This window comes from Stenotrophomonas sp. LARHCG68 (assembly GCF_052871705.1).
In genome coordinates, this window is record NZ_JBIXJV010000001.1 from 1,452,174 (window position 1) to 1,663,384 (window position 211,211).

Consider the following 211,211-nt stretch of genomic DNA (forward strand, 5'->3'; position numbering starts at 1 on the left):
TGGGTCTATAGCGCTCTGATCCCAGACGTCATCCCTTTAGACAGGCCCCAAAGGCAAGCAGAATGATTGCCGTGCCCACTAACAATTCATTCAAGCCGATGCCGCTTCGCGGCGCGGCTTAATTCAGTCGTTCTTCGATGTCCGCTTCTGGCCGAGAGCGGACATCCGCGCCATTTCTAAACGGTACGATTTGCAACCCAATAGTTCTGCGGCCTTACCAGGAATCAGGGGCCGCAGAAACGAGTGCCTGCTCCCCCAAGTCGCGACCTGCCCTAAAGCCAGCCCCCACGTTTTTCAGCTTGTGAGCGGCACTCGTGCTGGCCGGCATGGCGCATCGTCTCCCGGGGCTGTGCCCGATGCGTCGACGGACCCATCGCCGGAAACTTTGGGTCCGGTGACAGGGGGCATGGTGGCTACAGGCCAACCATGTCAGCCGGGCGACACCGACGCTGTATCCACCTCGGCTGACATCCGTTCGTCGGCCGATGCCGCCTGCACGAGGGCAGGCGGCACCGGGCAGACGACGATGACTGCTCGCCGTGCGGGTCAGGCTTCCAGCACTTCCAGCACGCGGCCGTCGGGCAATTCCAGCCCGCGCGGCTTGGTGGGCTCGATGAACTCGGCCAGCCGGCCGGCGTTGGGGCATTGCAGCAGCATGTAGTTGACGTCGAAGTTGAGCTTCTCGACCAGGAAGTCGATGAATGCCCGCACCTTGGGCGAGACCATGCCGCCGCCGGCGAACACGGCGTTGAAGTCGTACTCCGGGCCGGTCCAGCCGGCCAGCACGCGGCGCAGCATGCCGGACTCGACGTAGGGTTTGGCCATCACGTCGCTGCTGAGCATCAGACCTTCGCCGGCGACCAGCATGCTGTTCAGCGCGGCCGTGTCATTGGCCAGCAACAGCGGATTGACGACGAACTCGCGCATCTCGCCGCCGGCCTCGGCCAGCGGCCAGGTGAAGCGGTTGTTGGCGTTGTGTGGTTTACGCACGGACAGGGTGCGATGGAACTGCAGCTCGTCCGGGTGGCGGGGTTCGCCGTAGCGCTTGATGTAGGACGGGCTGGCGAACACCTGGGTGCGCAGCGTGCCCAGCTTGCGCGCGACCAGGTTGGAGTCGGGCAGGGGGCCGATGCGCAGGGCCATGTCGATCTCGCCGGAAATCAGGTCCAGGGTTTCGTTGCCCAGGTGCATCTCCACGCGCAGTTCCGGGTACTGGGCCTGGAACTGGCCCAGCAGCGGCGCAATCCAGGTGGTGCCCACCGAGTACGGCACGGTGAAACGCAGCCAGCCGCGCGGGCCGGACTGCAATTGGCTCACCGCGCTCTCGGCCTGCTCCAGTTCGCGGGCGATGCGTTGGCAATGCTCGTAGTAGACGGTGCCGGCCTCGGTCAGGCCCAGGCGGCGCGTGGTCCGGTGCAGCAGGCGTGCGCCCAGGCGGGTTTCCAGCTCCTGCACCTTGCGGCTGACAGTGGTCTTGGGTTGCCCGAGCAGCCGGGCGGCGGCGGTGAAGCTGCCTTGTTCAACCACCTTGACGAAGATCAGGGTGTCGTTGAGGTCGTTGGCCATCGAGGGGGACTCTTCAGGGGGGCGGCAGCGGGATTGTGCCGGCGACGGGATGATTATTCCCCTGAATCCGTACTAATCAAGTATGGATTGGAGGCGTACCTTGCACAGCTCCGCACAGATCGGACTTGCAGCCATGCGTCTGCGCCATCTTCCCAGTTTCCGCCGGATCCGCCGCCAAGCCGCGCCAGGCTTGATCACTGACGCGCGTGTTTCGTTCAAAAGCCTGAATTCATTGGAGTTTGCTTTCCCCGACGGGGCCGATGTGGCCGCGCGTCCGGTTGGCCGGGTGCAGCGCCTTGTCCCTGCAATGTGGCACCGACTGATGCGGTTTGTCCCGCAGGTGGGAGAAAAATTTCCGTAGGCGGGACACTGAATGCGTCGGCCACGCGCGTCCAGCGACGCAATGCACGGCCCCACGCGCAGCAACCAGCATGCCGGCCCCTCTTTTCCAGCCTTACCGCAGCACCCGCGCTTTCAGCTTCTCTTTCGCTTCCCTTTCTCCCCCTGTTCTGGATGGATGACATGAACGCAATGACGCCCCGATTCCCCACCGCACGACGTGTCGTGCTGGCCAGCTTCTCCGCATTGGCCATCGCCGTACTGGCTGCCTGCAGTGGCGGCCACGCCGAAGAAGCGGGCATGCCGCCCCCGCCGGAGGTCAATGCCGCCCCGGTGCTGGTCAAGCAGGTCAGCCAGTGGGACGAGTTCAGTGGCCGCGTGGAGGCGGTGCAGAACGTCGAGCTGCGCCCGCGCGTGTCCGGCTACATCGACAAGGTCAACTATGTCGAAGGCCAGGAAGTGAAGAGGGGTGACGTGCTGTTCCTGATCGATGCACGCACCTACCAGGCTGCCTACGAGCAGGCCAATGCCGAACTGGCACGTGCGCGGACGCAGGCGTCGCTTGCCCGCAGCGAATCCGAGCGTGCCCGCCGCCTGTCCGAGCAGCAGGCCATCTCCACCGAAACCTGGGAGCAGAAGCGCGCGGCAGCCGACCAGGCCGCGGCCGACGTGCAGGCCGCCAAGGCGGCGCTGGACGCGGCCGCGTTGAACCTGGAGTTCACCAAGGTGCGTGCACCCATCAATGGCCGCGCCGGCCGCGCGATGGTCACCGCCGGCAACCTGGTCACGGCCGGCGATGCCGCCAGCGTGCTGACCACGCTGGTATCGCTGGACACGGTGCACGTCTATTTCGACGCCGACGAGGCCACCTTCCTGCGCTATGCGCAGATGGCGCGCAAGGGCGAGCGGCCGAGCGAGCGCGACCAGGCCCTGCCGGTGCAGATCGGCCTGGCCGGCGAGCAGGGCTTCCCGCACGAGGGCAAGGTGGACTTCCTGGACAACCAGGTCGTGCGCAGCACCGGCACCATCGGCGTGCGCGCGTTGCTGGACAACGCCGACCGGCAGTTCACCCCGGGCCTGTTCGCACGCGTGCGCCTGCTCGGCAGTGGCCAGTTCCAGGCCATGCTGGTGGACGACAAGGCCGTGCTCACCGACCAGGACCGCAAGTACGTGTACGTGGTCGACAAGGACGGCAAGGCGCAGCGCAAGGACGTGCAGCTGGGCCGTACCGCCGATGGCCTGCGCATCGTCGAGGCCGGGTTGGCCGCCGGTGACAAGGTGATCGTCGACGGCGTGCAGAAGGTCTTCATGCCCGGCATGCCGGTGCAGGCCAAGCCGGTGGCGATGCAGCCCCTGCCGGCCGGGCCGAAGACCGCCGCGCTGAACTGATTTCCGGTTTCGTCTGATGCCGGCGCCGTGCCGGCCACGCGCCTTCGCCCACCACGGGCGAGGGCAGGGTGGCTGCACGCCATCGCTGGCTACTTCAAGGAATTTCCCTCATGGATTTCTCACGTTTTTTCATTGACAGACCGATCTTCGCGGCGGTGTTGTCGATCGTCATCTTCGCGGCCGGCCTGATCACGCTGCCGATCCTGCCGATCAGCGAATACCCGGAAGTGGTGCCGCCGTCGGTGGTGGTGCGCACGGTGTACCCGGGCGCGAACCCCAAGGTGATCGCCGAGACCGTCGCCACGCCGCTGGAGGAAGCCATCAACGGCGTGGAAGGCATGATGTACCTCAAGTCGGTGGCCGGCTCGGACGGCGTGCTGCAGATGACCATCACCTTCCGCCCGGGCACCGACCCGGACGCGGCGGCGGTGAAGGTGCAGAACCGCGTGGCCCAGGCGGAAGCCCGCCTGCCCGAGGATGTGCGCCGGCAGGGCGTGACCACGCAGAAGCAATCGCCCACCTTCCTGATGGTGGTGCACCTGACCTCGCCGGACGGCAAGTACGACACCCTGTACCTGCGCAACTACGCCCGCCTGCACGTCAAGGATGCGCTCACCCGCATTCCCGGCGTGGGCGACGCGCAGATCTTCGGTGGCGGCGACTACGCCATGCGCGCCTGGCTGGACCCGGACCGGGTGGCCTCGCGCGGGCTGACCGCCGGTGACGTGGTGCGCGCCATGCGCGAGCAGAACGTGCAGGTGTCCGCCGGCCAGCTCGGCGCCGAGCCGATGCCCAACAGCCAGTTCCTGACCCTGATCAACGCGCAGGGCCGCCTGCGCAGCGAGCAGGAATTCGGTGACATCGTGCTCAAGAGCGGTGCCGACGGCGAAGTGGTGCGGTTGTCCGACGTGGCGCGCATTGAGCTGGGGGCCGGTGACTACACCCTGCGCTCGCAGCTCGATGGCAAGAACGCGGTGGGCATCGGCATCTTCCAGGCCCCGGGTGCCAACGCGCTGGAGATCCGCGACGCGGTGATCGGCACGATGGACCAGATGCAGAAGACCTTCCCGGCCGGGGTGAAGTACGAGGCCGTGTACGACACCACCATCTTCGTGCGTGACTCGATCAAGGCCGTGGTCTCCACCCTGCTGGAAGCCATCGCGCTGGTGGTGCTGGTGGTGATCCTGTTCCTGCAGACCTGGCGCGCCTCGATCATCCCGTTGATCGCGGTGCCGGTGTCGGTGGTCGGTACGTTCGCCGCGTTGTACCTGCTGGGCTTCTCGATCAACACCTTGAGCCTGTTCGGGCTGGTGCTGGCGATCGGCATCGTGGTCGACGACGCCATCGTGGTGGTGGAGAACGTGGAGCGCAACATCGAGGAAGGCCTGTCGCCAACGGCGGCGGCGCACCAGGCGATGAAGGAAGTGTCCGGGCCGATCGTGGCGATCGCGCTGGTGCTGTGCGCGGTGTTCGTGCCGATGGCGTTCCTGTCTGGCGTGACCGGCCAGTTCTACAAGCAGTTCGCCGTCACCATCGCCATCTCCACGGTGATCTCGGCGATCAACTCGCTGACCTTGTCGCCGGCGCTCGCCGCGCGCCTGCTCAAGCCGCACGGTGCCGCCAAGGATGCCCCGAGCCGCCTGATCGACCGCTTGTTCGGCTGGGTGTTCCGCCCGTTCAACCGCTTTTTCAAGTCCAGCTCGGAGAAGTACGAGCGCGGCGTGTCGAAGATCCTCGGTCGTCGCGGCGCGGTGTTCCTGGTGTATGCGGTGCTGCTGCTGGGCACCGGCGTGATCTTCAAGCTGGTGCCGCCGGGCTTCATCCCGACCCAGGACAAGCTGTACCTGATCGCCGGCGTGAAGCTGCCGGAAGGCGCGTCGATCGCGCGTACCGATGAAATGCTGCGCAAGGTCGCGCAGATCGCCAAGGAGACCGACGGCGTCGCGCACACCATCTCGTTCCCCGGCTTGAACGCGCTGCAGTTCACCAACACGCCCAACACCGGCGTGGCGTTCATCCCGCTCAAGCCGTTCAACGAGCGCAATGGGCGGACTGCTGCCGAGATCAACGCCGAGATCAACCAGAAGATCGCCGGGCTGAAGGAGGGCTTCGCGTTCTCGATGATGCCGCCGCCGATCCTTGGCCTGGGCAACGGCAATGGCTACCAGATGTTCATCGAGGACCGCGGCAACCTGGGCTACGGTGCGCTGCAGACCGCGGTGCAGACCATGCAGGGCGCGGTGATGCAGACGCCGGGCATGGGCTACCCGATCACCAGCTACCAGGCCAACGTGCCGCAGCTCGACGCCGAGGTGGACCGCGTCAAGGCCAAGGCGCAGGGCGTGCAGTTGACCGAACTGTTCGACACGCTGCAGACCTACCTGGGCTCGGCCTACGTCAACGACTTCAACCAGTTCGGTCGTACCTGGCAGGTGATCGCCCAGGCCGATGGCCAGTTCCGTGACAGCGTGGAGGACATCGGCAAGCTGCGCACCCGCAACGATCGCGGCGAGATGGTGCCCATCGGCTCGATGGTGACCATCAAGGAAACCTACGGCCCGGACCCGGTGCTGCGCTTCAACGGCTACCCGGCCGCCGACCTGGCCGGCGAGGCCGACCCGCGCGTGCTGTCCTCGGCGCAGGCGATGAACAAGCTGACCGAGATCGCCGGGCAGGTGCTGCCGGTGGGCATGACCACCGAATGGACCGACCTGAGCTACCAGCAGGCCACGCAGGGCAATGCCGCCTTCATCGTGTTCCCGGTGGCGATCCTGCTGGCGTTCCTGGTGCTGGCCGCGCTGTACGAAAGCTGGTCGTTGCCGCTGGCGGTAATCCTGATCGTGCCGATGACGCTGCTGTCGGCCCTGTTCGGCGTGTGGCTGACCGGCGGTGACAACAACGTGTTCGTGCAGGTGGGCCTGGTGGTGCTGATGGGCCTGGCGTGCAAGAACGCGATCCTGATCGTCGAGTTCGCCCGCGAGCTGGAGATGGGCGGCAAGGGCATCGTCGACGCGGCGCTGGAAGCGTGCCGCCTGCGTCTGCGTCCGATCGTGATGACCTCGATCGCGTTCATCGCCGGCACGATCCCGCTGGTGCTCTCGCACGGTGCAGGTGCCGAGGTGCGCTCGGTCACGGGCATCACGGTGTTCGCCGGCATGCTGGGCGTGACGCTGTTCGGCCTGTTCCTGACCCCGGTGTTCTACGTGGCCCTGCGCAAGCTGGTGACCCGCAACGGTGGCGGCAAGCTGGTCCAGCACGGTGAACCGACGATCCACCATTGAGCCCGACCTGCCCGGGCACGGATGACGGCCCCTGCCAAGGCAGGGGCCGTGACCGCCCAGGTGGCTGTTTCCCTTCCTGTTTCCTTCCCGACTTTCTCCTCCGAGGCTTCCCATGAACCACCACAACCAAAAGATCGCGCTGGTCACCGGCGCCACCCGTGGCATCGGCGTTGAGACCGTGCGCCAGCTGGCGCAGGCGGGCGTGCACACCCTGCTGGCCGGTCGCAAGCGCCAGGCGGCCGTTGACCTGGCCCTGAAGCTGCAGGCCGAGGGCCTGCCGGTGGAAGCGCTGCAGCTGGACGTCGCCGACGCCGACAGCATCGCCATCGCGGTCGAGCACGTCACCGAGCGCCACGGCCGCCTCGACATCCTGGTCAACAACGCCGGTGTGCTGCTTGAGGACCCGGCAGTGGCACCGTCGGCGCAGCCGCTGGATGCCTGGCAGCGCACGTTCGATACCAATGTGTTCGCCCTGGTCGCGGTGACCCAGGCATTCCTGCCGCTGCTGCAGCGTTCGCAGGCCGGTCGCATCGTCAACGTCTCCAGCATCCTGGCCTCGCAGACGCTGCACGCCGACCCGGCGTCGGGGATCTGGGACTTCAAGATTCCCGCCTACAACGCCTCCAAGGCGGCAGTGAACAGCTGGACGCTGAGCCTGGCCTACGAACTGCGCGACACGCCGATCAAGGTCAACACCGTGCACCCCGGTTACGTGAAGACCGACATGAACGGTGGCGAAGGCGAGATCGAAGTGGGCGAAGGCGCGCGCTCCAGCGTGCAGATGGCGTTGATCGGCAACGACGGCCCCACCGGCAGCTTCACTTACCTGGGCGAGGTGCTGCCATGGTGATGCGTGGCCTGACCGTCGCCGTGGCCAGCGCATTGCTGGCCGGCTGCATGACCGTCGGCCCGGACTACACCGCACCGCCCGTGCAGCCAGTGCAATTGCAGGGCACGGCGGACCCGGCGTTCAGCAGCGTGTCGCCGGTGGCTGACTGGTGGTCGCAGTTCAATGACCCGGTGCTGACCCAGCTCATGCACGGCGCGCTGGCCGGCAACCTGGACCTGCGCATCGCGATGGCACGCGTGCGGATGGCGCGCGCGGCGTTCACCGAGCAGCGACTGGACCAGTTGCCGCACGTCACCGTCGGTGGCAGCCAGGACCGGCGCAAGCAGCCGGATGCGAGCCAGGGCGGCGAGCGGGTGTTCAGTGAAACCTACCAGTTGGGCTTCGACGCGGGCTGGGAGCTGGACCTGTTCGGCCGCCAGCGTCGCGCCGCCGAGGCGGCGCGCGCCGACCTGGGCGCCGAGCGTGACAACCTGCTCGATGCACAGGTCACCGTGGCTGCGGAAGTGGCGCGCAACTACTTCGAACTGCGCGGCACGCAGAAGCGCATCGCCGTGGCACGGCAGACGCTGGTCAACCTGCGCGATACCCAGCAGCTCACCGAAACCCGCTGGAAGCTGGGGGCCGGCAGCGAGCTGGACGTGCAGAGCAGTCGCGCGCGATTGAAGGCGATCGAGGCCGACATCCCGCTGCTCGAAGTGTCCGAAGTGCAGTCGCGGCATCGCCTGGCGGTGTTGCTGGGCCAGCGTCCGGAGGCATTGGACGCCTTGCTGCAGCCCCGCGAGGTGCCGGCCTTCGCCCAGGCCCTGCCGTTGGGCGATACCACCGACCTGCTGCGTCGTCGCCCGGACGTGCGCGCGGCCGAGCGCCGCCTTGCCGCGGCGACGGCGCGCGTGGGCGTGGCAACGGCCGACCTGTTCCCGCGCATCAGCGTCAGCGGCTTCGTCGGCTTCCTCGGCGGCGATGCCAACGGCCTGGTGAACGGCAACAACAAGGCGTGGTCACTGACGCCGTCGATCAGTTGGGCCGCATTCGACTTCGGTACCGTGCGTGCACGGCTGCGTGCGAGCAAGGCGCAGGCCGATGGTGTCGCCGCCGAGTACGAGAAGACGGTGCTGCTGGCGCTGGAGGACACCGAGAATGCGCTGACCCGCTATGCCAAGGAGCAGTCGCGCCTGGCGATCATCGCCGAGCAGGCCGAGGCGGCGCGGCGGGCCGAAGCATTGGCGCAGATCCAGTACCGGGAAGGTTCACAGGACTTCCTGGCGCTGCTGGATGCACAGCGCAACCAGCTCGCGGCCGACGACGCGCTCGCCGCGGCCGAGGCCACGGTCAACGTCAACGTGGTGTCGGTGTACAAGGCGCTGGGCGGTGCCGGGCAGTTCGAGGTACCGCTGGCGAGCCGCTAGGCCGTGCACCGCGGGCGCCGATGCACGCGATGGAAGCGGGCATCGGCGCCGAACCCGGGAGCAGCAAACGAAAGAGGCGGCCAATGGCCGCCTCTTCGTGTTTCAAGCCGGAAAAGCAGACCTCAGGCAGCGTTGGCCTGCTCGCGGCGCGGGCCTTCGACCAGCGCACGGCCGACCATGTCGACCAGCAGGTCCAGCTCTGCCTCGTCCATGTTGAAGTGCGGGGTGAAGCGCAGCGAGTTCTCGCCACCGTGGATCACGTTGACGCCGTGCATGCGCAGCCACTCTTCGGTGGAGCCGGCGCCGTAGCACTTGAACTGCGGGGCCAGCTCGCAGGAGAACAGCAGGCCGGTGCCCTGTACCTTGGTGATCAGGCCGCTGAGCCTGGCCTTGAGGGCTTCCAGCTTCTGCACGGCCTGTTCGCCGCGCAGGCGGATGTTCTGGCGCACGTCCGGCGACAGGTGGGCCAGGGTGGCACAGGCCACGTCCAGCGCACGCGGGTTGGTGGTCATGGTGTTGCCGTACACGCCCTTGCGGTACAGGCCCGCGGCATGCTCGGTGACGGCCAGCACCGACAGCGGGAACTGCGCGCCGTTCAGGGCCTTGGAATAGGTTTCCATGTCCGGCGGGTCCAGCGTCTCGTAACCGGGGTAGTCGACGAAGGACAGCGTGCCGTGCACGCGCAGTGCGGCCTGGATGGAGTCGATCAGCAGCAGGCTGCCGTGCTCGCGGGTGAGCTCGCGCGCGACCTTGTAGAAGCTGGCCGGCACCGCGCGGCCCGGGTCGCCTTCGCCCATCACCGGCTCCAGGAACACGGCCTCGATGAACCAGTTGTTGGCTTCGGCATCGGCGAACACCTTGCGCAGCACGGCTTCGTCGTACGGCGGGATGGTGATGACGCTGTTCTCGCCGCGGTAGCTGGCCAGGTGCTGGTCATACGACTTGCGGCTGGAGTCCGAATACAGCGCCGGGCGGTCGGTACGGCCGTGGAAGCTGCCCTTGATGACCACGCGCTTGATGGTGGCGCCGGCGTGGCGGGCACCCGGGTCGGTCTGCAGCTTGGCGTTGATGTCGGCGATGCGCGCGGCCAGGCCCACGGCTTCGGAGCCGGAGTTCAGGCACATGAAGTGGGTGAACGGGCAACCGCCGCGGGTGTGGCCGATCTCCTTGCGCATGGCGTTGGTGAAGCGGCGCTGGGCCAAGCTCGGGGTCATGATGTTGGCCATGACCTGCGGCTTGGCGGCGGCGTCCATCACGTCGGCCGGGGTGTGGCCGAAGCCGAGCATGCCGTAGCCGCCGGCGTCGTACAGCACCGCGCCCTTGAGTGAGATCACCCACGGGCCGCGCGCGGCCAGCGCGATGTACGGGACCACGGCGTCATCGGCGTAGAAATTGACGAAACCGGCCTGCATCGCGGCGATCTGGTCCTTTTCGTCCAGATCCAGCAGGTCGGCGGCTTCGTCCTTGATGCGGGTGTATTCGGTGGCGGCAGCCGCGATGGCCTGGGCCAGATCGGGATGGGCGGTGGCCAGGCGTTCGACGCTGGCATCGTCCAGACCCTGGGTAAGGCGGGTGCCGGCGTGCGCGCGAAGCGGGGCGAGGGGGCCGAGTACGGTCATGCTCATCTCCAGAAGTAACTTGTATATATCCATTATCTGGAGATTCTGGACATATGGCAGATATGAACTGGACGGATTTTCTGGTAATTTCGTCGAATCGACGAATCTGGTTTGCAATGTGAAGATTTCCGCCGCTGATGAACGCCTGTTGTCCGTGCTGCGCGAGGACGCGCGCGCCTCCACCGCCCAGATCGCCCGCCGGCTCGGGCTTTCGCGGACCACCGTGCAGAGCCGCATCGACCGTCTGGAGCAGCAGGGGGTGATCGCCGGTTACACCGTGCGCACCCACGAGGACTACGAGCAGGGCCAGGTGCGCGCACATGTGCTGATCACCGTGCTGCCGAAGAAGATGCCGGCGGTGGTGAAGGCGCTGCGCGACATCGCCGAAGTGCGCTCGCTGCATTCGGTCAGCGGCAACCACGACCTGATCGCGATGGTGGTGGTGGGCGGCGTCGGCGAAATGGACGTGGTCACCGATGCCATCGGCGCCATCGACGGCGTGGAGCGCACGACCAGCGCGATCATCCTGTCGACCAAGTTCGAGCGCTGAGGGGGCGGGCAGCGCCGAGCCATGCCCGGCAGGGCTCCCGGCCTCCCGGCGCTGGCCGGGCCGCCTACCAGCCGAAAACCGCATGGGGGCTACAATAGCCGGCTCCCCGTACGACGTTCCGGCCTTGAAGAAGTCCGATTTTCACTATGACCTGCCCGAGGCGTTGATCGCCCAGGCGCCCCTGGCCGAGCGTTCGGCCAGCCGGCTGATGCTGGTGCCGCCGGCACCGGCCGCCTTCGATGACCGCCATGTGCGCGACCTGCCGACGCTGTTGCAGCCCGGTGACCTGCTGGTGTTCAACGATACCCGGGTGATCCCGGCGCGCCTGTTCGGGCAGAAGGCCACCGGTGGCCGGGTCGAGATCCTGATCGAACGGCTGCTCGGCGGCCAGCAGGCCCGTGCCCAGATCGGTGCCAGCAAGTCGCCCAAGCCGGGCAGCCGCATCCAGCTCGACGCCGGCGGCGAGGCCGAGGTGCTGGGCCGCGATGGCGAGTTCTATGTCCTGCGGTTCGACATCCCCGAGCCGCTGGAGTCGTGGCTGGTCCACGAGGGCCGGCTGCCGCTGCCGCCGTACATCCACCGCGAGCCCGGCCTGGATGACCGCGAGCGTTACCAGACCGTGTTCGCGCGCCAGGTCGGTGCGGTGGCCGCTCCCACCGCCGGCCTGCATTTCGACGAAGGCCTGCTGGCGCAGTTGCGCGAACGCGGCGTGCAGTTCGGCCACATCACCCTGCACGTCGGCGCCGGCACCTTCCAGCCGGTGCGCGTGGATGACCTGAGCCAGCACGCGATGCACCGTGAATGGCTCAACGTCGGCGCCGAACTGGTCGAGCAGGTGCGCCGCACCCGCGCGGCCGGGGGGCGCGTGATCGGTGTCGGTACCACCGTGGTGCGGGCGCTGGAGAGCGCCATGCGCGAGGGCGAGCTGCAGCCGTACGCCGGCGAGACCCAGATCTTCATCACCCCCGGCTACCGCATCCGCAGCGTCGATGCGATGGTGACCAACTTCCACCTGCCCGAAAGCACCCTGCTGATGATGATCAGCGCCTTCGCTGGCAAGGCCCGGGTGTTCGAGGCCTATGCCCACGCCATCGCGCAGGAGTACCGCTTCTTCAGCTACGGCGATGCGATGCTGCTGTTCCCGCAGGGCGGGGAGGGCGCCGGCGACGGCGGGGATGCCGCCTCCCGTCCCGGCTGACCGCCAGCCCCCGGCGATCCAAGCCCCGCCGAACGCGCGCCGGTAGACTGTCCGTCTCCGGCGCGCCTGATTTCCGCCCCCATTCCCGAGTTCCTGCCTCTCGTCATGTCCCGACTGCACTTCAAGCTCCAGACCACCGATGGCCGCGCCCGCCGCGGCCAGCTGTCCTTCCCGCGCGGCACCGTGCAGACCCCGGCGTTCATGCCGGTGGGCACGTATGGCTCGGTGAAGGGGGTGCTGCCGGAGCAGGTCCGCGCGCTCGGCGCCGAGATCATCCTGGGCAACACCTTCCACCTGTACCTGCGCCCGGGCCTGGACGTCATCGCCGACCACGGCGGCCTGCACGGGTTCTGCCGCTGGGACGGCCCGATCCTGACCGACTCTGGTGGTTTCCAGGTGTTTTCGCTGGCACATCGCCGCAAGATCACCGAGGAAGGCGTCACCTTTGCCTCGCCGACCGACGGCGCCCGGGTCTTCCTGGGGCCGGAGGAGAGCATGAAGATCCAGAAGGTGCTGGATTCGGACATCGTCATGATCTTCGACGAATGCACCCCGTACCCGGCCACCGAGGCGGTGGCGCAGAAGTCGATGGAACTGAGCCTGCGCTGGGCCCAGCGCAGCCGCAACGCGCATGACGCGATGGGCAATGACGCGGCACTGTTCGGCATCGTCCAGGGTGGCGTGCATACCGACCTGCGCAGCCGCTCGGCCGAGGGGCTGCAGAAGATCGGCTTCGACGGCTACGCCATCGGCGGCCTGGCGGTGGGCGAGCCCGAGCACGAGCGCAACGCCATGCTCGACCACATGCACCCGATCCTGCCGGCCGACCATCCGCGCTACCTGATGGGCGTCGGCCGCCCGGAAGACCTGGTCGAGGGTGTGGCACGCGGCGTGGACATGTTCGACTGCGTCATGCCGACCCGCAACGCCCGCAACGGCCACTATTTCACCTCCTTCGGCACCGTGCGCATCCGCAACGCCAGGTACGAGCGCGACATGGACCCGATCGAGCCGGGCTGCGGCTGCCACGCCTGCACCAGCGGCTACACCCGCGCCTACCTGCGCCACCTGGACCGCTGCAACGAGATGCTGGCGCCGATGCTGGGCACCCTGCACAACCTGTTCTATTACGAAAAACTGATGGCCGACATGCGCGCGGCGATCGAGGCGGGAACCTTCCTGGCCTTCCGCGAGTCCTTCTACGCGGCCCGGGGCGTGTCTGCCCCGGCCTTGTCGGGGGAGTAACCCAGCAGCCACGCGGCCCGGGACGAGGTCCCGGGGCCGTGGCATACTTCACGGCTGACCCCGTTTCGCGGTGACCGCCGGCCCCAGGCCGGGCAGGGTGCCGCCCAACACCAAGGACTTACGTAATGAATCTGATGGCCATCCTGCTTCCCGTCGCCCAGGCCGCCCCGGCTGCCCCGGGCATGGGCACCTTCCTGCTGCCGATCGCCCTGATCGCGGTCATGTACTTCCTGATGATCCGCCCGCAGATGAAGCGCCAGAAGGAACACAAGGCGATGCTGGACAAGATCAGCAAGGGCGACGAAGTGCTGACCTCCGGCGGCATCGCCGGCGTGGTCACCGACATCGGCGACAACTTCGTCACCGTCGAAGTGGCCGACAACGTGCGCATCCGCGTGCAGAAGGGCTCCATCGGCAACGTGCTGCCCAAGGGCACGCTGAAGTCGGCTGCCTGAGGCTGAATTCCCTTTCCGTCACGTCGTGACGCCGGGAAGGCGCCACGCAGGAATCCGCAATGCTTGAATTTCCACGTTGGAAGTACTTCCTGATCGTGATCGTTCTGGCGGTCAGCGCGCTGTATGCGCTGCCGAACATGTACCAGAAGGATCCGTCCGTCCAGATCACCGCCAACCGCGGTGGCCAGATCGATGACGCCTTCAAGGAGCGCGTCACCACGGCGTTGGGTACCGCCGGTGTCACGCCCAAGGGCGTGGCCAAGGAAGGCGACAGCCTGATCGTCCGCCTGCCGTCGCTGGATGCGCAGACGCGCGCCAACGACGTGCTGCGCGAGGCGGCCGGCGAGAACTACACCGTCGCCCTGAACCTGGCTTCGACCGTGCCGGAATGGCTGGCCAAGCTCGGCGGCAAGCCGATGGTGCTGGGCCTGGACCTGGTCGGTGGCGTGCACTTCGCGCTGCAGGTCGACCAGAAGGCCGCCGTGGACAAGCGCTTCGAGGCCTTCACCGAAGACGTGCGGACCACCCTGCGTGACAGCCGCGTCACCTACCGTTCGGTGGAGCGTCGTGGCAACAGCGACATCCAGGTCACCTTGGCCAACGCCGCCGATGCGGACAAGGCCCGCGCCGCGCTGGCCAAGGCGCAGCCGACCTTCACCTACTCGGTGAGTGGCGATCGCATCACCGCCACGGTGCCGCAGACGGAAATGAGCCAGATCGCCACTGGTGCGATCGAGCAGAACCTGACCACGCTGCGCAACCGCGTCAACGAACTGGGCGTGGCCGAGCCGATCATCCAGCGCCAGGGCGACGACCGCATCGTGGTCGAGCTGCCGGGCGTGCAGGACACCGCCGAAGCCAAGCGCATGATCGGTGCCACCGCGACGCTGGAGTACCGCGCCGTGGTCGACGGAAACGCGCAGGATGCCCTGACTACCGGCCGCATCCCGCCGGAAGCCAAGCTGTATCAGCAACGTGACAACCGTGGTCCGATTCTGCTGAACAAGCGCACCATCGTCACCGGCGACCAGATGGTCAAGGCCAACGTCTCCACCGACCAGAATGGCCTGCCGTCGGTGAGCGTGACGCTCAACGCCGTGGGCGGCCAGCGCATGTTCGACTTCACCAGCGCCAACGTCGGCAAGCCGATGGCCGTGGTCTACACCGAGCGCATCCCGCAGGTGACCATGGTCAATGGCAAGGAAGAGCGCAGCTTCCGCGTCAAGGAAGAAGTGATCTCGGTGGCCAACGTCAACGGCGTGTTCGGCAAGGAGTTCCAGACCACCGGCCTGGAGAAGACCGAGGCTGACGGCCTGGCCAAGCTGCTGCGTGCCGGTTCGCTGGCCGCGCCGATGGACTTCGTCGAGGAATACGTGATCGGCCCGAGCCTGGGCAAGGAAAACGTGGCCCGCGGCGTCAAGGCCGTGGTGTTCTCGTTCGTGTTCACCCTGGTGTTCTTCACCGTCTACTACCGCATGTTCGGTGCGATCACCTCGGTGGCGCTGCTGTTCAACCTGCTGATCGTGGTGGCGGTGATGTCGCTGTTCGGCGCCACCATGACCCTGCCGGGCTTCGCCGGCCTGGCGTTGTCGGTGGGCCTGTCGGTGGACGCCAACGTGCTGATCAACGAGCGTATCCGCGAGGAGTTGCGGCTGGGCATGCCGGCCAAGAAGGCGATCGCCGAAGGCTACGAGCGTGCATCGGGCACCATCCTGGACGCCAACCTGACCGGCCTGATCGTGGGCGTGGCGCTGTACGCGTTCGGCACGGGCCCGCTGAAGGGCTTCGCGCTGACCATGATCATCGGTATTTTCGCCTCCATGTTCACCGCGATCACCGTGTCGCGTGCGCTGGCCACGTTGATTTATGGCCGCCGCAAGAACCTGAAGTCCGTGGCGATCTGATCGGGAAGAGACTCAATACATGAAACTGTTTCCACTCCATATCGTCCCGAACGACACCAACATCGACTTCATGCGCCACCGCAAGCCCGTGCTTGCGCTGATGGTGGTGCTGCTGTTGCTGTCGGTGGCCGTGATCGGCTTCAAGGGCTTCAACTACGCGCTGGAGTTCACCGGCGGTACCGTGGTGCGCACGCACTTCGAGAAGCCGATCAACGCCGACAACGTGCGTGAAAGCCTGTCCAAGGCCGGCTTCGAGAACGCCCAGGTGCAGAGCGTGGGCGGCGGCAACGACGTCATGATCCGCCTGCAGCCGGACGGTGAGCACAACAACGCCGCCGATGCCGCTGCCCAGGTGGCGGAGAAGGTGCGCGTGGCGGTGACCACCACCGACAACCCTGCCTCGGTGCAGCCGGGCGAGTTCGTCGGTCCGCAGGTGGGCAAGGACCTGGCCCTGAACGGCGTCTACGCGACCCTGTTCATGGTGATCGGCTTCCTGATCTACATCGCCGCGCGCTTCGAATGGAAGTTCGCGATCGTGGCCAGCATCACCGCGTTCTTCGACCTGATCCTGACCATCGCCTACATGTCGCTGCTGGGTCGTGAGTTCGACCTGACCGTGCTGGCCGGCATGCTCTCGGTGATGGGTTTCGCCATCAACGACATCATCGTGGTGTTCGACCGTGTCCGCGAAAACTTCCGCAGCCTGCGCGCAGAGCCGCTGGAAGTGCTGAACAAGTCGATCAACCAGACGCTGTCGCGTACGGTGATCACCGCGGTGATGTTCTTCCTGTCGGCGCTGGCGCTGTACCTGTACGGCGGCGAGTCGATGGAAGGCCTGGCCGAGACGCACATGGCCGGTGCGGTGATCGTGGTGGTGTCCTCGATCATCGTGGCGGTGCCGCTGCTGAGCATCGGCCCGTTCAAGGTCAGCAAGCAGGACCTGATGCCCAAGGCCAAGGACGTCGAGGAGCTGGCCCGTCGCCCGTGACGGTGCCCCTCCCGGCAACCCGGAAAAGCCGCGCACCGCGCGGCTTTTCTTTTGCCCGCGCCGGCAGGTTGCACGGGGATTTCCATGCGGTGGCGTCGGTTGTGTTCGCTGCGGGTGCACACTACGATCCTTCCGGTTCGGCGCCGGGCCGTGGTTTCCCTGTCATGGCGGCGCTGTTTTCCTGCTTACCTAGCTGAGGTTTTCATGGTCATCAAACCGCGTGTGCGCGGCTTCATCTGCGTCACCACCCACCCGACCGGTTGCGACGCGGCGGTCAAGGAACAGATCGACTACATCCAGTCGTTGCCGAAGCTGGCCAATGGCCCGAAGAAGGTGCTGGTGCTGGGTGCCTCGACCGGTTACGGACTGGCGGCGCGCATCAAGGCGGCCTTCGGCAGCGATGCGGCCACGCTGGGCGTGTTCTTCGAGCGTCCGGGCAGCGAGACCAAGCCGGGCACGGCGGGCTGGTACAACTCCGCCGCGTTCGAGAAGTACGCGCACCAGGCCGGCCTGTACGCGCGCAGCGTCAACGGCGACGCGTTCTCCGACGAGGTGAAGCAGAAGGTTATCGAGATCATCAAGGCCGACCTGGGCCAGGTTGACCAGGTCGTCTACAGCCTGGCGGCGCCGCGTCGCAAGCATCCCAAGACCGGCGAGGTGATCAGCTCCACGCTCAAGCCGATCGGCGCGCCGATCACGCTGCGCGGCCTGGATACCGACAAGGAAGTGCTGACCGAAACCACGCTGCAGCCGGCTACCGCCGAGGAGATCGCCGGCACCGTGCAGGTGATGGGGGGCGAGGACTGGCAGATGTGGATCGATGCGCTGCTGGAAGCCGGCGTGCTGGCACCGGGCGCCACCACCACCGCCTTCACCTACGTGGGCGAGGAGATCACCCAGGCCATCTACTGGAACGGTTCCATCGGTGCGGCCAAGAAGGACCTGGATGCCAGGGTCAAGGACATCCGCGGCAAGCTGCAGGGCATCGGCGGCGACGCGCGCGTGTCGGTGCTCAAGGCGGTGGTGACCCAGGCCAGCTCGGCCATCCCGACCATGCCGCTGTACCTGTCGCTGCTGTTCAAGGTGATGAAGGAAGAAGGCACGCACGAGGGCTGCATCGAGCAGCTCGATACGCTGTACGACATCCTGTACAACGGCCCGCAGGGTGGCGCCAACGCGGCTGACCATATCCGCCCGGCACTGGTTGACGGCAAGGGTCGCGACGTCGCGCTGGTCGACGCCGAAGGCCGCCTGCGCGCGGACTACAAGGAAATGGCCCCGGAAGTGCAGGGCAAGGTGCTGCAGCTGTGGCCGCAGGTGACCAACGAGAACCTGTACGAGATCAGCGACCTGGCCGGCTACAAGGCCGACTTCCTGCGCCTGTTCGGCTTCGGCATCGACGGCGTGGATTACGAGGCTGATGTGAACCCGGACGTGGCGATCCCGGGCATCGTCGAGGTCTGAGCCTCGGCGGTTCCGGAAACAGAAGGGCCGCGCGATGCGCGGCCTTTTTGTTCCTACATGATGGCGAGGGCCCGTGGAGCCCCTCATCCGCCCTTCGGGCACCTTCTCCCGCAGGCGGGAGAAGGGAGCATCAATCGTACGCTGTCGGTGCAAAAGCCCCTCTCCCGTGTACGGGAGAGGGGTTGGGGTGAGGGCAGGCCTCAGTTGAACTCGAAGTCCATCTGCGCCGTCGGCGGCCCGACGAAATCGCCCTGTACGTAGTCCACGCCGGCACTGAACAGCAGGCTCATGGTGGCCGCGTCGGTGACGAACTCGGCAACGGTGAGGATGCCGGCCTCCTGCGCCTTGCCGGTGATCTCGCGGGTCTTGTCCAGCTGTTCCTTGGCCTGCGCCGGATCGGCGGTGAAGCTGCGGTCCAGCTTGAGGAACGCCGGTTGGAAATGGGCCAGCAGCTGGAACGAATCCAGGCCCGAGCCGAACTGCTCCAGCCCGACCTTGCAGCCCATCGTGGCCACGCCGGCGAGGAACTGCTGCGCGTTGCGCAGGTGGGTGAACACCTTGGCCTCGGGGATCTGCAGCCACAGCTGGTCGCCGTCCACGCCTTCGTTGGCCAGCCCGTCGCGGATGACGTCCAGCAACTGCGGGTCGGTGAACGACTCGGGGGTGATGCGCACCATCAGGCGGGTGGTGTGGCCGGCGCGGCGGCGTTCCCCCAGCGCGCGGATGGCGTTGGCCACCACCCAGCGGTTGAGCGGCGCCAGCAGGCCGTGGTCCTCGGCGATGGGCAGGAAGGTGCCAGGGCTGACCAGCTCGCCGTTGTTCTCCAGCAGCAGCGAGGTGTCGTACAGCTGCATCGGCTCTCCCATCAGGTTCAACACCGGGCGGAAACGCAGATGGAACCCGTCGCCTGCGATGGCCTCGCCGATGCGCTGCACCCAGCGCTGGATGCGTTCTTCCTCGACGCGATCGGTCGCGCCCGGGTCGAACACCTTGACCGTGTTGCCGCCCAGCTCGATGGCCGCGCGGTTGCAGTCGTTGGCATGGCTGAGCACCTGGCCGACGCTGGCGATCTTCTCGCCGACCTGCACGCCGCCGATGCTGACAGTGACCGTGGCCGAACGCTGGCCGATGCTGAACACATGGGAGGCGAAGGCCTGGCGCACGCGTTCGGCCACCTGCGTGGTGTGCGCGTACTGGCCCTGGCAGAGCAGGGCGAAGCTGTGCTCGCCGAAGCGTGCCAGCTGCGCCTCCTCGTTGATGGCGCTCGCCAGGTGCTGGCCGAGCGCGGCGATCAGCGCATCGGCCGAATCCAGGCCGATGTCCGCCAGCAGGCGGTTGTAGTGGTCCGGTTCGACCAGCAGGAAGCCGTACTGGCCGTCGCTGCGGCTGACCTGGGCCACCGCGTTCTCCAGGTGGACCATGAAGGTGGGGCGGTTGAGCAGGCCGGTGACCTGGTCGCGCTGGCGCAGCTCCTCCACCTCGCGCGCCAGTTCGGGGTCGAACTCCTCGCGGCGGCGGAACACCACCTGGAAGCAGGACTCGCCTTCGTAGGTGGCGGCGGTGAACTCCATCGTCGCCGGGAAGGTGTCGCCGTCCTGGTTGCGCGCATGCACTTCGTACTGCGGCGGCGGCGCCTCGCCCTTGCTCAGCGACTTGAGCAGGTTCTTGAAGTCCTCCACGTACTGCGGGGCGACCATGTCCAGCAGCGAGATGCCTTCCACGTCATCGAACGACTCATACCCGAACATGTCCAGGTACGCCTCGTTGGCGCGGATGTGCATCCCTTCGTGGATGTAGGAGATGGGGTCGCGCGAGGAGGAGATCAGCGCATCGCAGCGGCGCTCGGTCTCGCGCATCTGTACTTCGATGCGGCGCAGGCCGCGGCGTGCCTGCAGGTCGGTCCATTCGGTGCGCACCACCGACAGCAGGTGGTCCGGCTCGGTGCGCAGGGCGATGGCGCGGATGCCGTTGGCCGAGGCGTCGAGCAGCAACTGCGCGTCGACCTGGTCGGCCAGCAGGATCATCGGGATGTCCTTGCCACTGGCGGCGACCTGCTGGGTCAGCAGCGACTGCGGGATCGTGTACGCGTTGGCGGCCAGCACCAGGTCGAGCGGCTGCCCGCCCACGGCCTGGACCAGCTCGTCCGGGCTCTGCGGCCGGAAGGGACGCACGGCGATGCCGCTGTTGCGCAACGTACTGACGATGGCTTCGGCATTCTCGGCGCTGTCATCGACGATCAGCAGGCGCAAGGTGATGTCTTTGGCGTTCTGCATTCAAGACTCCTTCGGACGCCGTTTAATACACGATGGGCAGGTACGGCGTCTATGCGTGGAACGTTTGACAGTGCCGGGATGGGGCACAAATGGCCCCTGTGCGGCTCATGCCACCTGGCCCGCCGCGTGGCCGGAAGCCCAGGCCCACTGGAAGTTGTAGCCGCCCAGCCAGCCGGTCACGTCCAGCACCTCGCCGATGAAATGCAGGCCCGGCACGTGCTGCGATTCCATCGTCGAGGACGATACCTTGCGCGTGTCCACGCCGCCGAGGGTGACTTCGGCGGTGCGGTAGCCCTCGGTGCCGCTGGCGACCAGTGGGAAGTCGGAAAGCAGGCTGGCGGCGGCCTGCAGCTCGCGTTCGTCCAGTTGCCGCACCGGCTTGTCCTTGAGCCACTGCTCGCACAGGCGCAGCGCCAGCCGGCGCGGGATGACCTCCGACAGCACGGTGCGCAGCTCGGAGGCGCCGCGCTCGCGCTTCATCGCGCGCAGCCACTCGGCCGCATTGCGGTCGGGCAACAGGTCCAGGCGCAGGTCGTCGCCGGGTTGCCAGTACGAGGAGATCTGCAGGATCGCCGGGCCGCTGATGCCACGGTGGGTCAGCAGCATGAAGTTGCGGAAGTGCTGGCCGTTGCAGCGCGCTTCCACCGGCAGGGCGACGCCGCTGAGGTCGGCGAAGCGTTCCTGGTGCTTGCCACTGAGCGTGAGCGGTACCAGCCCGGCGCGGGTCGGCAGCACTTCGTGGCCGAAGCGGCGCGCCACTTCATAGCCGAAGCCGCTGGCGCCCATGCTCGGGATGGACAGCCCGCCGGTGGCGATCACCAGCGAGGCGCAGTGGAACAGCCCCTGCACGGTGCGCACGCGGAAGCCGTCGGCGCCGCGCTCGATGTCCTCCACGCCACAGTCGGTGCGCACCTGCACGCCGGCGGCACTGCATTCGTCCAGCAGCATTCTTACGATCTGCTTGGAGGAGATGTCGCAGAACAGCTGGCCCAGTTCCTTCTCGTGGTAGGCGATGCCGTGCCGCTCGACCATGTCGATGAAGTCGGCCGGCGTGTAGCGTGCCAGCGCCGACTTGCAGAAGTGCGGGTTGGCCGAGAGGAAGTTGGCCGGCGTGGTGCCGGTGTTGGTGAAGTTGCAGCGCCCGCCACCGGACATCAGGATCTTCTTGCCCGGCTTGTTGGCATGGTCGATCACCTGCACGATGCGACCGCGCTGGCCGGCGGTGAGCGCACACATCAGGCCGGCGGCACCGGCGCCGACCACCAGCACGTCGCAACGGATCGTGTTCACTGCCACCGCCTGCTCAGGCTGCCGGGCGCTTGCGCCACTGCGGGATCACGTCCAGTTGCATCTGGTCGTTGATCAGCTGCACCTCGCCGTCCTGGATCAGCACGCTCCAGCGCATGGCGCGCTGGATCTGGCTGCCCCAGCGTTCGACGAAATCGCCGGGCAGGTCGAGCACGGACAGGTTGTCGAAGCGGGCCAGTGGCTTGCCCTGCTTCTGCCACCAGATATCCGAGGCATTGCCGCCGTAGTTGATGATCTGCACGCGGCCGCTGCGGTTGCAGGCCTTGCGGATGCGCGATTCGTCCGGCTGGCCCAGGTCGATCCACTGCACGATGTCGCCGGTGTAATCGTGTTCCCACAGGTCCGGCTCGTCATCGGTGCTCAGCCCGCGGCCGAACTCCAGCCGGTCGTCGGCATTCAGGGCGAAGGCGAGCAGGCGGACCATCAGCCGCTCGTCGGTTTCGGACGGGTGCTGGGCCAGGGTCAGGTTGTGGGTCGCGTAGTAGCCGCGGTCCATGTCGCTGATCTGCAGCTCGGCCTTGCGGATGGTGGCAGTAAGGGCCATGGGATTACCGGGGGCAAAGACCGACAATGATACGGCTTTGCCCCTGCCGGGACCCGAACGCGTGAGCACCGACGATCTGCCCAGTCATCTGCAATTGGCCCCCGGTCCGTGGGCGAGCCTGCTGGAGGGGTTGTGCGCGCGCTTTCCGGCGATCACGCGCGCGCAGTGGCTGGACCGGTTCGCGCGGGGGCGGGTCCAGGCCCTGGATGGCAGCGCGCTGGACCCGGGGCAGCCTTGGCAGGCCGGGCGTGAGATCCGCTACTTCCGCGAGGTGGCGCAGGAGCCGGTGGTGCCGTTCGAGGCGGACATCCTGTACCGGGACGCGCATCTGCTGGTGGCCGACAAGCCGCATTTCCTGCCGGTGATGCCGGCCGGGCGGCATGTCCGGCAGACGCTGCTGGCGCGCCTGGTGGCCTGCACCGGCAACCCGGCACTGGTGCCGCTGCATCGGATTGACCGGGGCACGGCCGGGTTGGTGCTGTTTTCCTGCAACCCGGAGAGCCGGGCGTCGTACCAGCGCCTGTTCGCCGAGCGGAAGATCGAAAAGCACTACGAGGCGCTGGCGCCGGCCTTGCCGGACTGCGTGTTCCCCGTGCAGCGGCATAGCCGGCTGGAGCGTGGCGAGCCGTTCCATGTCATGCGCGAGGGCATTGGCGCGCCCAATGCGCTGAGCCGGATCGATGTGATCGAGCGGGGCAGGGAGATCTGGCGTTACGCCCTGGAGCCGGTGAGCGGGCGCAAGCACCAGTTGCGCGTGCACATGGCCGCGCTGGGCGCGCCGATCCTGGGGGACGATTGCTATCCGCGCTTGCTGCAGCGCGCGCCGGACGATTTCAGTACCCCGCTGCAGTTGCTGGCCCGTCGCTTGGCCTTCATTGATCCGTTGAATGGCGAACCGCGCCAGTTCACCAGCCCGCGTCGGCTGGGGTGATGTCCCGGCCAAGCGTTAGGCCGATGCATTGCCGTGGTGCAGGGATTGGGGCCCGGCTGCCGGTGACGGCCCCGCGGCTGCAAGGTGGTGGACGCCCTGGCCGGCAGCCCCGGATGCCTAGGCGATTGGCCGTGGGCGCTGGGCGAGCCAGCGGTCCAGCTGCGCGGCGAAGGCCTGGCGGTCGCGTGGGTGCAGGGCGGCCGGGCCACCGGTCTGGATGCCGGCGCCGCGCAACTCCTCCATGAAGTTCCGTACCGACAGTCGCTCGGCGACGCTGTTGGTGGTGTAGACCTCTCCCCGCGGGTTCAGCGCCGCGGCTTGCCTGTCCAGCACGCGGGCGGCCAGCGGGATGTCCTGGGTCACGACCAGGTCGCCGGCGGCGACCCGCTCGACGATGGCGTCGTCGGCCACGTCTGGGCCACCGGGCACCTGCAGCGCGCGGATGAACCGGGAGGCCGGGGTGCGGATCCATTGGTTGGCCACCAGTACCGTTTCGATGCCGGTGCGCTCGGCGGCGCGGAACAGGATGTCCTTGATGACGACCGGGCAGGCGTCGGCGTCAACCCAGATGCGGGGGGCGGGCGGGGAATCGGGAGCAGTCATGGGGCGCAGTGTAGCGGTGCCCCCTTGGGGCGCCGACCGGCGCTGCCCGGCCAAGTCCATGAATCCGGACGACATTGGCGCGGTGCTGAACCGCTCAGCTTTGATGAATACGGTATTTATCGCTTTTTAACCAAAAGCCGCGTATCGTTCGCCCCACTGTGCTTGCAAGGGTCACCGTGAATCGTGGCCTGATGCAGTTGATCTCACCGATCCGCTCATCGTTCCGCTTTACCAACGCCTGCAACTCAGTCTCGGCCCCGAATATCCGGTGGCTGCGATTTTTCTCATCAATGTTTCAGGAGTTTGTAATGTCTGATCGTCAGACCGGCACTGTGAAGTGGTTCAACGATGCCAAGGGCTTTGGCTTCATCACCCCGGAAAGCGGCCCGGACCTGTTCGTGCACTTCCGCGCCATCCAGGGCACCGGCTTCAAGTCGCTGCAGGAAGGCCAGAAGGTGACCTTCGTCGCCGTGCAGGGCCAGAAGGGCATGCAGGCTGACCAGGTGCAGGCGGTCTAATCGACCCCTGCCACCGCAAGGTAGCTTGGAACGCCGGAAGCGAAAGCTTCCGGCGTTTTCTTTTGTGCCGCCCCGTGGCCGACCGTGCACGCCATAACCGGTAGGATCCGGGTGTACGGCAGTGACGAGCAGGCGATGCAGAACAACGACCCTCATTTCGACAACCGATTCGTGCAGGCGCTGCCCGGCGATCCCGAGCGTGGCCCCGGCCGCCGCGAAGTGCGCGGTGCGCTCTGGTCGGCAGTCAGTCCCACGCCGGTGGCCGCTCCCCGCCTGCTGGCGTACTCACCCGAGGTGGTGGCACTGCTGGGTTTCAACGAATCCGTCGTTCAGGGTGAAGGCTTCGCGCAGGTGTTCGGCGGCAACGCGCTGTATGCCGGGATGCAGCCGTGGGCGGCCAACTATGGCGGGCACCAGTTCGGCCAATGGGCCGGGCAGCTCGGCGATGGCCGCGCGATCTCGTTGGGCGAACTGCTGGCCGGCGGCCAGCGCTGGGAGCTGCAGCTGAAAGGCGCGGGGCCGACCCCGTACTCGCGCGGCGCCGACGGCCGGGCGGTGCTGCGCTCCTCGGTACGCGAGTTCCTGTGCTCCGAGGCGATGCATCACCTGGGGGTGCCGACCACTCGCGCCCTGAGCCTGGTGGCTACCGGTGAAACGGTGGTGCGCGACATGTTCTACGACGGCAACCCGCAGGGCGAACCCGGCGCGGTGGTGTGCCGGGTGGCGCCGTCGTTCCTCCGTTTCGGCAGCTTCGAACTGCCCGCCTCGCGCGGGGACATCGCGCTGCTGACCCAACTGGTGGCGTTCTGCATCGACCGCGACTACCCCGAACTGGCCGACGCCGGCGCGCAGCGCCATGCGCGCTGGTTCGAGCAGGTCTGCACGCGCACCGCGGTGATGGTGGCGCACTGGATGCGGGTGGGCTTCGTGCATGGCGTGATGAACACCGACAACATGTCCATCCTCGGGCTGACCATCGATTACGGCCCGTATGGCTGGGTGGAGGACTACGACCCGGAATGGACGCCCAACACCACCGATGCGCAGGGCCGTCGCTATCGCTTCGGCACGCAGATGCAGGTGGCGTACTGGAACCTGGTGCGGCTGGCGCAGGCCGTGTCGCCGCTGTTCGAGGATGCCGCGCCGCTGCAGGCCGGGCTGGATGCGTTCCGGACGCGGTTCGAGCAGGAGCAGCGCCATCATCTGGTGGCCAAGCTGGGCCTGGGCCGTTTCGTCGAGGGGGACGACACCTTGATGGCGCAGTTCCTGCAACTGCTGCACGAGGGCGAAATGGACATGACGCTGGCGTTCCGTGCCTTGGCCGAGGTGGACCCCGCGGCGCCGGATGTGGCGGTGCTGGAGGCGGCGTTCTACGCGCCGGACAAGCGCGGGCAGGTGCTGCCGAAGCTGCAGGACTGGCTGCAGCGGCACGGCCAGCGCGTGCTGGCCGACGGGCAGGCGCCGGAGGTGCGTCGCGCCGCGATGAACGCCGCCAACCCGAAGTACGTGCTGCGCAACTGGTTGGCGCAGGAGGCCATCGACCGTGCCGAACAAGGCGATTCGGCCGGTATCACGGACTTGCTGGACGTCCTGCGGCATCCTTATGACGACCAGCCGGGCCGCGAGGCGTTCGCCCGGCGCCGCCCGGAATGGGCGCGCGAACGGGCCGGCTGCTCGATGCTGTCGTGCAGCTCCTGACTCCTGTTTTCCTGATTCGATGATTGAAATGACTCCTGTTTATCCCGAGTGGTCGCGCACGATCCGCGACGTGGCCGACTTCCCCAAGCCCGGCATCCTGTTCAAGGACATCACCCCGCTGCTGGCGGACGCCAAGGCGTTCGATGCGGCCGTCAAGGCCATGGCCGCGCCCTGGCGCGCGGCCGGCGTGCAGGCGGTACTGGGTGTGGAGGCACGTGGCTTCATCCTCGGCGCAGCGTTGGCGCTGGAGCTGGGGGCTGGCTTCGTGCCGGTGCGCAAGCCCGGCAAGTTGCCCGGTGCCACCCTGCAGCAGGAATACACGCTGGAGTACCGCAGCGACCGCATCGAGGTGTGCGCCGATGCCATCGCGCCGGGTACCCGGGTGGTGCTGGTCGACGACGTGCTGGCCACCGGCGGCACGCTGGCCGCAGCCCTGCTGCTGGCCGGGCAACTGGAGGCGCAGGTGCTCGGTGCGGCGGTGCTGGTCGAGCTCGACGGGCTCGGCGGCCGTGCGCGCCTGCCTGCCGGCGTGCCCTTGCAGGCCACGCTGATCTACTGACTTTCCATTGCAGGACGCCCCATGCCGAACCTGAGTGAACTGCTGTCCTCCTTCGACGCGCGCAAGGGCGTGCTGCTGCCCGACAGCTGGCGCCAGGGGCGCACCGCGTACGGTGGCATCGTCACCGCGCTGGGCATCAGCGCCGCGCTCCAGTCGCATGCGACGCCGCTGCCGCCGCTGCGCGCGATGCAGGTCAACTTCATTGGCCCGGCCGTGGGCCAGTTGACCTTCGCGCCGCAGGTGCTGCGCGAAGGCAAGTCGGTGGTGAGCCTTGGGGTGGACGTCTTCGCCGAGGGCGCGCTGGCGGCGCGCCTGATGGGGGTGTTCGGACGCGCCCGCGAGAGCGGCATCGTCCATGATTTCGGCGACTTCCCGGACGTGCCCGGCGTGGACGATTGCCGTGAGTTGAATGCGGCGGCCGCGCCGTTCGTGCCGGCGTTCCTGCAGAACTTCCAGCTCAAGCCGGCCGGTGGTGCGATGCCGGTGTCCGCGGCGGCGTTCCCGGAGCAGTTGGCCTGGGTACGTCACCGCGACGCGCAGGGGGTGGATCCGGCCATTGCATTGGCGGCGATGGGGGACGCCATGCCACCGGCGGCCTTCACCGCATACCGCGCACCTGCGCCGGTCAGCTCGATCAACTGGAGCTTCGAACTGCTGGACCCGGCTCCGGCCGGGGAGTGGTTCCTGCTGCGCTCTTTCAGCCAGCACGCACGCGACGGCTACTCTTCGCAGGACATGCAGGTCTGGAATGCGCAGCGGCAACTGGTGATGCGCGGCCGCCAGAGCGTGGCGATCTTCAGCTGACAGCCCGAGCGGGCCGAGGCCGCTCCTGCCGGGCGTGGCGATGCCATGATGGCCGCAGGTTCATTCGGGGCAGGGCATGCGCATTCTGGGTTGGCTGGTACTGCTGTTGGCGATGCTGGGCTGGAGCGCCTGGTTCGTGGTCTGCAATGTCTACGAGTTCGCGCCACGGCTGGATCCGTGGGCGTTTGGCTATGGCTGGCTGCTGGCCGTGCTCGCTGGCGCGTTCGCCCGGCGCAATGGCTGGAGCCTGTGCGCGCTGGCTGGAAGCGTTGGCCTGTACCTGTTGTTGATCCACCGCGGCATGGGGGATGGCAGTGCACGTGGACTGTTGTTGCTCACCTCCGCCGCCATCGTTGGCGTGACGTGGTGGATCCGTCGGGCCAAGCGCTAGCGCGCATTCACTGCGGAAGGACAAGTGCCCGGCGCAGGAAGGCCAGCACGGCGGGGGCGCTTTCCCGGTCGGCGCGGGCATGGCCGGCCGGCGTGCCGCCAACCCGGAGATGCGGGCCGCTGGCGTGACGGAAGGTGGTGGGCTGGTGCATCTGCCCGACCAGGTGGCCGGCATCGGAGTAGTACAGCAGCGCATCGGCCTGCGGGACACTGCGGCGCTGCAGGCGTCGCATGGCGACGGCCGCCATTTCACCGGATGCGCCCAGTTGGTCGTCGCCGCCGGCGACCAGCAGCACGGGGCCGTTGATGCGTTCGATCGGCAAGGTGGCGTTCTCCAGTGCGGCGGCATGGTCGCCCGGTTGGTTCCAGTTGATGTCCTCTAGGTAGGGGAGGAACGGCAGGTCCCGGCCCTGATGGCTCAGGGCCGGGAGATCAACCGCGCGAAAGTCCGCCGGCGGCACGTCGCGGCGGATGCCGCGAAACGGAGCGGGGCTGCCCACCCACGACACGACCGCCTTCAGGCGTGGGTCGTGGGCGGCCGATGCCATGGCCACGGTGGCCCCCCAGGAACCGCCCATCACCCCCACCTGGCCAGTGAACGGTTGTGCCTGCAGCCAGTCGATGGCGCGGCTGACCGGGTCGATCGGAACGCGGATCAGGTCTTGGGGCAGGCCTGGCATGCGGTAGTAGGCAAGTGCCACGGCCGCGAAGCCATTGGAGGCCAGCCAGGCCGCGTAGTAGTTGGCGGTGTCGATGCCGCCTTCCGCGCCACCGAGGGTGATCACCACCGGCAGGCGCTGGCCGTCCCATGCCGCATCCGCAGGCAGGTAGAGGTTGCCGACAAGGCCATCGACGCCCAGCGGGCGGGCACGCACGCCGGGATGATTGATGCGGCGTAGCAGTTGCTGCTCGCCAACCAGCACGCCATCGAGCCAGGCCTGCAGCGTGAACGGTACGGGTTTGAACAGCAGCCCCCCGGCATCAGGCCGTATCGGCAGCGGGGAGGGCGAGCCGTCACCGGACACCGGCTGCATCGACCAGAACAACCCCATGGCGTCCACGCCGCTGTAGGTGCCGGCCTCGGCGCCGGTCCGGCGCGTGTCCACGCGGCCATCGAGGTCGGCGCGGAAGGTCGCCTGCGATACCCACTCGACACCGCGGGAATCCTGCAGGGACAGCCGCAGTTGCACCGCCTGCGTCGGCAGCAGTCCTTCCACCTGCATCTGCACGGGCTGGTCGGCGGGCCCATCGGCGGGGGTCACCACGAGGCGGGCGGCATTGGAGGCAAAGCAGGTGCCCAGCAGCAGGGCGGCGAACAGATGACGGTGCATGTGAGCGAAGGACGGTGGACCAACCGCAATGGTGGCGGTGGTGCATGCCGTGGTGTAGCCCCAGGCAGCCCGGATGGCACGGGCCGGGTACAGGCTGGCACGAACGGTGCGAACCGGCTCAGCCGCGCTGTGCGATGGCTTGATCGAATGCGTCGCGGTGCGACCGGCTCAGCGGCAGCGCGGTGCCATCAAGCAGTAGCAGGGTTGCATCGCCATTGCGGCGGTGCTGGAGCGAACGCACCCGGGCCAGGTTGACGATCACCGCCCGTTGGACCTGCAGGAAGCCGGCGGGGGCCAGCTGCTGGGCCAGACGCCCGATGCTTTCGCGCAGCAGGTGTACCTGCCGGCCCACATGGACGCAAGCGTAGTGGCCGGCATTGTCGATGTAGTCGATGTCGCCGACGGGGATGTACTCAATGCCGGCGCCGTTGCGGATGCAGAGCGGCTGCGGCGTTGAAGGCGGCGGCTGGACCAATTGCCGACGCACGCGTTCCAACGCGAGCGCCAGGCGCATGCCGTCCAATGGCTTGAGCAGGTAGTCCACCGCACCCAACGCATAGGAATCGACGGCGTGCCGCGCGTGCGCGGTGGTGAAGATCACCAGCGGCGCTGGGGTGGGTAGCCGTTGGGCCAGCTGCATGCCGTCCTGGCCGGGCATCTGGATGTCGAGCAGCAGCAGGTCCACCGTCTGGTGCTGCAGCAGACGGCGTGCCTGTTCGACGTCGGCGGCTTCGCCACGGATGTCGATATCGGCGTGCACGGCCAGCAGGTGGCGCAGCTTGTCGCGGGCCAGTGGAACGTCGTCGACGATGAGCGTGCGGATCATGCCGCCTCCATCCTTGCCGGCATCGGCAGTCGGATGCGGGTGTGGCAATGGCCGGCAGCGCGGTTGACGTCCACCGAGGCGCGGCTGCCATGCAGCGCGTGCAGGCGTTGCCGGCTGGCGTCCACGCCGATGCCCCGCCCGGGAGGCGCGCTGCCGCAGGGGTTGCCGATCACGATCTGCAGGATGCCGTCATCGGCCGTCATCGACAGGGTGATCGCGGCATCCGGCACGGTGGAAGCATGGGCAAACCGCAGGGCGTTCTCGATGAAGGGCTGCAGCAGCAGGCTGGGCACCATCGCCTGCCAGGCATCGGGGTCGGCCTGGAGCTGCAGCGCGATGGGGCGGTCCTGCAGCAACTGCTGGAGCTCGACGAAGGCCATGGCATTGGACACCTCCTCGCGCAGGGGCACGATGGCGGCGTTGTCCAGCAGGGTACGCAGCAGCTCACCGAGCTGTGCCAGCGCGGCATCGGCGCGGGCCGCATCCCGGTAACCCAGGCTGCCGATCGCATTGAGGGCATTGAACAGGAAGTGGTGGTTCAGGCGTGATGCCAACGCCTGCTCACGGGCCTGGGCGAGCAGCTCCCCGCGGCGGCGGTAGCGCTGGATGTAGGCAAGGGTCTGCCCGATCCCGATCACGGCAAAATAGGTGGGCAGCGCAAACAGGCTCGTGGCCAGCACCGCACGTGGCCAATGGGCCGGCAATGGCAACGCGGCCGGCAGGTGCGACAGCCCATGGCCCAGTACCCAGCCGGCCAGTGACAACGTGGGAATGAGTGGCAAGCCCACCAACAGCAGCTGGCCGATGACGCGGGTGTCGCTGTCCATTCCCAGTGGCCAGCGCCGGCACAATCGCCACAGCCCTGGCGTCGCCAGCACCCACGGCAGCTGGATGCCGAGCAGGAAGACGAAGTTCCTGCCCAGCGATGACCAGAAGGGCGTGGTGCCGGCGTCGCTGGTGAGCTGCACCGCTGGAAGCGTGACCAATGCGAGCAGCAGCCAGCCAGCAGCAATCTGCTGCCAGCCGGGGCGGTTGTCCTTGCTCGCTGCCCTCATGGCGCGCGGGAAAATCAGATGATGCGGACGCGGAAACGCTTGCCCTTGATCTTGCCGGCTTCCAGGCGGGCGACGGCCTTGCCGGCCTGTTCGTGGCTGATGGCCACGTAGGAGCGGGTCGGGAAGATGTCGATCTTGCCGATCGCCTTGGCCGACAGTCCCGCATCGCCGGTCAGCGCGCCGAGGATGTCGCCGGCGCGCAGCTTGTCGGTCTTGCCGCCGTCGATGCGCAGGGTGCTCATCGCCGCCTGCGGCAGCTGCGCCGGACGCGCGGTGGCCAGCGGCGTCTTCTGCCAGTTGAGCGGGTTGCCCTGCTGGGCCTCCAGCGCATCGGCGCGGTTGCGCTCGCGGCCGGCCACCAGGCTCATCGCCAGGCCGCTGCGGCCGGCTCGGCCGGTACGGCCGACCCGGTGCTGGAAGGTGTCGATGTCGGTAGGCAGCTCGTAGTTCACGACGGCGGCGAGGTCTTCCACGTCCAGGCCACGCGCGGCCACGTCGCTGGCGACCAGCACGTTGCAGCTGCGGTTGGCGAACTGCAGCAGTACCTCGTCGCGGTCACGCTGCTCCATGTCGCCATGCAGGGCCAGCGCGGAGAAACCGAACTGGCGCAGCGAGTTGGCAACCTCGTCCACATCCTTGCGGGTGTTGCAGAACACCACCGCCGATTCCGGCGTGTACTTCAGCAACAGGCCGCCCAGGGCCTTCTGGCGGTGGGCCGGCTCCACTTCGAAGAACAACTGCTGGATCGCCGGGGCCTCGGCCTGGCCGTCGATGGTGACTTCGGCCGGGTCGTTGAGCAGGGCGCGCGCGAGCTCGCGGATCGCCTCGGGGAAGGTGGCCGAGAACAACAGGCTTTGGCGCTCCTTGTGGGTGCGCCCGGCGATCTCGCGGATGGGTTCCTCGAAACCCATGTCGAGCATGCGGTCGGCTTCATCGAGGACGAAGCCGCGTACCTGGCCAAGGTTGAGCGCGCGCTTGCGCGCCAGTTCCTGGATGCGACCGGGGGTGCCGACCACGACGTGCGGGTCCTGCGCTTCCAGCGAGGCCAGCTGCGGGCCCAGCGGCATGCCGCCGGTGAGGATCAGCAGCTTGAGGTTAGGGATGCCGGTGGCCAGCTTGCGCAGCTGCTTGCCGACCTGGTCGGCCAGTTCGCGGGTGGGGCACAGCACCAGCGCCTGGGTGCGGCCGGTGGCCGGGTCCAGGCGGTTGAGCAGGCCCAGGCCGAAGGCGGCGGTCTTGCCGCTGCCGGTGGGGGCCTGGACGATCACGTCGCGGCCTTCCAGGATCGGCGGCAGGCTCGACGCCTGCACCGGCGTCATCGTGGTGTAGCCCAGGGCGTCGATGCCGGGCGCGAGCGCCGGCGACAGGGGCAGGGTAGAGAAGTCGGTCATGCGGCATTTTCGCAGAAAAGCGAGGGCGTTACGCTGACAGAGGCAAAGCCCCCGAAGGTAGGGCAGGTCGAAGCAATGCGAACCGAAGCAAAGCCCCTCTCCCGCTCAGCGGGAGAGGGGTTGGGGTGAGGGCACCTTCCCCCGCAGGCGGGGGAAGGGAGCATCGCGGCACTCCCGCCGCTGATCGAAGCAAAGCCCCTCTCCCGCTTAACGGGAAGGGGGGGGAGGGCAAGGTTGTGACGCGTGAGGCTACAAGCGCAAAGCGCCCCCCATCCGCCCTTCGGGCACCTTCCCCCGCAGGCGGGGGAAGGGAGCATCGCGGCACTCCCGCCGCTGATCGAAGTAAAGCCCCTCTCCCGCTTAGCGGGAGAGGGGTTGGGGTGAGGGCAAGGTTGTGACGCGTGAGGCTACGAGTGCAAAGCGCCCCCCATCCGCCCTTCGGGCACCTTCCCCGCAGGCAGGGGAAAGGAGCGCCACCGCTTCAGAGGATCGCCCTGACGCCCAGATTGATCAGCATGCCGCCTGCCAGCAGCCAGCCAAACAGCAGGACCGCCAACAGCATGGGCTTGGTGCCGGCCTGGCGCAGGGCCGAGACGTGGGTGGTCAGGCCGAGTGCGGCCATCGCCATCGCCAGCAGGGCGGTATCCAGATCCACCAGGGCGCTGACCACGCCGGCCGGGAGCAGGTGCAGCGAGTTGAACGCCACCATGGCGATGAAGCCGAACGCGAACCACGGCACGGTGATCTTCGCGCGCTGGCCGTCGCCGGCCGCTTGCCCGCGGGCCAGCAGCGCCGACAGGCCGACCAGGAACGGCGCCAGCATCATCACCCGCACCATCTTGGTGATGACCGCGGCGTCGGCGGCCGGCTCGCTGATCGCCCGACCGGCGGCGACCACCTGGGCCACCTCATGCACGGTGGAGCCGGTGAACACGCCGAAGGCGGTTTCATCCAGCGGCATCCAGCCGGCATTGATGCCCCACTGGTACAGCAGCGGGTACAGAAACATCGCCAGCGTGCCGAAGATCACCACCGTGGCCACGGCCACGGCGACCTGCTCGGCGCGGCCCTTGACCACCGGTTCGGCCGCCATCACCGCCGCCGCGCCGCAGATCGAGCTGCCGGCACCGATCAACAGGGCCGAATTGCGGTCCAGCCCCAGCACCCGGGTGCCCAGCCACCAGGCCAGGGCGAAGGTCGAGCACAGCACCAGGGCGTCGATGACCACGCCGGCGGTGCCGACCTGGCCGATGTCCTGCAGGGTCAGGCGCATGCCATAGAGGATGATGCCGGCGCGCAACAGGGTGGCCTTGGAGAAGCCAACGCCTGCGGCCGCCCGGGGTGCCAGCGCCGGGTAAGCGGTGTTGCCGATGACGATGCCGATCACGATGGCCAACGTCAGGGCGCTGATGCCATGGGCCTGCAGCCAGGGCAGGGTGCCCAGCCAGATCGACAGGCCAGCGATCAGGGCGGTCAGCAGCAGGCCGGGGAGGCGGTTCGGGGTGGGCTGGGCCAGCCCTTGCGTAGCGGTGTTCATAACGACGGGTTATCAGGAGATGGCCCATGCTGCTCCCGGTTACATCAGCTGTAAAACAGATACTATTCGTATATTCAACCTGTTTTACGGGTAGGTCATGCATCTCTCGTTGCGCCAGCTGCAGATCTTCTCCGCCATTGCCGAGGCCGGGACCACCACCGCCGCCGGCGAAGCCATCGGCCTGTCGCAATCGGCAGTGAGCGCGGCATTGAATGAACTGGAAAGCCTGCTCGGGTTGGCCCTGTTCGACCGCATCGGGCGGCGGCTGGTGCTGAACGGGCACGGTCGCGCGTTGCTGCCGGAGGCCCGGGCGTTGCTGGCGGGCATGGCGGACCTCGAGCGGCGCTTCCGCAGCGGGCAGGCGGGGGGCGCCCCGGTGCGCTGGCGGGTGGGGGCGAGCACCACGATCGGCAACTACCTGATGCCTTCACGCATAGCGGACCTGCTGGAGAGCAACGGCCAGGCCCATGTCGACCTGGTGATCGGCAATACCCGCGAGATCACCAGCGCGGTGCAGCGCATGGAGGTGGATATCGGCCTGATCGAAGGGCCGAACCACGAGCCCGGGCTGGACGTGGCCGAATGGATGGACGACGAGTTGGTCATCGTCTTCGGCGAGCGCCATCCCCGGGCGGCGGCGCTGCGTGCCGGCGCGGGCCTGGAGGCGCTACGGCAGGCCTGCTGGCTGCTGCGCGAGCCGGGTTCCGGTACCCGCGAGGCGGCCGAACACGCCTTGTTGCCGCACCTGCATGGGTTTGCCGAAGTACTGCAATTGGGCGGTACCGAGGCCATCAAGCAGGGGGCGGTGGCCGGCCTGGGCCTGGCCTGCCTGTCGCGGCATGCGGTGGCCGACCTGGTCGCGCTGGGCAAGCTGCAGGTGCTGGACAGCCCGTTGCCGCCCCTGCGGCGACGCCTGTGGCTGGTCCGTCACCCCGGCAAACGCGTGCCGACCAGCCTGCGCCAGCTGCTGGGGTTGCCGGCCGACGTCTTCGCCGACGGCTGACTCCCGTACAATGTGCGGATGCCTTTGATTACTCTGCAGAACGTCGACTACAGCGTCGGCGGCCCGTTGTTGCTGGAAAAAGCCGAACTGTCGATCGAGCCGGGTGAGCGCATCGCCCTGATCGGTCGCAACGGCGCCGGCAAATCCACCCTGATGAAGCTGATGGCCGGCGAACTGAAGCCGGACGATGGCGAAGTGCGCGTCCAGCAGGGCGTGCGCGTCACCCGCCTGGAGCAGGAAGTGCCGCACGGCGCAGCCGGCAGCGTGTTCGACGTGGTCGCCGATGGGCTCGGCGAGCTGGGCCATTGGCTGGCCGAGTTCCACCGCCTGAGCCACGCCGAGGTGTTCGACGGTGATGCGATGGGCAAGGTGCAGGCCAAGATCGACGGCGCCGACGGCTGGGCCCTGGACCAGCGCGTGGCCGAGACCCTGACCAAGCTGGAGCTGGACGGCGAGGCCGAGTTCGGGCGACTGTCCGGTGGCATGAAGCGCCGCGTGCTGCTGGCGCGCGCGCTGGTGGCCGGTCCGGACGTGCTGCTGCTGGACGAGCCGACCAACCACCTGGACATCGAGGCGATCGACTGGCTGGAAGGCTTCCTCAAGGGCTGGAACGGCTGCGTGGTGTTCGTCACCCACGACCGCCGCTTTCTGCGTGCATTGGCCACCCGCATCGTCGAGATCGACCGCGGGCAGGTCACCAGCTGGCCGGGCGACTGGGAGAACTACGAGCGCCGCCGCGAGGAACGCCTCAACGCGCAGGCCCAGGAGAACGCCCGCTTCGACAAGCTGCTGGCGCAGGAAGAGGTCTGGATCCGGCAGGGCATCAAGGCCCGCCGTACCCGCGACGAAGGACGCGTGCGCCGGCTCAAGGCCATGCGCAACGAGCGCAGCCAGCGCCGCGAGCTGGGTGGTAACGTCAAGCTGGAGGCAGCCGGCGCGGAGAACTCCGGCAAGAAGGTCATCGACATCAAGGACGTGTCCTTCGCCTTCGGCGAGCGGGTGATGATCAAGGACTTCTCGACCACCATCCTGCGCGGAGACCGCATCGGCCTGATCGGCCCCAACGGCAGCGGCAAGACCACCCTGCTGAAGCTGCTGCTGGGCGAGCTGCAACCGGACAGCGGCGAAGTGCGCCAGGGCACCAACCTGCAGATCGCCTACTTCGACCAGTACCGCGCCACCCTGCGCGAGGACTGGAGCGCGATCGAGAACGTGGCCGAAGGCGCGGACTTCATCGACCTCAATGGCAAGCGCAAGCACGTGCATGCCTACCTGCAGGACTTCCTGTTCACCCCCGAGCGTGCGCGCGCGCCGATCACTCGCCTGTCCGGCGGCGAGCGCAACCGCCTGCTGCTGGCCAAGCTGTTCGCGCAGCCGTCCAACCTGCTGGTGATGGACGAACCGACCAACGACCTGGACGTGGAAACCCTGGAGCTGCTGGAAGAGCTGCTGGGCGATTACACCGGCACCCTGCTGCTGGTCAGCCATGACCGTGACTTCCTGGACAACGTGGTCACCTCCACGTTGGTGCTGGAAGGCGAGGGCAAGGTGGGTGACTACATCGGTGGCTACACCGACTCGCTGCGCCAGCGCCCGGCGCCTGCCATGAGTGGCATGGCGGTGGCCAAGGCCTCGGCGACCGCGCCGGCGGCCAAGCCGGCTGTCCCGGCGGCCGAGGCGGCACCGGCCAAGCGCAAGCTCAGCTTCAAGGACGCGCGTGAGCTGGAACAGCTGCCGGCGAAGATCGAGCAGTTGGAACTGGACGTGGAAGGCCTGACCAGCGCGATGAACGACCCGGCGTTCTATACCCGTTCCAGCGCCGAGGTCACCGCGCACACGCAGAAGCTGGGCAAGGTGCAGGCCGAGCTGGATGCGGCCTACGCACGCTGGGAAGAGCTGGACGCGTGACCTGAGCGTCAGGGGTTTGGCGACCGAGGTCGCTCCTGCACTGTGCAGGAGCTGCCTTGGCGGCGAAGCCGGGGTTCATTCGTCCGCAGGGACGCCGGCGTCGGGCAGCTCGAAGAATGCCCAGAACGGCACGTTCTGCTCTGCCCAGCTGATCGCCGTTTCCGAGAGCACATCCAGCAACGTGTTGAAGTCCTCGGGGCTGTCCCGGCGCAGGTCGGTGGCCTCGCTGAACAGCACCGCGTAGCCGTTGGCGGGCAGCCAGGACAAGTCGCGCAGCGCGTCGGACAGGGCATCCCAGTTGCGGCTCCAACCGGGCGGGAAGTCCAGCTGGGTACCCAGCCGCATCAGCAGGGTGCGCTTGTCGCTGCAGCCTTCCAGGTCCACCCGCAGCACTTTCAGCCCGGCATCGCGGGCCGCCGCGGCCAGGCCGCCGAGGTCGCCGTCGCCGACGCCGTAGACGCCGGCCTGGCTGACGTCTTCCAGTCCCATGTCAAAACCGCTGTCGCTCATGGCCGTACTCCGGTGGCGGGGACGCTGAAGCTGCGGAAGCTCTCGTAATGGTCTTCGGTGTAGTACCAGACCTCCGGCGGCGTGCCGCCGGTGACGATGCGCCGGGCGCCGCGGTGGTCCAGTCCCGGCGTATCGACGGTGTACTCGCGGTAGTAACCGCGCGGCCGCTGCGGCAGCTGGCGTTCGCGGTTGCCGAACACGCTGCCGTCCTGCCGGTGCGGATACGGGCCGCCGCGCTGGATCAGCGCGATGGTGGCGCGTGCTTCGGCCGGCAGGAACGCCGGTAACGGGTCCGCCGCTGCGCTGGTCCGCTGGACAGGCGATGCGGTAGCGGGCGCATCGGCCGCCTCCTGGGTCAGCGAGGGCGCGAACTGCGGCGGTGCGGGTTGCTGCACCACGCGCATTCCCCACAGCCCTGCGATCAGAAGGACGATGGCTACAACCAGCAGTAACGGCTTGCGCATGGGCAAAGAGGACGTTGGCGGAACAGGCGACGATTATCACGCCAGCGTGCCGTGTTTGTTGAACGGGAGGTTCAGTCGGTCCACTTCACGCCGGGGTAACAATGGCCACGCATGTTGCGTGCAGGTGATCCATGACCCAAGGGCGGGACAAAGTTTCCTTTACACCGGCCTTGGTAAGTTGACCGTTCGTCCCTACCATTCATACCGCACTGTCCGGTTTTTCGGCCGGACGCAAAAACCGGTATCTAAAGGAGATCCCTCATGGCCTACACCCTGCCCAAGCTGCCCTACGCCTACGACGCCCTCGAACCGCATATCGACGCGGCCACGATGGAGATCCACCACAGCAAGCACCACCAGACCTACATCAACAACGTCAACGCCGCGCTGGAAGGCACCGAGTACGCCGACCTGCCGGTCGAGGAACTGGTCAAGAAGACCAAATCGCTGCCGGAAAACCTGCAGGGCCCGGTCCGCAACAACGGTGGTGGCCACGCCAACCACTCGCTGTTCTGGACCGTGATGTCGCCCAACGGCGGCGGCCAGCCGGTCGGTGACGTGGCCAAGGCCATCGATGCCCAGCTGGGCGGCTTCGAGAAGTTCAAGGAAGCCTTCACCAAGGCAGCACTGACCCGCTTCGGCAGCGGCTGGGCCTGGCTGAGCGTGACCCCGGACAAGAAGGTGGTCGTGGAGTCCTCGGCCAACCAGGACAGCCCGCTGATGGACGGCAACACCCCGATCCTGGCGCTGGACGTGTGGGAACACGCCTACTACCTGAAGTACCAGAACCGTCGCCCGGAATACATCGGCGCGTTCTTCAACGTGGTCGACTGGAACGAAGTCGAGCGTCGTTACCAGGAAGCCATCGCCTGACGCCGGGCGCCGGTGTCGCCCTCGGGGCGCACCGGCACGGTCAGTATCCAGCGGAAGCCGGGCCGGAAGGTCCGGCTTCCGTCGTTTCAGGGGGTGTCGGCGGCGTCGTCGTCGAACGGGCGGGTGATGCGCAGGGTGGCCATCATGCCCATCGGCATGGCGGCGCCGGCCTCACCGGGGGGCAGCACGATGGTCTGCTGCTTGATGTCGGCGAAGCTGCGCACCTGGTAGAGCACGTCCATGCCGTGTTCGTTGTTCTCGCTGGGGCGGGCTTCGCTGCGGCGCGCCGAGGGGTTGCGGCGGGCGGGCTGGAAGCCCGGCAACTGTCGTACCAGCTCATCGGTGGGCGCGCTGAAGTCGCCCACCACCAGCGACGGCAGGCCCTCGCCGGTGGCGTCCATCCAGGTGCGCAGGTCGGCGGCCTGGTGGCCGCGCGCGATGGGCGTGTCCTCGGCCGGGCGCATCCGCGCGGTGTAGATGTTCAGCCGAGCGCGCTGCAATTGCAGGCGCTGCATGCCGGCGATGGCCGGGGTGCCATCGCCATGCAGCAGGGTGATCCCGTCCTCCAGTGTGGACAGCCGGGTCAATACCGCATTGCCGCGGCGCTGGGCCTGGCTGGGGCGGTCGGCGGAGATGAAGTCACAGCTGTAGCGGAGCTTGCCGCCCAGCCAGCAGGCCGGGTTGCTGGTCTCGCTGTTCTGCTGCACGTCCTGGACCACGATCACGTCCGGATGCAGCTCGGCCAGCAGGCTGGAGATGCGCTCGCGCTCGCCCATCCAGCCTTCGCTGACCGGGGGCAGCCGTACGCTGGCAACCTTGATGACCGGCGCCACTGGCTGGGCCAGCGCCGAGAACGAGAGAACCAACAGCCCGAAACAGCCCCAACGCAGCATTGCCACGGCTCGAATGGATGAGCCGCCATCGTATTCCCAATGCCGTCTAGGGTTCGTGCATATCCGTAGTTCCAGACCATTCTGCATGCGGTGCCAAGCGGTCTGCCGGTACACATGGCAGGTCACGATGCCAGCACGATGCGTTACGCTTGCAACCTTTGTATCAACGGATCGCCTCCAGATGACGACCAGCCACCCCGCCGCCGCAACGCCCACGGGGCGCATGCCCCGCCAGATCCCCTACATCATCGGCAATGAGGGCTGCGAGCGGTTCAGTTTCTATGGGATGCGCAACATCCTGGTCCAGTTCCTGATCACCTCCACGCTGCTGCAGCACATCCTGGACGCGGATGCGCGCGCGCTGGAAGCCAAGGACCTGATGCACACCTTCATGATCGGCGTGTACTTCTTCCCGCTGCTGGGTGGCTGGGTCGCCGACCGCTTCTTCGGCAAGTACAACACCATCCTGTCCTTCAGCCTGATCTACTGCCTGGGCCATGCGTTCCTGGCGGTGTTCGAGGACAGCCGCATGGGCTTCTTCGCCGGCCTGGGCCTGATCGCCTTCGGCGCAGGCGGCATCAAGCCGCTGGTGGCCTCGTTCGTCGGCGACCAGTTCGACCAGAGCAACAAGCACCTGGCCAAGAAGGTGTTCGACGCCTTCTACTGGATCATCAACTTCGGATCGCTGTTCGCCTCGCTGAGCATGCCGCTGTTCCTGAAGAACTTCGGGCCGTCGGTGGCCTTCGGTATCCCGGGCCTGCTGATGTTCATCGCCACCTTCGTGTTCTGGCTGGGCCGCAAGCGCTATGTGCTGGTCAAGCCGGACATGGCCGATGACCCGAACTCCTTCGGCAAGGTGATTCGCACCGCGCTGTTCGCGCGCAAGGCCGGCCACGGCCGGCCGGGCCTGGTGCTGGCCGGGCTGGGCCTGGTCGCCGCAGTGGTCTCGCTGGCGATGACCCCGGTGCTGGGCTTCGTGATCGCCGCCTGCATCGCGCTGGTGCTGGTGATCGCCGGTGTCGGCGGCGGCGCGTGGCTGCAGCTGGACCGTGCCCGTGGCATCCATCCGGACGAGGCGGTCAACGGCGTGCGCAACGTGCTGCGGGTGCTGGTGATCTTCGCACTGGTCACCCCGTTCCATTCGCTGTTCGACCAGAAGGCCTCGACCTGGGTGATCCAGGGCGAGGAAATGACCAAGCCGGCCTGGTTCGTCGCCTCGCAGATGCAGGCGTTGAACCCGGCGCTGGTGATGATCCTGATCCCGTTCAACAACCTGGTGCTGTACCCGCTGCTGGCCAGGCTGGGCTGGGAGCCGACCGCGCTGCGCCGCATGACCGCCGGCATCGCCTTCAGTGGCCTGGCCTGGATCGTGATCGGTGGCATCCAGGTGGTGATGGACGGTGGCGAGCCGATGTCCATCGTCTGGCAGATCCTGCCGTACGCGCTGCTGACCTTTGGCGAGGTGCTGGTCTCGGCGACCGGCCTGGAGTTCGCCTACAGCCAGGCCCCGCAATCGATGAAGGGCGTGGTGATGAGTTTCTGGAACCTGACCACCACGGTCGGTAACCTGTGGGTGCTGCTGGCCAACTTCGCGGTGCGCAATGATGCGGTGACCACCAACATCGCCACCACCGGCCTGAGCGTGACCGCCTTCCAGATGTTCTTCTTCGCCGGATTCGCCCTGCTGGCAGCGTTGGCCTTTGGCTGGTACGCGCGCCGGTACAAGGTCGTCGACAACTACCGCGCAGCCTGAGCCGAGCCTGACCGCCCATGAACTATCCCGTCACCCTGTTCCTGATCGCCGTCACCGTGCTGGTGTCCTGGATGGCGTTCAACAACCGCAAGCTCGCGGACCGGCTGATCCTGTGGCCGCCGGCCATCGACCGGCACAAGCAGTACGACCGGTTGCTGACCTACGGCTTCATCCATGCCGATTTCACCCACCTGCTGTTCAACATGGTCACGCTGTTCTTCTTCGGTCGCGCGATCGAGGGGCTGATGCTGCGGTTGAGCGGGCAGTGGTGGGTGTTCCCGCTGTTCTACCTGTCGGCGTTGCTGGTATCGATCCTGCCCAGCTACCTGAAGAACCAGAAGAACCCGAACTACCTGAGCCTGGGGGCCTCCGGCGCGGTGTCGGCGGTGCTGTTCGCCTTCGTGCTGGTGTCGCCGTGGTCGTTGATCTTCGTGTTCTTCATCCCGGCCCCGGCCGTGCTGTATGCCGTGTTCTACGTGGGCTACAGCATCTGGATGGACAAGAAGGGCGGGGACAACGTCAACCACAGCGCCCATCTGGCCGGTGCGGCCTATGGCGTGATGTTCATGCTGTTGATGTCGCCGGACCTGCTGCAGCACTTCCTGCAGGCGCTGATGAATCCCAGCTTCGGCCGCTGAGGCAGAAAAGGGGGGGCTCCGGGTGCCGGGGCCTTTCCCCGGGAACCTGCGGCCTGGCGGAAGGAACACGCCAGGCACGGCTGCGGCGGTAGGTCGTGCGGGCTGACAGGCGTCAGCCCCGGGCGCTTCAGGCCTCGTAGGTCGCCAGCAGGCGGGTGTAGACCTCGTTGTCGATCTTCTCGAATTCCCAGGTGTGGGTGTCGCCGGTCACCGTGAGCTGGAACAGGCCTTCCAGCAGGGTGGCATCGTGGTCGTTGCTCGGGATGGCGCGTTCGTTGTCGTACATAGGGCTGTCCTGGTGCTGTTCTGTCCGTTGTCCAGGTACATAGCAAAAGTCGTGCCAGCATTTCTGGCAGGATTGGGCCGTTCCCGGGCTCGCGCCGGGGGCGCGAATGTCGGAAAGTGACGCAATGCGGCGGACGCGGGAGGCCTTTGCGTCACCACGCCGCGTTGACTTTGCGACCCGGTACCTGGAAAAAGGAGCAGGCACATGGCAGCAACGGGGAATGACGGCGCTTCGATCCGGCACGACGCGCACGCGCGTCGCTTCGAAACCCGGGTGGACGGCCATCTGGCCGAGCTGGACTACGTGATGGAAGGCAACACCATGGTCATCACCCATACCGGGGTGCCGGAGGCCATCGGTGGACGTGGCATCGCCGCCGCGCTGACCCGGCATGCGCTGGACCATGCACGCGCCGAAGGCTGGAGGGTGGTGCCGGCCTGCGCCTATGCCGCCGCTTTCATGCAACGTCATGGCGAATACACGGACCTGCTGGGATAATTGGCCCTGCGCGGCCAGGCCCGATCGGGCGGCCATCTCTTCGAGGAAGCACAGGGCATGAACAGGTTTGCACAGGGATCGTATGCAGCAGCGGTGCTGCTGTTGGCATTGGCAGGATGCAAGCGTGAGGACGCGCCGCAGGCGCCGGTAGCGGCAACGCCGGAGGCGCCGGCTGCACCGGTCGAGCAGGGTGCGGCACCGGCCGACCTGCGCGACGTCATCGAGAACACGCCGAGCTATGTGATCGGCATCAGCTACCCGCCCGCCGCGGCCAAGTACCCGGGCCTGGCGCAGGAACTGACGCAGTACGCCGAGCATGCCAAGGCCGAACTGCTCAAGGCCGTGGGCGAACTGGGCAACGACAAGCCGACCGCGCCTTATGAGCTGTCGCTGGCCTTCGACATGTTGGCCGATACCAGCAAGGTCGTCGCGGTGTCCGCCGACGGCAGCAGCTACACCGGTGGGGCCCATGGCCAGCCGCTGGTGGCGCGTTTTGTCTGGTTGCCCGAGCGGCAGAAGCTGCTGCGCGCCGAGGACCTGATCGACGGCGACAAGGGCTGGAAAGCGATCAGCGACTACGCCGAGGACAAGCTGCTGGAGCAGGCGACCGTTCGTGCCCAGGGCGAGGACCTGTCGCCGGAGGAACAGCAGGCCCAGGTGCGCAACCTGGCCAAGATGATCGACGAGGGCACCGCCCCGGACGCGGCCAACTTCGCCCAGTTCCAGCCGGTGATGGACGCCTCCGGCCGCATCAGTGCGCTGCGCTTCGTGTTCGCGCCGTACCAGGTGGGGCCGTATTCCGATGGCACGCAGACGGTGGACGTGCCGGCTGCCGCCCTGCTGCCGTACGTGGCCGCCGATTACCGGGAGTTGTTCGCACAGCCGTAAACCGTGGAGGGCCAGCGATGGATGCAGGGTTGCAACGACGCGTCGAAGCACTGCTGCAGGAAGCGGACGTGGTCCCGGGTGGGACGCGTGCGCAGGATATCGACATCCTCGACCCGCGCTTCTACGCGCGGGTGTTGGCCGATGGCTCGCTCGGGCTGGGCGAGAGCTACATGGAAGGCTGGTGGCGCGCGCATTCGCTCGATGGCTTCCTGACCCACCTGCTGGAGGCGCGCCTGGACGAGCGCGTGCACGGCAGCGGCGAGGTCTGGGACGCGCTCAAGGCCAAGCTGTTCAACCTGCAGAGCGGGCAGGGCAGTTTCGAGGTTGGCAAGCGCCACTACGACCTGGGCAATGACCTGTACCGGGCGATGCTGGGCAAGCGCCTGGTCTACAGCTGCGGCTACTGGCGCCACGCCGATACGCTGGATGCGGCCCAGGAGGCCAAGCTGGACCTGATCTGCCGCAAGTTGCGGCTGCAACCGGGCATGCGCATCCTCGACATCGGCTGTGGCTGGGGCGAGGCGTTGAAGTTCGCGGCCGAGCGCTATGGCGTGCAGGGCGTCGGGGTGACCATCTCGCACGAACAGGCGGTGCTGGCCCGGGAGATCTGCGCCGGGCTGCCGGTCGAGATCCGCCTGCAGGACTACCGCGAGCTGGACGAGCCCTTCGATGCGATCCTGTCGGTGGGCATGTTCGAGCATGTCGGGGTCAAGAACTACCGCACCTACTTCGAGACCGCCCGGCGCTGCCTCGGCGAGCAGGGCCTGTTCCTGCTGCACAGCATCGGCACCAACATCAGCCGCGACCGCACCGATCCGTGGATCGCGCGCTACATCTTCCCCAACTCGATGCTGCCCTCGGCCGCGCAGGTCTCCGCGGCGATGGAAGGGCTGTTCGTGCTGGAGGACTGGCACAACTTCGGCACCGACTACGACCTGACCCTGCAGGCCTGGCGCGACAACTTGGAAGCGGCCTGGGACGTGCTGGACCCGCGCTACGACGAGCGCTTCCGGCGGATGTGGCGGTTCTACCTGGCCGGTTCGATGTCCACCTTCCGCACCCGGCATTCGCAGTTGTGGCAACTGGTGCTGTCGCCGCGCGGCGTGCCCGGTGGCTACGTGGGTGTCCGCTAGGCGTGCGCTGGGGGCGATGGCGGCGCCGGCGGGGGACGCGGTGAAGGGGCAAGGGATGGCGCCGGATCCCGGTGCATTCATGTCCATGAGCAGGAGCTGCCGCAGCCGTTTGAGGTGATTCCTGGTCGGGGCTGGCTGTCCGGCGTGATATTTCATTCACTCATTGATATTTCATTTGTGTATTATATTCGCCAATCCTGACTCCTTCCCTGGCGATGAGCAGCTTCGATCCCACCGAAATCCGCATCGATGCCACCTGCAACCGGTGGCCGGGTTTTCCGCGCGAACCGGCGGTGCTGGTCCGGCTGGTCAAGGGCATCTACAAGTCGGTCCATGACCACGCCAACGCGGTGCTGCGCGACTTCGACCTCTGCCACGCCGAATACAACGTGCTGATGATGCTGTACGGCACACCGGACCGCCCGGTCAGCCCGTCCGAGCTGGCCGGTGCGGCCACCGAGAAGTCGGCCAACATCACCCGCCTGACCGACCTGCTGTGCCGCAAGGGGCTGCTGGAGCGCATTCCGCACCCGGAGGACCGGCGCAAGCTGGACCTGCGCCTGACCCACGAAGGCGTGGCCTGCGTGGAGCGCATGCTGCCGGCCATGTCCGGCCTGCTGCTGCAGCAGGTGGAAGGGTTGAACGAGGCCGAGCAGCACCAGTTGGAAGCACTGCTGAAAAAGATGCTTGCCGGCATCGACGCCATCTGAGGTCGCAATGTCCGCCGTACCTTCCTCCGCCACGCCGAGTACCGGGGCCGCCCCGTGGTACGCGGGCCTGGGTGATTTCCTGAAAGGCGAAGCCGACGCCTGGCTGTTCGTGCTGCGCGTGGCGTTGTCGTTCTTCATCACCGGTTGGCTGGCCATGCGCATGGGCCTGCCGCAACCGGGGACGGCGATGATGACCACCATCATCGTCATGCACCGGCAGAGCGGCATGGTGCTGGCCAAGGGCTTCTACCGCGTGCTCGGCACGCTGGTCGGCGCCGCCGCCGCGTTGGCGATCGTGGCGCTGTTCCCCCAACAGCGCGAACCGTTCCTGCTGGTGATGGCGCTGTGGATCGGTGCCTGTGCCGCCGGTGCGACGCTGCACCGCAACTTCAAGTCATACGCCTTCGTGCTGGCCGGCTATACCGCGGCGATCATCGCCCTGCCGGTGATCTCCACCCATCCGGGCCAGGTGTTCGATTCGGCGGTGGCCCGGATCAGCGAGGTGATGCTGGGCCTGGTGGTCAGCGCGGTGATCAGCGACACCGTGCTGCCGGTGCGCCTGCGCGACACCCTGCGCGCGGCGGTCCGCGGGCAGTACGCCAACTTCCTGGAGTTCGTGCGCGAGGCGGTGCAGGGCGAGTTGCCGCGTGAGCGCATGGAACAGGCGCACCTGCGCGTGGTGCGCGATGCGGTGACGTTGGAAGACCTGCGCAGTTCGGTGATCTTCGAAGACCCGGAGGCGCGCGCGCGCAGCCTGCACATCCAGCAGTTCAACCAGCGCTTCATGGCGGCCTCGACCAGCTTCCAGTCCCTGCACCACCTGATCAACCGGCTGATGCGGATGGACAACACCGATGCGGCGCAGTCGTTGGTGGCCCTGTACCAGCCATTGGGCAACGCGCTGCAGTCGGCGGCTTCGCTGGCACCGGAGGCCTTGGCCACGCGCATCCACGCGGTGCACCAGGCCTTGCCCGAGCGCGCCGCACGGCTGCGCGAGGAGCTGGCTGACCGTGCCCAGGCCGAGGACTTCGAGGTAGGCACCGGCCTGCTGCTGCGCTTCACCCATGAGCTCGAAGCGTATGTGCAGGCCCGCGCGCAGCTGCTGGACCGGGTGGTGGCCTCCGGCGGCGTGGAGCAGGTGCACTTCGTGCGCGGCAATGACCATGCCGGCGCCGGGCTGGCCTTCATCCGCACCACGGTGACGATGCTGCTGCTGGGTGCGTTCTGGATCGCGACCGGCTGGCCGATGGGCGCCAACGCAATGCTGTTGGCGACGATCTTCTCCGGCCTGTTCGCCACGGTGCCCAACGCCGCACGGCTGACCGTCAGGATGTCCGGCGGCTACCTGCTGGGCCTGGTGGCCGGCTATGCCTGCGAGTTCGAGGTGCTGACCCGGCTCGATGGCTATGCGTTGCTGGTGGCGGGCATCCTGCCGTTCTTCATCGTCGGCCCGTACCTGACCACCCGCCCCAAGCTGGCCGCGCTCGGCCTGGGCTACGCGATGGGCTTCGTCAATATCCTCGCGTTGACCAACCCGATGGTGTTCGACCCGCAGCACTTCTTCAACGACAGCCTGTCGCAACTGACCGCGCTGGCGGCGGCGCTGGTGAGCTTCATGCTGCTGCCCTCGGTGGCCGGTTCGTCGTGGCTGCGGCGGCGACAGATGGCGGCACTGCGGGCGCAGGTGCGCCTGGCCGCGCAAGGGCCACTGCCCGGGCTGCGGCATCGGTTCGAGAGCATGAACAGCGACCTGGTGCACCAGATCGTGGTGCACACCACGCCCGGCAGCGAGGACGCGCGGCGGCTGCTGGCCTGGGCGCTGGCGGTCAACGAGACCGGTCGCGCGCTGATCCACCTGCGCCATGACGTCGCACGCGAGCCCCTGTCCGGCCCGTTGCACCAGCAGGTGGATGCGGCGGTGGCGGCGCTGGCGGACTTCTTCCAGCAGCCGTCCCGCCATGCCTGGTGGCGCGCCGACCAGCAACTGCGGCAGGCCAGTGATGCCGCGCGTGAAGAAGCCGGCCAGCGTGGCGTTGCGCGGCAGGTGCTGCGGCACCTGCGGCTGGTGCGCCTGGCGATGGTCGATGACCACTCGGTGATGGCGACCTACATCGTTGCAACCGACCCCACCCTGGAGGAACTGCCCCGTGCCCATTGAAATCGCCTTCGGCGGCAGCCTGTTCCCCGGCCTGCTGGTGTTGTTCTGCGTGGTCTGCGCCCTGCTGTGGGCGCTGGATGCAGTGGCCGGGCGGCGCGGCTGGTATCGCTACGTGTGGCACCCCTCGTTGTTCCGCATCGCGGTGTTCACCTGCCTGTTTGGTGGCCTAGGCCTGTTGCTGTTCTGAGATTCCCCCAATGACTCCCAAGACCCAATCCCTGCTTCGTTTCTCCCTTACCGCCGTGGTCGTCGTGATCGCGGCCCTGATCGCCATCGCGATGTGGCGCCATTACATGTACTCGCCGTGGACCCGCGAGGGCCGCCTGCGTGCGGAAGTGGTGCGCGTGGCAGCGGACGTCTCCGGGCCGGTGACCGGCGTGTCCGTGCAGGACAACCAGCAGGTCAAGCGTGGCGATGTGCTGTTCACCATCGACGAGGAGCGCTACCGCAATGCGCTTGCACAGGCGCGCGGCAACCTGGCCGCGGCGCAGGCCGCTGCGCGTGCCGCCGGTGCCAGCATCCAGGCCGCTTCGGCCGGTGCCGCGCAGCAGAGCGTCAACGCGGCCCGCTACGAGCTGCAGTACCAGCGCCGTGAGCGCATTGCCGGCAGCCTGATCTCCGAGGAGTCGCGCAGCGATGCACGCAGTGCCGCGCAGGCCGCCCGTGCCGGGGTCGCGCAGGCGCAGGCCAGCCGGCAGCAGGCCAGCGCGGCCCAGCAGCAGGCCCTGGCGGCGGTGGAGCAGGCCCAGGCCGCGCTGGCGACCGCCGAGCTGAACCTGGAGCGCACCCAGGTGCGTGCGCCGGTGGACGGCTACGTCACCAACCTGGAGGTCCGCCAGGGCGATTACGCCAGTGCCGGCGCCGCGCGCCTGGCGCTGATCGATACCGATTCGTTCTGGGTGTACGGGTACTTCGAGGAGACCAAGCTCTCGCAGCTGCATGTCGGCGACGGCGCGAAGATCGAGCTGATGAGCGGGCAGACCCTGCATGGCCACATCGAGAGCATCGCGCATGGCATCACCGATGCAGACAGCCCGACCGGCACCGACCTGCTGGCCAACGTCAACCCGACCTACAACTGGGTACGCCTGGCACAGCGCATCCCGGTGCGGATTCGGCTGGACGCGGGCACGGTGCATGATGGCATCGTGCTGGCCAACGGCATGACGGCGACGGTGGTGGTGGAGGCGAGGGGCTGAGGCGGCCGCGTTGCGCGTCGGCGGCCCTCATCCGCCCTGCGGGCACCTTCTCCCGCGCACGGGAGAAGGCAGCTGCTCAACTCTCCGCAAGCCGTCACGGGTACGGGCGCCGCCAAGGATCGAAGCCGATGGCTCTCCCTTCTCCCGCCTGCGGGAGAAGGTGCCCGCAGGGCGGATGAGGGCGCTTTGCTCCAGCACCAGAACCCGATGAAGAAACGCCCGGCAGTGCCGGGCGTTTCGCTTTGCATGCGCGGTGAAGCTTACTTCGCGGTCGACCCCGAGGTCAGGCCACGCTTCTCCAGCAGCGGCTCGATCTGCGGCTCGTGGCCGGCGAAGTTGCGGAACAGCTCCATCGCATCCACGCTGCCGCCCTTGGACAGCAGGGTTTGGCGGAAATGGTCGCCGTTGGCGCGCGACAGGCCGCCGTGCTCGCGGAACCACTTCTGGGTGTTGGCGTCCAGCACCTCGGACCAGATGTAGGCGTAGTAGCCGGCCGAGTAACCGCCCATGATGTGGCTGAAGTACGGGGTCTTGTAACGCGGCGGGACCGGCGCGTAGTAGATGCCGTCCTTGACCAGCGCTTCATGCTCGAACTTCATCACGTCCTGCGGTGCCGGCACGTCGCTGACGCCGATCTGGTGCCAGCGCTGGTCCAGCATCGCCGCGCCCAGGTACTCGGTGGTGGCAAAGCCCTGGTTGAACTTGGATGCGGCGATCACCTTGTCCAGCAGCGCCTGCGGCATCGCCGAACCGTTCTGGTAGTGCTTGGCGTAGTTGGCCAGGATGGTCGGCTCGTCGGCCCACATCTCGTTGACCTGCGACGGGAACTCGACGAAGTCACGCGGCACCGCGGTGCCCGAGAAGTACGGGTACTTCACGTTGGAGAACATGCCGTGCAGGGCGTGGCCGAACTCGTGGAAGGTGGTGTTCACCTCGTCCCAGGTCAGCAGCGTCGGCTTGCCTGCCGGCGGCTTGGGGATGTTGAGGTGATTGGCCACCACCGGCTTGTCGCCGGTCAGCGCGGACTGCGAGACGTAGGAGTTCATCCAGGCGCCACCGCGCTTGGACTCGCGCGCATACGGGTCGAAGATGAAGATCGCCAGCTGGCTGCCATCGGCGTCGAACACGTCGTAGACGGTGACGTCGTCGTGGTAGACCGGCAGATCGGTACGCTGCTTGAAGGTCAGGCCGAATTCCTTGCCGGCGGCGAAGAACACGCCGTCTTCCAGCACGCTCTTGAGCTCGAAGAACGGCTTGAGCTGGGATTCGTCGAAGTCGTACTTGGCCTGGCGCACCTTCTCGCTGTAGAAGGCCCAGTCCCAGGGCTGCAGTTCGAAGGTCGGCTTGCCGGCGGCCTTCTGCTCGGCGTCGATCATGGCCTGCAGGTCGCCGGCCTCGCGCTTGGCATTGGCCACCGCGGCCGGGGCCAGCTGGCCGAGCATGGCATTGACCGCTTCCGGGGTCTTGGCGGTCTGGTTGCCCAGCGAGTAGGCGGCGAAGTTCGGGAAGCCCATCAGCGCGGCCTTCTCGGCGCGGATGGTCATGATGCGCGAGACCAGCGCGGTGTTGTCGTACTCGCCCCCCTTGCTGCCGCGCGACACCGAGGCTTCGTAGATGCGCTGGCGCAGCGCGCGGTTGGTCAGGTTGGTCAGCGCCGGCTGGCCGGTGGTGTTGAGCAGGGCGATGACGTACTTGCCGTCCAGCTTGCGGGCCTTGGCGGCTTCGGCGGCAGCGGCGACCTGCTCGGTGGACAGGCCATCGAGCTGGGTGACGTCATCGACGACGATGTAGGACGCGTTGACCTCGGCCAGCACATTCTGGCTGAAGCGGGTGCCCAGGTTGGCCAGCTCGGCGTTCATGTCCTTGAGCTTGGCCTTGTCGGCGTCGGACAGCTTGGCGCCGGCGCGGACGAAGTTGTCGTAGTACTTCTCGACCAGGCGCAGGCCCTCGGCATCCAGGCCCAGCTTGGCGCGGTCGTTGTAGAGGGTCTCGATGCGGCTGAACAGCTTGCCATTGAGGTTGATGGCGTCGCTGTGGGCGGCGAACCGGGCCGAGTAGTCCGCCTGCAGCTTCTTGCGCGCGTCGTTGGTGTCCGCGCCGATCAGCGCGAAGAACACGGTGGTGGCGCGGTCCAGGATGGCGCCGCTGTTTTCCAGCGCGATCAGGGTGTTGTCGAAGGTCGGTGCGGCCGGGTTGTTGGCGATCGCCTCCACTTCCTTCAGCTGCTGGGCCATGCCTGCGTCGAATGCCGGGGCGAAGTCACTGTCCTTGATCTTGTCGAACTGCGGGTAATGCAGCGGCAGCGTGCTTTCGGCGAAGAACGGGTTGGCCTGCTGGGCGGTCTGGGCGGTGGCGGCGTGGGCAGTCACGCTGTAGGCCGGCAGGGCAAGGCCCAGGGTCGCGGCAAGGGCAAGGGCAAGGTGGGTATTCAAGTCGGAAACTCCGGATAAGACTGATCGGAAAGGGTAACCCGGGGCGCAGGGCAGGGGGTGTGCCGAACGGCATGGGCGAGGCGGTTGGCGCATGTTGGCCGCCGATGAGACCGCGATGACGTAGGCTTGCAGGCTCATTCCGGAGGCGCAGCCATGACCAGTGCATACGATTTCCAGACCACGGCGCTGGATGGGCAGCCGCTGGCGCTCGACGGATTCCGCGGCAAGGTGCTGCTGCTGGTCAACACCGCCTCCAAATGCGGATTCACGCCGCAGTACGAAGGGCTGGAGCGCCTGTGGCGTGAACTGGGGCCGCAGGGCCTGGTGGTGATCGGCTTCCCCTGCGACCAGTTCGGCCACCAGGAGCCGGGCGAAGCCGGTGAGATCGCCAGCTTCTGTGCGCTCAATTACGGCGTGAGCTTCCCGATGTCGGGCAAGATCAAGGTCAACGGCCCGGAGGCCCATCCGCTCTGGCACTGGCTGCAACGGCAGAAGCGCGGGGCGCTGGGCATCGGTGCGATCAAGTGGAACTTCAGCAAGTTCCTGGTTGGCCGCGACGGGCAGGTACTTGCCCGCTACGCGCCGACCGCGCGCCCGGAATCGCTGGAAGCGGATATCCGCGCGGCACTGGGCTGAGCCGCCGGATACGACAACGGCTGGATCCCCGCAGGACCCAGCCGTTGCACGTGGTCACGCCGGGCGCTTGCCTGGCTTACTTCTCGACGAAGGCCCGCTCGAACACGTAGTGCCCCGGCGTGCCGATGCGGGTGGAGACTTCAAAGCCGCGTGCGTCGAGAACGCTGCGCAGGTCGGCCAGCATCTGCGGGCTACCGCAGATCATGAAGCGGTCGTTGGCCGGGTCCAGCGTCGGCAGGCCCAGGCGTTGCTGCATCTGCCCGGTTTCCATCAGCGTGGTCAACCGGCCCTGGTTGGGGAACGGCTCGCGGGTGACCGCCGGGTAGTACAGCAGCTTGTCGCGGACGATGTCGCCCAGGATCTCGTCCTGCGGCAGTTCCTTCTCGAAGTAGTCGCGGTAGGCCAGGTCTTTCTCGAAGCGCACGCCGTGGCAGACGATGACCTTCTCGAAGCGCTCGTAGGTTTCCGGGTCCTTGACGATGCTCAGCCAGGGCGCCAGGCCGGTACCGGTGCCCAGCAGGTACAGGTGCTTGCCCGGGTGCAGGTCGCTGATCAGCAGGGTGCCGGTGGGCTTCTTGCCGACCAGGACCTTGTCGCCCACCTTCAGGTGCTGCAGGCGCGAGGTCAGCGGGCCGTCCTGCACCTTGATGCTGAAGAAGTGCAGCTGCTCTTCCCAGTTGGCGCTGGCGATGGAATAGGCGCGCATCAGCGGGCGGGCGCCTTCGTTTTCCAGGCCGATCATCACGAACTGGCCGTTGTCGAAGCGGAAGCCGCTGTCGCGGGTGGTGGAGAAACTGAAGTAGGCGTCCGTCCAGTGACGGACTTCGAGCACCGTTTCGGCGCCAAAAGCGGAAGACATTGCTGTGGTTCGGATTTGGAGTGTCACGGCTATTCTAGCCGAATTGGCCCAAATGGGAATGAATCGCATTTGAGGTGATTTACTCGGTCCCATCGCCGGAGAAGCGGTTCGGCGCCCTCCCTTTTCCGCAGGCATGGGGAGGGGGCATGGCTCGGCACCCTCCGCTGGCTTCCCGGCTCAGCGGTAACCCGCCGCCTGCAGCTCGAACAGCTCGGCGTAGCGGCCACCTTCGGTCATCAACTGCGCGTGGGTGCCGCTGGCCTCGATGCGGCCGTCGGCCAGCACCAGGATGCGGTCGGCCATGCGAACCGAGGAGAAGCGGTGCGAGATCAGCACGGCGGTGCGGTTGTCCGACAATTCCTTGAAGCGCTGGAACACCTCGAACTCGGCGCGTGCGTCCAACGCGGCGGTGGGCTCGTCGAGGATCATCACCTGCGCATCGCGCATGTAGGCGCGTGCGATGGCGATCTTCTGCCACTGGCCGCCGGACAAATCCACGCCGGTCTTGAAGCGGCGGCCGATCAACTGCGCGTAGCCATTGGGCAGGCCTTCGATCACCTCGTCGGCCAGCGCGCGATGGGCGGCATCGCGGATGCGGGTCTGGTCGTCCATGGCTTCGACCAGCCCGACGCCGATGTTTTCCCCGGCCGACAGGTGGTAGCGCACGAAGTCCTGGAAGATCACGCCCATGTTGGCACGCAGGTCGTCCAGGTCATAGTCGCGCAGGTCGCGGCCATCGAGCAGGATGCGGCCTTCATCGGGGTCGTACAGCCGTGCCAGCAGCTTGACCAGGGTGGTCTTGCCGGCGCCGTTCTCGCCGACCAGCGCGATCACTTCGCCCGCACGCAACTGGAAGTCGAGGTGCCGCACCGCCCAGCGTTCGGCATCGGGGTAGCGGAAGCCGACGTTCTCGAACACAAAGCCCTCGCGGATGGGGCGCGGGATGGCGATGGCGTCCGGGGTGGAATGGATCTCGGGCTTGATCGCGAAGAACGAGAACAGGTCGTCCAGGTACAGCGCCTGGCTGGCCACCTGCGAGAAGCCGCTCAGCAGGCCTTCGAGCAGTTGGCGCAGGCGCATGAAGCTGCCCGACAGGAAGGTCAGGTCGCCGATGCTGAACTCGCCACGGATGGTGCGCCAGGCGATGTAGGCATAGGCGGCGTAGTAGCCCAGCGTGCCGAGCGCGGCCAGCAACGTGCCCCATACCGCACGCTTGCGTGCCAAGGCGCGGTTGGCGCGGTAGAAGCGTTCGGCCAGCAGCTTGTAGCGGTCGATCAGGAAGCGGTGGAGGTTGAATATCTTCACCTCCTTGGCGGTCTCGACGCTGGCGCCGACCTGGCGCAGGTAGTCAAGCTGGCGCCGCTCCGGCGTCCAGCTGAAATTGAGCGAATAGCCCAGCGTGTTGAAGTGCGATTCGCCGATGAAGGCCGGCACCAGCGCCACCGCCAGCAACAGCATCAGCCACGGTGCGTACATCACCAGCCCGGCGGCGAAACTGATCACGGTGATCATGTCCTGCGCCTGCCCGAACAGCTGCGCCATCAGGCTCATCCGGCCCATGGTCTGGCGCCGGGCGCGGTCGAGCTTGTCCTGCAGGTCCGGGTCCTCGAAGTCCTCCAGGTCCAGCTCGGCGGCGTGCTCCATCAGGCGCACGCTGGTGGCGTTGGTGAACAGCTCCGACAGCAATGAATCGGCGTAGTTGACCAGCCGGCCGAGCAGGTCCGAGCCGATGGCGATGCCCAGTTCGAGCAGCAGCAGTTCCAGCAGGGTGTTGAGGTGGCCGCTGGCCAGCGCCTCGCCCAACGGTGGCATCGCGCCGGCACCGGCCAGGCGCACGGCCTCGTCGATGATCAGCTTGCCCACGTACAGCATCGCCACCGGCATCAGCGCGCGGATCAGGCGCAGGCCCAGGCTGGTGAGGGTCAACCAGCGGCTGGTCTGCCAGACCTGCCGCAGGAACGGCGGCAGGTTGCGCATGGCGTCCATGCGCTCACGGAAACTGGGTTGCTTGCCCGAGGCGTTGTTCGGTGCGGAAGCGGGATGCGGCATGGCGGCTCAGGCGGACGGGGGCCGCTTCAGGTTACCGCGTACCGCTGCGTTCAGCCGTCCTTGCCGAGGTCGATGTCGCCCATCTGTGCGTCGTCGCGGCCATCGGGGTTGTCGCGCACGGCCTGGCCGCGCTCACCGAACGAGCGGGTGCCGGTGTCGACATTGAGGTGGTTGTGCACGCCGCGCACGCCATCAATGCCAGCCACCAGCTGTTCGACCTGCTGTTTGGCGGCGGTGCTGGGGACGTCACCGGACAGCGTGACCTGCCCATCCTTGACCTGCACCAGGACTTGCGAGGACTGGCCCTGCTGGCCGAGGCTGCGGACCACGTCATCGCCAATCAGGGTGTCGGAACGTTGTGCTGCCATGGTCGTCTCCTGCAAAAGAAGCCCCAACATGGCGCAAGCGGCGTGAGCATGTCGTTACTTCTCGTTCGGCAGGCTCAGCGGCGCGGGCCTTCCGGCGGTGGCGGATCGGAGGACTGCAGCGCCACCGGCAGGTGCCAGCCGAAATGCATGGTCATCATGCGCAGCCCGAAGCACAGCGCGGCGCCGGCCAGTGCGCAGGGCAGGGGCGGCAGGCCCAGCCAGTAGCCCACGGCCACCACCGCCGCGCCGGCCAGCGCGGCCACCGCGTACAGCTCGGCCTGCAGCACCAGCGGCACCTGCGCGAGCAGTACATCGCGGGCGATGCCGCCGCCGATGCCGGTCAACATGCCCAACGCGGCGGCCATCGGCGGGGCGATGCCGAACGCCAGCGCCTTCTGCGTGCCGGCCACCGCGAACAGGGCCAGGCCCATCGCATCGAACATCCGCACCGGGTACTGCAGGCGCTCGATCAGCGGTGCCCAGAAGAACGTCACTACGCCTGCGGCCAGGGTGATGGCCGGGTAGCGCCAGTCACTGATCGCCGCCACCGGAGTGGCGCCGATCAGCAGGTCACGGGTGATGCCGCCGGCCAGTGCGGCGGCGAAGGACAGCACCAGCACGCCGAAGATATCCAGCCGCCGGCGCACCCCCATCGTCGCCCCGGACAGGGCGAAGACGAAGGTGCCGATGAGGTCGAGGATCAGGACGAGGGTTCCCATGCCGCGTATTGTGCGGTCTGGCGCGGGAACCGGCCATCGGACCAGGCGACGCTGGCCGGGTGCTTGCCTGGCGCTTTCTCAGGGCAGCGGTGGCAGCAGGCCCGCGCCCAGCCGGTTCCAGGCGTTGATCACCGCCACGCCCATGCTCAGGTCGCTGATGCCCTTGTCATCGAAGTGTGGTGCCAGGGCGTCGAAGGCAGCCTGCGACGGGGCGCCGTCGGGCAGGCGGGTCAGGGCTTCGGCCCAGCCCAGTGCGGCGCGCTCGCGGGCATCGAAGAAGCGGCTTTCATGCCAGGCGGGCAGGGTGTCGAGCTTGCGCGGCTCGATGCCGGCCTTGCGCAGCGTGGTCGCATGCATGTCCATGCAGTAGCCGCAGCCATTGATCTGCGACACGCGCAGGAACACCAGTTCAAGCAGGTCCGAGTCGATGGAGCTGTCGTGCACGGCCTTGCTGGTGGCGAGCAGGCCCTTGAACGCCTCGGCAGCCAGGCGGGTATAAGGGACGCGGGGGGAATTGGACGAAGACATCATGGGCTCCATGACGGCCACGGTGGCCGTCTTTCACTGCAAGGACGCGCCAGCGTCACCGGCTGTGACAGGGGTGGGCAGCTTGTTCGGATTGAGCACGCTGTAGATGGTGGCGATGCGGCCATCGACCACCTCGATGGTGGTGACCGAGTGCAGCTGGCCGGCGTGGAAACGCAGGATGGCCGGCTGCCCGTTGACGCTGCCCAGCCGGGCCGGTTGGGCGCCACCACGCCGCGCGATGGCCCAGAACAGGCGGCCGATGCGCTCGGCACCGAGCAACGGACGGATCGCCGCGGTCACCACGCCGCCGCCGTCGGAAAGCAGGCGCGCATTGGTGTGCAGCAAGGCCTGGATGGCATCGCTGTCGCCGTCCTGGCAGGCGTCCATGAAGCGCGCCAACAGCTGGCGGTGCTGGGTGCCATCGGCTTCGAAGCGCGGCCGGCCGGCCTGCAGGCGCTGGCGGGCGCGGTGGACCAGCTGGCGGCAGTTGGCTTCGCCGTGGCCGAGCAGGCGGGCGATCTGCGGATAGTCGTGGTCGAACACCTCCTTGAGCAGGAAGGCGGCACGTTCGTCGGGGCTGAGCTGTTCGAGCAGGGTCAGGAAGGCCAGCGACAGGTCCTGGGCCAGGGAGTGGACCTGGTCCGGGGCGGGTGGGGCGGGCAGGTCCAGCGAGACCTGCAGCGGCTCCGGCAGCCAGGGGCCGATGTAGTCCACGCGCTGCCGGGAGGCGGCGCGCAGGCGGTCCAGCCCCAGCCGGGTGGTGACGGTGACCAGCCAGGCTTCCGGGTCGGCGATGCTGCCCGGGGCCGCCTCGGCCCAGCGCAGCCAGGCGTCCTGGACGACGTCCTCGGCATCGGAACGGCTGCCGAGCAGGCGGTAAGCGAGCGCCATCAGGCGCGGACGGTGGGTCTGGAAGGGGGTTTCGGCGTTCATGCGACAAGGACGCGGCAGCGCGGACCGGCGTGACAGTGTAGGAGCGCCGCCGGGCGCGATGCACGGGAGCACGGATTGGCGGGATGTCCGGGTCGGTTGGAACCCCGGCTTCGCGGCCGGGGCTGTTCCAGCCGGGGCGCACGGCTTGGCGGCAGGGCGTAAAATGCCCGGCTGAACCCCCGCCAGCCTTCAGCAAGCGAGCAAGCCGTGACATCGATCAAGCAGGAAGACCTCATCCAGTCCGTCGCCGACGCGCTGCAGTACATCTCGTACTACCACCCGGTCGACTACATCAAGAACCTCGCCGCCGCCTACGAGCGCGAGGAATCGCCGGCCGCCAAGGAGGCGATCGCGCAGATCCTGATCAACTCGCGCATGTGCGCCGAGGGCCACCGCCCGATCTGCCAGGACACCGGCATCGTCACCGTGTTCCTGGAAATCGGCATGAACGTGCGCTGGGACGACGCCACCATGGGCGTCGAGGACATGGCCAACGAGGGCATTCGCCGCGCCTACGCCTACCCGGACAACAAGCTGCGCGCCTCGGTGCTGGCCGACCCGGCCGGCAAGCGTACCAACACCAAGGACAACACCCCGGGCGTGGTCAACATCAAGGTGGTGCCGGGTGACACGGTCGATGTGATCGTTGCCGCCAAGGGCGGTGGTTCGGAGGCCAAGAGCAAGTTCGCCATGCTCAACCCGTCCGACTCCATCGTTGACTGGGTGCTCAAGACCGTGCCGACCATGGGCGCCGGCTGGTGCCCGCCGGGCATGCTCGGCATCGGCATCGGCGGCACCGCCGAGAAGGCGATGCTGCTGGCCAAGGAATCGCTGATGGAGCCGATCGACATCACCGACCTGCAGGCCCGTGGCGCGTCCAACCGCGCCGAAGAGCTGCGCCTGGAGCTGTACGAGAAGGTCAACGCGCTGGGCATCGGCGCGCAGGGCCTGGGCGGCCTGACCACGGTGCTGGACATCAAGGTCAAGGACTTCCCGACCCACGCCGCCAACCTGCCGGTGGCGATGATCCCGAACTGCGCCGCCACCCGCCATGCGCACTTCACCCTGGACGGCAGCGGCCCGGTGATGCTGGACCCGCCGTCGCTGGAAGACTGGCCGCAGATCACCTACGACGCCTCCAAGGGCACCCGTGTCGACCTGGACACCGTCACCCCGGAAGAAGTGGCCAGCTGGAAGCCGGGCCAGACCCTGCTGCTCAACGGCAAGCTGCTGACCGGCCGCGACGCCGCGCACAAGCGCATGGTCGACATGCTCAACAAGGGTGAAGAACTGCCGGTCGACCTGAAGGGCCGTTTCATCTACTACGTGGGCCCGGTCGATCCGGTGCGCGACGAAGTGGTGGGCCCGGCCGGCCCGACCACCGCCACCCGCATGGACAAGTTCACCCGCCAGATCCTGGAGCAGACCGGCCTGCTGGGCATGGTCGGCAAGGCCGAGCGTGGCCCGGCCGCGATCGAGGCCATTCGTGACAACAAGTCGGCCTACCTGATGGCGGTCGGCGGTTCGGCCTACCTGGTGTCCAAGGCGATCAAGGCTTCCAGGGTGGTGGGCTTCGCCGACCTGGGCATGGAAGCGATCTACGAGTTCACCGTGCAGGACATGCCGGTGACCGTGGCGGTGGATTCCACCGGCGAATCGGTGCACAAGACCGGCCCGCGCGAATGGCAGGCCCGCATCGGCAAGATTCCGGTGATCGTGGAGTAAGTCTCGCCATTGTCACTGGAGATATCGCGATGGCCCGGGCTATGCTCGGGCCATCGTCGTTTTCGGGCACGTTGACTGCCGGTATGACTTGGTCAGGGAGGATGCATGTCGCGAGATCATGGTTGGTGCCATCGTTGGATGTGGCTTGTGGTAGTGGCTTCTGCCGTGGTGGTCACCGGCTGCAGATCCTATGAGGTGGTCATGCCAGAGACAGCCGCAGGGCGGATCTGTGTAGATCAATGTTCGAGCCGCAAGACGCTGTGCATCAGCGATGCCGAAATGCTCGCTCAAAACGAGGCATCCTTGTGTGAGAGCAGGGCTGAGAGGGTCGAACACAAGTGTGAGCGGATTTATGTGCAGGACAAGGATGTCGAGCGTTGCGAGGTCGTCAATGGCGCGGGCTCATTCTGTCCAGGCGTGGTGGCCAGCACCGGGCCATGCGAGGCGTCTTGGCGTAGTTGTGTGGTTGAGTGCGGCGGTCGGGTGATCGAGCGCTGACTGCGGTCACCATTGTCAGGAAGGGAAAAGTCATGCGAGCTTCCATCGTGCTGTCAGGGGTTCTGGCCGCCTTGCTGCTGGGGTGTGGTAGCTACCGGCAGGTGGCACCGAAGGGAGATCCGGCGGCCTGCGTCGACTATTGCCAGAACCGCTACCAGGCCTGCAATGCCAACCCGCGCAGTTTCGGGGATTGCGGCGAGGCGGGCCGGAACAACCAGTGCGACAAGATCACCAACCCGGAGCTGCGTGGTGCCTGCCAGACCTCGCAGGCGTTCTGCCAGAACCGTTCGGCCGCGGCAGTGTGCGGCGAGCGCCTCAACAGCTGCATGGCCGGCTGCCAATAGACCGTAGGAGCGCCTTCAGGCGCGAAGCCGGGAAGGTTTGAATGTGTGCTGGCCTCGCGGCCGAGGTCGCTCCTGCCGAGGCTAGAATGCCGCATCGCCCCTTTGGAAGCTGCCCATGTCCGTCGTGTTGTATGGCTCGCAAAGCACCGCCTCGCTGGTCGTGCATTGGCTGTTGCTCGAACTGGGCATCGAGCACGAACTGCACCAGTTGGACTTCGACCGCCGCGAGCAGAAGTCGGCCGACTACCTGGCGCTGAATCCGGCCGGCCGCGTGCCCACGCTGGTTCTGGACGGGCAGGTGCTGACCGAATCGGCGGCCATCGCCATGCACCTGGCCGATCTGCACCCGCAGGCCGGACTGGCGCCGCTGCCGGGCAGTCCGGCGCGGGGTGATTACTACCGCTGGATCTGCTTCTGCGTGTACACGCTGATGCCGGCCTATCGCGCCTGGTTCTATCCGGATGAGCCGGCCGGTGAGGCCAACGTCGGCGAGGTGAAGCGACGCGCGCGCCTGCAGTTGGAAGCCGCCTGGCAGCAGATGGCCGACCACCTGCAGGCGCATGGTCCCTACGTGCTGGGTGAGCGGGCCAGCGTGGTTGATTTCCTGCTGACCATGCTGATGCGCTGGAGCCGCAACATGCCGCGCCCGACCGACCAGTGGCCGGTGCTGGCCGCGCATGCCGCACGCATGAAGGCGCGCCCGGCATTCACCGAGGTCTACCGCCGCGAGGGCATCACCGACTGGACGTGAGTCGGCGGCGCCCCAACGCCGCCTTCGCGCGACGGCAAGGCGCCAAGCCCGGCTTCAATCCACGAAGTCCTCGTACTTGCGCCCGCCCTGGAACGGCATGAGGTGCTGCTGGATGATCCCCTTCGGCACCGTCTCCAGCTTCATCACGCCGTACTCTTCCGGCCACTGTGCCTGGTCGCGCGGCAGCTTGAAGGTGCCCATCAGCATGTCCACCAACGGCAGGTGGATGGCGTAGTTCACGTCCACGTATTCCTTCTGCCGCGCGTGGTGCCAGTGGTGGTAACGCGGCAGCACCAGCAGGTACTCCAGCCAGCCGAAGCGGATGCCCAGGTTGGCGTGCGCCAGCACGGCCTGCAGGCCGACCAGGATCACGTAGGCGTTCACCGCCGGCGTGGAAAAGCCCAGGACCAGCAGCGGCAGCAGCACCGCGCTGCGCGTCATCACGATCTCGACGATGTGGATGCGCGAGCCGGCCAGCCAGTCCATGTGGCGGCTGGAGTGGTGCACCGCGTGGAAACGCCAGAGCCAGGGAATATTGTGGTACGCGCGATGCAACAGGGCCTGGGCCATGTCGGCCACGAAAACGGCGATCAGGAACTGCGCCCAGACCGGCAGCGACTGGATCAACGCTTTCAATGAGGGAAACGCTGCAAGCCCGGCGATGGTCGAGGTGGAGGCGGTCACCAGGATCAGGATGAACTGCACCAGCACGTGGCTCATGAAGAAGTAGCCCACGTCGGTGCGCCAACCGGGCCGCAGCGGCGACAGCACGCGCTTGCCCAGGTAGCGCTCCAGCGGCACGAACACCAGCGCCGAGAAGAACAGGGACAGCACGAACCAATCCAGGCCGAGCGAATACGGCGTCTGCCCGACCGGGTCGAACTGCACGTTGGTGCCGCCCAGCAGCACCGCGAGGGTGGCCGTGCCCACGCCCAGGGTGGCGATGCGCTTGTTGCGGTCACGCAGGATGGCGAAGGTGCCCATGATGAAGGCCGCCGCCAGCCCGACCAGCAGCAGGTGGCGGGCGAACTGCTCGTTGTAGACGGCGCGGAACTCGCGGCTGGTCAGCAGTTCGGGGAAGTGGAAGCAGGCGACCGCCATCAGGCTCAGCACCCCCAGCAGGGCAGAACCATAGGCGAAGAACGAACGATGCGGTCGGGTCATACACGGACTTCCTGTCGGGCTCGCAGGGATTCTGCCCGCCGTTCCCGGCATGGGAAAGGGGGGCGCCCGGTTTCACGCGGGCTGCGCGGGTCCAGGCGTAGCGTGGCCGGCAGAGCACGCGCCCGGGGTGCCGGGCGATGGTGCGACGCCGTTGATTCCTGTCCGGAGTGAGCCGATGAGTGTGCTGAGTGTTCCGGTAAGTGCGCAGGACCATTACCAGGGGAGGCTGGATGCGCCCGTGGTGCTGGTCGAGTATGCCGATTACCAGTGCCCCTACTGCGGCGAGGCGTTCTCGCTGGTGAAGCGGCTGCAGCAGCGGTTCGGCGACGAGCTTTGCGTGGTGTTCCGCAACTTCCCGCTGGTCCAGTCGCACCCGCAGGCGCTGCCGGCGGCGATCACGGCCGAGTATGCCGCCGCGCAGGGGCAGTTCTGGCCGGCCCACGATGCCCTGTTCCGCAGCCAACAGCAGCTGGGTGAGGTGATCTACCGGGAGCTGATGCGCGAACTGGGCCTGCCGGAGGACGGGCTGGTTGCCGCGATGGAGGATGCCCGCTTCATGCGGCGCATCCAGGATGACATCGATGGCGCCCTGCGCAGTGGCGTCGGCGGCACGCCGACGTTCTTCATCAATGGCCGGCTGTTCCAGCCCAGCAAGAGTTTCGAGGAGCTGTACGACGCGATCGTCGCGGCGAAGTCCGCAGAGCGCTGAATGGCGCGCAGACCGTGGCCGCCGGTGGACGGCCACGCCAGGCGGCTCAGTCGATCAGCTGCAGCACCGTCTCCGGCGGGCGGCACAGGGCGGTGCCCTTGGCGGTGCGCACGATCGGCCGGTTGATCAGGACGGGGTGGGCATGCATGGCCTGGAGCAGCGCCGGCTCGTCGTCCAGCTTGTCGGCAAGGCCCAGCTCGGCATACGCCGCTTCCTTGCTGCGCAGCAGGTCGCGGGCAGGCATGCCCATTTCGGCAAGCAGCGTGCGCAGCTCGGCGATCGAAGGCGGTGTCTCCAGGTAGTTGATCACCTCCACGTCCACGCCGGCTTCCTGCAGCAGGGCCAGCGCGCCACGTGAATTGGAGCAGCGGTTGTTGTGCCAGAGGGTTGCCTTCATTGCCTCAGTACCACTCCAGCAGGGAGACGCCGACGCCGATGTAAGTGGCCCGGTGGTTGTAGTCGATCATGCTCTCGCCATAACCATCGAACACCTGCACGTGGCCGCGCAGCAGGTTGTTGATCGGGAAGCCGTAGTCCACCTGCAGCGAGCCATGCGAGCGGTCGCCGCTGCGCAGCGAGTGGCGGCCGGTGATGGCCAGTTCGTGGCCATTGCGGTTGTACACCAGGGTGGCATCGCCACGGCCGATGTAGTCCTCGATGTCCGGGTTGTTGTCGTCGCGGTCGCCTTCGGGGATGCGGTACCACGGGCGCAGCATCAGGGCCCAGTTCTCGCGGTCCAGGCCGAAGTTGAAGATCACCCGGTTCCAGCTGCGCGACAGCGGGTCGCTGCGGCCGTTGGACTGGTGGTTGAGGCTGATGCCGGTCATGCGGCCGTTCCAGCCCAGCAGCGAATAGCCGTTGCGGAAGGCCAGCATCACTTCCGGTTCGTAGTTGGTCTCGCGGAACGGGCGCGACAGTTCGCTGTTGTAGGCCTGCCAGCGCGAGCTCTGGGTGTAACCGACCCAGATGTCGCCGTTGTCGCCGAACAGGTTCTCGGCCACCTTGGTCTTGAAGCTGAGCTGGAACTTCAGCTCGGTGCTGTTCAGTGCTTCCGGCTCGGTGACCGTGTTGTTGGGGTTGGGCGAGTGCGGCATTTCGTTGGGCTTGCTGCTCCAGAACGCGGGCAGCAGGTACACCGGCTTGTAGGCGCGCAGCTGGAACAGGCCGAGCTTGGAGTCCTTGGCCAGCTCCCAGCGGCTGTCCAGCAGCGAGCCGCGGCCGGCGTTGGCGGCCATTGCCGCCAGCTCGTCGTGGGCGAACAGCTCGTTGCGGCGCGGGTCCTCCTCATCCAGGGCCTTGGCACTGACCTTGGCTTCCTTGCGAGCGGCCTGCGCGGCGTTGGCCGCGGCATCGGCGGCACGGGTGTCGGCCGGAGTGCGCCCCAGCGCGCTGTCGTAGCAGGCCAGGCGCGCGGCGTCGGAGTCCAGCGCGAAGCAGGCCTGTGGCGATGCGGGGGCGGTGAGGGATTCCTGGGCCAGGGCGGGGGCGCTGGCGCTGGCCAGGGCGGTCAGCAGGGCATAGCGAAGGGGCGTGTTCGGCATGGTGGGGTTCCGGTCATGGCAAAGGGCCGGGGACTTCCGCAGCAAAGCGGCATCCGTGCTCCGGCTGACATTGTCGGCGATTGCCCTGTGTAGGGGGAGTCTTGGCCGCGCGCTCAGTTGACGAACCACGCCACCGCGAACACCGCGACCATGGTCATGGCCAGGCCCAGCTTGAAGGCCACGCCCAGTACGATGCCCAGCCAGGTGCCGAGGCCGACCTTGGTGGCCTGGCCCAGCTTGCGCCCGTGCAGGTACTCGCCGCCCAGCGCGCCCAGGAAGGGGCCGACGAACAGGCCGATCGGCATGAAGAACAGGCCGGCCACCGTGCCGACCGCCGAGCCGACCAGCGCCAGGCGGCTGGCGCCCACCTTCTTTGCGCCGATCACCGTCGATATGACGTCGATGATGATGGAAATGACGGTCAAAACGCCAAGCACGACCAACGTGATCCAACCGACCCGTTCGAACCCTTCCGTCCAGGCGGCCACCAGCAGGCCCACGAACACCAGCGGGACCCCGGGCAGCGCGGGCAGGATGATGCCGGCGATGCCGGTCAATACGAGGAGGGCCGCAACCGTATAGAAGATGAATGAATAGTCCATATTGGTTCTGAAAGGGTCCATTGGGGGTTGACTTTAACGGCTTCACCGGGATTGCAATTTGATTTTTCCCGGGTTAAGTTGCAGCCGCTGAGCTTGGCAAGGTCACCGTGAATCGTGGCCTGATGGGTAGATCGCACGATTTGCTGCATCGTTGCACCTCGCTTCCTCCTTGCAATCAGCCGCCTTCCGGGGCGTTCCATCAAACGAGAGAGAGCAACAGGGAGTTAGTCGAGATGTCCGATCGCGAAACCGGTACCGTCAAGTGGTTCAACGATGCCAAGGGCTTTGGCTTCATCAGCCGTGAGAATGGTGAGGATGTGTTCGTGCACTTCCGCGCCATCCAGACCCAGGGCTTCAAGAGCCTGAAGGAAGGCCAGAAGGTCTCCTTCACCGTCGTCCAGGGCCAGAAGGGCCTGCAGGCCGACGCCGTGCAGCCGGTCTGATACAGACAGGCTGGCATGACAAAAGAAAGGCCCGCGCAAGCGGGCCTTTCCTTTTCCGGCGTGGCGGTTGCCAGGATCAGCGCAGTACCACGCGGCCATTGATCACGCGGACGTAGGCATTCTCTGCCACGCCGTTGAGGTTCTTCTGGTTGACCATGATCACGCGGCCGTCGTCCATGCGCACCTGGATGTCATAGGACTCGCCGGTGACGTTCTGCTGGATCTTGTTGCCTGCCAGCGCGCCGGCGGCGGCGCCGGCCACGGCGGCGATGTTCTGGTTGCCCTTGCTGCCGCCGGTGTGGTCGGAGATCTCATGGCCGGCCACGGCGCCGACGATGCCGCCCAGGATCGCGCCGGTCGCCGTCGGTGCGGTGCGGCCGGAGGACACGGCGTTGATGCGGGTGACGATGCCGCAATCGGCGCAGCGGTTCTGGTTGTAGTTGTTGCCACTCCCGTAGCCGCCACCATAGTTGTTGCCACCACCGTTGTAGCCGCCGCCGTAACCGGGCGACGTGGCGCAACCGGCCAGAGCCAGACTGGCAATGGCGCCTGCGGCGATCAACTGAATCTTCATGGTGCTTCTCCTTCGCCAGTGAACAAAAAGGTAAGTGCTTACCCGACGGCGTAGATCCTGTCGTTTCACATGTGAATGGAGGGCCAACCACATGTGAACGCGATATTCACCGATGGATTACTTGAAGTCCTGGTGGCAACTCTTGCAGTCGCTGCCGATCTTCTGGGACAGCGCCGCCAGGCTGGCACAGTCCGCCGCCGGCTTGGCCAGGGCGTCGTTGAGGGTGGCCCGGAAGCGGTTGGCATGCTGCTGGAACCGCTCGTCGTCACGCAGGCCGGGGAAGGCGACTTCCAGGTCGTTGGCCAGGGCGCGCAGGGTCTGCACGCGCGGGGCGGTGTCGTTGATGGTGCAGCGGTTCTGCTTCTGGCTTTCGCCCAGCAGTTGCACCTGCTTGGACATCACCGTCATCAGGCTGTCGGGGAAATGGTCCTGGCGGGCCTGGATGGCACGCATGCCCATCACCGTCGCCACCACGCCGATCAGCAGGCCGGCGATGAGGACATAGAGATAACGGGCAGCCTTGGACGGCTGGCGGACGGGTTCGGACATATGCGTTGGCTCCGGGCTACATGGCATGGTCGTTGTAGGGGTACTGCCCGGCCATTATGCCGTCCCGGCTAAAATGGGCGGATGAAAGAACAACTGCGTGAGCGATTCGCCGGCATCGACCGGCTGTACGGTGCCGGGACCATCGAGCACCTGGCCGGCTGCCGGGTGGCCGTGGTCGGCATGGGCGGGGTGGGGTCCTGGGTGGTCGAGGCGCTGGCGCGCTCGGCGGTCGGGCACCTGAGCCTGATCGACGCCGACGACATCTGCGTGTCCAACACCAACCGGCAGCTGCCCGCGCTGGTGGGCCAGTACGGTCGCAACAAGGCGCTGGCCATGGCCGAGCGCTGCAAGGCGATCAACCCCGACATCGAGGTCGAGGCGGTGGAGTCGTTCCTGACCGGTTCGAACATGGCCGAACTGCTGGACCGCAACTTCGACCTGGTGATCGATGCCTGCGACAGCTTCCGGGTCAAGGTGGAGGCCATTGCCTGGTGCCGCCGCCGCAAGCTGCCGATGATCACCGTCGGCGCGGCCGGCGGACGCACCGACCCGACTCTGGTGCGGGTGCGCGACGTGTCGCGTACCGAGCACGACGCGATGATGGCGCTGATCCGCAAGAAGCTGCGCGCCGAGTTCAATTTCCCGAAGAACCCGCAGCGCTACTTCGGTGTGTCGGCGGTGTACTCGCTGGAGAACGTGAAGTACCCGCAGGCCGACGGCAGCGTGTGCGGCCTGCGCCCGAACCTGGGCCCGGACGAGGCGATGAAGCTGGACTGTGGCGCCGGACTGGGCGCGGCCACCCACATCACCGGGGCATTCGCCTTCGCCGCGGTCGGCAAGGCGCTGGAAGTCCTGCTGAAGAAGAAAGCCACGTAGGAGCCGCTTCGCGAACTTCGCGGCCCGGGCCGCCCCTACGGCAGTCCGAACAGGCGTTGCGCGTTGGCGGTGGTCTGCGCGGCGATTTCTTCCGGCGCCTGTCCGCGCAGCTCGGCGAGGGTTTCCAGGACGCTGGCCAGCCGGGCCGGTTCGTTGCGCTGACCACGGATGCCGGCGTCCGGCTGGTCCGGCGCATCGGTCTCCAGTAGCAGGAACTCCAATGGCATCTGCGCCACCAGCGTGCGCAGGCGGTTGGCGCGGGGATAGGTGAGGGGGCCACCAAGGCCGATCAGGAACCCCAGTTGCCATAACTGGCGGGCCTGTTCCGGGCTGCCGGAAAAGCTGTGGACCACCCCCTGCAGCCCGCCGGTGCGGCGGATGCGCAGGATGACCTCGTCCACCGCGCGGCGGGCGTGCACCACCAGCGGCAGCCGGTGGCGGTGGGCCAGGTCGAGCTGGCCCTGGAAATAGAACCGCTGTGCTTCGGGGTCCAGGTCTTCAACGAAGAAGTCCAGGCCGCATTCGCCGATGGCGCGCGGGGATTCGCGGGTGATCCATTCTTCCAGCTGCTGCAGGTGTTGCGGCCGGTGTTCGGCCAGGAACATCGGGTGCAGCCCATAGGCCGGGAACAGGCCGGGGGCGAGCGTGCAGCTCTGGCGCAGCTTGGGCCAGCTGGCCGCGGTCACCGCCGGCACCACCTGTGCGATCACCCCGGCCGCCTGCGCGCGCGCGATCACCGCCGCGCGGTCGGCGTCAAACGCATCGGCATCGAGGTGACAGTGGCTGTCGACCAGTTGCACGGGTCAGGACTTGCGTGGCGGCAACACCTGCGGCGCGTCGGAGGGGTCCTTGCGTCGCTTCCAGTTGGCCAGCAGCAGCGTACCCAGCCCGAACAGGATCTCGTCCAGGAACGGGATCGGGTCCGGCAGCAGCAACGTGACGAGGAACAGGCCTGCCGTGATCTTGAACAGGGTCGGGTAGCGCAGCTTGCGCGCCCACTCCATAAACGGCGTCAGCATCAGGGACATGGCAAATCCTGTGGTTGGGGAGTACAACAACCGCGATATTGCGGCGTGCCGTGCTTTTTCGATAGGCCGATGCCATTCATGCGGGCCTCTGTTCAGCTTTGGCGTGCTGGAATCCACCCCATATCAAGACGCGGGCCATCCGCAGGGAGCTGAACCATGAAAAGCACGACCACTACTGTTCTGGTTGCCGCCGGCGCCCTGCTGGTGGGTGGCATCGCCACTGCCGCTTTCATGCAGGGGCGCGACAAGGCCACCACGCTGCCGGCCGCGCAGACACCGAACCCGGTGCTGGACAACCAGCCGCTGGCCGATGACGCCGCTGCCAGTTCGCAGGTCGAGGCAGGCGGCAAGCTGGAATACGCCGACGTGCTGAAGGTGGCCCCGGTCACCGAGAAGGAGCGCGTGTACGGCACGGTGACCCGCACCGAGCCAATCAACGAGACCTCGACCACCAGCACCCCGCATGAGGTCTGCAACGACGTGGTGGTGCAGGAGCGGCTGCCCGAGCGCGACGGCAACGTCGGCGGCACCGTGGCGGGCGCGGTGATCGGTGGCCTGCTGGGCAACCAGATCGGCGGCGGCAACGGCAAGAAGGCGGCAACCGCTGCAGGCGCGGTGGCCGGCGGTGTGATCGGCAACCAGGTCGACAAGCGCCACGTGGGCGGCCGTGTGGTCCAGCGCACCGAGCGCCAGTGCCACACCGAGCAGCGCACCGCCGAAAGCAGCCGCGTGACCGGCTACAACGTGACCTACCGCAAGCCCGATGGCAGCACCGGTACGATGCGCATGGACAGCCGTCCGGGTGAGCGCGTGTCGCTGGGCAACAGCGACCGCACGGTCGGCTATGACGTGACCTACCGCTACGAGGGCCAGGAAAAGACCGTGCGGATGGACAACCGCCCGAGCAGCGACCGCCTGCCGGTGCTGGACGGCCAGGTGGTGACGCAGACCGCCGCGGTGGATGGGGGCAGCAGCCGCCAGTAAGCAAGCGTGCTGCACCGAGAGCATCTGGAAGGCCGGCATCTTGCCGGCCTTCCTTGTTTGGAGCCGGACCGCATCGCGCAGGCGACCGATGTCCCGGGCAGGTGTTAGGGTTCCGACCAATCCCGGCAGGAGCCTTGATCCATGAGCATCTTCGATCTGCGTCTGGAAACCGAACGCCTGATCCTGCGCCCACCGGGCCGGCAGGACTTCGAGGCCTTTGCCGCGTTCTGCGCCGACCCGGTGGCCATGCAGCACCTGGGTGGCGTGCAGCCCAAGCCGGTGGCGTGGCGCAGCCTGGCCGGGCTGGTCGGCAGCTGGCAGTTGCTGGGCTACTCGATGTTCTCCGTCATCGAGAAGGACAGCGGGACCTGGATCGGCCGGGTCGGGCCCTGGCAGCCGTACGGCTGGCCCGGCACCGAGGTGGGCTGGAGCATCGTGTCGTCGCACTGGGGACGCGGCTACGCCCCGGAAGCCGCACGCGCGGCCATCGATTGGGCCTTTGATGCGCTGGGCTGGGAGGAGGTGATCCATACCATCGCGCCGGACAACAGCAACTCCCAGCACGTGGCGCGCAAGCTGGGTGCGCGGGTGCTGCGCAATGCCCGACTGCCGCCGCCGCATGAGGTGGACGTGGAGGTTTGGGGGCAGTCGCGGCAGGCCTGGTTGGCGGCACGCTGACCGCCTGCCGATTGCTGCGGTTGCAGCTACCAACCGGCGTCGATTCCGGTCATATTCAATTGCCGCACGCCATCGCGGTGCGGGGAGAATCGACGCTGTGAGTACTGCCGCTGCACTGACGGTTTACGGCATGTCCAGTTCGGGCAACTGCCACAAGGTTCGTTTGCTGCTGGAACAACTGAGCTCCCGCTACCAGTGGAAAGAGGTCGACAGCGCCGGCGGCGATACCCGCACGGCCGAGTTCCTGGCGCTGAACCCGAACGGCAAGGTGCCGGTGGTGCAGCGCAACGATGGTCGCGTGCTTGCCGAATCCAATGCCATCCTGTTCTGGTTGGCCGAAGGCACGCCGTTCCTGCCGACCGATGGCTGGCAACGTGCCCAGGCGCTGTCCTGGATGTTCTTCGAGCAGTACAGCCACGAGCCCTGCATCGCGGTGGCGCGCTTCATCAGTGGCTGGACGCCGGATGACTCGCCGCGCCGTGCCGACCTGCCGCGGCTGCGCGCGCGCGGCCACGAGGCGCTGGCGGTGATGGCCCACCACCTGACCGACCACCAATGGTTCACCGGCGGCGACTACGGCATCGCCGACATTGCCCTGTTCGCCTACACCGCCGTGGCCGAGGACGGAGGCATTTCGCTGTCTTCGTACCCGGCGGTCGAACGCTGGCTGGAGGACGTCCGCCGCCAGCCCGGCTTCGTCGCCATGCCGGTGCCGGACGCCGAGGTCCAGGCGCGCTTCGCCGCGTCGCGCTGATCCCCCCATTTCCCCCCGCAACACCGCCTTGTTTCGTGGAGCCTGTCTGCATGTTCGCTCGTGTACCGAATCCCATCCCGGCCCGGATGAAGGGCCTGAACCGCGCCGAGATCTGCGATACCAACTTCATCGAATTCGTGAACGGCCTGGGCCGTGGGCCGGATGCCGGCCCGCAGGACGCCGCGCCGGTGCTGCCGGGCAGCGCGCTGGATGCGGCCGGCTTCCGTGAGCTGTTCGAGTCACAACTGATCAGCCGCCACCTGGACCTGATGGCGCGCGTGCTGCGCGTGCAGAACAAGGTCTTCTACACGATTGGTTCATCCGGCCACGAGGGCAACGCGATGGTGGCGCGGGCGACGCGGCATACCGATCCGGCCTTCCTGCATTACCGCTCCGGTGGCTTCATGGCCGAGCGCTTCCGCAAGCTGCCCGGCATGGACCCGGTGATGGATTCGGCGTTGTCGTTCGCCGCCAGCAAGGACGACCCGGCCAGCGGCGGCCGCCACAAGGTATGGGGCAGCAAGCCGCTGTGGGTGTTGCCGCAGACCTCGACCATCGCCTCGCACCTGCCCAAGGCGTTGGGCACGGCGATGGCGATCGAGGCCGGCAAGCGGCTGGGCCACGCGCTGCCGATCCCCGATGACAGCATCACCGTGTGCTCGTTCGGCGATGCCTCGGCCAACCATGCCACTGCGCAGACCGCCTTCAACGCCGCGGCGTGGAGCAGCTTCCAGAAGCTGCCGGCCCCGGTGCTGTTCGTCTGCGAGGACAACGGCATCGGCATCTCGGTGAAGACGCCCGAAGGCTGGATCGGCGAGAGCTTCCGCCACCGGCCCGGGCTGGATTACTTCCAGGCCGACGGCCTGGACCTGGCCGGCGGCTACGCCGAGGTGCAGCGTGCGGTGGAGCATTGCCGCCGCACCCGCCGGCCGACCTTCCTGCACCTGCGCACCAACCGCCTGATGGGCCATGCCGGCACCGACTTCGAGATCGAATGGCGGGCCCTGGAGGAACTGTGCGCGGTAGAGGCCGGTGACCCGCTGCTGCGTTCGGCGCAGATCGCGGTGGAATCCGGGTTGATGGACAAGGACGAAGTGCTGGCGCTGTACGAGCACACCCGGCGCCGCTGCTTCGAAGCGGCCGAAGCCGCCGACCAGCGGCCGCGGCTGAAGGCACTGGCTGAGGTGGTTGCACCGCTGGCGCCGTACTCGCCGGCGCGGGTGGTCAAGGAAGCCACCCGCGCCGACTACGCCGAGCGCCGCTTGCAGGTGTTCGGGAGCGAGGCCGCGCTGCCGGAGAACCAGCCGCCCAAGCACCTGGCCATCCAGATCAACCAGGCCCTGCACGACCTGTTCTGCAAGTACCCGGAAACGCTGCTGTTCGGCGAGGATGTGGCGCAGAAGGGCGGCGTCTACACGGTGACCAAGGGCCTGCAGAAGGCATTCGGCCCGCGCCGGGTGTTCAACACGCTGCTGGACGAGACGATGATCCTGGGCATGGCGCAGGGCTTCGCCAACATGGGCATGCTGCCGCTGCCGGAGATCCAGTACCTGGCCTACCTGCACAACGCCATCGACCAGGTGCGTGGCGAAGCCTGCTCGCTGCAGTTCTTCTCCAACGACCAGTACCGCAACCCGATGCTGATCCGCATCGCCGGGCTGGGCTACCAGAAGGGCTTCGGCGGCCACTTCCACAACGACAACTCGATCACCGCCATCCGCGATATCCCCGGGTTGGTGGTGGGCTGCCCGTCGCGCGGCGATGATGCGGCGGCGATGCTGCGCACGCTGGCGGCGCTGGCCAAGGTGGACGGGCGGGTCTGCATCTTCCTGGAGCCGATCGCGCTGTACATGACCAAGGACCTGTACGAGACCGGCGATGGGCAATGGCTGTTCCCGTATCCGGCGCCGGAGCAGGCCATCGCGCTGGGCGAGGGGCGCGCGTATGGCGAAGGCAATGACGACCTGGTGATCTTCACCTATGGCAACGGCGTGCCGATGAGCCTGCGCGCGGCCAGGGCCATCGAACAGGCGCAGGGCTGGAAGGTGCGGGTGCTCGACCTGCGCTGGCTGGTGCCGTTGAACGAAGGCTGGATCGCCGAACAGGCCAAGGGCGCCAAGCGGATCCTGGTGGTCGACGAGGGCCGGCACAGCGCCGGGGTGGGCGAGGGCGTGATCACCGCGTTGGTCGAGGCCGGCCACGGCCAGGTGCCGCTGCGGCGGGTGACCGGTGCCGATACCTACACGCCGTTGGCCGGTGCCGCCCTGCTGGTGCTGCCGGGCGAGGGCGATATCGTCGCCGCGGCCGCGCAACTGGCGTGAGGCACCTGCCATCGCGGTCCGGCTGGCACGCCCGCACGTTGCGGCAACCTCGCTCCTCCCGCGTCCGCGGGAACGGGGCGGGGCGCGCGGCCTTCACCCGGTCCAACGCGGCGGGCGGCTAGCCTGCCCCCATCTTCCGGTTGGAGCCCGCCATGAGCCCCTACAAGATTGCCGTTTTCGTCGGTAGCCTGCGCAAGGATTCGATCAACCGCCGCTTGGCGCATGCGCTGCAGAAGCTGGCCGGGGACCGGGCCAGCTTCGAGTACATCCAGATCGGTGATATCCCGCTGTACAACCAGGACCACGATGGCCAGTTTCCGGCGCAGGGCACGCGGATGAAGAACCAGGTGCGTGCCGCCGACGCGGTCCTGTTCGTCACCCCCGAGTACAACCGCTCCATCCCCGGCGTGCTGAAGAATGCCATCGACACCGCGTCGCGGCCGTACGGCGACAATGCCTTCGACGGCAAGCCGGCGGCGGTGACCGGTGCCTCCATCGGGGCCATCGGCAGTGCATTGGCCCAGCAGCACCTGCGCAACGTGCTGGTCTTCGTGAATCTGGCGGTGCTGGCGCAGCCGGAGGCCTTCCTGCACTTCAAGGACGGGCTGATCGAGGCCGACGGCACGATCACCAACGAGGCCACGCGGACGTTCCTGCAGGGCTTCGTGGACCGCTTCCTGGCCTGGATCGGGACCCACCACGCCGGCTGAGCGGTCGGCACGGGCGCGGCGGCTTTGCGATAATCGGCACCCGGCGCCGCAACGGCGCCGGGTGCTTCTTTCTGTATGGCCGCCCACTCCGGAACGCCCCGCCAGGCCGCGGGGGCTGGAATTGTGGACAGGTTATCCACAGAGTTGTCCGTACCCCGGTGGCAGATGCCCACCTACCATGGCCGTAGTGCCTTAGCGCAGGAATCACGTTTTTCTTATGTCCGCTCGTACTGGTTTCCGTTCCGACCGCAACGACCGCGCTGAGCGCGGCGAACAGCGCATTGATGCCCTGCGCGTACCCCCGCATTCGGTGGAAGCCGAGCAGGCGGTGCTCGGCGGCCTGATGCTGGCGCCGGAGGCATTCGACCGGGTCAACGAGGCGCTGACCGAGAAGGACTTCTACCGCCGCGACCACCAGCTGATCTACCGCGCCATCCGCGAGCTGTCCGAGCGTGACCGCCCGTTCGACGCGGTGACCCTGGGGGAATGGTTCGAGTCGCAGGGCAAGCTGGACCAGGTGGGCGATGGTGCGTACCTGATCGAGCTGGCCAGCACCACGCCGTCGGCGGCCAACATCAGCGCCTACGCCGAGATCGTGCGTGACAAGGCGGTGCTGCGGCAGCTGATCCAGGTGGGCACCGACATCGTCAATGACGGCTTCCAGCCCGAAGGGCGCGACAGCACCGAACTGCTGGCCACCGCCGAGAAGTCGGTGTTCGCCATCGCCGAGCAGGGCGCGCGCGGGCGGACCGACTTCGTGGCCATGCCCGGCGCGCTGAAGGACGCCTTCGAGGAGCTGCGCAACCGCTTCGAGAACGGCGGCAACATCACCGGCCTGCCGACCGGCTACAACGACTTCGACGCGATGACCGCCGGCCTGCAGCCGACCGACCTGATCATCCTTGCCGCGCGTCCGGCGATGGGCAAGACCACCTTCGCGCTGAACATCGCCGAGTACGCCGCGATCAAGTCGAAGAAGGGCGTGGCGGTGTTCTCGATGGAAATGTCGGCCTCGCAGCTGGCGATGCGCCTGATCTCCTCCAATGGCCGCATCAACGCGCAGCGCCTGCGTACCGGCCAGCTCGAGGACGAGGACTGGAGCCGCGTCACCGGTGCCATCCGCATGCTGAAGGAAACCAAGATCTTCATCGACGACACGCCGGGCGTGTCGCCGGAAGTGCTGCGCTCCAAGTGCCGCCGCCTCAAGCGCGAGCACGACCTGGGCCTGGTGGTGATCGACTACCTGCAGCTGATGAGCGTGCCGGGCAACAGCGAGAACCGCGCCACCGAAATCTCCGAGATCTCGCGTTCGCTCAAGGGCCTGGCCAAGGAGCTGAACGTGCCGGTGATCGCGCTGTCCCAGCTCAACCGCTCGCTGGAAACGCGTACCGACAAGCGCCCGGTGATGGCCGACCTTCGCGAATCCGGCGCTATCGAGCAGGACGCGGACATGATCGTGTTCATCTACCGCGACGATTACTACAACAAGGAAAGTTCGCCGGACAAGGGCCTGGCCGAGATCATCATCGGCAAGCACCGTGGTGGCCCGACCGGCTCGTGCAAGCTGAAGTTCTTCGGCGAATACACCCGTTTCGACAACCTCAGCCACGACTCGGTCGGCGCGTTCGAGTAAGCCCCTCCGCCATGTCCGTCGCCCTCGTCTGGTTTCGGCGCGACCTGCGCCTGCGTGACAACCCGGCCCTGCAGGCCGCGATCGAGGCCGGGCATACGCCGCTGCCGGTCTACATCCATGCGCCGCACGAAGAGGGCGCATGGGCACCGGGCGCGGCCTCCGAGGCATGGCTGCACCAGTCGCTGCAGCAGCTCGACGCCGACCTGCGTGCACGTGGCAGTGCGCTGGTGCTGCGGCGTGGCGACAGCCATGCCGAACTGCAGGCGCTGATCGCCGAGAGTGGCGCGCAGGCGGTGTACTGGAACCGCAAGTACGAACCGGCCACCCAGCCACGCGACGTAGCGATCAAGCGCGGCCTGCGCGAGCAGGGCGTGCACGCCGAGAGCCACAACGGCTATCTGCTGTTTGAACCGTGGGAACTGGCGACCCAACAGGGCGGCCCGTACAAGGTGTTCACGCCGTTCTGGCGCAACGCGCTGGGCCGGTGGCGGCTGGCGGCCTTGACCGAGGCGCCGTCGCGGCTGCCCGGCCATGGCCTGCAGGGCCTGCCGCTGCAGGCGTTGCAGCTGGCACCGCGGTTGCACTGGGATGCGGGGTTCTGGGCGCACTGGCAACCGGGCGAGGCCGGTGCGCAGGAGGCATTGGACGTCTTCACCGATGGCGCGCTCAATGGCTACCGCGAGCAGCGCGACCTGCCGGACCGTACCGGCACCTCGTTGATGTCGCCGCACCTGCATTTCGGCGAGATCGCGCCGTGGCGCATCGTGCACGCGCTGGAGCGGCTGCGCAGTGCCGGTCGCGACGCCGACATCGACGGTTACGTGCGGCAACTGGGCTGGCGCGAGTTCTCTTGGCACCTGCTGCATCACTTTCCGCAGACTTCCGACAGCAACCTCAATCCGCGCTTCGATACGTTCGCCTGGGCGCCGCCGCGCGCCGAGCTGCTTGGCGCCTGGCAGCAGGGCCGCACCGGTATCCCCATCATCGATGCCGGCATGCGCGAACTGTGGGCTACCGGCTACATGCACAACCGCGTGCGCATGCTGGTCGGCAGCTTCCTGTGCAAGCACCTGCGCATGCATTGGAAGGAAGGCGCGCGCTGGTTCTGGGACACGCTGGTGGACGCCGACCTGGCCAACAACAGCATGGGCTGGCAGTGGATCGCCGGCACCGGCGCTGACGCGGCGCCGTACTTCCGGGTGTTCAACCCGGTGACGCAGGCGCAGAAGTTCGACCCGCATGCGCGCTACATCACCCGCTGGGTGCCGGAACTGGCGGGGCTGCCGGTCAAGGCACGGTTCGCGCCGTGGTTGTCACCGTCGCTGCTGGCCGAGCAGGCGCCCACGTATCCGGCACAGCCGCTGGTCGATCTGGCGCAGGGCAGGGAGGCCGCATTGGCCGCCTACCACCGGTGCCGCTAAGAGTTTGAACGCTTCAGACAGTTAGATGAATGGAACCCGCTTCCGGCGCGGTTCCATCATCCCCACGTCGCAGCCTGCTGTTTATCCTTGCCCGGCAAATCCACGCCGGCCTTCCTGCCGGCCCATGAAGGAGACTCTGATGAGCACCGTTACCGCTGTCCGCAATACTTCCCTTGGTCTGGTGGCAGCTGCCGTCCTCTCGGCCTGTGCCACCGGTGGCTCTTACGTGCAGCAGGACCCGTACGGCAACCAGACCCAGCAGCAGAACAAGACCGGCAAGGGCGCGCTGATCGGCACCGCCATCGGCGTGGCCGCGGGCCTGCTCAGCGGAGGCGATGCCACCGAGCGTCGCCAGCGTGCGATGGTCGGCGCCGGTATCGGTGCGTTGAGCGGCGCGGCGATCGGCAACTACCAGGACCGCCAGGAGCGGGCCCTGCGCGAGCGCACCGCCAACACCGGCATCGACGTGCAGCGCGAAGGTGACAACATCACCCTGAACCTGCCCGACGGCATCACCTTCGACTTCAACAAGACCACCCTCAAGCCGCAGTTCTACGGTGCGCTCAATGGCGTGGCCAGCACCCTGCGCGAGTACAACCAGACCATGATCGAAGTGGTCGGCCACACCGACAGCATCGGCACCGACGCGGTGAACAACCGCATCTCGAAGGAACGCGCCGACGCCGTGGCCGCCTACCTGACCGCGCAGGGCGTGCAGGGCGCGCGCATCGAGACGCTGGGTGCCGGCAAGGCCTACCCGATCGCCGACAACAGCACCGACGCCGGCCGTGCGCAGAACCGCCGCGTGGAGATCCGCCTGATCCCGCTGAAGTCGTGATCGCAGCCGCAGCGTTGATGGCGTGAAGCAAGGGCCGCGCAAGCGGCCCTTGTCATGTCGGCGCGGGGAGGCGATGCGCCTTGGCCCGCAACCGCGCCGCCGCAGGTCAGCCGGCGATGACCGCGCTGTTGCGTCCCTTGCGCTTGGCTTCGTACAGCGCCGCATCGGCGCGCGCGAACCAGTCCTGCCAGCGCTGTTCGCCGGCATACATCGCCCCGCCCAGGGAGATGGTGATGCGGCCGCCGGGCCCCCGCAGTGCCTCGTACACCGCCTTGCGGATCCGTTCGGTGAAGCATTCCAGGGCTTCGCGCGTACCGGTCTCGGCCAGGATCACGAATTCCTCGCCACCGAAGCGGAACACCTGGTCCCGGTCGCGCAGTTCAAAGCGCAGGATGGCGGCCAGGTCAGACAGGGCGGCATCGCCGGCGGCGTGACCGTGGCGGTCATTGACGTCCTTGAAGTGGTCGATGTCCAGCACCACCAGCGCGTGCCGGAAGCGGCTCTCGCGCTGGCCGATGATCTGCTGGCTGAGGGTGCGTTCGAGCGCGCGCCGGTTGGGCACGCCGGTGAGGGCATCGAGCGAGGCCAGTTGCTCCAGGCGGCTGCGGTCGCCCTGCAGGCGCCGCGAGAAGCGATGGCCGAAACCGAAGGTCAGCACGATGACGGCAAGCGCCTGCGGCTGGATCGGCGCGAGCAGCAGCCCGGGCTGCAGCAACAGCCCGACGACCAATGCCAGGTTGACCGGTGCGGCGACCTCGTAACGGACGATGAAGAAGTTGCTGATCAGGACCAGGAACGTCCATGCCAGCGCCGAATGCTGCAGCACCCACGCCGCCAACAGGCAGCCGCCTGCATTGGCGAGGGCGGCCAGCACCCCGGCGATGTCCAGCCTTCGACGCTGGGCCAGGACCGTGGCTGCCACGGCCACAGCGGTGAGCAGCAGGCTGATGGCCAGTTCCGGCAGGCGCCGGTCGGCGGCCAGCCAGGCACTGAAGAACACCAGCACCAGCGCCGAGGTCGGCGCGATCGTGCGCAGCGGTACGCTGCGCAGCGCCTGCGGCAGGTCGGGGACGTGCTGGACGGGAGGGCCGGGGGTGTGCATGGCGGCGGCAACATAGCAGCGGCCGTGGCGGATTTCCTTCACCCGGATACACATGGTCAGGCGTCGGATTGCTTTGTGCAGGAACGCCCCGGAAGGGCGTCATTTACTGACCAACCACGGCCGTGTTCATGTCCGATATGGACGCACGGCGGCGCTTTTCAAGGCGTGTTCGGCAGCGTCGCGTGAAGCCGGATTTCACCGTCCGGACGCCGCGCCGGCCCATTTGCGCAAACCCGATCAGGCCAGCGGCAGGCGGCTTTCGGCCCGGCTGTAGCGATCGTGCAGTGCCCGTACCTGCGCGGCGCGCGGATGGACGCGCACGGTATCACCGAACGTCCGCAGGTACTGGCAGGCGGCGAAGCCCGGCGATTGCCGCTCGTAATCGGCGATCCAGGCCAACCGGTCCGGACGGTTGGCCTGCTCGGGTGACCATGCCGCGACGCGTGGCTGGATGCGGGCTTTCATTCCCATCCGCCACGGCTTGGGAGTAAGGCGCGCGCGGAAGCAGTGCTGCAGGCGGCACATGCGGGCATACAGCGGATCGGCGTGGACCGCCTTGAAGAACTGGTGGACCGCCTTGTCCTGCGGATCGAACACCGCGTGCATCACCAGCACCCGCAAACCGGCCGGCGTGCGGTAGGTGCGCAGCGTCCAGTCCGGTTGTTGCCGTGCGAACTGCTCCAGCTTGGCCAGCGCGCGCCCCTGGGCGCCTCCATTGGCGTTGAAGCGCACGCGCCTGACCACTACCACCAGCCAGTTGAGCAGGACCAGCGCGAGGGTGGCGGCTGCGGCGCCTATCCACCAGTTGTTCGCGTTGACGCCGATGATGGCCATCACCCCGAGCCAGCAGGCCGCCGACAGCAGGAAGGGCAGGACACAGCCGGAGGGAGGCTCTTCCAGGTCGATGTCGGCGAACAGCACGTCCGGGGTGTTCAGGCACAGCGCGCCGTAGCTGTTGCGGGTGATGACATCTTCGCCCTCGCGCGCAACGACCTGCTCGCGGATGGGCACGCCTTCCACGCCATAGTGGGTGCGGCGCTCGCGGCGCGGCAGTGATTCACCGGCAAGGATGGCGTCCATGGCCTGCTGCACGCGCGCCTCGGCATGCGCCTGGGCGGCCTCCAGGCTGAGCTCGGACCAGCCGAAGCGGCGGACGGTGACGCTGCGGCGGCGATGGCGGACCTGCCTGCGGGCCTCGGCCCAATACTCCGGAACAATCATCTGCCGTCCTGCGGTCATCCTGACGAAGTGGCCGGAGTCTGGCATAGGCCATGACGCCCGTCACCGGCCTCGTCGGCGCATGGCGGCGTACCGACGCGTCGTCGGGTAGGCTCAGAGGCAACGTTCAACCGGGGTGTCACGTGCTGAAGGGAAGCAACGCCTGCCTGGCGTCGATGCTGGCCATGGTGGGTACGGCTGCGGCCACCGACGACGTCGAGGCAGTGCAACCGAAGGCCACGTTTGTTTACGTGGACAAGTCCGAGCGGCAGTTGTTCGTCTTCAGTGGCCGCACGCTGTTGCTGCAGTACCCGGTCGCGCTGGGGCGGGTGCCGGCCGGGCACAAGCAGCAGGAGGGGGACAAGCGCACGCCGGAAGGGGTGTACATGCTGGACTGGAAGAACCCGAACAGCCGCTACCACCGTTCGATCCATGTCTCCTACCCGAATGCCGCGGACCGTGCCGATGCGCAGCGGCGCGGCGTGTCCCCGGGAGGGGACATCATGATCCACGGCCAGCCGAATCAGTCGCCCCTGCCGGCCGCGGCCTTGCAGCAGCACGACTGGACCGATGGCTGCATCGCGCTGACCGATGCGCAGATGGATGCGCTGTGGGAGGTGGTGGATGTGCCGGTGCCGATCCGGATCGTGCCGTGAGCGGCGGGCACTATCTGCAGGCGGCGGGGGAACGGCGGGGTTTGATCGGCCACGGTGCCGGTTTCATCACGGTGCCTGCCGGTGAAGCGGGGTATACCGGCCGGGCGTGCCGGGCCGTGTCGCAATCGCGCCCGGTGCGGGTGCATGCTGTGTTCCCCATCCCAACGCCCGCCTGGAGGGATCCGATGATGGACGGTCTCGTCGAGCGCAACCGCGATGCAATCATCCTGGCCGCGCGCATCCTGTTGATGGTCTTGTTCATCATGTCAGGGCTTTCCAAGCTGACGAACTTCGCCGGCACGGTGGCCTACATGGCATCGCTGCATGCACCGCTTCCCACCCTGGCGGCAGCGGTGTCGGTGTTCATGGAGTTCTTTGTCGGCGCGGCCATCGTGGTGGGCCTGTGGGTGCGGCCGCTGGCACTGTTGTTCGTGCTTTTCACGCTGGGTACGGCCGTGATGGGCCATGCGTTCTGGTCGATGGAGGGGCAAGCGCGCGACCTCAATACGATCCAGTTCTTCAAGAACGTCGCCATCTGCGGTGGCCTGCTGCTGCTGGCCGTTACCGGCGTCGGCGGCCAGCAGGGCCTGCGCCGCCGCGCCCAACGGGGGCGATGCCACGTCCTGCACGCCCAGCACCTGCAGCACTTCCTCGCCGGTGACGAAGCGTCGGCCGCGCCGGTCGTACATGCCGGTGATCAGCAGGGCGCGGGTGGCTACCTTGTCGTCGTCGCCGACCAGCACGCGTTGCTCCATCAGGATGCGGCCGCCGACCCAGCCGACCATGCGCGTTTCCAGGGTGAAGCGCTGGAATGGCTTGAGCTCGCGCCGGAACTGGATGGTGCCGGCGCCGGCGATCGGTGCCCACTTGCGGCGCATCGCCACCTTGCCCAGGCCGGTGCGCAGCACTAGGTCCAGCCGGCCCAGGTCGAAGATCGTCCAGTAGCGGCCGTTGGTCATGTGCAGGTTCAGGTCGATGTCGTTGGGCAGCACCCGGAACTGCAGCCGCGACACGCCGGCGGGGGCCTGCAGGCGCGGGCGGAACCAGGAACAGATCAGCAGGTGCAGCAGACGGAACCAGAGATTCATGGCGTGGGCAAACCTTTTATAGCGACTGTCATAACGCGCGTACGCTAAGCTATGACACCCGTCATAGCAAGGACCTCGCGATGCGCCGCCGTCCCACCGATGCCCCGCAGCGCGTGATCAGCACCGCCGCCGACATGCTGGCGACCTATGGCCTCAATGCCACCAGCATCCGCGAGGTCACCAAGCGTGCCGAGGCGCCGTTTGGCTCGACCTATCACCATTTCCCCGGTGGCAAGCAGCAGGTGCTGGCCGAAGCGACCGCCCTGGCCGGCAGCCGCATCGACGCCATGCTCGACGAGGTCCTGCGCGAGGGCGTGGTCAGCGGCGTTTCGCGCTTCCTGGCGCTATGGCGCGAACGCCTGCTCAAGTCCGACTTCCACGTGGGCTGCCCGGTACTTGCCGCGGCGGTGGAAGAGCCCATCGACGGCGGCGCCGACGATGCCCGGGAAGCGGCCGGTGTTGCGTTCACGGCGTGGGAGCGACGCCTGGCCGAGGCGTTCATCGGCGAAGGCCATGCGCCGGTCCAGGCGCAGGCATTGGCGACGATGCTGATCGCCAGCGTCGAAGGCGCGGTGGCGATCAGCCGGGCCACGCGTGACATCGCCGCGTTCGACCGGGTGGTCGAGCGATTGGAAGCCTTGTTGCGCTGAGCTCGCCCGCGTCCTGGCCGGATGCGGATCAATCGCGGATCGGCAGGGTCACGTGGCTGTCGCCGTGCCACTGGATGACCAGCGGCTCGCCGGCGTCGGCCAGGGTCTCGTCGGCGGGTTCCTTGCCGCTGCCAAGGTTGAGCTGCAGGTTGGGTTGCTTGAGCACGCCGACGGTGACCACGATGCGGCTGCCGGCGGGCAGGCGGCTGCCGAGCAGGCGGGTGTCATGGATCCGCACGTGGCTGCGTTGCCTGGGCTGCAGCAGGTGGCGTTCGCTGCGGTCATCGGCCTGGCTCAGGCGCTGCAGCGCATAGGCCAGGTCGAAGTACTGGCCTGCGGGCCCCTGCGCGTAGATGCCGATGCTGAGGTCGGCGTCGGCCTTGTTGAGGGTGAAGTACAGGTCGGCGCTGAACGGTCCGGCCAATTCCAGGTCGTGCGTGAGCACGTCGCTGCGGAATACCAACCCGGCGTGCGGGTCCAGCGTGGGGTTCAACACGTTCGGCGAAGGCTGCCAGTCGGCGTCGCTGCGGTCGCTGAAGTCCACGCGCTGGATCGCCGGTGGGCCGTTGGACGGTGCCGCATCGAGCCGGTGCGCGGCATTGGCGCCGGCGTGCAGGTAGTAGCGCTGGCTGCGCGTGGCCATGGCTTCTAGCGTGTCGGCGTGCCGCCAGGTGTCGGCGCCCATGACCTGCCAGTTGACGCGCCCGGCAAGCGGGGCGGGCGTGGGCGCGCCCTTGAAGACGTGGTCGAACCAGGCCAGCCGCATTGCCTGCAGGTCGATGCGGGCGCCGGGGTCGGGCGTGTAGCCCTGCACCACCGGCGGCAGCCCGGTCTGCATGGTGAAGTGTTCGTAGGGACCGATCAGCAGGGTATGGTCGGCGTTCGGGCGGTGCTGCAGGTGGTTGCGGAAGTAGTGCAGGACGCCGATCTGCGCACCATCGAAGTAGCCGGTGGTAGCCAGGACCGGGATGTCGATGTCGGCGAACGCACTGTCCTGGGGAATCATCGCGCGCCACCAGGCGTCGTAGCGCGGGTGCTGCAGCCAGCGGCTGAACACCGGGTTGGCCATGCCATCGATGGCGGGCCGATCGCGGTAGCGGCCACTGCCGCGGTAGGCCTGCTGGTCGAGCCGCTGCCAACGGGCGCTGTCGCCGTAGCTGGCATCGTCCAGGCTGCGATTGCTGGCCGTGTAGAACGGCCAGGCGTACATGAAGTTGAGGAAGACGCCGCCTTCCATCGGGACATCGATGCCGGGTGCGGTCGTGGCCGAGGTGGCGATGGCCTTCAGCGCGGCCGGACGCTGCTTGAGCGCGGCCCATTGGGTGAAGCCGCTGTAGCTGCCGCCATACATGCCGACCCTGCCATCGCTCCAGCGTTGCGCGGCGATCCAGTCGATCACCGCCGCCGCGTCGCCGCCATCGTGCTCGAACGGCACGATCGCATCCGGGCTGCGGCCCTTGCCGCGGCTGTACGCCACGACCGACGCATAGCCGTGGGCGGCCATCTTGCGGGCGTCGTCCCAGGCCCAATCGTCGTTGGCGTAGACGGTGAAGGTGAGCAATGCAGGCAGGGGAGTGGCGGCGTGGCGCGGCAGCACCAGCAGCGCGGACACGCGGGCGCCGTCCGGGGTGGCGATCAACAGGTCGCGCTCGACCTGGTAACGGCGTGCGTCGTCGGCGGCCTGTGCCGCGGCGAACAGGGGCTGGAAGGCGGCGTAGCTGTCGTGGACCTGCCAGGCACGCACCAGTTCGACGGCCTGATCCAGGGGAAGGCTGCGTTTGCCATGTGCCTGTTCGATGCGCTGGTCCAGGTCCTGGCGCATGCGCGGCAGGTAACCACCGAAGGCAACGCTGGCCTGCTGCGCGCTGCGGTCGTCGAGCTCGGCGAAGCGGGCGGCGAAGGCCTGTGGCCATGCCTGCGCGAATGCTTGCCGATGCTCGGCCTGCGCCTGCCGCGCACGCGCATGGATCTCGTACTGCAGGAACAACGGCGGCTGGTTGGGTGGGTCGTTGCGCAGGCGGCGCAGCGCCTGGATGCTGGTGATGGCGTCGGCATACCTGCCGGCGGCCAACTGCAGGCGGAACACCGTGCCCAGCCGCTGCTGCGCATCGAGCGCGTCGTAGCGCGCCAATGTCTGCCGGGCCAGGGCCGGTACGGCCGCATCGAGGCGCTGCTCCCAGCCGGCCGGCAGCACAATGTCGTCGTTGGCCGCGTAGGCCGAGGCCGTGAACAGCATCAACAGCAACGTGAGCAGGCTGCGCATGGTGTTTACCCAACAGGTGCTGCTTGATAGCACATCGACGGACGGCGCGCCCGTGCGTCGTTGCGCCCGAAAACAGATGCCCCCTCCCGTGGACGGGAGGGGGCATGGCTTCCATCGCTACGGAAGTGAAGGTGTGGCGATCAGCCGAGGATGCCCGGCAGGTCCAGGCCCTTCTCGCGGGCGCAGTCCAGCGCGATGTCGTAGCCGGCATCGGCATGGCGCATGACGCCGGTACCGGGGTCGTTCCACAGCACGCGGGCGATGCGCTGGTCAGCGGCCTCGCTGCCGTCACAGACGATGACCACGCCGGAGTGCTGCGAGTAGCCCATGCCCACGCCACCGCCGTGGTGCAGGCTCACCCAGGTGGCGCCGCCGGCGACGTTGAGCATGGCGTTGAGCAGCGGCCAGTCGGAAACCGCATCCGAACCGTCCTTCATCGACTCGGTCTCGCGGTTGGGCGAGGCGACGCTGCCCGAATCCAGGTGATCGCGGCCGATCACTACCGGTGCCTTCAGCTCGCCATTGCGGACCATCTCGTTAAAGGCCAGGCCCAGCTTGTGACGCAGGCCCAGGCCGACCCAGCAGATGCGCGCCGGCAGGCCCTGGAAGCTGATGCGCTCGCGGGCCATGTCCAGCCAGCGGTGCAGGTGCGGGTCATCGGCGATGATCTCCTTCACCTTGGCATCGGTCTTGTAGATGTCCTCCGGGTCGCCGCTCAGTGCCACCCAGCGGAACGGGCCAACGCCACGGCAGAACAGCGGGCGCACGTAGGCCGGCACGAAGCCCGGGAAGTCGAACGCATTCTTCAAACCTTCATCGAAGGCCATCTGACGGATGTTGTTGCCGTAGTCGACGGTCGGGATGCCGGCCGCGTGGAAGGCCAGCATCGCCTCCACGTGCACGCGCATCGCGGCCTTGGCGGCGTCGCGCACCTTCTCCGGGCTGGCCTGCTGCTCGGCCAGCCATTGCTCCACGCTCCAGCCGATCGGCAGGTAGCCGTGCACCGGGTCATGCGCGCTGGTCTGGTCGGTGACGCAATCCGGGCGCACGCCACGGCGCACCAGCTCCGGCAGGATCTCGGCCGCATTGCCGAGCAGGGCAATCGACTTGGCTTCGCCGGCTGCCGTGTATTTGGCGATGCGCGCCAGCGCGTCGTCGATGTCGGTCGCCTGCTCGTCGACGTAACGGGTGCGCAGGCGGAAGTCGATGCTGCTCTGGCGGCATTCGATGGTCAGGCTGCTGGCGCCGGCCAGCGATGCGGCCAGCGGCTGCGCGCCGCCCATGCCGCCGAGGCCGGCGGTGAGGATCCACTTGCCGGCCAGGCTGCCACCGTAATGCTGGCGACCCATCTCGACGAAGGTTTCGTAGGTGCCCTGCACGATGCCCTGGCTGCCGATGTAGATCCAGCTGCCGGCGGTCATCTGCCCGTACATCATCAAGCCCTTCTTATCGAGCTCGTTGAAGTGCTCCCAGTTGGCCCAGTGCGGCACCAGGTTGGAGTTGGCGATCAGCACGCGCGGCGCATCCGGGTGCGTGGGGAATACGCCGACCGGCTTGCCCGACTGCACCAGCAGGGTCTGGTTGTCGTCCAGGCGCTGGAGTGTTTCCAGGATCTTGTCGTAGCTCTCCCAGTCGCGCGCGGCGCGGCCGATGCCGCCATACACCACCAGCGAGGTCGGGTCTTCGGCCACTTCGGCGTCGAGGTTGTTCTGCAGCATGCGGAACGGGGCCTCGGTCTGCCAGGACTTGCAGTTGAGCGTGTTGCCGCGCGGCGCGCGCGGGCTGCGGGAAGGATCGTGACGGGTCATGCGTTTCTCCGGGAAGCAAAATCGAGGCAGGCGCGAAGGATCTGTTTCAGGGTGTCGCGTACCGGTGCGGCGTGGTCGGGGTCGTACGGGGTCGGCCAGCTGTGCTCATCGACATCGGCCGGCGCGGGCTCGTGCATGTAGCCACGGCAGCCCAGCTCCATCTGCAGGGTATGCACGCCGCCGGCGGTATCGCTGTAGTGGCGGGTGATCCAGCCGCCCTTGAAGCGGCCATTGCGGACGTGGCCCAGGCCGCTGATCGCGCACAGGTTCTCGACCACGTCGGTGAGGGCGTTGTCGCAGGACGTGTCCGGCGCACCACTGGGGCCGGCGCTGCCGATGTTGAACTGCGGCAGTTCGCCGTCGAACAGGTGCGGGATCAGCGAGCGGATCGAATGCGCGTCGTAGACGACCACGGTGCCGTGGAGGGCGCGCAGTCGGGTGATCTCGGCGCGCAGCGCGGCGTGGTACGGGTCGAACCACGTCTGGCGGCGGCGATGGATCTCCGCCTCATCCGGTGCATGGCCGTCGCGGTACAGCGGCTGGTTGTCGAAGGTGGTGGTCGGGCACAGGCCGGTGGTGTTCTGGCCCGGGTACAGGGAGGCGCCGGAGGGATCGCGGTTGACGTCGATCACCGAGCGCGAGACCGCGGTGCGCACCGTGGTGGCGCCCAGCTCCCTGGCGAAGGCGTACAGCTCGTGCACCCACCAGTCAGCGTCGCGGCGGGCCAGCCACGGCGAGACGAAGTGGCCGACCAGTGCGTCGGGCAGTTCGGTGCCGGTATGCGGGAAGCTGACGATCAACGGGGCATCGCCGCGGTGAATCTGCAGCCAGTCAGGCGAGTGGGTCATGGAGGACTCCAAAGGGCAGGGCAGAACGATGAAGCGTGTGGGAATGTGTTATCCCTTCTCCCGCGTGCGAGGGAAGAGGCCCGAAGGGCAGATGAGGGGAGCTTTTTGCAGTGAAGCTGAAAAGCGCCCTCATCCGGCGCTGCGCGCCACCTTCTCCCGCTTGCGGGAGAAGGGAAGGGTTTGCCGCGAGCGCTGGCCGCACGGCTATGTCATACACTGCGCGGAAAGCCGATGCCGTCTCTTCTCCCGTTTGCGGGGTGAAGACATGCGGTCTACGAGCCATTGGCTCGTGCATGGCTGAACGCCCAGCGCGTTGCGCTGGGCCGGGGCGCGGAGCGAGATGCCCGAAGGGCAGATGAGGGGAGCGCTTCGCACTGAGGCGAAAGCGCATAGAACCCCCCATGTGAACCCAATGCCGCATGACGTCAGGTCAGTTGCCAGCCACATCCACGCCCGGCAACTGCACGCCCAGGCCCGCCAGCAGCGCGCCGCTGCGCACCAACTCGGTGGCGGCGACCATGTCCGGGTGGAAGTAGCGGTCGTCCTGCAGCGTCGGCACCTGCGCACGCAGCACCGCACGTACGCCTTCCAGTGCATCGCTCGAACGCAGCGGCGCATGGAAGTCGCAACCCTGGCCGGCGGCCAGTAGCTCGATGCCGATCACGTTGGCGGCGTTCTCGGCCATCGCAATCAAGCGGCGCGCGCCGTGTGCGGCCATCGAGACGTGGTCTTCCTGGTTGGCCGAGGTGGGAATCGAATCCACGCTGGCCGGGTAGGCACGCTGCTTGTTCTCCGACACCAACGCCGCGGCGGTCACCTGCGGGATCATGAAGCCCGAGTTCAGGCCCGGCTTCGGGGTCAGAAACGCCGGCAGGCCACTCAACGCCGGGTCCACCAGCATCGCGGTGCGGCGCTCGCTGATCGAGCCGATCTCGCAGATCGCCATGGCCAGCATGTCGGCGGCAAAGGCCACCGGCTCGGCGTGGAAGTTGCCGCCGCTCAACGCCTCACCGGTATCGGTGAACACCAGCGGGTTGTCGGACACGCCATTGGCTTCGATTTCCAGCGTGGTCGCGGCCTGGCGGATCACGTCCAGTGCCGCGCCCATCACCTGCGGCTGGCAGCGCAGGCAGTACGGGTCCTGCACGCGCACGTCGTTGTCACGGTGCGATTCGCGGATGGCCGAGCCCTGCATCAGCTGGCCCAGCACAGCGGCGGTGGCGATCTGCCCGCGCTGGCCGCGGATGCGGTGGATGCGGGGGTCGAACGGGGTATCCGAACCCTTGGCCGCTTCCACCGACAGCGCACCGGTGACCAGCGCGCTCTGGAACACGACTTCGATCTCGAACAGGCCGGCCAGCGCATATGCGGTGGAGTACTGGGTGCCGTTGAGCAGGGCCAGGCCTTCCTTCGCACCCAACACCAGCGGTGCCAGGCCGGCCTGCTGCAGCGCCTGTTCGGCCGGCATGCGCACGCCACCGACGAAGGCTTCGCCCACGCCGATCATCACGCTGGCCAGGTGCGACAGCGGCGCCAGGTCGCCCGAGGCACCGACCGAACCCTGGCTCGGCACCACCGGCACCACATCCTTCTGCAGCATGGCTTCCAGCAGCGCCAGCGTTTCCGGGCGGATGCCCGAGGCACCCTGCGCCAGGCTGGTCAGCTTGAGCGCCATCATCAGCCGCACCACGTTGACCGGCATCGGCTCACCCACGCCGGCGGCATGCGAGAGCACGATATTGCGCTGCAGGGTTTCCAGGTCCTCGCGCTCGATGCGCACGCTGGCCAGCTTGCCGAAGCCGGTGTTGATGCCGTACACCGGCGCGCCCTTGGCGACGATGTCGGCCACGACCTGCGCGCTGCGCTGCACGGCGGCCTGCGCCGAGGCGTCCAGCTGCACGTTGGCACCGCGGTAGATCTGCCGCCACTGCGCGAGCGGGACGTGGCCGGGAAGAAGGGTCAGGGTGGTGCTCATGAATGCTCCAAACGTGCGTTGTAGTGCGTGGTGTCAGGCGGCCTGCCCGCGCCAGATGCGGGCATGCAGGGGATTGAAGCCGATGCGGTAGACCAGGTCGGCGGGCGCCTCGATGTCCCAGATGGCCAGGTCGCAGTCCATGCCGGCGACCAGCCTGCCGAGGCGATCGCTGCGGCCCAGCGCGCGGGCGGCTTCGCGGGTGAAGCCGGCGACGCATTCGTCCACGGTCAGGCGGAACAGGGTCGCGCCCATGTTCATGGTCAGCAGCGGGCTGGTCAGCGGCGAGGTGCCGGGATTGCTGTCGGTGGCCAGGGCCAGCGGCACGCCGGCGTCGCGCAGTTTCTGGATCGGCGGCAGCACGGTTTCGCGGGTGAAGTAGAACGCGCCCGGCAACAACACGGCGACGGTACCGGCCGTGCGCATGGCGGCGATGCCGGCATCGTCGAGGTGTTCGATATGGTCGGCGGACAGCGCGCCGTGGCGGGCGGCCAGTTCGGCGCCATGCTGGTTGGACAGCTGCTCGGCGTGGATCTTGATCGCCAGCCCGTGCGCGTGCGCGGCCTCGAACACCTGCTGCGCCTGTGCCGTCGAGAAGGCAATGTTCTCGCAGAAGATGTCCACGGCCTCGGCCAGGCCTTCGGCGGCGATGGCCGGGATCATCACTGCACTGACGTCGTTGATGTAGGCCTGTGCCTCGTGGCCGGGCGGCACCGCATGCGCGCCAAGGAAGGTCGGCACCACTTCCACCTTGCGCAGCCTGCCCAGTTCGGCGGCCACGCGCAGTTGCTTGCGCTCGTCGGGCAGGCTCAAGCCGTAGCCGGACTTGATCTCGATCGTAGTCACGCCCTCGGCCAGCATCGCGTCCAGGCGGGGCAGGGAGGCGGCGATCAGCCCGGCATCGTCGGCGGCGCGGGTGGCGCGCACGGTGGAGACGATGCCGCCGCCGGCCCGGGCGATGTCGGCGTAGCTCACGCCCTGCAGGCGCTGCTCGAACTCGCCGGCGCGGTTGCCGGCGTAGACCAGGTGGGTGTGGCAGTCGATCAGCCCGGGGCTGATCCAGCGGCCGCCGCAATCGATGCGCTCGGCCGGTATGAATGCCGGGGCGGTGTTGGCTGGGCCGGCGTATACGATGCGACCTTCGGTGGCGGCGATCATGCCGTCACGGATCACGCCCAGGCCGCCGCTGGCATCGTCCAGGGTCATCAGGTTGGCGTTCTGCCAGAGCGTGTCGCAGCGCATGGGCACTCATCCCGGTGAATTTGTATATACAATAACGACCGAAAACGGAGAGTGTCCAGTGATCACCCCATCCTCATCGCAACCGGTTCATTTCCATGCCCAGCAGGCCTTGTTGGCCGATGGCTGGGCGCATGACGTGCGCATCGAAAGCCAGGCCGGGCGCATCACTTCGGTGACGGCCGGCGTGCCGGCGCAGGACGGGGACCGGCGGCTGGGTACGGTCGTGGCCGGGCTCGGCAACCTGCACAGCCATGCGTTCCAGCGCGCGATGGCCGGCCTGACCGAAGTGGGCGGGCGCTCGGGCGACAGCTTCTGGAGCTGGCGCGAGCTGATGTACCGCTTCCTCGACCGGCTCGACCCGGACGACTTCCAGGCCATCGCCGCGCAGGCTTACATGGAGATGCTGGAAAGCGGCTTCACCCGCGTCGGCGAGTTCCACTACCTGCACCACGCCCAGGATGGCAGCGGCTATGCCGATCCGGCGGAAATGTCCGCGCGCGTGGCCGCCGCCGCTGCCGAGACCGGGCTGGGCCTGACCCTGCTGCCGGTGTTCTATGCGCACAGCGATTTCGGCGGGGTGGCGCCGACGCCGGGCCAGCGTCGCTTCCTGCACGACGTGGATGGCTTCGCGCGCTTGCTGGAAGGCTGTCAGCGCGCCCTGTCCGGCACGCCCGATGCCGTACTCGGGCTGGCCCCGCACAGCCTGCGCGCCAGCACCCCGCAGGAACTGCAGGCATTGGCGGCGATGGGGCAGGGTCCGATCCACATCCATATCGCCGAGCAGACCCGCGAGGTCGACGCCTGCCTGGCATGGAGCGGCCAGCGCCCGGTGGAGTGGTTGTACGACCACGTCGCGGTCGATCCGCGCTGGTGCCTGGTGCATGCCACCCACGTCACCGCGCGGGAAGTGCAGCAGATCGCCGACAGCGGAGCGGTGGTGGGGTTGTGCCCGATCACCGAGGCCAACCTGGGCGACGGCCTGTTCCCGATGCGCGACTTCGTGCAGGCCGGCGGCCGGTTCGGGGTGGGCTCGGATTCGAACGTGTTGATCGATGCAGCCGAGGAACTGCGTCTGCTCGAGTACGGCCAGCGCCTGGCGTTGCGGGGGCGCAACGTGTTGTCGCCGGGCGTGTTCTCCACCGGGCGCTGGTTGTACCAGCAGGCCGGTGAGGGCGCGGCGCAGGTGCTGGGCGTGGCCAGCGGGTTGCGGGCGGGCGCGCCGGCCGACCTGCTCGAACTGGATCCGGAACACCCGGCACTGCAGGGTCGACAGGGGGATGCCTTGCTTGACAGTTGGCTGTTCGCCGCACGTAATGGCGCCCTCCGCAGCGTCTGGCGCAACGGTCGCGAGCTGGTCCAGGGGGGCCGCCACGTGCATCGCGAAGCGATCACCCTGCGCTACCGCGCCGCCCTTGGCCGGATACTGGCTTGACGACACGGTGTTGCCCATTTCAGGAATCGCGAGTGAAGAGCAAGAAGGCTCCCACCCTCAACCAACGCATCCGCAGTGACATCGAAAGCCGCATCCTCAGCGGCGAGTGGGAGCCGGGCTACCGCATTCCCTTCGAACATGAGTTGATGGAGCAGTACGGGTGTTCCCGGATGACGGTGAACAAGGTGCTGACCACGCTGGCCGAGAGCGGCATGATCGAGCGCCGCCGCCGCGCCGGTTCGTTCGTGGCGCGCCAGCCCCCGCACCTGGAACACGTGGCGCTGGAGATCCCGGACATCGCGGTGTCGGTCATCCAGCGCGGCCATGTCTATGGCTTCCAGTTGCTGGAGCACGCCCATCGCAAGGCCCGCGCAGGACAGGCCGAGGAGTTGGCGCTGGTCGGTGCCGGCAAGCTGCTGGCGATGCGCTGCCTGCACCTGGCCGACGGCAAGCCGCTGGCGCTGGAGCGGCGCCTGATCAATCCCGAGGCCGTCCCCGAAACGCTGGAAGTGGACTTCTCGGTACAGCCGCCGGGCAGCTGGCTGCTGCAGAACGTGTCCTGGACGCGTGGTGAGCACCGCATCAGCGCGGTGGCCGCCACCGCCGAGGAAGCCGCCCTGCTGCAGGTGCCGGCTGGTACCGCCTGCCTGACCATCGACCGCCAGACCTGGCGCGGCGAACAGCCCATCACCTGGGTGCGACAGAAGTTCCTGGGCGATGCCTACGACCTGATCGCCCGCTTCGCGCCCGGCAACCGGTAGGGGCGGCTTCGGCCGCGGAACCGCGACGCTCAGCGTGCTGGCGAACGCCTGCCATCGCCGTTGATCCCACTCGGGAGGGGTGTCCCCGCCGCGCGGCCAGGGCCGCGCCGACGGCTCAGAACGTGCGGCACTGCCGCCAGCGCACCGGCTCATCGACACCCGGACGCGGGTTGAGCTGCACGCGGGTGGTACGCAGCGCCGGGAAACGTTCCAGCTCGGCGCAGATCAATGGCCAGATCGCCGCATCCTCCCCATTGCGTTCCACCGCAAGGGTGCTGCGTGTCTGCCAGATGCCGCTGACCACGCCCGGGGTGCGCGCCAATGCCTTGGACACCGACTGCTGGTAACGCAGCAGCGTCTGCGGGTCGGGATCGGCGACCAGGTCGCCGGGGTTGGCACTGGCCACCGGTGTGGCTGCGGCAGCGGGCGTTGCGGCATCCGGCGCCACGGCTTCGGCACCGTTGCCGGTCGGCTTCGGGTGTCCTTCGCGTGCCGCTGCCGGTGCGCCGCGCGGCGTGGCCGCCCCGCTGGCGCCTTCGTCGCGAAGTGTGAGGTAGCCCATGCTGACCAGCAGGCCCAGGGTGACGGCGGCGAGCCCGGCAATGCCGGTGTGGCGCACGGCCTCGCGGCGCGCGAAGCCGGTGACCGTTTCGCGAACTTCGTCCGGCACATAGGGCTTGAGGAATTGCCACAGGTCGCGCCCGTCGATCACCTCGATGGATTGCCGGCCGGCCTCGGTCACGCCCTCGCGGTCCACCTGGCCTTCGGTCAGCAGCAGGCCGCCGACCGCACCGGTCAGGCGCATCGCCGCGCCCAGTTCGTGCACGGCCGAGGCATCAAACCGATACGCGCGTCCGTGCTTGCACGACACCAGCCAGCGCTCGCCGTCCCGTTGCAGCAGGAAGTCGCTGCTGGTGCCGCGTTCGCTGTCATCGCTGGCATTGAGGGCAACCAGGCCACGGCGCTCGGCCATCGCCGAACGGACGATCTGCGAGAACTCGCGCCAGCGCATGCCGGCCAGCGCGGCCAGGCCGTGCTTCATCTCGGTTTCCCGGCGCTTGACCAACCACAGCCAGGCGGCCGCAAGGCTCCAGATCAACAGCGCGAGCACCAGGGCCAGGATCCAGGAAAACATCGATTTACCCGAGGGAACGGAAGACAGGGGGCCTCAGTCTAGCTTCCTTCACGACCGTAAGAAGGGCCAATTGCAGCTTTTGCGAAAGCCGTCAGGGCGCTGCCAGGGACGCTCCCCGCGCACGCGCTCAACCCGGCCAGTAGTGGCTGTCCGGCACCGTTCTTGCACCGAAGATGGCCTGCCCGACGCGGACCACCGTGGCGCCTTCCTCGATGGCGATCTCGAAGTCACCGGACATGCCCATCGACAGTTCGTCCAGCGTGATATCGGCAGGCGCTTGCTGGCGCAGGCGGTCGCGGAGCTGGCGCAGTTCGATGAAGCAACGGCGTACCCGCTCGGCCTCGGCCGAGAACAGCGCCAGGGTCATCAGGCCACGCACGCGCAGGCTGCCGAACTGCGGCAGGGCCTGGAGGAAGGCCGGCACGTCGGCCGGTGCCAGGCCGAACTTGCTGTCCTCGCCGGAAGTGTTGACCTGCACGTAGACATCCAGCGAGCGGCCTTCCAGCTGCAGGCGACGGTCCAGGGTCTCGGCCAGGCGCAGGCTGTCCAAGGCCTGGAACTCGCTGGCGAAGCGCGCCACCAGCTTGGCCTTGTTGGTCTGCAGGTGGCCGATCACCGACCACTGCAGGTCGTGCAGGTCCTGCATCGCCTCCCACTTGTGGTGGGCTTCCTGCACCTTGTTCTCACCCAGCAGGCGGCAGCCGGCCTGGTAGGCCAGGCGGATGTGGGCCTCGTCGATGGTCTTGCTGACCGGCAACAGCCGCACGCTGCCGCGGTCGCGGCCGGCGCGCGCGCAGGCGGCATCGATCCGGGCCTGGATGGCCTCCAGGTTGTGGCGGAAGTCCTCCACGGTTTCGGCGCGCGGGTAGCGGCCATGCTGGTCGTGGCGGGTGGGGGTGTCGGACAGCGGGGTCTGCATGGCGGCTCTCATGGCGCGATCGGCCGGGCCGACCATTGTCGCCTTTACCGTCCCGCGGGGCATCTTTCCCGGAGCGCGGGCATGAAAAACCCGCCATCCGGAGCCGTGAGGGGAGGGAGACAAACGGCGCGGTACTGCTGGCGGGTCAATGGATTCTTGCGCAACTTTTGCTGCTATGCAACATCAATCTTCATGCGGAGGCGAAGCGGCGTGCGCGGCGCGCGATTCGGCCTTGGTCAGGCGCCGGTTGAGCGCGTCCAGGCGCTCGTTCAGCGCCTCGATGTCCGAGCGGCTGGGGATGTCCATCCGGCGCAGCACCCGGTGCACGCGGTCCTCGAAGTTCTTCTCCACCCGGTCCCAGGTGCCGGCGGCGCGCTCGCGCGCCTGGCCCAGGGTGTTCTCCACGGTGTCGCGCAGGCTTTCGCCGCGCGTGGACTCCTCGCGACTGCGCTCTTCGGCGGCCTCGCCTTCCTTGACCAGTGAATCGAACAGGCGGCTGCCTTCGTTCTGTGCCCGGGCCAATGCGCCCAGCCCGGCCAGCCAGACCTGCTGGGCCGATTCGGTCATCCTGCGGCCGATGCGCTCGGCCTGGTGCTGCAGGCCGGGGCTGCTGCCGCCGTCGTCACCGGGACGACGTTCATATGCGCTCATGACGGTGCTCCTGTAGGGACGAAACCTTGGGCAACACCGTAACGAGTGGGATGCGTGCTTGGCGTGATGGAGGCTCAGCCGAGCTTTTCGGCCAGCACGCGCTGGATTTCCGATTCCACCATGCCCTTCATCGCGGACAACAGGAAGCCCAGTTCAGCCTTGACCCGCACCGCGCCGGGCAGCAGTTCGATGCCGCCTTCCACGCCGGAACGGGTGAAGTGCAGCACCTGGCCTTCCCAGCGCGTGGTGACGTCGAAGCGCTCCTGCAGCTTCTGCGCCACTTCGGCGATGGCGGAGCGGGCGTTGTCTTCGGACAGGCTGTGGGCGTGGCGGATGTCGATGGTGGACATGAAGCGTTCCTGCGATACGGCGTCGGGTTGAAGGGAGGGCATTGTAGGACCTGCGTGGCCTGCTCCGGGCGTCGTGGCACCTTCTGCGCGGCAGGCCGACCTGCTAGTCTGCCGCGGTGCCTATCCTGCAAGTCCATTTCAGCAACCGCCAGCAGCCCGACCAGCCCTTGAGTCCGGGCGTCCAGCGCATCGTGCGCCATGCATCCGGGCAGGTCCGGCTGGGCGATGACAGCGTCGGTCCGATGTTGCTGGCGCAGTTCTGCGTGGACCAGCGCGGCGTCTGGCTGCAGGTCGCCAATGGCGTCCGCGGCATCCACGTCAACGGCCGCCCGGTGCGCCGGATGGCGCAGCTGCGCGCCGGTGATTCGGTCTACGCCGATGGGGCGGAGATGCTGCTGCGCGGCCAATGCGAGCCGGCCGGGCAGGTGCCCGAGGCCGTCGCCGAGCCGGGTGATGACCAGCGCGTGCTGCTGCGCGGCGTCGGTGGCCGCCACCATGGCCGCAGCTTCACCCTGGATCGGTCCCGTGGCATCGGCAGCGAAGCCACCAATGACATCGTCATCGACGACCCCACCTTCACCGCACGCCATGCCCGCTTCGAGCGCCACGACGACAAGGTGCTGCTGCGCGACCTCGGTTCGGCCGACGGGGCGCTGGTCAATGGTGTGGCGGTACGCAACTGCTGGCTGCAGGCCGGTGACCAGGTCGTGTTCGACGGCGGGCACCGCTTCGTGCTGGAGATGCCGCTGAACCCCGCAAGCCTGGCGGCGGTGCTTGCGGTCGAAGAGGAAGCGCCGGCCGAGCCGGCCGAAGCGGCCGCCACCGCCGCGCCGCGGCGTCCGCGGCGCTGGCCCTGGTTGCTGCTCAGCGCCCTGTTGCTGGGCGCGGCGATCAGCGCCCTGCTGCTGTACGGCGCCCGCTGAGCCCGCGCGCCGGCCGCGCCCTGGCCGGCTCGGCAGCGGTCCAATTGGGTGCAGATGCAACTTTTTCTGCGCCCCCAAAGGCTGTTGCGCTGCGGCATACTAGGGGTTCTGCCCAACAGGTGTGTCATGACGCGCGCATTCAATTTCAGTGCCGGCCCTGCAACGCTGCCGGAGCAAGTCCTCCGCCAGGCGCAGGAGGAAATGTTGGAATGGAATGGCGTAGGCGCATCCATCGTCGAGATCAGCCACCGCAGCGCGGACTTCATGGCCGTGGCGGCGCAGGCCGAAGCCGACCTGCGCACGCTGGTCGGCATCCCCGATGACTATGCCGTGCTGTTCCTCGGCGGTGGCGCCACCACCCAGCAGGCGCTGCTGCCGCTGAACTTCGCCAGCCCGGGCCAGCGTGCCGACTACGTGGTCACCGGCCATTGGGGCAAGACCGCGGTCAAGCAGGCCAAGCCCTATGTCGATGCGCACGTGGCCGCCAGCGGCGAAGCCGGCGGCTTCCACGACATCCCGTCGGTGGCGCAGTGGCAGTTGTCGCCCGACGCTGCCTACGTGCACATCACCGCCAACGAAACCATCCACGGCGTCGAGTTCCGCGACGTGCCGGACGTGGGCGAGGTGCCGCTGATCGCCGATTTCAGTTCCTCGATCGCCTCCGAGCCGATCGACGTCTCGCGTTACGGCGTGATCTACGCCGGTGCGCAGAAGAACCTCGGCCCGGTCGGCATCGCGGTGGTGATCATCCGCCGCGACCTGCTCGAACGCGCCGGCCAGCCGCGCGCGGACATCTTCGACTACCGCTCGCACGTGGCGCGCGATTCCATGCTCAACACCCCGCCGACCTGGAACTGGTACCTGGCCGGGCTGATGTTCAAGTGGATGCTGGCCCAGGGCGGCGTGGAGGCCTTCGCCCGCCTCAGCCAGGCCAAGTCGGCCGCGATCTACGACGCCATCGATGGCTCCGGCGGCTTCTACCGCAACGAAGTGGTGCCGGCGGTGCGCTCGCGCATGAACATCCCGTTCTTCCTGCCCAGCGAGGAACTCGATGCGCGCTTCGTGAGCGAGTCCAAGGCCGCCGGCCTGCTGGCCCTGAAGGGCCACAAGGCGGTCGGTGGCATCCGCGCCTCGATCTACAACGCCATGCCGCTGGAGGGCGCGCAGGCGCTGGCCGCGTTCATGCGTGATTTCCAGCAGCGCAACGGCTGAGCCCCCAACAACGCCGTGCGCCGTGCGCCGGCCCGCAACAGGTAAATGATTGATGGCAAGCAAGCCGCCCAAAACCCCCGCCAAGGCCAAGCCGGCCATCGCGAAGAAGGCCGCCAAGCCGGCCGAGAAGAAGCCCGCCGCCGGTGCCATCGCCAAGCCGGTGCTGGCCGATGTGCGCGCCAAGATCGACCACATCGACCGCAGCATCCAGGCGTTGATCGCCGAGCGTGCCGAGTTCGCCCACCAGGTCGGCAAAGCCAAGGGCAAGCTCGCCGCCGCCGTGGACTACTACCGTCCCGAGCGCGAGGCGCAGGTGCTGCGCATGGTGGTGGACCGCAACGAAGGCCCGCTCAGCGATGAAGTGCTGGTGCACGTGTTCCGCGAGATCATGTCCGCCTGCCTGGCCCAGCAGGAGCCGCTGAAGATCGGCTACCTCGGCCCGGAAGGCACCTTCAGCCAGCAGGCCGTGCTCAAGCATTTCGGCCGCTCGGCGATGGGCCTGCCGATGGCCAGCATCGAGGAAGTGTTCCAGGAAGTGGAAGCCGGCAACGCCGACTTCGGCGTGGTGCCGGTGGAGAATTCCGGGCAGGGCACCATCCAGATCACGCTGGACATGTTCCTGACCTCCAACCTCAAGATCTGCGGTGAGGTGGAACTGCGCGTGCAGCAGTTCCTGATGTCGCGCAGCGGTCGCCTCGAGGACATCGAGCGCATCTACGCGCACCCGCAGTCGTTCATGCAGACTTCGTCCTGGCTGCGTGCCAACCTGCCCAAGGCCGAGAAGATCCCGGTATCGAGCAATGCCGAAGGCGCACGCCGCGCCCGCAATGCCGATGACGCGGCCGCCATTGGCGGCGAGAGCGCCGGCCACGTCTACGGCCTGAAGAAGGTGGTGACCAAGCCGATCCAGAATGACGCGGACAACACCACGCGCTTTTTGGTGATCGGTCGCCAGCTGTTCCCGTCCTCCGGCCATGACCGCACCTCGGTGCTGGTGTTCATCCACGACAAGCCCGGTGCGCTGTTCGACGTGCTTAGTCCGTTCGCGCGCCATGGCATCAGCATGAACCGCATCGAGTCGCGGCCGTCGCACCAGGCCAAGTGGGAGTACGGTTTCTTCATCGACCTGGCCGGTCACATCGAGGATGAATCGATGCAGGCCGCGCTGGCCGAACTCAAGGCCCATTCGGCGCAGATCAAGGTACTCGGTTCCTATCCGGTCGCCGTGCCCTGATCGCGTCCCGGACGCAGACCTGTCCCTTCCCCCAGGCGGGGGAAGGGGCCCGAAGGGCGGGTGGGGCAGTTCCAGCCCGCGACCGTTGATCCGCCTTCAGTCCCCCGCTTCCCGCATGGCGCCGGGAAGAAAAGAACGTTTAGAGAGCCCGCATGAGTTCCCAGCCTTACTGGATTGCACGCAAAGGATCGGCCCTGCAGGGCACCTTGACCATTCCCGGCGACAAGTCGGTCTCGCACCGCTCGGTGATGTTCGCCGCGCTGGCCGATGGCGTCTCGCACATCGACGGCTTCCTGGAAGGCGAGGACACCCGCGCCACGGCGGCCATCTTCGCCGAAATGGGCGTGCGCTTTGAAACCCCGTCACCGTCACAGCGCGTCGTGCACGGCGTGGGCGTGGACGGCCTGAAGGCCCCGCAGCGTGAACTGGACTGCGGCAATGCCGGCACCGGCATGCGCCTGCTCGCCGGCCTGCTGGCCGCGCAGCCGTTCGACAGCACCCTGGTGGGCGACGAATCGCTGACCAAGCGCCCGATGCGCCGGGTGACCGTGCCGCTGGCGCAGATGGGCGCCCGCATCGACACCCAGGACGACGGCACCCCGCCGTTGCATATCCACGGTGGCCAGACGCTGCAGGGCATCCATTACGAACTGCCGGTAGCCAGTGCCCAGGTCAAGTCGGCGCTGCTGCTGGCTGGCCTGTACGCGCAGGGCGAAACCACTGTGGTCGAGCCGCACCCCACCCGCGACTACACCGAGCGCATGTTGCGTGCGTTCGGCGTGGAGATCGACTTCGAACCGGGCAAGGCACGCCTGCGTGGTGGCCAGCGCCTGCGCGCGACCGATATCGCGGTGCCGGCGGACTTCTCCTCGGCGGCGTTCTTCATCGTGGCGGCCAGCATCATCCCGGGTTCGGAAGTGCGCCTGCGTTCGGTGGGGTTGAACCCGCGCCGGACCGGCCTGTTGACCGCGCTGCGCCTGATGGGCGCGGACATCACCGAGGAAAACCATGCCGAGCACGGTGGCGAAGCCGTGGCGGACCTGGTCGTGCGTCATGCGCCGCTGAAGGGCGCGCAGATTCCCGAAGCCGTGGTGCCGGACATGATCGACGAGTTCCCGGCGCTGTTCGTCGCCGCGGCGGCGGCCGAAGGCCAGACCGTGGTGACCGGCGCGGCCGAGCTGCGGGTCAAGGAATCCGACCGCCTGGCGGCGATGGCCACCGGCCTGCGCACCTTGGGCCTGCGCGTGGACGAAACCGACGACGGCGCGACCATCCACGGTGGCGTGCTGGGCAGTGGCACCATCGAAAGCCATGGCGACCATCGCATCTCGATGGCATTCGCCATCGCCGGCCAGCTGAGCACCGGCGAGGTGCGCATCAACGACGTGGCCAACGTGGCGACGTCGTTCCCGGGCTTCGACCAGTTGGCCAGTGGCGCTGGCTTCGGACTCAGCGCCCGGTCCTGAATTCCACCGGCACCTGCACGACGCTGGCGATGGCCTTGCCATCGCGCAGGGCTGGGTGGAAGCGCCATTGCAGCAGGGCTTCGATGGCGGCCTGGTCCAGCCGCACGTCCTGCTGACCCTGGTGCGAGACGATGACGGCATCGGTCACCCGGCCGCTGCTGTCGATTTGCAGGCGTGCGATCACGTCGCCTTCGATGCCCGCGTCAAGCACGTCGGCCGGATAGCGCGGCATCGGGTTGCCGACGATCGGTTCGGCGTCCATGTCGATCACCGCCGGTGCGGGTTGCGGCTTGGCTGCCAGGGGCGGGCTGGCCGCCGGCATGGCCGGAGGCGTGGCTTCGGTCAATACGGCCGGATGCGTTGCCTGCCATCCCATCAGCAGCAGCAACGCCAGCATCCCGGCCGCCAGCAACGCCCACAGCCAACCGGCCACGGCATGGGTGCCGCGGCCGGTGGTGTCTGCACTGGTTTGGTCATGCGGGATGCTGGACATCGACGGGGCGTCTCGGTAGTGACTCGACGCCGCCAGTCTGGTCCGCCGGCGGTGAGCCGGGCCTAAACCCATCGCCCTGGCGCGGGCGATGGTTCAGCTTACTGAGCCGGTTTGAAATCGAACGGGATATCCAGGCTGGCCTGCATCGGTTGGCCATTGCTCAGCGCCGGCTGGAATCGCCAGCCACGCACGGCATCCAGCGCCGCACGGTCGAGGTCACGCGAGCCACTGCGCTGGATGACGCGTGCATCCAGTGCGGTGCCATCCACGCCGACCACGACCTGCACCACCACCGTGCCGTTGTCGCCACGGCGCAGGGCGGCTGGCGGGTACTCGGGCGGACGCTGGCCGGGCAGGGGGCTGGGACGGTCGGTGGGGGTTGCCGCGACCGGCGCCGGCGCGTCACCGGCCGGGCTCTGCGTGGGCGCGGTTTCGGCGATTGGTTGCGGCGGCGGGGCGGGCGGTGCCTCGACCAGCTCGGGTTTCTCCTCGACCGGCGCCGGGCGGGCCTCGGGCATGTCGGCCGCCCCCGCACCGGCGGGCAACGGGGCCGGCAGCGGGGCCAGTTCGGCCACGGCGGTCTGCGGCTGGGCCGGGTCGGCGCGGTAGAAGTCGTTGTTGCGACGCGCGTTGAGCCAGACCACGACAAACAGCAGCAGGCCCACGGCAAAGGCGATGCCGGCGATCTTCAGGCTGCTGCGTGGCAGATGGAAGGTGATGTTCTGGTCGGAGCGGGAAGAAGAGGCGGGCATGGGCTTGACCGGATTGAACGAGACGATTCTGGCACAGGATGGACAAAGCGCGGCAGACGGACGCCGTTCGCGCGATAATCCCCTTTCACATCCGTACACAGTGCCTCCCATGCTTGATCCAGCCCTTCTTCGCCAGCAACCCGCCGAACTTGCACAGCGCCTGCGCGATACGCGCGGCTACGCGTTGGACGTGAGTGCGTTCGAGGCCCTCGAGGCGGACCGCAAGCGCATCCAGGTCCGTACCCAGGAGCTGCAGAGCCTGCGCAACAGCCGTTCCAAGGCGATCGGCCAGGCCAAGGCGAAGGGCGAGGACGTGTCGGCGATCATGGCCGAGGTGGCCGGCTTCGCCGACGAGCTGAAGGCCTCCGAAGCCCAGCTCGACGTGCTGCGCGAGAAGATCGAGATGCTGTCGATGGGCATCCCCAACCTCCCGGCGGACGATGTGCCCGCCGGCAAGGACGAGAGCGACAACGTCGAGCAGCTGCGCTGGGGTACGCCGCGCACGTTCGATTTCCCGGTCAAGGACCATGTCGAGCTGGGTGCCCGTGATGGCTGGCTGGACGCCGAAACCGCCGCCAAGCTGTCCGGCGCGCGCTTCACCGTGCTGCGTGGCCAGCTGGCGCGACTGCACCGTGCGCTCGGCCAGTTCATGCTCAACCTGCACAGCAACGAGCACGGCTACGAGGAAACCAACGTGCCGGTGCTGGTCAACGCCGACTCGTTGCGCGGCACCGGCCAGCTGCCGAAGTTCGAGGAAGACCTGTTCAAGACCGCGCTGGGCGAGTCCACGCGTTACCTGATCCCCACCTCGGAAGTGCCGCTGACCAACATCGTGCGCGACGAGATCATCGAGGCCGAGCGCCTGCCGCTGCGCATGACCGCGCATTCGATGTGCTTCCGTTCCGAGGCCGGTAGCGGTGGTCGCGACGTGCGCGGCATGATCCGCCAGCACCAGTTCGAGAAGGTCGAGCTGGTCAGCGCGTGCCGGGCCGAGGAGAGCGAGGCCGAGCACCAGCGCATGACCCAGTGCGCCGAGACCGTGCTGCAGCAGCTGGGCCTGCCGTATCGCAAGGTGCTGCTGTGCACCGGTGACATGGGCTTCTCGGCGGTGAAGACCTACGACCTGGAGGTCTGGCTGCCGTCGCAGCAGACCTATCGCGAGATCTCCTCCTGCTCGAACTGTGGCGACTTCCAGGCCCGCCGCATGCAGGCGCGCTGGCGCAACCCCGCCACCGGCAAGCCGGAGCTGCTGCACACGCTCAATGGCTCGGGCGTGGCGGTGGGCCGGGCGATGATCGCGGTGATGGAGAACTACCAGAACGCCGATGGTTCCATCAGCATCCCGGCCGTGCTGCAGCCCTACATGGGTGGCGCGGAGCGCATCGGCTGACGGTGCGTTGCGCATCTGGCCGATTCCGGAACAGCCCGCCGCATGGCGGGCTTTTTCGTGGCCTGAACGGAACATATTGAACCGTAAGCATTTCTGGAACGCTGCGCGGCGGGATGGGGATGCTTAAATAGGACTGTTTGGGGCCTGATTTGTAAAATCAGGACAAAGCTGTTTGAATTCGGTGATTCGTTCCAATTCTGGGATCAATTCATGCAGGACCTCAACGACCTCTATTACTTCGCAATGGTCGTGGACCACGGCGGTTTTGCGGCGGCCGAGCGCGCCCTGGGCATCCCCAAGTCGCGCCTGAGCCGGCGCATCAGCCAGCTGGAAACCGATCTGGGCGTGCGCCTGCTGCAGCGTTCGACGCGACGTTTCGCGGTCACCGATGTCGGCATGAGCGTGCATCGGCATGCCCAGACGATGCTGACCGAGGCGCAGGCCGCCCGCGAGGTGGTGGACCGGCTCAGTGCCGAACCGCGCGGCCTGGTCCGTGCGAGCGTGCCGGTGTCGCTGGCACAGATGCAGCTGCCCAGGTTGCTGCCGAAGTTCCTGGAGCAGTATCCCAAGGTGCGGCTGCAGCTGAACATCAGCAACCGCCGGGTGGACATCATCAATGAGGGCTACGACGTCGCCCTGCGGGTGCGCTCGCGCCTGGACGACGATGGCAGCCTGGTGATGCGCAGCTTCGGCCAGGTGCAGGAGTTGCTGGTGGCCAGCCCGGCGTACCTGGACAAGGCCGGCCGCCCGACTGCGCCGGAAGACCTGGCCAACCACGTCACCATGAGCATCAGCGAGGACGAGGCGCGCCAGCGCTGGGAGCTGCACGGGCCCGGTGGCGAGGTGCGCCGCGTGGACCTGCAGCCGCGCGTGGCCGGCTTCGACTTCCCGCTGCTGCAGTCGATGGTCAAGGACGGCTACGGGATCACGATGCTGCCGGAGACCGTGTGCGCCGACGCAGTGCGCAACGGCGAGCTGGAAGTGGTGTTGCCGGACTGGTCGCTGCCGCAGGGCATCTGCCACGCCGTGTTCGCCTCCCGCCGCGGCCTGCTGCCGGCGGTGCGCGTGTTCATCGACTTCCTGGCCGAGCACCTGCCGCCGCAGCTGGAAGCCTCGCGGCTGGATTGCGGTGGTGCCTGCGAACGCGCCAAGGAAAAGATCCGTGCCTCCACCGCAGGCGCGCTGGCGATCGAGGCCGGTTGAGCAAAAAACGGGCGGGCATGCGAGAATGCGCGCCCCGAGCCGCATGCCGGAGCGCGGGACCTGATCAATGGACAGATGGCCGAGCGGTTTAAGGCACCGGTCTTGAAAACCGGCGAAGGGTCAAACCTTCCGTGGGTTCGAATCCCACTCTGTCCGCCAAGAAGTGATATAAGCCGCTGATTTCAGCGGCTTTTTTCATGCCGCAATATCCTGCCCCATGTTTTGCCCCACACTTTCGGGCCAGGTTGTTCCATGTGCCACTGCCATGATGAAGGCGTCGATTTCGGGCTGGAACCACAGCGACTTCGTGCCGATCTTGCGCGGCTTAGGGAACTCGCCGCGGGCCATCATGCGATAGATGGTGGCCGTGCTGATGCCGACCTTCTGCTTCACTTCCTTCAGTGGCAGCAGCGCGATTTCGTCAGCCATGTTGCTCTCCTTCCAGCGCCGCGCGGGCGCCGTTGATTCGTTGTTCCAGGTGGTCGTCGGGGTCCGGATGGCAATCCATGTATGCCCCGATCACTTCTGCCGCGACTTGCGGGACGATGGCATTGCCGTAGGCCCGCAGGCGTCCCACTCGGTTGGGAAGCCCATGAGCCAGCAGACGAATGCCGGGTTCAAAGCGCCTGGCTTTCCCGTCGTGGCCGATGAGCCATCCAGCCCTGTCCCAAGGGGAACGTGCTGCACGTAATCCGGAAGCACCGCCATCCCATGCCCTTGCGCCTTCTTCTGCGCGATGTACTCCGGGGAGTGCGCTGGCATGTGATCCCTGGCGCAAGGCGTCGGCCACAGGCACGCAATGCGGGGATCGTCCAGCGGCGCCGACACATTCACCACGACCGTGGTAAGCGACTCCTGCGAACCCTTCGTGTCCCCGCGTCTGCGCTGGTAGCCCAGCCGTGCTTCGTGCGCCATTGGCGTCGGCCACAAACCAGAGTCGATCCCGGCGATGGGGCGCGTCGACGGCACAAGCCGGGACAACGACCGCCCTGCAGGCGTACTCGATTCCTTCCAGGTCAGCAGACACTCCGTCGAGCCAGTTCTTGCCAACCGCCGCCGCAACCTGCTCTCCCATGACGACAGCGGGCCGGCGGGTACAGATGAGGCGAAGGAAGTGGGGCCACAGGTGCCGAGCGTCATCCTGGGCTTTTCCCTTGCCGGCGACGCTGAACGGCTGACACGGCGCGGAGCCAGTCCAGAGCTCGCGGGAGTCGGGCCACCCAGCAAGTCGAGCTGCAAGGGACCAGCCTGCGATGCAGGCGAAGAAGTGGCACTGCCGGTATCCGGCGAGGTCATCGGGTTGAACATCGGTGATGCTCCTGGTGTCGACGTGTCCGGGCGGGATAAGGCCGGCATCGATGAGGTTTCGAATCCACTGCGCGACGTAGGGGTCCCACTCGTTGTAGTAGTTCACAGCACGTGCCTCGGATTAGGCCGCACGAAGCCATACCAGCGGTCGGCGCGGTTGTTGAGGTCAATCTGCTCGGGGTCACGCGGGATCGGCGGCAAGGGAACCCGGTACCGGCGGCGGTCGTTGACGCAGACGGTGCAGGTGCCGGCACGGCCCTGGCGCCCCTTGCTCGGGAAGGCCAGATCGGGGAGCAGGCGCTGGCAGGCGGTGCAGGCACGCCTATTGACAGCGCAACGCTCCTTTCGGACGCTGGCAAGTAAGGGCGCATCGCCGAGGAGCGGATGATCAGATACGTCGATGGTTGGCAGCTGCACGCGTACGTGGACCGTGCGGCCGATGGACCTGAGGAGATGATCATCTCCGCCCGCCACTTGGCGCAGGATGCGGTTCGTGTGCACACCTTCGGCCCTGCCGAGTTCCCCACCATGACGGAGGCCACCAACTTCATCGAAGGGCAGCTTGCCGCAGTCACTGGCGTTGGTTGCGACGGCTCTCTGAGGTTCTAGCTCACGCATCGCTCGCCTCCTGCGGCCCTGTGCTTATGTGCGTCCGCTTGCACTCCGGATTGCTGTCATCGAACTTCACCGAGCATCGCGCGCCAGCTAGGACCATGCCGATGGCGATTCCTGCGATCAAGAACCAGTGTTCGCGCTTCATTCCTTCACCCCCTGCGGGCGGGCGGCGAGCGCGGCAGCCCATGCGTCTTGCATCTCGGGATCGTCAATGCAGCGGCGCTTGCTGAACCATGCCTCGCAGAACGCCACCTCCATGTCGAGGTCCATCACCTCAGGCACCAGCACGAACCCCTCCGGCGCAGTAGCCGAACCGTCACAGTTCTGGCGTACACCGGAGGCATGCTCCAGTGCATCCGCTGCCACGAGACGTTCACCGGCTTCTCCGAGGTCGAACCCAGCGTGGACAGCTTCGGCATGCACTTCATGTGCCCCGAGTGCGGGCGACGGAACAACCTGCGGACTGTAGGCCACGATGGCGACACCGTGCTGATTGAGCAGGTTCTCCCCACGGAGAACTGAGCCGAGCTCCCGGATGTGCTTGTTGATCAGCATGGCGTCGGCCGGCAGTGCCTTCGATGAACGCTGCTCCCACTGTTCCAGGAGCGCGAGAAGGCGGACTAACTCCGGCGCTGCGGGGGTGCTTGCACCATGGATGACGGCGAACTGCTCCAGCCGCTCACGCAAGCGGCGCATCGCATACGCGTCGCCAGGGTTTCGCGCAAGATAGTCGGCCGCGTCGCCGATGCCTTGAAGAGCCTTGATGCGCTGATACGGGCCATCAACCGGCGCTGCGGCGACGGGGGTGGCGTAGAGGGGAACATACTCGCCACGCGTCGCCACGGCGGTTTCAGACGGCGGCTTGCGGCGGGCGGTAGCGGCTACGCACCCCGGATCGAAGAAGGTTGGCGGGACCCACGCCACCGCCTCCTGCGCTGCGGGGATGGCATCGAGCACAGAGCGAACTTCCCGCGCTTCCTCGACAGCGGCCTTGAACTCCCCCGTGTCGTAATACGCGCTCTCCACCATGTTGCACAGTGCTCGGACTCGCGTAACGTCGACCCCCGGCGCTGCGGCGACGGGGGTGGCCGCCAGGCGCTCCGGAAACCCAACGCGCTCGGAAACCTCATTGAACTTGCGGATCAGTGCATCGCCAAGGTCGATCCCGCGCTCGGCGCAGAACAGATCGAGGTAAGTCACCACGTCGGCCGCCTCGTTTGCCATGCGCCGGCGGCGTTCGGTCGGCGACAGCTCTTCCTTGTTGCCGATCAGCCCGTCACGCACGCGGTTGTGCATCTTCACCTCGCTGGCGAGCTCGCCCAGCTCGCCCATTGCAGCGGTCAGCCAGTCCGAGGGAGACCAGGAGCAGATGCCGGCGGGATGCCACTTCTCGCAGCGAGACACGTTCGCAGCCCGGAAGCTGGCGAAGGTCAGCCCCGCCTCCTGCGCTGCGGCGGGCTTGGGCTCCCGCTCGATCAGGGATTCCAGGTGGAGTCGGATGGTGCGCAGGCGCGCCTTCGCAGCGGTCGGGATGCTGGCGTTCTGCAACAGGCCGTCCAGCAGATTGAGGGCACCGTTGCGCGGCGCAGAACTTTCGATGGTGGTCATTGGGAAATCCTGATGGTGATGGCGCGGGCTGATAGGCGGCGCCGGCGAATCGGGTAGGTGGCTGCCTGGCGTAGCCAGGGGAAGCGGCCTAACACGCGCTGCTGGAGTCGGTAGGTGTTGGCGTGTCGCAGGTGCCCGTGAAAGCTGGAGATCCGCGCCTGCAACTGCTCCAGGGCGCCAGGCGTGCATCGGATCGATGCCGGGCCGACGTGCAGCCCCTCCCATTCGGCCAAGGCCTGCTGCAGATGGGCAACGACGCGACGGCGAGCGAGCGTGTGAGTGGGGTAGATGACGTACCCGAGGAAGTCCAGACCATCCGTCAGCCGGCACACCTTCTGCTCGGCCTTCAGCTGCAGGCCCAGTCGTTCATGCAGGAATGCCTCGATCTGATCGCGCCAGGCGACCAGCTGCTCGCGGTCCTGGTGGAACAAAACGAAGTCATCGACGTAGCGCAGGTAGCGCTTGGCCTTGAGCTCGTGCTTCACGAACTGGTCCAGCGCGTCCAGGTAGACGTTGGCGAAGAACTGGCTGGACAGGTTGCCGATCGGCAGGCCACGCCCGGCGGGTGCATTGGCAAGCCGCTTGTGCGGCGGAACCTGGGCAATCTCGGCGGCCGTAGCACGGTACTGCACGCCGGCGTGCAGCGGAGAGCGCCGCAGCAGGGCGTGGGTGGCCTGCTGGACGACCAGCGGCGCCTGCCGCCGGCGAAGCCGCTTGCTCAGCATCCGCCAAAGGGTTGGCCGGTGGATGCTGTTGAAGAAGTTGGCGACATCCAGCTGTAGGTACCAGCCACTACCTTGGCCGCTGTGAACCTGCCGAGTGAACTCCTGCGCCCGCCGGACGGCGGCATGGCTCCCGCGGCCCTTGCGGTTGGCGAAGCTGTCGTGGATGAACGCGGGCTCCCACATGGCCTCCAGCTGCGGCACCAGCCAGTGATGCACCACGCGGTCGGCGAAGTCCGGTGCATGGATCTCCCGCGCCTTGGGCCGCGTAGCAATGAAGCAGGTGGACGGGCGCGGATGCCAGGTGCCCGCCTGGAGCTGACGCTGCAACATCAGCAGGCCATCGGCCCAGTGGTGGTCGAAGCGCAGCTGGTTGAAGCTCGGAACCTTCTGGCGGCGCGCACGCCGCCATGCCTGATACAAATCCTGCAGGCCTACATCTCCCTGAAACTCACCGGCAAGACGCACGGCCAACGCGAACCCGTTGTTGTTGCGGTGGTTGTTGTTGACGTTGCCGTTGTTGAAATTGACGTTCCACGCGGACGCCGAGGACCAGGCGGCCGCCTCCCCATACACTTGCGACCAGGCAGCGCAGCCCGGATGCGGATAGCGCTGCTTCGTCATGAGTTGGCCCCCGCAAGGGCGGTACGGGTACTCAGTTTCTGGCCGCGCTGCGCTACGCCACTGGCTTGCGCATTCTGGGCACTGGGAGCGCTGAGGCGACGGCTCCAGCCGCCAGCCTGTGCGCCGAGCTCTTGGGCAAGGCGCGCCAGCATTTCGAAGCGGCGGAAGCTGTTGAAGGCATGCAACAGCTTCGCCAGCTGCAGGTGCTGCTTGAGTGAGTCGATGTCCCACACCAGCTGGCCCACCAGCTCGGCCTGCCGGGCACGATCGCGCCATGCCCGATTGGCATTGGAGAACACGGTCATGGCTTGCTTGCGCAGGTCTGCCCCGACCGCATAGCGGTGATACCGAGGGAACTGGCGCACGGCCTGCTCGATCTCAAGCAGCAGGCGTTCGGTGGCCTTGATGATGGGCGGGGGCTGGAAGCGGGAAGTCATCGGTCAGCTCAACAAAGAGTCAAATCACTGACCGGCAAGACGCACGGCCAACGCGAACCCGCCGTCGCCGCGGTGGCCGCCGCCGACGAGGCCGAGGCCGAAATTGACGCCCCACGCGGACGCCGAGGACCAGGCGGCCGGGGTCTTGCTCCAGTACCAGTCGCTCTGGATGTCCTGGAAGAAGTCGGTGTTGATGGCAGGCTCGTAGCGCGAGCGGTCAACCAGCAGCGCCAGCTCCTCGATGGTCGGCAGATCCCAATCGCTGTGGCCGGCCAGGGTGAGGGCCTTGGTCGCAGCCTCGCACTGCTCCTGCGGCACATCCGAATCCACGATGCTGGTGGCGGTGAAGGTCAGGCCGTGTTCCGGCAACTCGACCGCGACCCATTCGGTTGCGTCCTGCGGCAACTGCTGGCCGTCGGCGCCGATCTTGATGAACTTGATGTTGCTCATGCTGTGGTGCTCCTGGTTGTGATCAAAAAGGCCAATTACTGACCGGCAAGACGCACGGCCAACGCGAACCCGTCGTAGCTGCGGTGGCCGTAGCCGACGAGGCCGAGGCTGAAATCGACGTACCACGCGGACGCCGAGGACCAGGCGCAGGTCGTGCTTGTCCAGTGCCAGCGGGACTTCACTCGGGGGAACAGCGCGGTATCGATGGCGGGCTCGTGGCGGGTGTCATCGACGAGAGCGGCCAGCTCGGAGCGCGTCGGCAAGCGCCAGTCGGCGTGGCCCAGCAGTCGCAGCTCGCTGCAGCGCTTGGAGCAGGCCTCCTGGCTGCTGCCGTCGTCGGCGTCTTCGGTGCTGCCGAGGGATTCGACAGACCACATCAGGCCCGTGTTGTGGTCGATCAGGGCGACGTGGTCGGTCCGATCGCTGCCCGCCGGAAGCTCGGTGCCGTCGGTCAGAATCTTGGTGAACTGGTGGCCGCCCTTTGCGGCCGGAGCGCTGGACGGCAATTCGATGCTGGACAGCTCGGCAAGCAGCGGCAAGGGCGTCGATGGCATGTGGATGTTCACCGTGCCGATGTGGAGATGCGGGTGCTTCATGCGGTGTGTCCTTTTGGGTTGAAGGTGGGCCGGCGGCCTTGGTAGCTGGTGATGGGGTCGTCGAAGTGGTGGGGGAGCACTTCGGGCTGCTGCCCGGTGCGGGCGATCCACTGCTCGACGGTTTCCGCCTGGATGATTGGGTTCTGCTTCGGCGGGGCAGGGTCGCCAGCGAGGCGTGCGGTGGCGGCAGCCAGGCGGGCGATATGGGCGGCCTGCCTCTGCGCACGCAGCTGGCTGCGCTCAAGTGCAGTGCGCTGCCGGGCGGCCAGACGGGCGTCGTGCTCACGCTTCTGCTGGGCGATCCGTTGCTCTCGGGCGATGCGCTTGGCTTCGGCACGGTGCTGCTGTTGTGCCTGCTTCGCTGCCTGGCGCTTCAAACGGGCTGCGGTGCGCTTTGCGTTGTCGCCGACCGGCTGGTGCCGGGGTGCAATCGTGGGCTTTGGGTCGCGCAGCCAGCGGTAGCGGAGCGGGCGGCCTGGGATGCGCTCGAGCATTCCATCGCGCGCCTGGTTGTGGATGATGGAGTACATGCGCACGCGGCCTACTTCCGGCGACAGGCCGAGCGCGGTGTAAATCTCATCGGCGGAGGCGGTGCCGAGCTGCTTGACGATCTGGCGCACGCGCTCACCGATGGAGCGCTTGTCATCAGCAGTGTCGTCGCGCCACTTGAGGTAGGCGGCCTCGGCGTCCTTGTAGGCTTTCGCCTGCTTCTCTGCCCACTGCTGCGGGCGTGGGCGGGCGAGCGGTGCGCGGTAGTGGCGTGCTTGCGGGTCGCGCAGGATGCTCCAGCGGTAGGGCTTGGGGCCGGTGGTGCTGGCCAGGATGCCGTCTTGCTTCATTGAGCGCATGGTGGAACGCACAGCGGCGCGGGTGTAGCCGTCGTCGATGCCCAGGGCGCGGCAGATTTCGTCGGTGGTGCTGGGCCCGTTGGCGCGTAGGACGGCGCGAATGCCGGCGCTGCGGTTGGTGGCGCCACGGATGTCGGCTGGGGAGAGCGCGAGCACGGTCATGCGTCGCAGCCCTTGCCGATTTCGCCACGTCGGCCGTCTGCGGAGGCAGTGAAGTCGCGCCAGTTCACCCAGCCGCGCTGCGGGCAGTGAAAGCCCCATTCGCGCAGAACTGGCGTGGTGACAAACAGGGTCCAGCACGGCGCGGGACCGTTGCTGAATGAGTCCCACAGTTCTACGCGGTGCGCAGTACACGGGCCGCACAACTTCAGGCTGCCGCTTGTGCGTACGGTGCGATTGTGGATGCCGCCGGCGGCGATGGTGTGCTCGATGTAGCTGCCGCGCAGTAGCAGCGACGCCCAGGCCCGGGGGTGATCGTGCAGGGCGCGGTCGTCATCACTGCGTAGGAATTTGTGTAGGTACACGTTGGGCAGGCGCAGGCTGAGCCACACGGCGAGGCGCTGCCAGCGGGTTCGCTGGGTTTCGTCGATGTGCCGGTACCAGCCGCGCCACGGGGTGAGATACCAACGCAACAGGTATGCGCCTGCCGGGTCGTCCGCACCCACTACGAAGTCTGGAGGGCGTTGCCCAGCGATGTGGGTAATCAGGAGGGATGCGATCAGGCGGATCATTTCCGGCCTCCTGCAAGCAGGGCGCGCATCGCATTTCCGAAGTGCATATAGCTGCCCCGGGCGGCAATGCGTGCGTCGCCGTTGTTGGTAAGTACGAGTGCGCCGTGGGTCGGGTACGGGTCGCTCCCGTTCCAGTCATCAACGATGCGCTCCAGTTCGAAGTGCTCGCACAGCGCTTGGGCGTGCTCGGTTTTTCCGCAGCCCGTCGGGCCATAGATGATGAGGGACCGATTCAAGAGACCTTCTCCAGTGAGTTGTTGTGTGCGACAAGCTCGCGTGCATGTGCGATGCCGCGCGCATTGAGCGTCACGACCTTCGGGAACTGCGGATCGTCCAATGTCACCAGGTAGGCTTCCTCCAGCCATCGGATGGGCCGGATGGTGAAAACCCGTGCGTCGATCTTGGAACTGGTGGTGACTTGTGCCGGGATGCAGGCGAACCCGCCGCGTGTCTTGTGCAAGCGGTGGCCCTGGGCGGCGTACGCGGCCAGCAAGGCGCTCTGGGCGAGGGGCTGTAGGTACATCAGCGTGCTCCTGCACACAGGGCTGCATATGCCTGCTCGCGAGCACGTGGCAGGAGGGAAATGGGGACGCGTTTGTGCGCGTGACGATCAGTCCAGCGTGCTTCGGCAAGGGCGAAGTTGGGTGTGGGCTCAGTGGCGATGCCGCAACGCTGGCATTCGATGTGGAACATGGCCGGGCAGGGCTGGCCGATGGCATGGCCCACGGGTGCGCCATGCGTTTCCACGATCTGAGGGCGGTGACCAGGGGCGCACAGGGGTACGTCTTCCGGGAGCGGACGAGAGGACTGCCTCATCACTGGCACCTCGCATGTGCATACATGAGCGGCGCTAGCAGGATCAGTACGGCCGCAATGTTGATCAGAAGCACAATGAGGACAGACAAGACCGTCTGTGGACCATCCGGATCCGGACAGCGCTCCTTGAAGTCTGGCTTGCTCATGCGGCCCCTCCGGTCGTGACGGACTCGTGCGCGAATGGAACGTGCTGGGACGCCTGCACGCGCAGCGGGAGGTTGGGGGAGGCGCGGAAAGTGCGTGCGAGCTGGGTCTGTGTAACGCGGCAGTACCCACGCTTCTCAGCAATTTCGCGCACCAGAGCAGCGCCGCGGCGGGCTGCGTTGAAGTCGAGAATGGCTTTCATGGAGATTGCTCCTTTACTGTCACGCCCTGGCGGCTGAGCCAGCGGCAGGCGCGCTTGAGGGCGCGTGGGTGGAGGGCGAAGCGACTACGGCCGACATGGAGATGGCGAGGGGTGGCTTTGACCTGGTGAGCGGTCTTGGCCGCCACTTCGATCGGTGCGCCCTTTGGCGTTCCCGCGTAGCGGCCAGCCCACAGAAAGCCGCGGCACACCATCAGCACGATGGTTTCGTTGCCGGCGCCGGTGGGAAAGGCTCCCTCTGCCGGAAGGCGATTCATGCGCCCATCCCGTCGATCAGGTCTGCATTGCCCTTGAGGATGCCGGCAGACTTCGGGAGCTCGATGGCGTAGCTATACAGCTCGTCGCGCCACTTGTTGAGAACCTCGAAGCTCCCCGCTGGCACGGTGACGGCGATGCGGTCCAGCCAGACAGTGGGGGCGTCCAGCGCATCGGTAGCCGGCCTGAATCGCAGGTCATGGAGGTCGCCGAAGCAGTAGGCGACTTGCTCGCCCCCTTGGCTGACGATGATGGATATGTCGCGTGCATCCGTGACAACCAGGGTCACGCGCATCCCGCGCCCGCAGCCACGTACTGTGATTCGTTGTGACGTCGTCACTGGCGCACCTCAGCGACGATGTCGCGGGAAACAGCCTCGCCAATCCGGCTTGCGACCCCCATTCGGCGACTACGACGTTTCTGATTGCGGCTATGCTCGCCCGCACTACGCTGCCGCAGTACGTTGGCTCGTGCGTGCTCCTGGGCCGCAGCTTCCAGAAGGCAGCGGATGGCCAACAGCGGCAGATGCATGCGTGCCGAGGTGGCGTCGATGACAAAGCGGTTGGCCATGATCGGCTCCTAGAAGTTCAAAAAGGCCAATTACTGACCGGCAAGACGCACGGCCAACGCGAACCCGTCGTCGTTGCGGTGGAGGTCGCTGACGTAGCCGTAGTAGAAACTGACGCCCCACGCGGACGCCGAGGACCAGGCACAGAGGTCGCTGGTCCAGAACCAGTGGGAAGGAAATTCCGGGAACGCGTCGGTGTCGATCGCGGGGCTGTGACGGCTCAAATCAACGAGCGAGAGCAGCTGCTGGCGGCTCGGCAGGCCCCAGTCTTCGTGCCCGCCCACGCGGCAGCCGGTCGCGGCGTCAGTCGCGGCCTGGTGGGTGATGTAGTCGTCGGACAGCGGCTTGGCCGTCCATTCCAGGCCGGTGGTGCTGTCGATGACGGTCAGCACGGCGCCGGCGGCGTCGTGGGTCTGGGTGTAGCGGGACTGCTCGGCTTTCATGGCGCTCTCCGAAAGAAGGAGGGCGCCGGCGGGTCATTGCGGCCTGGGGGATGGCCTGCTGCCGGTCAGGGGAGGGCCGGCAGGGGTGACGACCCGCCGGTCGCCCGCCGGCAGGGAGTGCCGGCGAGGCTATATAAGCATGCTAATTTTCAGAATGCAAGCGCACTTACATTGCAAGGGGGTATCTTGCGTAAGCACGCTGTGCGGATGCACAAGGGAGCGTTTGAGATGGGGAAGGCGGGATTTGTTCTGGCGTTGCTGCTATTGCCGGCAACGGCATACGCGATGGGGGAGATCGATCAGACCAAGATTGATCGGGTGAAAGTCAACGTTGTGGAAAGCGTGGATAGGTTCACAGGCAATCAGTTCATTGCTGCACGCCGGCCTATCGGGTTGGACAAAGTTGGATTTCTCACCACCTTGACGCTAAACCCGGCTGTGCTGAAGGCGGCTGATGCGCCGCCGTCGTTCTATGCGGTGATGAGTTACACCGGATATGGATGGTTGTTCTTTACTGGCCGTGTTGATGTGCTGGTTGATGGTGCGCGTTTCTCACTTCAGGGCGTGGCGAGCTCTGCGGACAGAGAGGTTGCGGCATGCTCGGCTGGCGCAGGTTGCCTCGTTGAGGAGAAGGTTCGTTTCGTCATGACGAAAGAGCTCTCAGACGCGATAAGCCAAGCGAAAAGCGCCGAGGTTCGTGTAGTCGGTTCCCGCGGCTCGGTTGATGGCCAGCTTAATGAAAAGCACGTTGCGTACTTCCGCGAAATGGCTGCGCGATATGCCGGTATGGGAGGTAGCTATGCCAGCGCGGCAGTGCCATTGGGGCGCGCGGATGACGTTGCAGGCGAGGCCGCCGCGGGGGCGACTGCAGATCAAAGAACGCCGGTCGCGGAGCCAAATCAGGACAGTCCAGCGCCGGCGGCAGCGGAGAAGGGTGCGGGTTGGCGCGACTGGGGGAAGAGGTAGCCCTCAGAACTCTTCCGCGCGCCGCAGTAGTGCGGCGCCAAGCACGCGGCCGGCAACGTGGATGCTTTCGATCTCGTCGGGCGCTATCACCTGGCTTCGATACTTCGCGTTCGTGCTGATGATATGCAGCCCGTCGTGGAGCATCTGCAATCGCTTCACAAGCGTGTAGCCGCTGAGGTTGATCAAATAGATGCCGTCGCCCTCGAAAAAGTTGCGGCAGACATCGACCATCACCACATCGCCGTTCTTGATGTCCGGATACATGGAATCGCCACGAACCGTCACCAGCTTTACGCGGTCCTTTTCGGGCACAAAACCAATCTGGCTGCGTACTTGCCATTCAGCAATGTCCATCTCCTGGACCACTTCCGGGAAGTCCTCGTTCACAGTGCCATAGCCCCCTGATGCTTCGCCTTCCATAACGCGAAAGCGAACATAGCCGGGTGGGGTCTCACCGTATGAGGCAGGCAGGATTGGGCCGTCGCTCAGCGCTGGTCCGCTGCCGTCAATCAGCCATTCGACCCGAAAGCCCGTGTAGACGCGGCCAAGCTTTCCCGCGGTCGATCCCCGTAGCGACTTGGTTGTCCCGTTCTCCAGTTGATAGAGGGCAGACGGTGTGATGCCCGCCTTCCGGGCGGCGTCGGCCGCTTCCGAATAGCCGGATTCGGTTCGGGCGTGGATGAGGCGCTGTGCGAGGGTCATAGGCATGTAAGCAAACTTACAATGACGGCATGAAAGCGTGCTTGCATTTGAGAAAGTAAGCGCGCTAATATGCAGGCATGAAGACGCCTGACATCACGAAGGACAAAGCAATTGCAGCCTACGGCGGCAACGCTTCTGCGCTCGCCCGTGCCTTGGGGATAACCCCGTCTGCGGTCTATCAGTGGCCGGATGGTCCGATCGATGAACGCTGGTCGCTCAAGCTGGCTTTCGTGCTGAAGCCTGACGTTTTTGGTGGTGCGGCCCCAGTCTATGAGGTGGAGTGAATGCGCCGAAGCCTGATTCCTCTGCCCGATGACGCTGGCAACGCCGAGATCGGCGCGCTGCTCGATGAGCCCCTCATTGAGGGCGCCGAAGGCTTCGAGCCATGCCTCACGGCTGACCAGTGGTTCTCCCTTATCCAGCAGCGTCAGGCTGCCGGCCGGCCACTGCATCTGTGCGAGGTGCGTTGATGGGTGCTGGTGCAGATTCAATTCCGGCTGGGCTTGTGGTGTCGCCCAGCCGATCAACGGGGCAATCAGTGCGCCGTGTGCGTGTGCCCTGCCTTCTTTCCGAGGAACTCGAAGAGTTCCTTCCGGCGAGCGGCGCTGAGCTTGAAAGCCATCCATCCGGCTCCTTCGTTTCTCAGCCAGATCCGGAGTCCGCCATCGGCGAGGGTGCGGACAGTGAATAGCGTTTCGTCCTGCTCCATGATTGTTGAGTCGCCGCTCGTCGGCAGGGTGCGCGGTACGGAGGGCTCCATCCCGGCGCGGACCTTGCTCAATTCCTGGATCACTTGTTCCAGTTCGGCAGCGGTGAACTCGCCGTTGAGCGAGATCGTTGCTTTGTCTGTCATGCCCGTCTCCGGTAGTGGTGTTGTGGTCGCACACGCATCGTACCGGCATGCGGGCTCCTATTTGCAGGAGTGCGTCATGCGTGATTCTCGTGTGGCGGCTCGTTTGAGTGCGCTGGCTTTCTTCGCATCGCTGGTAGCGGGGTTGTTCGCCGGTTCGGACTGGTTGGCCCTGACGCTTCTGGTTTCGTCCGTCACTGCGCTGGCTGTCCTTGTCGCGGCCCGGTGGCGGCTGGACAGGGCGGCTGAGGCACGGCACGAGGCCGGCCTGCAAGGCGAGGGCAGCTGACATGCGGACGTCACACACTGCGAAGGCCCTGCGGTTTGCGCTGGCCACTCTGTTGCTGGGCCTGGGCGTGGGCTTTCTGCTCGCCGGCGGCGTGGAGCGGCTGAAAGAAGACCGCGACGACAGCACCGGGCCCGGTGCGGATATCGAACCGACTCAGCACGGTGAAGCGGAGCGGGGATGGGTTGTTAGTCATGGCCCTGCATGCTCCGCGCATTGGGAGTTTCGCGCATGAAGGCTAGCCGTCAGTTTCTGCCGCCGAGGCAAGCTGTGGTCTACGCGCACACGCGTCGCATGCTCGATGCAACGGCCAGCAACTACACCACGTTCGCTATGGACGTGGCGCAGCGCTACTTAGAGATGACCGCGCCGGATGTGCGGCAGGTGAAGCTGCGCACCGGCGAGGGTGCGGATCTGATCAAGGCCATGGAGAACAATGCCCAGGTGCTGCGGCGCTACATGGACGGCACCGTGAAAACTCTGCCGGCTGACCTAGAAGATGCGTGGGTGATGGCGCTGCCGGAGCCGTTCCGAGGTGACTGCGAACGCGACCTTGCACGCCGGCGCGGGATGCTGGCGGTGCAGATGCCTGCAGACGATGAAACGGCGCAGGCGGTGGGCCTTGCACGGCTTGCGCATGAGTTCGGTGAGCTGATGTCGGCGCTTGCGCCAGCCCTTGCGGACGGAAAGCTGGATGCGGCAGACCTGCCGTATGCGCGCCGCATCCTCGACGAGTCGGACGACCTGATCAGCGCGGTGGTGGCTTTGCGCCGCCAAGTGCAGGCGCTTCTGCCGAACAAGGTGGGTATGTCATGAGCAGCGAAAAGGGTTGGACGCCGGCAAACCCGCAAGCCTGCCAGCGCGAGATTGAGCGCGCCGCACGCGCCTTGGACGCGGGTGAGCATGGCCCCACAGGTGATGAGGCGCTGGCCATCCTTGAGCAGCAGCGCTGCGAGGATGCCGCCACGCGCTCACCGCAGGCTGCTTTGCATCTGGTGGTGAGCCAATGAGCGTGAGCCGATGCCTGCTGCCCGCTGCTGAAAAGGCGGCGCGGACGCCGCGAACGGGCTGGAAAGAGCAGATTGATGAACTGCCTGTTGCATGCCCGCATCCGGGCATCTGTACCGGTGGGGTCGGCTGTCGGGAGCGGGTGGCCGATTACCTTCGGGTGCAGTTCAAGGCGCAGGCCCGGCGCGAGCAGGTGAAGGGTGGCAAGCGCGCATGAGCGATGGCCAGAAGATCGATGTTGAGCGGATCAAGGCGGAGCAGGATATTGCGCTCGTCATTGGTCAGTACGTGCCATTGCGCAAGAGCGGCAACGAGTATGGCGCTCGCTGCCCGTTTCACGAGGAGCGCAGTGCGAGTTTTACCGTGAATGCGGCGAAGGGTTTCTATCATTGCTTCGGCTGCGGTGCCCACGGCGACGTGATCAAGTTTGTGATGGAGATGACAGGTGTTGGATTCGTTGAGGCCTGCGAGCAACTTGGCGCGCAGCACCTCTACCCGGCACGTGAGGGCGTGCAGAAGCAGATCGAGGCACCCTTGGAGGTCAAGTGGGATCCCGTGCTGCCGGTGCCTGGCGATGCCCCCGAATTGATGGCTGGTGGTGGTTGGACGGTGCCCATCTGGAACCCGAAGCGCGGCAGGAGCACGCGCATGAAACCGGTGCGAGTGGATGCATACCGTGATGCCGAAGGCAGGCTGCTGGGTTACGTGCTGAGAGCGAATATTGCCGATCGTGACACTGGTGCCCAGAAGAAGTGGACGCCGCAGGTGACGTGGTGTGTGAGCCCTGAGGGCAGATACGCCTGGTGCCTGCAGCATTTTCCTGCACCACGTCCCCTGCTGGGCTTGGATGATCTGGCGGCACGGCCAGATGCCCCCGTTCTGCTCGTGGAGGGCGAAAAATGCCGCGCGGCTGGCGCTGGCGCGTTCAAGGGCTATGTCGTGATGACCTGGCCGGGTGGTAGCAATGGCATTGGAAAGGTGGACTGGTCACCGCTACGTGGCCGCACCGTAGTGCTGTGGCCAGATGCCGATGCGGCTGGAGAGAAGGCCATGTTCGGCTGGAACAATGACGCGGGGCAATGCAAGCCAGGTATCGCCCAACTCTTGTGGGAGCAGCGCGTCACCGCGCTAAGGGCTATTGATCCGACGGGGATGCCCAAGGGCTGGGATATTGCTGACGCATTGGACGACAACTGGTCGCCGCGCCAGCTTGCTGCCTGGGCGCAGAGTCGTATTGAAGATGTGGTGGTCACCGCATGACGGAGCCAGCTCGTAAAGGATTGAAAGTGATCAAAGGAGGCGGCGGCACGCCGCCGCCGGGCGAGGGTGAGCGAGACGATACGTGGCGCATAGGCCTTACGCGCAACCGGGAAAACAACGTCGAGGGAACACTGCACAACCTGATCCTGATCATGGAGAACGATGAAAGGCTGCGTGGACTGTGGTGGCTTAACGAGTCCAGTAACCAGATCGAGTTGACCCGGGAGGGTCCGTGGTCAGGTAGCTCCACCAGCGAGTTCATCGATGCGGACAGCTATGAGCTGGCCGCCTGGTTTCAGAATCCCGATCGTTACCAGATGAAGTGCAGTGACGAGCTAGTGCTTAAGGCCGTAATCGCGGTGGCACGCCGCTATCGACGGCACCCAGTGCGCGAATACCTCTCTGCGATTGTGTGGGATGGTGTGCCGCGCGTGGAGCGCATGTTGATAGACCTGTTCGGTGCGCCGGACGATGCCTACAGCCGACGCGCAGCGCTGTGCTTCGCGGTGTCGGCCGTCTCGCGCGTGTTGTGGGCAGACCCCAAGAACCCGGCACTCGGCGCGAAGGTGGACTTCATGCTGGTGCTGGAGGGTGAGCAGGGCAAGAGCAAATCCACGTCGCTGATGGAGCTATTCGGAAGCACCTGGTTCGTGGAGACGAATGAATCGCCCAGCAGCAAGGATTTCTATCAGGTGATTCAAGGTGCCTGGGCGGTGGAGATCGGCGAGATGGACTCTTTCGGCAAGGCCGACGTGACAGCGGTAAAGACGCTGATCACGCGCCGTGTTGACAAGTTCCGCGCGCCCTACGAGCGGGTGCCCCGGTCGTACCGCCGTGAGTGTGTCTTCGTCGGAACGACCAATGAGCATGAGTACCTTCGTGACCCGACAGGTGGGCGCCGCTTCCTTCCTGTTCGCACCGACGGAAGTATGCAGGTAGAGCTGATCCGCGAGCAGCGCGACCAGTTGTGGGCGGAGGCTGTGCAGTTGTTCCGCCAGGGTGTGAAGTGGTGGGAGCTGCCAGATGATGCGGCCGAGCAGCAGGAAGAGCGCTACATCGGTGACAGCTGGGAGGGGCGCATTGCGCTTTGGCTGAGTGGGCGTGCACCCAGCAGGAAGAATGGGGACAGCGCTTACCCGCAGCGGAATGGCGTGGGCTGGGGCGAGCCGGCGGAATGGACCACCACTGACGAAGTGCTCTTTCACGCAATCGACTTGGATCGCGGTAAGCATGGCAGGCCCGAGCAAATGCGTATCGCAGCAATCATGAAGCGCCTCAAGTGGGAACAGCACCGGGTCGAGGTAGACGGCTTCAGGGAGCGGCGATGGCGTCCAACAGAAGCTGCAAGGAAGGCGATGGCTGCGCGGCCACCCGCCGCTGTCCAGATGCCGGCGGAGGGGGATGACCTTGAGCCTGATTTCTGACCCGCCGCCCAACCTGTCGGTGGCTCCCCCCGACCTTCCGCCCAACCTCTGCCCAACCTTGGGCTATGAGGCGTGGGCTTTTGCCCAACCTTCCCGACCTTTCAAGCTTCGCGCGTGTAGTTGCTCAGTGGCCGGTCAAATCACTTCTATGTATACAAAAACAGGTCAGGTAGGTTGGGTAGGTCGGGAAATCCTTGTCATACCAATGCTTTCGAGTCGCCCAACCTCCGCCCAACCTGCTGAATGGTTGGGTTGGCTGGCTAGGGGCGATGTTTCACGGGAATCCAGGCGTGGAGCGCGGCGCTGGGGCCGCCCCGGCAGCCGTTCAGGTTTGTTTGTTCAGGTTCGCGGGTCCTCCCGGCCGGGGGGCCTCACGGGTAATTCAGACCCCGACAACGCGCTAGTCACAGGGGTTTTCAAGGGGGGTTATGTTGATGCGTGACCTGTCCTCGCCCGTGACGCAAGCCCAGTTCGGCGACCTGGTTGGCATCACCCAGCCGGCGGTCAGCGAACTGGTCCGCCGCAAGATCCTGCCGGACGGCGCATCGGCTGACGAATGGCTGCTGGCCTATTGTGATCACCTGCGCGAGATGGCCGCTGGCCGCGGCGGGGAGGGTGCAGGCGAGCTGGTAGCCGAGCGCGCGCGCTTGGCGCGCGAGCAAGCCGACAAGATCGCAATGCAGAACGCCGTCACCCGCGGCGAGCTGGCGCCCGCGTACGTTCTGGAAGAGGTTCTTTCCCGCGCTGGCGCTCGCACGGCGCGGCTGCTGGAGACAATTCCCGGCACGTTGCGCCGCCGCCTGCCGCAGTTGAGCAGTGATGACATCACTGTAGTTACCGCCATCGTTGCAAAAGCCCGCAATCTGGCCGCCGCCATGCGCTTGGCTGATGTGGATGCCAACGATGACGATGCACCCGCAGACGACACTGTCATCGAAGAGGGCGCCGCCGAATGAGTCTGCTCACCGGTGTGGATCCCGCCCAGCTCCAGGCCGTCGAGCGTCACCTCGTGCGCGGCCTGGCCGCCTTCGCCGCGCAGGAGCCGGTCACGCTGGAGTGGTGGGCCCGCGAAAACTTCTACCTGTCAGCCGAGTCGAGCTACGTGGAACAGTCGTGGACACCATGGCCGTTCCAGCGCGCCATGATGGCCGTGATGAGCAATGACGATGTGCGGAACGTGGACATCAAGAAGTCCGCCCGCGTCGGCTACACCAAAATCCTGCTTGCCTTCATTGGCTACAACGCCGAGCACCGTCGCCGTAACCAGGCGCTGTGGCAGCCTACCGACGACGACGCCGAGGACTTCGTGAAGTCCGAGCTGGAGCCCATGCTGCGCGACGTGGAGGCCATGCGTAGCGTGTTCCCGACGTACCTGCAGCGGCATAAGGACAACACGCTGCAGCAGAAGAAATTCATCGGCTCCATGCTGCGTGTGCGGGGCGGCAAGGCCGCGAAGAACTACCGGCGAATCTCCATCGACGTAGCCATGCTGGATGAGCTGGACGCCTTCGACAACGATGTGGAAAAGGAGGGCGCGCCTGACTTCCTCGCCGGAAAGCGCCTGGAAGGCGCCACCTTTCCCAAACTGATCTGCGGCAGTACGCCAAAGCTCAAGGGCTTCAGCCTGATCGATCGCCGCTTCGACCAGGCCGACGAGCGTTTTACTCCGCACGTCCACTGCCCGCAGTGCGAAGAGCTGCACCCGCTCACCTGGGGCGGAAAGGACGAGCCGCACGGTTTCAAGTTCGAGCGCGATGACGCTGGCGCGCTGCTTGGCGTCTACCACCTCTGCCCGCATTGCGCGTTCCCCATGCGGCAGGGCGACTTCCTCAACGTCGCCGATCGCGGCGTATGGGTCAACGAGCGCGGCGATATCTGGCTCACGGATGAAGGCCGCTTCACCACGCCCGCCTGCGAGCCGCTGCAGGCGCCGGCACACGTCGGCCTGCACGTGTGGACCGCCTATAGCCCCACCGTCACCTGGCTTTCTATCGCGCAGGACTTCTTTGCCGCGTACGCAAAGCAGCAGGAGGGCGATGATTCATTGATGAAGGCGTTCGTCAACACCACGCGCGGCGAGGCGTGGGAAGGCGAGATTGAACGCACTGATGCTGACGAGCTTAAGGCCCGCGCAGAGCCCTTTCCGCTGCGGCACATGCCGCGCGACTGCTTGTTGTTGTTGTGCGGCGGTGACACACAGGGAAACCGCTTGGAGTTCGGCGTGTGGGGCGTGGGCCGTGGTGGTCAGCTGTGGACCATCGATCACCGCGTGTTCTTCGGCAACCCAGCGCAGCAGGCGGTGTGGGATGAGGCCGAGGAGTTCCTGCGCACCGCCGAGTACACCCACGCCTGCGGGCGCAGCCAACGCATCTACGCCACCGCCATCGACTCCGGTGGCCACCACCCGGACGCGGTCTATGCCTTCGCCCACAAGCTCAAGTCGCTGCGCGTGTTCGCCGTGAAGGGCGCCAGCGGCCAGGAGCGTGCCATCGACAACGGCAACACCCGCGTCGGCTACAAGTGGAACGGCCGCACTGAGCGTAGCGGCCCCGTGCTGTGGCACGTCAGCACCAACCTCGCGAAGGACCGCTTTCAGGCGCGGCTTGACGTCACTGTCCCCGGCCCAGGCTATGTGCACTTTTCCAGCGAGCTCACCGCCGAGTGGTTCAAGCAGATGGCCTCGGAAGTGCGAGCCACCCGTCGCACCAAGGCCGGCAGCGAAAGCCGTTGGACGCCCATCCGCAAGCGAAACGAAGTCAAGGATTGCAGCACCTACCAGCTCTGGCTGGAAGAGCGCCTCGATCTGTGGTCCCCGCGCAAAGCCAAATGGTGGGATCAGCTCGAACAGCAGGTGCAGCCCGAGAACGATCTGTTCAGTGCCCCGCCGCCTGCGCCGGTGCCGGTGGTTGTCGCGGACGAGGCGCCAGCCGCAGGTGCAGAAGCCTCTGTCGGCCGCCCAATTGATTCCCGTGGAACGTCGAATGGCCAACCGGCACGCCATGCCACTGGCAATGGTTGGAGGCGCAACTGGTGAGCCGAAACACGTTACGTCGAAAGGTCCGCATCAACGAGCTGGCCGATGAGCTCTCCATTGGCGCGGCCATGCGCCTGCGCACCGATAGCGACAGCATCCGGCATGTCGTGGATGCCGTGGTGGCCTACCTGGTCGAGGAGTATCCGGCGCAGGACCTCTATATCCCGTCCAGCGTTGTCGATGGTGCGTATCCGGTGCAAGCAATCAGGGACGGCATGGCAAAGGGGGAGTCCGTGCGTTCAATCTGTCGCCGGTTCCGTATTGGTCGGGAGACGCTTTACCGGCTACTCGATCAGCCGGCGTCGAACGATGGGTGATAGCGTCCCCGTAACTCTGGAGAGCCGGTGGCACGAAGTGCTGCCGCAAGGCGTTCCGCCAATCGAGCGTCGAAACCGTTGGGCGCAATGGCTGAGGTTGGCCCGATCAGCCGGCGCCGGTAAGCAAGCGCGCCACTGGGCCGCTGCGAGCGAGCGATGCGTTGATTGCATGCACCGCCGCGGCGGGTGGTGCGAACTGCAAGGGTTGCCGTGCGCGGTGAACCCGGCGCTGACAATGCGCCACGGTACGCCTGGAATGGCATGCATGGGCATGGGTTGGAAAGAGCGCCAGCCGGTGCAGATGATGCTGATCCTGCAGCAAAGCGCTGCATAGCTACCGTCCGGCAGAGGGTGCGTCTGGCTCCCCGAGACTCAGACGCACTAGCTCCGGAAGATGCGCGCCATGGACCTCATCCGTGCGCGCAAATGACTTGGACCACCGCTGACGTAACCCGCCTGCAAGCGGCTATCGCCAGCGGTCAGCTGTCGGTGCGGCTGGGTGAGCGGCAGGTCACGTATCAGTCGGTGGACGCCATGCTCACCGCGCTGGACCGCATGAAAGCCGACATGGCCGCAGCCGCTTCGCCGCGTCGCGCCGCCACCGCGCGGTTCCACTTCACTACGCTGAGGGGCGACTGATGCGCCTGCTCGACCGCGCCGTGGAACTGTTTGCGCCGGTCACCGCCATGCGCCGCCGCCGTGCACGCGTATTGCTGGAAGAGACTCGCGCCTATGAGGGCGCATCGCGCAAAGATGGCTGGCGTCCTCGGCGTGCCGGTGCCAGCGCCAACGCCGATCACATGGCGGATGCGAAGGAGTTGCGCATCCGTGCCCGCTCGCTGGTGCAGAACGTGCCGTACTGCAACCGCGGTCTCAGTGTGCTGGTGAGCGCTGCCATCGGTACCGGCATCACACCAAAGTCCACCAGCGAGAAGCTGGACAAGCTGTGGGAGCGCTGGTGCGAAGTTGCTGACGCCGATAGCCAACTCGATTTGTATGGCCTGCAGGCCGCGGCCTACCGTGCGATGGAGCAGGACGGCGAAGTCCTCATCCGTCGCCGCATCCGACGCGCGGCCGATGGTCTGCCGGTTCCGCTGCAGCTGCAGGTACTGGAGATCGACTGGCTGGATGGCAACAAGAACGCCACGCTGCGAGATGGCGGCCGCATCATCAACGGCATCGAGTACGACGTGCTGGGCAAGCCGCGCGCCTACTGGCTGTTCGGCGCGCATCCGGGTGACGTGCTCACCACCGCCCGCCTGACCAGCGCTGCTGTGCCGGCTGCTGACATACTGCACCTGTTCTCGCCACAGCGGCCAGGGCAGGGGCGCGGCATCACCCGCTTTGCGCCGGTCATCGCTCGCGTCCGCGACCTCATGCTGTACGAGGATGCAGAGCTGGCGCGAAAGAATCTGGAGACCCGGCTCGGCGTCATCGTAAGCGGTGATCCGGAGGCGATGTCGAACAGCAACCCGTTGCCTGGCGATGATGCACCAAGCGCGGCTGATCCGTTCGGCGATCTCGGCCCGCTGCCCAGCGGCGGCGTGACTCGCATTGCCGATGGAATGGGCTTCCAGACCATTGAGCCGAAAGCCGCCGGCGGCTACGTCGAATACTGCAAGTTCAACATGCACATCATCCTCGCTGGGATCGGTGTGCCGTATGAATCCGGCACCGGCGACATGGAGTCGGTGAATTTCTCCAGCGCCCGCATCCGCCAGATCGAGTTCCGCCGCGATACCGAACAGCTGCAGTGGCTGGTGCTGGTGCCGCGCCTCTGCCGTCCCATCTGGCGCTGGTTTGCCGAAGCGGCCGAACTGGCCGGCGTGTCTCGTGCCCGGTCGGAATCCGTCGACTGGAGCACCCCGCGCTGGGATTACGTCAATCCGCAGCAGGACATCAAGGCCGAGCACGAGGCCATCGCCACCGGCCTGCTCACTCCCAGTGAATCACTGCGCCGGCGTGGCTATGACCCCGACCAGGTCTTTGCCGAGATGGGGCGCGACTTCGAGCGCCTGCAAGCCACTGGCGCGCTCGATCTGATGCGCTTCATGCAGACCCGCGGCGCTGCCGCGGCCGAACCCACTGTCGAGGACTGAGCGATGCCACAGGCTACCGCCAACCCGGGAACCACTACGCGGCTTATGCCGCAACAGCAGCTGCAGGCCCGCCTGCTGCCCACCACGTTCGACGCGGCGGAACGCACCATCCAGGTTGTCTGGACCATTGGCGCTCGTGTCCGCCGCTTCGACTGGTGGGAAGAGCGCTACTACGACGAAGAACTGGTGGTCGATGAAGCGGCTGTCGACATGAGCCGTCTCAACTCCGGCGGTTGCCCCGTTTTGGACAGCCACCGCACCTACGGCGGGCTGGATGCACAGATAGGCGTCGTCGAGCGTGCCTGGATCGAAAGCGGCGAAGGCCATGCCGAGTTGCGGCTTTCCGCCCGCGAGGAGCTGGCCGGCATCGTCGCCGATATCCAGGCCGGGATCATCCGCAACATTTCCGTCGGCTACAGCGTCCAGCGTTACGAAGTGACCACCGAAAACGGCGAGGTGCCGCTGTACCGCGCCGTCGCGTGGACCCCGCACGAACTGAGCTTCGTCACCGTGCCGGCCGACCCGGCCGCAACCACCCGCAGCAACCCGAACCCGCAGGCAACCCCTTGCGAGATTGTCCGTACCCACGAGGAGCCAACCATGCCCCAGCCCGCCACCACCCGTGCCGCCGATCCGGTGGCGCAGCCGGAGGCGGCACCGGTCGTTGAAACGCCGGTCGCCACCTATCAGCCCCAGAGCGACAACACCGCGGACCGCGCGGCTGACATCGTCGACCTGGCCACCCGTCACGGCATGGCTGACCAGTCCGCCGACTGGCTGCGCGCCGGCCATAGCGTCGATCATGTCCGTGGCCTGATCCTCGATCAGCTGGCCACCCGCAGCGATGCGGCTGGCGGCCACATCAACCGCATCGCCGTCACGCAGGATGAGCAGGACCTGCGGCGCGATGCCTTCAGCCATGCACTGCTGGGCCGCGCTCGCGTTGTTGATCCGGCCACCTCGCGCATCTACGCCGTCACCGGCGACAACCCGCTCCGCGGCCTGTCGATGATGGATATCGCCCGCGACTGCCTGGAGCGTGCCGGCACCCGCACGCAGGGCATGAGCAAGCTGGAACTGGTGGGCCGGGCGTTCACCCAGTCCACCAGCGATTTCCCTGTGCTGCTGGAAAACGTCATGCACAAGGCCTTGCAGTCGGCCTATGCGCTGGCCCCGGATACCTGGAGCCGCTGGTGCGCCACCGGCAGCGTCAGCGATTTCCGCGCCCACAACCGCTACCGCCTTGGCAGCATCGGAAATCTGGACGGGCTCAATGAGCTGGGCGAGTTCCGCAACAAAACCATCCCCGATGGCGAAAAGGCCAGCATCACGGCCAACACCAAGGGCAACGTCATCAACCTGTCGCGACAGGCCATCATCAACGACGACCTGGATGCCTTCATCGGCCTGGCCGTGATGTTCGGCCGTGCGGCCAAGCGCACCATCGAAGCCGATGCATATGCCTTCCTGGCATCCAACCCGCTCATGTCGGATGGCTTTGCGCTGTTCAGCACCGAGCACGGCAACATCGATGCTGCCAGCGCGCCCAGCGTGACCAGCATCGATACCGGCCGTCAGCTGCTGGCAAAGCAGAAGGATGTCAGCGGCAACGACTTCCTGGATCTGCGCCCGGCCGTGTGGCTCGGCCCGCTGTCCTATGGTGGCGCGGCGCGTGTGGCCAATAGCGACCAGTACGACCCGGACGCCAACAACAAGCTCCAGCGCAGCAACATCGTCAAGGGCCTGTTCCGCGACATCGTGGACACCCCGCGCATCGCCGACAGCAAGTGGTACCAGTTCGCGGACCCGTCCGATGCCCCGGTGGTCGAAGTGGCCTTTCTCGATGGCGTGAGCGAGCCCTTCCTCGACCAGGAAGAGGGTTTCAGCGTGGATGGCGTGCGCTGGAAGGCTCGTCTGGACTTCGGCATTGCCGCCATCGACTACCGCGGCGCTGTCCGCAACGGCTGATCCAGGAGAGCTGACATGGCAAAGAACTTCATCTGTGACGGGGACGTGCTCCCCTGGACCAACACCACCGGCGCTGCAGTTGCATCCGGTGAAGTGGTGGTGGCCGGCCACACGCTGGCTGTTGCGCTCGTCGCTATCGCTGTAGGTGCCACTGGCAGCGTGGCGCTCGAAGGCGTCTTCACCGTACCGAAGGTATCCGGTGCCGTGTTCGCACAGGGCGAAAAGCTCGTGTACGACGTGAGCGCAAAAGCCTTCGACGACAGCGCGGCGGTGGCTGCGGCCGGTGACATCACCGGCGGTGCAGTCGCTTTCGCTGCCGGCTCCGATGGCCAGACCACGGCCAAGGTCAAGTTGACCCCGGGCAACGCGGACAAGGCCTGATCCACGCCAACCACCGCACACAGATGCCCGGGTGGCGTGTGCGGTGGTTGGGCTTCCAATCAATCGCAGGGGGAACAACCGTGAGGCTGGCCGAGTTGACCGACATGGCAAACACCACGCACAACGTAGCATCCACCGTCGCCAAGGTTTCCACCTACGGCGGCAGTGCCGGCGCCGTGTTGTTCGGGCTGACGGCGAACGATATCGCCGCCTTCGCCGGCGTCGGCATCGGCCTGACGGGCATCGCCATCACCCTGTTCTACAAGCACCGCGAGGATCGCCGTGCCGCCCAGCGGCACGCTGCCGAGATGGCGCGGCTGAAGTGGGAGACCGATCACCATGTCTGATCGCATCGCCGCCTCGCCGGTCCGCATCGCCGTTCTTGGCCTGGGCCTGAGTGCGGCAGCGTTCGCCAGTTGGGTCGTCAAGGAAGGCGACGGCCCCACGGCCGTGCGTGCGGATGGGGAAGTGGTGCACAGGCCGTACATCCCTACCAAGGGCGACGTGCCCACCATCGGCCACGGCTCCACCCGCTATGAAGATGGAACGCCGGTACGCATGACCGATGCACCCATCACGCGCGATCGGGCGCAGCAGCTTGCGCGCAACCTGCACAGCGAGGAAGAAGTGCGGTTCCGCGCATCGCTCCCCGGTGTGGCTCTCACCCAGGGCGAGTACGACCTGTTTGTGGATTTCATCGGCCAGTTCGGCATCGGCAACTGGCGCAGTAGCTCCATGCGCCGTCGCCTGCTGGAAACCGCAACCGCCGAGCCCGAGCAGTTGCCGGGCCTGTATCGCGCAGCCTGCGATTCTCTGCTGCTGTGGAAGAAGCAGGATGGCCGCGATTGCTCGCGTCCACAGAACTGGGGCCCGAAGGGCTGCCGGGGCGTGTGGACCCGCCAGCAGGAACGTCACGCCAAGTGCCTGGCCGAGCAGGTGGCGCAATGATCACCCGCATCCTCGCCGCGTTGATCCTTATCCTGCTGGTCGTTGTCGTGTGGCAGCGCGGCAGTGTGTCGATCGCGCACCGTGCTGCGGACAACGCCGCCGCCCTGCGTGATGTTGCAGAGGGCGAGCGCGACAACGCCCGCGCCGAGCTTTCCCAAGCGCAGGCCGTCATCATCACCGAGCGCGCCAACGCGGCCAGGGCCGGCGCCGTGGCTGCACAGTACGAAAAGGACAAAGCCGATGCACAAGTCGCTTCTGATCGCCTTGTTGCTGACCTGCGCGCTGGCAACCAGCGCCTGCACGACCGCTGGCAGGCAGCCATCGCCACCAGCGAACTGTCCGCAGCCGCCGCAGCCGGCGCCCTCGCTGATGGTGGTGCCGCAGACCGAATCGAAAGTGCGGGCCGAGTTATTGGCGCCGCCGCCACCTGCGACGCGCAAGTGAAAGGCCTGCAGGCCTTTGCCCTAGTGTGCAGTGGAGGTGCCCGGTGAGCCTGGTGCGCATCGCCGTCGACGCAGACAACATGCTGGGCCGTCAGTTCAGCGAGCTGGAGCGGAAGAACCTCGGCTTCGCGGTGATGCAGGCCTGCAACGCAACCGCGTTCGAAATCCGCCAGAGCTGGGCGCGCACGGCTGTCCGTGTGTTTGATCGCCCTACCGCGTTGACCGTCCGTGCCGCCCAGTACAAGAAAGCTACTCCGCAAAAGCTGTTTGCAGAGATCTACCTGCGTGACGAAGCCTCAAACGGGACCCCGCCGGCCAAGTATCTGCAGGCCCAGGTGGAAGGTGGCCAGCGCCGCAAAAAGGGCTTTGAGGTGTTGCTGCAGCAGAAGGGCGCGATGCCTGCCGGCATGTTCGCCGTTGCAGGAAAGGGTGCGCAGCTGGACCGTTTCGGTAACGTCAAGGCTGGCCAGATTAGCAAGATCCTCTCGCAGCTGGGCGCGCGGCAAGATCGATACCAGAACCAGAGCGACACCAGCCAGAAGCGCCGGCGCGCACGTCGCAAGCGCGGCGGCGAGTACTTCGTTGTGCAGCAGAAGCGCGGCCGTTTGCTGCCGGGTGTCTATGAGCGAATCGAAACCGGCTTCGGCTCTGCAGTGCACAGCGTTTTCATCTTCACGCGCAATGCGCGCTACAACCGCCGCTACAACATCTTCGCGCTCGCACAGCGCGAATGGGATCGATTGATGCCGTTCTATTTCAATCGCGAACTGCAGAAGGCGCTGGAGTCGTCCAAGTACCGGGGGCGCCTATGAGCCAGAAGGCCTTCATGCAGGCATTCGACCAGGCCGCCATCGGCAGCTTCATGGTTGCCGGCATGGCCGATGCCGCGAAGTACACCGCGCCGGGCGGGGTGGCCATTGCGTGCAGCGTCATGGTCGACCGCGGCACGCAGGTATGGGGTGATGACGGTATGCCGGTGGCGCTGGGTGAAATCAGTGTTGCCTTCCAGCGTGCAGACGTGGAGCCGGAAAAGGGGGGCATCGTCGTGGTCGACGGCGATACTTACCGCCTCACCGACAAGCTCAAGGACGACGCCTCTCTAGTGCGCTGGCTGGTGGTGCCGCATGGATGACCTCACGCCCCGGCGCCGGCTCCTGGACGCGTTCGTGCTCAACCTGCAGCGCATCGACGGCACCGCGCCGTATCGCACCACCGTCGGCACGATGGCCACGCTCGAGCCGGGCCAGCTGGATCCCGAGCGCGTGGAGGACGGCATGGCCGTCTACATCGACAAGCAGGAGCGCCCCTCCGATCCGGCGCTGCAACGCACCCATCGCCTCACCACGGTGGCCATTGTCGTCAAGCGCAAGGGCGGGGATGTCGCCGAAGGATCGCTCGATGACGTGCTCGATGACATCGAGCGGGCGATGGATAGCCGCCAACCTACCTGGCCTGCCAGCTTCGGCCAGCCGGTCTACCAGTCGATGGAGCCCCTGCGCGCCCCGGCCGGTGCCGACTGGATTGGGGCGCTCATTCGCTACACCTCGAACATCCCAAAGTTGACCCGTTAACCGCCGCCCCGCGGCACCACTGGAGATCCACACAATGAAAGACCAAAGCTACCTGGGCAGCGGTGAACTGTTCATCCGCGAGTATGGTGCTGCCGCGCCTTTTGTATCGGTGGGGAACTGCTCCGCCCTCACGCTGAGTCCGCAAAGCGAGAAGAAGACCCTGGCGGATCACACTCAGCCCGGCGGCGGCGTCCGTAATGAAGTCGAGCGCCTCACTGGAGTCGAGCTCGCCTATACCTTCCACGACTTCGCTCCCGAGAACTTCGCGCGGGCCCTGCGAGCCACCTCCAGTACGGTCGTGGCTGGCAATGTTGTGGATGAAGATGTGGTGGCATACGGGGGTGGCTACACGCCGCTTGCTAAGCTGGCTAGCAGCATCACTGCGGTGAAGGACGCCGCTGGTGCGGCCACCTACGACGAGGGGGACGACTATCTCTTCCAGAACGGTGGGATCTTCATCCCGGCCGGCAGCTCCATCCCGGCTCCGGTTGGTGGCGTGGCCAACATCAAGGTGAGCTATGTCAACCCGGCGCAGACCAAGGTGCAGGCCCTTGTGAACTCCGCCAAGCAGTATGAGGCACTGTTTGTTGGATTGAACGAGGCGCAAAGCGGCAAGACGGTGCGCATTCGCGTCCACAAGATGAGTGGGGGCCTTATGCAGCAGTTGGGTCTGATCGGTGATGAGTACGGCGCAGGCGAGGTGACCGGGTCGCTGCAAGCTGACACCAGCAAGGGTGCAGGCGAATCCCGCTACTTCGTCGTTGAGCAGGAGGCTATCGCTTGATCCCACTGCCGATACGGGCGTGGAAGTGCTGGATCCGGCCAGCACTTCCGTTCAGTTTGCTGGCAGTCAGGTGGAGGTACTTCCGGTATGCGCAGGCAGCATTCCGCCGCTGATTCGTAGTTCCCGACCTGTGCTGCAAGCGCTTCTGGCGGGCAACGTGCTGACCGGTGATGGTGATGAGGTTGATGTCAGCCTGATCCAGCTAGTCGAGTTGATTGGTGACCATGGCGATGCCGTGTTCGATGCCCTCGCCATTGCGAGCGGCATCAAGGTTGATGCCATCAAGGCTGCACGTTTGGATGACGTTCTGCGCTTGGCCCGGGTCTGCATCCAGGTGAATCGCGATTTTTTTACGCAGAGCGTCGCGCCCCTCCTGGCCGGCATGGCCCGGCAGTTGCCTGGGGCTGGGCCGACGCCATCCAGCTCCTGATCGAGCATGGGCACAGCTTCACCGAGATCAAGCAGTACACGCTCAGCCAGCTACGGGAATTCACAGAAGCGGCCGAACGCAGCCGTCGCAGAAGGTTGGCCGATGACGCAGTAACCGCCAGAGCCGCGCAGTACGACAGCCCCGACTTCAAGAAGTACATCGAAGGACTTACCCGCTGATGGCCACCAACCCCAACCTGCGTGTTCGCATTTCCGCCGACCTTGCTGACATCAAGCAAGGCTTGGCTGTGCTGCGTGGTGACCTGACAAAACTGAAGAACGAAGCGAGTCGCTCAGGGCCGAACACGTCCGGTTGGGTCAACGGGCTAAAGGCTGCCCGTCAGCAACTGGTTGGCTTCGTCGCGGCATACGCCTCTTTGCGGTCGTTGGGCGCGCTGGCCAAGGTGTCTGATGAAGCGGCGGGTATCAGCGGGCGCCTACGTCTGGCAACCAAGAGCCAGGATGAGTTCAATGCCGCGCAGGAGGAGACATTCGATATTGCTCAGCGCACCCAGTCCAGTTGGAAGGATACGGTAGGACTGTACGGCAAGGTGGCCCAGTCCGCGGAGCAGGTCGGGCTCAACCAGAAGCAGCAGTTGGAGTTGACGGAAGCGGTATCAATGGCACTGGCTATCTCCGGAAGCACGGGTGAGGAAGCTGCGGGTGTCATGCGGCAGTTTGGCCAAGCGCTAGGTAGTTCCCGAGTGCAGGCGGAAGAGTTCAACTCCATCAACGAGGGTGGCACTCGCATCGTGCAGTCGCTGGCCAAGCACCTTGGCATCGCCACCGGCCAGGTCAAGGCTTACGTCAACGAGGGCAAGGTTAGCAACCGCGATCTTGCCCAGGCGGCGCTGAAGGATCTGGCTGATCTTCAGGCGGAGTATGCGCGGATGCCGAAGACTATCGGCGGCGCCTTCACTGAGATACGCAACTCGTTCGTCCGGTTCATTCAGGATCAGAATGAGGCTACTGGATCGGCGCAGGGATTCGTATCCATTCTGCGTGACGTTGCGCGGGATCTGCCGCAGTTCTTTGAGCCGATACTTCTCTTGATGAAGCAGGTCGCTGCGAACCTCCGTGATACCGAGGATGCTGCTGATGGGTTGGGAAAGAAGACGGCTTGGTTAGCGGAAGTGGGGCAGGGGCTTGCAACCGTGCTTCGCGGAGTCGCTGCGATCTGCATTGTGGTGAAGAACGCCGTGGAGATTGTCACGGTGGCGCTAGCGGCACTGACATCTGGCGCGATCTCCGCCGCCCAAGGGTTGGCAGAGATTCTTGGCGGGGCGTTCAAGAACATCGCCGACAGCTGGAGCGCGTTGAAGGATGAGGGGCCAATCGCTGCCATGCGCACGTATGCGGCTGGTGTCGGTGAAGTAATGGATAGCCTCGCTGCCAAACGGCGAGGGATTGTGGCGGGGTTTGCAGCCGCCGGTCAGATGATGCGCGCGGATGTGGCGGACTTGACCAGTGGTGTATCGGCATTGTTTTCAGAAATCAGGGCAAAGACAGAGAAGGTGCGTGGCCTGGCTGGGGGCGCAGGTGCTACCGCAACGGCCAGTGCGGGTGAAGGCAAGGCTGTGGCAGCATCTAACGCTCTGTTGCGCGATTCCGTTACACGTGCACTGGCCGAGTTAGACAGGCTCTATGCCGAGAACGAAATTGGCATGCGCGAGTACTTCGCCACGCGCACCGAGCTTCAGCAACAGTCTATCGATCTGGAGATCGCACAGGCTCGGACTGAGGTTGCGGTTACGAAGGACATGGGAAAGCGTCAGAAGCTGGAGGAACAGATCCTCATTCTCCAGCGTGAGCGTGCCGATGTCGGCGTCAGGGGCGCGCAAGAGCAGAGGAAGGCTGAGGAAGATCTCACCAAGTCTTTGGGTGACGTTCACCTGAAACTGATGGAGCTGGACGGCCGCACCGGTGCCGTCGAGCGTGCCAGACTTGAAGGAGAGTACCTAGACCTGTTCAAGAAGCTGGACGCCAATAGTGACGCGGCCGGTCGGGCGATGGTGGAAAACCTGATTGACCGCCTGGTGGACAAAGCCAAGAGTGAAGAGCTAAAGGCGGCGGGGGAGCGGATTACGAGCGCGTTGCAGGGGAAGGAGTCCTCTGTCGGCGCCCAAGTAGCGGGCGGCATGCTGGGCTACAGCGAGGGTGAGCGGCAGATTGCCGCAGCTCGGGCAAAGGCAATTTCCGACTTGCAGGCACTGCGCGTTGCGGCAAATGCTGCTCTTGCCGACATGAAGGAAGGAACCCCCGAGCATGCAGCGGTCCTGGCTGGAATTGATGCCATCGACGTGCAGATTTCCGGTATCACCGCATCGCAGCAAGTACTCCGGCAAAAGATCGAGGACATAGGTTCCTCCGCGTTCGGCGACTTCCTCGGCGACCTTGCGACCGGTGCCAAGGACTTCAAGACGGCATTCGCTGACATGGTCAAGAGCTTCGTCGCTGGCGTGGCAAAGATGATCGCCCAGGAGTTGGCGTTGCGCGCGATCCGGTCGATGATGGGATCGTGGGGCGGTGGCGGAATGTCCGCTGGCGTGTACCACGCCGGGGGTAGAGTGGGCGCGGCCTCGCGCCGTGTTCGCATCAGCCCGCTTCTGTTAGGTCATGTACCAAGATTTCACGATGGCGGCGGCTATGGCCTAAAGGCCGATGAGCGTCTTTCTGTTCTGCAAACAGGTGAGCGTGTCCTCAGCCGTCGTCAGACCGCTGCATACGAGGCCAACCTGGGCGCAAAGAGCGGCGGAGGTTTGACGACGCCTATTGTGGCCATTGGCGACGATGCGGTGGCTAATGCGTTGGCCAGCGCTGCAGGCGAGAAAGTGGTGGTCACCCATGTGCGCAACAACTGGGGGGGGCTGTCGCGTGGCGGCTGAACTCCCTCTGTGGGACTACCCTGTTGGCGGCGATATAGCATGGCAGTTCGAGTGGTTGACTGAGGTGCTTGCCCCGGGGGCGGGCAACCAGCAGAATCGCCGGCTTCGTCATGCGCCGCGCATCACTATTTCGTTTGAGGCGCTGGTAGCAGGCGCACAGCACCGTCTTCTGGAGAACATGCTCTCTGCGCGCGGCTCACAGCCATGGAGGGTACCGCTTCCGGCTGGGGGTGGCGTGCTGACGGCCGATGTTGCGGCAGGTTCTACCGGGTTGACGGTGGCAGGTGTTGCGCCGTGCTTCGCGGACGGAGGCGATGTCCTGATAACCGATGGCGCACGACAGGAGGTGTGCAACGTCGCGAGCGTAGTGGGGGGCACGTTAGCGCTGGCCGCGCCCGTCAGCGGCCCGTGGCCAGCCGGGAGCAAGGCTTTCCCCCTGTATGCAGGCCGACTGTACACGCTGCCGGCGGTATCCCGCTTCACGAGTAGTGCTGCGTCCCTGCGTTTGGAGTTCGCGCTGACTGGTGACCTACCGATCGCAATGCCTGCTGAGGCCAACACATATCGGGACTTCCCGGTGCTGGAGTTGCCGATCGATTGGGGCGCTGATCCGGCTTGGACGCCAACCCGTGAGCTCGTGACGCGTGACATCGGCACCGCCGCAGTCTTCGCTTACGATCAGCGCGGCTACGCATTGCCAGAGCTGGCCTTTGGCTACACCGCCGTTGGCGCCACCGAGATCGGCGCGCTGCTGGCGCGCTTGTATACCCTGGCAGGGCGGTTCGGTGCTGTGTGGGTGCCGACCTTTGGTCAGGATCTGCGCGTCGTCGCCTCTTCGGCCGGGGCGTCGGTACTCGATGTCGAGGCGTGTGGTCTGGCTGGCAACGCGCTTCCGCCGTCAAGGCGTGATATTCGCATCCGGTTGGCTGACGGAACCTTGCTCTACCGTCGCGTTCTATCCGTTGTCTCGGTTGGCGGCGCAGTCGAGCGGTTAGCCCTCAGTGAGTCCTTGCCTGTATTTCCGCTGGCGTCGGTCGTTGAATGCGGGTGGATGCTCCTTGCTGCGCAGTCGGCAGACATCGTCAGGCTGCAGTGGTGGAAGGATGACGTAGCGGCGGTGGAGTTCTCATTTCGCGGGGTGGCCCATGGCAATTAGCCGCTGGGGTCGGTCCCCCATCCACTTGTTTGTTTTTACCCGACAGAACCTGGTCTGGCGGTACTGTTCAGGCGATCGAGCTGTTGTGATCGACGGGAACACATACGTTGCCGCTCAAATCGAGCGCGGTGAGATTCGGCAGACGGTCGAGCGGGCGAAAGATGCGCTCAGCATCACAATGAGCTATTTGCTTGATCCGCAGGCAGTTGAGTATCCGCCCACTCAGTCGCTGGGGGACAATTGGTTTCCGAGTATCCCTTCCGATCCGGTTGGCGTGGTTTGCCTGGCCTATGACGCTGACGGCGCCGAGCTTCCATCTGTGGAGTGGATAGGTGAGGTTGCGCAACCGAAGTTTACTGATAGCGTGCTTGAGTTGGTCTGTGAGCCGACCAGCGGCCTTGCCCGCGCCCGCGGCCAGGGGATGAAATGGCAGCGCACATGTGGGAAGACGCCATACTCCACCGGCATTCGGGGCTGTAACCTCGATGCTGCGCTGCACGAGGTCAGCGGCGTGGTGACTTCGGTCACCACGGCCGGCATCACCGTTGCTGAGTTCGCTTCCGCCCCCTTCCCGCTGGGAGGGGGCTACATCACCTGGACGCGCCCCAACGGCCTTGTTGAGCGCCGCTCAATCACCGGTCACGCCGGCGGCACTGTGGCCTTGATGTTCGGGGCCGATGGCCTTGCCGTGGGGACGGTCGTCAGCGCTTGGCCGACATGCCCGCGCACGTGGGCAGCGTGCGTCGCCCGTGACAACACCCTCAACTATGGCGGCAGCATCTACAAGCCGGTGAAGAACCCCCTGGATGGAGTGTCGATGTCATGGGGCTGATCCGACGCCTTCGCCGCCGCGCGAACATCTATGCCTGGCGCGTCAGGTACTTCTGGCTTGACACCCCCGCTGGCCGAGGCGCGCAAGTGGCCACCTTCTGTTTCGCAGTGCTCGTCGTGATTCTCCAGCTGATCCGCGTCGCCGTGGCCAGCCTTGCGCCGCCGGCCGAAGAGCCGGTCAAGGCCGTCTATTGGTGGGTCGTGCAGCTGATCATCCTCGTGGTGTCCGCCGCGATTTCGTACGCGATGCGTCCGAAGACCGAGAAGCCGAAGCCCGTTGCTGGTGACGCCCCGACCGTAGAAGACGGCGCCGACGTGAAACACCACTTTGGGGACTGCTGGGTGAGCGATGAGTTCTTCCAAGCATGGCGGGTGACCGGAACAAAGCCGATCAAGACCAAGGGGGGCAAGAAGTGAGCGAACTGATCGTCACGCTCGCGCATTTGCGCACAATTCCAGGCTTCAGCGCCCGGGGGGGCTTCTGTCGCCGGGGAGCGCACTCCTTCTTCCTGCAGCACGGTCTGGACTGGAGCCGATTCATACGAGAGGGCATTCCCGCGGTGCATCTGGAAGCGACGGACGACGCCATGGCGCAGGCATTGGTGGACTGGGCAAGGGAGTGTGTCAGTGGGCGGTAAATCGAAGAAGGTCACCGTCGGGTACTGGTACGAGCTCGGCATCCATGGAGGGCTGGGGATCGGCCCAATCGATGCGTACCTTGAGCTGCGCGGCGGCGATAAGACCGCATGGAGCGGCGTGGCCACGCATAGCCAGACGATCCAGATCAATGCGCCGAATCTGTGGGGTGGCGAGAAGGACCAGGGCGGCATCGTTGGCGAAATGGACCTCATGTTTGGCGAAGCGGATCAAATGCCTAGCGCACGCCTTGCGCGGATCTTCGGCCCGCAGCAGCCGGCCTGGCGCGGCGTGGCCTCGGTCGCATTCGAGGGCAAATGGGGGGCGATGAATCCGTACCCCCAAAAGGGCAGTCATAAAATCCGCAAGATCCTGGCTGGTTGGGATGGGGAGTGCTGGTATCCCGAGAAGGCCGCAATTCTGATGTCCGGAACGCCGGGCGTTGCTCCGGATCCCATCGGCGGATTCAATCACTTCGGTGGCGTGTCAGAAGGCCAGATGGCAACTTCGACCCAGTCTTCGTTGAGCTGGACAGGCGGCGCGCAGGCCCGGCTGGCAAAGAGCATGCTCTTTGTTCTGGAGTGGGACAGCGCTTGGACGGCCGCAAACCTGCCCCGTCGCGCGATTGTGCGCGACAAGGACACCCAGGACGTCATCTATGACACGGAATGGGTCGGCGAGGCTTCGATGAAGTCCGGGCTCAATGCCGTGCTTGAGGCGATCAACCGGACCGACCTGCAGGCGCCCTATCACGCAGGGAACACGACCTCCCGGGTGGTGAACCTCGCGTACATCCCGCGCGCGCTCGAATGCACCCAGTACACGGTCCGGCCGGCTGGGGCGGGACTTAGTTTCCAGAACTTGCTTCGGCTCTACATCCCTGCGGTTCCCGACAGCCGTCTGTTCGGCATGAATCCAGCCCATGCCCTGTACTACGTGCGCACGCACGGCGAGATCGGCAGGGAGCCGCTTGCGAACATGAACGATGCCAGCTTCCGCGCGGCTGCCGACCGCCTGTACTCGGAGGGCTTTGGCATCACGACCGAGTACGCGCCGTCGTCTGAGAGCGTGGAAGAGTTCGAGCAGCGCATCTGCAAGCTGATCGGCGGCAGCGTCAGTCGCAGCTTGGTCGACGGCCAGTATTACCTCGACCTCGCGCGTGGCGACTATGTGCTCGAAGACCTGCCGATCATCGGCGATGACGACATCCTGGACTTCAAGATGCAGCCGTCGATTCTGGACGGCGCAGTGAACAGTATCAGCGTCAAGTACTTCGACCCCAACAAGAAGGAGTCGATCAACACGCCGCCGGCCCAAGTGCTGGCGTTGATCGATGCTTTCGGCCTGATCCACCAGGACGTCGAGTATCCGGAAGTTCCCACTGCTGAGCTTGCGACGCGGCTCGCAGAGCGCGACGTGCGGCTGGGGGCAACGCCGACCAGGGCCCAAGAGCTCGTGGTGATCCCTGACGCCGTACGGGCGATTCGGCCGAACCAGTACTTCCGGCTCAAGTCGCCGAAGCGCCGTATCGCCGAAATGGTTTGCTTGCTCGGGGAGAAGCAAAGCGGAACGCTCAAGAGCAGCAGCGTGAAGCTGGTGGCCTCGGAAGACACGTATAGCCTGCCGGCCAGCGCATTTGTTGAAGTTGAGCCAGGGGTCGATACGCGCCCGGACCCGACCGCGCATCCGATCGCCCAGCAGGTTGCGCTCGAAGCTCCCTACATAGAGCTTGTGCAGCGTATCGACCGCGCGAACCTGGACGTGCTTGCGCCCGACGCGGGCTACGTGATTGCCGCCGCGGATCAGCCCGCCGCGGGGGGGCGGAACTTCGTGCTTGCGGTTGCTGACGTGACCGGAACCTACAACCAGGACGGTATCGGCGAATGGTGCCCGGTGGCTGTCGTCGCAGGCGATCCGCTGACCGACGTCATCGGCCGTCTCGAGCAGTCCATCGCGGTGGCATCGATCACCCACGCCGATTCCATCGCTGTGGGCTCGGCAGCCCTCTGGGGTGGCGAGATCGTACGGGTCGATGCGGTGGATACGGATGCCGGGGTGATCACGCTGGGGCGGGGGTGTGCGGACACGATGCCGGCCGAGCATGCCGCCGGCAGCCAGATATGGTTCTACGACGACGCTGGGGTTTCCGACCTGGTCGAGTACGCTGCGGGCGAGTCCGTCCGGGTGAAGCTGCTGACGTCGACCGGCATGCAGATCCTGGACACTGCAAGCGCGCTGACGATCACTGTGCCGATCGTCGGTCGCGTGGGGCGCCCGTATCCGCCGGCGCGATGCGCTGTGAACGGCACGCTGTACCCTGCTGCGCCTGTTGCAGTGACAGGAAACATCGTGGTGACCTGGGCATCCCGGGATCGGGACGCCCAGGCTGATCAGCTGTTCGACGCCCTGATGCCGTCGATCACCCCGGCGCCGCTGACCCGGTTCGGCGTTCGCGTTCTGACCGGCGATCTTGTTCCTGTCACTTCGCGAGAGGACGTCGCCGGCACGACTGCGACGATCAAGCTACCGGCTGCTGGGGCCTATGTCATCGAGCTGTACTCGCTGAACGATGCTGGGCCCAGCCTGCAGCTGTTCCGCGTGCAGGTCGACCTGACGCTCGGCTCAAGCCCGCCAACAGTCGCCGAGATCGTTGCGACGACCTGGACGCGGCCGGAAGTGATCATCGATGCGGGGGAGATCACCTGATGGCCGAGGTCATTTCTTACCGGTTCCTTGTGCGTGGTGGCGCCGAGGCCGCCGTTGCCGCGCTCAATGAAGTGCCGTTGCGGCGAGAGCTTGTCATCGAGACTGACACGCTGAAGATGAAGCTCGGCGATGGCGTGACGCGCTACAACGACCTTCCATACTTCTCTGGCGGTAGCACCATCATCACCGTCTCCGCCGCGCCGACCGCAGGCCAAGGGCAAGACGGGGACTATGCGATCTGGCCGAGCTCGACCGCCCCAATGCTCTACGGTCCGAAAGCAGCGGGGGCTTGGCCGGCGGGCGTGCCGCTGAAGGGCGCGAACGGCGCTTCCGGCAGTGCCTGGTTGCGTGGCACGGCCGTGCCGGCGAACTCCCTGGGCGCCGACGGTGACTACTACTTGCGCACCACGACGAATGACGTCTATGCGAAAGCGTCTGGCGCATGGTCGGTTGCAGGAAACCTGCAGGGCTCACCAGGTGCTCCGGGTGAAAAGGGGGACGCCGGCGTGCCGGGACCTTCCTCGCATTGCTTCCCTACCGCCAGTTTCAGTGGTGGGGCAGGTGTCATCGAAGTGGGCGCAGCTCAGTCCCTGTATGTGCCGTTCGGGTTCACGGTTACCGGCGCCGCGCTGATCGCAGACCGGGTGGGCACGGTCCAGATCGATATTCGAAGGACGTCGTTCGCAACGTACCCGCCGTCGTCCCTCAATAGCATTTGCGGTGGCGCACCGCCGACGCTGTCGAATGTCGACAAAGCCATCGTTTCAGACCTGTCACTCTGGGACGTCGACGTCGCAGCGGGCGACACCCTCCAGTTCATATGCACCGCCTGCGTCGGCATCAAAGCCGCGACGCTGACGCTCACCGGCTTCCGGAGCTAGACCATGCCCCGCATCATTCGAACCGTCACGCTTAACTCAACTGCCTCGGATGCCACGTTTCGAGCTTTCGTGTCCGAGGTTGAGAGCATGCTTGCTGCCTGCGGCCTCGTGCGAACGACTGACACGGGGCAGATCAACTCCGCGACAGTCACGCTCCCGGCCGCGAGCACATTTGCCGGCTACAGCATGTGGCGTTTTGCAGACTCTCTGCAGAGTTCCGCACCGGTGTTCCTGAAGTTTCAGTTCGGCGTTGGCGCGGCCACAAACCGTTATGCCACGACGCTACAGGTCGGCAAGGAGACCGACGGGGCCGGCAACCTCGTCCCAGCTACGTCAACCGCCGTGATCTCGTCAGTGCCCGGTACTTCCCCGAGCACTGCCTCGACAACGTGCTATGCCACCCATTCGGCGGGCTTTTTCGCAATTTCATTCGGGCTCGGGTACTACCCCGCCACCTATACCGGCTGCTGCGACTGGATCGTGGAGCGCATCAACGACAATGCTGGGGCCGCCACTGCAGAAGGAGTCGTGGTGGTCGGGGCCTCGGTCAACGGCCAACGCGCCCAGGCGCCCCAATCCGTCGTTGCCCGGTACCTCCCCTCGTTCTCGCTCACGACCGGCGGCGCCTTGGGCTTTGTTCCATTCGCGGTTACCGACTCCAAAGTAGGGCTGTCTCCACAGCTTCCGTTGCATTTCGTCCCGTTGCCCAAATGGCGCCCCCTGGTCGGTACGGCGTCCAACATCGCCGGCGAAGTCACCGAGGGTCAGACGTTCGAAGCCGCCCTCGTAGGTACTGTGCCCCGGACCTACATCGGTCTCGGAGGGGCGTTTGGGTGCACCGCCGGCACGTCACCAACGACCCACACTGCAGTCCTCTGGGTGGAGTGACGTATGGCCGACCCGATCAGCGGCTTCGATGCGCAGAGGATCTCGGTACTCGGTGATGACGGCGAAGTCGAGGCCTTGCCGTCTGTCCTGCCCATCGACCTTTCGCCGCCGCAGGGCAACACTGACCCGCAGACCCACGTAGTAGTCAGCTTGACAGGGTAAGTTGACGGGAGGAGGAGGGCACTTAGATCTTGCCAGCAAGGGAGTCGTTCGGCCTGACCCCCATGTGGACTAGCCAGGCCGCGACCATCTCGATGATGGCGCTGTCGTCTGGCAGCGGGCTGACTGGGCCGGCGATCTTGCCGCGAAAGGTCAGGGCGCCACTGCCGGCATGCGGGCGCCAGGCGAACTGATCGGGGAGGGTGAGGGTAGCCATGGCCGGGATGATGCGCCCGGGCTGGCTCAGGGGGTGAGACGGGCCGGCTAGTGCGGGCCTGGGCGATCGTCGCAGGATCTGAGAGCGGGGTGGGGCAACCTATCGGTGCGGGGACACTCCCCTGACCCCGCACAGCCGGGCCGCTGACTCCCCCTCTGCAGCGGCTGACGCCCGAAAGGCTCGTCGTGATCCGGCCATCTCCGATCCATACAATGGCGGCCGCATGAAGATCCCCGTATTCCGCACCCCCAGATCGATGTCCATGGTTGCCGTGGACCTGATGCTGCACGGCATCGTGGTCGCCGACGCCATGCGGCCCCACAACCGGCTGTTGGCCGGCGAGCTGCGGGAGGAGCTGGGCATCAAGCCCGATGACACCGACGACGACCGGGATTTCCTGCTGCACCTGTCCTGCGAGGTGGACCCGGCCGGCGAGTACGGGTGGGTGGATTACTACGTCTACAGCGAAACCTTCCCGATGGACCCGATGAAGGCAAAGGCGCTGGTGGCCGCCGCGGTGCGCCAGTGGGGCACGGTCGGGAAGCCGGACTATTTCGTCGCCACTCTGAACCCCTGACTGCGTACGAATTTCGTACGCACATCGATACCGGATAGTTCCGACGGATTTCGTCGGAACAGTGCAGGGCTTCGTACGCCTTGCGTACGAAGTGCTGAAGCCGCGTCCCAGACAAACCCATCGCGGAGAAGAGCCGGTCCTTCATTTTGTAAAGCGCCGAACTGTTCCGAATCGGCGATTTGTTAAGCCATGCAACGCCGATTTGACGAATTGAGCAAATCACTCTGATTGGAGTGATCTTGGGTTGCCGCCAATTGTGGGATTCTGAAGGAATCAAATGAAAACAGTGGCTTGGCTGTGGTGTTAGAGGCCTAAGAACGCCTGCCATTCCTCCATCAACACCCGCCGGCGATCAAGCAGTGCGCCGCGGCGGTAGGCGGCCTCGGCCTTGTTCCGAATCGCGTGGGCCAGTGCCATCTCCACCACTTCATTGGGCGTCTCGGTTTCCTCGGCTGCCCAGTCGCGGAAGCTGGACCGAAAGCCGTGAACCGTGAAGGGCAGGCCCAGCCCCTTGGGCGCCGGCTTCTGCACCAGGTACAGCATGGCGTTCTCGGACAGCTTAAACGGCGGTTCCTTCCGGCTGAGGGGTTCGAGGATGGCCATGGCCGCGGCGGTCAGCGGCACCGAGTGCTCACGACCTCCCTTCATGCGGCCGGCCGGGATGGTCCAGACCCGGGCCTCCAGGTCGAACTCTGACCAATCGGCACCAACAACCTCATCAGTGCGAGCGGCTGTGAGGATGGTGAAACGCAAGGCGCCGCGGGATCGGGCGTCTCGTTCCGCCAGGGTGGACATAAAGGCGGGCACGTCCGCGTAGGGCATGGCGGCGTGGTGCTTCTCCTTGCGCACCTTCGACGGCTTCGGCAGGAGGTGGTCGAGGTGGCCGCGCCACCTGGCTGGGTTCTCGCCATCCCGCATCCCATGGACCCGCGCCCAATCCAGCACTCGCTCGATCCGGCCGCGGACCCGGCCGGCCGTCACGGTCTTCTTTTCCCAGATCGGACGCAGGCAAGCCATCACCATGGCCGTGTCGACCTCGTCGATAGGCGTAAGCCGGGCAGGGCCGTAGTCCTTCAAGGACTGGGTCCACTGGGCGGCTTGGGCTTCGTTCTTCCAACCAGCCTTGTGGGATTCGATGTAGGCGTCTGCGGCATCGCCAAAGGTCGCGGCTGCAGCTCGGGAGGCGCGACGGGCGGTGATCGGGTCTTCGCCGGCGACCAGCAAGCGGCGCTGTGCCACGGCGGCCTGCCGCGCTTCAGCGAGGCTGACGAGGGAGGTGGAACCCAGTCCCATCTCACGCCGGCGGCCGGCCTTCTGGTATCGAAGCACCCAGGACTTGGCACCCGTGGGCCCGACCAGCAGGTACAGGCCAGCACCATCAGGGTGGTAACCTTGCTTCGTCAGGGTCTGAACCGCTCTGGCGCTCAGGCGGTGGATAGGTCTTGCCATGAAATCTGCCCCATCATTTGCCCCATGTTTCGGGGCCGGATTCTATGAGAAGGCAAGATAAGGGTGTGGAGTCTCAGGCATTGATTCTGTTGGGTTTTGCGCCATCAGGAGAATGCGAGAGAAGCCCGAAACGGCCACTCTGTCCGCCAAGCTTTCCGAGAGCCGCTGCCTGCAGCGGCTTTTTGCTGTCCGTTGTATTTGCTGCCGCCGGGCGCCATCGCTGGCCTGGGTGGCACCCGTGCCGCGCGGGATTTTTGTCTGGCGATTGTCCTGGCCTGTCCTGCGTCTTGCAGCTGCGCGTCAGCAAATGTCTATTCATGTGACGTGCGTGGTGATGCCGCATGTACTATTGCCGGTGGCGGCCATGTGCCGCCAGCCCTCTTTTCACCGGGAGGGCCTCTGCGCTGCGAGCCCAAACTCCAGTGCGCCGGCCGCCGTGGCCCAAAACATGGCGCGAGACGCCCGCAAGGCTCGTCGTGAACCGGCTCTTGGGTGCCGGCGCCTCCCGCGTGCCGCGGGTATCCCTCCAGGCCCGCCTGGAAAGGCGGCAGGCCGATGGCGGGGCTGACATCGCCCGCAGGGAAGTGGATCGGTAGAATGCGCCGTTCCGGGCAGGGGGCTGCGCACCCGGGGATTCGAGCGAAAGCCGCGGCAACACCCGTCACACGTTCGCGTTGGATCTCATGGATTTACGAAAGCTCATCCTGGTGCTCACCTTCCTCGGAGCACTGGTGCCGTTCGCCAATACGTTCTATGCAAGCTATACGGTCCAGCGCCAGCAGCTGATGGACGCAACGCTGGACAGCAACTACGCGTATGCGAGCAAGCTGGCCAAGAGCACGGAGGATTTCCTCCAGGCCTCGCAGTTGCAACTGGCGTACACCGCTCAACTGCTGGCAACGCAGATGGACGACGTGGGCCGCCTGGGCGGCGAGGCCACGCGGCTGCGGATGATGAGCAAGAGCTTCAACTCGATCACGATCTTCGATGCCACCGGCAAGGTGCTGGCCACGTCGCCAGAGGCGCTCGGGCTGCAGGGCAGGGTGTTGAACAGCGAAGCGGTGAAGGCGGCGCTGCGCGAGAAGCGGCCGCTGATCAGCGCACCGTACCAGTCGGCGACCGGCAACTTCATCGTCTTCATCAACCATCCGATCGTGTCCCCGGCCGGGCAGTACCTGGGCGCTGTGGGCGGCGCCATCTACCTGCAGAAGGAAAACATCCTGGACCGGTTGCTGGGCCAGCACTTCTACGTCGATGGTTCGTACCTGTTCGTGGTCGACCGGCAGAAGCGCATCATCTATCACCCGGATCCGCAGCGGATCGGTGATTTCGTGGAGAACAACACGGTGGTCGACCGCGTCGCCGCCGGCGAGTCCGGCAAGGGCGCTGCCGTCAACTCGCATGGCGTGAGCATGCTGGCCGGCTATGCGCCGGTGGCGTCGACCGGTTGGGGCATCGTCGCCCAGCGTCCGCAGGCGGCGACCCTGGCGCCGCTCACCGAGCTGATGCAGTCGACGCTGTACAAGGCATTGCCGGCGATGCTGCTCACCCTGGCATTCCTGCTCTGGAGCGCGCGCCTGATCTCGCGGCCGTTGCGCCTGCTCGCCGATGGTGCCCGCAAGATGGACGACCCGGCCTCGGCCGGGGACATCCGTTCGGTGAAGTCCTGGTACTTCGAATCGCGGGAGCTGAAGAAGGCGATGCTGATGGGCATCGATGCCATCCAGAAGAGCTTCTCCAAGCTGCGCGAGGACACCGCGACCGATCCGCTGACCCAGCTGGGCAACCGTCGGCGCATGGACGATGCGCTGAGGACCTTCGAGAGCCAGGCGAACACCTTCTCGGTGATTTCCCTGGACATCGATCACTTCAAGGTCGTCAACGACACCTACGGCCATGACGCCGGCGACGAAGCCCTGCGCTGCCTGGCGCAGCGCATGCGTGAAGCCTGCCGTGCCTACGACGTGCCGCTGCGCGTGGGGGGCGAGGAGTTCCTGATCCTGCTGCCGTCCACCACGCTGGCAACCGCGACGCAGGTGGCCGAACGCCTGCGCCGGGCGGTGGAGGAAATGAAGATTCCCAAGGTCGGTAGCATCACCGTCTCCCTGGGAGTGGCGAACTGGCCGCAGAGCAGCTTCGACATCGAGGCGGTGCTGAAGACCGCCGACGAGATGCTGTACGCCTCCAAGCGCGGTGGCAGGAACCGGGTTTCCGTGCGCCCGTCGGGCAGCGATGCCGCGCCCATGCGCGGTGCCTGAGCAGGACGGGGCGGGTTCAGGCCCGGGATGGCTGCCCGTCGCGCGGCAGGCGGTGACGCCTTATCCTCTGCACCCATCCCCTGCGCTGATGCCTTGCCTTGACCGTTGCCACGATGTCCCCGACCGATTCCTCCCGCGATGACGAACACTGGATGCGCCACGCCTTGGCCCTGGCCGATCGTGCACAACGGGAGTTCGACGAGATCCCGGTGGGGGCGGTGCTGGTCGGCGCGGACGGCGAACTGCTGGGCGAGGGATGGAACCTCAACATCGCCAGCCATGACCCGAGCGCGCATGCCGAGATCGTGGCGATGCGCGCGGCGGGCAGGCGGCTGGGCAACCACCGGTTGATCGGCAGCACCCTGTACGTGACGTTGGAGCCCTGCGCGATGTGTGCGATGGCGCTGTTGCACGCGCGGATCGCGCGGCTGGTGTTCGCCGCCGCCGACCCCAAGACCGGCGCCTGCGGCAGCGTGTTCGACCTGGTGGGTGACCCGCGCCACAACCACCGCGTGCAGGTGCACGGCGGGGTGCTGGCAGCCGATGCCAGCCTGCGCCTGACCAATTACTTCCGGGCCAAGCGCGGCCGGCCATTGCTGGGGCCCGGCGAGCTTTGACGCGGCCGGCCGGTGGTGCCGGCGTATCATGTGCGCTTCGTATTCCGGCCAGCGCACCCGTCGCCGGCCCCCAGCAAGAGGCATAACATGGCGGATAACAGTGCAGGCAATGACCGGTTGATCTGGATCGACCTGGAGATGACCGGGCTCGACACGGACAACGATTCGATCATCGAGATCGCCACGGTGGTCACCGACGCACAGCTCAACGTGCTGGCCGAAGGGCCGGAGTTCGCCATCTCGCATCCGCTGGCCACGCTGGAGGCCATGGACGAGTGGAACCGCAACCAGCACCAGCGCTCGGGCCTGTGGCAGCGTGTGCTGGACAGCACCACCTCGCTCGGCCAGGCCGAGGCACAGACCATCGTGTTCCTGCAGGAGTGGATCAAGGCCGGTGCATCGCCGATGTGCGGCAATTCGATCTGCCAGGACCGCCGCTTCCTGCATCGCCAGATGCCGCGCCTGGAGCGCTACTTCCACTACCGCAACCTGGACGTGTCCACCCTCAAGGAGCTGGCCAAGCGCTGGGCGCCGACCGTGGCCGGCGGCGTGACCAAGACATCCAGCCATACCGCACTGAGCGACGTGCACGACTCCATCGCCGAACTGCGCCACTACCGCCAGTTCATGGGGGCCTTGGCCGGCCTGCCGACCGCGGACTGAGGCCATGAACGAGCTGGCGCTGCGCGTGCAGGACCGTCCGCAGGACATGGCCGACCTGCAGCGCGCGGTGGCCCTGCTGGAGGCGCCGACCCTGACCGCGCGGATGGCCAACGTGGTCGGCGCGCCGCTGGAGTTCGCGGTGCGCAAACTGCCCAATGCAGTGTCCTCGCGCATCCAGAGCGTCACCGAGGCGGCCTTGTACAAGGCCGCGCAGGCCGCGCTGCTGACCATGGACCGCACGCAGCCAGGCAAGCGCGCCTCGCCACGGCTGCACAAGCTGGCAGCGGCCGCGTCCGGTGCCGTCGGTGGGGCGGGTGGCCTGATGACGCTGGCCATCGAGCTGCCGTTGTCGACGACCATCATCATGCGCGCGGTCGCCGACATCGCCCGCAGCGAAGGCTTCGACCTGAACGATTTCGCCACGCGCCAGGCATGCCTGGAGGTATTCGCGCTGGGCGGCAACAGTAGCAAGGACGATGCCAGCGAGACCGGCTACTACATGACCCGCGGCTTCACCACGGAGCTGATGCGGCATTTCTCGGCGGAGCTGGCCGGTAGCGCGGTCAAGGGTCACGGCCTGGGGTTGGGGATCGGGCCCAAGGAAGCCGGCAAGTGGCTGGCCAAGATCGTGGAGAAGGTCGCCGCACGGTTTGGCGTGGTGGTTTCGGAGAAGTTCGCCGCACAGGCCGTGCCGGTGATCGGCGCGGTGGCCGGCGCCACCTTGAACACCATGTTCGTGAGCTACTACCAGGACATGGCGCGCGGCCATTTCATCGTCAGGCGCCTGGAGAAGACCTACGGCTTCGAGCCGGTGCGCCTGGCATACCAGTCGCTGGCGGGGCACATGCAGGGGTGAGCCGTGCCGGCAGGGCCGGGAATGTGTCCTGGCCTGCGTGCCCTCTCTCCTGCAGGGCGAAGGGAGGTGGGGAAGGGCTTCGCTTCTCTTCGCCCGTCCAAAACAAAACCCCGCCTTGGCGGGGTTTTGTTCATGCAACCAATCGCTGGATCAGCTGTTGGCCTTGAGCTTGGCCAGGCGCAGCCAGGTGTCGACCACGGTGTCCGGGTTCAGCGACACCGATTCGATGCCTTCCTGCATCAGCCATTCGGCCAGGTCCGGGTGGTCGGACGGGCCCTGGCCGCAGATGCCGACGTACTTGCCCTTGGCGCGCGCGGTCTTGATGGCCATCGACAGCAGCTTCTTGACCGCCGGGTTCCGCTCGTCGAACAGGTGCGCGACGATCGAGGAATCGCGGTCCAGGCCCAGGGTCAGCTGGGTCAGGTCGTTGGAGCCGATCGAGAAACCGTCGAAGATCTCCAGGAACTCATCGGCCAGCAGCGCGTTGGACGGCACTTCGCACATCATGATGATCTTCAGGCCGTTCTCGCCCTGCTTCAGGCCATTGGCGGCGAGCACTTCCACCACCTTGCGACCTTCTTCCAGGGTGCGCACGAACGGGATCATCACCCACAGGTTCTCCAGGCCCATCTCGTTGCGCACGCGCAGCACGGCCTGGCATTCCAGCGCGAACGCCTTGGAGAACGACGGGTCGACGTAACGGCTGGCGCCGCGGAAGCCGATCATCGGGTTCTCTTCGTGCGGCTCGTAGTTGCTGCCGCCGATCAGGTTGGCGTACTCGTTGGACTTGAAGTCCGACAGGCGCACGATCACCGGGTTCGGCGCAACCGACGCGGTCAGGGTGGCGATGCCTTCGGCCAGACGGTTGACGTAGAAGCTCACCGGGTCGTTGTAGCCGGCGATCTTCTCGTCGATCTTCTTCCGGGTATCGGCGTCCTGGCGGTCGTACTCCAGCAGCGCGTTCGGGTGAACGCCGATGTGGCTGGCGATGATCATTTCCAGGCGGGCCAGGCCGATGCCGGCGTTCGGCAGCTGGCCGAAGTCGAAGGCACGTTCCGGGTTGGCCACGTTCATCATGATCTTGAGCGGTGCCGGCGGCATGTTCTCAAGGTCGGTGGTGGTGCGCTCGAAGGCCAGCTTGCCGTTGTAGATGAAGCCGGTATCGCCTTCGGCGCAGCTGACGGTCACTTCCTGGCCGTCCTGGATCAACTGGGTGGCGTTGCCGGAACCGACCACGGCCGGCACGCCCAGCTCGCGCGCGATGATCGCGGCGTGGCAGGTGCGGCCACCACGGTTGGTGACGATGGCCGAGGCACGCTTCATCACCGGCTCCCAGTCGGGGTCGGTCATGTCGGCGATCAGCACGTCGCCGGGCTGTACGCGGGCCATGTCGTCCAGCGACTTCACCACGCGGGCGGTGCCGACGCCGATCTTGGCACCGACCGCACGGCCCTCGGCGATCACTTCACCCTTGCCCTGCAGCGCGTAGCGCTCCATCTGGGTGGCCTTGGCGCGCGACTTCACGGTCTCCGGGCGGGCCTGGACGATGAACAGCTTGCCGCTGACGCCGTCCTTGGCCCACTCGATGTCCATCGGGCGGCCGTAATGCTTCTCGATGACCAGCGCCTGCTTGGACAGTTCCTGCACGTCCTCGTCGCTGATCGAGAAGGTGTTGCGCAGCGCGGCCGGGGTGTCCTCGATCTTGACGCGCTCGCCCGGGACGTCCGAATAGACCATGCGGATGGCCTTGGAGCCCAGCGAACGGCGCAGGATCGCCGGCTTGCCGGCCTGCAGGGTGGGCTTGTAGACGTAGAACTCGTCCGGGTTGACCGCGCCCTGCACGACCATCTCGCCCAGGCCGAAGGACGAGGTGACGAACACCACGTCGCGGAAGCCGGACTCGGTGTCCAGGGTGAACAGCACGCCGGACGAACCCACGCCCGAGCGCACCATCAGCTGTACGCCGGCCGACAGGAACACGTCCTCGTGCTTGAAGCCGTGGTGGACGCGGTAGGCGATGGCGCGGTCGTTGTACAGCGAGGCGAACACTTCCTTGACCTTGTGCACGACGTCGTCGGCACCGGTCACGTTGAGGAAGGTTTCCTGCTGGCCGGCGAAGGAGGCATCGGGCAGGTCTTCGGCGGTGGCCGAGGAGCGCACCGCCACGGCCACGTCGCCGCCGCCGTTGTCGGCGCTCAGCTTGGCGTAGGCATCACGGATGTCGGTGTCCAGGGCCGGCTGCAGCGGGGCGTCGATCACCCAGGTGCGGATTTCCTTGCCGGCGGCGGTCAGCGCCGCGACGTCCTCCACGTCCAGCGTGGCCAGCTTGTCGAAGATGCGCTTGGACAGGTCGTTGTGGGCAATGAAGTCCTTGAAGGCTTCGGCGGTGGTGGCATAACCACCGGGGACGGACACCCCGAGACCGGCCAGATTGCCGATCATCTCGCCAAGCGAGGAATTCTTACCGCCTACGCGGGCCAGATCAGCCAGGCGCAGCTCATGCAACCACAGGATATTCTCGTTCAAGCGCGATGCTCCGTTAGGCCATCGCCCTAGCCGGGCTTGGATGGCCACGTCCGTAGGAAGAAGCCAATATGATGCAGTGCACACCGTACCCGCACAAGCTTGTGACAATACTTTGTCTTGTGCTTGTCTTTTCCGGGACAGGGGCCTGACCCCCACCCGGGGCAGGGTCGAAACTTACAGACGAAAGGATCGCGCATGTCGGCAATTCGGCCGGTTTTCTACGTTTCCGACGGTACCGGCATCACTGCCGAAACCGTGGGCCACAGCCTCCTCACCCAGTTCACCGGGTTCAGCTTTGTCACGGACCGGATGTCCTTTGTCGACGATGCGGACAAAGCCCATGACGCCGCGGCCCGGATCCGGGCCGCCGGGGAGCGCTACCAGGTGCGCCCGATCGTGGTCAGCTCCTGCGTGGATTCCAGCCTGGGGCTGATCCTGGAGGAGAGCGGGGCGCTGGTGCTGGACGTGTTCAAGCCGTTCATCGGCCCCCTGGAGCAGGAGCTGAACGCGACCCGCCATTCCAAGGTCGGCCAGGCCCATGGCATGGTCGATTTCGACACCTACCACCGCCGCATCAACGCGATGAACTTCGCGCTCAGCCATGACGACGGCATCGCCGTGAACTACGACGAGGCCGACGTGGTGCTGGTGGCGGTCTCGCGTGCCGGCAAGACCCCGACCTGCATCTACCTGGCGATGCACTACGGCATCCGCGCGGCCAACTACCCGCTGACCGAGGAAGACCTGGAGCAGGACCGCCTGCCGGCACGGCTGCGCCCGTACCGCAACAAGCTGTTCGGCCTGACCATCGACCCGGAGCGCCTGCAGCAGATCCGCCAGGAGCGCCGCCCGAACTCGCGTTACGCCAGCGCCGAGGTCTGCAAGCGGGAAGTGTCCGCGGCCGAGACCATGTTCCGCATGGAGCGCATCCCGACCCTGAGCACCACGCATACCTCGATCGAGGAAATCTCCAGCAAGGTGCTGGCCACGCTGGGCCTGCAGCGCGAGATGTACTGACCGGCAGGCGCAGTCCCGGTCGCGACGCCGGGGAAGGGCAGGACGCCGCCAAAGCCCCCTCTCCAACCTTCCCCTGGGCTTGGCCAGAGGGAGGGGGCGAAAGCAGGTGCGTGGCGAACGGATTACTCGTTCGGGTAGGAGCGGCCTCGGCCGCGAAGCCGGCGAAGGACAGGGCAGTGCGAATGAAGCACCCCTCCCCAACCCTCCCCTTGGCTCCGCCAAAGGGAGGGGGCGAAGACAGAGATGCCCCCGTGCCGGACATGGCACGGCACTACCCCAGCATGCGCGCCAGTGCGTCCGATCCACAAGACTGCCTCTGACACATCGCCGCGTGTACGATCAGCCCATGGCACAAGCACTTTCCCGTATTGATCGCATCCCCCGGCTGAGCCGTCTGAGCTGGCTGATGGGCCTGTACGCGGAAAACCACGACCATCTGGTGCGGCTGTTCGCGCCACAGGACTTGGCCGCGGGCAGCTACGTGTCCTGCATCGGCGACGGGCTGGACCTGCGCCTGGATGTCATCGAATGCCACCGCTATACGGTGGAACTGCGCATGACCTACGACATCTGCGACCCATTGACCGGCGAGCCGGATCCGTCGGCCTATGTCCGCCTGTACCAGGACGCACGCCAGGCCGAGGCCACCCATTGCTACGTGGGCCGGCGCTGGCAGGACGTGGTCGGCATGTATCCGCCGGCCGATGCACTGATCAGCCATCGCATGCGCATGAACACCTTCCTTGGCAAGTGGCTGGAATACCTGGCCGAGCGCGGCCACGGCGTGGCCACGCTGCGTCGCATCGAAGGTTCGCAGGCACCGCTGCGGGTTGCCGGCACGCTGGAGCACTGAGCCCGGCGGCGGGATCGGTCATACTTGGCGCTTTCCCGTTCCGGTTGTTGCTGATGCCGTACACCCCGATCATGGCCACGCTTGGCTACGTGTTGTCCGCCGACGGTAAGCAGGCGTTGATGATCCACCGCAATACCCGCCCCGGCGACATCCATCTGGGCAAGTACAACGGCCTGGGCGGAAAGATGGAGGCCGACGAGGACATCCTGGCTTGCATGCACCGCGAAATCCGCGAGGAGGCCGGCATCGAATGCGGCACCACGCGCCTGCGCGGGACCATCAGCTGGCCGGGCTTCGGCAAGAATGGCGAGGACTGGTTCGCCTTCATCTTCGTCATCGATGACTACACCGGCACGCCGCTGGAATCCAACCCCGAAGGCACGCTGGAGTGGGTGCCGGTGGACCAGCTGGAATCGCTGCCGCTGTGGGAGGGCGACCGCCATTTCCTGCCGCTGGTGTTCGACGAGGACACGCGTCCGTTCCATGGCGTGATGCCATACCGCGATGGCCGGATGCAGTCCTGGAGCTTCACCCGCCTGTAAGCGTCAGCCGCGCTGGGCCAGCAGCAGGTGGAACTGCTTGTCGACCCGGCTCCCCGCATTGCTGGTACCGGTTTCGGCGTGGGTCTGGTGCCTCCAGGTCGGGAAGCCACTGGCCTGCAGGGCGTGCTCGACCTGGGTCCGTTCGTACAGGTGGAAGCCGTGGGCAGTGAACGGCAGGGTGCGCATGAACGTGGCATCGCCGAAGGCCAGGCATAGCCGGCCCTCGGGGCGCAGCGCAGCGGCCAGTTGTGCCAGCACGCCGGGCAGGTCCGGCCAGAAGTACAGGGTGTTCACGGCCAGTGCGACGTCGAAGCCGCCGTTACCCACGGCAAGCGCCTGCGCGTCACCGGTCTGCAGGCGCGCGCGGTCGGCCAGCCCCTGGTCGCGCAGGAGCCTGTTGCCGGCGTGGACCATCGCGCTGGACAGTTCGACGCCCAGATAGCGACTGCCGGGTGCGCTGAGCAGCAGTGGGGCGAAGGCTGCGTTGCCGGGGCCGATTTCCAGCACGTGTTCGTTGGCCTGGACCGCCAGCAATGCGATCGCGGTGCGGTTGAGCGCGCCGTTGCTGCGGTTCATCGACTCGGCCACGGCCAGCGCAGGCGCGCCATGGGGATGCCGCAACTGGGCGGCCAGGGTGGGGGTGTCCAGCATCGTCGTCGTCCGTTCAGGCTTGGGCGGACGTGGCGGCGGCGGGTCCAGTGCCGATGATGGCGATCGCCGCTGCGTAAACGCAAGGTGGGCGGCCCGAGCCACGGCGCTGTCGCGGCCGTGGGTGCTCGCGGTAACCTGTCCGGGTCCATGTCCCGTGAGTCCCCATGAAACGTCACTTTTCGATGCTCCGCGAGTTCCAGTTGGCGGACTGGTTCACGCTTGGCAATGCCTTCTGCGGTACCGGCGCGGTGTTCGCCGCGATGCGTTTCCTGCAGGACGGCGAGCGTGGCTTCCTGATGTTCGGCATGGCGTTGATCCCGTTGGCGTTCATCTTCGATGCGCTGGATGGCCGGGTGGCGCGCTGGCGCCAGTCCTCGTCCACGCTGGGGCGGGAGCTGGATTCGTTGGCCGACGTGATCTCCTTCGGCGTGGCCCCGGCGGCGCTGGCCTATGCCTGCGGCATGCAGGGGGGCTGGGACTGGCTGGTGCTGAGTTACTTCGTCTGTTGCGGCGTCAGTCGCCTGGCCCGCTACAACGTGACGGCCGAAGAGATTGCAGGCGATGCCGACAAGGTGCCGTACTTCGAGGGCACCCCGATTCCGACCAGCCTGGCGCTGGTGATCGTGCTGGCGCTGGCGGCGCACTTCAATGCCATCGGCCCGGCGCTGTGGGGTGGCAGTTGGCAGTTGGGCCCGTGGCAGCTGCACCCGCTGGTGCTGCTGTTCGGCCTGTCCGGCTCGTTGATGATCAGCAAGACGCTGCGCATTCCCAAGCCCTGACATGGCGTGGTGCGGGCATTGATATCATCGCAGCGCAATCCGGGAACACGAGCATGAGCGCGTCAGGCAACAACGATGAGGGTGATTTCGAGGCTGGCATGCGCCGTTATTGGGAGGCATGGGCGCAGGGCATGAAGGGGGCCGCCGAAGGCAGTGCCGCCGAATTCCCGTGGCGCGAGAGCATCGAGCAATGGACCCGGCTGGTCACCACCGATACCCCGCCCGAAGTGCAGGAACTGGGCGGGCGTTTCCAGCACCAGGCCGGCGACTGGTTCGGCACCATGCAGCAGATCGCGGCACGGTTCGCCGGGCGCGACACCAGTGCGGCCGAGGTCGCCGGCGCCTGGCGCGAGGCCGTGCAAGGGCAGGGAGATGCGCTGTTGCAATGGATGCTGGGTGCGGCCCGTGGTGGCAACGCGCTCAACGACCAGCCCTGGGTGCGTGACTTCGCACGTGCCGCGCAGGGTGGGTTGGGAAGTGAATGGCTGGAGGCACCAGCGTTCGGTCCAGCACGCGAGCATCAGGCGCGTTGGCAGGCATTGCTGAAGAAGCAGCGCGAGTACCAGGCCCATGCCGAAACCTATGTCGATGCGATCCGCGCAGTGCTGGACGACGCCTTCAACCGCTTCGAGCAGAAGCTGGCCGAGCACGAGTCGCCCGGGGCGCAGCTGACCAGTGCGCGTGCCATGTTCGACCTGTGGATCGACGCGGCGGAGGAAGCCTACGGCAAGATGGCATTGTCCGAGGAGTTCCAGCGCATCTACGCCGACCTGGCCAATGCACAGATGCGCCTGCGTGCTGCCTCACAGAGTGAGCTGGAACGCGCCTGCGAATTGATGGGCGTCCCGACCCGCACCGAGATGGATGCCGCACACCGGCGCATCGCCGAGCTCGAGCGCCAGGTGCGACGCCTGCTCAATGCGGCGGCCAGGCCTGTTCCGGACGCCGCGCCAAAGGCAGCGCCGCGACCTGCACCGAAGAAACCGGCGAAGACCACCGTAGCGCCGGTCGCAGCGAAGACGGCGGGCAGGAATGCCGCGGCGCCCGCGAGGAAGACGGCGGTCAAGCCTGCCGCGAAGAAAGCCGCCGCCAAGAAGGCTGCCGCCACCGGCAAGACCGCGGGCAAGCCGGCCGCGCGCCGCAGGAGGGCGTCATGAAGGGGCCGCTGGGCTTCGGCAGCGATGACCTGCTGCAGGAAACGCTGCAATGGCAGCGCAAGCTGGTCGATGGCCTGAAACTGTTGCCGGGCGTGGACGATGTCGATTACGGCGTGACCGCACGCGAGGAAGTATGGAGCGACGGCAAGGTCAGGCTGTACCGCTTCGTCGGCGACACGCCGGCGCCCGCCGGGCAGCCCCCGCTGCTGATCGTCTACGCGCTGGTCAACCGCCCTTACATGGTGGACCTGCAGGACGGCCGCTCGCTGGTGCAGAAGCTGCTGGCATTGGGCCAGGACGTCTACGTGCTGGACTGGGGCTACCCGGACCGCTCCGAGCGCTACCTGACCCTGGAGGACTATCTGCTGCGCTACATCGACGGCGCGGTGGACCACCTGCGCGCGCAGCAGGGCGGCGCACCGGTCAACCTGCTGGGCATCTGCCAGGGCGGCGTGTTCTCGCTGTGTTACAGCGCGCTGCGCCCGCACAAGGTGCGCAACCTGATCACGATGGTGACGCCGGTCGACTTCCAGACGCCGGACAACATGCTCTCGCACTGGGCGCGCCACGTGGATGTGGACCTGTTCGTCGACACGCTGGGCAACATCCCTGCCGACCTGATGAATGCCAGCTACCTGATGCTCAAGCCGTTCCGTCTCAACGTGCAGAAGTACGTGGGGTTGATGGACATCCTGGACGACAAGCAGGCGCTGGAGGATTTCCTGCGCATGGAAAAGTGGATCTTCGATTCGCCCGACCTGGCCGGCGAGGCATTTCGCCAGTTCGTCAAGCAGTTCTACCAGGGCAACGGGCTGATGCACGACGCCATCACCATCGGTGACGAGCCGGTGCACCTGGCCGCATTGCGCATGCCGGTGTTGAACATCTATGCCGAACAGGACCATCTGGTGCCGCCAGCGGCATCCCGGGCCATGCGCGGGAAGGTGGGCAGCGACGACTACACCGAGGTCGGGTTCCGCGGTGGTCATATCGGTATCTACGTGTCCGGCCGCGCGCAGCGCGAGGTGCCGGGCGCCATCCACGATTGGTTGAGCAAACGCTGATGAAGCATCGCATCGTTCTTCTGGCCGGCCTGGTCCTGGCCGCACTTTCGTCCGTGGCCACCGCCGCGCCCAGTGCTACCGCACAGCGCGAGATCAGCGGCCTGATGCAGGCGCTGGAGCGTTCGGGTTGCCGTTTCCAGCGCAATGGCAGCTGGTACGGTGCGGCCGAGGCGAAGTCCCACCTGCAGCGCAAGTACGACTACCTGCTCAAGCGCAACCTGGCCGATACGCCCGAGCAGTTCATCGAGCGTGCGGCCAGCCGCAGCAGCATCAGCGGCCGTGCCTATCGGGTGGCCTGCCCGGGGGCGGCCGAACAGGATGCCTCGGCCTGGTTCCAGCAGCAGTTGCGCGACCTGCGCGCGGCGGGCAGATAGCCGCACCGATGGCCAGGCAGGTGCCCGGGCAGCTCCGTCCGGCCCCGTCATGGGGCGTGACCGCACTGCAGGTGCTGGGAGCGATCTGGACCTCGCCCAACACGCTGATCGGGCTGCTGGCGGGAATGGCCGGCATGGCCGCCGGCGCGCGCGGGCGTTGGAGCGGTCGCGAACGTGCGCTGGTGTTCCGGCACTGGCCGTGGGGGCCAGGTGGCGCGATCACGCTGGGCATGGTGATCCTGCATACCGGCCCCGACCTGGATGGCCTGTGCCTGACCTACGAGCATCGAGCGGGGCGCTGCGAACACCCGCGCGTGCGCCTGGGCGATCATGAACGCGCCCATGTCTACCAGTACATGGTGCTGGGTCCGTTGTTCCTGCCGGTGTACCTGGCCTGTGGCGGGGTGAGCGTGCGCAATCCCTTCGAGCGTGCGGCTGACCGCTATGCGATGCAGGGCCGCGGATGGTGGCCCTGACTGCGCGCTGTCTTCGTGTCGCAACGCAACAGTCATGCACCGCGAACCTTTTGTGTACATCCTTCTAACGCCCACCCGCGTACCGTGGCGGCGTTGCAGAATTACGAGGAGTACCAACCACCATGGCAGTTGTTCTTTATATCGGTGGCAGCAAGGACGGTGACAAGGGCGTGCTGCCCTATGGTTTCAGCAAGACCCGCGCGGACACGGAGAACGGCCCGGAGGTCTACGTGGAGCGGATGTTGGATGTGACCGGCCGGGGCCGGATGCGGGTCATGGTGCTGGAGGACCTGCGCGATGACATCGCCAGCCAGCGGCTGAACCAGCACCTGGCCTGAGCTTTCCGAACGACGCGCCGGGCTGCATGCCCGGCGCTTGCTGTCAACCGCTTCCGCAGGCGGCGTTGCGTTGCCAGAATGCCGGTTCCCCTTGAACGTGGCGCTCACACAGGCAATGCAGGATTCCAAGCTCGCGCAGCAGATCGCGCAGACCATCGCCACCGAGATCGGTGCGCAGACCGCGCAGGCCAAGGCCGCCATCGCCCTGCTGGACGAAGGTGCCAGCGTCCCGTTCATTGCCCGCTACCGCAAGGAAGTCACCGGTGGGCTGGATGACACCCAGTTGCGCAATCTCGAAGTGCGGCTGACCTACCTGCGTGAGCTGGAAGACCGCCGCGCCGCGGTGCTGGCCAGCATCGGCGAGCAGGGCAAGCTGAGCGACGAATTGCGCAACGACATCCTCGCCGCTGATACCAAGAGCCGGCTGGAAGACCTGTACCTGCCGTACAAGCCCAAGCGCAGGACCAAGGCGCAGATCGCCCGCGAAGCGGGGCTGGAACCGTTGGCCGACGGCCTGCTCGGCGACCCGTCGCGGGACCCGCAGGCGTTTGCTGCAGGGTTCATCGACGCCGACAAGGGCGTGGCCGATGCGAAGGCGGCGCTGGAAGGTGCCCGCGCGATTCTGATGGAGCGCTGGGGCGAGGACGCCGCGCTGGTCAGCGAGCTGCGCCAGTGGCTGGGCGAGAACGGCGTGATCCACGCACGGGTGGCCGAAGGCAAGGAGAACGAAGGCGCCAAGTACCGCGACTACTTCGATCATGCCGAATCGCTGGCGAAGATCCCTTCGCATCGCCTGCTGGCGTTGTTCCGCGCCCGCCGCGAGGAAATCCTGTACCTGGAGCTGGACCCCGGCAGCGAGGCCGAGGCTGGCCACCAGTACGCCGAAGGGCGCGTGGCGCGCAAGGCCGGCATCGCCGACAAGGGCCGCCCGGCGGACCGCTGGTTGCTCGATGCCTGCCGCCTGGCCTGGCGCGCCAAACTGCACATGCACCTGTTGCTGGACCTGTTCAACCAGGCCCGCGAGAAGGCCGAGGCCGAGGCGATCGCCGTGTTCGGTGACAACCTCAAGGACTTGCTGCTGGCCGCGCCGGCAGGGCCGAAGACGGTGCTGGGGCTGGACCCGGGCATCCGCACCGGCTGCAAGGTCGCGGTGGTCGACGCCACCGGCAAGCTGGTGGCCACCGACACCATCTACCCGCACGAGCCACGTCGCCAGTGGGAGCAGTCGCTGCAGGTGCTCAAGCAGCTGTGCAGCAAGTACAACGTCGAGCTGATCGCCATCGGCAACGGCACCGCCAGCCGTGAGACCGACAAGCTGGCCGGCGAGGTGATCAAGGCCTGCAACAATCCGAAGCTGCAGAAGGTCGTGGTCAGCGAGGCAGGTGCCTCGGTGTACTCGGCCTCGGAGTTCGCGGCCAGGGAGTTCCCGAACCTGGACGTCTCGCTGCGCGGCGCGGTGTCCATCGCGCGTCGCCTGCAGGACCCGCTGGCCGAGCTGGTCAAGATCGAGCCCAAGGCGATCGGCGTGGGCCAGTACCAGCATGACGTGGACCAGTTCCGCCTGGCCAAGGCGCTCGACGCGCGCGTGGAGGACTGCGTGAATGCCGTCGGCGTGTTCGTCAACACTGCCTCGGCGGCACTGCTGTCGCGCGTGTCGGGCCTGTCCACGACGGTGGCGGAGAACATCGTGCGCCACCGCGACGAGAACGGCCCGTTCAAACGCCGCAAGGAGCTGCTGAAGGTGCCGCGGCTGGGCGACAAGACGTTCGAGCAGTGTGCGGGCTTCCTGCGCATCGCCGATGGTGACGAACCGTTGGATGCCTCGGCCGTGCACCCGGAGGCCTATCCGGTGGTCGAGCGCATCGTGGCCGCGGCCGATCGCCCGATCAAGACGCTTCTGGGCGACGGCAGCTACTTGCGTGGGCTCAAGGCCGAGCAGTTCACCGATGAAAAGTTCGGCGTGCCGACCGTGCGCGACATCCTCAAGGAAATGGAAAAGCCCGGCCGCGACCCGCGCCCCGAGTTCAAGGCGGCGCGCTTCGCCGAAGGCGTGGAGGACATCAAGGACCTGCGTGAAGGCATGGTCCTGGAGGGCGTGGTCAGCAATGTGGCCGCCTTTGGTGCGTTCGTCGACATCGGCGTGCACCAGGATGGCCTGATCCACATCTCCGCCTTGTCGGATACCTTCGTCAAGGACCCGCGCGACGTGGTCAAGGCCGGTGACATCGTCAAGGTCAAGGTGCTGGAGGTGGACGTGCCGCGCAAGCGCATCGCCCTTACCCGTCGCCTGGACGACGCTCCGGCGCCGAAGAAGTCCGAGCGCGAGGAGCGCGGCGCAGGGCAGGGCATGGCGCCGCGTCGTGACGGCGGCAATGGCGGCCGCGGCGCACGTCCGGGAGGCAATGGCAACCCGCGCCCGGCGCAATCGGCGCCGCCGATCAACAACGCCCTGGCCGAGGCCTTTGCCAAGGCCCGCAAGGGCTGAAGCGAGGCGGAGCATGCCTTCTCCCGGGTAACACGGGAGGAGGCGGGCGAGCGGGAGGAGTCCGGGCGTCGTCAGCGCCTGCGGCGGTTCAGGCCGGGGCCAGCGCCCTGCGCAATGCGGCGCCGAGGTCCGCGCCGGTATAGGGCTTGCGCAGCTTGATTCCCGCGTTGAACACGGCCGGCAACTGGCTGATATCCATGCCCGTCGCGACCAGGAAGGGCGTGCCCAGTGCCACCAGCCGTTCGGCCACCGGGGTGCTGTTCTCGTTGCGGGCCAGCCAGTAGTCGAGGAACACGACCTGCGGCTGCAGCTCCTCGACCAGGCGCAGGGCATCGGCCACGGACGGGGCCACGCCGGCCACGTGCATGCCTTCACCTTCCAGCTGCAGCTGCAGCAGCATGGCATTCAGCTCGTCGTTCTCGACGACGAGCACATGCACGTCCTGAAGCGAGGTCATCGCTTGTCTGTACCCTTGATCAGTCAGTCGAAACAAGTATAGCCAGTAGGCGAAACACCCATTACACAAAATTTGTGCCGCAGAGGCTGCCCAATCGCCGAGGCGTCCGCTATACTCCCGCTCCGGCCAGCCGAAGTGGCGGAATCGGTAGACGCAGCGGATTCAAAATCCGCCGCCCTTAAAAGCGTGTGGGTTCGAGTCCCACCTTCGGCACCATTTGAAAACAGGCACTTAGGTGCCTTTTTCTTTGCCTGCGATTTGGGTCGGCTGCTCCGCAATATAGGGGCAGCTCCGCAATCTCATTTGGTCGGGGTCACCTTGTCGCCCTTGCGCTTCCGGGTGTGGTGCTCGGTCATTGACGCTGTGGTGTGCCCGAACTGCCTCTGAGTCAGCCGGATATGGCCGTATCGCCGGCCGCGGTGATCCTTGCGGGCATCAAGGTCGCTTACGGCCGACGTGCGGTGCAGCACTTCGGAATCGTTGGGGGCCGGCCGTAGAGCCCGAGGGGCCGACGTCGCCGTGACGCAGAGCGATGCTTGGTTCAACGGAGGAGGCCGCTATCGGCCAGAAGCAGACGTTCGAATTCTCAAAACCAGCCGCGCTGCGTCGCGGCTTTAAGTTATTTGGTCGGACCCTGCCCCAAGATGGTCAGCAAGTCCTTGTCTTCGTGTTGGTGTTCCCAAGTGGAGAGCAAGCAGAAGCTCACGCCGCTACGCATAGCAACCGCTTGGAATTCAGCGAGCTCTTCCTTTGTGACCGGGTACTCGACTGGATCAAAATGCAAAAGCGCCCATGGCTTGACGAGCGAGAAGCCGGACTTGAGTTCTGAGAATATTTCTTTGAGCTGAGACCGGATGGTTGAGAAGTTCCTGATTGGACCCGCACGATTGCCAAGAGCGTGGCACTGGCGGCGAATTGTCCTGTCTCCACCGACGGCACGAGCAATGAAGTGGTCTTGGTGAACTTGAACGTACATCAACTGACGGCGAAAGATCTTCATCTCCTACCCTGAATTTTTCACCCGCGAAGCGAGTTTGGCTTGGATGTATGGCGCGGCCGCACCCTCGTGCTCCCAGCGACGGTAAACAACGTATCGCAGGGGAGATAAAACGCGAGGCAACGGCGCAGCCACGTGTTGTTCATCGAGACCCCATGGCGCCGGAAAATCTCCGATGACTTCTCCAGCCGCACTGGAGCAGCTCTCTTGAGCAGGCCCATGGGCATCTCCGTCGTACTCAAATCGGACGCGAACGATATGCGCGTCTCCGTCGGTCTCGATTGAGGCTTGACGCAACTCAGGGTGAACCTCGCCCCAAAGGCCCCGGAGCAACGAAAGTATGAGCGACTGACGCGACGTACTATCCATGCGGCCTAACTCTGGAATTGAGCCGACCCACGAAGCGGGTTCGGCTTGAATGAATTGTTAGGTTCCGCGCCGGGACACCCGAATGATCGAGCAAGAACTGACTGATATTTCGCCGAAGATCTAGATCGTTGGTGCGCATGGCGCGCTCATTTGCTTGAAAGGCGTAATCATAGGCCACTGATACCTCGCCAAGATTTGAGTGCCGCTCGGCTAGGGCGAAGAGAATCGAAGCTTCGTACTCCGAAGCACCCGAAGCTATGGCTAGTGCCAAGGCGCGGGCGTAGATGTCAATCGCGGTGCGATCATCGACTGTGAAGTCAGCCAAGGTCTCCCAGAGGAACGGGTGATCTCGCCCCGTATTCGCTACGGACTCACAGTAATCGCGTAACTCTCCATAGATACGCCATCTGGCTCTTTTATAGTCCGGCTCCCAGGTGTTGAGAATGTCGGTAGTAAGGCCAAGAACTCGCTCGTGGATGTCATCTGGAACTCTCACGGCGCCTAACTACCTAATAGACTGACCCGTGGGTCCGGTTGTAAGACTTAACCACAAAGCACCGCATGGTGGGCTATACCCTTGATGCGGCTTGATCTTAGGGCTGCTCGGTCCGGCTAACAAGCCGACGTATAACCGGACCCAACGAGATACGCTCGGCGATCACTGCAGGCTCGCACCGGCAGAAGCACAGATGTCCGTTTGGGGTCGCACAGGGTCCAGAAGCCAAAGTTGGCCGCTCACGGCACTTTGGCTTTCGCCTGGCGGCGTCGGCTGGCCTCCTGGGCGCGCACTCAACTACGGTCAACGATTTTTGTGATTTGTCCGTTGCCGAATGAGAATTCCGATTTTCCCTGAAGGTCAAGAACAGTACCGGCGAGCGGGCCGTTAGGAATGTCTGCGGCCAGCGTTCCACGGTACGCAATGGTGGCAATGGCAGAGTCGTGGCCGAACTCCAAGCCTGTTATGCGTTGCTCGCGCTCAGAGAACAACAACCTGGACTGCTCCGCGAGCTTTCTGAACTCGGCAGCTCCGGTTGTTGCCGTCGTGAGTTGGTCGCCCGAGTAGTTCTCGAAGCGAACATCCTGGGAAAGAAGCGACAGCATTCCATCAACGTCGAACGCGTTGTAGGAAGCCAGGTAACGGGCAATGAGGTGCTTCATGCTTGGGTGGTTCATGATCTCTCCATGCAGGCCTAGCTGCCTAATAGATGAACTCAGAGGGCCGGGTACACGACTATCCGAGAAGCATCGCATGACGCGCGTTTCCCTAGGGAACAACTTGATCTTAGGGCCGGCGAGTTCAGCCAGCAAGCCAGCGCATGACGCGAGCTGGCGGCACACCTTGTCCTCGCTCCAAACTCGCGCCGATAGACATGCTCCGGAATGCTGGCCGCGCACAGAAGCCAGGACCAATCAGAACACCGTCCACACCGAAATCTGCACACGCTCGCATGAGATCGCCACCTGACGCCAAGGTCGTTTTCGGCAGGCGGGCGGCGCAGTACATCGGGATCGGCGTGGAGCCGGGGCTCATCCCCGAGACCGAACCGGAACCTGTTCCCGAATGGGCGCGATCAGGCCTCGCAGTGAAATGAAGTGTCTGCTGATGTGCGCTCCTCGGTCAGGCAATTGAGGGCGTTCGCCAGCTGGCCTACCATCTCACGAGTACCCAGGGTGGTGCCGGAATGAATGTGTGGATTTCTGGAGGCGTCTGTGACGAAGTTGAAAGCAAGGAAGCAGCCTCAGCTGCTGCTCGATACGGGCGACGTCATCAAAACGCACCCGCGTGATGGATATTGGGGGGCGGCGGTCGTACTGCAGGTATCCGCGGAGGGCGGGATGTTCGCCATGTCGTGCCATATCGGCATAACCCCCATCGTGTTCCGGCACGATTATGCGTTCGCGGAGTTGGATGTATCCAATCTATCGATACTCGAATTTCATCGGGGCATCCGCGGCGAACCCTTCGAGTATGGACAGCGTCGTGAAGTCTGCATTGGCATCTATAAGCGCAAGGTCACAACCGATCTGTCCGTGCTTGGACGTATGGACAGTGCGTGCATCAGAACGCCACCGCTGCCGTTCCAGATCGGGAACGGCTCCGATGGGGGATGGCCTCTATGCAGGCTGGGAGGCAACTTCGGGAGCGAGGCCATTGATGAATGGCGTCGCGTTCATGACCGCGTGAGGTATCTTGACGAAGGGGAGAAGGCCGCTCTTTCGCATGAAGCCATGCTTCAGAACTTTCCCAAGAATCAGGCATAGGGCGCTCGTTTCGATGGTCAAGAAGAGCGAGGGCGCCCAGCTCAGGATGGACGACCATCAGATGCTGCGCGCACGGGTGCAGACCGGTTGCAACCGTCAGTCAGGTGCTGCCGGCGTACGTCAGGCAGTGGACGGTGACATGGAACTTCTCGTTGCCTGGCATCCGTCCGTTGGCGATGCCTGATTCTACGAATCCTACGGATTTGTAGAATGCCAATGCGGCCTCATTCCCGGACAGGACCTCGATGGAAAGTCCGTTCGGTCGTTCCAGCAGCGTCGCCTTCGTCAAAAGTTTTCCGACGCCGGAGCGGTAGGATCCCGGGTCTACGTACAGCCATGCGAGTTCGTCCTCACTGAAGGCGACGAAGCCCAGAACAGTGCCGTTCCTCTCGGCGACAAGGATGTCATAGTCAAAGAGGCCTTCTTTCTCGGCGGCGATCTCCAAGGGGATGAATGCATCCTGCAGGCCAGCTTCGCGCAACTCATCCATGCGGGCCAGGTCATGAATCGCGCAGAGGCGGGGCCAATCGGCATTCTGGTAGGGACGAATGTTCATGCGATGCCTGCGTCTGATTGCCCGCTCGTTGTGCTGGGCTGCATGCGGATTGTAGCCATGGTGGTTGGTGGGCTGAGGGCTGGGGCCCCGGTCTGGTTGAACCCTGGTCCCCGGCAATCTCCATATGCTCCACGACATCCTCGATGGCACGCGGCCCCGTTCTACGAGTACGAAGTTGCTGCGTGATGGCCCGACTTTCTCTGATTGCGATGGTGCCGCCTGCGCGGGCGATTTGCGGGTGCACCTGGGCATCACCTGGCTTCGATGGACGTCGCGCCCACGCTCAAGCAGGCCGGTGGGCGCAAATGTGCGCCGCGAAACAGCATGGTCGTTACATCGCGTCCTATGCTCTGTCTGCCTGAACGATCAGGCCTACAAGGAGAGTGGCATGAAGAAGTGGATCAAGCGCGTCGTCGCCTGTGGCTTCCTGTCGATGGCCGTTTTCGGGGGAGTGGCCTCCGCGTCCTGGTGTGGCACGGGCTGTCTCAACAGCTACAACGCCTGCATTGCCCGTGGCACCGCGCAGGACAAGTGCGAGGCCATCTATGAAAGCTGCCTGGAACTGATGTGCCCGAACGGTTGATGCGGTCCCAAGGCATTGCTTGAAGACGCCGCCGGCTTACGTGCCGGCGGCGTTCTTGCGAGGGGTCCTGCTTCGAAGCGAAGGGGGAGCGCCGTCAGTGCGAGCGCTGCTTGATCCGGGTGAGCGATTGGACCAAGCCCTCCTTGGTGACCATGCACAGGAAGCGACCATCGGGATAGTCCACGATGAGCTCGTCCAGGGTGTCGTTGACTGGGACACGGGTGACCAGGGCGCCGTCGGCGTTCGCTCGCATGTTGCAGGCGCCCAGCTGGACGCCGCCATTCGCGCTGGCGTGGTGCGGCGCGTGGCCCTCGGAAGAATTGTTGCGGAACACGGCGCGGCAGCCGTCCTTGACCCAGATCGAGTGGCGGTTGAGGCCCCAGCTTTGGCCTTCGACGCAGGCGCTGTGGCTCAGTTGGCGTACCAGCTCCACGTTGCCGCGGGTATCCATGTCGCACTCCTGCTGCTCGCTGCCGCGTGATTCGCAGGTGACTTCCGTGGGCAGTCCGCTGGACGTGGCGGGCCCGTTTGCCGCGGGGGCGGGCCCGGTTCCGGCGACGATCTGCCTGGCGACGACGCAAACGCCATTTGCACCCCCGCGCCCCGTGTAGGAGAGGTCCACGCCGCCGTCCGGCTTGCGGCTGAGTGACACGGTCACGCCGCTCTGGCTGTCGAAGGCCTCGTAATAGTTCTCGTTGAATTGCTTGAGCTTGGTCTCGCGACCGTTCACGTAGATCGGGCCACCTTCGTCCGCGTGGACTTCAAGGTCACCCGGGCAGAGGGCGTTGGTCAGCGGAATAGCCGCTTGGACAGCTGCGGCGTGGCCCAGCAGTCCGGCAAGCGCCAAGGTCGGGAGAGCGAGTGAGCGCAGCATGGGCGGAGTTCCTGCAGGTGGTTTGTGCGGAAATCCTATAGCAGGTTGGGGCGAGTGTCTGTACAGGGCGATACCTGTGCAACCCTTATCTGGAAGGCGTCTCACGACAGGGGGCAACCGCCCGACAACCGCCATCACCGTGGATCAGCCGGGGCTCACTGCTGATGGGCAAACCGGGGTTGCAGCACGCCGCCCACCTCGACCTGTTCGACGAACATGGCGTAAGGCCGTGCCCAGATGCCGAGATCTCCATACAGCGGCTTGTAGAGGACCAGCGGCTCCAGCGTCTCGCTGCTCCTGGCAAGGCCAATCACCTCGTATTCGCCCCCTTTGAAATGGCGGTAGCGACCGAGCGGGAGGGGCGGGAGGGGCGGCAGGTCGGTCATGGCGCGTCTTCAGTGCGTGGAGGGAGCGGATCGTAGCATCCGTGGAAGCGATGGCATCCGAACTCGAGGAAAGGGGGAGGTCGTTCGCGGGAGGTCATGCCGTACCTCTCTCGGGTCCCCGGATGCACGCGTGATTGGTGAGGAAAGCAGCGTGTGTCGATCACCAATGCGGCATTGTCGAGAGTACCAATGCATCGCGTCCCGGGAGGGCGGCCGGGTATCGGTCTTCTGCCTTCGCGACGAATCCGTGAGGGATACGCAGGCCTGAGAGCAGGACATCAGCAGGTGGCGCGCGTATGCGGGGCGGAACAAGAACGAAGCGAGTGAGACGCAGGGGGCGTGTCTTCACTCCAGTGATGAGGCAACGGCGTACCACCGTTGCCTCATACGGGAGCTTTCAAGCCAACTCCTTCTGTGCTTCAACGAGCGGCTGTCGCTTGATTGAAGCATTGCGCTCATCCGCAACGGCATCGCAGCGGCGGAGGATGGCGGCTCGGGATGGCTGGAGAGTCGTGCCTAGCTGGAAAAAGAGAACTTTCGCGCTGCATTGGTCAGGCCACGTGGCAGTGCGTCCAGACCCGCAGCATCGCTTTGCCCTCCCATGAACGGATGCTCGCTTGCCTTGACGGTGAACTCGCCCGGGCAACTGAACGTGATGTCGCCGCCCTCCAGCGTGATCGCGCTGCTGCCGGCCTGCAGCACCACCTTGCTCTGGGCGAGCACGTCGATGCGCTTGTCGGTGGCGGTCACCGTGAGTGCCTGCTCGGCGAGCAGTTCCAGTTCACCATCATTGGCCTGCAGGCTGACCGGCCCCTGCGCGGCGATGACCCGCAACGGGCCGGCCTGCGAGAACAGGGAAACACTGCCGCCGGACACCGAGGCCAGTGTTTCGCCGGCGTTGGCATGCAGGTCCTGTTGTACGGTCAGTTCCAGGTTCTGGCCGGCGAAGGCCACGGCGCTGGCCGGGGTGGCCCACGCAACGTGATGCGGTGCTTCGGCCAGCAGGAGCGGCTTGCCGAAGCGTTCGACCGGCGTGTCGCCGGGGGTGCGGCCGTCGTCAGGCTTGAATGCGGATTGCCCGTTGACCTCACCCTGGTAACGGCCCTGTTGCCCGGGGTCGATCAGCTCGCGCAGCTTGCCGGTCTGCTGCCAGGCACTGAGGCCGGGCACCTGCTGCTGGCCGAGCGTCTGCTGCATGGCGTCCAGGCTGCGCTCGGCGCCCTTGAGCTGGGAAACGACGCTGGCATTCTCCATCACGGTGTTGGCAGCACGCTCCTGCGCGCTTGCCGACAGCAGCATGCCTTCGGCGGCATGCACATTGCCCCAGCCCGTGGTGGCCAGTTCGAACCCTTCACCGCGCAGGTTTCCGCGCGAGGTGTTCTGGTGTTCGATCAGGTAGCCCAGTTCCAGGCGGCTGTCGGCCAAGGAGCTGTGCAAGCGGGTGCGCAGCTGCCCGGGGGTATCGTCGATCACCCATTGCTGGCTGCCGCCGCCATCATGCGAGGTGGTGTGCAGGCCGCTCAGCACGCCGGGGTGCTTGGCGTCTTCGTCCACGCCGCCACCGAAGGGCGGCGCAACCTCCCCGTTGTACAGCTGGCCGGTCACGCGTGGCTGGTCGATGTCGCCGTGAAGGAATTCAACGAGCACCTCGCTGCCAATGCGCGGCAGGAATGCCGTGCCCCAGTTGGGGCCGGCCACCCATTCGGCAACGGGAACCCAGCTGCCGGTGGTCTGGTCACCGGGGGCATGGCCGTCCTGGGTACTGCCGGTATCGCTCAGGCCGCCGCTGTTGGGCTGCGCGCCGCGCTGCCAATTGAACTGCACGCGGACCTGGTGCTCGCGATTGGGGCTGAGTGCGGCGTCGGCGACGCCAACCACGCGCGCAGATTGTGGGCCGTGCAGGGTGGGGCGGTCCTGCGGCAAGGCGCGGATGGCTACCTGTGCGTCGGTGGCGAGGAACTGGTTGCGGTAGCTGCCACGCTCCAGTTCCGCGCTGCCGAGCAGTTCGGCGATGCCATGTTCCAGATTGTTGACCGCGACGTGCTGGACCGACAGCAGGTGAAGGGACTGCCCTTCATGCTGGGGGTGCTGGGCCAGGGCGAAGCGGCTGCCCGCCGCAAGGCGACGTTCGCTGCCGCCGCCGCTGAACAACTGCTGCGGCACGCGCAGGGCGTCCAGTCGTGCCTGCGCCTCGTCTTCGGCCCATTGCGCCTCGTTGAAGCGGCCGGCGCGCGGCTGCACGTAGACCTCCAGCGGGGGCAGGTTGCCAGCATCGGCCTCCAGTTGCGCAGCCACGGCGACAAGTTTCTCGCTGTGCCAGCTGGAGGTCGTGCTGATGTTGGGAACCAGTTGCCGTCGCTCCGAAAACTGCGTGATGCCATCGCTGCTCTCGGTGGCATGGGCGCGATGGAAGCGGATCGTGCCGAGGTCGGCCAGCTCGCTGGCGGGTTCGTAGATCACCAGCTGGTGCTTGCCATCACCGTCCTGGTCCTGCTCGATCCGCCAGGCCAGGCCGGCTTCGGCGAGCAGGCGGTTGATGAACTCGCCGTCGGTCTCGCGGTACTGCGTGGTGATGGCGCGGCGGGGGAGGCTGGCCTTCACGTCAAAGCGATAGTCCGCCTGCGGGTAGTCGGCGAAGATGGCCTCGCAGATGGCACGCGTATCGATGTCCTGGAAGATCACGGCGTTGCGGCGCAGGCCGAGCAACGCGGTCCATGGCTCCATCACCAGCCGGTAGCGCGCCAGGCCACCGTCGCTGCCCAGCAGCGCGGTGGCCGTGCACAGGCCGTGCCACTGGCGCGTGCTGCCATCGGCCTGGCTGAGCTGCAGGGTGAGCGGCTGTTCCAGCCAGGCCTCGGTATCGAGCGAGGCATCGGTAGCCAGGCAGTCGATCTGGAAGCGGGTGTCGCCGCAGACGCTTTCCTCGCCCTCGAAGCGCTCCACCACCAGTGCATCCGAAATGCCCCGCAGGCGGATCAGGCGATCACGATGCGAAAGCTTGGAGAGGGAGGCGAGCAGGGTGGAGCTTGGGATATCCATATCGGCAGGCTCATGGCAGGGTGATCGTGATGTGGGCCGTGCGTTCCGGCATCTGCACCACATCGTTGTAGGCGGCCAGCTGCTTCTGGGTTTCATGGCCCATGTAGAACCGCAGGCCGAAGAAGGCCAGCACGCCGAAGCAGCCGACCAGCACCGCCGGCAGCCACATCGGGATCACGCGGCGCAGCTGGTGGCGCACGGTATCCGGCGGCAGGGCGTGCGGCGCGAAGCCGTGGCGCTTGCCCTTGAGGTACACGATTTCGTCACCGAGCCGCGCGGTGAGGTAGCCAAGCTTCTCAGTGCCTTCCAGGCGGTACTTGCCTTCGAAGCCCATCAGCAGGCAGTAGTGGTAGACCTCGAGCGACGGCAGCCGGGGAGCGCCCTGGCGCCGCAGTTCCTCCAGCCGGTCGAAGAAGTGCTCGCCGGCCAGGTGCTCGCCGAACAGCCGCAGCTGCAGCGGGTTGCGTTCCCAGACCTCATGCAGTGCCGAGGGCTGGGACAGGATCGCCTCGTCCACGGCCGCGCAGAACGCGTACTTGGACGCATAGACGTCCTCGGACGAGATCCCCAGGCGCATGGCGTTGCGTTCCACGCCATCCAGGAATTTCTGCACGGTCTGCACGAACGACTCGGCGTCGTTCGGCAACTGGCCGCGCTTGAGCAGCAGCAGCAGGTAGAAGCCATCGGACATCAGGTCCAGCAGGCTTTGCGGCGCGGCGGCATTGGGCGTGGCATTGGCCATCGTCGCGTTGGAGGTCAGCGACGGCATCGGCCCGGGGGTCGGGGGAAGCTGGGAGTTCATCATGAGGTCACCGCGACAAGTTCCATCTTCAGGTCGGTAATACCGGCCGGCACGTAGATCATCAGCGACTGCGCCTTGAGCATGCGCTCATACAGCGCGCCGCGCGCATCCAGTTCGAAGTAGTGGCTGCCCGGGCGTACCGGGATGGCGGCAGGCACCTGGGCGGCGTGCGCGAGCTTGACGCCGGGCAGCGCCGAGAGCACGCACTTCTCCACGTCGTCCGGTGCGCCGACCTTGAACCGGACCGGGACGGTCTGGATGAGTTCCTGGGCGGGCAGGGCCGCCGACACGGACAGGTAGAACGAGGCGTTTCCATCGATGCGCTGCGAGTCCAGCCGGCCCAGGTGATAGGACGGCTTCACCTCGCTCAACGCGATCTTGAAGTAACGCGTGGAAATCACCGTATCCAGCAGTGCGCGCACGATGTCCAACAACCTGCGGAACGACTCTTCCGGTTGGTCGTGGCGGTACACCGGCAGGTCGCTCAGTGCATAGGCGTTGGAGAAGGTGAGCAATGCGCCGGCCATGCGCAGCAACTCCTGGTGCAGGCGCTCGGGATGCAGCTGCGGATGGTGCAGCAGGTGCGCCAGCGCACTGAAGGAGGTGTTGATGGTGTGCAGCAGCCAGAACGAGGCAATGTCGCCGGAGCGGAACTCGATGATGTTCTGCGAGGTCTGCCGGTGCAGGCCGTACAGCGCGTCGACCTTGGCCTGCAGGGCGTCGAGCACCGAGCGCAGTTCGCGATGGAGGTAGGGCGAGGCCTGCAACTGCGCGCACGGCGGGATGAATTCGTCGTCCAGCTCGAAGCCGCCGCTGGACGTGCGGCGGACACGGGCGATCGGCACGGTGGCGTAGGCGTCGCGCGGCTGGTCATCGGTGAGCAGCTTCACCGCCTTGCTCAGGTAGGCCAGCTCGGCTTCGGCAGCATCGGTGAACAGATCGCCGGTGACCTGGTTGGCCTGCCGGTAGCGCGCGAGCTGGGTACCTTCGGCATCACCGCAGTTGTTGCCGTCGTCACGCAGCAGCGGCAACGCCAGGTGGATCACCGTGGATTGCACGCCTTGTGGCAGACCCTGCAGCGAAACGGCATCGGGGAGGCTGTCGTGCGCGGGCGCATCGTAGGTCTCGCCATCGGGGAACACCGCAGACAGGTCCAGTGGACGCAGCGCACCGCCGTTGAGCGCGTGCGGATCGAAGCGGACGCGGCGTGCGCCCCAGCCGTAGGGGTGAAGTGTGTGCGAAAGGTCCTGCAGGCGTGCCTCGTAGTAGGCGTCCTGCCGCTGGAAATGCTGGGGGCGCAGGAACAGGCCTTCACCCCAGAGAACTTTGGACATCCTGCTTACGTAAGCCACATTTCAATCCTTGGAAATTCCGTTGAATCGACGGCCCCTATCCGTCGAGCGTCGCATGCGAATCCTTATGCTTTCCTGTTCACCGACATCGTGTTGACTGTTGTTCCAATGCCATCACAGCGGTGCAAATCCCCTGCCGCCATGTCGGTGAAAGACGCAAAGATACTAGCGCAAGCGTTAAATCCGTGCCGCCTTGCTTCGTTGCTGAACAGACTGAACGATAGAAAGGTCGGCGTTCATTATGAAGACTGCGTCTCTTAATCAGCGTGACGAAGCGCACCTGATGGAGGCCAGGCTGTTGGGGTCGCCAGAGATCCTGGTCAGCAGGGCGGCACTGTCACTGGTCAGGGCGCACGCGTGCACGCCGATGGTCACGCCGGTGGCCGGGAGATCCTTGGATTTGGCATCAAAGGTGAGCCGCCAGCGGTTCTCGGCAGGTGCGCGGAACAGCGCCACCACGCCAAGCACCATGGTTCCATCACTCAGTTGTTCGGACAATTCCTGGCGCACGCCCGGTGTCAGCACCACTTCGTTGGCGGACAGCAGGTCCGCACCCAGGGCTGCCTGCTCGCCGGCCTGATCGAGGAATGCGTTGAAAGGCGCCTGCTCGAAGCGCTGGCTGCTGCGCAGGTGGTAGATCTTCACGACGGCCGCGGTGGCGCGTTTGTCATTGGCCGCATTGAGATTGCTGCCGGCGTACAGCCGCAGCGGAATCACTGGGGGTTCGGCAGGTTTCTTCTCGCGCAGACCCACGGCCTGCAAGGTGCTGTCTACCGCTTTACCGATCTTTCCGTTGCTCGCGCAGCCGGGCGTTGTCATTAGAACTATCCCCATGACAGTTGTAACTGAAACCACGCGTAGGAAATCTCTCATAGGCGTATTCATTATTGTGGTGACAGTGGATTTGTGTGAGCTACGACACGGAGTCACGTGTGCGCTGCAGCAGGTGTGCGATCTGCAGCATGTGAAGAATGTGTGTAGATCAGTGATTTCTGACTTGTTGAAAATCACTATACCGACGCGTGTTGGCGAATGTACACTCGCGCCGCAGGGACTGGATTCCCGTGTGTTGTATCGGCGGTTGTCTGGTTCCCTTTAGAGGAACTTTCTCAACGAGGGATCACGATGGATGTGAAGGCAATAAGCGCGGTCGCCTATCGGCCGATGATGGCATTGGTTCTGTTGTCCGGTCTTGCTGCGTGTGCGTCCGCACCGAAGAAGCCGGTCGCAGTGCCATTCGAAACGACCATGGCGAATGCCGAGGCACAGGTCGCAACGGTCGGCGCGGATGCATCGATCAAGGCATTCGAAGATGCGGCGAAGTCGGATCCAACGCGCAAGGAGCCTTGGGTGCGTATCGCGCAGTTGCAGTTCGACCAGGGGAATTACGCGCGTGCGATCGTTGCGGCCGAAGAAGTGCTGCAGCGTGATCCGGATGACCTGGTGGCCGATGGCGTGCTCACCGTAGCCGGCTTCCGCGTGGCGAACCAATCGCTGCAGCGACTGCAGGGGCGTGGCGTGCTTGCCTCCGAGACCGCGCGCCGGGAGGCACAGACGCTTGCCGATACGCTGCGCGCGACGATGGGCGATGCGGTGCTGGTGGCGGAAAAGCCCAAGCCGCGCCCGCGCACGCCGGCCCGGTCGACCGGGCGTCGCGCCGCGACGGCAGCACCGGCCTCGGCCCCGGCCGCGGCGCCGGAACGGCCGCAAACACGCAGCGATAACTCCGATCCCTTTCAGAATATCGGCAACTGAGCCAACGAGCTCACAGTCAGGAGACACGTATGGCCAAGAAGGACAGTGTTCAGAAGCGGCTGCAGAAGATCCGGCCGCCGCGCGTCCAGCTCACGTATGACGTTGAGAAGGGTGACGCCATCGAGCAGAAGGAGCTGCCATTCGTGGTCGGCGTGCTGGGTGACTTCAGCGGCAATCCGGAACAGCCGCTGGCGAAGGTGAAGGACCGCAAGTTCGTCAGCGTCGACCTGGACAACTTCGACGAAGTGATGGAAGGCGCCGCGCCACGCGCGGTGTTCCGTGTTCCCAACAAGATCAGTGATTCGGGCGGTGAGTTCGGCGTCGAGCTGAAGTTCAATTCGATCGACGACTTCCGCCCGGAAGCCGTGGTCGATCAGATCGAGCCGCTGCGCCGCCTGCTGGAGTCGCGCACCAAGCTGGCCGACCTGCGCAACAAGCTGGCGGGCAACGAGAAGCTGGAGGACCTGTTGACGGACGTACTCAACAACACCGAGCAGCTCAAGCAGCTCGGCGCGGGCAAGGGGGAGTGATCTATGTCGGTTGAAGCCAGCCAGTTGGGCGCAGCAGCAGCGGTCACCGAAGAGGTCGGCCTGCTCGACCAGATCGTCGAGAAGAGCAAGGTCGCCAAGTCGCAGACCGAACACGAGCGCGCCAAGGACATCATTTCCGCGTTGGCGCAGGAGGTGCTGGATGGCACGGTGGTGGTGTCCGACAACCTCAACCTCACCCTCGATGCACGCATCGCCGAGATCGACCGGATCATCTCCGAGCAGCTCAGCGCGGTGATGCATGCCAAGGAGTTCCAGCAGCTGGAAAGCAGCTGGCGCGGCCTGCACTACCTGTGCTCGCAGACCTCCACCGGCCCGAACATGAAGATCAAGGTCTTCAACGCGCCGAAGAAGGACCTGGTCAAGGACTTCAAGTCCGCGATCGACTTCGACCAGAGCGCGCTGTTCAAAAAGGTCTACGAGGAAGAGTTCGGCACCTTCGGTGGTGCGCCGTTCGGCGCGCTGATCGGCGACTACTTCCTTGGCCGCCAGCCGGAGGACATGTACTTCATCGAGCAGATGTCGCACGTGGCCGCGGCGGCGCATGCGCCGTTCATTTCCGCGGCGGGCGAGGGCATGTTCGGCCTGGAGTCGTTCACCGACCTGGGCAAGCCGCGTGACCTGGCCAAGGTGTTCGACACCGTCGAGTACGCCAAGTGGAAGTCGTTCCGCGAGAGCGAGGACAGCCGTTACGTCGGCCTGACCATGCCGCGTTTCCTCGGCCGCCTGCCGTACAACCCGAAGGACGGCACCACCGTGGAGGGCTTCAATTTCGTCGAGGAAGTCGAGGCCGCCGACCACAGCAAGTTCCTGTGGTGCAACACCGCCTATGCCATGGGCGCGCGCCTGACCCAGGCGTTCGAGAACTATGGCTGGTGTGCCGCGATCCGTGGCGTGGAAGGCGGTGGCCTGGTCGAGGACCTGCCGACCCACACCTTCCGTACCGACGATGGCGAAGTGGCGTTGAAGTGCCCGACCGAAGTGGCCATCACCGACCGCCGCGAGAAGGAGCTGAGCGACCTGGGCTTCATGCCGCTGGTGCATTGCAAGAACACCGACTACGCCGCGTTCTTCGGTGCGCAGTCGGCGCAGAAGGCCAAGAAGTACAACACCGACTCGGCCAATGCCAACGCGATCCTGTCGGCGCAGCTGCAGTACATCTTCGCCGTCTCGCGCATCGCCCACTACCTCAAGGCGATGATGCGCGAGAAGATCGGCAGCTTTGCCTCGGCCGGCAACGTCGAGGAGTTCCTCAACCGGTGGATCGCCCAGTACGTGTTGCTGGACGACAACGCCAACCAGGAAGCCAAGGCGCAGTTCCCGCTGCGTGAGGCTTCCGTGCAGGTTTCGGAAGTGCCGGGCAAGCCCGGTGTCTACCGCGCGGTGGCCTTCATCAGGCCGCATTTCCAGCTCGATGAGCTGTCTGTTTCGTTGCGTCTGGTGGCCGAACTGCCGGCTTCCGCGAAAAAGGCGTAACGGTTTTGCTGTTGCTGTAGCGTCGGGGGGACCCCTGTCCCTGTACGCAGCGACGCGATTAGAGGGCATAGCCCCCTGAACCGCCGGGCCCCCCCGCCCGGCAACCCAAATCTCACGGAAGAACGGAACTTAGGAGACCAGATATGCAGCACGCTTTTCTCTCGATTGACACCATCAAGGGCGAGTCGCACGACGACAAGCACAAGGACTGGATCGAGATCCAGTCGTTCTCGCAGGACCTGTTGCAGCCGCGTTCGGCCACCGCGTCGACCTCCGGCGGTACCACGGCAGCCCGCGTGAACCTGTCACCGATCGAAATCACCAAATCGATCGACCTCGCCTCCACGGCCCTTAACCAGGCCGCCGCCAACGGCACCACCTTCCCGAAGGCCCGCGTGGAGTTCATGCGCGCCGACAAGGACGGCAACGCGATCAATTACTACCTGGTCGAGTTGATGAATGTGCTGGTCCACCGCGTCACCACTACGGTGGACAAGGAGGGCATGCCCCAGGAGGTTGTTCAGTTGAGCTTCGGTGCCATCAAGTGGACTTACCAGCAGCAGAAGCCGGAAGGCGGTGTTGGTGGCAAGACCGTGGCGCAGTGGAGCGCAACCAAGAACATCCCGAACTACACCGTGTGATGTTGTGTCGCTGCGATGGCGCCTCGTGCGCCATCGCAGTCTGATCCGGCGGGGCCAGGAGCGGCCTTGCCTCGCTGCACCGCTGCCGCATGCACGGATGCCGAAACCTGAGTGGATGGACCAATGAAGGGACTCGAACCCAGTCTGCTGGAAAAACTGTTCGACGATACCCCCAAGCAGCCGGGTGCCGGGCCGGTATTCAAGTCCGTCTCGCTCGAGCAGTACAAGGAATCCATCGCCCGCGACCTGGAAGGGCTGCTGAACTCCCGCGCCGCGTTCCAGGAGAGCGACATGCAGGAGTTCCCGAACTGCCGCCAGTCGCTGCTGACCTACGGGCTGGCCGATTTCTCGGCGATGAGCCTTGCCAATGCCTACGACCGCTCGGCGATCTGCCGTTCGCTGGAACAGGCCGTGGCGCGCCACGAGCGCCGCCTGAAGAACATCAACGTGCACCTGGACGCCGGCAACCAGTTCGCCGGCGGCCTGCACTTCACCATCCATGCGCTGCTAGACCTTGAGCCAGCGCGTGAGCCCGTCAGTTTCGATGCGATGTTGCAGCCCTCGACATTGCAGTACCAGGTGACGCGCGCGCGTCGCACGCAGGCCGGCTGATGCAGGACCTGCTGCCCTACTACGAGCGCGAACTGGCTTACCTGCGCCGCTATGGCCGCGAGTTCGCCGAGCGCTATCCCAAGATCGCCGGGCGCCTGCAGCTGTCGCCGGAAGGCAGCCAGGACCCGCATGTCGAACGCTTGATCGAGGCCTTCGCGCTGCTCAGTGCGCGCGTGTCCAAGCGCATCGAGGACGACTACCCGGAGTTCACCGACGCGCTGCTGGACGTGCTTTACCCGCATTACCTGCGCCCGTTCCCGTCGTGCTCGATCGCGCACTTCGACATGGACGGCGTGGCATCCAAACTCAGCGCGCCGGTCCGCATCCCGCGTGGCACCGCCCTGCAGAGCCGGCCGGTGCGTGGCGTGCCCTGCGACTTCCGCAGTGCCTATGACGTGGTGTTGGCGCCCATCGGCGTGCAGCAGGTGGTGTACCGCGGGGTAGCCGAGGCCCCGATGGCAACGACCCTGCCGGCCGGCGTGGGCGGGCAGATCTCGCTGGGCTTCCAGCTGCTGTCCGACCAGTTGGGGTTCTCCCAGCTCGGCACCGAGAAGCTGCGGTTGTTTCTGGACGGCGAACCGTCGGTACGCGCGGCGTTGCGTGATGCGCTGATGTACGGGGTCAAGGCCGCCTATGTCGAATCGGACGGCGACGGCCGCTGGCGACGCCTGGAGCAGGTGCCTCTGGAAGCGGTGGGGTTTGCCGACAACGAGGCGTTGATCGATTTCCCCGCGCGCTCGCATCCGGCCTATCGGCTGCTGACCGAGCTGTTCGCCTACCCGGAGAAGTTCGGCTTCGTCGACCTTCACCTGCCGACGGTGACCGCCGGCGCCAGCCGTCGCTTCACCCTGCACCTGGTGCTGCAGAGTGCCGGCAACGACCGCAGCAACACGATGGTCCTGGAGGAACTGGGCGTGCACAACGTGCGCCTGGGCTGCACGCCCATCGTCAACCTGTTCAAGACCAGCGGCGAGCCGATCCGGGTCACCCACCGTACGGTGAACTACCCGGTGTTGGCCGACGCGCGGCGCGCGTTCGCCTACGAGGTGCATTCGATCGATTCGGTGCACCGCATCCGGCAGACGCCGCAGGGAGAGGTGATCCAGGCATTCCGGCCGTTCTATTCGCTGCACCATGGCGAGGACCCGGAGCGGACCGGACAGTACTGGGTCGCGCGCCGCGATGAGGACGTCGCCCGGCAGAGCCCCGGCTTCGAGATGGAGATCAGCTTCGTCGACCTGTCCTTCAACCCGGTGTTGCCGCAGACCGATACGGTCAGCGTGGAACTGACCTGCAGCAACCGCGACCTGCCCAACCAGCTGCCTTACGGCGCGGCCGGCGGTGACCTGAGCATGGAAGGCGGCAGCCCGGCGCGCTCGATCGGCCTGCTGCGCAAGCCGACCAAGCCGCTGCGTTTCCGTCATGGGCGCAACGCGCAGTGGCGGCTGATCTCGCACCTGTCCTTGAACCAGCTGTCGCTGACCGGCAGTGGCCTGCCGGCGCTGAAGGAGATGCTGCGCCTGTATGACCTGTCCGGCTCCAATGTCTCGGCGCGCCAGATCGACGGCATTCTCGGCCTGGAGCAGCACCCGGCCACCACGTGGATGTCCGGCCGCCAGTTCGCCTCGGTGGTGCGTGGCCTGGAGATCCGCCTGACCATCAATGAAGCCCACTTCGTGGGCACCGGTGTGGCCGCCTTCGCCCAGGTGATGGACCACTTCTTCGCACTGTACGTGCACGCCAACAGTTTCACCCGACTGGTGCTGGTTTCCGGCGACAGCGGGGAGGAGATCGTCCGATGCCCAGCGCGCAGCGGCGAATCGATCCTGGCGTAGCGCAGCAGCTGCTCGCCGAACCCCACCGCTTCCAGTTCTTCCAGGCGGTGCGGTTGCTCGAGCAGGTGTTCCTGCGCCAGGGCGTCACGCCCGGGCAGGCGGTGCCCATGCGGGTGCGTTTCCGCAACACGCTCTCGCTGGGGTTCCCGGCGACCGAGCTGTCCTCCGAAGGCACGGTGGTGTCGCTGAAGGGCGAGGCCCTGCAGGACGCGCAGGCCATCGAACAGGCGCTGCACGACGAGACGCTGGGCGAGGTGCACCTGACCCCGCAGTTCATGGGCCTGCTGGGCACGGCCGGTGCGCTGCCGCTGCATTACACCGAGACCCTGCAGCTGCGTGAGCTGTACCAGCGCGACCGCACGGCGCGCGCGTTCCTGGACATCTTCTCCACGCGCGCGGTGTCGCTGCATTACGCCGCGTGGAAGAAGCACCGCCTGGCCCTGCAGTACGAGCTGGACCGGCGCGAGCGCTTCCTGCCGCTGGTGCTGTCGCTGCTCGGCATGGGCATGAGCGAGCTGCGCGACCGCCTGCACGAGGGCCAGGGCGAGATCTTCGACCAGGCCGTGGCGTACTACGCCGGCGCGGTGCGCCAACGGCCGGTGTCCGCTGCGTTGATGCAGCGTGTTCTGTCGGACTACTTCAAGGTGCCGGTGGAACTGGAGCAGTTCGTCGGCGCCTGGTATCGCGTGCCGTCCGGACAGGCATCGCGGCTGGGACAGGCCAATGCCGTGCTCGGCGCCAGCGCGCTGGCCGGCGACCGGGTCTGGCAGCGTGACCTGCGCATGCGCCTGCGCATCGGGCCGCTGCGACGCGACCAGTTTGACGACTTCCTGCCCGGCGGCAGCGCCGCCGAAGCGCTGGCCAAATGGTTGTCGCTGTTGACCGGGGGCACGCTGGAATACGAGGTAAGGCTGGTGCTGCGCGCTGACGACGTGCAGGGCAGCGCATTGGGCGAAGGCGGCGGTGCGCGCCTGGGCTGGGACAGCTACATGACCACGCGTCCGCAAACGGCATCGCGCGAAGACACGACCTATGGCATCCACACGTTGCAATGACCCCATGCCCTTGGCGCCGGCGCCGGGGGCACCCGAACTGATCCAGCATGGAGTGCGCGTTTCTGCATGAGCATCAACCTCAAGACCCTGATCAGCAAGTTGGACGACACCTGCCGGCAGGCCGCCGAGCGGGCGGCAAACCTGTGCATGTCGCGTGGCAACTACGAGGTGGACCTGGAGCACCTGTTCCTGGCCCTGCTGGAACAGCCGCAGTGTGACTTCGTGTTGATCGCTCGGCGCAGCGGCATCTCGCCCGAGTCGCTGGAGCGCGACCTCAACGACGAGATCAGCCAGTTCAAGACCGGCAACAGCCGCACGCCGGTGTTTTCGCAGCACATTCCCAAGCTGTTCGAGCATGCCTGGCTGATCGCGTCGCTGGACTCGGAGACCACCCGCATCCGCAGCGGCCACCTGCTGCTGGCGCTGCTGACCGAGCCGGACCTGGCGCAGCTGGCGTATCGCGGTTCCAAGCTGTTCGTGCGCTTCAAGCGCGACGAGCTCAAGCACGACTTCGCCAAGCTGACCGAGGGCTCGCAGGAGTCCGTGCAGACGGTGCGTTTCGCCGATGCTGCTGCGCCCGGCGCAGAAGGCGCGGACGGCGACGATGCCATGCCCGGCGAGGCCAAGGGCGGGCTGTCCAAGACGCCGGCGCTGGACCAGTTCACCACCAACCTCACCCAGCGTGCGCGCGAGGGCAAGATCGACCCGGTGATCGGCCGTGATACCGAGATCCGGCAGGTGATCGACATCCTGATGCGTCGCCGCCAGAACAACCCGATCCTCACCGGCGAGGCCGGCGTCGGCAAGACCGCGGTGGTCGAGGGCCTGGCCCGGCGCATCGCCGAAAAGGACGTGCCCGAGGTGCTGCAGGGTGTTGAACTGCACACGCTGGACATGGGCCTGCTGCAGGCCGGTGCCAGCGTCAAGGGCGAGTTCGAGAACCGCTTGAAGAACGTGATCGACGAGGTCAAGAAGAGCCCGCACCCGATCATCCTGTTCATTGACGAAGCCCACACCATGATCGGTGCCGGCGGCGCCGCCGGGCAGAACGACGCGGCCAACCTGCTCAAGCCGGCATTGGCGCGCGGCGAGCTGCGCACCATCGCCGCCACCACCTGGGGCGAGTACAAGAAGTACTTCGAGAAGGACGCCGCGCTGGCCCGTCGTTTCCAGGTCGTGAAGGTGGAGGAGCCCAGTGAGGCGCTTGCCGCCGCGATGCTGCGTGGCATGGTCGGTTTGATGGAGTCGCACTTCGGCATCCGCGTGCTGGACGAGGCCGTGACCGAGGCCGTGCGCCTGTCGCATCGCTACATCAGCGGCCGGCAGCTGCCGGACAAGGCGGTCAGCGTGCTCGACACCGCCTGCGCCAAGGTCGCCTTGGGGCAAAGCGCGACGCCGGCCATCATCGAGGACACCCGCAAGCACCTGGACCGCCTGCAGGCCGAGATCGATGCGCTGCAGCGCGAGACTGCCGGTGGCAACGACCAGCACGGTGAACGACTGGCCGAGCTGCATGCGCAGCAGGCCGAAGCGCAGGCCGTGCTGGCCAACAACGAAGAGCGCCTGGGCCGTGAGCGTGAACTGGCCGGGCGCGTTGCCCAGTTGCGGCAGCAGCTGGAGCAGGCGCCGCCACCGCCACAGGCGCAGGGCGAAGCCATCGAGGAAGGCGAGGGCGATGTCGCCGTCGCCAAGCCGGCCAGCAAGCGCAAGGCCGCCAAGCCGGCGCAGTCGCCGCAGCATGCCGAACTGGCGACGCTGCAGGCCGAACTGAAGCAGTTGCAGGGTGAAACCCCGATGGTACCGCTGCAGGTGGATGGCACCGTGGTGGCGGAGATCGTGTCGGCCTGGACCGGCGTGCCGCTGGGGCGCATGGTCAAGGACGAGATCCGCACCATCCGCTCGCTGGGCAACCTGCTGGTGGAGCGCGTCATTGGCCAGGACCACGCGCTCGATGCCATCGCGCAGCGCGTGCGTACCGCCACCGCCAAGCTGGAAGACCCGAACAAGCCGCGGGGCGTCTTCATGTTCGTCGGCCCGTCCGGCGTGGGCAAGACCGAAACCGCGCTGGCGCTGGCCGACATCCTGTATGGCGGTGAGCGCAAGCTGGTCACCATCAACATGAGCGAGTACCAGGAAGCGCATAGCGTGTCGGGCCTGAAGGGGTCGCCGCCGGGCTACGTAGGCTACGGCGAAGGTGGCGTGCTCACCGAGGCGGTGCGCCGCAACCCCTACAGCGTGGTGCTGCTGGACGAGGTGGAGAAGGCCCACCCGGACGTGCTGGAGATGTTCTTCCAGGTATTCGACAAGGGCGTGATGGACGATGCCGAAGGCCGCGAGATCGACTTCCGCAACACCCTGATCATCCTCACCTCCAACATCGGCTCCGCGCAGATCATGCAGGCCTGCCTCAACAAGCCGGCCGAGGAGATCCCGGCCGCCGATGCGCTGGCCGAGGCGCTGCGCCCGATCCTGATGCGCAGCTTCAAGCCCGCCTTCCTGGGCCGCCTGAAGGTGGTGCCGTACTACCCGATCAACGACGACGTGCTGGTGAAGATCATCACGTTGAAGCTGGGTCGCATCCGCGACCGTGTCGTGGCCAACCACAAGGCCACTTTCAGCTGGGACGACAGCCTGGTTGAAGCCGTGTTGGCGCGTTGCACCGAGGTGGATTCGGGCGCGCGCAATGTGGACCACATCCTCAACGGCACCCTGTTGCCGGAGATTGCCGAAAGTGTCCTGGCTGCGATGGCGGAAGGAAACCGCATCAACGCCATCAAGGTCACCGCCGGCAAGAAGGGTGATTTCAAGTACAAGGTTTCTTGATTACCAGCAAAGGAGAATGACGATGGAATTCTATGGATTTGACCGCGAAGCCGCCCTCAAGCATTGCGACAGCCTGGAGGTTGGCCTTGCACGTGACCTGGACCGCGTCCGCGCCTGGAACCGGGTGCGCCCGGAACACGTGATCGAACTGCTGGATACCGCTGCACCGGCCGCACGCTGGGAAGCGCGCAACGTGGCCGCGCAGATCAGCCGCGGCTCTTGGCGCGTGCACATGGACGCGGCGGTGGTCGGCAAGCCGCAGCTGGTCAGCAACGCGCGCGAGGTGCAGATCACGGCCGGTGGCCGCGACTATCGGCTGAAGATCAGCGAAGGCGTGCGCCTGCAGCTGGAAGAGATCGTCCAGGGCGTGTGACCACTCCCGCGCGCACTGGCCGGTACCGGCAATGCGCGGGGCAGGGGGGTGCACGAATGCAGCGGTAGCGTGAACGGAACGCATGCCTGAGGGGGCAGGCACGCGTACTGCAAGGCAGGGAACGACCATGGATCTGGCAAGCAACATACTGGCAGCGCTGGCGGGGCCGGCGCATGCACAACGCTTCCTGCGGCTGCATACCGCGCTGGGAAGCGAGGTGCTGGTGGCTGAAACCCTCGATGGCGTCGAGCAGGTCGATGGCCCGGGCTTCCAATGGACCATCACCGCGTTGTCCACCGATGCCGGGTTGGAGCTGGGGCCGCTGGTCGGCCAGGCCGCCCTGCTTCAACTGCAACAGGCCGACGGCAACCTGCGCCCGCTGCATGGCCGGATCACCGCCGCCGAGCGCATCGGCAGCAATGGCGGCCTTGCCCGCTACCGCCTGCGCCTGCAGCCATGGCTGGCGTTCCTGTCCCAGCGCGTGGACAGCTACGTGTTCCACGACAAGACCGTCGTGCAGATCGTGGAGGATGTGTTCGCCGACTACGGCGTGTTGGCACCGGCGTGGCGCTGGTCGTTGCGTGATGCCAACCAGTACGCGCGGCGCAGCCTGACCACGCAGTACCAGGAGAGCGACCTGGCCTTCGTGCAGCGCCTGCTCGCCGAAGAAGGCATCTATTACTGGTTCGAGCACGAGGGGCAACCTTCGGACGCGGACTTCGGCAAGCACACGCTGGTACTGGCCGACCACGGCCACGACGCCACCGATGCGGGCAGCGTGCGTTTCCATCGGCGCGATGAAAGCGAGCGCAGCGACACCGTGCAGCGCTGGGACGTGGCGCGGCGGTGGCGCACCCACCGCGTGGAGCGCGCGACCTGGGACCACCGCACCCTCGAGCGCCGGCAGGCCAGCGCCGCGGCGGAGAGTGCCAGCGACTTCGGCATCGTCGACCGCGACACCGGCGGTCCTTACGGTTGGCAGGACAATGCGCGCGGACAACGCCGCGCCCAGCAGCACCTGGACGCGCCGCGCGTCCAGACCCACCAGATCGAAGGCGCCGGCCAGTGGCGGGCGCTCGCACCCGGCACCCGGTTCGGCCTGCAGCAGCATCCGCAGGTGCAGGGCGATGCCCGCTTCTTCTGCCTGTCGGTGCAGCACCAGGCACGCAACAACCTGGACGCCGATGTGTTCGATGCACTGGAGCAGCTGCTTGGGCCTGCGGCCATCGCGGTACCGTCGCTGCCTGCCGCACTGGCCGGCACCGCCCAAGCCGATGCAAGCCGCAGCGTGGAGACCGCCTTCTACGACAACCACTTCGTCGCGGTGCCGGCCGAGGTGAGTTACCGGCCGCAGACCGACGATGGCCATGGCGGGCGCCTGCATCCGCGCCCCACCATCACCGGTACGCTCAGCGCCATCGTGGTCAGTGACGGCGAGCCACTGCTGTCCGACCGTGACCACCGCATCAAGGTGCAGTTCCCGTGGCAACGTGGCGGCAACGGCAGCAGCGGGCGCGATCATCCGGGCGGTGACAACAATGCCAGTGCCGACGGCAACGCCTGGACCTGGGTGCGCGTGATGACGCCCTGGGCCGGCGACAACTGGGGCGGCGTGGTGTTGCCACGACGCGGACAGGAAGTGCTGGTGGCCTTCCTGGAAGGCGACATCGACCGGCCCGTGGTGGTCGGCAGCCTTTACAACGGCCGCGGCCAGCAGGATGCACAGCACAACCAGATCAACGGCGGTGGCGCCAACGCCACCGGCAACGCGGCGGCCTGGTTCGAAGGCAACGACCACGCCGCGGTGTTCACCGGTTTCAAGAGCCAGGCGCTGGCCGAAAGCCAGTCCGGCACCGGCGGCTACCAGCAACTGCGCTTTGACGACACCCCCGGCCAAGGCCGCACCCAGCTGTCCACCACCCAGCACGAAAGTGCGCTCACGTTGGGGCATGTCAAAGCGGGGCAGGACAACGTGCGTGGCGCCGAGCGCGGCTTCGGCGCCGAGCTTTCCACCCGCGCCCAGGGCAGCCTGCGTGCCGGCAAGGGCCTGCTGCTGACCACCGAGCAGGGTGCACAGCAGCTCTCCGCGTCGCAGGCGCTGTCGCAGCTGATGGAAGGCCAGAACCTGTTGAAGTCATTGGCCGACTCGGCGAAGGAGCAGAAGGCGCAGCTGCCCAAGGACCAGGACGAACTACCTGCGGACAAAATGCTGAGCGAGTTGCAGGAGCAGCTCAAGGCGACGCAGGGCGGCAGCAGCGGTGGCGCCATCGCCGGTGGCGGCGGTGAGGCACCGGGTTGGAGCGCACCGGCACTGCTGGGCAGCGGCGTGGCCGGCGTGCTCAGCCTGACGCCTGCCGACCAGGCCTGGGTGAGCGGCACGCACACCCTGTTGAGCGCGGGCGTGGCCCTGAACTGGATGACGCAGGGTGCGCTTACCCTGGCCGTCGCCAACGGCCTGGTCGTCTATACCGTTGGCCAGAAGGCACGGGGCGAGAGCCCCAACCAGGAGAGCGGCATCGCGTTGCACGCCGCGCAAGGCAAGGTCAGCGCCAGGGCGCACAAGAACCTGGCCAAGGTGGCCGCCAAGACCGACGTACGCATCGCCAGCACCGAAGCGGACGTGCAGTTGTCCGCCCCCACCAAGCACCTGCTGGCCAATGCCGCCGGTGCGTACATCCGGATCGAGGGCGACAACATCGAGCTGGGCGCGCCGGGGAAGATCGAGTTCAGGGCGAGCCAGAGGGAGTGGGTGGGGCCGGCGAGTACAAGCGGCTCTCAATCCATTCCGGAAGCCGAGCTGAAAGCATGCCCCACCAAGGATGATGCGGCAGCTGCATCTGGCGCCGCTTTTGTCTGAAGATGGATACAAACCAAAAAAAACAGTCCATTCAACGGTTTCTGGCTGAGCGTGCGGCTGGTTCGGAACACGGGCTTGTCGTGATGCTGGATCGCTTCCTGGATCGCGGCGCGGGTTTCCAGGAGTTCGTTGGCCGCGATTGCCATTCGGTTGACGTGTGTTTGAAGCACCCTGCATTCACGGATGTCTGCCGCACGCCGCGACTTGTTCATATCAGGCCAGAAGACTCCGACCTGATTGCGTGCGTCCTCGACCTCGCGTTGCGAGAGCAGGCCTTCCCTCTACAGGAAGCTGCTGCCGGATTGTCCGTGGCCGGATGGATGGAAACCGATGCTCCGCTGGAAGTCTTGGCCAGGCATTTCGCAGTAACAATGGAGCAGCGCCTTGGGACGACCGGCCAACTGCGGGTGTTGCGGATCTCCGATCGACGCGTACTCGAGTTTGTCTGGGCTCTTCTGGATATTCCTCAGCGGCGCTCGTTGTTGGGTCCCATCACTCACTGGCATTTCATTGATCGACGAGACGAGATACAGAGCCTTGCTCTTAAGGACGGCGATCAACGCCACGAAGTTTCCGGCCAGAGGTTGCGACTCGATCACGCACAGTGGCTGGAGTTGGAGCAATGTCAACAGGTCCAGGAGATGGCTCGTGGTTGGAAAGGCATGGTTGAGGTGCTTCCCAAGGATTACCTTCGCCAGTTGCGTGCGGCGCTTGCCTCCGCAAAACGTCTTGGCTTGTCGGTAAATCACGATATTCAACTGTTGGCGGCCTACATATTGCAGATTCATCCTTTGCTCGCCAGCCATCCCACGGTGGTTGCGTTGGTTGAGCGCTCAGTAGCCGAGCGGTCGCCGTTGATGGATGCCTTGGCTGAGATTCCCGATCCGGAGGGTTGGGACCAGATCAAGAGTGAACTGGGGCCGGTCAGGTTCCCCCACTTTGCCTTCGACACGGCGCAAACTTAAGGAACACAGGAATGTTCGACGGTAACCAGCCGATAATGACTTACGGCCCCAGGGCCATTCAAGCCGCGAGTGCAGCAAGCCGATGTGGCCAAGGCGGTTGTCCATCGTGTGTGAAAACAGGATTGCCCGTGCTGGTGGTGAGGCCCGGGGTGGTCGCCAAGCCTTTCATGTCCGGTATCCAAGGGCATCTTTCGCCATTGCTGCGGGGGATTGGCCTGCCCAAGCTCAAGTACCTTGATTACGCGGCGCGCACGCTGCGCGAGGGGTACCTTTACGCTTTTTATGAAAAGGCCCATACGCCGGAGATCAAGGCACAAGGTGGCTGGCAGGTGAATCTGGTGGACGAAGGTGGCTACCTGACCCCGGTTCCGCTCTCGCCTATTCCATTGGTCGGGGTGGGTGAAGTGCCGCGGTTCTCGTGTGAGCGCACGGCCGGTTATGCTGCTGCGATGTTGTTTGTCATTCCCGATGCGAAGAACACGGGAAGAGTATGGGTGGCTTTCAGCGAGAACCCCTGGGCTCCCAAGGTCTTGGAACGCTACGCAAAAGACGAGGGCTTGCGGAACAGGAGAATGACCTGCATCAACGCTCCAGCAGCGTCGTGCCCGGCGTCGCTCCCGTTCACTGCGGGTTCTGCAGAGCAACTCATCTACGACTACTCGTACACGACCGTGGCATTGGCGGGCGATGCTGGGCCATACCCGCGCTGGAGCCCGCGCATGGCTAGTGGACTTTCCATGGAGCTGAAACTTCCGGGAACAGCGCCCCCCCGGATGCGTTCTGAGGTCGCGCAGGATGTTGTGGTTGCTGCCAGGGAAATGCTGTCGCGGGGGCGCAACCAGTATTCCGAATCTGATCTGCGGATGGTCATGGTTGATGATGTTGTGGGCATTGCTCATGAAACTGCGGTGCTGCGCACAACCTACTTCAAGAGTGCGAATGACTACGTCCTTGGCCGTGCCGACGGAAACGCGGAGAAGGCTGACTGGATGCTCAAGTCGGCCCTGAGCATAGAAGGCTTGATGGGCAGCCTGAGGCAGGCAGGCCAACGTAAGCAGCAGGAGTACGACGAGGCAGGGTACTCGCGCTATCACAACACCTCGATGATGCACGACGTATTTGTGCAACTTCAACAGGGTAAGCAGCTCCCGGCTGAAGCGGAGTTTGTGCCCAATAGGCAGGTGAATGTCGCCGCAGGCGGTCCATTGGCTTCAGGCTATTCCGTTCCCGACTATTCGGTTCCTGGAAGGGTAGTTCTGCCTTCCCCGGTCAACCAGGCGGAGGAACAGTGCGAAAAGCTCCGTAAGAAGCTTCGTGGACGGGGAGCGAAAGCGGACTATCGGAGTTTTCTCGACGCCTACGAGACGCATGCTCGAAGGGATGCGGAGGGAATTCTGGCAATGGAGGGGGATCATTTCGATTGCCTCGATTGCGCCCCGAGAAAATTTCTGTTCGAGTACGACTTCGATGAGGACGATAAGCTCAGCGGCTTCTTCTATGCGTGCACCGCTGCTCGCGTCCTTCATGGCGGCCATATCACCGGCAACACCGCACAGGAGCAGGGGGAGGCTGGCGCCGGCAATCTGGGGAAGGGCAAAGGCGGGGAATGGTACGCGCGCTACCTTGGCGATGACCCGACCTTGAAGGAAAACATCCTGTTGAGAGCGTTGCTTGGCAATACCTCGCAGGGCTTCAAGGAGTGGCTCGACAAGCGGGACGGGCACTTCGGCATGATGGGCAACGTTCTCGATAATGTTGAGGAACTTTCGCGGAATCCCGCGGCAGCGGGCTGGGTGAGGTTCGGAGGGAAGCATTCAAATGCATTGCGCATGCTTGCTTCCGGGTATGTGTCCGGGCTGCTGCCGATTGTCGGGGGAGCGGCATGTCTGCTTCAGTTGGCAGGGCGCATGACGCCCGTCGCCCTGGCGCGGATGACGAGTTTGATTTCATTGGTAAGCAATGCCGGTGCCCGCCACGCTGGCGTCACTTTGGTCGGCGTCACCATGCCGCTGTATAAGGCGCTGCGCGTATGGCGGCGGATGATGATAAATACGCAGGATGCGGCAATCGCCGCAGGACGTGTCACCGCAGCGAAAGGAACGGCGGTCGTCAACTTCAGCAGCATGCTGAAATCTATTGGCGCGACTGCGGCTGCTGATACGTTGGTTGAAGTCTACATGTGGGTGGATAAGGCCCCGCGCGAGATGGAGGCTTGGGCGCAGGCAAATGCGCTGAAGTCGGTTGCGCTGACAGGGGCCATTCGTCAAGGATCGAGAGCGGCCCAGTACGCCATTCGATTGATGCCAGGCGTAATGAGTGGAGCCTGGACTCAGGCGACCCGCCATATCAACGGGGCCACGCTTGCACAGCTGACAGGGACAAGCGGAAAGGTATTGGCCAATGGAACGGCGATCATGGCTGGTGGCGCCGGGGTGCTTTCTGTTCTTTCAGTGATGAAGAACTATGAGCAGTTCAAGAATGGTAATGAGGCCGAGCGAGCAGAGGCTGCTGTAGGAATGCTGACGGGGGCATTAGCATTCAGCGGGGCTGCTCTTACGCTGCAAGAACAGATATATAAGTCTCAAAGTAAGGACTTGCAAGCACTGTCCATGAAGGCGTGGGCGGGGAGGCTTATTGCAGCAGCATCATTCATCGATGCATGTGTGACTCTGGGCAAAGGTTTATACGCGGCACGCAGAGGGAATTACTCAGCATCAGGTGTTCTTGCATTGCAAGCAATAGTGTTGCTTGGGGCGGGTGTCACTGCATGGGCGGCAGCACTAGGTTCGTCTGCGTCATTCCTCGGAATTGGCATGACTGGCTGGGGGCTTATTCTTGCGTTACTCGGAATCGGGTTGACATTTCTCTATTATTACCTGAAAGACTCTCCGTTGGAGGAATGGGCGGCGCGCTCTATTTGGGGCGAGAATCTTGGCGACCATTTTCAAGGCTTGGCGATAGAGCAACGAGATTTGGATATGCTGAGGCTTGGCGTAAAGATGGAGTTTGAAGTTCGTCTTTCTATGGAGATGGCTAGCCCCGGAGGCAAGGGAGTTTGGGCGAATGCATTGCCATTGTTTGCAATAAAGAATATGTTGCAAGATGTTGATTATTCGAAGCGTTTGGGGGCGGTGGAAGCAAGGGTGCGCATTAGTATGCCGAGTGAGCTGTATCGCGAAGTAAATGTATACATAGGAATATATGCTTCAGTGTCAGGGGGGCGGGGGATGGCACTTCTCGGAGCATACATGCCTGGCACGAATCGCTGGGGGTTCCTGGAGAGTGAGTATCCAAACGTCAAAGATTTGAGAGATAGCGTGCTGCAGATGGGGCATGAGAATGGAGAGAATGGGAGTTATATAATTTCCAAGTCGAGTGGAATGCCTTTTATTGGGTATGAAAACGCGCACGCAATAGTTTGGGTGCAAGAAAAGGATGCGAGCAGCGATGCCGCAGAAGATGGCGCGGACTTCAAGATTAAGTTAATCGACGGGGAGTAACTGGTGGCGAAATTGAAAGAAACCTGCGTTCCCGTTTGGAAGCAGCCGGAGTTGCAGTTGGCGTTTGATCCTCGTCTGCATAAGTCAAATGCACATGCTCGAAGGAATCCATATCGTGTGTTGCCATCGAATTATCGAGAGTCATTATGTGTTGATCCGGTGTCCGTGGACGCGATTCTGCGAGTTTATCCGTTCGGCTTGGAGGTTGGAACGGTTCGTGGCGAGTATGCAAAAAACGTGGGATGGTCGAAATTTTCCGCATTCTTTATGTGGGCTGTTAGTATCTTCATGCTTGTAGCGACATTTAATATGTGGGCTGGTTCTGGATTTAGGGTGTCAGCCTTCTTGGTATATTTTGTCTCGTTGATCGCGTTTGCTTCATATTTCATTTTTTGTTTCGGATTCTACTTCTGGCGACTGGCGACGTGGAGTTCGTTGGATGATCCAGTTTTATTTAATCAAAAGACGCGGATGGTATATGTTCTTCCTTACGAAAAAGGAGGGTTTTTCCGATTCTGGAAGGATGGTATGCATGGTGCGCCAGTGGCTTACAGCTGGGATAGGCAGATTCACGCGCGAATCTATAGTTACTTCTATAGGGGTGGGGGTTCGGTCGCGGAGGGTTTTGAACTTGGGTTGCTTGCTGTGCGCGAAGGAACGAATAACGAGGTTGAACGCCTGATTCAGCTGGGTGTCCAATCCAATGGCTTCGACAGCACACAGTTGGCGCTGTGGGAGCACATCCGCCAGTACATGGAGGAAGATGGTCCGCCGCTGCAGCCAGGCGACAAGCTGCGCGCAACGGATCTGTCGCGTGTCCCAGAGTTCCCGCCTGAGATTGTTGCTGCAGCCGGCGGCCCGGCATTGGACCAGGAAGCTATTGATCAGTTGGTACAGCAGAAGGCGAGGCCATAATCAGGAACGGATGCTTCCTTCGTCCTTGCAATGTGATGCACGGATGCACGGATGCACGGATGCACGGATGCAGGCCTGATGATGTGGGCTTCTTCAGAGGAGAGAGATGATGTCGATCATTGAGTGGTCAGCACGACCTGATAATTGGACGTCACTAGCTAACGGATGCATCTCTTGATGCTTCGCGAGACGACGGTAGCGGAATGGAAGAAGGCCGAGCCGGAAGTCGTGTTTGGGCGCGAGCTCTTCAAGGAGAACGCGCATGCGCGGCGTGCGCCATTTCGCGTTCTACCTGCGGATCATGAAGTGTCATTGGAGGTCGATCCGGTTGCTTTTGATGCCGTGCTGAGAGTTCATCCCGATGCGCTGGAGGTGGGCACTGTTCGTGGTGAATATTCGAAGGATATAGGGTGGTCTAAGTTTTCGGCTTTTTTTATGTGGTCTTTTGGGCTGCTGTTTTTCTCCCTCATGGTTTATGTGAATATTTTATCGATCCGTTTTGAAAGAGGTATTGATCTATTCGTAATTGTGACTTTTGGTTTCGGTGCATATTTCATGTTTTGCTTTGGCTCATACTTTTGGAGATCCGCCAGAATTAACTCTCTGGATGATCCTGTCCTGTTCAACAGGAAGTCCAGGTTGGTCTGCATTCTTCCCTATATAAAGGGTGGATTTTTCAAGTTCTGGAAGAGTGGTTCCCATGGAGCGCCCGTCTCCTACAGGTGGGATGATCAGATCAAGGCGCGTATCTACAGCTACATTTATTTCCGAGGGGCGAACCTCGCTTCCGAAGGTTTTGAGCTGGGTTTGCTAGCCATCCGCGAGGGAACCGGTAACGAAGTCGAGCACCTGATTCAGCTGGGCGTCCAATCCAACGGCTTCGACAGCACGCAGTTGGCGTTGTGGGAGCACATCCGGCAGTACATGGAGGAAGACGGTCCGCCGCTGCAGCCAGGCGACAAGCTGCGCGCAACGGATCTATCGCGTGTTCCAGAGTTCCCGCCTGAGATTGTTGCCGCAGCCGGTGGCCCGGCATTGGACCAGGAAGCTATCGATCAGTTGGTACGGCAGAAGGCACGGGTGTAGTGACCCACTGAATCCGTGCTCAGGTGTCTTTTTTCCCAACGGAGACACCGATGAGCGAAATGATGGACGAAGAGATCAAACGCTGGGCCGCCGGCGCAAGTCGGCGCTGGCCCTCGATATCACCTCGGGCAAGACGAACGCGGCTGCAGCCAGCCATTAGTTATGGGCGTGGCAGTAAGTACATGATTACCGAACACCGCCGTCAAGCTAACCCTCGTGGCGCGGGTATGAGTGGCCCGAAAAGACTGGCTTCGGGAATATTGGGGTGCGTGCGAGTTCTTAGCCCTCCCGATACAGGTGGCGTGTTGAGTGCGACGGATAAGGGCGGGGTTCGATGGGCTACGGGATATTATGGAAATGAGTTTGTCGATGGTAACCGTGCGTCTCAGATGTATGCCGGAAGCTGTTTCGCAGCCGAACCTTGTGATACCAACGCCTGATGGTTTGTGTAGATCAATCACGATGGCTGACGCGATATGATCTCGGAAGATCGGCTGCGCGCAAGCCCCGCTGAAGAAGTGTCGCTTGATGGCGGTATCCCGTTGATCGTGCCACGACGCCGGCCTATGTATCCCTTGCCCCTTAAGGGTAAGTATGGTCGGTCGGATGATCTGGTGCTCGACGTGAATTCCAATTCGATGAGAATTTCCTCCGGAGGAAGCGGCTCCATTGCTGCGAATGGGGGTATATTCTTCTTGATGCTTCTTTGCGTGGGCATGGTGTTTCTTGGGAGCTGGGTTATATTTAGTGAGTATCAAAGAACTGGCTCGGTTGGTATTTCTATAATATTCGTATGCGTTTTTATTTTTTCCATATTTGGAGGAGGGGCGTTTGGTTTTTTAAGGCACTTGATGCGTGAACCTGTCGTTTACCCGCTGCTCATTGATCGGAAGAATGGGCGGTTGGTGCAAATGCAAGGCAGTCAGCGAGTGGAGGCTCAGTGGAATGATTTGCGCCCATATATTGAGCCAGTCACCAGTGTTAGTACGGCTGGCGCCTCCACCTCCTGCAATCTGCACCTGATCCAGCCCAGCGAGGATCGTAAGCGCGCATGGAAGTGCATAATGGTGCAGAATGCCTTGGGTCTATACGATTGTCTGTCGACCTACGAATTTCTGGCGCGCTATATGGAGGGAGACTGGGAAGGGCTTCCTGATATTCATTTATTGCCAGGGGGGCGGCCTGGTTTCTGGGATGCTTATCGTTATGGTTTCTTTAATCCATGGATCGGCTTGCCTCGCTGGGAAGATCGCTCGCCTCGCTCACGTCGATGGATGTGGATCTTCACGCCGCTATGGACGATCCTGTTCTGGCCATTCGCGGTGATGCCTATCATTGGCAGTCGCTTTGGTTACATTCCAAAGTTCAATTCTCAAGATCTGACGCAGGCCGGGCACGACCCTGTGCGTGACGGTCCTGTGCCGGCAGTACTGCGGAGCAAGATCAAGCCCCCGCAGCCATTAGCTGCAGGTGAGAAATTGCTGTACTGGATCTCCTTGGGTGGAGGTACTTCCGTTTGGCTTGGATTTGGTCTGATGATGCTGTTGCTAATGCTGGATTGACCAAGATGGGTTCCAGCGCGCCATGTTATTTCGAACTGCCTATTCACGAAGGACTCGGAGCGATGTGGAGCTGCTGTTTTCGGATCGGCGTCCAGTCCAACGGCTTCGACAGCACACAGTTGGCGTGTGGGAGCATGTAGGGCAGCGACACCGTGCAGCGCTGGGACGTGGCGCGGCGGTGGCGCACTCACCGCGTGGAGCGCGCGACCTGGGACCACCGCACCCTCGAGCACCGGCAGGCCAGCGCCGCGGCGGAGAGTGCCAGCGACTTCGGCATCGTCGACCGCGACACCGGCGGTCCTTACGGTTGGCAGGACAATGCGCGCGGGCAACGCCGTGCCCAGCAGCACCTGGATGCGCCGCGCGTCCAGACCCACCAGATCGAAGGCGCCGGCCAGTGGCGGGCGCTCGCACCCGGCACCCGGTTTGGCCTGCAGCAGCATCCGCAGGTGCAGGGCGATGCCCGCTTCTTCTGCCTGTCGGTGCAGCACCAGGCACGCAACAACCTGGACGCCGATGTGTTCGATGCACGGGAGCAGTTGCTTGGGCCTGCGGCCATCGCGGTACCGTCGCTGCCTGCCGCACTGGGCCGGCGACAACTGGGGGGGCGGCTCTCCAATCATGACCCAGGTCCCAACTGGTGTTTACGAAGCATGGGTTCGACTTTACGTTCCGGCTGAGCTCCGGAAATTGGTTCGTTGTGAGCTGGGCTTCTCTGTTTACGAAAGCGTAGAACAGAGGAAACAGTGGAAGCTTAATTCTGATGATAGGATTATTGATGGCGCAGGAGCAAAGGTGCTTCCTTTTATCGAAAGTGACAGCTCGATAGAGCGACGATTGGAGATGAATCGTTCCGCCCTTTCGAAGGGTGTTGGATATGTAAGGGTCTGCGATTCGCCTGCGGACGGGGTGTTATTAATGAAGTTCTGGAGTGAGTGATGTCAAAAGAAGACAATCCGGACTATCAAGTGTTGGTTCCTGTCTGCAAATCAGGTGAGCCCTGGTTCGAATTTGATGCTGATATTGGAGGCAAGACATCTTTGCCCGTGCTCTCCCCGTATCGCGCTGCTCAGCCGGCAAAGGATGTGCCGGCACACGAGAGGGCGAGCGGTTGTGATTCCATTTTGGCAGTGCATGAGGACGCAATTGTTGTTGGGGCGCCAGCCGGAACCTCGGATGCATTCGCGATGTTGGTTGTTTTCTCTGTGCTTTTTTTTGTCGCGGCAGCTGGGATGATGTATTTGTCGGTTGATGCCTTTTTGGCGCATGTCAATGCTGAGGTCGGCTTTAATTTGCCGATCTCTATAATAGCCTCATTGGTCTCACTGTTTCTATTGAACTTCTCATTTTTCTGTTTTCGGCTGGCTTTCTTGACTCCCCGAGATCAGCCGGTTGTTTTCAATAGGAGAACGGGCGAGGTTCATTTCTTTACGATAATTCCAGTGCGTTTCTGGAAGTTCTGGAGCCTGGCTGGCGTTGGAGCGGTAAAGACGCGTCGTTGGGAGGATGCCTACGTACGGAGCTACCATGTAAACGAGTTGACCGGAGAGGCAATGCGCTCGTCTTACTCGTTGGCGCTCCTTTGGGCTGCTCCGGCGACGCGTCGTTTGTGCACTGACGTCGTGAACATTGGCTATAAGGGCTGGTGGGAAGATGAGTTACTTTGGAGGCTCTACGAACACATTCGTCGCTACATGGAAGAGGGAGGGGCACCGCTTCCAGAGGGGGAGCGCCTAAGGACGTCGGGCCATGGAAAAATGCCTGAGTTTCCGCAGCATGTGATCCTTGCCGCAGGCGGGCATGCATTGAGCGAGGCGGAGATCATTCAGCGATTTAATTCGCAACGGTGAACTGGCGGGACAACATCAAGCTTAGCTTCGCGGAGTTGATCTGGCCGGCGGTCCGTGCCCTAGTCGGAGTGGCATCCGGCGACTGGATTGCCTGGGACATTCGGGAGGCAACCAGCTGATCTCTTGCAACAGGGGTTGCTTCAACTGGTTATGCTGGATGATGACCCGCCCCCAAGGAGAGCAGCTTGCATAGGAGGAATTCACTTATTGCCCGCCGCGCAGCGAAATGTGTTTGATCTATTGGGATTAATCGGAATTATGGATTGGTCGAGCGGCGACATCTTTGGGGGCGGAGATGGTAAGGAATGAAATCGAGTCATTGTCATTGATACTATGGCGAGGGAATCTCCGCCCCTATTTAAATGACCTCGTTGCACTTTCTCTGTTCCAGAGGGGGGGCCGTGAGGATCCCTGGCAGAGGTAGATTCATACGATGGAGAGTACCAATCAATTACCCACTCAAACCCATGATCGATCATGTCATATAGGCCGAGTGGCGTTGATGGGTACAATCCAATGGATGAAAAATAGCTTCGTGTATTGTGTTTGGCCTCAAACTCAGCGTAAGACTCGTAGTTGGCGACGTTTCTTCCGTCATCGACGGCTCCATTGTCAGTCGGCCAGACGATAAACTGCCCGCGATTTCGAGCGGCGAATTCCCACTGGGCTTCAGTAGGCAGGTCCATCTTTCTGCCAATCTCTTTCCCGATCCATTGGCAATAAGCTTGTGCGTCGTTCCAATCCACCCCGGCAGCCATGTTGGGTAGGTCGCGGTAGCTCAGATCCATTTCTTGCTGCGCAATCTTTGGTTTTCCCATTGCGGCAGTGAAGATGTCGAAATCTTCATAAGTCACCTTGTAAGCACCCAGGGAGTAGTCACTGAGTGTTACTTCATGCAGGACGTCATCGTTCCGGTCACCTGAATATGGCAGGTTGACTTTAGGATCTATGGGGCCGAAATCCCCCATCAAGAACTTCCCGCCCTCGATGGCGACGAGGTTCTTCAATGTCTTCTCCTTCAAGGCGTCAATCCTCTGCTGAAGGGCTGGATCGACAATGCCATGAGAATTGGGACTTGGTTCGGCGTTGCAGCCGCCAGTAGCAAAAAGCGGAAAGGTCGTAATGCAGAGTAGTAGCGGTTTCCGTAGGATCATCGGTTTGCGTCATCGAGGCCGGAGGATTGAGTTGATCGTACCAGCCTGCATGTGATCGGATGGCGTCATCTTAAGGGCCAGGGGTTTGATCCGATAAATAGAGATCAAATGATTGATGGCGTTGGAAATGGCTATATGAAAGAGTACAGGAAGCATGGAGAAAAGCTTCTTGGGGCGTTTCCAAAGGGGCATTCAGTTGCATCTCTGGGTAATATGGATGCGGCGACGTCGCCCAACGGAGACAATGAGACGAAGCACGGGCTGTCCAATCCAATGGATCCGATATCACGGGTATAGTTTGATATCGGATGCAAGGAGGCAAGTGCGCGTGGATGGTTCACCGAACGGAAACAATGACACCGATGCGTGGGAGTAGCCGCGGCATGTCGTTTGGGATGCGCCATCTTCCGGACAGGAGTGGTGGGTGGGGACAGCTGCTGGGCGTCGGGCGCGATGAAGGGAGCGCCGAACCCGCCTCTCTGAATGCCATCCAGTCGATCAATGATTCTTTCATGACGTTCTCACCTGCCGTGGAAACTTCAGGCCGGGGATTTACGTTCATCCTGGGCTTGGTGATCGGATGTGCCGGCGTGAGCATGGTTCTGTCGCGGGTAGTGATTGGAGGAATACTCTCAAGGGCGGATTTTTGGCCTTACCTCGTGGGTGTCTATGGAGTCATCCTGCTGTTTGCGGGTGCGTTCTTTGCTTGGTCGATTTCCTCTGCAACACGTCTCTCTGTGCCTCCCGTGGTGCTGAGCAGGCGGCTAAGAAAGTTCTTCTGCTGGATTGACCGGAAGAGCGGCTGGGTCAGCATCGACTACGATGCGGCGCAGCCAATCTCCATGGTTTCCAGGAGCTACAGCCTGGCCGGCGCCGCCACCGGCTATGTGCTTGCCGTGGTCGATATTGAGGCGTCCGATCGTCGTATCCGTTCGTACGTTCCCCTGGCACAACCACATCGTGATGATCGAGCGCCCGGGATGATCTGGGAATTTGTTCGTCATTACATGGACGGCGACCCGGAAACGTTGCCGCCTGCGGACCCGCTACCGCCTGCGGATGATGCGCGGGCGGACCATGTGCTGCTGGATCGGCGGTTGTTCGGCGGCTTGGTGGATGCGCATCATCGCGTCAAACCGGGCGCGTTTCCGATGACGTATGTGTGTGTGGTAGGTGCCCTGATGTACTGGTTCGAGCGCGCCGGGCTCTGGATATGGCGCATCGCCCCCAGGCCGGAGTGGCCGCCGGAGATCCGTGCCGAGATGTCGATGCCCGCGCCCGCGAGCTCGTTCCGGACGCGGCCTCTCACCGAGGCGGAGCGTCTTGCGTATGCGGGCAAGCTTGGCTATCTGAACCGACGTTGGTTCGTGCTCGGCGCCATTTGCACGGTGATCGTATTCATGATGTTTGCCGTGCCTGGCATCCCGCCGTGGTTCTCGGAGTTGAACCGCTGACTGTGCCCAGGCGTGCCCAGACAACCCTCCGTGTGGTGGTGATCATCACGATTGCCATCCCGACGATCACGGATGCCCAACGGGAACGTTATCCGCACCCGCATTGACGTGCTTCGCCGGGTCGCGTTCAGCAGGGTAGGCCGAGCGTGCCAGCGAACGCATTGCGATGAAAGCTTGGGCTTTGCGCTTCGCGCGTGACCTGCTGCAGCTCACGCCTTTACATCGCGGGGCAGGCCGGATCCTTCCCGGTGACGTTGGCACAGACGCGGCGGCGACATTCCAGGCCTTGCAGGGTATTGGCGCCCGGACAGCGGCGCAGCTGTGCCTGGATGCCGGACTCGGTCGAGGCCGACTTCTTGCTGGCGACCTGGTCGAAGGCGGTGCGCTCGTCTTCGGCACGCTGTTGCTGGTCGGCTTCGATCTTGGCGATCAGGTCGTCCATGGTGCGCGGTTGCTGCGCTGCCGGCTTGGGCTTTTCATCTTCCTTGATGATGCCGAGCAACGTGCCGAGCAGGTTGTCGTTTTCCTTGCCCTTGGTGCCGGCACGCGTCGCTGGTTGCGCCCTGCGCGCAGGCGCAGATGCAGTCCGGCTGGCGGTTGCGGGGGAGGGCGTGGCGCCGGCTGCCGCCGGTGCCGCAGTGTTGCCGGGGTCGGCGAGCGCATCGAGCGGGTTGCCCTGCGCGGTGCCATCGGTGTCAGGGGCATCGACGATCATGGCCGCGCCATCGTTGGGCGCAGCAACAGGTGCGATGGGATGGCCGGTCGGGGCGCTGCTCTCGGGTGTCAGCGAGTACTCGTCCTGGTCCATGCCGGCACCGCCGCGCATCAGCGCCCACGCCAACAGCACCACGATGACCAGCACCGTGGCGGAGACAATCCACCACCACTTGCTATGGCCATTGCTGCTGGCAACACTGGGCGCACGCGGCGACGCGGCAGCCTGCCGGCCTTCCATGTCAGCCAGGATCCGTCCCGAATTCGGGGCTTGGGCCTTGGTCTGCTCTCCCCCTGAGAGAAGACTTGGCCGGTTGATTCCGCCATTATTCAAGTGCATCCAGCCCTTGGTTTGAGTCGGCTTCCGCCGAAGCGAATGGTGCATTCTTAGGGCATGCTTTTCGGCGCGTCAACCTGTCGGTTTCCATGGAGGATCAGTGTCAGTAGTTGCCGGTGTAGCGATTGCGGCTTTTTTGTTGGCGGCCTTGGTGTGTTGGGCACTGCTGTTTCCGGATGCAGTTGCGCGATTGCGCGAGCGCTTCCGAGCAAAGCAGATCAAGTCTCACAGCGTGGGTGCGGTTCGTCAGACAAAGGATGAGACGCCCATCGCCAAATCACGTATTTCATTTCGTGAAGAGCGACGTGGCCTGCGGGGTTGGTTGATGCGGCATTGGGTCGTCCTGACAACTGCGCTTGCGTTGTTGGCGGTGCCGCCGCTGGTCATCCTGTTGTCGCGGCAGACCGTCGTGCTTGCGGATTTCCGCGGCGACGACCTGTCCGAGTCCGGCTCGATGGTGGCGCAGCTGCTGCGGGGAGAGCGCCTGACACCGCCACCGCCGCCGCCGCCCGAGGTCTTCACGACGCAGGAAGTCCGTCGTCTACGCCCCGAGATCGTGACCGCGGACCGCAAGTGGGAGCAGATCGACGCCGATCTGCAGCAGCGCGTGTTGGCCATCTACGAGGTCATGCGGCGCCAGTACGGCTACGAGATGGTGTTGATCGAGGGATACCGCAGTCCCGAGCGCCAGGCCGAGTTGATGGCCGGTGGCAAGGCCACGCGTGCCGGTGCCTGGCAGAGTTGCCATCAATACGGGCTTGGCGTGGACAGCGCGCCCATCCGCGATGGCAAGCTGCAGTGGGACATGAACGATGAATGGACACGCCGTGGGTATTATCTGTACGGCGAGCTGGCTGAACAGGCAGGGCTTGATTGGGGCGGCAACTGGCGGAGCATCAAGGACTACGTTCACGTCGAGATGTCTGACAGATGCAAGGCAGCAAGGGCCATCAAACGTGCGGAGTTGTCTCAGCAAGGGTGATAAGAACACCTGACTGCTGGTATCGTTTCGCGAGGATGAGTCGGGTTGCTGCGACGCGGCGATGGAAAGACCGGTTCACACAGGATCAGGGAGCGTGATGTATGGCACGACCTTTCATAGTTGTCGGTGACAAGCTGTCCCATGGCGGCAGCGTGGTCTCTGGCGCGGAACACACCGACGTCGCGGGAAAGCCGGTGTCGCGGGTGACCGACCGCGCCGTCTGTGCGGTTCATGGGGCAACCACCATCGTCAGTGGCGATGCCACCGTCATCATCGACGGTCAAGCAGTGGCGCGTGAAGGCGACAGCACCGCCTGTGGGGCAACATTGATTTCCTCGCAGACCACGACGGGCCTGGGTTGAACCCGGCGATCACAGGAGCGCGCATGGAGCATAGCGACTGATGGCGGGATGGACGGGCAAGGCTGCTTCGGTGCTGCTGGTATTCATTGCCACCTGGGGCAGCGCGATCATGTATTGGCGCAGCACCGGTGCCACGCCGAGCGGCATGGACATGCTGCTGTACCTGGGGCTGTTGCCGGCGGGCGTGAGCAGTGCCGGCTTCATGGCGACCGGCTTGCTTCGCCAAGGGGCCGACAAGGCCTTGGAGAAGGCCACCCGCAGCCCTGACAACGATGCGGCGCCGGTTGCGCGTGAGGATGGCGTGAAGGTGGCTGCCGCTGCTGCGTTGACCGCCGGCCAGATCAACCTCGGCGTGGGCCTGGATGCGCCGGCATTGCTCGCGACTGCAGCTGCACCGCCGCGTCCTGCCTTGAGCGCACGGTTCCGTGATGGCCAGAACCTACCGGTACGCGTGAGCGAGGCCGCGCAGCTCGATGAGCTGGAAGTGCTCGGCGAGCGCGAGCAGGGCATCGATACCACGCCACGCGAGCGCCGGGCGCTGGCCCTGCTTGCGCCGGTTCTGGATGAGCTGTTGGGCGAGGCGGCGATGGCATTGCCCGTGCTCGAGGCCCGCGAGGAAGTGGTGGTCGCCGGGCTGCGCCGCAACGATGAAGGTCGCGTGGACAACGTGCTCACCGTCGAGCTGCTGGTCGCGCATGGCTGGTCCGATGCGCTGCTGCATTGGGTGCGCGATTGGCTGATGCAGCGGGTGCTCGAGTTCGGTGTCGATGGACGCCGGTTCGACGTGGCCGTCACCGTGGTCGGGGATGACAATCAGGCATGGCGCCACCTGCATCGGCTTGCCGATGCCCTGTCGCGTGCGCCTGACCGATGGCACCTGCTGCTGGCGTGTGATTCCTGCATCGACCCGGACGTCATCCAGGGCTGGCTGGCCAATGGCGTGCTGGCCACGGCCCGTCACCCGGAAGGCAGGACGCCGGGCGAAGGCGCCGCCGGCGTGCTGCTCGCAGGTCCCGGCATGGCCACCGAAGGCAAGGGTTGCCTGTGGCCGCCGCTTGCGCTGGAGGCCGATGCCACGCAAATGGCGCGGCCGGCCGAACGTCGCCGCCACCTGACCACTGCGGCGAGCCAATGGAAGCAGTCCTTGCCGCAGGACGAACACAGCGTGCAGTTCGTCCTGCACGATGCGCGGCAGGGCAGCGACGGCGTGGTGGATGCCGCGCTGGCGGCGTCGGCCTTGAACCCGGACCTGGAATTCGGCACAGGCAACCTGTCGCTGCCGGCCAGCGCGGGCGAGCTGGGGCCGGTGCTGCCAGTGGCGATGCTCGCGCTGGCATTGGAACAGACACGACGAAACACCGGACCGGTGCTGCTACTGGCCGGCACCGAAGCGCAACAGCGTGTGCTGGCACTGGTCAGTGCCGGCAGCACACCTCAGGCGGCTGATCTGCCGTCGACTACTTGAACCTGGATTCCCCCGCATGAGTTTGAGCAACTTCAGCTATTACCTGCGCGACTACCGGCTATGGATGTTGGTGGGCCTGATCGGCGCAGGCGGACTGGCCTGGTACGGCGAGGCCGAGGCGCGCGAGATCGGCATCTGGGTGGCGATCGTGCTGGGCGCGCTGCTGTTGCTGGCGTTGATCGTGTGGATCATCAAGCGGATATTGGCGCGGCGCGCGGCCCGGAAGGTCGAGGCGCTGGTGCAGGGCGAGGCCGACCGTGCGGTCGCCAACGCCCAGCCCGCGCAACGCGGCGACACCGAGGCGCTGCGGCAGCGGATGATGGATGCCGTGAAGCAGATCAAGTCCTCGCGCATGGGCGTGCTGAAGGGCAGTGCGGCGCTGTACGAGTTGCCGTGGTACGTGATCATCGGCAACCCCGCCGCCGGCAAGAGTTCGGCCATCCTCAACTCGGGGCTGCAGTTCCCCTTCGAGGACAACCGCAGCAACGTCGTGCAGGGCATCGGCGGAACGCGCAACTGCGACTGGTACTTCACGACCAATGGCATCGTGCTCGATACCGCCGGCCGATACTCGGTGAGCTCGGAAGACCGGATGGAATGGCTGACGTTCCTCGGCCTGCTGAAGAAGAACCGCCCGCGCGCACCGATCAACGGCGTGATCATCGCCGCCAGCATCGCCGAGCTGTCCGGCGGGAAGCCCGAGTTCGCGATGGAGCTGGCCAAGAACCTGCGCCAGCGCGTGCAGGAGATCACCGAGCAGCTGGAAGTGTTCGCACCGGTGTACGTGCTGTTCACCAAGGCCGACCTGATCGCCGGTTTCAGCGAGTTCTTCCGCAACCTGGACCCGGGTGAGCGCGAGCATGTGTGGGGCGCGACGCTGCCGTTCGATGCGCACCAGCAGACCGATGCCTTGGCCGCCTTCGACACGCACTTCGATGAGCTGGCCGATGGCATGAAGGAAATGGGCCTGACCCACATGGCCATGCAGCGCGGCCGCGAGGTATCCCCGGGCCTGCTGTCGTTGCCGCTGGAGTTCGTGGGCATCAAGCCGGCGCTGCGCACCTTCATCGCCACGCTGTTCGAGGACAACCCCTACCAGTTCAAGCCGGTGTTCCGCGGCTTCTACTTCAGCAGCGCGTTGCAGGAAGGCCGCTCGGTCCACCATGCCTCCGAACGCGTGGGCCGGCAGTTCGGCCTGCAGCGTGGCTCGAACGAGGACGTCGCGCCCACCGGGCAGACGGCGTTCTTCCTGAAGGACCTGTTCCGCAAGGTGATCTTCGCCGACCGCGAACTGGTGCGGCAGTACTCCAGCCCGCACCAGAACCGCCTGCGCTACGGCGTGTTCCTCGGTGCGGTCGGCGTGCTGGCCTTGGCGCTGGGCATGTGGACCTGGTCGTACACCACCAACGCGCAATTGGTGGAGAACGCCACCAAGGACCTGCAGCAGGCTGTGCAGGTGCAGAAGGACCGGCTGGACCTGAAGTCGCGCATCGATGCGTTGCTGCTGCTGCAGGACCGCATGGAACAGCTGGACCGTTACCGCAAGGAAGGCGGCATCACCACCAGCCTGGGGCTGTACCAGGGCGATGCGATCCGCGAGAAGCTGCTGCGCGAATACAACCACGGCATGCAGCAGGTCATGCTGGCGCCGACGGTGTCCAACCTGGAGAACTACCTGGGCCAGGTGGTCGCGCAGCGCGACAAGCTGGGCCAGGCCGGGCCGGCGGTCGCCGACGGCGAGGTGCTCTACCAGAATGCATCGCCGACCAATACCAATGACGCGTACAACGCGCTCAAGACCTATCTGATGCTGGGCAATCCCAAGTATGTGGAAGGCGCGCACCTGTCACAGCAGCTCACCCTGTTCTGGCGCAACTGGCTCGATGCGAACCGCGGCCAGATGAGCCGCGAGGAGATGGTGCGTTCGGCCGAGAAGCTGATGACCTTCTACGTGGCCCAGGCCGACAAGCCGGGCTGGCCGCAGGTCCAGAACCGGGTCACGCTGGTGTCGGACAGCCGCGAGGCGCTGGGCCAGGTGATGAAGGGCCAGCCGGCGATGGAGCGCGTGTTCGCGCAGATCAAGGCGCGTGCCGGCGCGCGCTTCGGCACGGTCACGGTGGACAGCCTGATCGGCGAGGAGCGCAACGGGCGCCTGATCAACGGCAACTACGCGATTTCCGGTGCCTTCACCCGCAAGGCGTGGGAAGACTACGTGCAGGACGCCATCAAGGAAGCGGCCAATACGCAGCTGAGCACCACCGATTGGGTGCTGGGCACCACCGAGCAGAGCGACCTGTCGCTGGCGGGTAGCCCCGAGCATGTCTCGCGTGAACTGGTGGGCCTGTACAAGCAGGAGTACGCCCGCGAGTGGGGCAAGTTCGTGAAGGGGCTGAGCATCGCTGAGTTCACCACCTTCGACCAGGCCGCGGCCAGCATCAACCGCCTGGGCGATGCCAGCACCTCGCCGTTGCGGGTCCTGCTGGAGCGCATCAACGAGGAGACCGTGTGGGACAACCCCGCCGCGCAGGCGCAGTCCAGCAAGGCCCGCAAGGGCTTCGTGGCGTGGTTCCAGCGCACCATCCTGCGCAAGGACCCGGCCGCCGCTGCCGCGGCGCAGCCGGTCGGGCCGATCGGCAAAGCGTTCGAGGGCATTGCCCGCCTGACCACCGAGCGTGGTGACCAGCCGGCCGTGATCAAGGCCTATTTCGAAGCGCTGGGCAAGCTGCGCGCCCGCCTGAACGCAATCAAGAGCCAGGGCGACATCGGCGTGGGCGCGCGCAAGCTGATGCAGGACACGCTGAGCAACGAGGGCTCGGACCTGAGCACGGCGCTGGCACTGGTGGACGAGCAGGTGTTGACCGGGCTGGACGACAGCCAACGCGAGGCGCTGCGTCCGTTGCTGTTGCGCCCGTTGACGCAGACCTTCGGTGCCTTGGTGGCGCCGACCGAGGCGGAGGTCAACAAGACCTGGAAGGCGCAGGTGTACGACCCGTTCAAGGCGCGCATCGGCCAGCAGTATCCGTTCAACCTCAATTCCGACGTGGATGCGGCGGCCAGTGACGTGGCCACCATCTTCGGCGCCAGCGGCAGCATCGCCAGCTTCAACAAGGAGGCACTGGGGACGCTGGTCATCCAGCGCGGACCGTTGCTGGAAGCGCGCCGCTGGGCCGGGCAGGGCATCAACCTGTCGGCCGAACTGGTGGCCAACTACGGCAACTGGGTGGGCGGTTCGGTGGCGGGCGCCGCGCAGGACAGCACCATCTTCGAGATCCTGCCGTCGCCGGCGGCCGGCGCGGTGGAATACACCATCGAGATCGATGGGCAGTCGCTGCGCTATCGCAACACGCCGCCGCAATGGACCACCATGCAGTACCCGAACGTGGGCCAGATCCCGGGCGTGAAGATATCGGCGGTGACCGGTGACGGGCGCACGGTGGAAGTGTTCAACGCACCGGGCACCAATGGCTTCAAGCGCCTGATGTCCGAGGGCAAGTACGAGCGCCTGGATGACTCCAGCCGCATCACCTGGGAAAGCGACGGTGTGGCGGTGACGGTGGAGATGCGCATCGTGCGGCGCGCCGGTGCCGGCACCGATGGCGGCGATTGGCAGCGTGGGTTGCAGCTGCCGGAGACAGTGGCGGGCGGCATGCCCGCCGCGCGACCGGCGGCACAACCGGCGGCGGCAACGACGACGGCGCCACAACAAGGAGGTGGGCAATGAGTCGCGCGGTGAATGCCGGGGTTTCCTATTTCGGGAAGGTGCCCTCACGGGGAGACTTCGTCCGCACCACGGACAACCACCAGTTGCTGGGCTGGCTCGACCGCTGGGCGGGCGAGAGCCTGGAACTGCTGAGCCAGAGCCCGGACTGGAAGCAGCGCTATGACGCGGCGCCGGATATCCACTACGCCTTCCTGGGCTCGCGCAGCAAGACCGTGCTGTGCGGTCACCTGCTCGCCAGCCGCGATGCATCGGAACGTCGTTTCCCGTTGTTGTCGGTGGTTCGCCTGGATGCAACCGACCCGTTGCCGTTCATCGGGCGCAGCCCCTTGGCGATGTCCAACGCGTGGTCCGGGCTGGCGCGGTTGGCGCGCCGGGCCTACCAGGACGATGACGCCACCGAGGCGCTGTCCAGGCTGGGCGAGGCGCGTTTCAGCATCAGCACCGAGGTGGGCGACTACAACGGCAGCTTCCAGGACTTCCTGGAAGGCTGCACGGTGGGCGAGCTGGAACAGCGCCTGCGCGAGGCCGGCCACGGCGACGTATCGCTGAAGCACATGCTGCCGGCGATGGGCATGCTGCTGCAGCCGGTGCTCAGCGGTGGCGACGTGAACATCGACAAGGCGCTGGTGCTGCCGCTGGCACGCGATGCGGTCTACCGCCCGCTCATCGCCGCGTTCTGGCTGGACATGATCTCCAGCTTCGTCAGCCGCGGTGACTTCGAATTGTCGGTGCTGGTGCGCAACGATGCGACGCCCACGATGGTGGTGGGCTTCAACGGCGCCGACCGCCAGGTGCTGCGCGCGGTGCTCGACCCCAGCGACGACAGCGGGTTCCTGATCCACCTCAAGCATGCCGAATGGGTGGAGGAATACCTCGGCAGCGACTACAACCTCAACCGGTTGGGCAGCTTCCTGGACCGCGATGACCTGGCCCTGGCCACCGCGCGCAAGCTGTTCGGCGAGACTTTCCTGGGAACCTGACGATGGCCTCTTTCAGAAACACCGGCGTGGCGATGCTCCTGATGCTCGCGGCTGCGCCCTTGCTGGCGCAGAACCCGGCGCCGCCCGCTACCTCCACCGGGGAGCGGCCGGTCGTCATCGAAGGCGTCGTGCCCGACCAGGCCACCAAGGCCAAGCTGCTCACCAACCTGCGCGCGGTGTATGGCGCCGACCGCGTGGTCGACCGCATCCAGGTGGAAAGCATCGCCACGCCGCCGAACTGGGGCGATTACGTGGCCGGGATGATCAACCCGGGCCTCAAGCGCGTGTCGCCCGGCAAGCTGGAAGTGAACGGGCAGGCCGTGCGCATCAGTGGCGAGGTCGGCAACGAAGCACTGCGGCAGCAGGTGGTCAGCGACCTCAGCCTGGCCAGCAATACCTCGTACACGGTGACCAACGGCCTGAAGGTGGGCTCACAGCAGAGCGTGCTCGACCAGACGCTGGCCAACCGCATCATCGAGTTCCAGAGCGGCAGCGCGAAGCTCACGCCGTTCGGCATGAGCATCCTGGATGAAATGGTGGCCAAGATGGCGCAGATGCCGGACAGCCGCTTCCTGATCATTGGCCACACCGACAACGTCGGCCAGCGCGAATCCAACCTGGCGCTGAGCCATGCGCGTGCGTTGGCGGTGAAGAACTACATGATGGGCAAGGGCATTCCGTCCAGCCACATGGACGTGCTGGGCAAGGGGCCGGACGAACCGGTGGCTGACAACACCAGCAACGACGGTCGCGCCCGCAACCGCCGCATCGAGTTCAAGATCCAGTAATGCTTTGGTGACGCGGAGGGCTCAGTAGCCCTCCGTGTCCTGGTTGACGTCGAGCATCTCTTCCATCTGGTCCAGCGTGGACTGGTCCTTGACCACGCGCTTGAGCCATACGTGCAGCGGCATTTCGCCCCAGCGCGCCGCCTTCTCGGCCAGGTAGGCCACGGGACTGTGTGGCTCGGTGCGGCGGAAGAACTCGGCCACCTGGCGCAGCTGCTGCAGGGCTTCCTTGCGCGTCGTGGGCGCGCCACCGGCGGCGCGGGGTGCCTGGCTGGCCGGGGCCTGGGCGGTGGGAGCCGCTTGGGCGAACACATCGTGGTCGCCATCGTCAGGGACGTGGACCTCGCCGTCGAGCAGCATGCCCGCATCACGCGCGAAGCGCTGCGCGGTGCGCTGGATATGGTCGAGCTGTTCCCGTACGGCGCTGAAACTCGGGCCGTCCATGCCGAGGCGGTTGTCCACCGCGGTCTGCAGGTCGGACAGCGCCGTCGTGCATTCGGGCAGGGTTTCGATCAGCTGGCGGTAGAAGTCATGGCTGGTGTCGCGGCGCGCGGCCTCGAGCAGGTCGAGGCTGGGGCGGCCGTCATCCGGTTCGCCACTGTTGGCGCGGGCGTGGGCATGTTCGTAGTCGGCGATGCTGAAACGGCCCTGCGGTGCAGCCACGATCGGAACGATGCGAAGCCATTGCAGCGAGTTGGCAAGAAGCCAACTCAAGTTGCCAATGCGTTCTTCCTGGTCGCCATCGTAGGCCAGCGGGTGCACGTCATCCCAATAGCGGTCACACAGGCCGGCGATGGTGCGGAAGCCGCCCGAAAGACCTACGAAGCCATTCAACTGGGTATTGGCTTCACACAACCAGCCGGCCAGGCGCAGGTCCTTGGTACGTGTCTGCAGCAGATCGGTGCAGTCGCGCAACACGCCCTGCCAATCTGCGTACTTGATGTCTGTTTGCCATGCCCCCTGGTCCAATGTGGGGTCATCGGCGCGACGTTTCTCGATGATCCGGTCGAATTCGGCCGAGAAGGAAAGGTCTTCGCCCGTCGGCGCGTGGTCCGAAATCGGGGCCAGCAGGGCATCCTGATCCAGCATGGCAAGTCTCGCTATGGGTTGTCAGGGGATTCTAGCGTGGGCTGTCGGGTTGAGTGCTAGGGTGTCACCGGATGGCGATGCTCCGCACGAAGCGTGGGTGTTACTTCTTTTCGCCTGTTCAGTGATTTGAAATTTCCGTGAAGAGTGCTCGTACATCTGTATGTCGCGAGTTCTGGTAAGTTGCGCGGCAGGACTCCGACAATGTTCCGCTGGAAGCGGGGATTGTCATGACATATGGACACGACATGGATCAGCTGACGAACCTGATGGCACAGGTCGCCGCGTTGAACAGCGCGCAGCGCCTGTACCGGCTGGAGAGTGACCTCCTTGGGGAGGGCGTGGTGGAGCGTTGGTGGGGGCGGGATGCGTTG

Annotated in this window: 209 protein-coding genes, 2 tRNA genes and 2 pseudogenes (1 of these 213 only partly in view); 132 read left to right on the top strand and 81 right to left on the bottom strand. The window is 65.6% G+C overall.

What is annotated here, in order from left to right:
* A protein-coding gene (locus ACIPR8_RS06375; RefSeq protein WP_446540465.1) for a hypothetical protein crosses the window boundary here: on the top strand, nucleotides 1-66 show its 3' portion. Its footprint begins 606 nt before the window's first position; only the last 66 of its 672 coding nucleotides appear in the window; the start codon falls outside the window, past its left edge; the stop codon is at nucleotides 64-66.
* Nucleotides 67-546: 480 nt separating this feature from the next.
* Here the strand turns inward: ACIPR8_RS06375 and ACIPR8_RS06380 are convergent, their stop codons facing one another.
* The gene (locus ACIPR8_RS06380) at nucleotides 547-1,566 is read right to left on the bottom strand and encodes a LysR family transcriptional regulator (protein WP_446540466.1); all 1,020 of its coding nucleotides are present in this window, start codon (nucleotides 1,564-1,566) and stop codon (nucleotides 547-549) included.
* Between the two features lie 522 nt (nucleotides 1,567-2,088).
* Here ACIPR8_RS06380 and ACIPR8_RS06385 point away from each other — a divergent pair.
* The 4 genes from ACIPR8_RS06385 (at nucleotide 2,089) to ACIPR8_RS06400 (ending at nucleotide 8,831) form a co-directional block, all read left to right on the top strand.
* Nucleotides 2,089-3,294 (top strand): efflux RND transporter periplasmic adaptor subunit, encoded by a 1,206-nt coding sequence (locus ACIPR8_RS06385; protein WP_446540467.1) that lies wholly within the window; start codon nucleotides 2,089-2,091, stop codon nucleotides 3,292-3,294.
* A gap of 110 nt (nucleotides 3,295-3,404) precedes the next feature.
* Nucleotides 3,405-6,575, top strand: a complete 3,171-nt coding sequence (locus tag ACIPR8_RS06390; protein WP_132864224.1) for an efflux RND transporter permease subunit — start codon at nucleotides 3,405-3,407, stop codon at nucleotides 6,573-6,575.
* A 112-nt stretch (nucleotides 6,576-6,687) separates the two neighbouring features.
* Nucleotides 6,688-7,425, top strand: coding sequence for an SDR family oxidoreductase (locus ACIPR8_RS06395; protein WP_323439557.1), 738 nt, complete (start codon nucleotides 6,688-6,690; stop codon nucleotides 7,423-7,425).
* Nucleotides 7,419-8,831, top strand: coding sequence for an efflux transporter outer membrane subunit (locus tag ACIPR8_RS06400; RefSeq protein ID WP_446540468.1), 1,413 nt, complete (start codon nucleotides 7,419-7,421; stop codon nucleotides 8,829-8,831). Before ACIPR8_RS06395 ends, ACIPR8_RS06400 begins: the two co-directional genes overlap by 7 nt.
* A 122-nt stretch (nucleotides 8,832-8,953) precedes the next feature.
* Here the strand turns inward: ACIPR8_RS06400 and ACIPR8_RS06405 are convergent, their stop codons facing one another.
* The gene (locus tag ACIPR8_RS06405; protein ID WP_446540469.1) at nucleotides 8,954-10,450 is read right to left on the bottom strand and encodes an aminotransferase class III-fold pyridoxal phosphate-dependent enzyme; all 1,497 of its coding nucleotides are present in this window, start codon (nucleotides 10,448-10,450) and stop codon (nucleotides 8,954-8,956) included.
* A 118-nt stretch (nucleotides 10,451-10,568) separates the two neighbouring features.
* On the opposite strand from ACIPR8_RS06405, the gene ACIPR8_RS06410 reads away from it, so the two are divergent.
* From ACIPR8_RS06410 to fabV, 7 genes are all read left to right on the top strand, one after another.
* On the top strand, nucleotides 10,569-11,000 hold the full coding sequence (locus ACIPR8_RS06410; protein ID WP_132864220.1) for an Lrp/AsnC family transcriptional regulator: 432 nt from the start codon (nucleotides 10,569-10,571) through the stop codon (nucleotides 10,998-11,000).
* Nucleotides 11,001-11,124: 124 nt separating this feature from the next.
* The gene (gene queA, locus ACIPR8_RS06415) at nucleotides 11,125-12,198 is read left to right on the top strand and encodes a tRNA preQ1(34) S-adenosylmethionine ribosyltransferase-isomerase QueA (protein ID WP_446540470.1); all 1,074 of its coding nucleotides are present in this window, start codon (nucleotides 11,125-11,127) and stop codon (nucleotides 12,196-12,198) included.
* A gap of 105 nt (nucleotides 12,199-12,303) precedes the next feature.
* Nucleotides 12,304-13,443 (top strand): tRNA guanosine(34) transglycosylase Tgt, encoded by a 1,140-nt coding sequence (gene tgt / locus ACIPR8_RS06420; protein ID WP_192288400.1) that lies wholly within the window; start codon nucleotides 12,304-12,306, stop codon nucleotides 13,441-13,443.
* Nucleotides 13,444-13,568: 125 nt separating this feature from the next.
* Complete coding sequence (yajC, locus tag ACIPR8_RS06425; protein WP_132864217.1) at nucleotides 13,569-13,898, top strand: preprotein translocase subunit YajC; 330 nt, start codon at nucleotides 13,569-13,571, stop codon at nucleotides 13,896-13,898.
* Between the two features lie 59 nt (nucleotides 13,899-13,957).
* Nucleotides 13,958-15,802, top strand: coding sequence for a protein translocase subunit SecD (gene secD, locus ACIPR8_RS06430; RefSeq protein ID WP_446540471.1), 1,845 nt, complete (start codon nucleotides 13,958-13,960; stop codon nucleotides 15,800-15,802).
* A gap of 19 nt (nucleotides 15,803-15,821) precedes the next feature.
* On the top strand, nucleotides 15,822-16,790 hold the full coding sequence (gene secF / locus ACIPR8_RS06435; RefSeq protein ID WP_192288402.1) for a protein translocase subunit SecF: 969 nt from the start codon (nucleotides 15,822-15,824) through the stop codon (nucleotides 16,788-16,790).
* A gap of 204 nt (nucleotides 16,791-16,994) precedes the next feature.
* Entirely contained in the window at nucleotides 16,995-18,254 is a 1,260-nt protein-coding gene (fabV, locus tag ACIPR8_RS06440) for an enoyl-ACP reductase FabV (protein ID WP_313250942.1), read from the top strand.
* A gap of 200 nt (nucleotides 18,255-18,454) precedes the next feature.
* On the opposite strand, the gene ACIPR8_RS06445 is transcribed toward fabV, so the two are convergent.
* The 3 genes from ACIPR8_RS06445 to ACIPR8_RS06455 form a co-directional block, all read right to left on the bottom strand.
* Nucleotides 18,455-20,527: an EAL domain-containing protein gene (locus ACIPR8_RS06445; protein WP_446540472.1), complete on the bottom strand. Its 2,073-nt coding sequence runs from the start codon at nucleotides 20,525-20,527 to the stop codon at nucleotides 18,455-18,457.
* Between the two features lie 105 nt (nucleotides 20,528-20,632).
* On the bottom strand, nucleotides 20,633-21,817 hold the full coding sequence (locus ACIPR8_RS06450) for an NAD(P)/FAD-dependent oxidoreductase (RefSeq protein WP_446540473.1): 1,185 nt from the start codon (nucleotides 21,815-21,817) through the stop codon (nucleotides 20,633-20,635).
* Nucleotides 21,818-21,830: 13 nt separating this feature from the next.
* Nucleotides 21,831-22,379, bottom strand: a complete 549-nt coding sequence (locus ACIPR8_RS06455) for a YaeQ family protein (RefSeq protein ID WP_446540474.1) — start codon at nucleotides 22,377-22,379, stop codon at nucleotides 21,831-21,833.
* A 61-nt stretch (nucleotides 22,380-22,440) separates the two neighbouring features.
* Between ACIPR8_RS06455 and ACIPR8_RS06460 the strand changes: the two genes are divergently transcribed.
* Nucleotides 22,441-23,310, top strand: coding sequence for a pseudouridine synthase (locus ACIPR8_RS06460; RefSeq protein ID WP_446540475.1), 870 nt, complete (start codon nucleotides 22,441-22,443; stop codon nucleotides 23,308-23,310).
* Nucleotides 23,311-23,427: 117 nt separating this feature from the next.
* Here ACIPR8_RS06460 and ACIPR8_RS06465 read toward each other — a convergent pair whose 3' ends face one another.
* On the bottom strand, nucleotides 23,428-23,913 hold the full coding sequence (locus tag ACIPR8_RS06465; protein WP_446540476.1) for a YaiI/YqxD family protein: 486 nt from the start codon (nucleotides 23,911-23,913) through the stop codon (nucleotides 23,428-23,430).
* 308 nt (nucleotides 23,914-24,221) lie between these two features.
* Here ACIPR8_RS06465 and ACIPR8_RS06470 point away from each other — a divergent pair, with 308 nt between their 5' ends.
* The 5 genes from ACIPR8_RS06470 to ACIPR8_RS06490 all read left to right on the top strand — a co-directional run bounded on the left by ACIPR8_RS06470 (nucleotide 24,222) and on the right by ACIPR8_RS06490 (nucleotide 27,883).
* A complete protein-coding gene (locus ACIPR8_RS06470) occupies nucleotides 24,222-24,431 on the top strand; it encodes a cold-shock protein (RefSeq protein ID WP_039005002.1) in 210 nt (69 codons plus the stop codon).
* A gap of 135 nt (nucleotides 24,432-24,566) precedes the next feature.
* A complete protein-coding gene (locus ACIPR8_RS06475; RefSeq protein WP_446540633.1) occupies nucleotides 24,567-26,129 on the top strand; it encodes a protein adenylyltransferase SelO in 1,563 nt (520 codons plus the stop codon).
* 19 nt (nucleotides 26,130-26,148) lie between these two features.
* The gene (locus ACIPR8_RS06480) at nucleotides 26,149-26,688 is read left to right on the top strand and encodes an adenine phosphoribosyltransferase (protein ID WP_446540477.1); all 540 of its coding nucleotides are present in this window, start codon (nucleotides 26,149-26,151) and stop codon (nucleotides 26,686-26,688) included.
* A 21-nt stretch (nucleotides 26,689-26,709) separates the two neighbouring features.
* Nucleotides 26,710-27,492 (top strand): thioesterase family protein, encoded by a 783-nt coding sequence (locus tag ACIPR8_RS06485; RefSeq protein WP_132864208.1) that lies wholly within the window; start codon nucleotides 26,710-26,712, stop codon nucleotides 27,490-27,492.
* A 76-nt stretch (nucleotides 27,493-27,568) separates the two neighbouring features.
* Nucleotides 27,569-27,883, top strand: coding sequence for a hypothetical protein (locus tag ACIPR8_RS06490; protein WP_446540478.1), 315 nt, complete (start codon nucleotides 27,569-27,571; stop codon nucleotides 27,881-27,883).
* A 7-nt stretch (nucleotides 27,884-27,890) separates the two neighbouring features.
* On the opposite strand, the gene ACIPR8_RS06495 is transcribed toward ACIPR8_RS06490, so the two are convergent.
* The 5 genes from ACIPR8_RS06495 to ACIPR8_RS06515 form a co-directional block, all read right to left on the bottom strand.
* Nucleotides 27,891-29,213, bottom strand: a complete 1,323-nt coding sequence (locus ACIPR8_RS06495; RefSeq protein WP_446540479.1) for an acyl-CoA thioesterase/bile acid-CoA:amino acid N-acyltransferase family protein — start codon at nucleotides 29,211-29,213, stop codon at nucleotides 27,891-27,893.
* A gap of 118 nt (nucleotides 29,214-29,331) precedes the next feature.
* Entirely contained in the window at nucleotides 29,332-30,039 is a 708-nt protein-coding gene (locus ACIPR8_RS06500; protein ID WP_313250926.1) for a LytR/AlgR family response regulator transcription factor, read from the bottom strand.
* A complete protein-coding gene (locus tag ACIPR8_RS06505) occupies nucleotides 30,036-31,094 on the bottom strand; it encodes a sensor histidine kinase (RefSeq protein WP_446540480.1) in 1,059 nt (352 codons plus the stop codon). Before ACIPR8_RS06505 ends, ACIPR8_RS06500 begins: the two co-directional genes overlap by 4 nt.
* 14 nt (nucleotides 31,095-31,108) lie before the next feature.
* The gene (gene dbpA, locus ACIPR8_RS06510) at nucleotides 31,109-32,485 is read right to left on the bottom strand and encodes an ATP-dependent RNA helicase DbpA (RefSeq protein WP_313250924.1); all 1,377 of its coding nucleotides are present in this window, start codon (nucleotides 32,483-32,485) and stop codon (nucleotides 31,109-31,111) included.
* 481 nt (nucleotides 32,486-32,966) lie between these two features.
* Nucleotides 32,967-34,022 (bottom strand): YeiH family protein, encoded by a 1,056-nt coding sequence (locus tag ACIPR8_RS06515; RefSeq protein ID WP_446540481.1) that lies wholly within the window; start codon nucleotides 34,020-34,022, stop codon nucleotides 32,967-32,969.
* A 97-nt stretch (nucleotides 34,023-34,119) separates the two neighbouring features.
* Between ACIPR8_RS06515 and ACIPR8_RS06520 the strand changes: the two genes are divergently transcribed.
* Entirely contained in the window at nucleotides 34,120-35,025 is a 906-nt protein-coding gene (locus tag ACIPR8_RS06520) for a LysR family transcriptional regulator (RefSeq protein ID WP_446540482.1), read from the top strand.
* 18 nt (nucleotides 35,026-35,043) lie between these two features.
* On the top strand, nucleotides 35,044-36,933 hold the full coding sequence (locus tag ACIPR8_RS06525; RefSeq protein ID WP_192288417.1) for an ATP-binding cassette domain-containing protein: 1,890 nt from the start codon (nucleotides 35,044-35,046) through the stop codon (nucleotides 36,931-36,933).
* Between the two features lie 75 nt (nucleotides 36,934-37,008).
* On the opposite strand, the gene ACIPR8_RS06530 is transcribed toward ACIPR8_RS06525, so the two are convergent.
* Nucleotides 37,009-37,443 (bottom strand): barstar family protein, encoded by a 435-nt coding sequence (locus ACIPR8_RS06530; RefSeq protein ID WP_132864202.1) that lies wholly within the window; start codon nucleotides 37,441-37,443, stop codon nucleotides 37,009-37,011.
* Nucleotides 37,440-37,907, bottom strand: coding sequence for a ribonuclease domain-containing protein (locus ACIPR8_RS06535; RefSeq protein WP_192288418.1), 468 nt, complete (start codon nucleotides 37,905-37,907; stop codon nucleotides 37,440-37,442). The genes ACIPR8_RS06530 and ACIPR8_RS06535 overlap by 4 nt, the downstream gene beginning before the upstream one ends.
* A 261-nt stretch (nucleotides 37,908-38,168) precedes the next feature.
* Between ACIPR8_RS06535 and ACIPR8_RS06540 the strand changes: the two genes are divergently transcribed.
* Nucleotides 38,169-38,780: a superoxide dismutase gene (locus tag ACIPR8_RS06540; protein ID WP_132864200.1), complete on the top strand. Its 612-nt coding sequence runs from the start codon at nucleotides 38,169-38,171 to the stop codon at nucleotides 38,778-38,780.
* Between the two features lie 86 nt (nucleotides 38,781-38,866).
* On the opposite strand, the gene ACIPR8_RS06545 is transcribed toward ACIPR8_RS06540, so the two are convergent.
* The gene (locus ACIPR8_RS06545) at nucleotides 38,867-39,673 is read right to left on the bottom strand and encodes an endonuclease/exonuclease/phosphatase family protein (protein WP_446540483.1); all 807 of its coding nucleotides are present in this window, start codon (nucleotides 39,671-39,673) and stop codon (nucleotides 38,867-38,869) included.
* 181 nt (nucleotides 39,674-39,854) lie between these two features.
* Here ACIPR8_RS06545 and ACIPR8_RS06550 point away from each other — a divergent pair, with 181 nt between their 5' ends.
* A complete protein-coding gene (locus ACIPR8_RS06550) occupies nucleotides 39,855-41,426 on the top strand; it encodes a POT-type proton-dependent oligopeptide transporter (RefSeq protein ID WP_446540484.1) in 1,572 nt (523 codons plus the stop codon).
* Between the two features lie 17 nt (nucleotides 41,427-41,443).
* Nucleotides 41,444-42,064: a rhomboid family intramembrane serine protease gene (locus ACIPR8_RS06555; RefSeq protein WP_446540485.1), complete on the top strand. Its 621-nt coding sequence runs from the start codon at nucleotides 41,444-41,446 to the stop codon at nucleotides 42,062-42,064.
* 127 nt (nucleotides 42,065-42,191) lie between these two features.
* Here the strand turns inward: ACIPR8_RS06555 and ACIPR8_RS06560 are convergent, their stop codons facing one another.
* Nucleotides 42,192-42,350, bottom strand: coding sequence for a hypothetical protein (locus tag ACIPR8_RS06560; RefSeq protein ID WP_165931161.1), 159 nt, complete (start codon nucleotides 42,348-42,350; stop codon nucleotides 42,192-42,194).
* A gap of 204 nt (nucleotides 42,351-42,554) precedes the next feature.
* On the opposite strand from ACIPR8_RS06560, the gene ACIPR8_RS06565 reads away from it, so the two are divergent.
* The 7 genes from ACIPR8_RS06565 (at nucleotide 42,555) to ACIPR8_RS06595 (ending at nucleotide 48,936) form a co-directional block, all read left to right on the top strand.
* A complete protein-coding gene (locus ACIPR8_RS06565) occupies nucleotides 42,555-42,848 on the top strand; it encodes a GNAT family N-acetyltransferase (protein WP_132864197.1) in 294 nt (97 codons plus the stop codon).
* 57 nt (nucleotides 42,849-42,905) lie between these two features.
* On the top strand, nucleotides 42,906-43,736 hold the full coding sequence (locus ACIPR8_RS06570) for a DUF3298 and DUF4163 domain-containing protein (protein WP_132864196.1): 831 nt from the start codon (nucleotides 42,906-42,908) through the stop codon (nucleotides 43,734-43,736).
* A gap of 17 nt (nucleotides 43,737-43,753) precedes the next feature.
* On the top strand, nucleotides 43,754-44,869 hold the full coding sequence (gene cfa / locus ACIPR8_RS06575) for a cyclopropane fatty acyl phospholipid synthase (RefSeq protein WP_446540486.1): 1,116 nt from the start codon (nucleotides 43,754-43,756) through the stop codon (nucleotides 44,867-44,869).
* A 215-nt stretch (nucleotides 44,870-45,084) separates the two neighbouring features.
* The gene (locus ACIPR8_RS06580; protein ID WP_192288424.1) at nucleotides 45,085-45,579 is read left to right on the top strand and encodes a MarR family winged helix-turn-helix transcriptional regulator; all 495 of its coding nucleotides are present in this window, start codon (nucleotides 45,085-45,087) and stop codon (nucleotides 45,577-45,579) included.
* A 7-nt stretch (nucleotides 45,580-45,586) separates the two neighbouring features.
* The gene (locus ACIPR8_RS06585) at nucleotides 45,587-47,737 is read left to right on the top strand and encodes an FUSC family protein (protein WP_446540487.1); all 2,151 of its coding nucleotides are present in this window, start codon (nucleotides 45,587-45,589) and stop codon (nucleotides 47,735-47,737) included.
* Complete coding sequence (locus ACIPR8_RS06590; protein ID WP_132864192.1) at nucleotides 47,727-47,924, top strand: DUF1656 domain-containing protein; 198 nt, start codon at nucleotides 47,727-47,729, stop codon at nucleotides 47,922-47,924. Before ACIPR8_RS06585 ends, ACIPR8_RS06590 begins: the two co-directional genes overlap by 11 nt.
* Nucleotides 47,925-47,934: 10 nt before the next feature.
* Nucleotides 47,935-48,936 carry an efflux RND transporter periplasmic adaptor subunit gene (locus ACIPR8_RS06595; protein WP_132864191.1) on the top strand — a complete coding sequence of 334 codons (1,002 nt, stop codon included), beginning with the start codon at nucleotides 47,935-47,937 and terminating at the stop codon, nucleotides 48,934-48,936.
* Nucleotides 48,937-49,196: 260 nt separating this feature from the next.
* On the opposite strand, the gene ACIPR8_RS06600 is transcribed toward ACIPR8_RS06595, so the two are convergent.
* Nucleotides 49,197-51,368 carry a M3 family metallopeptidase gene (locus ACIPR8_RS06600; RefSeq protein WP_446540488.1) on the bottom strand — a complete coding sequence of 724 codons (2,172 nt, stop codon included), beginning with the start codon at nucleotides 51,366-51,368 and terminating at the stop codon, nucleotides 49,197-49,199.
* 153 nt (nucleotides 51,369-51,521) lie between these two features.
* On the opposite strand from ACIPR8_RS06600, the gene ACIPR8_RS06605 reads away from it, so the two are divergent.
* Entirely contained in the window at nucleotides 51,522-52,004 is a 483-nt protein-coding gene (locus ACIPR8_RS06605) for a glutathione peroxidase (protein WP_323439577.1), read from the top strand.
* Nucleotides 52,005-52,080: 76 nt separating this feature from the next.
* Here ACIPR8_RS06605 and ACIPR8_RS06610 read toward each other — a convergent pair whose 3' ends face one another.
* The 6 genes from ACIPR8_RS06610 to ACIPR8_RS06635 all read right to left on the bottom strand — a co-directional run bounded on the left by ACIPR8_RS06610 (nucleotide 52,081) and on the right by ACIPR8_RS06635 (nucleotide 57,460).
* Complete coding sequence (locus ACIPR8_RS06610) at nucleotides 52,081-52,863, bottom strand: ferredoxin--NADP reductase (protein WP_132864188.1); 783 nt, start codon at nucleotides 52,861-52,863, stop codon at nucleotides 52,081-52,083.
* Between the two features lie 177 nt (nucleotides 52,864-53,040).
* Nucleotides 53,041-54,912 carry an ABC transporter ATP-binding protein gene (locus ACIPR8_RS06615; protein WP_446540489.1) on the bottom strand — a complete coding sequence of 624 codons (1,872 nt, stop codon included), beginning with the start codon at nucleotides 54,910-54,912 and terminating at the stop codon, nucleotides 53,041-53,043.
* A 50-nt stretch (nucleotides 54,913-54,962) separates the two neighbouring features.
* On the bottom strand, nucleotides 54,963-55,280 hold the full coding sequence (locus tag ACIPR8_RS06620) for a BON domain-containing protein (RefSeq protein ID WP_192288430.1): 318 nt from the start codon (nucleotides 55,278-55,280) through the stop codon (nucleotides 54,963-54,965).
* 74 nt (nucleotides 55,281-55,354) lie between these two features.
* Entirely contained in the window at nucleotides 55,355-55,999 is a 645-nt protein-coding gene (locus ACIPR8_RS06625; RefSeq protein ID WP_446540490.1) for a trimeric intracellular cation channel family protein, read from the bottom strand.
* A 78-nt stretch (nucleotides 56,000-56,077) separates the two neighbouring features.
* Nucleotides 56,078-56,527 (bottom strand): carboxymuconolactone decarboxylase family protein, encoded by a 450-nt coding sequence (locus ACIPR8_RS06630; RefSeq protein WP_446540491.1) that lies wholly within the window; start codon nucleotides 56,525-56,527, stop codon nucleotides 56,078-56,080.
* A gap of 33 nt (nucleotides 56,528-56,560) precedes the next feature.
* Nucleotides 56,561-57,460 carry an RNA polymerase sigma-70 factor gene (locus ACIPR8_RS06635; protein WP_446540492.1) on the bottom strand — a complete coding sequence of 300 codons (900 nt, stop codon included), beginning with the start codon at nucleotides 57,458-57,460 and terminating at the stop codon, nucleotides 56,561-56,563.
* Nucleotides 57,461-57,667: 207 nt separating this feature from the next.
* Here ACIPR8_RS06635 and ACIPR8_RS06640 point away from each other — a divergent pair, with 207 nt between their 5' ends.
* From ACIPR8_RS06640 to ACIPR8_RS06650, 3 genes are all read left to right on the top strand, one after another.
* Nucleotides 57,668-59,185, top strand: a complete 1,518-nt coding sequence (locus ACIPR8_RS06640; protein ID WP_192288433.1) for a fumarate hydratase — start codon at nucleotides 57,668-57,670, stop codon at nucleotides 59,183-59,185.
* Nucleotides 59,186-59,715: 530 nt separating this feature from the next.
* The gene (locus ACIPR8_RS06645; RefSeq protein ID WP_446540493.1) at nucleotides 59,716-60,027 is read left to right on the top strand and encodes a hypothetical protein; all 312 of its coding nucleotides are present in this window, start codon (nucleotides 59,716-59,718) and stop codon (nucleotides 60,025-60,027) included.
* Nucleotides 60,028-60,142: 115 nt separating this feature from the next.
* Nucleotides 60,143-60,778 (top strand): glutathione S-transferase family protein, encoded by a 636-nt coding sequence (locus ACIPR8_RS06650; RefSeq protein WP_446540494.1) that lies wholly within the window; start codon nucleotides 60,143-60,145, stop codon nucleotides 60,776-60,778.
* Between the two features lie 54 nt (nucleotides 60,779-60,832).
* Here ACIPR8_RS06650 and ACIPR8_RS06655 read toward each other — a convergent pair whose 3' ends face one another.
* Nucleotides 60,833-61,942, bottom strand: coding sequence for a sterol desaturase family protein (locus ACIPR8_RS06655; RefSeq protein WP_313250888.1), 1,110 nt, complete (start codon nucleotides 61,940-61,942; stop codon nucleotides 60,833-60,835).
* Nucleotides 61,943-62,117: 175 nt separating this feature from the next.
* Between ACIPR8_RS06655 and ACIPR8_RS06660 the strand changes: the two genes are divergently transcribed.
* Nucleotides 62,118-62,651: a DsbA family protein gene (locus tag ACIPR8_RS06660; RefSeq protein ID WP_446540495.1), complete on the top strand. Its 534-nt coding sequence runs from the start codon at nucleotides 62,118-62,120 to the stop codon at nucleotides 62,649-62,651.
* 46 nt (nucleotides 62,652-62,697) lie between these two features.
* Here ACIPR8_RS06660 and arsC read toward each other — a convergent pair whose 3' ends face one another.
* The 3 genes from arsC to ACIPR8_RS06675 all read right to left on the bottom strand — a co-directional run bounded on the left by arsC (nucleotide 62,698) and on the right by ACIPR8_RS06675 (nucleotide 64,794).
* On the bottom strand, nucleotides 62,698-63,048 hold the full coding sequence (arsC, locus tag ACIPR8_RS06665) for an arsenate reductase (glutaredoxin) (protein ID WP_446540496.1): 351 nt from the start codon (nucleotides 63,046-63,048) through the stop codon (nucleotides 62,698-62,700).
* A gap of 4 nt (nucleotides 63,049-63,052) precedes the next feature.
* The gene (locus ACIPR8_RS06670) at nucleotides 63,053-64,192 is read right to left on the bottom strand and encodes a phospholipase A (RefSeq protein ID WP_192288439.1); all 1,140 of its coding nucleotides are present in this window, start codon (nucleotides 64,190-64,192) and stop codon (nucleotides 63,053-63,055) included.
* 113 nt (nucleotides 64,193-64,305) lie between these two features.
* Entirely contained in the window at nucleotides 64,306-64,794 is a 489-nt protein-coding gene (locus ACIPR8_RS06675; RefSeq protein ID WP_192288440.1) for a DUF456 domain-containing protein, read from the bottom strand.
* Between the two features lie 233 nt (nucleotides 64,795-65,027).
* Here ACIPR8_RS06675 and ACIPR8_RS06680 point away from each other — a divergent pair, with 233 nt between their 5' ends.
* Nucleotides 65,028-65,237: a cold-shock protein gene (locus ACIPR8_RS06680; RefSeq protein ID WP_055944114.1), complete on the top strand. Its 210-nt coding sequence runs from the start codon at nucleotides 65,028-65,030 to the stop codon at nucleotides 65,235-65,237.
* 76 nt (nucleotides 65,238-65,313) lie between these two features.
* Here ACIPR8_RS06680 and ACIPR8_RS06685 read toward each other — a convergent pair whose 3' ends face one another.
* Nucleotides 65,314-65,811 (bottom strand): glycine zipper 2TM domain-containing protein, encoded by a 498-nt coding sequence (locus ACIPR8_RS06685; protein ID WP_446540497.1) that lies wholly within the window; start codon nucleotides 65,809-65,811, stop codon nucleotides 65,314-65,316.
* 117 nt (nucleotides 65,812-65,928) lie between these two features.
* On the bottom strand, nucleotides 65,929-66,360 hold the full coding sequence (locus ACIPR8_RS06690; protein WP_132864173.1) for a cytochrome c: 432 nt from the start codon (nucleotides 66,358-66,360) through the stop codon (nucleotides 65,929-65,931).
* A gap of 81 nt (nucleotides 66,361-66,441) precedes the next feature.
* Between ACIPR8_RS06690 and ACIPR8_RS06695 the strand changes: the two genes are divergently transcribed.
* A complete protein-coding gene (locus tag ACIPR8_RS06695) occupies nucleotides 66,442-67,236 on the top strand; it encodes a tRNA threonylcarbamoyladenosine dehydratase (protein WP_446540498.1) in 795 nt (264 codons plus the stop codon).
* 35 nt (nucleotides 67,237-67,271) lie between these two features.
* Here ACIPR8_RS06695 and ACIPR8_RS06700 read toward each other — a convergent pair whose 3' ends face one another.
* Nucleotides 67,272-68,036 carry a TatD family hydrolase gene (locus tag ACIPR8_RS06700; protein ID WP_446540499.1) on the bottom strand — a complete coding sequence of 255 codons (765 nt, stop codon included), beginning with the start codon at nucleotides 68,034-68,036 and terminating at the stop codon, nucleotides 67,272-67,274.
* A 3-nt stretch (nucleotides 68,037-68,039) separates the two neighbouring features.
* Nucleotides 68,040-68,264 (bottom strand): DUF6116 family protein, encoded by a 225-nt coding sequence (locus ACIPR8_RS06705; RefSeq protein WP_132864170.1) that lies wholly within the window; start codon nucleotides 68,262-68,264, stop codon nucleotides 68,040-68,042.
* Nucleotides 68,265-68,420: 156 nt separating this feature from the next.
* Between ACIPR8_RS06705 and ACIPR8_RS06710 the strand changes: the two genes are divergently transcribed.
* The 8 genes from ACIPR8_RS06710 (at nucleotide 68,421) to ACIPR8_RS06745 (ending at nucleotide 77,603) form a co-directional block, all read left to right on the top strand.
* The gene (locus ACIPR8_RS06710; RefSeq protein WP_446540500.1) at nucleotides 68,421-69,248 is read left to right on the top strand and encodes a glycine zipper 2TM domain-containing protein; all 828 of its coding nucleotides are present in this window, start codon (nucleotides 68,421-68,423) and stop codon (nucleotides 69,246-69,248) included.
* 141 nt (nucleotides 69,249-69,389) lie between these two features.
* Complete coding sequence (locus ACIPR8_RS06715; RefSeq protein WP_313250875.1) at nucleotides 69,390-69,926, top strand: GNAT family N-acetyltransferase; 537 nt, start codon at nucleotides 69,390-69,392, stop codon at nucleotides 69,924-69,926.
* Nucleotides 69,927-70,023: 97 nt separating this feature from the next.
* Nucleotides 70,024-70,680, top strand: a complete 657-nt coding sequence (locus tag ACIPR8_RS06720; protein ID WP_446540501.1) for a glutathione S-transferase family protein — start codon at nucleotides 70,024-70,026, stop codon at nucleotides 70,678-70,680.
* 50 nt (nucleotides 70,681-70,730) lie between these two features.
* Nucleotides 70,731-73,001 (top strand): thiamine pyrophosphate-dependent enzyme, encoded by a 2,271-nt coding sequence (locus ACIPR8_RS06725; protein WP_313250871.1) that lies wholly within the window; start codon nucleotides 70,731-70,733, stop codon nucleotides 72,999-73,001.
* A gap of 152 nt (nucleotides 73,002-73,153) precedes the next feature.
* A complete protein-coding gene (locus ACIPR8_RS06730) occupies nucleotides 73,154-73,711 on the top strand; it encodes an NADPH-dependent FMN reductase (RefSeq protein WP_446540502.1) in 558 nt (185 codons plus the stop codon).
* Between the two features lie 217 nt (nucleotides 73,712-73,928).
* Entirely contained in the window at nucleotides 73,929-75,344 is a 1,416-nt protein-coding gene (locus ACIPR8_RS06735) for a replicative DNA helicase (protein WP_132864164.1), read from the top strand.
* Between the two features lie 11 nt (nucleotides 75,345-75,355).
* Nucleotides 75,356-76,765: a cryptochrome/photolyase family protein gene (locus tag ACIPR8_RS06740; protein WP_446540503.1), complete on the top strand. Its 1,410-nt coding sequence runs from the start codon at nucleotides 75,356-75,358 to the stop codon at nucleotides 76,763-76,765.
* Nucleotides 76,766-76,904: 139 nt separating this feature from the next.
* Nucleotides 76,905-77,603: an OmpA family protein gene (locus ACIPR8_RS06745; RefSeq protein ID WP_446540504.1), complete on the top strand. Its 699-nt coding sequence runs from the start codon at nucleotides 76,905-76,907 to the stop codon at nucleotides 77,601-77,603.
* A 106-nt stretch (nucleotides 77,604-77,709) separates the two neighbouring features.
* Here ACIPR8_RS06745 and ACIPR8_RS06750 read toward each other — a convergent pair whose 3' ends face one another.
* Both ACIPR8_RS06750 and ACIPR8_RS06755 read right to left on the bottom strand, forming a co-directional pair.
* Nucleotides 77,710-78,705: a GGDEF domain-containing protein gene (locus ACIPR8_RS06750; protein WP_192288505.1), complete on the bottom strand. Its 996-nt coding sequence runs from the start codon at nucleotides 78,703-78,705 to the stop codon at nucleotides 77,710-77,712.
* A gap of 237 nt (nucleotides 78,706-78,942) precedes the next feature.
* A complete protein-coding gene (locus ACIPR8_RS06755; protein ID WP_446540505.1) occupies nucleotides 78,943-79,926 on the bottom strand; it encodes a hypothetical protein in 984 nt (327 codons plus the stop codon).
* A 140-nt stretch (nucleotides 79,927-80,066) separates the two neighbouring features.
* Between ACIPR8_RS06755 and ACIPR8_RS06760 the strand changes: the two genes are divergently transcribed.
* A complete protein-coding gene (locus ACIPR8_RS06760; protein WP_446540506.1) occupies nucleotides 80,067-80,579 on the top strand; it encodes a L,D-transpeptidase family protein in 513 nt (170 codons plus the stop codon).
* Nucleotides 80,580-80,767: 188 nt separating this feature from the next.
* Nucleotides 80,768-81,034, top strand: a pseudogene (locus ACIPR8_RS06765) (DoxX family protein); the annotation flags it as partial.
* 111 nt (nucleotides 81,035-81,145) lie between these two features.
* On the opposite strand, the pseudogene ACIPR8_RS06770 reads toward ACIPR8_RS06765, so the two are convergent.
* Nucleotides 81,146-81,667, bottom strand: a pseudogene (locus tag ACIPR8_RS06770) (thioesterase family protein); the annotation flags it as partial.
* 80 nt (nucleotides 81,668-81,747) lie between these two features.
* Here ACIPR8_RS06770 and ACIPR8_RS06775 point away from each other — a divergent pair.
* Nucleotides 81,748-82,317: a TetR/AcrR family transcriptional regulator gene (locus ACIPR8_RS06775; protein ID WP_446540507.1), complete on the top strand. Its 570-nt coding sequence runs from the start codon at nucleotides 81,748-81,750 to the stop codon at nucleotides 82,315-82,317.
* Between the two features lie 28 nt (nucleotides 82,318-82,345).
* On the opposite strand, the gene ACIPR8_RS06780 is transcribed toward ACIPR8_RS06775, so the two are convergent.
* The 5 genes from ACIPR8_RS06780 to hutI form a co-directional block, all read right to left on the bottom strand.
* Nucleotides 82,346-84,580, bottom strand: a complete 2,235-nt coding sequence (locus tag ACIPR8_RS06780) for a CocE/NonD family hydrolase (protein WP_446540508.1) — start codon at nucleotides 84,578-84,580, stop codon at nucleotides 82,346-82,348.
* A 140-nt stretch (nucleotides 84,581-84,720) separates the two neighbouring features.
* On the bottom strand, nucleotides 84,721-86,388 hold the full coding sequence (gene hutU / locus ACIPR8_RS06785) for a urocanate hydratase (RefSeq protein ID WP_446540509.1): 1,668 nt from the start codon (nucleotides 86,386-86,388) through the stop codon (nucleotides 84,721-84,723).
* Entirely contained in the window at nucleotides 86,385-87,236 is an 852-nt protein-coding gene (gene hutG / locus ACIPR8_RS06790) for an N-formylglutamate deformylase (protein ID WP_446540510.1), read from the bottom strand. Before hutG ends, hutU begins: the two co-directional genes overlap by 4 nt.
* Nucleotides 87,237-87,666: 430 nt before the next feature.
* The gene (hutH, locus tag ACIPR8_RS06795; RefSeq protein ID WP_192288454.1) at nucleotides 87,667-89,211 is read right to left on the bottom strand and encodes a histidine ammonia-lyase; all 1,545 of its coding nucleotides are present in this window, start codon (nucleotides 89,209-89,211) and stop codon (nucleotides 87,667-87,669) included.
* A 33-nt stretch (nucleotides 89,212-89,244) separates the two neighbouring features.
* The gene (hutI, locus tag ACIPR8_RS06800; RefSeq protein WP_446540511.1) at nucleotides 89,245-90,450 is read right to left on the bottom strand and encodes an imidazolonepropionase; all 1,206 of its coding nucleotides are present in this window, start codon (nucleotides 90,448-90,450) and stop codon (nucleotides 89,245-89,247) included.
* A gap of 61 nt (nucleotides 90,451-90,511) precedes the next feature.
* Between hutI and ACIPR8_RS06805 the strand changes: the two genes are divergently transcribed.
* A complete protein-coding gene (locus ACIPR8_RS06805) occupies nucleotides 90,512-91,882 on the top strand; it encodes a formimidoylglutamate deiminase (protein ID WP_446540634.1) in 1,371 nt (456 codons plus the stop codon).
* Between the two features lie 32 nt (nucleotides 91,883-91,914).
* Nucleotides 91,915-92,643, top strand: coding sequence for a histidine utilization repressor (hutC, locus tag ACIPR8_RS06810; protein ID WP_446540512.1), 729 nt, complete (start codon nucleotides 91,915-91,917; stop codon nucleotides 92,641-92,643).
* Between the two features lie 115 nt (nucleotides 92,644-92,758).
* Here the strand turns inward: hutC and ACIPR8_RS06815 are convergent, their stop codons facing one another.
* The 4 genes from ACIPR8_RS06815 to ACIPR8_RS06830 all read right to left on the bottom strand — a co-directional run bounded on the left by ACIPR8_RS06815 (nucleotide 92,759) and on the right by ACIPR8_RS06830 (nucleotide 95,698).
* Nucleotides 92,759-93,778 (bottom strand): restriction endonuclease, encoded by a 1,020-nt coding sequence (locus tag ACIPR8_RS06815; protein ID WP_446540513.1) that lies wholly within the window; start codon nucleotides 93,776-93,778, stop codon nucleotides 92,759-92,761.
* A gap of 127 nt (nucleotides 93,779-93,905) precedes the next feature.
* Nucleotides 93,906-94,697, bottom strand: a complete 792-nt coding sequence (locus ACIPR8_RS06820; RefSeq protein WP_192288458.1) for a YggS family pyridoxal phosphate-dependent enzyme — start codon at nucleotides 94,695-94,697, stop codon at nucleotides 93,906-93,908.
* A 183-nt stretch (nucleotides 94,698-94,880) separates the two neighbouring features.
* Complete coding sequence (locus ACIPR8_RS06825; RefSeq protein WP_132864148.1) at nucleotides 94,881-95,348, bottom strand: phasin family protein; 468 nt, start codon at nucleotides 95,346-95,348, stop codon at nucleotides 94,881-94,883.
* 74 nt (nucleotides 95,349-95,422) lie between these two features.
* Nucleotides 95,423-95,698, bottom strand: coding sequence for a polyhydroxyalkanoic acid system family protein (locus ACIPR8_RS06830; protein ID WP_446540514.1), 276 nt, complete (start codon nucleotides 95,696-95,698; stop codon nucleotides 95,423-95,425).
* 116 nt (nucleotides 95,699-95,814) lie between these two features.
* Here ACIPR8_RS06830 and ACIPR8_RS06835 point away from each other — a divergent pair, with 116 nt between their 5' ends.
* The 4 genes from ACIPR8_RS06835 (at nucleotide 95,815) to aroA (ending at nucleotide 100,533) form a co-directional block, all read left to right on the top strand.
* Nucleotides 95,815-96,621, top strand: coding sequence for an FHA domain-containing protein (locus tag ACIPR8_RS06835; RefSeq protein ID WP_132864146.1), 807 nt, complete (start codon nucleotides 95,815-95,817; stop codon nucleotides 96,619-96,621).
* 126 nt (nucleotides 96,622-96,747) lie between these two features.
* Nucleotides 96,748-97,833, top strand: coding sequence for a 3-phosphoserine/phosphohydroxythreonine transaminase (serC, locus tag ACIPR8_RS06840; protein ID WP_446540515.1), 1,086 nt, complete (start codon nucleotides 96,748-96,750; stop codon nucleotides 97,831-97,833).
* Nucleotides 97,834-97,885: 52 nt separating this feature from the next.
* Nucleotides 97,886-99,067, top strand: coding sequence for a prephenate dehydratase (gene pheA, locus ACIPR8_RS06845; RefSeq protein WP_192288461.1), 1,182 nt, complete (start codon nucleotides 97,886-97,888; stop codon nucleotides 99,065-99,067).
* A gap of 152 nt (nucleotides 99,068-99,219) precedes the next feature.
* Nucleotides 99,220-100,533, top strand: a complete 1,314-nt coding sequence (aroA, locus tag ACIPR8_RS06850; RefSeq protein ID WP_446540516.1) for a 3-phosphoshikimate 1-carboxyvinyltransferase — start codon at nucleotides 99,220-99,222, stop codon at nucleotides 100,531-100,533.
* On the opposite strand, the gene ACIPR8_RS06855 is transcribed toward aroA, so the two are convergent.
* Together ACIPR8_RS06855 and ACIPR8_RS06860 are read right to left on the bottom strand one after the other, a co-directional pair.
* A complete protein-coding gene (locus ACIPR8_RS06855; protein WP_225591958.1) occupies nucleotides 100,517-101,026 on the bottom strand; it encodes an energy transducer TonB in 510 nt (169 codons plus the stop codon). The two genes, aroA and ACIPR8_RS06855, sit on opposite strands and share 17 nt — an antisense overlap.
* Nucleotides 101,027-101,124: 98 nt before the next feature.
* Nucleotides 101,125-101,778, bottom strand: coding sequence for an energy transducer TonB (locus tag ACIPR8_RS06860; protein WP_446540517.1), 654 nt, complete (start codon nucleotides 101,776-101,778; stop codon nucleotides 101,125-101,127).
* Nucleotides 101,779-101,887: 109 nt separating this feature from the next.
* On the opposite strand from ACIPR8_RS06860, the gene serS reads away from it, so the two are divergent.
* The 3 genes from serS (at nucleotide 101,888) to ACIPR8_RS06875 (ending at nucleotide 104,530) form a co-directional block, all read left to right on the top strand.
* On the top strand, nucleotides 101,888-103,168 hold the full coding sequence (serS, locus tag ACIPR8_RS06865) for a serine--tRNA ligase (protein ID WP_132864140.1): 1,281 nt from the start codon (nucleotides 101,888-101,890) through the stop codon (nucleotides 103,166-103,168).
* 210 nt (nucleotides 103,169-103,378) lie between these two features.
* Nucleotides 103,379-104,371, top strand: a complete 993-nt coding sequence (locus ACIPR8_RS06870) for a LysR family transcriptional regulator (protein ID WP_132864139.1) — start codon at nucleotides 103,379-103,381, stop codon at nucleotides 104,369-104,371.
* 69 nt (nucleotides 104,372-104,440) lie between these two features.
* Nucleotides 104,441-104,530, top strand: a tRNA-Ser gene (locus ACIPR8_RS06875).
* A 36-nt stretch (nucleotides 104,531-104,566) separates the two neighbouring features.
* On the opposite strand, the gene ACIPR8_RS06880 is transcribed toward ACIPR8_RS06875, so the two are convergent.
* The 17 genes from ACIPR8_RS06880 to ACIPR8_RS06960 form a co-directional block, all read right to left on the bottom strand.
* Nucleotides 104,567-104,800, bottom strand: coding sequence for a helix-turn-helix transcriptional regulator (locus tag ACIPR8_RS06880; protein WP_313250835.1), 234 nt, complete (start codon nucleotides 104,798-104,800; stop codon nucleotides 104,567-104,569).
* Nucleotides 104,793-105,785, bottom strand: coding sequence for a DNA cytosine methyltransferase (locus tag ACIPR8_RS06885; RefSeq protein WP_446540518.1), 993 nt, complete (start codon nucleotides 105,783-105,785; stop codon nucleotides 104,793-104,795). The genes ACIPR8_RS06880 and ACIPR8_RS06885 overlap by 8 nt, the downstream gene beginning before the upstream one ends.
* On the bottom strand, nucleotides 105,782-106,297 hold the full coding sequence (locus ACIPR8_RS06890) for a hypothetical protein (RefSeq protein WP_446540519.1): 516 nt from the start codon (nucleotides 106,295-106,297) through the stop codon (nucleotides 105,782-105,784). Before ACIPR8_RS06890 ends, ACIPR8_RS06885 begins: the two co-directional genes overlap by 4 nt.
* 138 nt (nucleotides 106,298-106,435) lie before the next feature.
* On the bottom strand, nucleotides 106,436-107,902 hold the full coding sequence (locus tag ACIPR8_RS06895; RefSeq protein ID WP_446540520.1) for a hypothetical protein: 1,467 nt from the start codon (nucleotides 107,900-107,902) through the stop codon (nucleotides 106,436-106,438).
* Nucleotides 107,899-109,248, bottom strand: coding sequence for a reverse transcriptase domain-containing protein (locus ACIPR8_RS06900; RefSeq protein ID WP_446540521.1), 1,350 nt, complete (start codon nucleotides 109,246-109,248; stop codon nucleotides 107,899-107,901). The genes ACIPR8_RS06895 and ACIPR8_RS06900 overlap by 4 nt, the downstream gene beginning before the upstream one ends.
* Nucleotides 109,245-109,685 (bottom strand): four helix bundle protein, encoded by a 441-nt coding sequence (locus ACIPR8_RS06905; protein WP_446540522.1) that lies wholly within the window; start codon nucleotides 109,683-109,685, stop codon nucleotides 109,245-109,247. Before ACIPR8_RS06905 ends, ACIPR8_RS06900 begins: the two co-directional genes overlap by 4 nt.
* A 24-nt stretch (nucleotides 109,686-109,709) precedes the next feature.
* Nucleotides 109,710-110,135 carry an Lcl C-terminal domain-containing protein gene (locus ACIPR8_RS06910; protein ID WP_446540523.1) on the bottom strand — a complete coding sequence of 142 codons (426 nt, stop codon included), beginning with the start codon at nucleotides 110,133-110,135 and terminating at the stop codon, nucleotides 109,710-109,712.
* Between the two features lie 35 nt (nucleotides 110,136-110,170).
* Nucleotides 110,171-110,731 carry an Lcl C-terminal domain-containing protein gene (locus ACIPR8_RS06915; protein WP_446540524.1) on the bottom strand — a complete coding sequence of 187 codons (561 nt, stop codon included), beginning with the start codon at nucleotides 110,729-110,731 and terminating at the stop codon, nucleotides 110,171-110,173.
* On the bottom strand, nucleotides 110,728-111,741 hold the full coding sequence (locus ACIPR8_RS06920) for a hypothetical protein (RefSeq protein ID WP_446540525.1): 1,014 nt from the start codon (nucleotides 111,739-111,741) through the stop codon (nucleotides 110,728-110,730). The genes ACIPR8_RS06915 and ACIPR8_RS06920 overlap by 4 nt, the downstream gene beginning before the upstream one ends.
* The gene (locus ACIPR8_RS06925) at nucleotides 111,738-112,310 is read right to left on the bottom strand and encodes a hypothetical protein (protein ID WP_446540526.1); all 573 of its coding nucleotides are present in this window, start codon (nucleotides 112,308-112,310) and stop codon (nucleotides 111,738-111,740) included. Before ACIPR8_RS06925 ends, ACIPR8_RS06920 begins: the two co-directional genes overlap by 4 nt.
* Complete coding sequence (locus ACIPR8_RS06930; RefSeq protein WP_446540527.1) at nucleotides 112,307-112,546, bottom strand: hypothetical protein; 240 nt, start codon at nucleotides 112,544-112,546, stop codon at nucleotides 112,307-112,309. The genes ACIPR8_RS06925 and ACIPR8_RS06930 overlap by 4 nt, the downstream gene beginning before the upstream one ends.
* Nucleotides 112,543-112,833, bottom strand: a complete 291-nt coding sequence (locus ACIPR8_RS06935) for a hypothetical protein (RefSeq protein WP_446540528.1) — start codon at nucleotides 112,831-112,833, stop codon at nucleotides 112,543-112,545. The genes ACIPR8_RS06930 and ACIPR8_RS06935 overlap by 4 nt, the downstream gene beginning before the upstream one ends.
* Before the next feature lie 435 nt (nucleotides 112,834-113,268).
* Nucleotides 113,269-113,472: a hypothetical protein gene (locus tag ACIPR8_RS06940; protein ID WP_446540529.1), complete on the bottom strand. Its 204-nt coding sequence runs from the start codon at nucleotides 113,470-113,472 to the stop codon at nucleotides 113,269-113,271.
* On the bottom strand, nucleotides 113,469-113,747 hold the full coding sequence (locus tag ACIPR8_RS06945) for a hypothetical protein (RefSeq protein WP_446540530.1): 279 nt from the start codon (nucleotides 113,745-113,747) through the stop codon (nucleotides 113,469-113,471). Before ACIPR8_RS06945 ends, ACIPR8_RS06940 begins: the two co-directional genes overlap by 4 nt.
* Nucleotides 113,744-114,034 carry a hypothetical protein gene (locus tag ACIPR8_RS06950; protein WP_446540531.1) on the bottom strand — a complete coding sequence of 97 codons (291 nt, stop codon included), beginning with the start codon at nucleotides 114,032-114,034 and terminating at the stop codon, nucleotides 113,744-113,746. The genes ACIPR8_RS06945 and ACIPR8_RS06950 overlap by 4 nt, the downstream gene beginning before the upstream one ends.
* Nucleotides 114,035-114,081: 47 nt before the next feature.
* On the bottom strand, nucleotides 114,082-114,315 hold the full coding sequence (locus ACIPR8_RS06955) for a hypothetical protein (RefSeq protein ID WP_446540532.1): 234 nt from the start codon (nucleotides 114,313-114,315) through the stop codon (nucleotides 114,082-114,084).
* Nucleotides 114,316-114,345: 30 nt separating this feature from the next.
* Nucleotides 114,346-114,756 carry an Lcl C-terminal domain-containing protein gene (locus tag ACIPR8_RS06960; protein WP_446540533.1) on the bottom strand — a complete coding sequence of 137 codons (411 nt, stop codon included), beginning with the start codon at nucleotides 114,754-114,756 and terminating at the stop codon, nucleotides 114,346-114,348.
* A 186-nt stretch (nucleotides 114,757-114,942) separates the two neighbouring features.
* Here ACIPR8_RS06960 and ACIPR8_RS06965 point away from each other — a divergent pair, with 186 nt between their 5' ends.
* Nucleotides 114,943-115,722, top strand: coding sequence for a hypothetical protein (locus ACIPR8_RS06965; protein ID WP_446540534.1), 780 nt, complete (start codon nucleotides 114,943-114,945; stop codon nucleotides 115,720-115,722).
* A gap of 3 nt (nucleotides 115,723-115,725) precedes the next feature.
* Here the strand turns inward: ACIPR8_RS06965 and ACIPR8_RS06970 are convergent, their stop codons facing one another.
* Nucleotides 115,726-116,430 carry a S24 family peptidase gene (locus tag ACIPR8_RS06970; protein ID WP_446540535.1) on the bottom strand — a complete coding sequence of 235 codons (705 nt, stop codon included), beginning with the start codon at nucleotides 116,428-116,430 and terminating at the stop codon, nucleotides 115,726-115,728.
* Nucleotides 116,431-116,501: 71 nt separating this feature from the next.
* Here ACIPR8_RS06970 and ACIPR8_RS06975 point away from each other — a divergent pair, with 71 nt between their 5' ends.
* Complete coding sequence (locus tag ACIPR8_RS06975) at nucleotides 116,502-116,708, top strand: Cro/CI family transcriptional regulator (protein WP_446540536.1); 207 nt, start codon at nucleotides 116,502-116,504, stop codon at nucleotides 116,706-116,708.
* Entirely contained in the window at nucleotides 116,709-116,894 is a 186-nt protein-coding gene (locus ACIPR8_RS06980; protein WP_446540537.1) for a hypothetical protein, read from the top strand. It begins immediately after the preceding gene.
* Nucleotides 116,895-116,959: 65 nt separating this feature from the next.
* Here the strand turns inward: ACIPR8_RS06980 and ACIPR8_RS06985 are convergent, their stop codons facing one another.
* Nucleotides 116,960-117,277, bottom strand: a complete 318-nt coding sequence (locus ACIPR8_RS06985) for a hypothetical protein (protein ID WP_446540538.1) — start codon at nucleotides 117,275-117,277, stop codon at nucleotides 116,960-116,962.
* A 76-nt stretch (nucleotides 117,278-117,353) separates the two neighbouring features.
* Between ACIPR8_RS06985 and ACIPR8_RS06990 the strand changes: the two genes are divergently transcribed.
* Nucleotides 117,354-117,563 (top strand): hypothetical protein, encoded by a 210-nt coding sequence (locus tag ACIPR8_RS06990; protein WP_446540539.1) that lies wholly within the window; start codon nucleotides 117,354-117,356, stop codon nucleotides 117,561-117,563.
* Between the two features lie 10 nt (nucleotides 117,564-117,573).
* Here the strand turns inward: ACIPR8_RS06990 and ACIPR8_RS06995 are convergent, their stop codons facing one another.
* Nucleotides 117,574-117,756, bottom strand: coding sequence for a hypothetical protein (locus tag ACIPR8_RS06995; protein ID WP_446540540.1), 183 nt, complete (start codon nucleotides 117,754-117,756; stop codon nucleotides 117,574-117,576).
* Between the two features lie 35 nt (nucleotides 117,757-117,791).
* Between ACIPR8_RS06995 and ACIPR8_RS07000 the strand changes: the two genes are divergently transcribed.
* The 29 genes from ACIPR8_RS07000 (at nucleotide 117,792) to ACIPR8_RS07140 (ending at nucleotide 143,371) form a co-directional block, all read left to right on the top strand.
* Entirely contained in the window at nucleotides 117,792-118,376 is a 585-nt protein-coding gene (locus ACIPR8_RS07000; protein WP_446540541.1) for a hypothetical protein, read from the top strand.
* Nucleotides 118,373-118,570 carry a hypothetical protein gene (locus tag ACIPR8_RS07005; RefSeq protein ID WP_446540542.1) on the top strand — a complete coding sequence of 66 codons (198 nt, stop codon included), beginning with the start codon at nucleotides 118,373-118,375 and terminating at the stop codon, nucleotides 118,568-118,570. The genes ACIPR8_RS07000 and ACIPR8_RS07005 overlap by 4 nt, the downstream gene beginning before the upstream one ends.
* Complete coding sequence (locus ACIPR8_RS07010; protein WP_446540543.1) at nucleotides 118,567-118,785, top strand: hypothetical protein; 219 nt, start codon at nucleotides 118,567-118,569, stop codon at nucleotides 118,783-118,785. The genes ACIPR8_RS07005 and ACIPR8_RS07010 overlap by 4 nt, the downstream gene beginning before the upstream one ends.
* The gene (locus tag ACIPR8_RS07015) at nucleotides 118,782-119,828 is read left to right on the top strand and encodes a CHC2 zinc finger domain-containing protein (protein ID WP_446540544.1); all 1,047 of its coding nucleotides are present in this window, start codon (nucleotides 118,782-118,784) and stop codon (nucleotides 119,826-119,828) included. The genes ACIPR8_RS07010 and ACIPR8_RS07015 overlap by 4 nt, the downstream gene beginning before the upstream one ends.
* Nucleotides 119,825-121,252, top strand: coding sequence for a VapE domain-containing protein (locus ACIPR8_RS07020; RefSeq protein WP_446540545.1), 1,428 nt, complete (start codon nucleotides 119,825-119,827; stop codon nucleotides 121,250-121,252). Before ACIPR8_RS07015 ends, ACIPR8_RS07020 begins: the two co-directional genes overlap by 4 nt.
* A gap of 434 nt (nucleotides 121,253-121,686) precedes the next feature.
* Nucleotides 121,687-122,208, top strand: a complete 522-nt coding sequence (locus ACIPR8_RS07025) for a terminase small subunit (protein WP_446540546.1) — start codon at nucleotides 121,687-121,689, stop codon at nucleotides 122,206-122,208.
* Nucleotides 122,205-124,286 (top strand): phage terminase large subunit family protein, encoded by a 2,082-nt coding sequence (locus ACIPR8_RS07030; protein ID WP_446540547.1) that lies wholly within the window; start codon nucleotides 122,205-122,207, stop codon nucleotides 124,284-124,286. Before ACIPR8_RS07025 ends, ACIPR8_RS07030 begins: the two co-directional genes overlap by 4 nt.
* The gene (locus ACIPR8_RS07035) at nucleotides 124,283-124,603 is read left to right on the top strand and encodes a helix-turn-helix domain-containing protein (RefSeq protein WP_446540548.1); all 321 of its coding nucleotides are present in this window, start codon (nucleotides 124,283-124,285) and stop codon (nucleotides 124,601-124,603) included. The genes ACIPR8_RS07030 and ACIPR8_RS07035 overlap by 4 nt, the downstream gene beginning before the upstream one ends.
* A gap of 426 nt (nucleotides 124,604-125,029) precedes the next feature.
* Entirely contained in the window at nucleotides 125,030-125,242 is a 213-nt protein-coding gene (locus ACIPR8_RS07040) for a phage head-tail joining protein (RefSeq protein ID WP_446540549.1), read from the top strand.
* The gene (locus ACIPR8_RS07045) at nucleotides 125,242-126,702 is read left to right on the top strand and encodes a phage portal protein (protein ID WP_446540550.1); all 1,461 of its coding nucleotides are present in this window, start codon (nucleotides 125,242-125,244) and stop codon (nucleotides 126,700-126,702) included. The genes ACIPR8_RS07040 and ACIPR8_RS07045 overlap by 1 nt, the downstream gene beginning before the upstream one ends.
* Nucleotides 126,703-126,705: 3 nt before the next feature.
* On the top strand, nucleotides 126,706-128,670 hold the full coding sequence (locus ACIPR8_RS07050; protein ID WP_446540551.1) for a prohead protease/major capsid protein fusion protein: 1,965 nt from the start codon (nucleotides 126,706-126,708) through the stop codon (nucleotides 128,668-128,670).
* A gap of 15 nt (nucleotides 128,671-128,685) precedes the next feature.
* Complete coding sequence (locus tag ACIPR8_RS07055) at nucleotides 128,686-129,051, top strand: DUF2190 family protein (protein ID WP_446540552.1); 366 nt, start codon at nucleotides 128,686-128,688, stop codon at nucleotides 129,049-129,051.
* 104 nt (nucleotides 129,052-129,155) lie between these two features.
* A complete protein-coding gene (locus ACIPR8_RS07060) occupies nucleotides 129,156-129,398 on the top strand; it encodes a holin (protein ID WP_446540553.1) in 243 nt (80 codons plus the stop codon).
* Nucleotides 129,391-129,999 (top strand): glycoside hydrolase family protein, encoded by a 609-nt coding sequence (locus tag ACIPR8_RS07065; protein WP_446540554.1) that lies wholly within the window; start codon nucleotides 129,391-129,393, stop codon nucleotides 129,997-129,999. The genes ACIPR8_RS07060 and ACIPR8_RS07065 overlap by 8 nt, the downstream gene beginning before the upstream one ends.
* Entirely contained in the window at nucleotides 129,996-130,490 is a 495-nt protein-coding gene (locus ACIPR8_RS07070; protein ID WP_446540555.1) for an endopeptidase, read from the top strand. The genes ACIPR8_RS07065 and ACIPR8_RS07070 overlap by 4 nt, the downstream gene beginning before the upstream one ends.
* A complete protein-coding gene (locus ACIPR8_RS07075) occupies nucleotides 130,487-131,254 on the top strand; it encodes a hypothetical protein (protein ID WP_446540556.1) in 768 nt (255 codons plus the stop codon). Before ACIPR8_RS07070 ends, ACIPR8_RS07075 begins: the two co-directional genes overlap by 4 nt.
* Nucleotides 131,251-131,574 carry a head-tail joining protein gene (locus ACIPR8_RS07080; RefSeq protein ID WP_446540557.1) on the top strand — a complete coding sequence of 108 codons (324 nt, stop codon included), beginning with the start codon at nucleotides 131,251-131,253 and terminating at the stop codon, nucleotides 131,572-131,574. The genes ACIPR8_RS07075 and ACIPR8_RS07080 overlap by 4 nt, the downstream gene beginning before the upstream one ends.
* The gene (locus ACIPR8_RS07085; RefSeq protein WP_446540558.1) at nucleotides 131,567-132,013 is read left to right on the top strand and encodes a hypothetical protein; all 447 of its coding nucleotides are present in this window, start codon (nucleotides 131,567-131,569) and stop codon (nucleotides 132,011-132,013) included. Before ACIPR8_RS07080 ends, ACIPR8_RS07085 begins: the two co-directional genes overlap by 8 nt.
* 34 nt (nucleotides 132,014-132,047) lie before the next feature.
* Nucleotides 132,048-132,797 (top strand): phage tail tube protein, encoded by a 750-nt coding sequence (locus ACIPR8_RS07090; protein WP_446540559.1) that lies wholly within the window; start codon nucleotides 132,048-132,050, stop codon nucleotides 132,795-132,797.
* A 19-nt stretch (nucleotides 132,798-132,816) separates the two neighbouring features.
* Nucleotides 132,817-133,227 (top strand): hypothetical protein, encoded by a 411-nt coding sequence (locus tag ACIPR8_RS07095; protein WP_446540560.1) that lies wholly within the window; start codon nucleotides 132,817-132,819, stop codon nucleotides 133,225-133,227.
* A gap of 178 nt (nucleotides 133,228-133,405) precedes the next feature.
* Nucleotides 133,406-136,111: a tape measure protein gene (locus ACIPR8_RS07100; RefSeq protein WP_446540561.1), complete on the top strand. Its 2,706-nt coding sequence runs from the start codon at nucleotides 133,406-133,408 to the stop codon at nucleotides 136,109-136,111.
* Nucleotides 136,101-137,267, top strand: a complete 1,167-nt coding sequence (locus ACIPR8_RS07105) for a hypothetical protein (protein WP_446540562.1) — start codon at nucleotides 136,101-136,103, stop codon at nucleotides 137,265-137,267. The genes ACIPR8_RS07100 and ACIPR8_RS07105 overlap by 11 nt, the downstream gene beginning before the upstream one ends.
* Nucleotides 137,268-137,352: 85 nt before the next feature.
* The gene (locus ACIPR8_RS07110; protein ID WP_446540563.1) at nucleotides 137,353-138,099 is read left to right on the top strand and encodes a phage BR0599 family protein; all 747 of its coding nucleotides are present in this window, start codon (nucleotides 137,353-137,355) and stop codon (nucleotides 138,097-138,099) included.
* Complete coding sequence (locus ACIPR8_RS07115; protein ID WP_446540564.1) at nucleotides 138,090-138,515, top strand: hypothetical protein; 426 nt, start codon at nucleotides 138,090-138,092, stop codon at nucleotides 138,513-138,515. The genes ACIPR8_RS07110 and ACIPR8_RS07115 overlap by 10 nt, the downstream gene beginning before the upstream one ends.
* Nucleotides 138,512-138,736 carry a hypothetical protein gene (locus ACIPR8_RS07120; RefSeq protein WP_446540565.1) on the top strand — a complete coding sequence of 75 codons (225 nt, stop codon included), beginning with the start codon at nucleotides 138,512-138,514 and terminating at the stop codon, nucleotides 138,734-138,736. Before ACIPR8_RS07115 ends, ACIPR8_RS07120 begins: the two co-directional genes overlap by 4 nt.
* Entirely contained in the window at nucleotides 138,726-141,440 is a 2,715-nt protein-coding gene (locus tag ACIPR8_RS07125; protein WP_446540566.1) for a phage tail protein, read from the top strand. Before ACIPR8_RS07120 ends, ACIPR8_RS07125 begins: the two co-directional genes overlap by 11 nt.
* A complete protein-coding gene (locus tag ACIPR8_RS07130; RefSeq protein WP_446540567.1) occupies nucleotides 141,440-142,321 on the top strand; it encodes a hypothetical protein in 882 nt (293 codons plus the stop codon). The genes ACIPR8_RS07125 and ACIPR8_RS07130 overlap by 1 nt, the downstream gene beginning before the upstream one ends.
* Before the next feature lie 3 nt (nucleotides 142,322-142,324).
* A complete protein-coding gene (locus tag ACIPR8_RS07135; protein WP_446540568.1) occupies nucleotides 142,325-143,209 on the top strand; it encodes a hypothetical protein in 885 nt (294 codons plus the stop codon).
* Between the two features lie 3 nt (nucleotides 143,210-143,212).
* Nucleotides 143,213-143,371 carry a hypothetical protein gene (locus ACIPR8_RS07140; RefSeq protein ID WP_446540569.1) on the top strand — a complete coding sequence of 53 codons (159 nt, stop codon included), beginning with the start codon at nucleotides 143,213-143,215 and terminating at the stop codon, nucleotides 143,369-143,371.
* Between the two features lie 22 nt (nucleotides 143,372-143,393).
* Here the strand turns inward: ACIPR8_RS07140 and ACIPR8_RS07145 are convergent, their stop codons facing one another.
* A complete protein-coding gene (locus tag ACIPR8_RS07145) occupies nucleotides 143,394-143,585 on the bottom strand; it encodes a hypothetical protein (RefSeq protein ID WP_446540570.1) in 192 nt (63 codons plus the stop codon).
* Nucleotides 143,586-143,808: 223 nt separating this feature from the next.
* Between ACIPR8_RS07145 and ACIPR8_RS07150 the strand changes: the two genes are divergently transcribed.
* Nucleotides 143,809-144,162, top strand: a complete 354-nt coding sequence (locus ACIPR8_RS07150; protein ID WP_446540571.1) for a hypothetical protein — start codon at nucleotides 143,809-143,811, stop codon at nucleotides 144,160-144,162.
* 303 nt (nucleotides 144,163-144,465) lie between these two features.
* Here ACIPR8_RS07150 and ACIPR8_RS07155 read toward each other — a convergent pair whose 3' ends face one another.
* Nucleotides 144,466-145,611, bottom strand: coding sequence for a tyrosine-type recombinase/integrase (locus ACIPR8_RS07155; RefSeq protein ID WP_446540572.1), 1,146 nt, complete (start codon nucleotides 145,609-145,611; stop codon nucleotides 144,466-144,468).
* A 683-nt stretch (nucleotides 145,612-146,294) separates the two neighbouring features.
* Here ACIPR8_RS07155 and ACIPR8_RS07160 point away from each other — a divergent pair.
* From ACIPR8_RS07160 to ACIPR8_RS07175, 4 genes are all read left to right on the top strand, one after another.
* On the top strand, nucleotides 146,295-147,869 hold the full coding sequence (locus ACIPR8_RS07160) for a sensor domain-containing diguanylate cyclase (protein WP_446540573.1): 1,575 nt from the start codon (nucleotides 146,295-146,297) through the stop codon (nucleotides 147,867-147,869).
* A 113-nt stretch (nucleotides 147,870-147,982) separates the two neighbouring features.
* Nucleotides 147,983-148,486, top strand: coding sequence for a tRNA adenosine(34) deaminase TadA (gene tadA, locus ACIPR8_RS07165; protein WP_446540574.1), 504 nt, complete (start codon nucleotides 147,983-147,985; stop codon nucleotides 148,484-148,486).
* A gap of 87 nt (nucleotides 148,487-148,573) precedes the next feature.
* Entirely contained in the window at nucleotides 148,574-149,149 is a 576-nt protein-coding gene (gene orn / locus ACIPR8_RS07170) for an oligoribonuclease (protein ID WP_132864136.1), read from the top strand.
* Nucleotides 149,150-149,153: 4 nt separating this feature from the next.
* Complete coding sequence (locus ACIPR8_RS07175; RefSeq protein ID WP_446540575.1) at nucleotides 149,154-150,005, top strand: EcsC family protein; 852 nt, start codon at nucleotides 149,154-149,156, stop codon at nucleotides 150,003-150,005.
* Nucleotides 150,006-150,155: 150 nt separating this feature from the next.
* Here the strand turns inward: ACIPR8_RS07175 and ppsA are convergent, their stop codons facing one another.
* The gene (ppsA, locus tag ACIPR8_RS07180) at nucleotides 150,156-152,531 is read right to left on the bottom strand and encodes a phosphoenolpyruvate synthase (RefSeq protein ID WP_192288468.1); all 2,376 of its coding nucleotides are present in this window, start codon (nucleotides 152,529-152,531) and stop codon (nucleotides 150,156-150,158) included.
* Nucleotides 152,532-152,726: 195 nt separating this feature from the next.
* On the opposite strand from ppsA, the gene ppsR reads away from it, so the two are divergent.
* The 3 genes from ppsR (at nucleotide 152,727) to ACIPR8_RS07195 (ending at nucleotide 154,943) form a co-directional block, all read left to right on the top strand.
* Complete coding sequence (gene ppsR / locus ACIPR8_RS07185; protein ID WP_132864133.1) at nucleotides 152,727-153,548, top strand: posphoenolpyruvate synthetase regulatory kinase/phosphorylase PpsR; 822 nt, start codon at nucleotides 152,727-152,729, stop codon at nucleotides 153,546-153,548.
* A 346-nt stretch (nucleotides 153,549-153,894) separates the two neighbouring features.
* The gene (locus tag ACIPR8_RS07190; RefSeq protein WP_446540576.1) at nucleotides 153,895-154,401 is read left to right on the top strand and encodes a DUF1249 domain-containing protein; all 507 of its coding nucleotides are present in this window, start codon (nucleotides 153,895-153,897) and stop codon (nucleotides 154,399-154,401) included.
* A 53-nt stretch (nucleotides 154,402-154,454) separates the two neighbouring features.
* Nucleotides 154,455-154,943 carry an NUDIX hydrolase gene (locus ACIPR8_RS07195; protein ID WP_132864131.1) on the top strand — a complete coding sequence of 163 codons (489 nt, stop codon included), beginning with the start codon at nucleotides 154,455-154,457 and terminating at the stop codon, nucleotides 154,941-154,943.
* A 3-nt stretch (nucleotides 154,944-154,946) separates the two neighbouring features.
* Here the strand turns inward: ACIPR8_RS07195 and ACIPR8_RS07200 are convergent, their stop codons facing one another.
* Nucleotides 154,947-155,594 carry a class I SAM-dependent methyltransferase gene (locus ACIPR8_RS07200; protein ID WP_446540577.1) on the bottom strand — a complete coding sequence of 216 codons (648 nt, stop codon included), beginning with the start codon at nucleotides 155,592-155,594 and terminating at the stop codon, nucleotides 154,947-154,949.
* A gap of 164 nt (nucleotides 155,595-155,758) precedes the next feature.
* On the opposite strand from ACIPR8_RS07200, the gene ACIPR8_RS07205 reads away from it, so the two are divergent.
* The 7 genes from ACIPR8_RS07205 (at nucleotide 155,759) to ACIPR8_RS07235 (ending at nucleotide 162,267) form a co-directional block, all read left to right on the top strand.
* Nucleotides 155,759-156,373, top strand: coding sequence for a CDP-alcohol phosphatidyltransferase family protein (locus ACIPR8_RS07205; protein WP_192288472.1), 615 nt, complete (start codon nucleotides 155,759-155,761; stop codon nucleotides 156,371-156,373).
* Between the two features lie 53 nt (nucleotides 156,374-156,426).
* The gene (gene phaE / locus ACIPR8_RS07210; protein ID WP_446540578.1) at nucleotides 156,427-157,530 is read left to right on the top strand and encodes a class III poly(R)-hydroxyalkanoic acid synthase subunit PhaE; all 1,104 of its coding nucleotides are present in this window, start codon (nucleotides 156,427-156,429) and stop codon (nucleotides 157,528-157,530) included.
* Nucleotides 157,527-158,594, top strand: a complete 1,068-nt coding sequence (gene phaC, locus ACIPR8_RS07215) for a class III poly(R)-hydroxyalkanoic acid synthase subunit PhaC (protein WP_446540579.1) — start codon at nucleotides 157,527-157,529, stop codon at nucleotides 158,592-158,594. The genes phaE and phaC overlap by 4 nt, the downstream gene beginning before the upstream one ends.
* Nucleotides 158,594-158,968: a DUF5329 domain-containing protein gene (locus tag ACIPR8_RS07220; RefSeq protein WP_446540580.1), complete on the top strand. Its 375-nt coding sequence runs from the start codon at nucleotides 158,594-158,596 to the stop codon at nucleotides 158,966-158,968. The genes phaC and ACIPR8_RS07220 overlap by 1 nt, the downstream gene beginning before the upstream one ends.
* An 8-nt stretch (nucleotides 158,969-158,976) precedes the next feature.
* Nucleotides 158,977-159,444, top strand: coding sequence for a hypothetical protein (locus tag ACIPR8_RS07225; RefSeq protein WP_192288476.1), 468 nt, complete (start codon nucleotides 158,977-158,979; stop codon nucleotides 159,442-159,444).
* Between the two features lie 122 nt (nucleotides 159,445-159,566).
* Entirely contained in the window at nucleotides 159,567-159,782 is a 216-nt protein-coding gene (locus ACIPR8_RS07230) for a hypothetical protein (RefSeq protein ID WP_132864124.1), read from the top strand.
* A 115-nt stretch (nucleotides 159,783-159,897) separates the two neighbouring features.
* Nucleotides 159,898-162,267, top strand: a complete 2,370-nt coding sequence (locus ACIPR8_RS07235; protein ID WP_446540581.1) for a Tex family protein — start codon at nucleotides 159,898-159,900, stop codon at nucleotides 162,265-162,267.
* An 88-nt stretch (nucleotides 162,268-162,355) separates the two neighbouring features.
* Here the strand turns inward: ACIPR8_RS07235 and ACIPR8_RS07240 are convergent, their stop codons facing one another.
* Complete coding sequence (locus ACIPR8_RS07240) at nucleotides 162,356-162,724, bottom strand: response regulator (protein ID WP_446540582.1); 369 nt, start codon at nucleotides 162,722-162,724, stop codon at nucleotides 162,356-162,358.
* Between the two features lie 129 nt (nucleotides 162,725-162,853).
* On the opposite strand from ACIPR8_RS07240, the gene ACIPR8_RS07245 reads away from it, so the two are divergent.
* Nucleotides 162,854-162,940, top strand: a tRNA-Leu gene (locus ACIPR8_RS07245).
* Nucleotides 162,941-163,343: 403 nt separating this feature from the next.
* Here ACIPR8_RS07245 and ACIPR8_RS07250 read toward each other — a convergent pair.
* The gene (locus tag ACIPR8_RS07250) at nucleotides 163,344-163,724 is read right to left on the bottom strand and encodes a hypothetical protein (RefSeq protein WP_446540583.1); all 381 of its coding nucleotides are present in this window, start codon (nucleotides 163,722-163,724) and stop codon (nucleotides 163,344-163,346) included.
* 1,155 nt (nucleotides 163,725-164,879) lie between these two features.
* Nucleotides 164,880-165,263: a nuclear transport factor 2 family protein gene (locus ACIPR8_RS07255; protein WP_446540584.1), complete on the bottom strand. Its 384-nt coding sequence runs from the start codon at nucleotides 165,261-165,263 to the stop codon at nucleotides 164,880-164,882.
* A gap of 537 nt (nucleotides 165,264-165,800) precedes the next feature.
* On the opposite strand from ACIPR8_RS07255, the gene ACIPR8_RS07260 reads away from it, so the two are divergent.
* Nucleotides 165,801-166,352, top strand: a complete 552-nt coding sequence (locus ACIPR8_RS07260) for a hypothetical protein (protein WP_446540585.1) — start codon at nucleotides 165,801-165,803, stop codon at nucleotides 166,350-166,352.
* Nucleotides 166,353-166,452: 100 nt separating this feature from the next.
* On the opposite strand, the gene ACIPR8_RS07265 is transcribed toward ACIPR8_RS07260, so the two are convergent.
* On the bottom strand, nucleotides 166,453-166,908 hold the full coding sequence (locus ACIPR8_RS07265; protein ID WP_192288480.1) for a GNAT family N-acetyltransferase: 456 nt from the start codon (nucleotides 166,906-166,908) through the stop codon (nucleotides 166,453-166,455).
* Between the two features lie 388 nt (nucleotides 166,909-167,296).
* On the opposite strand from ACIPR8_RS07265, the gene ACIPR8_RS07270 reads away from it, so the two are divergent.
* Nucleotides 167,297-167,491, top strand: coding sequence for a hypothetical protein (locus ACIPR8_RS07270; RefSeq protein WP_192288481.1), 195 nt, complete (start codon nucleotides 167,297-167,299; stop codon nucleotides 167,489-167,491).
* Nucleotides 167,492-167,585: 94 nt separating this feature from the next.
* Here the strand turns inward: ACIPR8_RS07270 and ACIPR8_RS07275 are convergent, their stop codons facing one another.
* From ACIPR8_RS07275 to tssJ, 6 genes are all read right to left on the bottom strand, one after another.
* Complete coding sequence (locus ACIPR8_RS07275; RefSeq protein ID WP_446540586.1) at nucleotides 167,586-168,365, bottom strand: DUF3011 domain-containing protein; 780 nt, start codon at nucleotides 168,363-168,365, stop codon at nucleotides 167,586-167,588.
* Between the two features lie 155 nt (nucleotides 168,366-168,520).
* On the bottom strand, nucleotides 168,521-168,751 hold the full coding sequence (locus tag ACIPR8_RS07280) for a DUF1653 domain-containing protein (RefSeq protein ID WP_446540587.1): 231 nt from the start codon (nucleotides 168,749-168,751) through the stop codon (nucleotides 168,521-168,523).
* Nucleotides 168,752-169,267: 516 nt separating this feature from the next.
* Nucleotides 169,268-171,790 carry a type VI secretion system Vgr family protein gene (locus tag ACIPR8_RS07285; protein ID WP_446540588.1) on the bottom strand — a complete coding sequence of 841 codons (2,523 nt, stop codon included), beginning with the start codon at nucleotides 171,788-171,790 and terminating at the stop codon, nucleotides 169,268-169,270.
* Nucleotides 171,791-171,800: 10 nt separating this feature from the next.
* On the bottom strand, nucleotides 171,801-172,592 hold the full coding sequence (gene icmH / locus ACIPR8_RS07290) for a type IVB secretion system protein IcmH/DotU (protein ID WP_225591959.1): 792 nt from the start codon (nucleotides 172,590-172,592) through the stop codon (nucleotides 171,801-171,803).
* Nucleotides 172,592-173,926 (bottom strand): type VI secretion system baseplate subunit TssK, encoded by a 1,335-nt coding sequence (tssK, locus tag ACIPR8_RS07295; protein WP_132864115.1) that lies wholly within the window; start codon nucleotides 173,924-173,926, stop codon nucleotides 172,592-172,594. The genes icmH and tssK overlap by 1 nt, the downstream gene beginning before the upstream one ends.
* Nucleotides 173,927-174,205: 279 nt before the next feature.
* Nucleotides 174,206-174,763: a type VI secretion system lipoprotein TssJ gene (gene tssJ, locus ACIPR8_RS07300; protein WP_446540589.1), complete on the bottom strand. Its 558-nt coding sequence runs from the start codon at nucleotides 174,761-174,763 to the stop codon at nucleotides 174,206-174,208.
* A 306-nt stretch (nucleotides 174,764-175,069) separates the two neighbouring features.
* On the opposite strand from tssJ, the gene ACIPR8_RS07305 reads away from it, so the two are divergent.
* The 17 genes from ACIPR8_RS07305 to ACIPR8_RS07385 all read left to right on the top strand — a co-directional run bounded on the left by ACIPR8_RS07305 (nucleotide 175,070) and on the right by ACIPR8_RS07385 (nucleotide 197,797).
* Nucleotides 175,070-175,699 carry a tetratricopeptide repeat protein gene (locus ACIPR8_RS07305; RefSeq protein WP_192288487.1) on the top strand — a complete coding sequence of 210 codons (630 nt, stop codon included), beginning with the start codon at nucleotides 175,070-175,072 and terminating at the stop codon, nucleotides 175,697-175,699.
* Between the two features lie 29 nt (nucleotides 175,700-175,728).
* On the top strand, nucleotides 175,729-176,229 hold the full coding sequence (tssB, locus tag ACIPR8_RS07310) for a type VI secretion system contractile sheath small subunit (protein ID WP_313250688.1): 501 nt from the start codon (nucleotides 175,729-175,731) through the stop codon (nucleotides 176,227-176,229).
* Between the two features lie 3 nt (nucleotides 176,230-176,232).
* A complete protein-coding gene (tssC, locus tag ACIPR8_RS07315; RefSeq protein WP_192288488.1) occupies nucleotides 176,233-177,723 on the top strand; it encodes a type VI secretion system contractile sheath large subunit in 1,491 nt (496 codons plus the stop codon).
* A 143-nt stretch (nucleotides 177,724-177,866) separates the two neighbouring features.
* Nucleotides 177,867-178,364, top strand: coding sequence for an Hcp family type VI secretion system effector (locus ACIPR8_RS07320; protein ID WP_132864111.1), 498 nt, complete (start codon nucleotides 177,867-177,869; stop codon nucleotides 178,362-178,364).
* A 123-nt stretch (nucleotides 178,365-178,487) separates the two neighbouring features.
* Nucleotides 178,488-178,976 carry a type VI secretion system baseplate subunit TssE gene (gene tssE / locus ACIPR8_RS07325; RefSeq protein ID WP_132864110.1) on the top strand — a complete coding sequence of 163 codons (489 nt, stop codon included), beginning with the start codon at nucleotides 178,488-178,490 and terminating at the stop codon, nucleotides 178,974-178,976.
* A complete protein-coding gene (tssF, locus tag ACIPR8_RS07330) occupies nucleotides 178,976-180,811 on the top strand; it encodes a type VI secretion system baseplate subunit TssF (RefSeq protein ID WP_446540590.1) in 1,836 nt (611 codons plus the stop codon). Before tssE ends, tssF begins: the two co-directional genes overlap by 1 nt.
* Entirely contained in the window at nucleotides 180,775-181,866 is a 1,092-nt protein-coding gene (gene tssG, locus ACIPR8_RS07335) for a type VI secretion system baseplate subunit TssG (RefSeq protein ID WP_446540591.1), read from the top strand. Before tssF ends, tssG begins: the two co-directional genes overlap by 37 nt.
* A gap of 66 nt (nucleotides 181,867-181,932) precedes the next feature.
* The gene (tssH, locus tag ACIPR8_RS07340) at nucleotides 181,933-184,689 is read left to right on the top strand and encodes a type VI secretion system ATPase TssH (RefSeq protein ID WP_446540592.1); all 2,757 of its coding nucleotides are present in this window, start codon (nucleotides 181,933-181,935) and stop codon (nucleotides 184,687-184,689) included.
* A gap of 22 nt (nucleotides 184,690-184,711) precedes the next feature.
* Nucleotides 184,712-185,062 carry a hypothetical protein gene (locus ACIPR8_RS07345; RefSeq protein ID WP_192288492.1) on the top strand — a complete coding sequence of 117 codons (351 nt, stop codon included), beginning with the start codon at nucleotides 184,712-184,714 and terminating at the stop codon, nucleotides 185,060-185,062.
* A gap of 127 nt (nucleotides 185,063-185,189) precedes the next feature.
* A complete protein-coding gene (locus ACIPR8_RS07350) occupies nucleotides 185,190-187,919 on the top strand; it encodes a type VI secretion system Vgr family protein (protein WP_446540593.1) in 2,730 nt (909 codons plus the stop codon).
* Between the two features lie 2 nt (nucleotides 187,920-187,921).
* Nucleotides 187,922-188,884, top strand: a complete 963-nt coding sequence (locus ACIPR8_RS07355) for a DUF4123 domain-containing protein (RefSeq protein ID WP_446540594.1) — start codon at nucleotides 187,922-187,924, stop codon at nucleotides 188,882-188,884.
* 11 nt (nucleotides 188,885-188,895) lie between these two features.
* Nucleotides 188,896-192,384: a T6SS effector BTH_I2691 family protein gene (locus ACIPR8_RS07360; RefSeq protein WP_446540595.1), complete on the top strand. Its 3,489-nt coding sequence runs from the start codon at nucleotides 188,896-188,898 to the stop codon at nucleotides 192,382-192,384.
* A 3-nt stretch (nucleotides 192,385-192,387) separates the two neighbouring features.
* Entirely contained in the window at nucleotides 192,388-193,299 is a 912-nt protein-coding gene (locus ACIPR8_RS07365; protein ID WP_446540596.1) for a DUF6708 domain-containing protein, read from the top strand.
* Between the two features lie 177 nt (nucleotides 193,300-193,476).
* Nucleotides 193,477-194,385: a DUF6708 domain-containing protein gene (locus ACIPR8_RS07370; protein ID WP_446540597.1), complete on the top strand. Its 909-nt coding sequence runs from the start codon at nucleotides 193,477-193,479 to the stop codon at nucleotides 194,383-194,385.
* 476 nt (nucleotides 194,386-194,861) lie between these two features.
* Entirely contained in the window at nucleotides 194,862-195,947 is a 1,086-nt protein-coding gene (locus ACIPR8_RS07375; protein ID WP_446540598.1) for a hypothetical protein, read from the top strand.
* Between the two features lie 152 nt (nucleotides 195,948-196,099).
* A complete protein-coding gene (locus ACIPR8_RS07380; RefSeq protein ID WP_446540599.1) occupies nucleotides 196,100-196,627 on the top strand; it encodes a contractile injection system protein, VgrG/Pvc8 family in 528 nt (175 codons plus the stop codon).
* 258 nt (nucleotides 196,628-196,885) lie between these two features.
* Entirely contained in the window at nucleotides 196,886-197,797 is a 912-nt protein-coding gene (locus tag ACIPR8_RS07385; protein WP_446540600.1) for a DUF6708 domain-containing protein, read from the top strand.
* 200 nt (nucleotides 197,798-197,997) lie between these two features.
* Here the strand turns inward: ACIPR8_RS07385 and ACIPR8_RS07390 are convergent, their stop codons facing one another.
* Nucleotides 197,998-198,804: a formylglycine-generating enzyme family protein gene (locus ACIPR8_RS07390; protein ID WP_446540601.1), complete on the bottom strand. Its 807-nt coding sequence runs from the start codon at nucleotides 198,802-198,804 to the stop codon at nucleotides 197,998-198,000.
* Between the two features lie 530 nt (nucleotides 198,805-199,334).
* On the opposite strand from ACIPR8_RS07390, the gene ACIPR8_RS07395 reads away from it, so the two are divergent.
* Nucleotides 199,335-200,405 (top strand): hypothetical protein, encoded by a 1,071-nt coding sequence (locus tag ACIPR8_RS07395; protein WP_446540602.1) that lies wholly within the window; start codon nucleotides 199,335-199,337, stop codon nucleotides 200,403-200,405.
* A gap of 217 nt (nucleotides 200,406-200,622) precedes the next feature.
* Here the strand turns inward: ACIPR8_RS07395 and ACIPR8_RS07400 are convergent, their stop codons facing one another.
* On the bottom strand, nucleotides 200,623-201,360 hold the full coding sequence (locus ACIPR8_RS07400; protein ID WP_446540603.1) for a hypothetical protein: 738 nt from the start codon (nucleotides 201,358-201,360) through the stop codon (nucleotides 200,623-200,625).
* Nucleotides 201,361-201,556: 196 nt separating this feature from the next.
* On the opposite strand from ACIPR8_RS07400, the gene ACIPR8_RS07405 reads away from it, so the two are divergent.
* From ACIPR8_RS07405 to ACIPR8_RS07430, 6 genes are all read left to right on the top strand, one after another.
* On the top strand, nucleotides 201,557-202,438 hold the full coding sequence (locus tag ACIPR8_RS07405) for a M15 family metallopeptidase (RefSeq protein ID WP_446540604.1): 882 nt from the start codon (nucleotides 201,557-201,559) through the stop codon (nucleotides 202,436-202,438).
* 101 nt (nucleotides 202,439-202,539) lie between these two features.
* Nucleotides 202,540-202,800, top strand: a complete 261-nt coding sequence (locus tag ACIPR8_RS07410; protein WP_132862274.1) for a PAAR domain-containing protein — start codon at nucleotides 202,540-202,542, stop codon at nucleotides 202,798-202,800.
* Nucleotides 202,801-202,840: 40 nt separating this feature from the next.
* Nucleotides 202,841-204,265: a hypothetical protein gene (locus ACIPR8_RS07415; RefSeq protein ID WP_446540605.1), complete on the top strand. Its 1,425-nt coding sequence runs from the start codon at nucleotides 202,841-202,843 to the stop codon at nucleotides 204,263-204,265.
* Between the two features lie 16 nt (nucleotides 204,266-204,281).
* The gene (gene tssM / locus ACIPR8_RS07420) at nucleotides 204,282-207,986 is read left to right on the top strand and encodes a type VI secretion system membrane subunit TssM (RefSeq protein ID WP_446540606.1); all 3,705 of its coding nucleotides are present in this window, start codon (nucleotides 204,282-204,284) and stop codon (nucleotides 207,984-207,986) included.
* Complete coding sequence (gene tagF, locus ACIPR8_RS07425) at nucleotides 207,983-208,966, top strand: type VI secretion system-associated protein TagF (protein ID WP_446540607.1); 984 nt, start codon at nucleotides 207,983-207,985, stop codon at nucleotides 208,964-208,966. Before tssM ends, tagF begins: the two co-directional genes overlap by 4 nt.
* 41 nt (nucleotides 208,967-209,007) lie before the next feature.
* Entirely contained in the window at nucleotides 209,008-209,754 is a 747-nt protein-coding gene (locus ACIPR8_RS07430) for an OmpA family protein (RefSeq protein WP_207911834.1), read from the top strand.
* Between the two features lie 21 nt (nucleotides 209,755-209,775).
* Here ACIPR8_RS07430 and tssA read toward each other — a convergent pair whose 3' ends face one another.
* Entirely contained in the window at nucleotides 209,776-210,840 is a 1,065-nt protein-coding gene (gene tssA, locus ACIPR8_RS07435) for a type VI secretion system protein TssA (RefSeq protein ID WP_446540608.1), read from the bottom strand.
* Between the last annotated feature and the right edge of the window lie 371 nt (nucleotides 210,841-211,211).

Excerpts from the sequence above, each read along its gene's own strand:
- ACIPR8_RS06400 (WP_446540468.1), top strand. The coding sequence starts at position 7,419 with ATGGTGATGCGTGGCCTGACCGTCGCCGTGGCCAGCGCATTGCTGGCC.
- ACIPR8_RS06580 (WP_192288424.1), top strand. The coding sequence starts at position 45,085 with ATGAGCAGCTTCGATCCCACCGAAATCCGCATCGATGCCACCTGCAAC.
- ACIPR8_RS07360 (WP_446540595.1), top strand. The coding sequence starts at position 188,896 with ATGTTCGACGGTAACCAGCCGATAATGACTTACGGCCCCAGGGCCATT.
- hutI (WP_446540511.1), bottom strand. The coding sequence starts at position 90,450 with ATGCGCTGCGACACGCTCTGGCAGAACGCCAACCTGATGACCCTGGAC.
- ACIPR8_RS07285 (WP_446540588.1), bottom strand. The coding sequence starts at position 171,790 with ATGGATATCCCAAGCTCCACCCTGCTCGCCTCCCTCTCCAAGCTTTCG.
- ACIPR8_RS07150 (WP_446540571.1), top strand. The coding sequence starts at position 143,809 with ATGAAGATCCCCGTATTCCGCACCCCCAGATCGATGTCCATGGTTGCC.
- ACIPR8_RS06495 (WP_446540479.1), bottom strand. The coding sequence starts at position 29,213 with ATGCACCGTCATCTGTTCGCCGCCCTGCTGCTGGGCACCTGCTTTGCC.
- ACIPR8_RS07085 (WP_446540558.1), top strand. The coding sequence starts at position 131,567 with ATGGATGACCTCACGCCCCGGCGCCGGCTCCTGGACGCGTTCGTGCTC.
- ACIPR8_RS06725 (WP_313250871.1), top strand. The coding sequence starts at position 70,731 with ATGTTCGCTCGTGTACCGAATCCCATCCCGGCCCGGATGAAGGGCCTG.
- ACIPR8_RS07135 (WP_446540568.1), top strand. The coding sequence starts at position 142,325 with ATGCCCCGCATCATTCGAACCGTCACGCTTAACTCAACTGCCTCGGAT.
- ACIPR8_RS06900 (WP_446540521.1), bottom strand. The coding sequence starts at position 109,248 with ATGACGAAGCAGCGCTATCCGCATCCGGGCTGCGCTGCCTGGTCGCAA.
- tssA (WP_446540608.1), bottom strand. The coding sequence starts at position 210,840 with ATGCTGGATCAGGATGCCCTGCTGGCCCCGATTTCGGACCACGCGCCG.
- ACIPR8_RS06970 (WP_446540535.1), bottom strand. The coding sequence starts at position 116,430 with ATGCCTATGACCCTCGCACAGCGCCTCATCCACGCCCGAACCGAATCC.
- ACIPR8_RS07030 (WP_446540547.1), top strand. The coding sequence starts at position 122,205 with ATGAGTCTGCTCACCGGTGTGGATCCCGCCCAGCTCCAGGCCGTCGAG.
- ACIPR8_RS06705 (WP_132864170.1), bottom strand. The coding sequence starts at position 68,264 with ATGTCCCTGATGCTGACGCCGTTTATGGAGTGGGCGCGCAAGCTGCGC.
- ACIPR8_RS06920 (WP_446540525.1), bottom strand. The coding sequence starts at position 111,741 with ATGACCGTGCTCGCGCTCTCCCCAGCCGACATCCGTGGCGCCACCAAC.
- ACIPR8_RS07025 (WP_446540546.1), top strand. The coding sequence starts at position 121,687 with ATGCGTGACCTGTCCTCGCCCGTGACGCAAGCCCAGTTCGGCGACCTG.
- ACIPR8_RS06690 (WP_132864173.1), bottom strand. The coding sequence starts at position 66,360 with ATGTCCGAACCCGTCCGCCAGCCGTCCAAGGCTGCCCGTTATCTCTAT.
- ACIPR8_RS07015 (WP_446540544.1), top strand. The coding sequence starts at position 118,782 with ATGAGCGATGGCCAGAAGATCGATGTTGAGCGGATCAAGGCGGAGCAG.
- ACIPR8_RS06990 (WP_446540539.1), top strand. The coding sequence starts at position 117,354 with ATGCGTGATTCTCGTGTGGCGGCTCGTTTGAGTGCGCTGGCTTTCTTC.
- ACIPR8_RS06615 (WP_446540489.1), bottom strand. The coding sequence starts at position 54,912 with ATGCCGCATCCCGCTTCCGCACCGAACAACGCCTCGGGCAAGCAACCC.
- ACIPR8_RS06945 (WP_446540530.1), bottom strand. The coding sequence starts at position 113,747 with ATGAATCGCCTTCCGGCAGAGGGAGCCTTTCCCACCGGCGCCGGCAAC.
- ACIPR8_RS06485 (WP_132864208.1), top strand. The coding sequence starts at position 26,710 with ATGCCGAACCTGAGTGAACTGCTGTCCTCCTTCGACGCGCGCAAGGGC.
- ACIPR8_RS06890 (WP_446540519.1), bottom strand. The coding sequence starts at position 106,297 with ATGCGTGAGCTAGAACCTCAGAGAGCCGTCGCAACCAACGCCAGTGAC.
- ACIPR8_RS06540 (WP_132864200.1), top strand. The coding sequence starts at position 38,169 with ATGGCCTACACCCTGCCCAAGCTGCCCTACGCCTACGACGCCCTCGAA.
- ACIPR8_RS06905 (WP_446540522.1), bottom strand. The coding sequence starts at position 109,685 with ATGACTTCCCGCTTCCAGCCCCCGCCCATCATCAAGGCCACCGAACGC.
- ACIPR8_RS07070 (WP_446540555.1), top strand. The coding sequence starts at position 129,996 with ATGATCACCCGCATCCTCGCCGCGTTGATCCTTATCCTGCTGGTCGTT.
- ACIPR8_RS06655 (WP_313250888.1), bottom strand. The coding sequence starts at position 61,942 with ATGACCCGACCGCATCGTTCGTTCTTCGCCTATGGTTCTGCCCTGCTG.
- ACIPR8_RS06620 (WP_192288430.1), bottom strand. The coding sequence starts at position 55,280 with ATGGCAGCACAACGTTCCGACACCCTGATTGGCGATGACGTGGTCCGC.
- ACIPR8_RS06545 (WP_446540483.1), bottom strand. The coding sequence starts at position 39,673 with ATGCTGCGTTGGGGCTGTTTCGGGCTGTTGGTTCTCTCGTTCTCGGCG.
- ACIPR8_RS07050 (WP_446540551.1), top strand. The coding sequence starts at position 126,706 with ATGCCACAGGCTACCGCCAACCCGGGAACCACTACGCGGCTTATGCCG.
- ACIPR8_RS06605 (WP_323439577.1), top strand. The coding sequence starts at position 51,522 with ATGACCAGTGCATACGATTTCCAGACCACGGCGCTGGATGGGCAGCCG.
- ACIPR8_RS07160 (WP_446540573.1), top strand. The coding sequence starts at position 146,295 with ATGGATTTACGAAAGCTCATCCTGGTGCTCACCTTCCTCGGAGCACTG.
- ACIPR8_RS07275 (WP_446540586.1), bottom strand. The coding sequence starts at position 168,365 with ATGCTGCGCTCACTCGCTCTCCCGACCTTGGCGCTTGCCGGACTGCTG.
- ACIPR8_RS07320 (WP_132864111.1), top strand. The coding sequence starts at position 177,867 with ATGCAGCACGCTTTTCTCTCGATTGACACCATCAAGGGCGAGTCGCAC.
- ACIPR8_RS06935 (WP_446540528.1), bottom strand. The coding sequence starts at position 112,833 with ATGTACCTACAGCCCCTCGCCCAGAGCGCCTTGCTGGCCGCGTACGCC.
- hutU (WP_446540509.1), bottom strand. The coding sequence starts at position 86,388 with ATGACCCGTCACGATCCTTCCCGCAGCCCGCGCGCGCCGCGCGGCAAC.
- ACIPR8_RS06730 (WP_446540502.1), top strand. The coding sequence starts at position 73,154 with ATGAGCCCCTACAAGATTGCCGTTTTCGTCGGTAGCCTGCGCAAGGAT.
- ACIPR8_RS07005 (WP_446540542.1), top strand. The coding sequence starts at position 118,373 with ATGAGCAGCGAAAAGGGTTGGACGCCGGCAAACCCGCAAGCCTGCCAG.
- ACIPR8_RS06695 (WP_446540498.1), top strand. The coding sequence starts at position 66,442 with ATGAAAGAACAACTGCGTGAGCGATTCGCCGGCATCGACCGGCTGTAC.
- pheA (WP_192288461.1), top strand. The coding sequence starts at position 97,886 with ATGGCAAGCAAGCCGCCCAAAACCCCCGCCAAGGCCAAGCCGGCCATC.
- ACIPR8_RS06475 (WP_446540633.1), top strand. The coding sequence starts at position 24,567 with ATGCAGAACAACGACCCTCATTTCGACAACCGATTCGTGCAGGCGCTG.
- ACIPR8_RS07280 (WP_446540587.1), bottom strand. The coding sequence starts at position 168,751 with ATGACCGACCTGCCGCCCCTCCCGCCCCTCCCGCTCGGTCGCTACCGC.
- ACIPR8_RS06995 (WP_446540540.1), bottom strand. The coding sequence starts at position 117,756 with ATGACTAACAACCCATCCCCGCTCCGCTTCACCGTGCTGAGTCGGTTC.
- ACIPR8_RS06650 (WP_446540494.1), top strand. The coding sequence starts at position 60,143 with ATGTCCGTCGTGTTGTATGGCTCGCAAAGCACCGCCTCGCTGGTCGTG.
- ACIPR8_RS06625 (WP_446540490.1), bottom strand. The coding sequence starts at position 55,999 with ATGGGAACCCTCGTCCTGATCCTCGACCTCATCGGCACCTTCGTCTTC.
- ACIPR8_RS07345 (WP_192288492.1), top strand. The coding sequence starts at position 184,712 with ATGGAATTCTATGGATTTGACCGCGAAGCCGCCCTCAAGCATTGCGAC.
- ACIPR8_RS06975 (WP_446540536.1), top strand. The coding sequence starts at position 116,502 with ATGAAGACGCCTGACATCACGAAGGACAAAGCAATTGCAGCCTACGGC.
- ACIPR8_RS06630 (WP_446540491.1), bottom strand. The coding sequence starts at position 56,527 with ATGTCTTCGTCCAATTCCCCCCGCGTCCCTTATACCCGCCTGGCTGCC.
- ACIPR8_RS07350 (WP_446540593.1), top strand. The coding sequence starts at position 185,190 with ATGGATCTGGCAAGCAACATACTGGCAGCGCTGGCGGGGCCGGCGCAT.
- ACIPR8_RS07020 (WP_446540545.1), top strand. The coding sequence starts at position 119,825 with ATGACGGAGCCAGCTCGTAAAGGATTGAAAGTGATCAAAGGAGGCGGC.
- ACIPR8_RS06610 (WP_132864188.1), bottom strand. The coding sequence starts at position 52,863 with ATGTCTTCCGCTTTTGGCGCCGAAACGGTGCTCGAAGTCCGTCACTGG.
- ACIPR8_RS06680 (WP_055944114.1), top strand. The coding sequence starts at position 65,028 with ATGTCCGATCGCGAAACCGGTACCGTCAAGTGGTTCAACGATGCCAAG.
- ACIPR8_RS07080 (WP_446540557.1), top strand. The coding sequence starts at position 131,251 with ATGAGCCAGAAGGCCTTCATGCAGGCATTCGACCAGGCCGCCATCGGC.
- phaE (WP_446540578.1), top strand. The coding sequence starts at position 156,427 with ATGAGCGCGTCAGGCAACAACGATGAGGGTGATTTCGAGGCTGGCATG.
- ACIPR8_RS06535 (WP_192288418.1), bottom strand. The coding sequence starts at position 37,907 with ATGCGCAAGCCGTTACTGCTGGTTGTAGCCATCGTCCTTCTGATCGCA.
- ACIPR8_RS06465 (WP_446540476.1), bottom strand. The coding sequence starts at position 23,913 with ATGACTGCTCCCGATTCCCCGCCCGCCCCCCGCATCTGGGTTGACGCC.
- arsC (WP_446540496.1), bottom strand. The coding sequence starts at position 63,048 with ATGAAGGCAACCCTCTGGCACAACAACCGCTGCTCCAATTCACGTGGC.
- ACIPR8_RS07230 (WP_132864124.1), top strand. The coding sequence starts at position 159,567 with ATGGCAGTTGTTCTTTATATCGGTGGCAGCAAGGACGGTGACAAGGGC.
- phaC (WP_446540579.1), top strand. The coding sequence starts at position 157,527 with ATGAAGGGGCCGCTGGGCTTCGGCAGCGATGACCTGCTGCAGGAAACG.
- ACIPR8_RS07040 (WP_446540549.1), top strand. The coding sequence starts at position 125,030 with ATGACTTGGACCACCGCTGACGTAACCCGCCTGCAAGCGGCTATCGCC.
- ACIPR8_RS07175 (WP_446540575.1), top strand. The coding sequence starts at position 149,154 with ATGAACGAGCTGGCGCTGCGCGTGCAGGACCGTCCGCAGGACATGGCC.
- ACIPR8_RS07010 (WP_446540543.1), top strand. The coding sequence starts at position 118,567 with ATGAGCGTGAGCCGATGCCTGCTGCCCGCTGCTGAAAAGGCGGCGCGG.
- tssJ (WP_446540589.1), bottom strand. The coding sequence starts at position 174,763 with ATGACAACGCCCGGCTGCGCGAGCAACGGAAAGATCGGTAAAGCGGTA.
- ACIPR8_RS06940 (WP_446540529.1), bottom strand. The coding sequence starts at position 113,472 with ATGAAAGCCATTCTCGACTTCAACGCAGCCCGCCGCGGCGCTGCTCTG.
- ACIPR8_RS06775 (WP_446540507.1), top strand. The coding sequence starts at position 81,748 with ATGCGCCGCCGTCCCACCGATGCCCCGCAGCGCGTGATCAGCACCGCC.
- ACIPR8_RS07195 (WP_132864131.1), top strand. The coding sequence starts at position 154,455 with ATGCCGTACACCCCGATCATGGCCACGCTTGGCTACGTGTTGTCCGCC.
- ACIPR8_RS06980 (WP_446540537.1), top strand. The coding sequence starts at position 116,709 with ATGCGCCGAAGCCTGATTCCTCTGCCCGATGACGCTGGCAACGCCGAG.
- ACIPR8_RS06480 (WP_446540477.1), top strand. The coding sequence starts at position 26,149 with ATGATTGAAATGACTCCTGTTTATCCCGAGTGGTCGCGCACGATCCGC.
- ACIPR8_RS06500 (WP_313250926.1), bottom strand. The coding sequence starts at position 30,039 with ATGATCCGCACGCTCATCGTCGACGACGTTCCACTGGCCCGCGACAAG.
- ACIPR8_RS06820 (WP_192288458.1), bottom strand. The coding sequence starts at position 94,697 with ATGCAGACCCCGCTGTCCGACACCCCCACCCGCCACGACCAGCATGGC.
- ACIPR8_RS07225 (WP_192288476.1), top strand. The coding sequence starts at position 158,977 with ATGGCCAGGCAGGTGCCCGGGCAGCTCCGTCCGGCCCCGTCATGGGGC.
- ACIPR8_RS06735 (WP_132864164.1), top strand. The coding sequence starts at position 73,929 with ATGTCCGCTCGTACTGGTTTCCGTTCCGACCGCAACGACCGCGCTGAG.
- ACIPR8_RS06860 (WP_446540517.1), bottom strand. The coding sequence starts at position 101,778 with ATGCCCGCCTCTTCTTCCCGCTCCGACCAGAACATCACCTTCCATCTG.
- ACIPR8_RS06635 (WP_446540492.1), bottom strand. The coding sequence starts at position 57,460 with ATGAACGCCGAAACCCCCTTCCAGACCCACCGTCCGCGCCTGATGGCG.
- dbpA (WP_313250924.1), bottom strand. The coding sequence starts at position 32,485 with ATGACCGACTTCTCTACCCTGCCCCTGTCGCCGGCGCTCGCGCCCGGC.
- serC (WP_446540515.1), top strand. The coding sequence starts at position 96,748 with ATGACGCGCGCATTCAATTTCAGTGCCGGCCCTGCAACGCTGCCGGAG.
- ACIPR8_RS06445 (WP_446540472.1), bottom strand. The coding sequence starts at position 20,527 with ATGCAGAACGCCAAAGACATCACCTTGCGCCTGCTGATCGTCGATGAC.
- ACIPR8_RS06385 (WP_446540467.1), top strand. The coding sequence starts at position 2,089 with ATGAACGCAATGACGCCCCGATTCCCCACCGCACGACGTGTCGTGCTG.
- ACIPR8_RS07410 (WP_132862274.1), top strand. The coding sequence starts at position 202,540 with ATGGCACGACCTTTCATAGTTGTCGGTGACAAGCTGTCCCATGGCGGC.
- ACIPR8_RS07270 (WP_192288481.1), top strand. The coding sequence starts at position 167,297 with ATGAAGAAGTGGATCAAGCGCGTCGTCGCCTGTGGCTTCCTGTCGATG.
- tssE (WP_132864110.1), top strand. The coding sequence starts at position 178,488 with ATGAAGGGACTCGAACCCAGTCTGCTGGAAAAACTGTTCGACGATACC.
- ACIPR8_RS06870 (WP_132864139.1), top strand. The coding sequence starts at position 103,379 with ATGCAGGACCTCAACGACCTCTATTACTTCGCAATGGTCGTGGACCAC.
- ACIPR8_RS06505 (WP_446540480.1), bottom strand. The coding sequence starts at position 31,094 with ATGAGGGCAGCGAGCAAGGACAACCGCCCCGGCTGGCAGCAGATTGCT.
- ACIPR8_RS06710 (WP_446540500.1), top strand. The coding sequence starts at position 68,421 with ATGAAAAGCACGACCACTACTGTTCTGGTTGCCGCCGGCGCCCTGCTG.
- ACIPR8_RS06515 (WP_446540481.1), bottom strand. The coding sequence starts at position 34,022 with ATGAACACCGCTACGCAAGGGCTGGCCCAGCCCACCCCGAACCGCCTC.
- ACIPR8_RS06910 (WP_446540523.1), bottom strand. The coding sequence starts at position 110,135 with ATGAGCAACATCAAGTTCATCAAGATCGGCGCCGACGGCCAGCAGTTG.
- tgt (WP_192288400.1), top strand. The coding sequence starts at position 12,304 with ATGTCCCGACTGCACTTCAAGCTCCAGACCACCGATGGCCGCGCCCGC.
- ACIPR8_RS06985 (WP_446540538.1), bottom strand. The coding sequence starts at position 117,277 with ATGACAGACAAAGCAACGATCTCGCTCAACGGCGAGTTCACCGCTGCC.
- ACIPR8_RS06755 (WP_446540505.1), bottom strand. The coding sequence starts at position 79,926 with ATGATTGTTCCGGAGTATTGGGCCGAGGCCCGCAGGCAGGTCCGCCAT.
- ACIPR8_RS06895 (WP_446540520.1), bottom strand. The coding sequence starts at position 107,902 with ATGACCACCATCGAAAGTTCTGCGCCGCGCAACGGTGCCCTCAATCTG.
- ACIPR8_RS07235 (WP_446540581.1), top strand. The coding sequence starts at position 159,898 with ATGCAGGATTCCAAGCTCGCGCAGCAGATCGCGCAGACCATCGCCACC.
- ACIPR8_RS06490 (WP_446540478.1), top strand. The coding sequence starts at position 27,569 with ATGCGCATTCTGGGTTGGCTGGTACTGCTGTTGGCGATGCTGGGCTGG.
- ACIPR8_RS06750 (WP_192288505.1), bottom strand. The coding sequence starts at position 78,705 with ATGCACACCCCCGGCCCTCCCGTCCAGCACGTCCCCGACCTGCCGCAG.
- ACIPR8_RS07090 (WP_446540559.1), top strand. The coding sequence starts at position 132,048 with ATGAAAGACCAAAGCTACCTGGGCAGCGGTGAACTGTTCATCCGCGAG.
- ACIPR8_RS07355 (WP_446540594.1), top strand. The coding sequence starts at position 187,922 with ATGGATACAAACCAAAAAAAACAGTCCATTCAACGGTTTCTGGCTGAG.
- ACIPR8_RS06915 (WP_446540524.1), bottom strand. The coding sequence starts at position 110,731 with ATGAAGCACCCGCATCTCCACATCGGCACGGTGAACATCCACATGCCA.
- ACIPR8_RS07205 (WP_192288472.1), top strand. The coding sequence starts at position 155,759 with ATGAAACGTCACTTTTCGATGCTCCGCGAGTTCCAGTTGGCGGACTGG.
- ACIPR8_RS06780 (WP_446540508.1), bottom strand. The coding sequence starts at position 84,580 with ATGCGCAGCCTGCTCACGTTGCTGTTGATGCTGTTCACGGCCTCGGCC.
- ACIPR8_RS06395 (WP_323439557.1), top strand. The coding sequence starts at position 6,688 with ATGAACCACCACAACCAAAAGATCGCGCTGGTCACCGGCGCCACCCGT.
- ACIPR8_RS07000 (WP_446540541.1), top strand. The coding sequence starts at position 117,792 with ATGAAGGCTAGCCGTCAGTTTCTGCCGCCGAGGCAAGCTGTGGTCTAC.
- ACIPR8_RS07060 (WP_446540553.1), top strand. The coding sequence starts at position 129,156 with ATGGCAAACACCACGCACAACGTAGCATCCACCGTCGCCAAGGTTTCC.
- ACIPR8_RS07250 (WP_446540583.1), bottom strand. The coding sequence starts at position 163,724 with ATGAAGATCTTTCGCCGTCAGTTGATGTACGTTCAAGTTCACCAAGAC.
- ACIPR8_RS06405 (WP_446540469.1), bottom strand. The coding sequence starts at position 10,450 with ATGACCGTACTCGGCCCCCTCGCCCCGCTTCGCGCGCACGCCGGCACC.
- secF (WP_192288402.1), top strand. The coding sequence starts at position 15,822 with ATGAAACTGTTTCCACTCCATATCGTCCCGAACGACACCAACATCGAC.
- ACIPR8_RS07385 (WP_446540600.1), top strand. The coding sequence starts at position 196,886 with ATGTCAAAAGAAGACAATCCGGACTATCAAGTGTTGGTTCCTGTCTGC.
- ACIPR8_RS06560 (WP_165931161.1), bottom strand. The coding sequence starts at position 42,350 with ATGTACGACAACGAACGCGCCATCCCGAGCAACGACCACGATGCCACC.
- ACIPR8_RS06595 (WP_132864191.1), top strand. The coding sequence starts at position 47,935 with ATGACTCCCAAGACCCAATCCCTGCTTCGTTTCTCCCTTACCGCCGTG.
- ACIPR8_RS06570 (WP_132864196.1), top strand. The coding sequence starts at position 42,906 with ATGAACAGGTTTGCACAGGGATCGTATGCAGCAGCGGTGCTGCTGTTG.
- tssB (WP_313250688.1), top strand. The coding sequence starts at position 175,729 with ATGGCCAAGAAGGACAGTGTTCAGAAGCGGCTGCAGAAGATCCGGCCG.
- icmH (WP_225591959.1), bottom strand. The coding sequence starts at position 172,592 with ATGAACTCCCAGCTTCCCCCGACCCCCGGGCCGATGCCGTCGCTGACC.
- ppsR (WP_132864133.1), top strand. The coding sequence starts at position 152,727 with ATGTCGGCAATTCGGCCGGTTTTCTACGTTTCCGACGGTACCGGCATC.
- ACIPR8_RS06960 (WP_446540533.1), bottom strand. The coding sequence starts at position 114,756 with ATGAAAGCCGAGCAGTCCCGCTACACCCAGACCCACGACGCCGCCGGC.
- ACIPR8_RS07115 (WP_446540564.1), top strand. The coding sequence starts at position 138,090 with ATGGGGCTGATCCGACGCCTTCGCCGCCGCGCGAACATCTATGCCTGG.
- hutG (WP_446540510.1), bottom strand. The coding sequence starts at position 87,236 with ATGACCCACTCGCCTGACTGGCTGCAGATTCACCGCGGCGATGCCCCG.
- ACIPR8_RS07100 (WP_446540561.1), top strand. The coding sequence starts at position 133,406 with ATGGCCACCAACCCCAACCTGCGTGTTCGCATTTCCGCCGACCTTGCT.
- tssK (WP_132864115.1), bottom strand. The coding sequence starts at position 173,926 with ATGTCCAAAGTTCTCTGGGGTGAAGGCCTGTTCCTGCGCCCCCAGCAT.
- ACIPR8_RS07430 (WP_207911834.1), top strand. The coding sequence starts at position 209,008 with ATGCTCGCGGCTGCGCCCTTGCTGGCGCAGAACCCGGCGCCGCCCGCT.
- ACIPR8_RS06520 (WP_446540482.1), top strand. The coding sequence starts at position 34,120 with ATGCATCTCTCGTTGCGCCAGCTGCAGATCTTCTCCGCCATTGCCGAG.
- serS (WP_132864140.1), top strand. The coding sequence starts at position 101,888 with ATGCTTGATCCAGCCCTTCTTCGCCAGCAACCCGCCGAACTTGCACAG.
- tssH (WP_446540592.1), top strand. The coding sequence starts at position 181,933 with ATGAGCATCAACCTCAAGACCCTGATCAGCAAGTTGGACGACACCTGC.
- ACIPR8_RS06470 (WP_039005002.1), top strand. The coding sequence starts at position 24,222 with ATGTCTGATCGTCAGACCGGCACTGTGAAGTGGTTCAACGATGCCAAG.
- tssM (WP_446540606.1), top strand. The coding sequence starts at position 204,282 with ATGAGTTTGAGCAACTTCAGCTATTACCTGCGCGACTACCGGCTATGG.
- ACIPR8_RS06660 (WP_446540495.1), top strand. The coding sequence starts at position 62,118 with ATGAGTGTGCTGAGTGTTCCGGTAAGTGCGCAGGACCATTACCAGGGG.
- tadA (WP_446540574.1), top strand. The coding sequence starts at position 147,983 with ATGTCCCCGACCGATTCCTCCCGCGATGACGAACACTGGATGCGCCAC.
- ACIPR8_RS07265 (WP_192288480.1), bottom strand. The coding sequence starts at position 166,908 with ATGAACATTCGTCCCTACCAGAATGCCGATTGGCCCCGCCTCTGCGCG.
- ACIPR8_RS06745 (WP_446540504.1), top strand. The coding sequence starts at position 76,905 with ATGAGCACCGTTACCGCTGTCCGCAATACTTCCCTTGGTCTGGTGGCA.
- ACIPR8_RS06645 (WP_446540493.1), top strand. The coding sequence starts at position 59,716 with ATGCGAGCTTCCATCGTGCTGTCAGGGGTTCTGGCCGCCTTGCTGCTG.
- ACIPR8_RS06565 (WP_132864197.1), top strand. The coding sequence starts at position 42,555 with ATGGCAGCAACGGGGAATGACGGCGCTTCGATCCGGCACGACGCGCAC.
- fabV (WP_313250942.1), top strand. The coding sequence starts at position 16,995 with ATGGTCATCAAACCGCGTGTGCGCGGCTTCATCTGCGTCACCACCCAC.
- ACIPR8_RS06550 (WP_446540484.1), top strand. The coding sequence starts at position 39,855 with ATGACGACCAGCCACCCCGCCGCCGCAACGCCCACGGGGCGCATGCCC.
- ACIPR8_RS07255 (WP_446540584.1), bottom strand. The coding sequence starts at position 165,263 with ATGAACCACCCAAGCATGAAGCACCTCATTGCCCGTTACCTGGCTTCC.
- tssF (WP_446540590.1), top strand. The coding sequence starts at position 178,976 with ATGCAGGACCTGCTGCCCTACTACGAGCGCGAACTGGCTTACCTGCGC.
- ACIPR8_RS06670 (WP_192288439.1), bottom strand. The coding sequence starts at position 64,192 with ATGCCGAACACGCCCCTTCGCTATGCCCTGCTGACCGCCCTGGCCAGC.
- ACIPR8_RS06855 (WP_225591958.1), bottom strand. The coding sequence starts at position 101,026 with ATGTCCAGCATCCCGCATGACCAAACCAGTGCAGACACCACCGGCCGC.
- ACIPR8_RS06830 (WP_446540514.1), bottom strand. The coding sequence starts at position 95,698 with ATGTCCACCATCGACATCCGCCACGCCCACAGCCTGTCCGAAGACAAC.
- aroA (WP_446540516.1), top strand. The coding sequence starts at position 99,220 with ATGAGTTCCCAGCCTTACTGGATTGCACGCAAAGGATCGGCCCTGCAG.
- ACIPR8_RS07370 (WP_446540597.1), top strand. The coding sequence starts at position 193,477 with ATGCTTCGCGAGACGACGGTAGCGGAATGGAAGAAGGCCGAGCCGGAA.
- ACIPR8_RS06715 (WP_313250875.1), top strand. The coding sequence starts at position 69,390 with ATGAGCATCTTCGATCTGCGTCTGGAAACCGAACGCCTGATCCTGCGC.
- ACIPR8_RS07400 (WP_446540603.1), bottom strand. The coding sequence starts at position 201,360 with ATGGAAGGCCGGCAGGCTGCCGCGTCGCCGCGTGCGCCCAGTGTTGCC.
- ACIPR8_RS06825 (WP_132864148.1), bottom strand. The coding sequence starts at position 95,348 with ATGAGCGCATATGAACGTCGTCCCGGTGACGACGGCGGCAGCAGCCCC.
- ACIPR8_RS07375 (WP_446540598.1), top strand. The coding sequence starts at position 194,862 with ATGATCTCGGAAGATCGGCTGCGCGCAAGCCCCGCTGAAGAAGTGTCG.
- ACIPR8_RS07395 (WP_446540602.1), top strand. The coding sequence starts at position 199,335 with ATGTCGTTTGGGATGCGCCATCTTCCGGACAGGAGTGGTGGGTGGGGA.
- ACIPR8_RS07220 (WP_446540580.1), top strand. The coding sequence starts at position 158,594 with ATGAAGCATCGCATCGTTCTTCTGGCCGGCCTGGTCCTGGCCGCACTT.
- ACIPR8_RS06555 (WP_446540485.1), top strand. The coding sequence starts at position 41,444 with ATGAACTATCCCGTCACCCTGTTCCTGATCGCCGTCACCGTGCTGGTG.
- ACIPR8_RS07305 (WP_192288487.1), top strand. The coding sequence starts at position 175,070 with ATGGATGTGAAGGCAATAAGCGCGGTCGCCTATCGGCCGATGATGGCA.
- yajC (WP_132864217.1), top strand. The coding sequence starts at position 13,569 with ATGAATCTGATGGCCATCCTGCTTCCCGTCGCCCAGGCCGCCCCGGCT.
- ACIPR8_RS06880 (WP_313250835.1), bottom strand. The coding sequence starts at position 104,800 with ATGGCTGACGAAATCGCGCTGCTGCCACTGAAGGAAGTGAAGCAGAAG.
- ACIPR8_RS07190 (WP_446540576.1), top strand. The coding sequence starts at position 153,895 with ATGGCACAAGCACTTTCCCGTATTGATCGCATCCCCCGGCTGAGCCGT.
- ACIPR8_RS06955 (WP_446540532.1), bottom strand. The coding sequence starts at position 114,315 with ATGGCCAACCGCTTTGTCATCGACGCCACCTCGGCACGCATGCATCTG.
- tssC (WP_192288488.1), top strand. The coding sequence starts at position 176,233 with ATGTCGGTTGAAGCCAGCCAGTTGGGCGCAGCAGCAGCGGTCACCGAA.
- ACIPR8_RS07055 (WP_446540552.1), top strand. The coding sequence starts at position 128,686 with ATGGCAAAGAACTTCATCTGTGACGGGGACGTGCTCCCCTGGACCAAC.
- cfa (WP_446540486.1), top strand. The coding sequence starts at position 43,754 with ATGGATGCAGGGTTGCAACGACGCGTCGAAGCACTGCTGCAGGAAGCG.
- ACIPR8_RS07200 (WP_446540577.1), bottom strand. The coding sequence starts at position 155,594 with ATGCTGGACACCCCCACCCTGGCCGCCCAGTTGCGGCATCCCCATGGC.
- ACIPR8_RS07065 (WP_446540554.1), top strand. The coding sequence starts at position 129,391 with ATGTCTGATCGCATCGCCGCCTCGCCGGTCCGCATCGCCGTTCTTGGC.
- ACIPR8_RS07415 (WP_446540605.1), top strand. The coding sequence starts at position 202,841 with ATGGCGGGATGGACGGGCAAGGCTGCTTCGGTGCTGCTGGTATTCATT.
- ACIPR8_RS06525 (WP_192288417.1), top strand. The coding sequence starts at position 35,044 with ATGCCTTTGATTACTCTGCAGAACGTCGACTACAGCGTCGGCGGCCCG.
- ACIPR8_RS06740 (WP_446540503.1), top strand. The coding sequence starts at position 75,356 with ATGTCCGTCGCCCTCGTCTGGTTTCGGCGCGACCTGCGCCTGCGTGAC.
- ACIPR8_RS06925 (WP_446540526.1), bottom strand. The coding sequence starts at position 112,310 with ATGATCCGCCTGATCGCATCCCTCCTGATTACCCACATCGCTGGGCAA.
- hutH (WP_192288454.1), bottom strand. The coding sequence starts at position 89,211 with ATGAGCACCACCCTGACCCTTCTTCCCGGCCACGTCCCGCTCGCGCAG.
- secD (WP_446540471.1), top strand. The coding sequence starts at position 13,958 with ATGCTTGAATTTCCACGTTGGAAGTACTTCCTGATCGTGATCGTTCTG.
- ACIPR8_RS07145 (WP_446540570.1), bottom strand. The coding sequence starts at position 143,585 with ATGGCTACCCTCACCCTCCCCGATCAGTTCGCCTGGCGCCCGCATGCC.
- ACIPR8_RS07155 (WP_446540572.1), bottom strand. The coding sequence starts at position 145,611 with ATGGCAAGACCTATCCACCGCCTGAGCGCCAGAGCGGTTCAGACCCTG.
- tssG (WP_446540591.1), top strand. The coding sequence starts at position 180,775 with ATGCCCAGCGCGCAGCGGCGAATCGATCCTGGCGTAGCGCAGCAGCTG.
- orn (WP_132864136.1), top strand. The coding sequence starts at position 148,574 with ATGGCGGATAACAGTGCAGGCAATGACCGGTTGATCTGGATCGACCTG.
- tagF (WP_446540607.1), top strand. The coding sequence starts at position 207,983 with ATGAGTCGCGCGGTGAATGCCGGGGTTTCCTATTTCGGGAAGGTGCCC.
- ACIPR8_RS07045 (WP_446540550.1), top strand. The coding sequence starts at position 125,242 with ATGCGCCTGCTCGACCGCGCCGTGGAACTGTTTGCGCCGGTCACCGCC.
- ACIPR8_RS07240 (WP_446540582.1), bottom strand. The coding sequence starts at position 162,724 with ATGACCTCGCTTCAGGACGTGCATGTGCTCGTCGTCGAGAACGACGAG.
- ACIPR8_RS06585 (WP_446540487.1), top strand. The coding sequence starts at position 45,587 with ATGTCCGCCGTACCTTCCTCCGCCACGCCGAGTACCGGGGCCGCCCCG.
- ACIPR8_RS06390 (WP_132864224.1), top strand. The coding sequence starts at position 3,405 with ATGGATTTCTCACGTTTTTTCATTGACAGACCGATCTTCGCGGCGGTG.
- ACIPR8_RS06685 (WP_446540497.1), bottom strand. The coding sequence starts at position 65,811 with ATGAAGATTCAGTTGATCGCCGCAGGCGCCATTGCCAGTCTGGCTCTG.
- ACIPR8_RS06380 (WP_446540466.1), bottom strand. The coding sequence starts at position 1,566 with ATGGCCAACGACCTCAACGACACCCTGATCTTCGTCAAGGTGGTTGAA.
- ACIPR8_RS06530 (WP_132864202.1), bottom strand. The coding sequence starts at position 37,443 with ATGAGCGACAGCGGTTTTGACATGGGACTGGAAGACGTCAGCCAGGCC.
- ACIPR8_RS07140 (WP_446540569.1), top strand. The coding sequence starts at position 143,213 with ATGGCCGACCCGATCAGCGGCTTCGATGCGCAGAGGATCTCGGTACTC.
- ACIPR8_RS06675 (WP_192288440.1), bottom strand. The coding sequence starts at position 64,794 with ATGGACTATTCATTCATCTTCTATACGGTTGCGGCCCTCCTCGTATTG.
- ACIPR8_RS06815 (WP_446540513.1), bottom strand. The coding sequence starts at position 93,778 with ATGTTTTCCTGGATCCTGGCCCTGGTGCTCGCGCTGTTGATCTGGAGC.
- ACIPR8_RS06455 (WP_446540474.1), bottom strand. The coding sequence starts at position 22,379 with ATGGCCCTTACTGCCACCATCCGCAAGGCCGAGCTGCAGATCAGCGAC.
- ACIPR8_RS07130 (WP_446540567.1), top strand. The coding sequence starts at position 141,440 with ATGGCCGAGGTCATTTCTTACCGGTTCCTTGTGCGTGGTGGCGCCGAG.